Source organism: Ferrovibrio sp. (assembly GCF_046297895.1).
Taxonomy (GTDB): Bacteria; Pseudomonadota; Alphaproteobacteria; order Ferrovibrionales; family Ferrovibrionaceae; genus Ferrovibrio.
Map to the genome: position 1 here is coordinate 1 of NZ_JBKBHC010000003.1, position 222,234 is coordinate 222,234.

At 62.6% G+C, this 222,234-nt stretch carries 225 protein-coding genes, 2 tRNA genes and 1 riboswitch (1 of these 228 only partly in view); of the genes, 115 read left to right on the forward strand and 112 right to left on the reverse strand.

The genetic code is table 11. The features are described 5' to 3' along the window. Positions 1-134: 134 nt before the first annotated feature. From ACK4FK_RS04915 to ACK4FK_RS04930, 4 genes are all read left to right on the forward strand, one after another. Positions 135-1,133 (forward strand): YeiH family protein, encoded by a 999-nt coding sequence (locus tag ACK4FK_RS04915; protein ID WP_409741936.1) that lies wholly within the window; start codon positions 135-137, stop codon positions 1,131-1,133. 143 nt (positions 1,134-1,276) lie between these two features. Then, a complete protein-coding gene (locus tag ACK4FK_RS04920; RefSeq protein ID WP_409741939.1) occupies positions 1,277-1,663 on the forward strand; it encodes an ArsR/SmtB family transcription factor in 387 nt (128 codons plus the stop codon). A 55-nt stretch (positions 1,664-1,718) separates the two neighbouring features. Then, positions 1,719-3,164: an FAD-dependent oxidoreductase gene (locus ACK4FK_RS04925; protein ID WP_409741942.1), complete on the forward strand. Its 1,446-nt coding sequence runs from the start codon at positions 1,719-1,721 to the stop codon at positions 3,162-3,164. Between the two features lie 3 nt (positions 3,165-3,167). After that, positions 3,168-4,367, forward strand: coding sequence for an MFS transporter (locus ACK4FK_RS04930; protein WP_409741945.1), 1,200 nt, complete (start codon positions 3,168-3,170; stop codon positions 4,365-4,367). Here the strand turns inward: ACK4FK_RS04930 and ACK4FK_RS04935 are convergent. From ACK4FK_RS04935 to ACK4FK_RS04955, 5 genes are all read right to left on the reverse strand, one after another. After that, positions 4,364-4,813 carry a type II 3-dehydroquinate dehydratase gene (locus ACK4FK_RS04935; RefSeq protein ID WP_409741948.1) on the reverse strand — a complete coding sequence of 150 codons (450 nt, stop codon included), beginning with the start codon at positions 4,811-4,813 and terminating at the stop codon, positions 4,364-4,366. The genes ACK4FK_RS04930 and ACK4FK_RS04935 overlap by 4 nt on opposite strands. A gap of 24 nt (positions 4,814-4,837) precedes the next feature. Beyond that, positions 4,838-6,139, reverse strand: a complete 1,302-nt coding sequence (locus ACK4FK_RS04940; RefSeq protein WP_409741951.1) for a TRAP transporter large permease — start codon at positions 6,137-6,139, stop codon at positions 4,838-4,840. Continuing rightward, on the reverse strand, positions 6,136-6,642 hold the full coding sequence (locus tag ACK4FK_RS04945; protein WP_409741954.1) for a TRAP transporter small permease: 507 nt from the start codon (positions 6,640-6,642) through the stop codon (positions 6,136-6,138). The genes ACK4FK_RS04940 and ACK4FK_RS04945 overlap by 4 nt, the downstream gene beginning before the upstream one ends. Before the next feature lie 79 nt (positions 6,643-6,721). Beyond that, the gene (dctP, locus tag ACK4FK_RS04950) at positions 6,722-7,723 is read right to left on the reverse strand and encodes a TRAP transporter substrate-binding protein DctP (RefSeq protein ID WP_409741957.1); all 1,002 of its coding nucleotides are present in this window, start codon (positions 7,721-7,723) and stop codon (positions 6,722-6,724) included. A gap of 68 nt (positions 7,724-7,791) precedes the next feature. Beyond that, positions 7,792-8,808: a shikimate dehydrogenase gene (locus ACK4FK_RS04955; RefSeq protein ID WP_409741960.1), complete on the reverse strand. Its 1,017-nt coding sequence runs from the start codon at positions 8,806-8,808 to the stop codon at positions 7,792-7,794. A 225-nt stretch (positions 8,809-9,033) separates the two neighbouring features. Between ACK4FK_RS04955 and ACK4FK_RS04960 the strand changes: the two genes are divergently transcribed. Together ACK4FK_RS04960 and ACK4FK_RS04965 are read left to right on the forward strand one after the other, a co-directional pair. After that, positions 9,034-9,714: a TetR/AcrR family transcriptional regulator gene (locus ACK4FK_RS04960; protein ID WP_409741963.1), complete on the forward strand. Its 681-nt coding sequence runs from the start codon at positions 9,034-9,036 to the stop codon at positions 9,712-9,714. A 111-nt stretch (positions 9,715-9,825) separates the two neighbouring features. Continuing rightward, a complete protein-coding gene (locus ACK4FK_RS04965) occupies positions 9,826-11,745 on the forward strand; it encodes a bifunctional sugar phosphate isomerase/epimerase/4-hydroxyphenylpyruvate dioxygenase family protein (protein ID WP_409741965.1) in 1,920 nt (639 codons plus the stop codon). Positions 11,746-11,756: 11 nt separating this feature from the next. On the opposite strand, the gene ACK4FK_RS04970 is transcribed toward ACK4FK_RS04965, so the two are convergent. Then, positions 11,757-12,977: an NAD(P)/FAD-dependent oxidoreductase gene (locus ACK4FK_RS04970; protein ID WP_409741968.1), complete on the reverse strand. Its 1,221-nt coding sequence runs from the start codon at positions 12,975-12,977 to the stop codon at positions 11,757-11,759. 116 nt (positions 12,978-13,093) lie between these two features. Here ACK4FK_RS04970 and ACK4FK_RS04975 point away from each other — a divergent pair, with 116 nt between their 5' ends. Then, complete coding sequence (locus tag ACK4FK_RS04975; RefSeq protein WP_409741971.1) at positions 13,094-14,338, forward strand: hypothetical protein; 1,245 nt, start codon at positions 13,094-13,096, stop codon at positions 14,336-14,338. 3 nt (positions 14,339-14,341) lie between these two features. Here the strand turns inward: ACK4FK_RS04975 and ACK4FK_RS04980 are convergent, their stop codons facing one another. Next, positions 14,342-15,724, reverse strand: a complete 1,383-nt coding sequence (locus tag ACK4FK_RS04980; RefSeq protein WP_409741974.1) for a PLP-dependent aminotransferase family protein — start codon at positions 15,722-15,724, stop codon at positions 14,342-14,344. 155 nt (positions 15,725-15,879) lie between these two features. Between ACK4FK_RS04980 and ACK4FK_RS04985 the strand changes: the two genes are divergently transcribed. The 4 genes from ACK4FK_RS04985 (at position 15,880) to ACK4FK_RS05000 (ending at position 20,198) form a co-directional block, all read left to right on the forward strand. Beyond that, positions 15,880-17,199, forward strand: a complete 1,320-nt coding sequence (locus tag ACK4FK_RS04985) for a hydroxymethylglutaryl-CoA reductase, degradative (protein WP_409741977.1) — start codon at positions 15,880-15,882, stop codon at positions 17,197-17,199. A gap of 47 nt (positions 17,200-17,246) precedes the next feature. Next, the gene (gene dctP, locus ACK4FK_RS04990; RefSeq protein WP_409741980.1) at positions 17,247-18,287 is read left to right on the forward strand and encodes a TRAP transporter substrate-binding protein DctP; all 1,041 of its coding nucleotides are present in this window, start codon (positions 17,247-17,249) and stop codon (positions 18,285-18,287) included. A gap of 67 nt (positions 18,288-18,354) precedes the next feature. Continuing rightward, positions 18,355-18,888 carry a TRAP transporter small permease subunit gene (locus ACK4FK_RS04995; protein ID WP_409741982.1) on the forward strand — a complete coding sequence of 178 codons (534 nt, stop codon included), beginning with the start codon at positions 18,355-18,357 and terminating at the stop codon, positions 18,886-18,888. Beyond that, positions 18,885-20,198: a TRAP transporter large permease subunit gene (locus tag ACK4FK_RS05000; protein WP_409741985.1), complete on the forward strand. Its 1,314-nt coding sequence runs from the start codon at positions 18,885-18,887 to the stop codon at positions 20,196-20,198. Before ACK4FK_RS04995 ends, ACK4FK_RS05000 begins: the two co-directional genes overlap by 4 nt. 12 nt (positions 20,199-20,210) lie before the next feature. Here the strand turns inward: ACK4FK_RS05000 and ACK4FK_RS05005 are convergent, their stop codons facing one another. Further along, on the reverse strand, positions 20,211-20,666 hold the full coding sequence (locus ACK4FK_RS05005) for a PilZ domain-containing protein (protein WP_409741988.1): 456 nt from the start codon (positions 20,664-20,666) through the stop codon (positions 20,211-20,213). A gap of 370 nt (positions 20,667-21,036) precedes the next feature. Here ACK4FK_RS05005 and ACK4FK_RS05010 point away from each other — a divergent pair, with 370 nt between their 5' ends. The 5 genes from ACK4FK_RS05010 (at position 21,037) to ACK4FK_RS05030 (ending at position 26,445) form a co-directional block, all read left to right on the forward strand. Next, the gene (locus ACK4FK_RS05010; RefSeq protein ID WP_409741991.1) at positions 21,037-22,272 is read left to right on the forward strand and encodes a pentapeptide repeat-containing protein; all 1,236 of its coding nucleotides are present in this window, start codon (positions 21,037-21,039) and stop codon (positions 22,270-22,272) included. Positions 22,273-22,394: 122 nt separating this feature from the next. Continuing rightward, complete coding sequence (locus tag ACK4FK_RS05015) at positions 22,395-23,618, forward strand: pentapeptide repeat-containing protein (RefSeq protein ID WP_409741994.1); 1,224 nt, start codon at positions 22,395-22,397, stop codon at positions 23,616-23,618. A 225-nt stretch (positions 23,619-23,843) separates the two neighbouring features. Next, positions 23,844-25,064 carry a pentapeptide repeat-containing protein gene (locus ACK4FK_RS05020; RefSeq protein ID WP_409741997.1) on the forward strand — a complete coding sequence of 407 codons (1,221 nt, stop codon included), beginning with the start codon at positions 23,844-23,846 and terminating at the stop codon, positions 25,062-25,064. 69 nt (positions 25,065-25,133) lie between these two features. Next, the gene (locus tag ACK4FK_RS05025; protein ID WP_409741999.1) at positions 25,134-25,595 is read left to right on the forward strand and encodes a PAS domain-containing protein; all 462 of its coding nucleotides are present in this window, start codon (positions 25,134-25,136) and stop codon (positions 25,593-25,595) included. Positions 25,596-25,884: 289 nt separating this feature from the next. After that, complete coding sequence (locus ACK4FK_RS05030) at positions 25,885-26,445, forward strand: PAS domain-containing protein (protein WP_409742002.1); 561 nt, start codon at positions 25,885-25,887, stop codon at positions 26,443-26,445. A gap of 60 nt (positions 26,446-26,505) precedes the next feature. Here ACK4FK_RS05030 and ACK4FK_RS05035 read toward each other — a convergent pair whose 3' ends face one another. Next, positions 26,506-26,769, reverse strand: coding sequence for a hypothetical protein (locus ACK4FK_RS05035; RefSeq protein WP_409742005.1), 264 nt, complete (start codon positions 26,767-26,769; stop codon positions 26,506-26,508). A 289-nt stretch (positions 26,770-27,058) separates the two neighbouring features. Between ACK4FK_RS05035 and ACK4FK_RS05040 the strand changes: the two genes are divergently transcribed. Next, complete coding sequence (locus ACK4FK_RS05040) at positions 27,059-27,445, forward strand: hypothetical protein (RefSeq protein WP_409742007.1); 387 nt, start codon at positions 27,059-27,061, stop codon at positions 27,443-27,445. Here the strand turns inward: ACK4FK_RS05040 and ACK4FK_RS05045 are convergent, their stop codons facing one another. Continuing rightward, positions 27,446-28,036, reverse strand: coding sequence for a PAS domain-containing protein (locus ACK4FK_RS05045; protein ID WP_409742009.1), 591 nt, complete (start codon positions 28,034-28,036; stop codon positions 27,446-27,448). Positions 28,037-28,161: 125 nt separating this feature from the next. Beyond that, positions 28,162-28,236, reverse strand: a tRNA-Thr gene (locus ACK4FK_RS05050). Positions 28,237-28,513: 277 nt separating this feature from the next. Here ACK4FK_RS05050 and ACK4FK_RS05055 point away from each other — a divergent pair. The 18 genes from ACK4FK_RS05055 to ACK4FK_RS05140 all read left to right on the forward strand — a co-directional run bounded on the left by ACK4FK_RS05055 (position 28,514) and on the right by ACK4FK_RS05140 (position 42,092). Further along, on the forward strand, positions 28,514-29,098 hold the full coding sequence (locus ACK4FK_RS05055) for a CYTH domain-containing protein (protein WP_409742012.1): 585 nt from the start codon (positions 28,514-28,516) through the stop codon (positions 29,096-29,098). Then, positions 29,082-29,270 carry a hypothetical protein gene (locus tag ACK4FK_RS05060; RefSeq protein ID WP_409742015.1) on the forward strand — a complete coding sequence of 63 codons (189 nt, stop codon included), beginning with the start codon at positions 29,082-29,084 and terminating at the stop codon, positions 29,268-29,270. The genes ACK4FK_RS05055 and ACK4FK_RS05060 overlap by 17 nt, the downstream gene beginning before the upstream one ends. 50 nt (positions 29,271-29,320) lie before the next feature. Continuing rightward, positions 29,321-29,875, forward strand: coding sequence for a dCTP deaminase (gene dcd / locus ACK4FK_RS05065; RefSeq protein WP_409742017.1), 555 nt, complete (start codon positions 29,321-29,323; stop codon positions 29,873-29,875). Positions 29,876-30,019: 144 nt separating this feature from the next. Continuing rightward, complete coding sequence (murA, locus tag ACK4FK_RS05070) at positions 30,020-31,300, forward strand: UDP-N-acetylglucosamine 1-carboxyvinyltransferase (RefSeq protein ID WP_409742020.1); 1,281 nt, start codon at positions 30,020-30,022, stop codon at positions 31,298-31,300. Positions 31,301-31,305: 5 nt separating this feature from the next. Further along, the gene (locus tag ACK4FK_RS05075) at positions 31,306-31,785 is read left to right on the forward strand and encodes a DUF2948 family protein (protein WP_409742022.1); all 480 of its coding nucleotides are present in this window, start codon (positions 31,306-31,308) and stop codon (positions 31,783-31,785) included. After that, positions 31,782-32,477: an ATP phosphoribosyltransferase gene (hisG, locus tag ACK4FK_RS05080; RefSeq protein WP_409742025.1), complete on the forward strand. Its 696-nt coding sequence runs from the start codon at positions 31,782-31,784 to the stop codon at positions 32,475-32,477. Before ACK4FK_RS05075 ends, hisG begins: the two co-directional genes overlap by 4 nt. Continuing rightward, positions 32,477-33,778 (forward strand): histidinol dehydrogenase, encoded by a 1,302-nt coding sequence (hisD, locus tag ACK4FK_RS05085; protein ID WP_409742028.1) that lies wholly within the window; start codon positions 32,477-32,479, stop codon positions 33,776-33,778. Before hisG ends, hisD begins: the two co-directional genes overlap by 1 nt. Further along, positions 33,775-34,266 (forward strand): UPF0262 family protein, encoded by a 492-nt coding sequence (locus tag ACK4FK_RS05090; RefSeq protein WP_409742031.1) that lies wholly within the window; start codon positions 33,775-33,777, stop codon positions 34,264-34,266. Before hisD ends, ACK4FK_RS05090 begins: the two co-directional genes overlap by 4 nt. Before the next feature lie 5 nt (positions 34,267-34,271). After that, positions 34,272-34,718 carry an arsenate reductase ArsC gene (locus tag ACK4FK_RS05095; RefSeq protein ID WP_409742033.1) on the forward strand — a complete coding sequence of 149 codons (447 nt, stop codon included), beginning with the start codon at positions 34,272-34,274 and terminating at the stop codon, positions 34,716-34,718. Positions 34,719-34,796: 78 nt separating this feature from the next. Continuing rightward, positions 34,797-35,195, forward strand: a complete 399-nt coding sequence (locus ACK4FK_RS05100; RefSeq protein WP_409742036.1) for a hypothetical protein — start codon at positions 34,797-34,799, stop codon at positions 35,193-35,195. A 140-nt stretch (positions 35,196-35,335) separates the two neighbouring features. Beyond that, positions 35,336-36,091, forward strand: coding sequence for an SIMPL domain-containing protein (locus ACK4FK_RS05105; protein ID WP_409742039.1), 756 nt, complete (start codon positions 35,336-35,338; stop codon positions 36,089-36,091). 162 nt (positions 36,092-36,253) lie between these two features. Beyond that, positions 36,254-37,480: an ATP-binding protein gene (locus tag ACK4FK_RS05110; RefSeq protein ID WP_409742042.1), complete on the forward strand. Its 1,227-nt coding sequence runs from the start codon at positions 36,254-36,256 to the stop codon at positions 37,478-37,480. Positions 37,481-37,597: 117 nt separating this feature from the next. Further along, positions 37,598-38,155, forward strand: a complete 558-nt coding sequence (locus ACK4FK_RS05115; protein ID WP_409742045.1) for a molybdopterin-dependent oxidoreductase — start codon at positions 37,598-37,600, stop codon at positions 38,153-38,155. Between the two features lie 196 nt (positions 38,156-38,351). Then, positions 38,352-38,570, forward strand: coding sequence for a translation initiation factor IF-1 (gene infA, locus ACK4FK_RS05120; RefSeq protein ID WP_144067704.1), 219 nt, complete (start codon positions 38,352-38,354; stop codon positions 38,568-38,570). 21 nt (positions 38,571-38,591) lie between these two features. After that, on the forward strand, positions 38,592-39,194 hold the full coding sequence (locus ACK4FK_RS05125; RefSeq protein WP_409742049.1) for a Maf family protein: 603 nt from the start codon (positions 38,592-38,594) through the stop codon (positions 39,192-39,194). A gap of 13 nt (positions 39,195-39,207) precedes the next feature. Then, positions 39,208-40,803: a ribonuclease E/G gene (locus tag ACK4FK_RS05130; RefSeq protein WP_409742052.1), complete on the forward strand. Its 1,596-nt coding sequence runs from the start codon at positions 39,208-39,210 to the stop codon at positions 40,801-40,803. Positions 40,804-40,805: 2 nt separating this feature from the next. Continuing rightward, on the forward strand, positions 40,806-41,012 hold the full coding sequence (gene yacG / locus ACK4FK_RS05135; protein WP_409742055.1) for a DNA gyrase inhibitor YacG: 207 nt from the start codon (positions 40,806-40,808) through the stop codon (positions 41,010-41,012). Positions 41,013-41,237: 225 nt separating this feature from the next. Further along, positions 41,238-42,092, forward strand: coding sequence for a VacJ family lipoprotein (locus ACK4FK_RS05140; RefSeq protein WP_409742058.1), 855 nt, complete (start codon positions 41,238-41,240; stop codon positions 42,090-42,092). An 80-nt stretch (positions 42,093-42,172) separates the two neighbouring features. On the opposite strand, the gene ACK4FK_RS05145 is transcribed toward ACK4FK_RS05140, so the two are convergent. Genes ACK4FK_RS05145 through ACK4FK_RS05155 form a run of 3 tightly spaced genes read right to left on the reverse strand, consistent with a single transcriptional unit; the run spans position 42,173 to position 45,795 of the window. Further along, positions 42,173-44,260 (reverse strand): ATP-binding protein, encoded by a 2,088-nt coding sequence (locus tag ACK4FK_RS05145; RefSeq protein ID WP_409742061.1) that lies wholly within the window; start codon positions 44,258-44,260, stop codon positions 42,173-42,175. A gap of 57 nt (positions 44,261-44,317) precedes the next feature. After that, positions 44,318-44,854, reverse strand: a complete 537-nt coding sequence (locus ACK4FK_RS05150; RefSeq protein WP_409742064.1) for an N-acetyltransferase family protein — start codon at positions 44,852-44,854, stop codon at positions 44,318-44,320. Then, entirely contained in the window at positions 44,851-45,795 is a 945-nt protein-coding gene (locus ACK4FK_RS05155; protein ID WP_409742067.1) for a hydrogen peroxide-inducible genes activator, read from the reverse strand. The genes ACK4FK_RS05150 and ACK4FK_RS05155 overlap by 4 nt, the downstream gene beginning before the upstream one ends. 174 nt (positions 45,796-45,969) lie before the next feature. Between ACK4FK_RS05155 and ACK4FK_RS05160 the strand changes: the two genes are divergently transcribed. From ACK4FK_RS05160 to sugE, 5 genes are all read left to right on the forward strand, one after another. Beyond that, the gene (locus tag ACK4FK_RS05160) at positions 45,970-46,509 is read left to right on the forward strand and encodes a peroxiredoxin (RefSeq protein ID WP_409742069.1); all 540 of its coding nucleotides are present in this window, start codon (positions 45,970-45,972) and stop codon (positions 46,507-46,509) included. A gap of 74 nt (positions 46,510-46,583) precedes the next feature. Then, positions 46,584-47,150, forward strand: coding sequence for a carboxymuconolactone decarboxylase family protein (locus tag ACK4FK_RS05165; protein WP_409742072.1), 567 nt, complete (start codon positions 46,584-46,586; stop codon positions 47,148-47,150). Positions 47,151-47,529: 379 nt separating this feature from the next. After that, positions 47,530-50,031, forward strand: coding sequence for a methyl-accepting chemotaxis protein (locus tag ACK4FK_RS05170; protein ID WP_409742075.1), 2,502 nt, complete (start codon positions 47,530-47,532; stop codon positions 50,029-50,031). 12 nt (positions 50,032-50,043) lie between these two features. Next, positions 50,044-50,583: a PAS domain-containing protein gene (locus tag ACK4FK_RS05175; protein WP_409742078.1), complete on the forward strand. Its 540-nt coding sequence runs from the start codon at positions 50,044-50,046 to the stop codon at positions 50,581-50,583. Between the two features lie 117 nt (positions 50,584-50,700). After that, the gene (gene sugE / locus ACK4FK_RS05180) at positions 50,701-51,021 is read left to right on the forward strand and encodes a quaternary ammonium compound efflux SMR transporter SugE (protein WP_409742080.1); all 321 of its coding nucleotides are present in this window, start codon (positions 50,701-50,703) and stop codon (positions 51,019-51,021) included. Positions 51,022-51,024: 3 nt separating this feature from the next. On the opposite strand, the gene ACK4FK_RS05185 is transcribed toward sugE, so the two are convergent. From ACK4FK_RS05185 to ACK4FK_RS05210, 6 genes are all read right to left on the reverse strand, one after another. Continuing rightward, positions 51,025-51,732 carry an ABC transporter ATP-binding protein gene (locus ACK4FK_RS05185; protein WP_409742083.1) on the reverse strand — a complete coding sequence of 236 codons (708 nt, stop codon included), beginning with the start codon at positions 51,730-51,732 and terminating at the stop codon, positions 51,025-51,027. A 1-nt stretch (position 51,733) separates the two neighbouring features. After that, positions 51,734-52,489 carry an ABC transporter ATP-binding protein gene (locus ACK4FK_RS05190; protein ID WP_409742085.1) on the reverse strand — a complete coding sequence of 252 codons (756 nt, stop codon included), beginning with the start codon at positions 52,487-52,489 and terminating at the stop codon, positions 51,734-51,736. Next, positions 52,486-53,787: a branched-chain amino acid ABC transporter permease gene (locus ACK4FK_RS05195; protein ID WP_409742088.1), complete on the reverse strand. Its 1,302-nt coding sequence runs from the start codon at positions 53,785-53,787 to the stop codon at positions 52,486-52,488. Before ACK4FK_RS05195 ends, ACK4FK_RS05190 begins: the two co-directional genes overlap by 4 nt. Before the next feature lie 3 nt (positions 53,788-53,790). Then, positions 53,791-54,741, reverse strand: coding sequence for a branched-chain amino acid ABC transporter permease (locus ACK4FK_RS05200; RefSeq protein ID WP_409742091.1), 951 nt, complete (start codon positions 54,739-54,741; stop codon positions 53,791-53,793). 94 nt (positions 54,742-54,835) lie between these two features. Next, on the reverse strand, positions 54,836-56,086 hold the full coding sequence (locus ACK4FK_RS05205) for a branched-chain amino acid ABC transporter substrate-binding protein (protein ID WP_409742094.1): 1,251 nt from the start codon (positions 56,084-56,086) through the stop codon (positions 54,836-54,838). A gap of 131 nt (positions 56,087-56,217) precedes the next feature. Next, complete coding sequence (locus ACK4FK_RS05210) at positions 56,218-57,492, reverse strand: serine hydrolase domain-containing protein (RefSeq protein ID WP_409742096.1); 1,275 nt, start codon at positions 57,490-57,492, stop codon at positions 56,218-56,220. Between the two features lie 215 nt (positions 57,493-57,707). On the opposite strand from ACK4FK_RS05210, the gene ACK4FK_RS05215 reads away from it, so the two are divergent. Beyond that, complete coding sequence (locus ACK4FK_RS05215; RefSeq protein ID WP_409742099.1) at positions 57,708-58,460, forward strand: FadR/GntR family transcriptional regulator; 753 nt, start codon at positions 57,708-57,710, stop codon at positions 58,458-58,460. An 8-nt stretch (positions 58,461-58,468) separates the two neighbouring features. On the opposite strand, the gene ACK4FK_RS05220 is transcribed toward ACK4FK_RS05215, so the two are convergent. Further along, positions 58,469-59,671: an ABC transporter substrate-binding protein gene (locus ACK4FK_RS05220; RefSeq protein ID WP_409742101.1), complete on the reverse strand. Its 1,203-nt coding sequence runs from the start codon at positions 59,669-59,671 to the stop codon at positions 58,469-58,471. Positions 59,672-59,924: 253 nt separating this feature from the next. Here ACK4FK_RS05220 and ACK4FK_RS05225 point away from each other — a divergent pair, with 253 nt between their 5' ends. Next, positions 59,925-60,158 (forward strand): DUF1127 domain-containing protein, encoded by a 234-nt coding sequence (locus tag ACK4FK_RS05225; protein WP_409742104.1) that lies wholly within the window; start codon positions 59,925-59,927, stop codon positions 60,156-60,158. An 83-nt stretch (positions 60,159-60,241) separates the two neighbouring features. Here the strand turns inward: ACK4FK_RS05225 and ACK4FK_RS05230 are convergent, their stop codons facing one another. Next, positions 60,242-62,518, reverse strand: a complete 2,277-nt coding sequence (locus ACK4FK_RS05230) for an NADP-dependent malic enzyme (protein WP_409742107.1) — start codon at positions 62,516-62,518, stop codon at positions 60,242-60,244. Positions 62,519-62,691: 173 nt separating this feature from the next. Between ACK4FK_RS05230 and mutS the strand changes: the two genes are divergently transcribed. From mutS to ACK4FK_RS05250, 4 genes are all read left to right on the forward strand, one after another. After that, positions 62,692-65,307: a DNA mismatch repair protein MutS gene (gene mutS, locus ACK4FK_RS05235; protein WP_409742109.1), complete on the forward strand. Its 2,616-nt coding sequence runs from the start codon at positions 62,692-62,694 to the stop codon at positions 65,305-65,307. Between the two features lie 51 nt (positions 65,308-65,358). Beyond that, positions 65,359-66,174 (forward strand): substrate-binding periplasmic protein, encoded by an 816-nt coding sequence (locus tag ACK4FK_RS05240; protein ID WP_409742111.1) that lies wholly within the window; start codon positions 65,359-65,361, stop codon positions 66,172-66,174. A 258-nt stretch (positions 66,175-66,432) separates the two neighbouring features. Continuing rightward, the gene (locus ACK4FK_RS05245) at positions 66,433-66,642 is read left to right on the forward strand and encodes a cold-shock protein (protein ID WP_409742114.1); all 210 of its coding nucleotides are present in this window, start codon (positions 66,433-66,435) and stop codon (positions 66,640-66,642) included. Positions 66,643-66,649: 7 nt separating this feature from the next. Beyond that, positions 66,650-66,958 carry a YkgJ family cysteine cluster protein gene (locus ACK4FK_RS05250; protein ID WP_409742117.1) on the forward strand — a complete coding sequence of 103 codons (309 nt, stop codon included), beginning with the start codon at positions 66,650-66,652 and terminating at the stop codon, positions 66,956-66,958. 14 nt (positions 66,959-66,972) lie between these two features. On the opposite strand, the gene ACK4FK_RS05255 is transcribed toward ACK4FK_RS05250, so the two are convergent. Both ACK4FK_RS05255 and ACK4FK_RS05260 read right to left on the reverse strand, forming a co-directional pair. Next, on the reverse strand, positions 66,973-67,470 hold the full coding sequence (locus ACK4FK_RS05255) for a GNAT family N-acetyltransferase (protein WP_409742119.1): 498 nt from the start codon (positions 67,468-67,470) through the stop codon (positions 66,973-66,975). Between the two features lie 6 nt (positions 67,471-67,476). Beyond that, on the reverse strand, positions 67,477-67,839 hold the full coding sequence (locus tag ACK4FK_RS05260) for a GFA family protein (RefSeq protein WP_409742121.1): 363 nt from the start codon (positions 67,837-67,839) through the stop codon (positions 67,477-67,479). Between the two features lie 497 nt (positions 67,840-68,336). On the opposite strand from ACK4FK_RS05260, the gene ACK4FK_RS05265 reads away from it, so the two are divergent. Both ACK4FK_RS05265 and ACK4FK_RS05270 read left to right on the forward strand, forming a co-directional pair. Next, complete coding sequence (locus ACK4FK_RS05265; RefSeq protein ID WP_409742124.1) at positions 68,337-69,602, forward strand: threonine synthase; 1,266 nt, start codon at positions 68,337-68,339, stop codon at positions 69,600-69,602. Positions 69,603-69,604: 2 nt separating this feature from the next. Continuing rightward, a complete protein-coding gene (locus ACK4FK_RS05270; protein WP_409742127.1) occupies positions 69,605-70,144 on the forward strand; it encodes a hypothetical protein in 540 nt (179 codons plus the stop codon). Here ACK4FK_RS05270 and ACK4FK_RS05275 read toward each other — a convergent pair. The 5 genes from ACK4FK_RS05275 to ACK4FK_RS05295 all read right to left on the reverse strand — a co-directional run bounded on the left by ACK4FK_RS05275 (position 70,141) and on the right by ACK4FK_RS05295 (position 75,173). After that, positions 70,141-70,656 (reverse strand): DinB family protein, encoded by a 516-nt coding sequence (locus ACK4FK_RS05275; RefSeq protein WP_409742130.1) that lies wholly within the window; start codon positions 70,654-70,656, stop codon positions 70,141-70,143. The two genes, ACK4FK_RS05270 and ACK4FK_RS05275, sit on opposite strands and share 4 nt — an antisense overlap. A gap of 125 nt (positions 70,657-70,781) precedes the next feature. Next, positions 70,782-71,939, reverse strand: a complete 1,158-nt coding sequence (locus ACK4FK_RS05280; RefSeq protein WP_409742133.1) for a TAXI family TRAP transporter solute-binding subunit — start codon at positions 71,937-71,939, stop codon at positions 70,782-70,784. Positions 71,940-71,971: 32 nt separating this feature from the next. Further along, positions 71,972-74,005 carry a TRAP transporter permease gene (locus tag ACK4FK_RS05285; RefSeq protein ID WP_409742136.1) on the reverse strand — a complete coding sequence of 678 codons (2,034 nt, stop codon included), beginning with the start codon at positions 74,003-74,005 and terminating at the stop codon, positions 71,972-71,974. Positions 74,006-74,127: 122 nt separating this feature from the next. Beyond that, on the reverse strand, positions 74,128-74,547 hold the full coding sequence (locus tag ACK4FK_RS05290) for a DUF1127 domain-containing protein (protein ID WP_409742139.1): 420 nt from the start codon (positions 74,545-74,547) through the stop codon (positions 74,128-74,130). Positions 74,548-74,573: 26 nt separating this feature from the next. Beyond that, complete coding sequence (locus ACK4FK_RS05295) at positions 74,574-75,173, reverse strand: TetR/AcrR family transcriptional regulator (protein WP_409742142.1); 600 nt, start codon at positions 75,171-75,173, stop codon at positions 74,574-74,576. A gap of 166 nt (positions 75,174-75,339) precedes the next feature. Between ACK4FK_RS05295 and ACK4FK_RS05300 the strand changes: the two genes are divergently transcribed. Both ACK4FK_RS05300 and ACK4FK_RS05305 read left to right on the forward strand, forming a co-directional pair. Beyond that, the gene (locus ACK4FK_RS05300; RefSeq protein ID WP_409742145.1) at positions 75,340-75,930 is read left to right on the forward strand and encodes an intradiol ring-cleavage dioxygenase; all 591 of its coding nucleotides are present in this window, start codon (positions 75,340-75,342) and stop codon (positions 75,928-75,930) included. Between the two features lie 41 nt (positions 75,931-75,971). Then, entirely contained in the window at positions 75,972-76,601 is a 630-nt protein-coding gene (locus tag ACK4FK_RS05305; RefSeq protein ID WP_409742148.1) for a LysE family translocator, read from the forward strand. Between the two features lie 21 nt (positions 76,602-76,622). Here ACK4FK_RS05305 and ACK4FK_RS05310 read toward each other — a convergent pair whose 3' ends face one another. The 3 genes from ACK4FK_RS05310 to ACK4FK_RS05320 form a co-directional block, all read right to left on the reverse strand. Then, positions 76,623-77,378 (reverse strand): substrate-binding periplasmic protein, encoded by a 756-nt coding sequence (locus ACK4FK_RS05310; RefSeq protein WP_409742151.1) that lies wholly within the window; start codon positions 77,376-77,378, stop codon positions 76,623-76,625. 95 nt (positions 77,379-77,473) lie between these two features. Continuing rightward, complete coding sequence (locus tag ACK4FK_RS05315; protein WP_409742154.1) at positions 77,474-77,971, reverse strand: hypothetical protein; 498 nt, start codon at positions 77,969-77,971, stop codon at positions 77,474-77,476. A 131-nt stretch (positions 77,972-78,102) separates the two neighbouring features. Continuing rightward, entirely contained in the window at positions 78,103-78,597 is a 495-nt protein-coding gene (locus ACK4FK_RS05320) for a hypothetical protein (protein WP_409742157.1), read from the reverse strand. A 114-nt stretch (positions 78,598-78,711) separates the two neighbouring features. Here ACK4FK_RS05320 and ACK4FK_RS05325 point away from each other — a divergent pair, with 114 nt between their 5' ends. From ACK4FK_RS05325 to ACK4FK_RS05350, 6 genes are all read left to right on the forward strand, one after another. Continuing rightward, complete coding sequence (locus ACK4FK_RS05325; RefSeq protein ID WP_409742159.1) at positions 78,712-79,509, forward strand: SDR family NAD(P)-dependent oxidoreductase; 798 nt, start codon at positions 78,712-78,714, stop codon at positions 79,507-79,509. Positions 79,510-79,554: 45 nt separating this feature from the next. Beyond that, entirely contained in the window at positions 79,555-82,341 is a 2,787-nt protein-coding gene (locus tag ACK4FK_RS05330; protein WP_409742162.1) for a [protein-PII] uridylyltransferase, read from the forward strand. 44 nt (positions 82,342-82,385) lie between these two features. Then, on the forward strand, positions 82,386-83,975 hold the full coding sequence (gene murJ / locus ACK4FK_RS05335) for a murein biosynthesis integral membrane protein MurJ (RefSeq protein WP_409742165.1): 1,590 nt from the start codon (positions 82,386-82,388) through the stop codon (positions 83,973-83,975). Positions 83,976-84,063: 88 nt separating this feature from the next. Continuing rightward, positions 84,064-85,071, forward strand: coding sequence for a tryptophan--tRNA ligase (trpS, locus tag ACK4FK_RS05340; RefSeq protein WP_409742168.1), 1,008 nt, complete (start codon positions 84,064-84,066; stop codon positions 85,069-85,071). 79 nt (positions 85,072-85,150) lie between these two features. Continuing rightward, entirely contained in the window at positions 85,151-86,101 is a 951-nt protein-coding gene (locus ACK4FK_RS05345) for a DUF2333 family protein (protein ID WP_409742171.1), read from the forward strand. A gap of 75 nt (positions 86,102-86,176) precedes the next feature. Further along, on the forward strand, positions 86,177-86,677 hold the full coding sequence (locus ACK4FK_RS05350) for a universal stress protein (protein ID WP_409742173.1): 501 nt from the start codon (positions 86,177-86,179) through the stop codon (positions 86,675-86,677). Between the two features lie 22 nt (positions 86,678-86,699). On the opposite strand, the gene ACK4FK_RS05355 is transcribed toward ACK4FK_RS05350, so the two are convergent. Then, the gene (locus ACK4FK_RS05355) at positions 86,700-87,230 is read right to left on the reverse strand and encodes a PAS domain-containing protein (RefSeq protein ID WP_409742176.1); all 531 of its coding nucleotides are present in this window, start codon (positions 87,228-87,230) and stop codon (positions 86,700-86,702) included. A gap of 63 nt (positions 87,231-87,293) precedes the next feature. Continuing rightward, entirely contained in the window at positions 87,294-88,565 is a 1,272-nt protein-coding gene (locus ACK4FK_RS05360; protein WP_409742179.1) for an adenylate/guanylate cyclase domain-containing protein, read from the reverse strand. Between the two features lie 174 nt (positions 88,566-88,739). On the opposite strand from ACK4FK_RS05360, the gene ACK4FK_RS05365 reads away from it, so the two are divergent. The 7 genes from ACK4FK_RS05365 (at position 88,740) to ACK4FK_RS05395 (ending at position 95,551) form a co-directional block, all read left to right on the forward strand. Continuing rightward, the gene (locus tag ACK4FK_RS05365) at positions 88,740-89,309 is read left to right on the forward strand and encodes a NifU family protein (protein WP_409742181.1); all 570 of its coding nucleotides are present in this window, start codon (positions 88,740-88,742) and stop codon (positions 89,307-89,309) included. Positions 89,310-89,457: 148 nt separating this feature from the next. Continuing rightward, positions 89,458-90,675, forward strand: coding sequence for a glucosaminidase domain-containing protein (locus ACK4FK_RS05370; RefSeq protein WP_409742184.1), 1,218 nt, complete (start codon positions 89,458-89,460; stop codon positions 90,673-90,675). A 173-nt stretch (positions 90,676-90,848) separates the two neighbouring features. Further along, on the forward strand, positions 90,849-91,388 hold the full coding sequence (locus ACK4FK_RS05375) for an RT0821/Lpp0805 family surface protein (RefSeq protein WP_409742187.1): 540 nt from the start codon (positions 90,849-90,851) through the stop codon (positions 91,386-91,388). A gap of 11 nt (positions 91,389-91,399) precedes the next feature. Next, positions 91,400-92,317 (forward strand): hypothetical protein, encoded by a 918-nt coding sequence (locus tag ACK4FK_RS05380; RefSeq protein WP_409742190.1) that lies wholly within the window; start codon positions 91,400-91,402, stop codon positions 92,315-92,317. A 5-nt stretch (positions 92,318-92,322) separates the two neighbouring features. Continuing rightward, a complete protein-coding gene (locus ACK4FK_RS05385; protein ID WP_409742193.1) occupies positions 92,323-93,318 on the forward strand; it encodes a DnaJ C-terminal domain-containing protein in 996 nt (331 codons plus the stop codon). 147 nt (positions 93,319-93,465) lie between these two features. Then, the gene (locus ACK4FK_RS05390) at positions 93,466-94,305 is read left to right on the forward strand and encodes an N-acetylmuramoyl-L-alanine amidase (protein ID WP_409742195.1); all 840 of its coding nucleotides are present in this window, start codon (positions 93,466-93,468) and stop codon (positions 94,303-94,305) included. A gap of 79 nt (positions 94,306-94,384) precedes the next feature. Further along, complete coding sequence (locus ACK4FK_RS05395; RefSeq protein WP_409742198.1) at positions 94,385-95,551, forward strand: mandelate racemase/muconate lactonizing enzyme family protein; 1,167 nt, start codon at positions 94,385-94,387, stop codon at positions 95,549-95,551. On the opposite strand, the gene ACK4FK_RS05400 is transcribed toward ACK4FK_RS05395, so the two are convergent. Further along, positions 95,548-96,870, reverse strand: a complete 1,323-nt coding sequence (locus ACK4FK_RS05400; RefSeq protein ID WP_409742201.1) for an RsmB/NOP family class I SAM-dependent RNA methyltransferase — start codon at positions 96,868-96,870, stop codon at positions 95,548-95,550. The genes ACK4FK_RS05395 and ACK4FK_RS05400 overlap by 4 nt on opposite strands. Before the next feature lie 55 nt (positions 96,871-96,925). On the opposite strand from ACK4FK_RS05400, the gene ACK4FK_RS05405 reads away from it, so the two are divergent. The 4 genes from ACK4FK_RS05405 (at position 96,926) to ACK4FK_RS05420 (ending at position 100,251) form a co-directional block, all read left to right on the forward strand. Next, positions 96,926-97,348: a PaaI family thioesterase gene (locus ACK4FK_RS05405; protein WP_409742203.1), complete on the forward strand. Its 423-nt coding sequence runs from the start codon at positions 96,926-96,928 to the stop codon at positions 97,346-97,348. Between the two features lie 90 nt (positions 97,349-97,438). After that, positions 97,439-98,113 (forward strand): ribulose-phosphate 3-epimerase, encoded by a 675-nt coding sequence (gene rpe, locus ACK4FK_RS05410; RefSeq protein ID WP_409742207.1) that lies wholly within the window; start codon positions 97,439-97,441, stop codon positions 98,111-98,113. A gap of 6 nt (positions 98,114-98,119) precedes the next feature. Further along, positions 98,120-99,778, forward strand: a complete 1,659-nt coding sequence (locus ACK4FK_RS05415; RefSeq protein ID WP_409742210.1) for a heparinase II/III family protein — start codon at positions 98,120-98,122, stop codon at positions 99,776-99,778. Next, positions 99,754-100,251 (forward strand): HutD family protein, encoded by a 498-nt coding sequence (locus ACK4FK_RS05420; protein WP_409742213.1) that lies wholly within the window; start codon positions 99,754-99,756, stop codon positions 100,249-100,251. The genes ACK4FK_RS05415 and ACK4FK_RS05420 overlap by 25 nt, the downstream gene beginning before the upstream one ends. Before the next feature lie 8 nt (positions 100,252-100,259). Here ACK4FK_RS05420 and ACK4FK_RS05425 read toward each other — a convergent pair whose 3' ends face one another. Next, the gene (locus ACK4FK_RS05425) at positions 100,260-101,255 is read right to left on the reverse strand and encodes an adenosine kinase (protein WP_409742216.1); all 996 of its coding nucleotides are present in this window, start codon (positions 101,253-101,255) and stop codon (positions 100,260-100,262) included. A 64-nt stretch (positions 101,256-101,319) separates the two neighbouring features. Here ACK4FK_RS05425 and ACK4FK_RS05430 point away from each other — a divergent pair, with 64 nt between their 5' ends. The 4 genes from ACK4FK_RS05430 (at position 101,320) to ACK4FK_RS05445 (ending at position 104,693) form a co-directional block, all read left to right on the forward strand. Further along, positions 101,320-102,768, forward strand: a complete 1,449-nt coding sequence (locus ACK4FK_RS05430; RefSeq protein ID WP_409742219.1) for an amidase — start codon at positions 101,320-101,322, stop codon at positions 102,766-102,768. 27 nt (positions 102,769-102,795) lie between these two features. Continuing rightward, positions 102,796-103,473 (forward strand): EI24 domain-containing protein, encoded by a 678-nt coding sequence (locus tag ACK4FK_RS05435; protein WP_409742222.1) that lies wholly within the window; start codon positions 102,796-102,798, stop codon positions 103,471-103,473. Between the two features lie 65 nt (positions 103,474-103,538). Further along, the gene (locus ACK4FK_RS05440; protein ID WP_409742225.1) at positions 103,539-104,219 is read left to right on the forward strand and encodes a polymer-forming cytoskeletal protein; all 681 of its coding nucleotides are present in this window, start codon (positions 103,539-103,541) and stop codon (positions 104,217-104,219) included. Between the two features lie 6 nt (positions 104,220-104,225). Further along, the gene (locus ACK4FK_RS05445; RefSeq protein WP_409742228.1) at positions 104,226-104,693 is read left to right on the forward strand and encodes a hypothetical protein; all 468 of its coding nucleotides are present in this window, start codon (positions 104,226-104,228) and stop codon (positions 104,691-104,693) included. 66 nt (positions 104,694-104,759) lie between these two features. On the opposite strand, the gene ACK4FK_RS05450 is transcribed toward ACK4FK_RS05445, so the two are convergent. Together ACK4FK_RS05450 and ACK4FK_RS05455 are read right to left on the reverse strand one after the other, a co-directional pair. After that, a complete protein-coding gene (locus tag ACK4FK_RS05450) occupies positions 104,760-105,236 on the reverse strand; it encodes a hypothetical protein (RefSeq protein ID WP_409742231.1) in 477 nt (158 codons plus the stop codon). Continuing rightward, positions 105,233-106,285: an AraC family transcriptional regulator gene (locus ACK4FK_RS05455; protein WP_409742233.1), complete on the reverse strand. Its 1,053-nt coding sequence runs from the start codon at positions 106,283-106,285 to the stop codon at positions 105,233-105,235. The genes ACK4FK_RS05450 and ACK4FK_RS05455 overlap by 4 nt, the downstream gene beginning before the upstream one ends. Before the next feature lie 152 nt (positions 106,286-106,437). Here ACK4FK_RS05455 and ACK4FK_RS05460 point away from each other — a divergent pair, with 152 nt between their 5' ends. From ACK4FK_RS05460 to ACK4FK_RS05470, 3 genes are read left to right on the forward strand one after another with little or no spacing between them, the layout of a single operon-like run. Further along, positions 106,438-107,364 carry a bile acid:sodium symporter family protein gene (locus tag ACK4FK_RS05460; protein ID WP_409742236.1) on the forward strand — a complete coding sequence of 309 codons (927 nt, stop codon included), beginning with the start codon at positions 106,438-106,440 and terminating at the stop codon, positions 107,362-107,364. After that, positions 107,361-108,311: an SDR family oxidoreductase gene (locus tag ACK4FK_RS05465; RefSeq protein ID WP_409742237.1), complete on the forward strand. Its 951-nt coding sequence runs from the start codon at positions 107,361-107,363 to the stop codon at positions 108,309-108,311. The genes ACK4FK_RS05460 and ACK4FK_RS05465 overlap by 4 nt, the downstream gene beginning before the upstream one ends. Then, a complete protein-coding gene (locus ACK4FK_RS05470) occupies positions 108,308-109,582 on the forward strand; it encodes a flavin-containing monooxygenase (RefSeq protein WP_409742240.1) in 1,275 nt (424 codons plus the stop codon). The genes ACK4FK_RS05465 and ACK4FK_RS05470 overlap by 4 nt, the downstream gene beginning before the upstream one ends. Here the strand turns inward: ACK4FK_RS05470 and nth are convergent. Then, a complete protein-coding gene (gene nth, locus ACK4FK_RS05475; RefSeq protein WP_409742243.1) occupies positions 109,579-110,220 on the reverse strand; it encodes an endonuclease III in 642 nt (213 codons plus the stop codon). The two genes, ACK4FK_RS05470 and nth, sit on opposite strands and share 4 nt — an antisense overlap. A 43-nt stretch (positions 110,221-110,263) precedes the next feature. Here nth and ACK4FK_RS05480 point away from each other — a divergent pair, with 43 nt between their 5' ends. From ACK4FK_RS05480 to ACK4FK_RS05490, 3 genes are all read left to right on the forward strand, one after another. Further along, the gene (locus tag ACK4FK_RS05480) at positions 110,264-110,947 is read left to right on the forward strand and encodes a ribonuclease T2 family protein (protein WP_409742246.1); all 684 of its coding nucleotides are present in this window, start codon (positions 110,264-110,266) and stop codon (positions 110,945-110,947) included. Between the two features lie 109 nt (positions 110,948-111,056). Beyond that, positions 111,057-111,914 carry a hypothetical protein gene (locus tag ACK4FK_RS05485; protein ID WP_409742248.1) on the forward strand — a complete coding sequence of 286 codons (858 nt, stop codon included), beginning with the start codon at positions 111,057-111,059 and terminating at the stop codon, positions 111,912-111,914. A gap of 105 nt (positions 111,915-112,019) precedes the next feature. Then, entirely contained in the window at positions 112,020-112,892 is an 873-nt protein-coding gene (locus ACK4FK_RS05490; RefSeq protein ID WP_409742251.1) for a hypothetical protein, read from the forward strand. 19 nt (positions 112,893-112,911) lie between these two features. Here the strand turns inward: ACK4FK_RS05490 and ACK4FK_RS05495 are convergent, their stop codons facing one another. Further along, the gene (locus ACK4FK_RS05495; RefSeq protein WP_409742253.1) at positions 112,912-113,568 is read right to left on the reverse strand and encodes a glutathione S-transferase family protein; all 657 of its coding nucleotides are present in this window, start codon (positions 113,566-113,568) and stop codon (positions 112,912-112,914) included. 183 nt (positions 113,569-113,751) lie between these two features. On the opposite strand from ACK4FK_RS05495, the gene ACK4FK_RS05500 reads away from it, so the two are divergent. The 3 genes from ACK4FK_RS05500 (at position 113,752) to ACK4FK_RS05510 (ending at position 116,226) form a co-directional block, all read left to right on the forward strand. Further along, positions 113,752-114,960, forward strand: a complete 1,209-nt coding sequence (locus ACK4FK_RS05500) for a polyhydroxyalkanoate depolymerase (protein WP_409743071.1) — start codon at positions 113,752-113,754, stop codon at positions 114,958-114,960. 87 nt (positions 114,961-115,047) lie between these two features. Then, on the forward strand, positions 115,048-115,599 hold the full coding sequence (locus tag ACK4FK_RS05505; protein ID WP_409742255.1) for a hypothetical protein: 552 nt from the start codon (positions 115,048-115,050) through the stop codon (positions 115,597-115,599). A gap of 87 nt (positions 115,600-115,686) precedes the next feature. Beyond that, on the forward strand, positions 115,687-116,226 hold the full coding sequence (locus tag ACK4FK_RS05510) for a hypothetical protein (protein ID WP_409742258.1): 540 nt from the start codon (positions 115,687-115,689) through the stop codon (positions 116,224-116,226). A gap of 5 nt (positions 116,227-116,231) precedes the next feature. Here ACK4FK_RS05510 and ACK4FK_RS05515 read toward each other — a convergent pair whose 3' ends face one another. The 38 genes from ACK4FK_RS05515 to ACK4FK_RS05700 all read right to left on the reverse strand — a co-directional run bounded on the left by ACK4FK_RS05515 (position 116,232) and on the right by ACK4FK_RS05700 (position 156,075). Next, positions 116,232-116,786: a sugar transferase gene (locus ACK4FK_RS05515; protein WP_409742261.1), complete on the reverse strand. Its 555-nt coding sequence runs from the start codon at positions 116,784-116,786 to the stop codon at positions 116,232-116,234. After that, complete coding sequence (locus ACK4FK_RS05520; protein WP_409742262.1) at positions 116,767-117,732, reverse strand: UDP-glucose 4-epimerase family protein; 966 nt, start codon at positions 117,730-117,732, stop codon at positions 116,767-116,769. Before ACK4FK_RS05520 ends, ACK4FK_RS05515 begins: the two co-directional genes overlap by 20 nt. Further along, entirely contained in the window at positions 117,729-118,508 is a 780-nt protein-coding gene (locus ACK4FK_RS05525; protein ID WP_409742265.1) for a glycosyltransferase, read from the reverse strand. The genes ACK4FK_RS05520 and ACK4FK_RS05525 overlap by 4 nt, the downstream gene beginning before the upstream one ends. Continuing rightward, a complete protein-coding gene (locus ACK4FK_RS05530; protein WP_409742268.1) occupies positions 118,486-119,049 on the reverse strand; it encodes a class I SAM-dependent methyltransferase in 564 nt (187 codons plus the stop codon). The genes ACK4FK_RS05525 and ACK4FK_RS05530 overlap by 23 nt, the downstream gene beginning before the upstream one ends. After that, positions 119,046-120,113 (reverse strand): glycosyltransferase, encoded by a 1,068-nt coding sequence (locus ACK4FK_RS05535; protein ID WP_409742271.1) that lies wholly within the window; start codon positions 120,111-120,113, stop codon positions 119,046-119,048. The genes ACK4FK_RS05530 and ACK4FK_RS05535 overlap by 4 nt, the downstream gene beginning before the upstream one ends. Next, entirely contained in the window at positions 120,113-121,141 is a 1,029-nt protein-coding gene (locus ACK4FK_RS05540; RefSeq protein WP_409742274.1) for a glycosyltransferase family 4 protein, read from the reverse strand. Before ACK4FK_RS05540 ends, ACK4FK_RS05535 begins: the two co-directional genes overlap by 1 nt. 125 nt (positions 121,142-121,266) lie before the next feature. Continuing rightward, positions 121,267-122,424, reverse strand: coding sequence for a hypothetical protein (locus tag ACK4FK_RS05545; RefSeq protein ID WP_409742277.1), 1,158 nt, complete (start codon positions 122,422-122,424; stop codon positions 121,267-121,269). Further along, positions 122,417-123,181, reverse strand: coding sequence for a hypothetical protein (locus ACK4FK_RS05550; RefSeq protein WP_409742280.1), 765 nt, complete (start codon positions 123,179-123,181; stop codon positions 122,417-122,419). The genes ACK4FK_RS05545 and ACK4FK_RS05550 overlap by 8 nt, the downstream gene beginning before the upstream one ends. Next, entirely contained in the window at positions 123,150-124,349 is a 1,200-nt protein-coding gene (locus tag ACK4FK_RS05555) for a hypothetical protein (RefSeq protein ID WP_409742283.1), read from the reverse strand. The genes ACK4FK_RS05550 and ACK4FK_RS05555 overlap by 32 nt, the downstream gene beginning before the upstream one ends. A gap of 11 nt (positions 124,350-124,360) precedes the next feature. Then, on the reverse strand, positions 124,361-125,548 hold the full coding sequence (locus tag ACK4FK_RS05560) for a hypothetical protein (RefSeq protein ID WP_409742286.1): 1,188 nt from the start codon (positions 125,546-125,548) through the stop codon (positions 124,361-124,363). After that, positions 125,548-126,513, reverse strand: a complete 966-nt coding sequence (locus tag ACK4FK_RS05565; protein WP_409742289.1) for a polysaccharide deacetylase family protein — start codon at positions 126,511-126,513, stop codon at positions 125,548-125,550. The genes ACK4FK_RS05560 and ACK4FK_RS05565 overlap by 1 nt, the downstream gene beginning before the upstream one ends. A gap of 14 nt (positions 126,514-126,527) precedes the next feature. Beyond that, a complete protein-coding gene (locus ACK4FK_RS05570) occupies positions 126,528-128,651 on the reverse strand; it encodes a B12-binding domain-containing radical SAM protein (protein ID WP_409742292.1) in 2,124 nt (707 codons plus the stop codon). Continuing rightward, positions 128,648-129,334, reverse strand: coding sequence for a cytidylyltransferase domain-containing protein (locus ACK4FK_RS05575; protein ID WP_409742295.1), 687 nt, complete (start codon positions 129,332-129,334; stop codon positions 128,648-128,650). The genes ACK4FK_RS05570 and ACK4FK_RS05575 overlap by 4 nt, the downstream gene beginning before the upstream one ends. A 19-nt stretch (positions 129,335-129,353) precedes the next feature. Further along, positions 129,354-130,169 carry a formyltransferase family protein gene (locus ACK4FK_RS05580; RefSeq protein WP_409742298.1) on the reverse strand — a complete coding sequence of 272 codons (816 nt, stop codon included), beginning with the start codon at positions 130,167-130,169 and terminating at the stop codon, positions 129,354-129,356. Continuing rightward, on the reverse strand, positions 130,169-131,281 hold the full coding sequence (locus ACK4FK_RS05585; protein ID WP_409742301.1) for a hypothetical protein: 1,113 nt from the start codon (positions 131,279-131,281) through the stop codon (positions 130,169-130,171). Before ACK4FK_RS05585 ends, ACK4FK_RS05580 begins: the two co-directional genes overlap by 1 nt. Before the next feature lie 38 nt (positions 131,282-131,319). Beyond that, the gene (locus tag ACK4FK_RS05590; RefSeq protein ID WP_409742304.1) at positions 131,320-132,057 is read right to left on the reverse strand and encodes a cytidylyltransferase domain-containing protein; all 738 of its coding nucleotides are present in this window, start codon (positions 132,055-132,057) and stop codon (positions 131,320-131,322) included. 4 nt (positions 132,058-132,061) lie between these two features. Then, positions 132,062-133,774, reverse strand: a complete 1,713-nt coding sequence (locus tag ACK4FK_RS05595) for an ABC transporter ATP-binding protein (protein ID WP_409742307.1) — start codon at positions 133,772-133,774, stop codon at positions 132,062-132,064. Between the two features lie 86 nt (positions 133,775-133,860). Then, entirely contained in the window at positions 133,861-134,829 is a 969-nt protein-coding gene (locus ACK4FK_RS05600; RefSeq protein ID WP_409742309.1) for an NAD(P)-dependent oxidoreductase, read from the reverse strand. Continuing rightward, on the reverse strand, positions 134,826-135,542 hold the full coding sequence (locus tag ACK4FK_RS05605; RefSeq protein ID WP_409742312.1) for a hypothetical protein: 717 nt from the start codon (positions 135,540-135,542) through the stop codon (positions 134,826-134,828). The genes ACK4FK_RS05600 and ACK4FK_RS05605 overlap by 4 nt, the downstream gene beginning before the upstream one ends. Positions 135,543-135,557: 15 nt before the next feature. After that, positions 135,558-136,787, reverse strand: a complete 1,230-nt coding sequence (gene neuC / locus ACK4FK_RS05610; protein ID WP_409743074.1) for a UDP-N-acetylglucosamine 2-epimerase — start codon at positions 136,785-136,787, stop codon at positions 135,558-135,560. Next, complete coding sequence (locus tag ACK4FK_RS05615; RefSeq protein ID WP_409742314.1) at positions 136,711-137,745, reverse strand: N-acetylneuraminate synthase family protein; 1,035 nt, start codon at positions 137,743-137,745, stop codon at positions 136,711-136,713. The genes neuC (ACK4FK_RS05610) and ACK4FK_RS05615 overlap by 77 nt, the downstream gene beginning before the upstream one ends. A gap of 2 nt (positions 137,746-137,747) precedes the next feature. After that, on the reverse strand, positions 137,748-138,899 hold the full coding sequence (locus ACK4FK_RS05620; protein ID WP_409742317.1) for an NAD-dependent epimerase/dehydratase family protein: 1,152 nt from the start codon (positions 138,897-138,899) through the stop codon (positions 137,748-137,750). After that, a complete protein-coding gene (locus tag ACK4FK_RS05625; RefSeq protein ID WP_409742319.1) occupies positions 138,899-139,945 on the reverse strand; it encodes an SDR family NAD(P)-dependent oxidoreductase in 1,047 nt (348 codons plus the stop codon). The genes ACK4FK_RS05620 and ACK4FK_RS05625 overlap by 1 nt, the downstream gene beginning before the upstream one ends. A gap of 88 nt (positions 139,946-140,033) precedes the next feature. Next, positions 140,034-140,933, reverse strand: coding sequence for a class I SAM-dependent methyltransferase (locus tag ACK4FK_RS05630; RefSeq protein WP_409742321.1), 900 nt, complete (start codon positions 140,931-140,933; stop codon positions 140,034-140,036). A 392-nt stretch (positions 140,934-141,325) separates the two neighbouring features. Then, positions 141,326-141,991: a class I SAM-dependent methyltransferase gene (locus tag ACK4FK_RS05635; protein ID WP_409742323.1), complete on the reverse strand. Its 666-nt coding sequence runs from the start codon at positions 141,989-141,991 to the stop codon at positions 141,326-141,328. Between the two features lie 67 nt (positions 141,992-142,058). Continuing rightward, complete coding sequence (locus ACK4FK_RS05640) at positions 142,059-142,766, reverse strand: class I SAM-dependent methyltransferase (RefSeq protein ID WP_409742326.1); 708 nt, start codon at positions 142,764-142,766, stop codon at positions 142,059-142,061. 10 nt (positions 142,767-142,776) lie between these two features. Continuing rightward, on the reverse strand, positions 142,777-143,781 hold the full coding sequence (locus tag ACK4FK_RS05645) for a hypothetical protein (protein ID WP_409742329.1): 1,005 nt from the start codon (positions 143,779-143,781) through the stop codon (positions 142,777-142,779). Continuing rightward, on the reverse strand, positions 143,775-145,340 hold the full coding sequence (locus ACK4FK_RS05650; RefSeq protein ID WP_409742332.1) for a hypothetical protein: 1,566 nt from the start codon (positions 145,338-145,340) through the stop codon (positions 143,775-143,777). Before ACK4FK_RS05650 ends, ACK4FK_RS05645 begins: the two co-directional genes overlap by 7 nt. Positions 145,341-145,359: 19 nt before the next feature. After that, positions 145,360-146,094, reverse strand: coding sequence for a cytidylyltransferase domain-containing protein (locus ACK4FK_RS05655; protein WP_409742335.1), 735 nt, complete (start codon positions 146,092-146,094; stop codon positions 145,360-145,362). A gap of 11 nt (positions 146,095-146,105) precedes the next feature. Continuing rightward, positions 146,106-147,107 carry a GDP-mannose 4,6-dehydratase gene (locus ACK4FK_RS05660; RefSeq protein WP_409742338.1) on the reverse strand — a complete coding sequence of 334 codons (1,002 nt, stop codon included), beginning with the start codon at positions 147,105-147,107 and terminating at the stop codon, positions 146,106-146,108. Further along, complete coding sequence (locus tag ACK4FK_RS05665) at positions 147,100-148,182, reverse strand: nucleotidyltransferase family protein (protein WP_409742340.1); 1,083 nt, start codon at positions 148,180-148,182, stop codon at positions 147,100-147,102. The genes ACK4FK_RS05660 and ACK4FK_RS05665 overlap by 8 nt, the downstream gene beginning before the upstream one ends. Positions 148,183-148,240: 58 nt before the next feature. Then, on the reverse strand, positions 148,241-149,461 hold the full coding sequence (gene neuC, locus ACK4FK_RS05670; RefSeq protein ID WP_409742343.1) for a UDP-N-acetylglucosamine 2-epimerase: 1,221 nt from the start codon (positions 149,459-149,461) through the stop codon (positions 148,241-148,243). After that, positions 149,458-150,294 (reverse strand): NAD-dependent epimerase/dehydratase family protein, encoded by an 837-nt coding sequence (locus ACK4FK_RS05675; RefSeq protein ID WP_409742346.1) that lies wholly within the window; start codon positions 150,292-150,294, stop codon positions 149,458-149,460. Before ACK4FK_RS05675 ends, neuC (ACK4FK_RS05670) begins: the two co-directional genes overlap by 4 nt. A gap of 17 nt (positions 150,295-150,311) precedes the next feature. Then, positions 150,312-151,079: a class I SAM-dependent methyltransferase gene (locus ACK4FK_RS05680; RefSeq protein ID WP_409742349.1), complete on the reverse strand. Its 768-nt coding sequence runs from the start codon at positions 151,077-151,079 to the stop codon at positions 150,312-150,314. 22 nt (positions 151,080-151,101) lie between these two features. Further along, on the reverse strand, positions 151,102-152,154 hold the full coding sequence (locus tag ACK4FK_RS05685; protein ID WP_409742352.1) for an N-acetylneuraminate synthase family protein: 1,053 nt from the start codon (positions 152,152-152,154) through the stop codon (positions 151,102-151,104). Positions 152,155-152,914: 760 nt separating this feature from the next. Continuing rightward, complete coding sequence (locus ACK4FK_RS05690) at positions 152,915-153,457, reverse strand: HXXEE domain-containing protein (protein ID WP_409742354.1); 543 nt, start codon at positions 153,455-153,457, stop codon at positions 152,915-152,917. Between the two features lie 252 nt (positions 153,458-153,709). Then, positions 153,710-155,809, reverse strand: coding sequence for a hypothetical protein (locus tag ACK4FK_RS05695; protein WP_409742357.1), 2,100 nt, complete (start codon positions 155,807-155,809; stop codon positions 153,710-153,712). After that, on the reverse strand, positions 155,806-156,075 hold the full coding sequence (locus ACK4FK_RS05700) for a hypothetical protein (protein WP_409742360.1): 270 nt from the start codon (positions 156,073-156,075) through the stop codon (positions 155,806-155,808). The genes ACK4FK_RS05695 and ACK4FK_RS05700 overlap by 4 nt, the downstream gene beginning before the upstream one ends. 107 nt (positions 156,076-156,182) lie before the next feature. Here ACK4FK_RS05700 and ACK4FK_RS05705 point away from each other — a divergent pair, with 107 nt between their 5' ends. Further along, a complete protein-coding gene (locus ACK4FK_RS05705) occupies positions 156,183-156,758 on the forward strand; it encodes a very short patch repair endonuclease (protein ID WP_409742363.1) in 576 nt (191 codons plus the stop codon). After that, the gene (locus ACK4FK_RS05710; protein WP_409742366.1) at positions 156,751-157,908 is read left to right on the forward strand and encodes a DNA cytosine methyltransferase; all 1,158 of its coding nucleotides are present in this window, start codon (positions 156,751-156,753) and stop codon (positions 157,906-157,908) included. The genes ACK4FK_RS05705 and ACK4FK_RS05710 overlap by 8 nt, the downstream gene beginning before the upstream one ends. Positions 157,909-157,937: 29 nt before the next feature. On the opposite strand, the gene ACK4FK_RS05715 is transcribed toward ACK4FK_RS05710, so the two are convergent. Together ACK4FK_RS05715 and ACK4FK_RS05720 are read right to left on the reverse strand one after the other, a co-directional pair. Next, entirely contained in the window at positions 157,938-158,582 is a 645-nt protein-coding gene (locus tag ACK4FK_RS05715; protein ID WP_409742368.1) for a hypothetical protein, read from the reverse strand. An 80-nt stretch (positions 158,583-158,662) separates the two neighbouring features. Then, positions 158,663-159,247 carry a recombinase family protein gene (locus ACK4FK_RS05720; RefSeq protein ID WP_409743077.1) on the reverse strand — a complete coding sequence of 195 codons (585 nt, stop codon included), beginning with the start codon at positions 159,245-159,247 and terminating at the stop codon, positions 158,663-158,665. Positions 159,248-159,652: 405 nt separating this feature from the next. Between ACK4FK_RS05720 and ACK4FK_RS05725 the strand changes: the two genes are divergently transcribed. Beyond that, a complete protein-coding gene (locus ACK4FK_RS05725; RefSeq protein WP_409742370.1) occupies positions 159,653-163,408 on the forward strand; it encodes an SIR2 family protein in 3,756 nt (1,251 codons plus the stop codon). A 238-nt stretch (positions 163,409-163,646) separates the two neighbouring features. Here ACK4FK_RS05725 and ACK4FK_RS05730 read toward each other — a convergent pair whose 3' ends face one another. From ACK4FK_RS05730 to ACK4FK_RS05740, 3 genes are read right to left on the reverse strand one after another with little or no spacing between them, the layout of a single operon-like run. Next, complete coding sequence (locus ACK4FK_RS05730; RefSeq protein WP_409742373.1) at positions 163,647-164,495, reverse strand: dienelactone hydrolase family protein; 849 nt, start codon at positions 164,493-164,495, stop codon at positions 163,647-163,649. 22 nt (positions 164,496-164,517) lie between these two features. Beyond that, positions 164,518-165,225, reverse strand: coding sequence for a hypothetical protein (locus tag ACK4FK_RS05735; RefSeq protein WP_409742376.1), 708 nt, complete (start codon positions 165,223-165,225; stop codon positions 164,518-164,520). A 43-nt stretch (positions 165,226-165,268) separates the two neighbouring features. After that, entirely contained in the window at positions 165,269-165,718 is a 450-nt protein-coding gene (locus ACK4FK_RS05740) for a hypothetical protein (protein ID WP_409742379.1), read from the reverse strand. An 85-nt stretch (positions 165,719-165,803) separates the two neighbouring features. On the opposite strand from ACK4FK_RS05740, the gene ACK4FK_RS05745 reads away from it, so the two are divergent. Beyond that, positions 165,804-166,067 carry a helix-turn-helix domain-containing protein gene (locus ACK4FK_RS05745; protein ID WP_409742382.1) on the forward strand — a complete coding sequence of 88 codons (264 nt, stop codon included), beginning with the start codon at positions 165,804-165,806 and terminating at the stop codon, positions 166,065-166,067. 122 nt (positions 166,068-166,189) lie between these two features. Here the strand turns inward: ACK4FK_RS05745 and ACK4FK_RS05750 are convergent, their stop codons facing one another. The 3 genes from ACK4FK_RS05750 to ACK4FK_RS05760 all read right to left on the reverse strand — a co-directional run bounded on the left by ACK4FK_RS05750 (position 166,190) and on the right by ACK4FK_RS05760 (position 168,999). Continuing rightward, the gene (locus tag ACK4FK_RS05750) at positions 166,190-166,813 is read right to left on the reverse strand and encodes a hypothetical protein (protein ID WP_409742384.1); all 624 of its coding nucleotides are present in this window, start codon (positions 166,811-166,813) and stop codon (positions 166,190-166,192) included. Positions 166,814-167,820: 1,007 nt separating this feature from the next. Then, positions 167,821-168,825, reverse strand: coding sequence for an integrase (locus ACK4FK_RS05755; protein WP_409742387.1), 1,005 nt, complete (start codon positions 168,823-168,825; stop codon positions 167,821-167,823). 98 nt (positions 168,826-168,923) lie between these two features. Next, positions 168,924-168,999, reverse strand: a tRNA-Ala gene (locus tag ACK4FK_RS05760). Between the two features lie 445 nt (positions 169,000-169,444). Here ACK4FK_RS05760 and ACK4FK_RS05765 point away from each other — a divergent pair. From ACK4FK_RS05765 to ACK4FK_RS05795, 7 genes are all read left to right on the forward strand, one after another. Beyond that, positions 169,445-169,696, forward strand: coding sequence for a YggT family protein (locus ACK4FK_RS05765; RefSeq protein WP_409743080.1), 252 nt, complete (start codon positions 169,445-169,447; stop codon positions 169,694-169,696). Next, positions 169,678-170,028, forward strand: a complete 351-nt coding sequence (locus ACK4FK_RS05770; RefSeq protein ID WP_409742390.1) for a DUF167 family protein — start codon at positions 169,678-169,680, stop codon at positions 170,026-170,028. The genes ACK4FK_RS05765 and ACK4FK_RS05770 overlap by 19 nt, the downstream gene beginning before the upstream one ends. 4 nt (positions 170,029-170,032) lie before the next feature. Beyond that, positions 170,033-170,914, forward strand: a complete 882-nt coding sequence (gene folD / locus ACK4FK_RS05775; protein WP_409742393.1) for a bifunctional methylenetetrahydrofolate dehydrogenase/methenyltetrahydrofolate cyclohydrolase FolD — start codon at positions 170,033-170,035, stop codon at positions 170,912-170,914. A 95-nt stretch (positions 170,915-171,009) separates the two neighbouring features. Then, a complete protein-coding gene (gene gcvA / locus ACK4FK_RS05780; protein WP_409742396.1) occupies positions 171,010-171,984 on the forward strand; it encodes a transcriptional regulator GcvA in 975 nt (324 codons plus the stop codon). A gap of 64 nt (positions 171,985-172,048) precedes the next feature. Further along, a complete protein-coding gene (locus ACK4FK_RS05785; RefSeq protein ID WP_409742399.1) occupies positions 172,049-172,957 on the forward strand; it encodes an alpha/beta fold hydrolase in 909 nt (302 codons plus the stop codon). A gap of 1 nt (position 172,958) precedes the next feature. Next, a complete protein-coding gene (locus ACK4FK_RS05790) occupies positions 172,959-173,765 on the forward strand; it encodes an amidohydrolase family protein (protein ID WP_409742402.1) in 807 nt (268 codons plus the stop codon). Positions 173,766-173,896: 131 nt separating this feature from the next. Then, entirely contained in the window at positions 173,897-174,811 is a 915-nt protein-coding gene (locus ACK4FK_RS05795) for an alpha/beta fold hydrolase (RefSeq protein ID WP_409742405.1), read from the forward strand. Between the two features lie 12 nt (positions 174,812-174,823). Here the strand turns inward: ACK4FK_RS05795 and ACK4FK_RS05800 are convergent, their stop codons facing one another. From ACK4FK_RS05800 to ACK4FK_RS05810, 3 genes are read right to left on the reverse strand one after another with little or no spacing between them, the layout of a single operon-like run. Beyond that, entirely contained in the window at positions 174,824-176,266 is a 1,443-nt protein-coding gene (locus ACK4FK_RS05800) for an efflux transporter outer membrane subunit (RefSeq protein ID WP_409742408.1), read from the reverse strand. Positions 176,267-176,272: 6 nt separating this feature from the next. Continuing rightward, a complete protein-coding gene (locus tag ACK4FK_RS05805) occupies positions 176,273-178,249 on the reverse strand; it encodes a MacB family efflux pump subunit (protein WP_409743083.1) in 1,977 nt (658 codons plus the stop codon). A gap of 24 nt (positions 178,250-178,273) precedes the next feature. Then, positions 178,274-179,428 (reverse strand): efflux RND transporter periplasmic adaptor subunit, encoded by a 1,155-nt coding sequence (locus ACK4FK_RS05810; RefSeq protein ID WP_409742411.1) that lies wholly within the window; start codon positions 179,426-179,428, stop codon positions 178,274-178,276. A gap of 229 nt (positions 179,429-179,657) precedes the next feature. Between ACK4FK_RS05810 and ACK4FK_RS05815 the strand changes: the two genes are divergently transcribed. Both ACK4FK_RS05815 and ACK4FK_RS05820 read left to right on the forward strand, forming a co-directional pair. Further along, positions 179,658-180,605, forward strand: coding sequence for a hypothetical protein (locus ACK4FK_RS05815; protein WP_409742414.1), 948 nt, complete (start codon positions 179,658-179,660; stop codon positions 180,603-180,605). A 1-nt stretch (position 180,606) separates the two neighbouring features. Continuing rightward, entirely contained in the window at positions 180,607-181,515 is a 909-nt protein-coding gene (locus tag ACK4FK_RS05820) for an RNA polymerase sigma-70 factor (RefSeq protein ID WP_409742416.1), read from the forward strand. A 7-nt stretch (positions 181,516-181,522) separates the two neighbouring features. Here ACK4FK_RS05820 and ACK4FK_RS05825 read toward each other — a convergent pair whose 3' ends face one another. The 3 genes from ACK4FK_RS05825 to ACK4FK_RS05835 form a co-directional block, all read right to left on the reverse strand. Continuing rightward, positions 181,523-181,747, reverse strand: coding sequence for a hypothetical protein (locus ACK4FK_RS05825; RefSeq protein ID WP_409742419.1), 225 nt, complete (start codon positions 181,745-181,747; stop codon positions 181,523-181,525). A gap of 172 nt (positions 181,748-181,919) precedes the next feature. Next, entirely contained in the window at positions 181,920-183,140 is a 1,221-nt protein-coding gene (locus tag ACK4FK_RS05830; RefSeq protein ID WP_409742422.1) for an argininosuccinate synthase, read from the reverse strand. A gap of 122 nt (positions 183,141-183,262) precedes the next feature. Next, the gene (locus ACK4FK_RS05835; protein WP_409742425.1) at positions 183,263-183,523 is read right to left on the reverse strand and encodes a DUF1674 domain-containing protein; all 261 of its coding nucleotides are present in this window, start codon (positions 183,521-183,523) and stop codon (positions 183,263-183,265) included. Positions 183,524-183,614: 91 nt separating this feature from the next. Here ACK4FK_RS05835 and htpX point away from each other — a divergent pair, with 91 nt between their 5' ends. Continuing rightward, on the forward strand, positions 183,615-184,553 hold the full coding sequence (gene htpX, locus ACK4FK_RS05840; RefSeq protein WP_409742427.1) for a zinc metalloprotease HtpX: 939 nt from the start codon (positions 183,615-183,617) through the stop codon (positions 184,551-184,553). Between the two features lie 13 nt (positions 184,554-184,566). Here the strand turns inward: htpX and ACK4FK_RS05845 are convergent, their stop codons facing one another. From ACK4FK_RS05845 to ACK4FK_RS05860, 4 genes are all read right to left on the reverse strand, one after another. Next, the gene (locus ACK4FK_RS05845) at positions 184,567-184,980 is read right to left on the reverse strand and encodes a VOC family protein (RefSeq protein WP_409742430.1); all 414 of its coding nucleotides are present in this window, start codon (positions 184,978-184,980) and stop codon (positions 184,567-184,569) included. Between the two features lie 78 nt (positions 184,981-185,058). Next, on the reverse strand, positions 185,059-185,937 hold the full coding sequence (locus ACK4FK_RS05850) for a helix-turn-helix domain-containing protein (RefSeq protein ID WP_409742433.1): 879 nt from the start codon (positions 185,935-185,937) through the stop codon (positions 185,059-185,061). A 128-nt stretch (positions 185,938-186,065) separates the two neighbouring features. Beyond that, positions 186,066-187,040, reverse strand: a complete 975-nt coding sequence (locus ACK4FK_RS05855) for a DUF1775 domain-containing protein (protein WP_409742436.1) — start codon at positions 187,038-187,040, stop codon at positions 186,066-186,068. Between the two features lie 49 nt (positions 187,041-187,089). Then, positions 187,090-187,530, reverse strand: coding sequence for a DUF2946 family protein (locus ACK4FK_RS05860; protein ID WP_409742438.1), 441 nt, complete (start codon positions 187,528-187,530; stop codon positions 187,090-187,092). 55 nt (positions 187,531-187,585) lie between these two features. Next, positions 187,586-187,802: riboswitch (cobalamin riboswitch) on the forward strand. A gap of 59 nt (positions 187,803-187,861) precedes the next feature. Between ACK4FK_RS05860 and ACK4FK_RS05865 the strand changes: the two genes are divergently transcribed. From ACK4FK_RS05865 to ACK4FK_RS05885, 5 genes are all read left to right on the forward strand, one after another. Further along, positions 187,862-188,470 (forward strand): HupE/UreJ family protein, encoded by a 609-nt coding sequence (locus ACK4FK_RS05865; RefSeq protein ID WP_409742441.1) that lies wholly within the window; start codon positions 187,862-187,864, stop codon positions 188,468-188,470. Positions 188,471-188,797: 327 nt separating this feature from the next. Continuing rightward, the gene (gene rho, locus ACK4FK_RS05870) at positions 188,798-190,156 is read left to right on the forward strand and encodes a transcription termination factor Rho (protein ID WP_409742443.1); all 1,359 of its coding nucleotides are present in this window, start codon (positions 188,798-188,800) and stop codon (positions 190,154-190,156) included. A gap of 141 nt (positions 190,157-190,297) precedes the next feature. Next, positions 190,298-190,852, forward strand: a complete 555-nt coding sequence (gene sodC / locus ACK4FK_RS05875; RefSeq protein WP_409742446.1) for a superoxide dismutase [Cu-Zn] SodC — start codon at positions 190,298-190,300, stop codon at positions 190,850-190,852. A 34-nt stretch (positions 190,853-190,886) separates the two neighbouring features. Then, positions 190,887-191,738, forward strand: coding sequence for an AraC family transcriptional regulator (locus ACK4FK_RS05880; RefSeq protein WP_409742449.1), 852 nt, complete (start codon positions 190,887-190,889; stop codon positions 191,736-191,738). A 33-nt stretch (positions 191,739-191,771) separates the two neighbouring features. Further along, positions 191,772-192,197: a DUF2000 family protein gene (locus ACK4FK_RS05885; RefSeq protein WP_409742452.1), complete on the forward strand. Its 426-nt coding sequence runs from the start codon at positions 191,772-191,774 to the stop codon at positions 192,195-192,197. A 14-nt stretch (positions 192,198-192,211) separates the two neighbouring features. Here ACK4FK_RS05885 and ACK4FK_RS05890 read toward each other — a convergent pair whose 3' ends face one another. Beyond that, the gene (locus ACK4FK_RS05890; protein ID WP_409742455.1) at positions 192,212-192,685 is read right to left on the reverse strand and encodes a PAS domain-containing protein; all 474 of its coding nucleotides are present in this window, start codon (positions 192,683-192,685) and stop codon (positions 192,212-192,214) included. A 641-nt stretch (positions 192,686-193,326) separates the two neighbouring features. Between ACK4FK_RS05890 and ACK4FK_RS05895 the strand changes: the two genes are divergently transcribed. The 5 genes from ACK4FK_RS05895 to ACK4FK_RS05915 are packed head-to-tail and all read left to right on the forward strand — an operon-like array spanning position 193,327 to position 196,360. Then, positions 193,327-193,554 carry a hypothetical protein gene (locus ACK4FK_RS05895; protein ID WP_409742458.1) on the forward strand — a complete coding sequence of 76 codons (228 nt, stop codon included), beginning with the start codon at positions 193,327-193,329 and terminating at the stop codon, positions 193,552-193,554. Between the two features lie 3 nt (positions 193,555-193,557). Then, the gene (locus tag ACK4FK_RS05900) at positions 193,558-193,839 is read left to right on the forward strand and encodes a hypothetical protein (protein WP_409742461.1); all 282 of its coding nucleotides are present in this window, start codon (positions 193,558-193,560) and stop codon (positions 193,837-193,839) included. Positions 193,840-193,852: 13 nt separating this feature from the next. Then, entirely contained in the window at positions 193,853-194,908 is a 1,056-nt protein-coding gene (locus tag ACK4FK_RS05905; protein WP_409742464.1) for a methionine ABC transporter ATP-binding protein, read from the forward strand. Further along, positions 194,877-195,530 (forward strand): methionine ABC transporter permease, encoded by a 654-nt coding sequence (locus ACK4FK_RS05910; protein WP_409742466.1) that lies wholly within the window; start codon positions 194,877-194,879, stop codon positions 195,528-195,530. The genes ACK4FK_RS05905 and ACK4FK_RS05910 overlap by 32 nt, the downstream gene beginning before the upstream one ends. 41 nt (positions 195,531-195,571) lie before the next feature. Then, a complete protein-coding gene (locus ACK4FK_RS05915; protein ID WP_409742469.1) occupies positions 195,572-196,360 on the forward strand; it encodes a MetQ/NlpA family ABC transporter substrate-binding protein in 789 nt (262 codons plus the stop codon). Positions 196,361-196,431: 71 nt separating this feature from the next. On the opposite strand, the gene ACK4FK_RS05920 is transcribed toward ACK4FK_RS05915, so the two are convergent. The 7 genes from ACK4FK_RS05920 to ACK4FK_RS05950 all read right to left on the reverse strand — a co-directional run bounded on the left by ACK4FK_RS05920 (position 196,432) and on the right by ACK4FK_RS05950 (position 201,374). Continuing rightward, entirely contained in the window at positions 196,432-197,172 is a 741-nt protein-coding gene (locus tag ACK4FK_RS05920; protein ID WP_409742472.1) for a HugZ family protein, read from the reverse strand. Further along, a complete protein-coding gene (locus ACK4FK_RS05925; protein WP_409742475.1) occupies positions 197,172-197,480 on the reverse strand; it encodes a P-II family nitrogen regulator in 309 nt (102 codons plus the stop codon). Before ACK4FK_RS05925 ends, ACK4FK_RS05920 begins: the two co-directional genes overlap by 1 nt. A gap of 5 nt (positions 197,481-197,485) precedes the next feature. Continuing rightward, positions 197,486-198,472: a sodium-dependent bicarbonate transport family permease gene (locus ACK4FK_RS05930; protein WP_409742478.1), complete on the reverse strand. Its 987-nt coding sequence runs from the start codon at positions 198,470-198,472 to the stop codon at positions 197,486-197,488. A 78-nt stretch (positions 198,473-198,550) separates the two neighbouring features. Then, positions 198,551-199,525, reverse strand: a complete 975-nt coding sequence (locus ACK4FK_RS05935; RefSeq protein WP_409742480.1) for a quinone oxidoreductase family protein — start codon at positions 199,523-199,525, stop codon at positions 198,551-198,553. A gap of 56 nt (positions 199,526-199,581) precedes the next feature. Beyond that, positions 199,582-200,280, reverse strand: a complete 699-nt coding sequence (locus ACK4FK_RS05940; protein ID WP_409742483.1) for a dienelactone hydrolase family protein — start codon at positions 200,278-200,280, stop codon at positions 199,582-199,584. A 60-nt stretch (positions 200,281-200,340) separates the two neighbouring features. Further along, entirely contained in the window at positions 200,341-200,847 is a 507-nt protein-coding gene (locus tag ACK4FK_RS05945; RefSeq protein ID WP_409742486.1) for a PAS domain-containing protein, read from the reverse strand. Beyond that, positions 200,844-201,374, reverse strand: coding sequence for a methylated-DNA--[protein]-cysteine S-methyltransferase (locus ACK4FK_RS05950; protein ID WP_409742488.1), 531 nt, complete (start codon positions 201,372-201,374; stop codon positions 200,844-200,846). The genes ACK4FK_RS05945 and ACK4FK_RS05950 overlap by 4 nt, the downstream gene beginning before the upstream one ends. Positions 201,375-201,495: 121 nt before the next feature. Here ACK4FK_RS05950 and ACK4FK_RS05955 point away from each other — a divergent pair, with 121 nt between their 5' ends. Beyond that, positions 201,496-202,599 (forward strand): CobW family GTP-binding protein, encoded by a 1,104-nt coding sequence (locus ACK4FK_RS05955; protein WP_409742491.1) that lies wholly within the window; start codon positions 201,496-201,498, stop codon positions 202,597-202,599. Next, the gene (locus ACK4FK_RS05960) at positions 202,583-203,638 is read left to right on the forward strand and encodes a WD40 repeat domain-containing protein (RefSeq protein WP_409742494.1); all 1,056 of its coding nucleotides are present in this window, start codon (positions 202,583-202,585) and stop codon (positions 203,636-203,638) included. Before ACK4FK_RS05955 ends, ACK4FK_RS05960 begins: the two co-directional genes overlap by 17 nt. 27 nt (positions 203,639-203,665) lie before the next feature. Here ACK4FK_RS05960 and holA read toward each other — a convergent pair whose 3' ends face one another. The 4 genes from holA to ACK4FK_RS05980 form a co-directional block, all read right to left on the reverse strand. Then, entirely contained in the window at positions 203,666-204,682 is a 1,017-nt protein-coding gene (gene holA, locus ACK4FK_RS05965; RefSeq protein ID WP_409742496.1) for a DNA polymerase III subunit delta, read from the reverse strand. Further along, positions 204,679-205,140: an LPS assembly lipoprotein LptE gene (gene lptE, locus ACK4FK_RS05970; protein ID WP_409742499.1), complete on the reverse strand. Its 462-nt coding sequence runs from the start codon at positions 205,138-205,140 to the stop codon at positions 204,679-204,681. The genes holA and lptE overlap by 4 nt, the downstream gene beginning before the upstream one ends. Before the next feature lie 58 nt (positions 205,141-205,198). After that, complete coding sequence (gene leuS / locus ACK4FK_RS05975; RefSeq protein ID WP_409742502.1) at positions 205,199-207,766, reverse strand: leucine--tRNA ligase; 2,568 nt, start codon at positions 207,764-207,766, stop codon at positions 205,199-205,201. 229 nt (positions 207,767-207,995) lie between these two features. Next, positions 207,996-208,313 (reverse strand): DUF3576 domain-containing protein, encoded by a 318-nt coding sequence (locus ACK4FK_RS05980; RefSeq protein WP_409742504.1) that lies wholly within the window; start codon positions 208,311-208,313, stop codon positions 207,996-207,998. Positions 208,314-208,707: 394 nt separating this feature from the next. Here ACK4FK_RS05980 and ACK4FK_RS05985 point away from each other — a divergent pair, with 394 nt between their 5' ends. The 3 genes from ACK4FK_RS05985 to ACK4FK_RS05995 all read left to right on the forward strand — a co-directional run bounded on the left by ACK4FK_RS05985 (position 208,708) and on the right by ACK4FK_RS05995 (position 212,538). After that, positions 208,708-209,598, forward strand: a complete 891-nt coding sequence (locus ACK4FK_RS05985; RefSeq protein WP_409742507.1) for a methyltransferase — start codon at positions 208,708-208,710, stop codon at positions 209,596-209,598. 264 nt (positions 209,599-209,862) lie between these two features. Then, positions 209,863-211,119: a porin gene (locus ACK4FK_RS05990; protein WP_409742510.1), complete on the forward strand. Its 1,257-nt coding sequence runs from the start codon at positions 209,863-209,865 to the stop codon at positions 211,117-211,119. A gap of 246 nt (positions 211,120-211,365) precedes the next feature. Beyond that, the gene (locus ACK4FK_RS05995; RefSeq protein ID WP_409742513.1) at positions 211,366-212,538 is read left to right on the forward strand and encodes a porin; all 1,173 of its coding nucleotides are present in this window, start codon (positions 211,366-211,368) and stop codon (positions 212,536-212,538) included. 74 nt (positions 212,539-212,612) lie between these two features. Here the strand turns inward: ACK4FK_RS05995 and ubiB are convergent, their stop codons facing one another. Together ubiB and ubiE are read right to left on the reverse strand one after the other, a co-directional pair. Beyond that, positions 212,613-214,160 carry a 2-polyprenylphenol 6-hydroxylase gene (gene ubiB, locus ACK4FK_RS06000; protein WP_409742516.1) on the reverse strand — a complete coding sequence of 516 codons (1,548 nt, stop codon included), beginning with the start codon at positions 214,158-214,160 and terminating at the stop codon, positions 212,613-212,615. Between the two features lie 22 nt (positions 214,161-214,182). Continuing rightward, positions 214,183-214,971, reverse strand: a complete 789-nt coding sequence (gene ubiE / locus ACK4FK_RS06005; protein ID WP_409742519.1) for a bifunctional demethylmenaquinone methyltransferase/2-methoxy-6-polyprenyl-1,4-benzoquinol methylase UbiE — start codon at positions 214,969-214,971, stop codon at positions 214,183-214,185. A 64-nt stretch (positions 214,972-215,035) separates the two neighbouring features. Between ubiE and mutM the strand changes: the two genes are divergently transcribed. From mutM to ACK4FK_RS06035, 6 genes are all read left to right on the forward strand, one after another. Next, complete coding sequence (mutM, locus tag ACK4FK_RS06010; protein ID WP_409742522.1) at positions 215,036-215,860, forward strand: bifunctional DNA-formamidopyrimidine glycosylase/DNA-(apurinic or apyrimidinic site) lyase; 825 nt, start codon at positions 215,036-215,038, stop codon at positions 215,858-215,860. Between the two features lie 192 nt (positions 215,861-216,052). Further along, positions 216,053-216,376 (forward strand): hypothetical protein, encoded by a 324-nt coding sequence (locus ACK4FK_RS06015; RefSeq protein ID WP_409742524.1) that lies wholly within the window; start codon positions 216,053-216,055, stop codon positions 216,374-216,376. Between the two features lie 23 nt (positions 216,377-216,399). Then, complete coding sequence (locus ACK4FK_RS06020) at positions 216,400-217,176, forward strand: enoyl-CoA hydratase (protein WP_409742527.1); 777 nt, start codon at positions 216,400-216,402, stop codon at positions 217,174-217,176. A gap of 18 nt (positions 217,177-217,194) precedes the next feature. Further along, complete coding sequence (locus ACK4FK_RS06025; RefSeq protein WP_409742529.1) at positions 217,195-218,367, forward strand: ATP phosphoribosyltransferase regulatory subunit; 1,173 nt, start codon at positions 217,195-217,197, stop codon at positions 218,365-218,367. A 24-nt stretch (positions 218,368-218,391) separates the two neighbouring features. Next, complete coding sequence (locus ACK4FK_RS06030; RefSeq protein WP_409742532.1) at positions 218,392-219,687, forward strand: adenylosuccinate synthase; 1,296 nt, start codon at positions 218,392-218,394, stop codon at positions 219,685-219,687. 137 nt (positions 219,688-219,824) lie between these two features. Further along, positions 219,825-220,508, forward strand: a complete 684-nt coding sequence (locus ACK4FK_RS06035) for a hypothetical protein (RefSeq protein ID WP_409742535.1) — start codon at positions 219,825-219,827, stop codon at positions 220,506-220,508. A 14-nt stretch (positions 220,509-220,522) separates the two neighbouring features. Here the strand turns inward: ACK4FK_RS06035 and rpoH are convergent, their stop codons facing one another. Then, positions 220,523-221,449, reverse strand: a complete 927-nt coding sequence (rpoH, locus tag ACK4FK_RS06040; RefSeq protein ID WP_409742538.1) for an RNA polymerase sigma factor RpoH — start codon at positions 221,447-221,449, stop codon at positions 220,523-220,525. 199 nt (positions 221,450-221,648) lie between these two features. Then, positions 221,649-222,234, reverse strand: the 3' portion of a protein-coding gene (locus ACK4FK_RS06045; RefSeq protein ID WP_409742541.1) for an RluA family pseudouridine synthase. The gene runs 434 nt beyond the window's last position; 586 of the gene's 1,020 nt are visible here — the last part of the coding sequence; its start codon lies off the right edge, out of view — the gene reads right to left on this strand; its stop codon occupies positions 221,649-221,651.

Genomic DNA, 222,234 nt, shown 5'->3' on the forward strand with positions numbered 1-222,234 from the left:
CCATGCTGGCCGAGATGCGCGACATGCTGGATGGGCTGGGCTGGCAGGAAGGCTCCACCACCGGCGCTGGCCAGTATGTGATCGAAAAGGCATTCGTCGAGCAGTAGGCGCGGCGTCGGGCATACGGGGCGGCGATGACGGCGCTGCGGAATAGCGCGGTGCAGACATGGCGGGCCCTGCCAGGTCTGCTCTGCGTCGCCCTGGTGGTCCTGCTTGCGCATATTGCCCAGGCCGCCATCCAGCCCGGAATATTCGGCCTGGGCACCATGGCCTTCATCGGCGGCATGGCGCTGGCAAGTATTCTCTCCCTGCCGGCGAATGTCGCGCCAGGCCTGCAGGTGGCAACCAAACCCCTGCTCCGGTTCGCAGTGATGCTGCTGGGGCTGCAGATGAGCGTCGACGGGCTGGTCGCGATCGGGTGGCCGGTGCTGCTGGCGCTGCTGCTGCTGGTTATCGTCACGCTGGCGCTTGTGCGCGCCATGACGCGATTAATGCGGATCGATGCAGGGCTTGGGCTGCTGATCGCGGTTGGCTCCGCCATCTGCGGCGCTTCCGCCATTCTCGCGACCAACCAGATCCTCCGGCAGGATGAGCGGCGGGTCGCCTTCGCCGTGGCCTGCATCACCATTTTCGGAACCGTTTCTGTGCTTGTCCTGCCTCTGGCCGGACAGGTTCTTGGCCTGACCCATGACGCCTATGCCGTCTGGGCCGGCGCCGCGATCCATGAAGTCGCGCAGGTCGCGGCCGCCGCCAGCTATGGCGGCACGGATGTCTCTCCGCTGGCCATCGCCGTCAAGCTGGCGCGTGTTCTGTTGCTGCCGGCCGCCGTCCTTGGCCTGGCCTGGCTTTCGGAAAGCCCGGCTCATTCGTCCCGTGGACGGGCGAAGGTGCCGGGTTTTGTTTTCGGTTATGCGGCCTGCGTCGTCTTGTCGTCGACAGGCATGATTCCGATTGGTGTCCTGGACATGGTCAAAACGGCTACGGCCTTGTTGCTGGCGGTATCGCTGGCGGCAATCGGCCTGCAGTCCAGCCTGCGCAATTTCGGCGGCTGCGGATGGCAGCCCCTGGTCCTCGCGGCCTTCGCCTGGGCTGCCATAACCACCGGCGGCCTTGCCGTGGCTCTGCTACACTAGGCCAGGCCGGCCGGCGGCACGCTTCGGGTTTCACGCGGCTGTCTGGATACCTGAATTCCGCGAACCGGCAGGACGCGTGCCGGGGGGTTGACGGGCCCGCAACGCCGTTCTATGTTATTCGTCGAATAACGAATGAACTGATCATGGCCGCCACCACGAAATCCAGAGCCAAAACCCGCCGGTCGGGCGCAAAGCCGGCTGCGCGGGCGGTCGACTGCTCTCCCGCCTGCATGGCGCCGGCCGACTTGGCTGAGCCGATGCGGCCCGAGGACGGCGAGCTGGCCGAGCTGGCCAAGGCGCTGTCCCATCCCGTCCGCGTCCTCATCGTGCGCAACCTGCTGCGCATCGGCACCTGCTATTTCGGCAAACTCGCCGACCTGCTGCCGGTGGCGCCATCCACCGCCTCGCAGCATCTCACCATCCTGAAGGAAGCCGGCATCGTGAAGGGCGAAACCGATGGCGAGCGCCCCTGTTACTGCATCGATCTCGCCCGGCTGCGCCGTCTGCAGCATCTGGTCGGGGACCTGTAAAAAAATTTGGCCCATGTGTTCGGTATTAGACGAATAACGAAAAGGAGCTTTGGTCATGAATGCGATCGCGCAGAATTCCCATTCCGGGCTGCCGGGCAACCTGCCGGTGGCGGTGATCGGCGCCGGGCCGGTTGGCCTGGCCGCCGCCGTCCATCTGCTGGCCCGCGGCCTGCCGGTGAAGCTGTATGAAAGCGCCGCGGCGCCGGGCGCCCATGTGCGCGCCTGGGGCCATGTGAAGCTGTTCTCGCCCTGGGTCTACAACATCGACCGGCAGGCGCAGGCGCTGCTGGAGAAAACCGGCTGGCAGGCGCCGCTGCCCCTGGCCTATCCCACCGGCGCCCAGCTGCATGACCTGTATCTCAAGCCGCTGGCCGATACGCCGGAACTCAGGGCCGTGATCGAGACCGATGCCCGCGTGGTCGCCATCAGCCGCGCCGGCCACGACAAGATGAAAAGTGCGGGCCGCGAGACCGCGCCCTTCGTTCTTGCCATCCGCAAGGGCGATGGCAGTCAGCGCGAGGATCTGGCCCGCGCGGTGATCGATGCCTCGGGCACCTGGTCGCAGCCCAGCCCGATCGGCAGCCATGGCCTGCGCGTGCCGGGCGAGGCGGCCCATGGCGGCCGCATCGCCTATGGCATTCCCGATATCCTGGGCCGCGACATCGACATCTATGCCGACAAGCGTGTGCTGGTGATTGGCGCCGGGCATTCGGCCGCCAATGTGCTGCTCGATCTGGCGCAGCTTGCCGGCCGCGCGCCGTATACGAAAATCGTCTGGGCGGTGCGCGGCGGCAGCCTGAAGCGGCTGTTCGGCGGCGGCGAGAACGACAAGCTGGAGGCGCGCGGCGCGCTGGGCCGCGCATTGGAAAACCTGGTCGCGACCGGGGGCCTAGACCTGCATATGCGCAGCACGGTGATGCGCATCGACGCGACCGGCGCCGGCCTGGCCGTGACGCTGCAGCAGCCGACCGGCGCGGGCGAGACCATCGAGGTGGATCGTATCATCGTCGCCACCGGGCAGCGCCCGGATCTGGACATGCTGCGCGAGCTGCGGCTCGATCTCGATGCGGCGACCGAAAGTCCGCGCGCGCTGGCGCCGCTGATCGATCCGAATGTGCATTCCTGCGGCACGGTGCGGCCGCATGGCCATCGCGAACTGGCGCAGCCCGAGGCCGGCTTTTATCTTGCCGGCATCAAGAGCTACGGCCGCGCGCCCACCTTTCTGATGGCCACCGGCTACGAGCAGGTGCGTTCCATCGCCGCAGCGCTAGCGGGTGACATGGCGGCGGCCGACGACGTGCAGCTCGATCTGCCCGAAACCGGCGTGTGCAGCAGCGACCTGCAGGAAGACGGCGGCTGCTGCGAGTCCGCCGTTGTGGGCGCGGGCTGCACGACGGTGAAGGAAACCGTACCCGAAACCGGCGCCAAAGCCTGCTGCGGCACGGCCAAGCCGCGTGTTAAGGTGACTGGCACCGCCATGCCTGCCGAGGGTTGCTGTTGATCCATGCCGCTGTCCCATGAACGCCGCACCGTCGTCACCATCGCCCTGGGCACGGCCCAAACCCTGAGCTGGGCCTCGACCTATTATTTGCCGGCCATCCTGGCGGTGCCGATGGCGAGCGATTTCGGCATCACTACCGACTGGGTCTATGGCATCTTCTCGGTGGCGATGCTGATGACGGCCTTCATGGGGCCGGCCGTCGGCCGCCGGATCGACAGCTTCGGCGGTCGCGGCGTGCTGATCGTCTCGAGTCTGGTCTTCGCCGCCGGCCTTGGCCTGCTCGGCTGGTCGCCCAATCTGCCCGTTTTCGTCGTCGCCTGGCTCATCGTCGGCCTTGGCATGGGCATGGGCCTCTACGAGGCGGCGTTCGCGGCACTCACCGCCATCTATGGCCGCGGCGCTCGCGGCGCGATCACCGGCGTCACGCTGCTGGCCGGCTTCGCCAGCACGATCGGCTGGCCGGTCTCTGCCCTGGTCGAGGCCGAGATGGGCTGGCGCGCCACCTGCTATGTGTGGGCGCTGGCGCATCTGCTGCTGGCGCTGCCGATCTATGTCTTCATGATCCCGAAGGAACTCGGTGCGCATGTCAGCATCGAGGCTGCCGCGCCGGCGCCGGATGCGGCGCCGCTATGGAATCGCCAGATGCTGCTGCTGGCCTTTGCCTTCGCCGCCACCTGGATCACCAGCACGGCGATGGCAGCCCATCTGCCCCGCCTGCTGGAGGATGCCGGCGCCACCAAAACGGTTGCCATCGCCGCCGCCGCGCTGGTCGGACCGGCGCAGGTGGCGGCGCGCGTGCTGGAATTCAGTCTGCTGCAGCGTTTCCATCCGCTGCTGTCGGCGCGGCTGGCCTCGGTCACTCATCCCATCGGGGCCGTTGCCGTGCTTCTGCTCGGCGCGCCGGCGGCCTATTTCTTCACCATCATCCACGGCGCGGGCAACGGCGTGATGACCATCGCCAAGGGCACGCTGCCTCTGGCGATCTTCGGGCCGGTCGGTTATGGCCGCCGCCAGGGCCTGCTTGCCGCGCCGTCGCGCTTCGGCCAGGCCGCATCGCCTTTCGTGTTTGCCGTGCTGATCGAGCGGTTCGGCGCCGGCGCGCTGATGTTCACCGCCGGCCTTTGCGCGGCCGGCTTCATCGCGATGCTGCTGCTGCGCGCCGAGGCGCCAGACGCACTGAACGCCTCTGTCAAAAGCAGCTAGCGGCCGCGCAGCAGGTGCCCGGTCATTGCCCGCACGGCCACGTCATAGCCCTCGGGGCCCAGACCGGCGATCACCGCCGTGGCGACCTTCGAGACCAGCGAATTGTGGTAGATCGCCTCGCGCCGGTGGATGTTGGAGATATGCAGTTCGATGATTGGGCCCGGAAACTGCTTCAGCGCATCGAGGATGGCGATCGAGGTGAAGGTGAAGGCTGCCGGGTTGATGACGATGCCAGCGGCCCCGCCATCAATGGCCTTGTGGATCCAGTTGATGATCTCGCCCTCGATATTGGACTGATGGAAACGCACCGGCCGTGCGCCGGCGGCTGCGCGGCACATCGCCTCCACCTCGGCCAGGGTGGTGTGGCCGTAGATTTCCGGCTCGCGCTTGCCCAGCCGGTTCAGGTTGGGGCCGTTCAGGACAAATAGCGGCTTCAGGTCGGTCATCGCATCCTCGCTGCGTTGGAAAGCTCAGCCCTGGTAGCCAAGCAGGCGCGGCAGCCAGAGCACGAGGTCGGGCAGCGCGGTGATGAGGGCCAGCGCCACCACCATGGCAAACAGGAAGGGCATCACATCGCGCACGATGTCGCGGATCGGCACGTTGGCGATGCGCGTCATCACGAACAGCAACAGGCCATAGGGCGGCGTGATCAGGCCCAGCATGATGTTGACCACCACCACGATGCCGAAATGCACCATGTCGATGCCCAGTGCCTTGGCCGCCGGGATCAGCACGGGCACCACCACCAGCAGGATCGTAGTGCCTTCCAGCAGGCAGCCCAGCACCAGCAGGATCACGTTCACGAGGATCAGGAAGCCCAGCGGCGTCAGTTCCCAGCCGGCGAGCAGGATCTTGATGTCGTTCGGGATGTTCTCCACCGTGACGACGTAATTGAATACCAGCGCGCCGGCGATCAGCATGCCGATCGAGGCCGAGACGCGGGCGCTGCCCAGAACGGATCTGTAGAAATCGCGCAAGCTGACGCTGCGATATAGTAGCGCCGAGATCAGCAGCGCATAGGCGGCGGCCACGGCGGCCGCCTCCGTCGGCGTGGTGGCGCCGCTGTATATCCCGCCCAGCAGCACGACGGGCATCATCAGCGTGGGCAGGGCGCGCCAGGTGATGCCGGGCAGATCGCGCAGCGGCGTGGGCTTCTCGACCGGAAAATTCTCGCGCCGCGCGCCGATGGCCACGATCACCATCTGGGCAAAGGCCATCAGCAGGCCCGGCACCACGCCGCCGAGGAACAGGTAGCCGATCGAGGCATCCGAGACCAGGGCATAGAGGATCATCGGGATCGAGGGCGGAATGATCGGTCCGATCACCGAGGTGGCGGCGGTCAGCGCCGCGGCATAGCTGGCGCGGTATTTGCCGCCGGCCGTCATCATCACCTGCATCATCTTGCCGGTGCCGGCGGCATCGGCGATGGCCGAACCCGACATGCCGGCAAAGATGATGCTCTGCAGGACGTTCACCTGGGCGAGGCCGCCGCGGAAACGGCCGACGATGGCGTTGCAGAATTGCAGCAGCCGCTCGGTCATCGACCCGATGTTCATCAGCTCGGCGGCCAGGATGAACAGCGGCACGGCCAGGATGATGTAGTTGACATACATGCCGTTCAGAAGCTGTTCGGCCGCCGTGCCCATGTCCAGGCCGGCCAGCCACAGGTACAGGATCGAGCCGGCGATCATGGCGTGGCCTATGGGAAGGCCGAGGAAGGCCAGCACCGTCATGGCGACGATGCAGATCGAAAAGGGACTGGCGATGTTCATATGCCGGATGCCGTCTTGGTGGGGTCAGCCTCGGCCGGTGCCGTGCCCCGCATCGCCTGCCAGCAGAGCCAGAGATAGCGCACCAGAACCGCGACGACGAAAATGACGTAGATCGAGAACAGCCAGTCGAAACGGATCTTCAGGTAGGCCGATTTCTCAACTTTCATGAAGGCGACGTAATCGGCCACGGCGGGGAGCGAGGTGCCGTAGAGCAGGATCAGAACGGTGCCGCTGAACAGCAGCATGGCGCGGCGCAGTTTCGGGCCGGCGGCCGCATGCAGCAGGTCGAAGCGGATTTCCTCGTCCTCGCGCAGCACGAAGGCGGCGCCCCACAGAACCAGCCAGAGCCAGAGGATCGCGCTGATCTCGTTGGTCCAGCCGATCGGCAGGTTCAGCACATAACGGAAGATGATCTGCAGAATGAAGGCGGCGAACATCGCGGCCAGCATTGCCGCCAGGACATTCTCGCCGCGCCGGTACAGCCAGGCGGCCAAACTCTCCAATCGCTGATGCACAGGTGCCCCGCCGGTCCGCTGGTCAAGTGACGGAAGCCCCGGGCATCCGGGGCTTCCGCCCATGGTGCTAGAGTGCGTTGATCTTGTCGACCATGCCCTTCGGCCAGTCCTTGGCCAGATCGGAGGCCAGGTATTTGGCCTGCGCATGCTTGCGGAAGGCGGCCTGGTCCGGTTCGTAGATATTCAGGCCCTTGCTCTTGAGGAACGTAACCAACTCCTTTTCGCGATCCTGGTGCTTCTGGGTCGAGAAGGCGATGGCGGCGTCGGCTGCGGCCTGGAAGCGTTTCTGCTGGTCGGCCGACATGCCTTTCCACACCTTGCTGGAAACGGTGAGCAGGTCGAAGCCGACCAGGTGCGAGGTCAGCACGATCTGCGACATCACCTCGTAGAACTTCATGTTCTCGACGTTGGGCAGCGGATTGTCCTGGCCGTCGATGGCGCCGGTCTGCAGGCCGGTGTAGACCTCGGCATAGGCCATCGGGGTCGGATTGGCACCCAGCGCCTCGCCCAGGAACTGCCAGGCCTCGCCCGGCGGCATGCGCAGCTTGATACCGGCCAGATCGGCGGGGGTGGTGATCTTCTTGTTCGGCTTCAGGCCGACCTGGCGCGAGCCGAAATAGGTTGGGCCGAGAATGTGGATGCCGAGCTGGTCGTCGGCCATCTTCTTCATCTCGGCACCCGGTGCGCTGGCGAAGAACTTGGTCAGATGGCCGGCATCGCGGAACAGGTAGGCGGCCGTCAGGATCGACCAGGCGGGAATCTGCTTCGAGATGTCCTGCGGCGCGATGTTGCCCATTTCCAGGTTGCCGCGCTGGATCGCGACCAGTTCGGTGCCCTGCTTGAACAGGTTGCCGCCGTAATAGCCCTCGAAGGCGAAGTCGCCGGCGATGCCCTCGGCGAATTTCTTCATCATCTCGGCGCGGATGTCCTGTTCGGAGAAGACGGCCGAGAAGCGCAGTTTCGGCTTGCCCTGCGCGAATGCGGGGATGCCGAGGCCGGACAGGCCGGTGGCCGCGGCGGCCAGACCGGTGCCGGCGAGAAAGCGGCGGCGCGTGGTGTGCATGCTCATTGTGGTTCCTCCCGATTTTTCACTCTGTTGCGGATGTGCGGTTACTGTAATCCCTTGGTGATATGCGTTCAGGCCGCGGCGGCGAAATGGGTCGCCATCGCGGCCATGTCCGACTTTCGGCCGGTGAAAAGTTCGAAGGCACGCACGGCCTGGCCGATGGCCATGCCGGTGCCGGCCAGCGTGCGGCAGCCCAGGGCGCGCGCCGCGCGCAGCAATTCGGTTTCCTGCGGGAAATAGACGATCTCGGCAACCCAGTGATGGCGACGCAGCAAGGCGGCCGGAAACGGCGTGCCGGGATATTTCGCCATGCCGACCGGCGTGGTGTTGACGATGCCGTCGGTCCAGCCCAGAAGCGATTCCAGAAGCGATTCCCGGGTTTCGGCCGTGCCCGCGCCGGCCTGCACACGCTCGCCCCAGTCGCGTCGCATATGCGCGGCCAAGGCCTGCGCCCGGGCCGGATCGGTGTCGACGATCTCCAGCCGCTCGACGCCGAGCTGCATCAGCGCATAGGCCACCGCCGCGCCCGCGCCGCCCGCGCCGAACTGCACCACCTGGCGCAGCGGCACGTCGCTCAAGCCGGCGCGGAAGCTTTCGGCAAAGCCCCAGCAGTCGGTGTTATGGCCGGTGGTGGTGGCGCCAGCGCCGGCATAGACCACGGTGTTCACCGCGCCGATGGCGGCCGCTTCGGGCGACAGCGCGTCCAGATGCGGCAGGATCTGCTGCTTGAAGGGATGGGTGACGTTGAAGCCCTGGAAACCCAGCGCCGCGCCGGCGGCCAGGATGTCGGGCAGGGCCGCATCAGGCAGGCGCAAGGCGTCGAAATCGACCAGGATATAGGCGCAGTCCAGGCCCAGCCGCGCCGCCTCGCGCTCATGCATCATCGGCGTGCGGGATTGCTGGATGCCGCGACCGATCAGGCCGACGAGCACCCCCGCGAGACTGGCGGCGGACACGAGGGCGGCCGTCTGCGCGGATGTGGTCCGGCGCGCGGTCAGCGGATGCGCCGCCATCACGGCCTGCAGGGCCCTGATGCAGGCGTCGCGGCCGGATGTCTGGCGTTCAGACCTGTCGGAGCCTGACGACACGGTTCCTCCCGGGGAAAATTTCTCGCTGCACAATGTACGAAATAGTTAGTATAGTCAAACCCGATTCCGGCCGGCCAGGGTTCCGGCATTGGCTTGAGGCAGGAATTCTCTTTGTTTGCGGCGTGTTAGCTATTTGCAAGGCGTCGATCCGAGGGCAGTATGCAACAGACCACTCAGGCCATGGGCTGGCGCGCGCGGACCGCGTCGGCAGGAAAATCCCGCCCGATGACACAATCTTCCAGACCGGCCCCCAGGCCCTCCTCCAGACCGACCGCTACCGCCCGGACGCGCAGCCCGGAAGCGACGCGGCAGGACATCATCGACGTCGCGATGCGCGAATTCGCGCAGAACGGCTTGTCCGGCGCGCGGGTGGACGAGATCGCCGCCAAGACCGGCTCCAGCAAGCGGATGATCTACTACTATTTCGGCGACAAGGACGGCCTGTATCTGGCCGTGCTGGAAGAGGCCTACCGCAAGGTGCGCACCACCGAGGCGCAGCTCGATCTGGAGCATCTCAAGCCCGCCGATGCCCTGCGGCGGCTGGTCGAGTTCACCTTCGACCACCACCATTCCAACGAGGCCTTCATTCGCCTGGTGATGATCGAGAACATCCACCATGGCGAATATCTGGCGCGCTCCAAGACGATCCAGGACCTGAACGTCTCGGCCATCGGCGAGCTGGAACGCATCTACCATCGCGGCCTGCAGGACGGCGTGTTCCGCAAGGGGCTCTCGGCGATCGAGCTGCATTGGCAGATCAGCGCGCTCTGCTTCTTCGGCGTTTCCAACCGCGCCACCTTCTCGCAGATCTTCCGCGTCGACCTGACCTCGAAAAAGGCCCTGGCCGCGCTGCGGGCTCAGGTGGTGGAGATGGTTCTGCGCAATGTTCTGAAACACCCGGCCTAGGCCGGCCGGCGGTGATGCGCCAGGCCGGTTTCGGCCGGCGCAATAATGTACGAACCAGTTCGATCAAATACAAAACAGAGCCCGGCCCGGGCCGGTTCCAGGGAGGCCGCCATGACAACCGCGACCATGAAGACAGCGCCCCTTAAGACCTCGATCGCCACCGTTTCGCTCAGCGGCACGCTGGAAGAGAAGCTGCAGGCCATTGCCGCTGCGGGCTTCGACGGCGTGGAAATTTTCGAAAATGACTTCCTCGCCTTCGACGGCTCCCCGCGCGAGGTCGGCCGGATGGTGCGCGAGGCGGGGCTGCAGATCACACTGTTCCAGCCCTTCCGCGATTTCGAGGGCATGCCCGAGCCGCAGCGCGGCCGCGGCTTCGACCGTGCCGATCGCAAGTTCGATATCATGCAGGAACTGGGCACCGACCTGATGCTGGTCTGCTCGAATGTCTCGCCGCTCTCGCTCGGCGGCATTGATCGCGCCGCCGATGATTTCCGCGAGTTGGGCGAGCGTGCGGCGCGCCGCGGCCTGCGGGTGGGTTACGAGGCGCTGGCCTGGGGCCGGCACATCAACGATCACCGCGATGCCTGGGAAATCGTGCGCCGCGCCGATCACCCCAATATCGGCCTCATTCTCGATTCCTTTCACACGCTGGCGCGGCGGATCGACGTGGCATCCATCCGTGCCATTCCGAAGGACAAGATCTTCATCGTGCAGCTGGCCGACGCACCCCGCATCGAGATGGACCTGCTGCACTGGAGCCGGCATTATCGCAACATGCCAGGCCAGGGCGACCTGCCGGTGGTCGACTTCATGCGCGCGGTGGCGGCCACCGGCTATGACGGACCGCTGTCACTGGAAATCTTCAACGACCAGTTCCGCGGCGGCTCGCCCAAGGCCATTGCCGTCGATGGCAAACGCTCCCTGGTCAGCCTGATGGACCGCGTGCGCCGCGAGGAACCAGGCACACGGATCGTGGTGGCCGATATCCCCGACCGCATTCCCGCGCATGGCATCGAATTCATCGAATTCACCGCCAACGAGCAGGAAGGCGCCGAACTGGCCGCCCTGTTTCGCATGTTCGGCTTTGCCAAGGCGGCGCGGCACAAATCCAAGGATGTCACGCTCTGGCGCCAGGGCGGCATCAATCTGCTGATCAACAGCGAGCGCGAGGGCTTTGCCCACAGCGCCTATGTGATGCATGGCGCCGGTGTCTGCGATATCGGCCTGCGCGTGGAGGATGCCGCCGCCACCGTGCTGCGGGCGCGGGCGCTGGGCGCCGAACCTTTCGAGCAGCCGGTCGGCCCCGGCGAGTTGCGCATCCCGGCCATCCGCGGGGTTGGCGGCGGCGTGATGCATTTCATCGATGCCAAGAGCGAATTATCGAGGCTGTGGGAGATCGATTTCGAGCCGGTCCGCGATGCCGGGCAGGCCGGCGATGCCGGCCTGGTGGCCATCGACCATGTGGCGCAGACCATGAACTACGAGGAGATGCTGACCTGGATCCTGTTCTATACCTCCATCTTCGCCACCCATAAGACGCCGATGGTGGATATCGTCGATCCGGCCGGCCTGGTGCGCAGCCAGGTGATCGAGAATGACAGCGGCAGCCTGCGCATCACCCTGAACGGCGCCGAGAACCGCCGTACGCTGGCCGGCCATTTCATTGCCGAAAGCTTCGGTTCGGCCGTGCAGCACCTGGCCTTCGTCTCGCGGGATATTTTCGCCACGGTGGCGGCCATGAAGCGCAACGGCTTCCGACCGCTTGCCATCTCGCAGAACTACTACGACGACATCGAGGTGCGCTTCGGCCTCGAGCCCGGCCTGCTCGATGCGCTGCGCGAGCACAACATCCTCTATGACCGCGACGGCGAGGGCGAGTATTTCCAGATCTACAGCCCCAATTACGGCGAAGGCTTTTTCTTCGAAGTGGTGCAGCGCCGCCGCTATGGCGGCTACGGCGCGCCGAACGCGCCATTCCGCATTGCCGCGCAGAAGCGCAGCCTGAAGCAGAAGGACCGGATCGAAATCTAGCGGGCCTGTATTTAGCGCGACTGGACCTGCCGCAGCCAGCGCACGACGCCCAGGCCGGCAGCCAGCCCCGTGGCCAGGCAGCCCTGCAGCAGATAGCCACCGGTCGGCGCCTCCCAGTCCAGCATCTCGCCGGCCACGAACACGCCCGGCCGCCGGCGCAGCATCAGATGCCCGTCCAGTTCATCCAGCGCGATGCCGCCGGCGGTGGAGATGGCGCGCGCCAGTCCGAACGGCGCGGTCAGTCGCAGGGGCAGGGCGCGCACCAGCGTCTCCAGCGGGGCCGCGCTGCCGGCATGGAGGGCCTCCTGCACCAGGCCGATGGCCACCGGCGGCAGGTTGATCTGCTTGCGCAGGAAGTTGGCCAGCGAAGCGCCGCGCCGTGGCTGGCTCAGCTTGTCATGCAGTTCCGCATCATCCATGTCCGGCCGCAGGTCGACCTTGAGTTCTGCCGCGCCGTTGCGCGCGATGGCGTCACGCAGGGCCGATGACAGCGCATAGACCGCGCCGCCCTCGATGCCCTGGGCCGCAATCATCGCCTCGCCACGGATCGTCTGGCCGGCGAAACCAAGCGCGATGCGTTTCAGCGGCTGGCCGGCATGGCGGCTGCGGAAATGCTCCGACCAGGCAACATGGAAGCCGCTGTTGGCCGGCTGCAGCGGGGTAATCGCGAGATCGGGCAGCAGAGCGGTCCAGCTCCCGTCGGCGCCCAGGCGCGGCCAGGAGGCGCCGCCCAGCGCCAGCACCGTGGCATCGGCGGCATAGGCGCTGCCATCATTGAAGCGCAGGGTGTGGCCATCGTCGGTCCAGCCGGTCCATTCCGCACGCGTCTTCAGCGTCACGCCCAGATCGTTCAGCCGTGCGAGCCAGGCGCGCAGCAGGGGGCTTGCCTTCATCGCGCGCGGAAACACTCGGCCGCTGCTGCCCACGAAGGTGGGTTGGCCCAGGCCTTCGCACCATTGCACCAGGGCTTGCGGTGGAAAGGCCTCCAGCGCGCTGTGCATCCAGCCCTCCGCCGCGCCGTAGCGCGTGCGAAACCGCTCGATGGCCTCGGAATGGGTGATGTTCAGGCCGCCACGCCCGGCCATCAGGAATTTGCGGGCCGGGCTGGGCATGCGCTCGAACACTGTTACCGCGACGGCCTTGCCGCCCTCGCGCGCGACCGTCTCGGCTGCCATCAGGCCGGCCGGGCCGGCGCCGATGACGGCAACGCGCTGGACAGGGATCGTGTTCATGAGCCTGTAATGCCGCCTCGCCGCCGGCCGCGCAATGGGCCGGCTTCCTCGCTCGGTGCTTTATTGTCGCGGCCGACGATGCCAATCTGGTCTTCCGATCCGATTCGCATCTTCGCATGACCGAGCCAGAACAGACCGTACCGACCGATCCGCTGCTGCGGCGCAATTTTGGCCTCGGCATCGCCAATGGCACGCTGGTGGATGCCAGCGACCAGATCGCCTCGCCCAACATCGTCGTGCCCTGGCTGCTGCATGCGCTGGGCGCCTTCGCCTTTGTGGTCTCGGCGGCCGTGCCGCTGGTGCGGGCCGGCCAGCTCGCCGCCTCGCTCGCGCTTGGTCCCGTCGTGGTGCGGGCGCCACTGGCCAAGCTGCTGGTCGGCCTCGCTACCTTCGCGAAAGCCATCGCACTTGGCGGCATGGCGTTGGCTGCCTGGCTGCTGCCGCCGCTGCCCGCCATCGCCGCTATCGTGGTTTTGCTGCTGCTGGTCGGGCTGGCCAACGGGCTCGGCGGCCTGGGTTTCCGCCAGCTTGCCGCCAAGGCGATCCCGGCGCATCGGCGCGGCGCCTTGCTGGCATTGCGACTGGCCGCCGGCGGCCTGTTCACCGTTCTGCTGCTGTATGTGTTCTATGCCCAGCACGAGGCGCCGCGCAGCATCGACGGCTATGGCTGGAAGCTGCTGATCGCCGCCATCTGCCTCACGCTTGGCGCGCTTGCCATCCTGCTGTTTTTCGAAAGCCGCGGCACCGTGGCCGGAACAAGTCTGCCCTCTCTGGCCGACGGCTTCCGCCTGGCCGGCCGTTCGCGCTGGTATCGTTCGTATCTGCAGATGCGCGCGGTGGCGCAGGGCATCGACATGACGGTGCCCTTCTTCGCCATCCATGCCGCCAACGTCACCGGCGCGGCCCATGCGCTGGGGCTTTTTGTGGCCGCTTCCACGCTCGGCGGCGCGCTGGCCGGCCTGCTGCTGGCGCGTTTCCTGGATCAGCATGTGGAGCTGGTGCTGCGCGCCGCCCCGGTGCTGGCGCTGCTGGCCGCCGGCTATGCGCTGCTGCTCGACCTGCATCTGGGCTGGCGCACGGCCGAGGCCTATGCGCCGGTTTTTTTCGTCGCCGCCGTGGCCGGGCAATCCTACTGGCTGGCCTGCGACACGCTGGCGCTGCGCAATCTCCAGCTTGCCGAATTGCCGGCCGGCAGCGGTCTGGCCGCAGCGGTGGCCAGCGTGGTGGCGATGGTGATGGCGCTGGCCTTCGGCGCGGTGGCGCATTCCACCCATGTGCTGGTCGCCATCGGCCTGCTCGGCCTGCTGCTGCTGGGCGGCATGCTCAGCATCGAGCGGGTGATCGCCGCCACGAGAAACTGAAACTCAGGCGGCGTCCTCGCAGGCCTTGCGCATGAAATCCAGGAAGGCCGGATCGTCGGCATAGGCGACATTGATGCGCAGCGCCGGCCGGTGCGCCTCGCGGTCCAGGGAGAAAATCGAACTGGGCGCCAGGAAGATGCCGTCTTCCGAGGCGCGGCGTGCCAGCGCCACATCGTCGATACCTTCAGGCAGCGGGCACCACAGGTAATAGCCGCCGGCCGGAGCGCTCAGGTCCTTCAGGCCGATGGCGGCCAGCGCGGCCATCGCCTGGCCGGAGGCGCGCGCCACACGCTCGCGCAGACGGTTCAGGTGGTGACGATAATGCCCGTCGGCCATCAGGTCGTGGATCAGGCGTTCGACATAACCCGAGCTGTTCACCACGGTCAGCATCTTCACGTCGGTGAGCGAGCGGATCAGCGCCGGCGCGGCGGCGATATAACCGGTGCGCAGGCTGGCCGACAGCGTCTTGGAGAAGGTGCCGACATAGATCACACGCTCGAGCTGGTCCAGCGTCGCCAGCCGTGGCGTGATCGGCGGCAGCAGATCGGCGAAGGGGTCGTCCTCCACCAAGATCATGCCCAACCGTTCAGCCTGCTGCAGCAGGCGATGGATGCCGGCCGGCGTCATCGATGTGCCGGTGGGGTTATGCGCCAGGGTCTGGGTGAAGAACAGGCGCGGGTGATACTGCGCGGCCTTGGCTTCCAGGTCGTCCGGATCCGGGCCGTCGCCCAGGCGCCGCACGCCGATCACGTTGGCGCGCGCCAGCCGCAGCTTGCCGAATAACGGGTAGTAGCCCGGGCTGTCGACCAGAACGGCATCGCCCGGTTCGATGAAATGCCGCACGATCAGGTCCAGCGCATGGTTGGCGCCGAAGGTGAGCAGGATCTGCTCGGCGCTGACATGGATCGAGCGTTCGATCAGCCGGCCGGCGATCATCTCGCGCAAGGGGCCATAACCCTGCGGCGCGCCGTAACCATGCTCCACCCGCTCGCTGCCGCGCAGGCTCAGGCGCAGATGGCGGCCGAGTTCGGAACCCTCCATCCACGCCGCCGGCGGCCGGCCGTCTCCGACGCGCACGGCATGATGCTGGTTCAGTTGCTCGCGCAGCAGCGATACCAGGTCGATCGCCTCGCTGACATGGGCGGGCCGGATCGCCGCCGATGCCTTGGGCCGCGGCCGCGCGACGTAAAAGCCCGACCCGCGCTTGGGTTCCAGGTAGCCCTGCGCCACCAGCCGGTCATAGGCCTCCACCATGGTGTTCTTCGAGACGCCGAACTCGGACGCGGCCTGGCGCACCGAGCCCAGCCGCGTGCCCGGCGTCAGATGGCCCTGTTCCACCTGGCGGGCAATGTTGCGGGCAATCTGCTCCGCCCTGGCGATCCGCATGGTCTTGGCTCCCTCTAACTGTACCAATAATTCCGCCAGTACAGTTGATCGGACAATACCGCGAATTGTCCCTTGTTTAAAAGGGCATGCACAGGGATTTTGGGCCGTCATCAGGGCCGCGCCGGCAAGGCGGCGGCCGAATGGAGGAAACACCGATGAGCAAGGCGGTCTCTGCCACTGCGGCAGGGCGAAGCGTGAATTCGCGGATCGAGAATTATCGCAACATGACCCCGGCCCAGCGGCTGGACGCGCTGGTGCAGGCGGCGGGCCTGAACGACGCCGACCATGCCCTGCTGGCCGCGCCCGGCGCCCTGCCGGTGGAGCGCGCCAACGGCATGATCGAGAATGTGGTCGGCACCTTCGAACTGCCATTTGCCGTCGCCACCAATTTCCAGATCAATGGCCGCGACTATCTGATCCCCATGGCGGTGGAAGAGCCCTCCATCGTCGCCGCCGCCTCCTACATGGCGCGCATCGCGCGCGGCTGCGGCGGCTTCGAAACCTCCTCCACCATGCCGATCATGCGCGCCCAGGTGCAGGTGATCGGCCTGTCCGATCCCCATGGCGCGCGGCTGCAGATCCTCGCCGCGCGTGACGAAATCCTCGCCGCCGCCAATGCGCGCGACAAGGTGCTGGTCGGCCTGGGCGGCGGCTGCCGCGACATCGAGGTGCATGTCTTCCCGCAGACGCCGCGTGGCCCCATCGTGGTGCTGCACCTGCTGGTCGATGTGCGCGATGCCATGGGCGCCAACACGGTGAACACCATGGCCGAGACGGTGGCGCCCATCGTCGAACGCGTCACCGGCGGCAGCGTGCGGCTGCGCATTCTGTCGAATCTCGCCGATCGCCGCCTGGCGCGCGCCCGCATCAGCCTGACGGAAGAATCGCTGGCGACCAAGGAATTCTCCGGCCGCCGCATCATCGACGGCATCCTGGATGCCTATACCTTCGCCGCAGTCGATCCCTATCGCGCCGCCACGCACAACAAGGGGATCATGAACGGCATCGACCCGGTTGTGGTGGCCACCGGCAACGACTGGCGCGCCATCGAGGCCGGCGCCCATGCCTGGGCAGCCCGCAGCGGCCATTACACCTCGCTCACCACCTGGGAACTCAGCAACGACGGCCGCCTGGTCGGCACGCTGGAAATGCCGATGGCGCTGGGCCTGGTCGGTGGCGCCACCAAGACGCATCCGCTGGCCCAGCTGGCGCTGCGCATCCTCGGCGTCGCGACGGCGCAGGAACTGGCCGAGATCACCGTCACCGTTGGCCTGGCGCAGAACATGGCCGCCCTGCGCGCGCTGGCCACCGAGGGCATCCAGCGCGGCCATATGGCGCTGCATGCCCGCAACATCGCCATCGTCGCCGGCGCCACCGGCGAGGAAATCGACAAGGTGGCGGCCGAGCTGGCCGCCAGCCATGACGTGCGCACCGACCGCGCGGCAGAGATCCTCGCCCGCCTGCGCAAGAAATAGTTCTGTCGCGTTTCATCACCCAAGAGAAAACAACGGAGGAAACAGGAATGACGATCAATCGACGCAAGCTGCTCGGCTCGGGCGCAGCCCTCGCGGGTGCCGTCACCTTCGCCGCCGCCACGCCGGCGCTGGCCCAGAGCGGCGCGGTGAAATGGCGCATGCAGGCGCTGTGGGATCCGGGCACCACGCCGCAAAAATTCGAGGAGCGTTTCGTCAAGCGCGTGTCGGAACTCACCGGCGGCAAGTTCACCATCGAGCTGTTCGCCGGCGGCCAGATCGTGCCGGCGGCGCAGGCCTTCGACGCCGTGCGCGGCGGCGCCTTCGAGATGATGAAGACCTTCGACGGCTACGAGGCCGGCAAGATTCCCGCCTTCGCCTTCACCAGCACGATTCCCTTCGGCTTCCCTGAATCGGATCAGTACGAGGCCTGGTTCTACGAGATGGGCGGCCTGGACATGGCGCGCGAGGCCTATGGCGCCGCCGGCCTGATGTATATCGCGCCGACCATCTACGGACAGGAGCCGATTCACGCCAAGATGCCGATCACCAAGATCGCTGATCTGGCCGGCAAGAAGGGTCGTTTCGTCGGTCTGGCTTCCGCCGTTATGGGCGCGTTCGGCGTCAGCGTGTCGCCGCTGCCGACCGGCGAGGTCTATTCGGCGCTCGACAAGGGCGTGATCGACATCGCCGACCGCGGCGACCTGACCGCCAATTTCGAGGCCGGCATCGCCGAGGTGGCCAAGCATGTGGTGCTGCCCGGCGTGCATCAGCCCACCACGGCCACCAGCTATGTCGCCAATCGCGGCGCCTATGAAAAACTGCCGGCCGAGTTCAAGGCGGCGCTGGCCGTGGCGGCGCGCGAAATCTCGGCCAGCCTGCGTCAGCACATCCTGGTGCAGGACGCGCTGGTGCTCGAGAAATACAAGGCCAAGGGCTGCACCATCCACACCTTCGACCCGGCCGACATCCTGGCCAACCGCCCCAAGGCCGTGGCGGCCTGGCAGGCGGCGACCAAGGACAACGCGCTGGCCAAGAAGATCCTGGACAGCCAGGTTGCCTTCATGAAGCGGCTCGGCGTATTGGCATAAATCGCGTCTCGCGGCGGGTGCCTGTCGGCACCCGCCGCATTCTTTCCGCAGTTCATCGGGAGAACCCATGCCGCCCGTCATCGCCGGCTTCGTCGGCGCGGTCACCGCCGTCAACCTTGCCGCCTTCTATCTCGCGATCTCGCTGGTCTATCTGATCGTGCCGATCATGCTGATCGACGTGGTGATGCGTTATGCCTTCAACGCACCCACGGTCTGGGGCATGGAGCTGGCCGTGCTGCTGTTCGGGCCGTATTTCCTGCTGGCCGGCCCCTATGTGCTGCACCAGAAGGGCCATGTGGCGATGGACCTGCTGCGCCAGCGGCTGAGCCTGCGGGCTGACCGCCTGGTCGAACTGGTCAACCTGCCGATCATTGTTGCCTTCTGCGCCATCCTGCTGTGGTTCTCAGTGCCGGCCGCCATCGATTCCTTCAACTACGGCGAGACCTCGTTCTCGGCCTGGAATCCGCCGATCTGGTGGACCAAGGCCGCCGTGCCGCTGTCGCTCGTGCTGATGCTGCTGCAGGCGCTGGCCGAATTCCTGCGCGTGCTGTTCCGCGTGCCCGGTGCTGCCGGTCAGCATCACGAGGAGGCCGCGCTGTGAGCTCGACCGCCATCCTCATCCTGATGTTCGGCGGCCTGACGCTGTTCATGCTCACCGGCCTGCCGATCGCCTTCGTGCTGGGCGGCCTGTCGCTGCTGATCACCGTGCTGTTCTGGAATCCCCAGGCCGTGATCATCCTGGTGCTGCAGATCTTCGACACCATGAAGTCGGAGGCCCTACTGGCGATTCCGCTCTACATCCTGATGGCAGCCCTGCTGTCGCGTTCGGGCGTGATCGAAAAGCTCTACCGCGCGATGGAACTGTGGTTCGGCCGGCTGCGCGGCGGCCTGGCCGTCGGCACGGTGGTGATCTGCGTGATCATGGCTGCGATGACCGGCGTGGTCGGCGCCGCCGTCACGGCGATGGGCATGCTGGCCCTGCCCGAGATGCTGCGCCGTAAATACAGCCCCGAGCTAGCCACCGGCACGATCTGCGCCGCCGGCACGCTGGGCATCCTGATCCCGCCTTCCGTGCTCACCATCGTTTACGCCGTCACGGCGCAGGTCTCGATCGGCAAGATGCTGATCGCCGGCATCGTGCCGGGCCTTGTGCTGGCCGCGCTCTATATCCTCTACATCCTGCTGGTGGCCTGGCTGAAGCCCGGCGCGGCGCCGCTGCGCGAGGATTATGCCCCGGTCCCCCTGCGCCAGCGGCTGTCGGCGCTGAAGGCGCTGGTGCTGCCCGGCCTTCTGATCCTGCTGATTCTCGGCTCGATCTTCTTCGGCATCGCCACGCCTACCGAAGCCGCGGCGGTCGGCGTTTTCGGCGCCCTGATCGCCACGGCCCTGGAAAAGAAGCTGACTGTCGACGCGCTGGTCTCGGCGGCGGCCGATACCGGCAAGGCCACGGCGATGATCCTGTGGATCACCATCGGCGCCAAGGCCTATGTGGCGATCTTCACCGGCCTGGGCGGCGCGGATTCGCTGCTCGGCCTGATCAAGTCGCTGGAGGTCGGGCCCTATGTGATCCTGGCCGTGATGCTGCTGATCCTGATTTTCCTCGGCACCGTGCTGGACGAGATCGGCATCATCCTGCTCACCGTGCCGGTCTTCATCCCGATCGTGAAGTTCCTCGGTTTCGACGAGATCTGGTTTGGCGTGCTGTATGCCATCACCATCCAGATGGGCTATATCTCGCCGCCCTTCGGCTACACGCTGTTCTACATGAAGGGCGTGCTGCCCAAGGCGCTGCATATGGGCATCGTCTATCGCGGGATCGTGCCCTTCTTCCTGCTGCAGGGCGTGGGCCTGCTGATCGCCATGGCATTCCCCGGCCTGATGACGATCCTGCCGCGGCTGATGGAGAACTGAAGCCGGACCGCGTTATTCGGCTTTCGGCGTCACCACATGCGGCCGGCCGGCATTGAGCATCAGCAGGGCCATGTCGTCCAGATCGGCCGACAGGCGCCCGAGCGTCACGCCGCCGGCATGCAGCAGGCAATGCACGCCCAGCTCGCTCACCGCCTTCACCGTGGCGGCCACCGGCTTGGATTCGCCGGACATGTAGAGCTTGATCCGGCTGTTGGGCTTGAGCGCGATGCGCGGCGCGAACAGGCAGCCTTCTAGTGACAGGTTGGCGACGGTGCCCTCGACGCTGCCGCCGGCATGTTCCAGCCGGGCGGGAATGCGGGTGTCGCGGCGGTCGAAGCGCCGCCGGTTGGCTCCGGACTTGCCAGCCTTTGATTTGGCGGCCTTTGACCGGACCGTCTTCGCCTTGGCTGCTTTCGTCTTCGCGGACTTCGTTTTGGCGGACTTGGCCTTCGCAGCGCTTTTGAGCACGGCTTTCCCGGGGACTTTCACAGGGGTCTTCCCGGTCATAGTCTTTGCCGCCTTGGCCTTCGTGGCCTTGGCTTTCACTGGCTTGGCTTTTACTGGCTTGGCTTTCGCTGGCCTGGCGGTCGAGGCTTTGGGTCTGGACCCGGCCTTGACCGGCCTGCTTTTGGTGGAAGCGGTCTTGCGGGAACCGGCTTTGCGGCTAACGGCGGCCATACGCGCGTCTCTCCTTGCGTCTCGCGCCACAGTAGCGACAGCCTTCCGAAGAGGGAAGGGTGAATAACGGCTTGGCCATATTACAAAAGCATGGCGGCGGCGGCGGCGATTATCTAAAGTGGCGAAACATGTACGCAAACGACCACAGAAAATAGCCGCCATGTCCGCGCGGATTCCGCCGGAGGCCGTCGTCTGGGCCTTGTCGCGTCACAACGCCTATCTCAACAGCCGGCCCGGCGGAGTCCGGCTGCAGCGGCGTGGCGACGACCTGTCCGATCTCAAGCTGGACGGCGCCGTGCTCGACGACGCCATCCTGCCCGGCTGCAGTTTCGCGGGCTCGTCGCTGCAATCGGCCCAGTTCGTCCGCGCCGACCTGTTCGGCAGCGATTTCAGCCATGCCGACCTGACCCGCACGATGTTCGATCGCGCCGACCTGCGCGGCGCGAATTTCCTGATGGCGACCCTCAAGCAGACCTCCTTCCGCCAGGCCGATCTGCGCCCGGGCCAGATCGTGCGCCATGAAAAGGATGGCGGGGAAAATGCCGAGGATGTACCGGTCAACCTGTCCGGCGCCAATCTCGACGAGGCCAATCTGGGCCATGCCCATCTCGACCAGGCGAATCTGAGCAACTCCAGCGCGGTCGGCGCCACCTTCGTCGGCGCCTCGCTGTTTGCCGTCAATCTCACCGGCGCCGATCTTTCGGGTGCCGATTTCTCCGGCGCGCGGCTGAAGGACACGACCTTCGTGGGCGCGAATCTCGATGGCGCCAAGCTGGCCGGCTGCGACCTGCGCGGCGCCAATCTACGCAGCGTCGATCTCACCGGCGTCGATCTCACCGGCGCCAATCTGCAGGGCGCGGTCTATCGCAGCCAGGTGCAGCTGCCCGCCGACATCGAGGCGAAGATGGCCGCCCATGGCAAGTGGATCGCCTCCAACGGCCTGGCCGGCGAGCGCGCGGTGTTCAGCAACATGAAGCTGCCGGGGGTGGATTTTTCCAGCTGCGACCTGCGCGCGGCGGTGTTCCACGACACCAATCTGGCCGGCGCCTATTTCACCCGCAGCCAGCTTCTGTTCGCCAGCTTCGTCAATGCCGATCTACGCAAGGCCAATTTCGACCAGGCCAGCCTGGGCGGGGCCAATTTCTCTGGGGCGTTGCTGGCCGGGGCGGTGTTCCGCGGCGCCCAGCTTGTGGGGGTCGATATTTTCAACGCCCTGAACCAGCGTACCGGCAAGATCATCTTCCCCCGCTTCGACAATGCCGATCTCACCGGTGGGGATCTGCGTGGCGCTGTGATGGAAGGTATTGATTTCTCAAGCACAGTTTTTGAAAAGGTCAATATTGCCGGGGCGGATCTGCGCCAGTGTACCGGCATGCGCAGCTCTCGGCGGGGCTGACTCCCGCAAACCCGGGCCAATGGTCGGATTGTAACAATTTAGCAAAAATGCAGTTTCTGGTTGCTCGATGATGATGGGCTGCACTAGCCTTCGGGAGTATTCACCAGCAAGCGTTGTTTTTTATGCCGGACCGTTCCCTTCCATCGCATGACGTTCAAGTCGTTCTGTCCCGACACGCCGCCTTCCTGGCCGGCCGTCAGGGCGGCGCGCGCCTGCAGCAGCCGGGGGCCCAGTTCGCCAATCTGCGGCTCGACGGCGTCATGCTGGACGATGCCATTCTGTCGCGCGCCGCCTTTGGCAATGCATCGCTGGCCGGCGTGCAGTTCCGGCGCGCCGACCTGTTCTGCGCCGATTTCCAGAATGCCGACCTGACGCGCGGCGTGCTCGACCGCGCCGATCTGCGCGGGGCCAATATGGGCCGCGCCGTGCTGCGCCATGCCTCGCTGGCCCAGGTCGATCTGCGGCCGGGGCAGATCATGCTGGCCGAAACCAGTGAGAGCAAACAGGTCAATGCCAATCTCGACGGCGCCAAGCTGGACGGCGCCGATTTCAAGAATTCCCAGATGGACAATGCCAGCATGGCGGTGTCCTCGGCGGTCGGCGCCTCGTTCGGCAACGCCAGCATGTTTGCGGTGAATCTGGCGGGCGCTGATCTCTCGGGCGCCAACCTAGCCGGCGCCAAGCTGAAAGACGCCAATCTGATCGGCGCCAGCCTGGCCGGCGCCAAGCTGAAAGGCTGCGACCTGCGCGGCGCCAACCTGCGCAATGTCGACTTGAGCAAGGTCGATACCGAGGGCGTCTCCCTGCAGGGCGCGGTCTACCGCAAGGGCGACGCGCTGCCCGAGGAAATCGAACTTCTGCTGAAGGCGCACAGCACCTGGATCGCCACCAACGGCGCGGAAGGCGAGCGCGCCGTGCTCAGCCGGCGCAAACTCGATGGCTGCAATTTCGCCGGCTGCGACCTGCGCGGCGCCGAATTGCAGGAGGCATCGCTGCAGGGTGCCGATTTCTCGAATGCGCAGATGATGTTCGCCAGCTTCATTGGCGCCAATCTCGAAAAGGCCTGCTTCGACATGGCCGACCTGTCGGGCACCAATTTCTCCCGCGCCCATCTCGGCGCCAGCCGCTGGCGCAGCGCCCGCGTGGTGGGCGTCGATCTCTACAATGCCCGCAACCAGCGCACCGGCAAGGTGATCTATCCGCGTTTCGATGAGGCCGACCTGACCGGCGCGGATCTGCGCGGCGCGATCCTGGGCGGGGTCGATTTCTCGACGGCGAAGCTGGACAAGGTGAATCTCCAGGGCGCCGAGATCCGCGAATGCATCGGGCTTGGCGGCAGCCGTTAGGATCGCCGCCCCCGGAGCGAAGCCGGGAGGCAATAACGGCGGTGATGGTTCGTAGGCAGATCGACCAGGTTAACGGATATCAACTCCCTCGCTGCCCCGTGCCTCGCTACTGTGACAGGTGGACCGCAGATCTGGAATCGCCTTGCGGCTGATCAACAGGCTGGCGTAATCTGCTTGATAGAAAATAGTTAACAGATTTACTCGCAGAAAGTGGGCATTTACCCGATGGGTGAACTGAAATTTCCATCCCAGCAGATCACCGTCGCCCTGTCGCGTCATGCGGCCTGGGCCGGCGGCCGGTCCGATGGCGAGCGGATTCAGCGCCGCGGCGAGGATCTGTCCTTTCTGCGACTCGACAATGCCAAGCTGAACGATGCCATCCTGGCCCGCTGCCTCTTCACCGGCAGTTCGCTGGTGAAGGCCGAACTGCGCCGGGCCGATCTCTTCGCGGTCGATTTCATGCGCGCCGATCTTTCGGGGGCGGTGCTGGACCGCAGCGACCTGCGCGGCGCCAACATGATGAAGACCATCCTGCGCGGCGCCTCGCTGAATCAGGCCGATCTGCGGCCGGGCCAGATCGTGGTCGATGACGGCAGCACCAAGGAGCGTTCGGCGAATCTGAGCGAAGCCAAGCTGGATGGCGCCGATCTGCGCTCGGCCCAGCTTGATGAAGCCAATATGTCGGTCTCCTCGGCCACCGGGGCGAATTTCGCCAATGCTAGCATGTTTGCCGTGAATCTCGCCGGCGCCGATCTTTCGGGCGCCAACCTGACGGCGGCGCGGCTGCGCGATGTGAATCTGCTCGGCGCCAAACTGGAAGGCGCATTGCTGCAGGGTGCCGATCTGCGCGGTGCCAACCTGCGCAACGTCGATCTGTCGAAGGTCAATCTCAAGGGCGTCGACCTTTCGCATGCCACCTATCGCAAGACGGCCAGCCTGCCGACCGAGATCGAGGTGCTGCTGCATGCCCATAGCCGCTGGATCGCCACCGGCGGTCAGGAGGGCGCGCGGGCCGTGCTCAGCGGCAGGAAGCTGGCCGGCTGCGATTTCTCAAGCTGCGACCTGCGCGGCGCCGAGATGCATGGCAGCGATCTGAAAGGCGCCGATTTCTCCAACGCCCAGTTGCTGTTCGCGAGTTTCCTGGGCTCCGATCTCGCCAAGGCGAATTTCGACCAGGCCGATCTGGGCGGGGTGAATTTCGCCAGCGCCAACCTGGCCGCGGCCACCTTCCGCGGTGCCAAGCTGGTCGGCGCGCCGCTGTTCAGCGCCAGCCATCAGGCCACCGGCCGCACGCTGTATCCGGTGATGATGGATGCCGATCTGACCGGCGCCGATCTGCGCGGCGCCGTGCTCGATCACGTCGACCTCACCCGTGCCAAGCTGGCCAAGGCCAATTTCACCGGCGCTGATCTGCGCGACTGCGCCGGCATCAGCGGCGCCGCCTGAGTCACCCTTGCCGCTGGCAGGCGGCGCATTATCCTCCGCGCTGGGGGAGGGAATGCAGCATGACGTGGCATGGCCGTCCATCTTGATCCTGATCTGCGCTGTCGCGACGGACGTCTGCTGCAACTGCTCGACTGGTGGCGGGGATTTGGCAGGCTCCATGCCCGCCTTCCGGCCCGGGCGGATTTCGATCCCCTGCGGATGAAGGGCCTGTTGCCCAACATATACATGGCGGATGTGATCGATGGCGGCCGGCGCTTCCGCTGGCGCCTGCTCGGCAGCGACGTCATCACCATGGCCGGGCGGAATGCCACCGGCCGTTTTTTCGATGAATTGTACAAGGCCGAGGATTACCGCAACTTCACCGCCAGTTTCGCGGCCGTTGTCGCCGCGATGCAGCCGATGCGCAGCCTTGGCAGCTTTTCCTTCGCCGACCGGTCCTTCATCCACTTCGAGGCCCTGGAGGTGCCGCTGACGCAGGACGGCGCAGCCGTCGACGTCATCCTCGGCATTGCCGCGCAATACACCGATTGAAACGGTGAAACGGCCGGCGCATGACGCCGGCCGTTTGCGGACTGCGGCGGCAGAGGAGCCTTTTCCGCCGCAGCCTTGTTGATCTGGCCAGGCGCCCGGCCATGACCATGCGCCTGCCTGACACTCTATGCCCCGCCGTCGAATTGAGGAAATTGATTGTTTTGCATAATACAATCGATGGGGGCGATCGCAGGCGAGGAAAAAATGATCCCCGTTGCGGGCATGGGCCAAACCCAATCATAGTAAGCGGGTCGGATCGGACCTTTGCCAGCGGAGCGGGAAGAATTCCATGCGTTTCGCCGAAAAAATCGACGAGGAAGACCTCCGTCAGCTCTATTTCTACTGGCTGTCGAAAAAGACCAGCCGCTTTCCGCCACCGCGTTCGGCGATCGACCCGGCCGAGATCCGCCGGTTGCTGCCGTCATTGTTCATCATCGAGGTGGATCACGAGCAGCAGCGTTTCCGCTACCGGCTGGCCGGCGCGGAAGTCGAGGGCTTGGTGCAGGCCAAGCTGCATGGCCGCTGGCTGGACGAGGCGTTACGCTCGCCGCTCCGCGAGTTCTTCGACGAGGGATTCTGTATCGCCGCCTTCGACAAAAAGGTGCATTTCCGGCGCAACACGCTGCACCTCGCCGGCCGGCCGTATATCCGCTATTCGCGCCTGCTATTGCCGCTGTCGAATACCGGCGAGCGGATCGACCATATGCTCGGCTGCATCAAGCTGGACGGCGAGATCAACACGCGCAATCCCAGCCAGGTGGAAGAGCACGAGATCACGATCGGCGATGTCGAGACCTTCGAACTCGATGCCTACGAGATGCCGCCGGATGGCATTCATCTCGACAGCTAGAATCGCGGCAATCCAGATGTATCGGGATATGGACTGACGGCCCGCAGTCGGGCCGGCGGCTTACATTTCCACCTGGCCCCACGGGATGGAATGCAGGGGCACGTCCTTCAGCTTGTCGACGAATGGCTTGGCGCCGATATAGACCGGCGCGAGGCTGACCCCTTTGGCGACCAGGACCACTTCTTCCTTCTTCAGCCGCTGCTTGAACGCCGCCATGGACCGCTGGGCCATCTCCGGCGTAGCCACCCCGGCCTCGGAGACCATGATCAGGGTCACGACCTTGCCGTCGATATTGTAGTTCACGAATGGATAGCGTTGCGCCATCGAACTCTGCTCCCCCCAGGATAACACCCCTGCGTGCAGCAAACGCGATTTTATTTCATCTTAAGGAAAACCCCTAATAAATTATGATTAACAGCGGTTTACTAAATCGGATTGTATAGTCGGACGAATCCTTCGCGCCTTTATTGCAACTTTTGCAGAACTGGCTTGCGCGGCCCTGCTGTGACCCTCACCACAATACGCCGTGAAGACCGGCCGCTGTCCCTTGGTACGGCCGGCGGCTGTGCCATCTTTTCTCGCGAGCGGCCCGGCGCCGCCGAAGGAGAAGTCCATGATCACGATATCCAGATTGCTCGCCGCGCGTGGGCGGCTTTCCATCATGACCCTGGCCGGTGCGCTGGTCCTGGGCCTGCTGTTCGCGCCCGCCGTCCGGGCCGGCATGATCGAGGTCGCGCCCGGCGCCACCCGTCAGATCGATGTCGGCGACCGTTATAACTACACCACGATCACGATCACCAATGCCGGTGCGGCCGCCGGCCGGCTCGAATTCGGCACGCCGGTCGATCAGGCCGTCGATGTGCCCGCCGGCGGCAGCATCGAGTTATACGGCCGCTATGGCCGCGGCCCAACCGGCGGTAATTACGTGACGGTGAAAAACAGCGGCAGCGTGCCGCTGCGGATTCTCAGCCGCTATCAGGAAACCGTGCGTTCGCCCTGATCAGGATCGCGGATTCATCTCGGCGGCCGGCAGCGGCTGAAAACTCTCGCGGTCAAGCGGAATGAAAAACCCGTCGCGGAAATCGCCGCGACGGCTGAGTTCGCTGATCGAGCGGGGCTGGGCCGGCTTTTCGCTGGGCCAGACCTGCACGCTGAAGATCATGGCCGTCTTGTCGGGCGTGCCGCGGCTCAGCGGCAGCATCAGTCGCTGCGTGGCGGCATAGCCTTCGCTGTCCCAGCGGAACACGCTTTCGGAATAGACCGGCACGGCATCGTGAAAGGCCGTGGCATAGATGCGGTTCATGTAGTCGCGATAGCTGCCATGCATGATTTCGCCGGTGGTCCTGCCGGTGAAATCGAAGGTGTAGCGCTCGACATGGGCCGAGCCGACCAGGCGATAGCGCCAGTTTTCGCCGCCGCTTCCGTCAGGGCCGGCCGGTTCGGTGAGCAGCAGGTTCGGCCATATCGATGGCGGCAGGTCGAGCGGGTCTATATCGGCCCGGTCCGGCATCGTGCGGTCGCGTCGCTGCCGCGACCAGTATGCGGCAACGGTGGCCAGAATCGGTTGGTCGGCAAAGAGCAGTTGCGACATGTCTGTCCTCGCTTACCGTCATCATGAAGTAAGCATTTCATCCCGCATAGCCAATACAATGCAGCCTTGTGCCGCGAGGATTTGGACGGGGGAGAATCTAGGCTGGGCGGGGAGATTGCGAGGGCTGGTGCTGCCGGCGAGGATTGAACTCGCGACCTCCTCATTACCAATGAGGTGCTCTACCACTGAGCTACGGCAGCCCGGGTCCGGCCTTCAGGTGGGCCGAAACAGACAAGCCGGCAGGAGGCCTTCAGGGGCCCGGCCGGCGTCGGGCGCGGAAACTGCCACAGCCGGGCAGATCACGCAAGCGGCACATAAGGACTTTTGGCCAAAGGCATATTTGCGCCTTTTTCCATGGCTTTGCCCGGAGCCGCGGCCAGGCTTCGACCCGCTTGATGCTGCGACAGGTTGCCGGCTTGACGGCCATGCCGCCGCTTGGCTATCGCTTAGGCCCAGCCAAATGCCCCCGGAGCCACCATGATCGGTGCGGAAACGCCCAAGGCCGCCGCTGAGATCGAGCGCAAGTTTCTGGTGCGCGATACCGGCATCGTCGCGGGCCTGGCGGGCACGCCGCTGGTGCAGGGCTATTTCGGCGGCCTGGAAGGCTGGACCCTTCGGCTGCGCACCGCCGGCGATCGTGCCTGGCTCACGCTGAAATCCGCCCAGACCGGCATGACGCGCCAGGAAATCGAAAGCCCGGTGCCGTTCGAGCAGGCCGGCCGCCTGCTGGCATCCCTGCCGCCCGACCAGATCATCAGCAAGATCCGCTATCGCCTGCCGCTGGAAGGCAGCGGCCTGGCCTGGGAAATCGACCGCTTCCTCGAACGCCACCATGGCCTGTGGCTGGCTGAGATCGAGCTGCCGCGCGCCGACTATCCGGTTGCGCTGCCCGCCTGGCTCGGGCCCGAGGTGACCGGGGATCCGCGCTATCACAACGCCGCCCTGGCCGCCTCGCCGGGCGGCGCGGCCCCGCCGCCGGCGCCACCCGAACTTCTGGCCATGGCCCGCCGCCTGATGGAGGGCGCGCTGCCGCCGCGTGATATCCATGCCGGCGCCGGCTGAACGCGAGGCGCGGCTGGCGCAGAAACTGCGCGCCAACCTGGCCCGCCGCAAGCAGCAAATCCGCGGCCGTGAGGAAACCGTCCGGTCCGAGGGACCGTCGGACGAGCCCGGGCTGCCAGAGCCGGCCGAGGGCAAGCCTGCGGGCCTTGACCGCGACGACCCGCCCGCGTAAGCCCGCTGCAGGCATTATCGCTCTCCGCAACGAAGAAGGGACCGCCGCCGATGGCCGTCATGTCCGATATCTGGATCCGCCAGATGGCCCGCGAGCACGGCATGATCGAGCCCTTCGTCGAGGCGCAGAAGCGCGAGGGCACCATCTCCTACGGCCTGTCCTCCTATGGCTACGATGCCCGCGTGGCGCGCGAGTTCAAGATCTTCACCAACGTGAACAGCGCGGTGGTCGATCCCAAGGAATTCTCGCCCAATTCCTTCGTCGATTTCGACACCGATGTCTGCGTCATCCCACCCAATTCCTTTGCCCTGGCCCGCACGGTGGAATATTTCCGCATCCCGCGCGACGTGCTGGTGATCTGCCTCGGCAAGAGCACCTATGCGCGCTGCGGCATCATCGTCAACGTCACCCCGCTGGAACCGGAATGGGAAGGCCACGTGACGCTGGAATTCTCCAACACCACGCCTTTGCCCGCGAAGATCTATGCCAACGAGGGCGCCTGCCAGTTCCTGTTCCTCAAGGGCGACCAGCCCTGCGAGGTCAGCTATGCCGACCGTGCCGGCAAATATATGGGCCAGCGCGGCGTCACCCTGCCGAAGCTGTAGCGCCCGGGCCATAATGCCGAAGCCGTAACGCCGGCCGCCGGACGGCCCCGCACTGGCGATTCGCGCCCCGTTGCGCTAGACAGACGGGACAAATTTGGCATGGCCCCGGCCGTTCTGCCGATGGCCCTTTGGAATCAAGGCGTTATGGATAGAATTCGGTTGCGCGGCGGTCGGCCGCTGGACGGCAGCATCAGTATCGGCGGGGCCAAGAATGCGGCCCTGCCGCTGATGGCGGCCAGCCTGCTGACCGGCGACACCCTCACCCTGTCGAACGTGCCGCACCTGGCCGACATCGCCACCATGGCGCAGCTGCTGCAGCAGCATGGCGTCGATGTGTCGATGGATGGCGGCAACGGTACGCCGGAAGGCCGCACCATCCACCTCAATGCCGCGAAGATCGAATCCACGCTCGCGCCTTACGACATCGTGCGCAAGATGCGCGCTTCCGTGCTGGTGCTCGGCCCGTTGCTGGCGCGCTTCGGCGAGGCGGAGGTTTCGCTGCCCGGCGGCTGCGCCATCGGCACGCGGCCGGTCGATCTGCACATCATGGGCCTGAAGGCGCTGGGTGCCGAGATCAATGTCGAGAACGGCTACATCAAGGCCAGGGCGCCGAAGGGCCTGAAGGGCGGCATGGTGCGCTTCCCCATGGTGTCGGTCGGCGCCACCGAGAACCTGCTGATGGCCGCCACGCTGGCTGAAGGCACCACGGTGCTGGAGAATGCCGCGCGCGAGCCCGAGATCACCGACCTGGCCTATTGCCTGGTGGCAATGGGTGCGATGATCGACGGCATCGGCAGCGAGCATCTCACCATCCACGGCAAGAAATCGCTGCACGGCGCGCAGCATCGCATCGTGCCCGACCGCATCGAGACCGGCACCTATGCGGCTGCCGTCGCCATCTGCGGCGGTAGGGTCGAGCTGCTGAATGCGCGGCTCGACCTGATCGAGTCGGTGGCCGACAAGCTGCGCGAGGCCGGCTGCGATGTGGCCGAAACCGCGCGCGGCGTGTCGATTGCCCGCAACGGCAGCCGGCTGAAGGGCGTCGATTTCCTCACCCAGCCCTTTCCCGGTTTCCCGACCGACATGCAGGCCCAGGTGATGGCGGCGATGTCGGTGGCCGAGGGCGCCTCGATGATCACCGAGTCGATCTTCGAGAACCGCTTCATGCACGTGCCCGAGATGGCGCGCATGGGCGCCAACATCGTGGTGCATGGCGCCTCCGCGCTGGTGCGCGGCGTGCCGAAACTCACCGGCGCGCCGGTGATGGCCACCGATCTGCGCGCCTCCGTCTCGCTGGTGCTGGCCGGTCTCGCCGCCGAGGGCGAGACCGTCGTGAACCGCGTCTATCACCTGGACCGCGGCTACGAGCGGCTGGAAGAGAAGCTGGCCGCCTGCGGCGCCCAGATCGAGAGGCTGAAAGACTGAACGCCATGGCGCCGCCACGTTTCCTGCCGCTGAAGCTGCGCGCCGAGGATGTCGAGGACATCACGGTGCTGTCGGCCTGCCTGCAGGATGCGACGCTGCATGCCGCCGACATGACCTTCCAACCGCGCCAGCGCCGCTTCGTCATGGTTCTGAACCGCTTCCGCTGGGAAGACGAGCACCTGGCCGATACAAGGCGCCGGCTGATCCGCGCCGTGCCGCATGTGCGCGTGCCCGCCGGCCTGCATTTCGAAGGCGTGTTGAAGGTGCAGTCCAGCGGCATCGACCGGCAGGATGCAAAAACCCCGCTCGAGCTGCTCTCGATCCTGGCCGAGCCGGCTGGCGAGGCGCCCGGCGCTCAGCTCACCCTGGTTTTCGCCGGCGGCGCCGCCGTGCGGCTGGAGGTGGAATGCGTCGACGCGCAGATGCAGGATATCGGCCAGCCCTACCCGGTGCGCCATGCGCCCAAGCACAAGGAAGTGTCATGAACGCCGCCCCTTCCGACAAGCTGGTGATGGCCCTGCCCAAGGGCCGCATCCTGAAGGAAGTCATGCCGCTGCTGCACGCCGTCGGCATCGTGCCCGAGCCGGAATTCGCCGACGAGAACAGCCGCAAGCTGCGCTTTGCCACCAGCCAGCCGGATATCGAGCTGATCCGCGTGCGCAGCTTCGACGTCGCCACTTTTGTTGCCTTCGGCGCCGCCCAGCTCGGCGTGGCGGGCAATGATGTCCTGATGGAATTCGACTTCCCCGAGATCTACGCCCCGCTCGACCTCGATATCGGCCACTGCCGCCTGTCGGTGGCCGAACCGGTGGAACTCTCGGCTTCCGACGATCCGAAACGCTGGAGCCATGTGCGGGTGGCCACCAAATACCCGCATGTGACGCAGAAATATTTCGCCGCCCGCGGCGTGCAGGCCGAATGCATCAAGCTGAACGGCGCCATGGAACTGGCGCCAACCCTGGGGCTGTGCCGCCGCATCGTGGACCTGGTCTCCACCGGCGCTACATTGAAGGCCAACGGCCTGGTCGAAGTGGAAATCATCGCCAACGTCACCTCGCGTCTGGTGGTGAACCGGGCCGCGCTGAAAACCCGGCCGCTGCAGGTCGGCGGCTGGCTGGAGAAATTCCGCGCCGCCGTCGAGCAGGCGGCGGCTGCGAAGAAGAAAGTTGCCGTCTGATGCCCGTCTTCCTCAACGCTGCCGATCAGGGTTTCGCCGCGCGCTTCGACGCGATGGTGAAGGCCAAGCGCGACGCCGAGGCCGATGTCTCGGCCACGGTCGCGCAGATCATCGCCGATGTGCGCAAGCGCGGCGATGCCGCCCTGCACGAACTGAACCTGAAATTCGATCGCGTCGATTCGGCCAAGCTCGGTCTGCGCATCGGTCAGGCCGAGATCGATACCGCCGCCGCACAGGTGGATGCCGGCACGTTCAAGGCGCTGGAGGTTGCGGCCGAGCGTATCCGCGCCTTCCACGCGCGCCAGAAGCCGGCCGACGATTTCTACACCGATGCACAAGGCGTGAAGCTGGGGCATCGCTGGACGCCGCTGGACGCCGTGGGTCTTTATGTGCCCGGCGGCAAGGCGGCCTATCCGTCGTCTGTGCTGATGAACGCCATTCCCGCCGTGGTGGCCGGCGTGCGCCGCGTCGTGGTCACGCTGCCCACCCCGGGGGGCGAGTTGAACCCGCTGGTGATGGCGGCGCTGAAACTGGCCGGGGTGACGGAAGTCTACCGCACCGGTGGCGCCCAGGCCGTGGCCGCCCTGGCCTATGGCACCGAAAGCATCAAGGCGGTCGACAAGATCACCGGTCCGGGCAACAGCTACGTGGTCACGGCCAAGCGGCTGGTCTTCGGCCAGGTCGGCATCGACAATCCGGCCGGGCCTTCCGAGATCCTCGTGGTGGCCGATAATAAAAACGATCCGGCCTGGATCGCTGCCGATCTTCTGAGCCAGGCCGAGCATGACGAGGTGGCGCAGTCGGTGCTGATCACCGATGACGCCGCCTTCGCCGAACAGGTGGGCGCCGCCGTGCGCCAGCAGCTTTCCACCATGCCGCGCAGCGCCATCGCCACGGCGAGCTGGGAAAAATTCGGCGCGCTCATCACGGTGAAGCAGCTTGCCGATGCCGCACCGCTGGTGGATGCCATCGCGCCCGAGCACCTGGAGCTCGCCATCGACGATCCTCAGGCCCTGGCCTCCAAGGTGCGCCATGCCGGCGCGATCTTCCTCGGCCGCCACACGCCGGAAGCCGTGGGCGACTACGTTGCCGGCCCCAACCATGTGCTGCCGACGGCGGGCGCGGCGCGTTTCGCCTCCGGCCTCAATCTGCTCGATTTCATGAAGCGCACCACGCTGGTGCAGTGCGACGCCGCCTCGCTGCAGCGGATCGGGCCGGCCGCCGTGGCCCTGGCCGAGGCCGAGGGACTGCAGGGCCATGCGCTGTCGGTCGCCATTCGACTGGCCAAGGGCGCGGCATGACCGAAAAGGCGCCGCCAACCACGCACCGCCTCGTCGACGTGCAGCTCGACGAGCGCACGGTGGTGCGCCGTTCGCCCGACATCGAGCATGAACAACGCGTGGCGATCTTCGATCTGCTGGAGCAGAACGTCTTCTCGCCCATCGGCGCCCATGAAAACCAGGGCCCGTTCCAGCTCATGCTGGCGATCGAGGACAACCGCCTGGTCTTCGATATCCGCGACGAGGGTGCCACGCCGCTGGGCAAGATCATTCTGGCCCTCTCGCCCTTCCGCCGCATCGTGAAGGACTATTTCGAGATCTGCGACAGCTATTACCAGGCGATCAAGCGCTCCTCGCCATCGCAGATCGAAACCATCGACATGGCGCGCCGCGGCGTGCACAACGAGGGATCCGAGCTGCTGCGCGAGCGGCTGAAGGGCAAGATCGACACCGATTTCGATACCGCCCGCCGGCTGTTCACCCTGATCTGCGTCCTGCATATCCGGTAAGCCGTATGAGCGATCGGCTTCCCGGCAGCGTGCTGTTCTGTTGCACCATGAACAGCGTGCGCTCCCCCATGGCCGAGGGCATACTCAAGGCGCTGTATCCGAAGCAGGTCTTCGTCGACTCCGCCGGCGTGCGCAAGCAGCCGGTCGACCCGCTCGCCGTCGAGGTGATGGACGAGATCGGGCTCGATATCTCGAAACATCGCTCCAAGACATTCGACGATCTGGAGGATTCCTCCTTCGACCTGATCGTCTCGCTGTCGCCCGAGGCGCAGCACACCGCGGTCGACATGACGCGCACCATGGCCTGCGACGTGGAATTCTGGAACACCTTCGACCCCACCATCGTCGAAGGCACGCGCGAGCAGCGCCTGCAGGCCTATCGCGAGGTGCGCGATTTCCTGATGAAGAAAATCCGCGAGCGTTTCGTCAGGAAGCCGGCCGTCGCCGGCTGAAAGGATTGACCTGCGTCAAGGCGCTCCGGCCACGCCGGGTGCAGATTCCTCTCGTATCGTCCGCTGGAGGAAAACGCGATGTCGCATTACCATGCCGTGGTCTGGCTCGATCATGTCGAGGCCCGGATCTTCCATTTCAACAGGGAAGAAGCCGAGAAGTTCACGGTACACGGCCACAAGCACCATCTGCACCACAAGGCCAGCTCCGTCGTGGGTTCGGGCCGCGAACCGGCAGACCTCGCCTTCTACGCCGAGGTCGCGCATAAGCTGGAGGGCGCCGGCGAGGTGCTGGTGCTCGGCCCCGGCGCGGCCAAGCTGGAATTCATCCGCCATGTCCACAAGGCGGCGCCGCAACTGGAATCCAAGATCGTCGGGGTCGAGACCGTGGACCACCCCACCGATGGCCAGGTGGTGGCCTACGCCCGCAAGTATTTCCACGCCAAGGACCGCATGCGGCCGCTGCTGGCGACGCACTGATCCTGCCATCTGCGCGGGCCAGGCGCGGGCCAGGTACTGGCCCGGGCGCCTGGTTCCGCGCCTGGCCCGGCCTTTTTTGCCGCAAAGTCGCCATGGTTCTCCGGTTATGCTGCGGCATAACGATCCGGAGATTTTCTCTCATGGCGACCATCCGCGTCCTTTCCGTTGCCGCCGTCGCGGCGTTCCTGCTGGCCCCCGTGCTGATCTCGGGCATCGCCGCCGCGCAGACGGCGCAGCGCGTATTGCCCGATGACGCCACCCTGCTGGCCCTGAACGAGCAGGCCGAGCGCGACGTCACCCCCGACACCATCCGCGCCCGCCTGGTGGCGCAGGCCAGCTCCGAGCAGGCCGCTGCCGCGCAGGCCAGCGTCAACGCCGCCATGGCCAGGGCGCTGGCCCGCGTGCGCTCCGTGGGTCTCGACGTCGAGACCGGCGGCTACAGCACCTGGCAGGAAGCGCCGGCGCGCCCGCAGGCCCTGCCGGCGGGCGCCAAGCCGCCCGCGCCCGTGTGGCGCGCACAGCAGAGCATGATCCTGACCGCGAAGGAGGATGCGAAACTGCTGGACGTCGTTGGCATCCTGCAGGGCGAGGGACTGGCGCTGCAGGAGCTGGGTTACATGATCTCGCGCGAGCAGCAGCGCGCCGTGCAGGACGATCTGGTGGCCGAGGCGCTGCAGCGCCTGACCGCGCGGGCCCAGCGCGCCGCCGCCGCACTGGGCATGGATTTCGCCGGCTGGGCGCGCATCGGCGTGCATGGCGGCGGCGTCTCGCGCCCGATGCTGATGCGCGCCGCCGAGGCCAAGGGCGTGGCCGCCGGTGTGCCGCCGGTAACCGCCGCCGGCGAACAGACGGTGAGCATGACCGTGGATGGCGAGGCGATCCTGAAGCGCCGCTGATCGCATTCCTGCACCCTGCCGCGGTCGATTTCCATTTCCGGTCGCGGCAGTGTCATGGTTAATCGCAAGAGTGGGTTTTGCCGCGCAAAGCAATGCTTGCAGGGGCGAAGACCCGCCTCTATGTAAGGGCCTCCTGCCAGTGATCCCCACGAGATTGCCGCTTTGGTCGCCGCACCCTTGCCGCCCGACGAAGCCGCGCGCCTGACCGCGCTGCGCCGCCTCGCCATTCTGGATACGCCATACGATCCGCGCTTCGATCGTCTGGTGCAGCTGGCCACGCGCGTTTTCGGCACCACGGGCGCGATGATCAGCCTGGTCGATACCGACCGCCTCTGGTTCAAGGCCCATACCGGCATCGACGTGCGCGAAATTCCGCGCCAGCATGGCTTGTGCGCCTGGGCGATCCTGAAGGACGAGGTCTGCGTCATCGAAGATGCCTCGCAGGACAGCCGCTTCGACGGAAATCCCTATGTCGCCGGCGAGGGCGGCCTGCGCTTTTATGCCGCCGCGCCGCTGGTCGGCCTCGGCGGCCAGCCGGTGGGCACGCTGGCGATCTTCGACACGGTGGCGCGCAGCTTCGACGCAAAGGCGCAGGCGCAGCTCCGCGAATTCGCCGCCCTTGCGGTGGATGCGATGGAGCTGCATCGCGCGCTGACCGAGACCGAGGCCGCTCGCGAAGAGGCCATGCTGGCCTCGCGCTCGAAAGGCGAGTTCCTCGCCTTCATGAGCCATGAGTTGCGCACGCCGCTGAATGCAGTCATCGGCTTCGCCGAGCTGCTGGAAAGCGAGGCCTATGGTCCGCTGGGCGATAGCCATTACAAGGACTATGCCAGCCTGATCGGCCGCGCCGGCCGGCATCTGCTGGAGGTGATCACCTCGATCCTCGATCTCTCGCGCATCGAGGCCGGCAAGATGACGCTGACGCTGGATCGCCTGAAGGTGGTGGACGAGGCCGATGCGGTGATCTCGCTGCTGATCACCCAGGCGCGGCAGAAGGAGCTGTCGCTGGTAATGGATGCCTCGCTGCATGGCTTGCCGGTGCTGCAGGCCGACCGCAGCGCCTTCCGCCAAGTGCTGCTTAACCTGATTTCGAATGCGATCAAGTTCACGCCGTCCGAGGGCCGCATTGTGGTGGACGGCAAGGTGGACGATCACGGCGCGCTGCGCATCAGCGTCCGCGACGATGGCCCCGGTATCGCGCCGGTCGATCTGGCGCGGCTGGGCGAGGCTTTCTATCAGGCCGGTCCGAAAAGCCAGCGCCGCCAGGGCACTGGCCTGGGCCTGGCGATCTCGCATCGCCTGATGGCCCTGCATGGCGGCAGGCTCACCATCGACAGCGAACTCGGCTGCGGCACCACGGCGACGATGGTTTTCCCGCCCGCCGCCTGATCGGCCTATCCTGGCCGGATTGTCCTGGCCCGCCATTCTAAAAATCAATTCACTGGACGATCATCGCTGTCCCGCGTAACCAGAATGGGACGAAACGCCCTTCGGGAGGATGATGTTATGCGTATTCTTGTCGCCCTGTTCGCCCTTTGCCTGCTGGCCGTCGCGCCGCTGCACGCCCGCGCCGCCGGTCTGGCCCAGCCGGCGGGTCCGGTGGTGCTCACGATCCATGGCAAGATCGCCAACGCCAACCGCGGCGCGGTGAACGAGTTCGACGACGCCTTCTTCAAGTTCGGCAATGTTGGCTTCGACAAGGGCGCCGCCTTCGATCTTGCCATGCTGGAAAAGCTGGGCATGAAGACGCTGACGGTGAAATACGACACCTGGCCGAAGGCCTATCGCTTCGAAGGACCGCTGCTGCGCGACGTGCTGAAGGCCGCCGGCGCATCGGGCAAGAGCGTGAAGGTCTATGCCATCGACGGCTATGGCGCCGAAATCCCCATGGCCGAGATCGAAAAGTTCGACGTGCTGCTGGCGGTGAAGGCTGATGGCAAGTATCTGGGCCTTGGCGGCCGCGGCCCCACCTGGGTGGTGTTCCCGCGCGATGCCAGCCCCGAACTGAAGAAGCAGGATGACGCCAAATGGGTGTGGTCGGCCATCCGCATTGAAGTGGAATAGGCCGCATCAGGGCAGAATAGGTCGTCCGGCGACGGCTTTTCGCACTTTGTTCCATTTGGGCGCGGCCTAGCCATGGCCCCGGGGTGGGCTGCGCTTGATTTTCCGGCCCGCTGCGCGCATGTTCTCGCCCGCGCTGCATGGCGCACCCCGTGCCGCGTCGTTTCCGGACGCGCGACTACCGTAAAACAGAGGTTGAATGGCGAAGGAAGAATTGCTGGAGTTCCCCGGCGTGGTCGACGAGTTGCTGCCCAACGCGATGTTCCGGGTCAAGCTCGACAATGGCCACGAAGTGCTGGCCCATACCTCGGGCAAGATGCGCAAGAACCGCATCCGCGTTCTGGCCGGCGACAAGGTCATGGTGGAAATGACCCCTTACGACCTGACCAAGGGTCGCATCACCTTCCGCTTCAAGTAAGTCTGGTCCGGGGCCGGAATCGTGGCCGCCCATCCGTCGGTCCTGCCTCTTGTACTGGCCTCCGCCTCGCCGCGCCGGCGCGACCTGCTGGCCCAGATCGGCATCCAGCCGACCGAAATCCGCGCCGCCGATCTGGACGAAACCCCGCTCAAGGGTGAATTGCCGCGTGCGCTCGCCGCGCGCCTCAGCCTGGCCAAGGCGACCGCCGTGGCCAGGGAGCGCCCCGATGCCCTGGTGCTGGCTGCCGACACCGTTGTGGCGCTGGGCCGCCGCATCCTGCCCAAGGCCGAGACCGAGGCCGAGGTGCGCGACTGTCTCGGCCTGCTGTCCGGCCGGCGCCATCGCGTGCTGACCGGCCTGTGCCTGATCCATCCCGATGGCCGCCTGGCCACCCGCGTGGTCGAGACCATTCTGCGGTTCCAGCGGCTGGATGCGGCGGCGGTTGCCGCCTATCTGCGAAGCGGTGAGGGGCTCGGCAAGGCCGGTGGCTATGCCATTCAGGGCCGCGCCGCCGTCTTCGTCGCCTGGCTCGGCGGTTCCTATTCCAATGTGGTTGGCCTGCCGCTGGCCGAAACCGCCGGGCTGCTGCGCGGCTTCGGCTATCCGCTATGGCCGGAAAACTAGTATAGTCGATTCGATGGCCAATGAGCTGCTGATCGATGTGGGACTGACCGAGACGCGCGTCGCGCTGGTCGAGGACGACCGGCTGGTGCATCTCGATCTCGAACGGCCCGATCGCGATTCCGCGCTCGGCGCCATTTTCCTCGGCCGCGTGCGCCGCATCGAAAAGGGCCTTCAGGCCGCCTATGTCGATATCGGCCTCAGCCGCGACGGCTTTCTGGGCCGCGACGACCTGGTAGAGGGCGGCGACAAGCCGATTGAGCAATGCCTGCATGAAGGCGAGACCGTGCTGGTGCAGGTCAGCCGCGATCCGGTCGGCGAGAAGGGCGTCAAGCTCACCTGCCACATCGCCCTGCCGGGCCGGTTCCTGTCGCTGACGCCCCATGATCCCGCCGTGCGCGTGAACCGGCGCATCAGCCAGGATGCCGAGCGCATGCGGCTGGCCGCCGTGATGCAGAGCCTGCTGGCGCTGGCCGACCAGACCCCGCTGGAGGTCACCGCGCGGCTGCAGCGCGAGGTGAGCGAGCGGCTGCAGCACCGCGCCGGCGAACGCCGCGTCGCCAGGCCGGTCAAGCGCGAGCCCGAGCGCCGCAAAGGCGAAGAACGCCGCAAGGCCATGGGCTGCATCGTCAATGCCAATGCCGACGGCGTTTCGAAAGAGGATCTCGCCGCCGATCTGGACCGCCTGCGCGCGCGCTGGATTGCCATCGAGGAGCGCCGCGCACGGGCCGATGCGGCTTCCGATGTGCCGGCGGAATTGTGGCGCGAGATGGGGCCGGTGGGCCGCGCGCTGCGCAATTACGTCGGTGCCAGGCTGGACCGCATCCGCGTCAACGCGGCGGCGGGTTTTGCGGAAGCGCGCGCCTGGCTGTTCGAGCACGCGCCCAATTACGTGGCGCGGCTGGAGCGTTTCGACGATCCCGCCGGCCTGTTCGAGCTGTTCGACATCGAGGCCGACATCGCCGCCGCGCTTGGCCGCCGCGTCGAGTTGCCCTCGGGCGGCGCCATCGTGTTCGGCGAGACCGAAGCGCTGACTGCCATCGACGTCGATTCCGGCCGCGCATCGGCGCGCAGCGGCCAGGCCTTCGAGGAACAGGCGCTGCAGACCAACCTGCAGGCCGCCGTCGAGATCGCGCGCCAGCTGCGCCTGCGCGGCATCGGCGGCATCGTCGTGATCGATTTCCTGCATATGGAAAACGCCGCCTATCGCGCCCAGACGGTGAATGCCCTGCGCAACGCGCTGAAAAGCGACCCGGCCCCCACCAAGGTGCTGGGCATGTCGGCGCTGGGGCTGGTCGAGATGACGCGCAAGCGTTTCGGCGAGTCGCTCGCGGCACGCCTGTTCGAGAACTGCCCCACCTGCGACGGCGACGGCCGGCTGCCCTCGCTGCCTGCCGTGCTGGCCGAAGTGCTGCGTCGCGCCTGGCGCGAGGCCGGCAGCGGCCCGTCGGGCGGGGGCCGGGTGGAGATCGCCTGCGCACCCGATCTGGCCGCCCTGATCGATGCCGAATTGCGGGCAAGGCTGGAACGCCAGATCGGCGCCGCCGTGCAGGTGAAGCCCGAGGCCGGCCGCCGCCGCGAATCCTTCACCGTCAGCCGCCTGGGACATTGACCATGCCGGCCGCCAAAGCCTGTCCGATCTGCGGCAAGCCGGCGACGGAGACGCATGCCCCGTTCTGCTCGGTGCGCTGTGCCGATGTCGATCTGAACCGCTGGCTGAAAGGCGCCTATGCCATCCCGGCGGTGGAAACCGATGATCCCGACGACGAGGAGGCCGGGGAGGGGTCTCGGGCGGACGCCCCCGGTTCCGCCCTGCACTGAGCCGGTGCCGGTTCCGCCGCCTGCCTCGCCGGTTGTGGCCGGCGGCAATACCCCTCCGATTCGGATAGGCTCCGGCTGTTGCAGAACTGCATCACCCCTGTGGAAAAAAAGCCTTCGCGCGCCCCGATACCTAGCGGCGGTCACACCTGGCCGGGATTCGGCTTGCCCCGGCTGCCTAGATGCCTGATAAGCTTACTGTTCAGAAGTATAAGAGGTTGCCAGCCTATGCACGCTACCCAGCCCTCGTCCGGCCAGCGCCAGCCGCAGTGGAAGGTCCCACAGTGGAAGGCCGTTGCCGCCGCCGCCCTTCTCGCGGGCGGCCTGCTTGCCGGCTGCACCACCGCACCGGCCGATCCGCAGGCCCGTGCCGCCTATGACGAGGCCAACGATCCGCTCGAGCCGGTCAACCGCGCGCTGTTCGAATTCCACCAGGTGCTCGACAATTTCCTGCTCAAGCCGGTGGCTTTCGTCTATTCCACCCTGGTGCCCGAGCCGGCGCGCGAAGGCGTGCGCAACGCCCTGCTCAACCTCAAGACCCCGGTCTTCCTCGCCAACGACCTGATGCAGGGTGAGACCATGCGTGCCGGCGACACGCTGCAGCGCTTCGCCATCAATTCCACCATCGGCGTGCTGGGCGTGTTCGATGCCGCCGACAAGTGGTTCGGCATTCCGCGCCATACCGAGGATTTCGGCCAGACGCTCGCCGTCTGGGGCAGCGGCGAAGGCCCGTACCTGTTCATTCCGGTGATCGGTCCGAGCAATCCGCGCGACCTGGTCGGCCTGGCGGCCGATTCGGCGATGGACCCGCTCAACTGGTATCTGAACAACACCGATCGCCAGGAATGGATCTACGCCCGCACGGCGCTGACCGGCATCGATGCCCGCGCCGAGCTGCTTGAGACCCTCGACAATCTCGAAAAGACCTCGCTGGATTACTACGTCACGATGCGCAGCGTGTATCGCCAGCGCCGCGCCGACGAGATCGCCAATCGCAAGCCGCGTCAGCCCTCGGTGTCGCCCACCATCAGCCAGGCCGCCGACGCGGGCAGCGAGATCGAGGTCAAGCCGGCCAAGCAATAACCGGCCGCCCTCCGCGCCAGACACGGCAGAACGGATTCAACGGCGCGCCAACAGGGCGCGCCGTTTTTGTTTGCTTCGGGTCAGGCCTGCGCCGGCGCCACGCAATGCGGCGGGAAATGCAGCGTCACCCGCGTGCCCTGCTGTGCGGTCGATTGCACCGCGATCGTGCCGCCATGCAGTTCCATCAGCTTGCGGCAGATGCTCAGGCCCAGGCCACTGCCTTCGATGCGCCGCACGCCGGCATCGGCCTGCCAGAAGGGTTCGAACACGCGCGACAGGTTCTCCGGCGCGATGCCGATGCCGGTATCGGTCACCGTCAGCGTCACGCCGCCATCCTCGGCGCGCTGCCCGCTGATCGCGATGCTGCCGCCGTTCGGTGTGAATTTCATCGCATTGCCCAGAAGGTTGATCAGCACCTGCTTGATGGCGCGGGCATCCACGTTCAGGCTGGGCAGGCCGGAATCGAGCTGGCCGCTCAGCTTCAGTCCGGCCTCGCGGGCGCGCCCGCGCACCAGCCGCAGGCTGTCGTCCACCAGATCCTGCGGGTGATGCGTGGCCAGCTCCAGTTCCAGCCGGCCGCTCTCGATCTTGGAAACGTCGAGAATGTCGCTGATCACGCTCAGCAGGTGATGCGCGCTGCGGCTGATGTCTTCGGCATATTCAAAGTATTTCGGCGATTGCGGCCCCAGCATCTGGTTGGCGATCATGTCGGAAAATCCGATGATGGCGTTCAGCGGCGTGCGCAGCTCATGGCTCATATGCGCCAGGAATTCGCTCTTCGCCCGGTTGGCGGTTTCCGCCACCTCGCGCTGGCGGGCATAGCTTTCCACCAGTTGCTCGCGCTCGGCAGCCTGCTCGCGCAGGGCCGCCTCCAGCTGTTTGCGCTCGGTGATGTCGGTGGCGATGCTGCCTACCGCCAGCAGACGGCGCTGCGCGTCGTAGATCGGAAACCGCACCAGGATGTAGTCGCGTTCACTGCCGTCGCGCAGCCGGTTCTGCGAGTCGAAGACCAGCGCCTGGCCGGCGGCGATGGTATCGGCGATCTGCTGATCGAAGCGTTTGGCGATGGTCGGCAGAAAGAAGTCGTGCGGTTTGCGGCCGATCATCTCGTCGGGGCGTATGTTCAGCAGGTCGGCATAATGCCGGTTCGCCATCAGGTAGCGGCCCTGCGCGTCCTGCAAGGCCATTACGATCGGCGGATTGTCCATCATGCCCTGCAGCAGCGCCTCGCTGGCGGCCCGTCGCCGCAACTGACGCCATGTGGCCCATAATGCTGCGATCGCCCCAAGCGTGGCGATGCCGAGCAGCAGGCCATAGCCGAGCGCGGCGCGCTGCCAGGTTCTGTCGATGTCGCGCTGGCCCACGCGCAGCATGACGTTGATGGGGAAGCCGGACAGGCGCGACCAGTACAGGATGCCGTCCTCGATGGCGACATGACCACGCTCGCCGTCGATGAACCCGGTCAGGCCTGCCAGTTCGGCGGCCTCGTGCTGCGGCCAGCCGACGATCAGTCGGCCCTGTTCGTGCACCAGCGCCGCGGTCGAGACCGGCAGGCCGAGGTAATTCGGGTCCAGCAACTCGTCGCCGGTGATGTTCAGCGACGCGACGATGACGCCGGCGAAACGCCCGCTGAAATCGACCAGACGGCGGCTGAGCCACAGGCTGCTCGCACTGTCGGTCCAGCCCGCGGAAATCTGCTGCAGCGTGCCGCTGCGGTGGCGGTCGAAAGCCGGATGCCAGGCGACATCGAGCGGCATCGCGGCCGTGCCGGTGGAAAAACGGCGCGAGCCGTCCGCGGCATAGACATGCAGGCCGTCCACCTGCGGCAGTATGGCGACGCGCTCGCTCAGCGCCTGGGCAATCGATTCGCTCGGGTTCAGGCCCTGCGCGACGCGGTCGCCCAGTTCGGCGCCGCCGAATTGCAGCAGCAGGTCGGCCACGTCGATCTGGTGCTGCGCCGTATCCGCCAGGCTGCGGCTCAGGCCGGCGGCCTGCAGGTTGATGCGGTCGCGGTCGGCATCGCGCAGATTGAGCACCAGCGCATAAATCAGGGTGCTGGCGGCAGCCAGCAGGATCGCGACAACGACGACGACCGCGCCGAAGCCACGTGGTATGCCGCGGCCGCGCCGGGGAATCGGTGCCGTCGTCTGATTGCTGCGCTCGGTCATCCCGGATCTGTTTCCCGATCCGACTCTGTCACAGGTGGTTGCGGAACGACAAAGGTTTTATGGCGCGTGGGCGCTACGCGGGCAGGCGGGAAACCAGTTTCTGTCGGCCTGCGCCGCCAGTGCTGCCAGTGCCGGCTGGGTCATGCGGTAGGGCAGCCACTCCTTCAGGTGGCCGATGCCGATGCGATGGTAGAATTCCCGTGTTGGATTCCAGTCCAGCACGTTCAGGTCGAGTCGCTTGCAGCCACGTGCATCTGCGATGGCGGCCAGCGCCGTGATCAACTGCCGCCCCAGGCCATGGCCGCGTGCGCGTTCCAGCACGAACAGGTCCTCGACATAGATGCCGGCCCGCCCTTCCCAGGTGGAGTAATTGTGGAAGAACAGCGCGAATCCCACCGGCTCGCCGTGCAGTTCCGCGATCAGCGCTTCGAATCGCCTCTCATTGCCGAAGCCGTCGCGCAGAACATCCGCGGGTGTGATCTTCACGCTGCTCAGGGGTTCATTCTCATACAGCGCCAATGCCTGCACCAGACTCACGATGGTGGCGGCATCGGCCGGCGTCGCCGGACGGATCAGGGTATTGCTCATGCTCATGCTGTCTTGCTCTGCGATTCGGAAACCGGCTGCTTCAGCGCGGCCACCAGGGCCTCGCCGAACAGGGTGAACTCCTTGGCACGCTGCGTGCCGCGCCGCCAGGCCAGGCCAATATGGCGCGCCGGCGCCTTGGCCTTGCCCTCGTTGGCCAGCGGGCGCGTCGTCACCTCGGTGCCGCGCAGGATGCCGGCATCCAGGGCCAGCCGGGGCAGCAGGGTGACGCCCAGGCCGCTATCGACCATCTGCACCAAGGTGTGCAGCGACGTGGCGGCGAAACCGTCGCGCCGCGGCGATGGCGGCAGACGGCAGGCCGCCAGCGCATGGTCGCGCAGGCAATGGCCGTCTTCCAGCAGCAGCAGCGGCGCATCGGCCAGATCGTCCAGCTTCACCGACTGGCGTTTCGTCAGGACGTGGTCGCTGCGGCAGGCCACCATGAATTCGTCGTCGAAGAGTTCCAGCGTGTCCAGCGCGCCGCCTTCATAGGGCAGGGCGATCAGCAGCAGGTCGAGCTTGCCGGCCTGCAGCTGGTCGACCAGCCGCGCGGTGAGATCCTCGCGCAGGAACAGCCGCAGGTCGGGAAAGCGCCGCCGCAGCGCGGGCAGCACGCGCGGCAGCAGGAAAGGCGAAATCGTCGGGATCACGCCCAGGCGCAGCGGCCCGCTCAAGGGCGCGGCGGCGGCGCGGGCCAGCAGCACCATCTCCTCCGCCTCGCGCAGCAATTCGCGCGCCCGCCCGGCCAGCTCCTCGCCCAGCGGGGTGAGCACCACCTTGCGCTTGGTGCGGTCCACCAGGGCGGCGCCGAGCTGGGTCTCCAGCTCCTGGATGCCGGCCGATAGCGTCGACTGGGTGACGAAACAGGCCTCGGCGGCCTTGCCGAAATGGCGGATTTCCGCCAAAGCGACCAGATAGCGCCATTGCCTCAGGGTGGGCAGGTTCAGCATGGCGCTATTTAATCGACTGAGCCGATTATTTTCAACGGAATTATCCGTTAGACCAATAATTAGAAAGCGTCTAATTATCACTTCGAGCGGGACACGGGGGCATCGCCAATGCCTCGACCAGCCCCGCCGCCCCAGACCTGAGCCATTCGTATCCAAGAGAGGAGCGTTTTTCACATGCTGACCATCGGCGACAAGTTCCCCGCCTTCAATCTCAAGGCCGTCGTGTCCACCGACCCGAAGAAGGCCTTCACCGACATCTCCAGCGAGTCCGACAAGGGCAAGTGGAAGGTCGTGTTCTTCTGGCCGAAGGACTTCACCTTCGTCTGCCCGACCGAGATCGCGGCCTTCGGCAAGCTGAACGGCGACTTCAACGACCGCGATGCCGTCGTCTACGGCGTGTCGACCGACTCCGAGTTCGTGCACCTGGCGTGGCGCAACAACCACGCGGATCTGAAGGATCTGCCGTTCGCCATGATCGCCGACATCAAGCGCGAGCTGAGCCAGCAGCTCGGCATCCTCGACAAGGCCGAGGGCGTCTGCCTGCGCGCCACCTTCATCGTCGATCCGGAAGGCATCATCCGCTTCGTGTCGGTGAACGATCTCAGCGTCGGCCGCAATCCGCAGGAAGTGCTGCGCGTGCTCGACGCCCTGCAGACCGACGAGCTTTGCCCCTGCAACTGGCAGAAGGGCGAAGAGGTCCTGAAGGCCGCCTAAGGCACCAGACAGGGATTCGCCGTGCCCGGCAGGGCACGGCGGATACCCGCGCCAGATCTGAAAGGAATTCAGCCATGAGCCTCGAAAGCCTGAAGAACCGCCTGCCCGACTATGCCCGCGACCTCAAGCTCAACCTGGGCTCGCTCGCCGCCGAACCGGGCCTGACCGAGCAGCAGCGCGCCGGCACCTTCGTCGCCTCCGCGCTCGCCGCCCGCGAGCCGTCCACGATCCGTGCCATCCTGGCCGAATTCGGTGCGCAGCTCTCGCCCGAGGCGCTGACCGCCGCCAAGGCCGCAGCCGCGATCATGGGCATGAACAACATCTACTACCGCTTCGTCCATCTGATGGGCGAGGGCGGCGGTGAGAACCAGTACAAGACCCTGCCGGCCAAGCTGCGCATGAACGTGATCGGCAAGCCCGGCGTGGAGAAGGTCGATTTCGAACTCTGGTCCCTTGCCGTGTCTGCCGTGAAGGGCTGTGGCATGTGCGTCATCGCCCACGAGCATGAACTGCGCAAGGCCGGCATGACCGCCGAGCAGGTGCAGCAGGCGGTGCGCATCGCCGCGGTGGTGCATGCCGTCGCCGTCACCCTGGATGGCGAGACTGCCATGGGCGGTGAACTGGCCGCCGCCGCCGAGTAACGCACCGGCGATCGTTTCGAATATCTGCCCGGGCCTCCCGCCCCTCCGCCCGGCAGATCCTGGGGCCGCCGCGACAGTCCCCCGTCTTGCACCGCGGCGGCCCCTTATTTTTTCCGTTTCATGAAATTTGCCGGCCCCCGGCAGGCTCTTTTACCCATACGGCGGTCCGGAATCTGAATCCTGGACGTGCATTGCAGGGCTTGGGGGCGCGATTTTTCCATCTTGGCGGTACTTTTTTGCAGCCCGCAGCCCGCCGAAGGGACGTTATTTCCCGGTAACCTGCTGAAATCGCATATATCCCCTGTTAACGACTGCCGGTAGATTGTGATTATCCACAATTCACGGTGCGCCGTAGGCGGACCATTCCCGGGAGTCGATCATGCGTATCCGCGCCAGCTTCTTGGTGTTTGTCGGTCTGATGGCGATCATCGTTCTCGGCCTGGCCGGCTGGGTGATCAACGACGGCCTGCGCGAGCGCGCCAATGCCATCGATGCCCGCGGCCTGGCCGCCACCCAGGGCGAGCTGCTGCGCCTGGTGGAACTGATCGGCATCGAGCGCGGCGCCTATAATGCCGCGCTGCGCGACGAGAAAACGACAGACCCGAACGGGGATTTCCTGGCCAAGCCGCGCAAGGCCTCGGACGACACCATTGCCGCCGCCCTGGCCAACGGTCGCGCCTCCGGTCATCCCGCCATCGACCTCGCCGCGATCCAGGCGCTTCAGGCCGGACTGCAGGACTGGCGCAAGAAGGTGGAGGCCGCCGTCACCCGGCCGATGGCCGAGCGGCCGGCCGATGTGATGAACGGCTATGTCCCGGCCCTGGCCGACATGGTCAACAAGCTGACGCCGCTGCTCAACCGCATCGATTCCGCGATCAGCCGCTCCGACGACGATGTCGCCATGCCGATGACCATCGCGCGGCTGGCTGCCGACATGCGCGCCGAGGCTAGCATCCGCGGCACCACCACGGTGAATGTGATCGCTTCCGCCAAGCCGATCCCGCCCGCCACCCGGATCTTCCTTGCCGAGCAGAGCGGCAAGGTGGATGCCATCTGGGCCCGCGTGGTCATGACCATGGGCATGATCGATGCGTCGCCCAATCTGAAGGAAAAGGTCGAGCAGACCCGCAAGAGCTTCTATGTCGACCTCAAGCAGATGCTCGACGGCATCTATGGCGCCAGCGACAAGGGCGAGCCCTATCCTTTTGCCAATATCGGCGAATTCCGCAGCAAGCAGAATCCGCTGCTCTATACCGCCGGCTATATGCGCGACGCCGCCATCGAGGATGCCCTCAAGGTGGCCGATGCGCTGATCGTGGAGCGCACGCGGCATGTCGCCATCGAGGCCGGCGTGGCTGCCATTGCCGTACTGGTGCTGATCATCGGCACCCTCTTCTTCCTGCGCCGCGTGATCGCGCCGCTGGCCGTGATCACCAACACCATGACGCGCATTGCCCATGGCGAATCCGCCGAGATCGGCTATGCCGACCGCAAGGACGAGGTGGGCGACATGGCTCAGGCGCTCAGTGTGTTCCAGCGCAATGCCGAGGAAAAGACCAAGCTCGAGTCCGAGGAGCGCGCCCGTGCCGAGGCCGAGGCGAAGCGCATGGCAGGCCAGCGCGAGGCCGAGGCCGCGATCAGCCGCGAGATCGCGCAGTTCTGCGCTGCCGTCGGCGATGGCGATTTCTCGCGGCGCATCGATCTTGCCGGCAAGGACGGCGTCTTTGCCGAACTCTCGGGTCAGCTCAATGGCCTGGCCGATACCATGCAGGGCGTGATGTCCGATCTGGGCGGCGTGTTGCAGGCCATGGCCAGCGGCGATCTCAGCCGTAATGCCGCCGGCAGCTACAAGGGCGCCTTCGCGTCGCTGGCCCAGGCCGCGCGCGACACCGTGGCGCGGCTGCGCGACTTCGCCCAGCGCCTGGCCGAAAGCGCCGAAACGGTGAAGACCGCCTCGGCCGAGATTTCGTCGGGCAGCCAGGACCTGGCGCAGCGGACGGAATCGCAGGCGGCCTCGATCGAGGAGACCGCCGCCTCGATGCACGAGATCACCGCGACAGTGAAGCAGAATGCCGACAATGCCCAGGCGGCGAACCAGTTGGCGTTGGCAGCCCGCGACAGCGCCCAGAAGGGTGGCAGCGTGGTCGGCGATGCCGTCGCCGCCGTGACGCAGATCGAGGAAAGCGCACGCAAGATCTCCGACATCGTGTCGCTGATCGACGAAATCGCCTTCCAGACCAACCTGCTGGCGCTGAACGCCTCGGTGGAGGCGGCGCGCGCCGGCGAGGCGGGCAAGGGCTTTGCCGTGGTGGCGCAGGAAGTGCGCGCCCTGGCCCAGCGCAGCGCCAATGCCAGCAAGGATATCAAGGCGCTGATCACGGAATCGAATGCCCAGGTGAAGACGGGTGCGGCACTGGTGAACCAGACCGGTGCATCGCTGACCGAGATCGTGGCTGCGATCAAGAAGGTCACCGACATCGTGGCCGAGATCGCCGCCGCCAGCCGCGAGCAGGCCACGGGCCTAGAGCAGATCAACACCGCCGTTGGCCAGATGGACGAGATGACCCAACGCAACGGCGCCCTGGTGGAAGAGACCTCGGCCTCGGCGCAGAATCTCGCCAACCAGGCGGGCGAGCTTTCGGCGCTGGTTGGCTTCTTCAAGCTCGACAGTTCCACGGTTTCCGCGCAGAAACCTGCTGCCGTGAGACCCGTCGCCGCGGCGCCGGCGAGCACGAAGCCGGCCGCACCCGGCCGGCCCGCCGCCAGCAGTCCCGCTCCCGGCAGCGCCGCGCCCGGCAGTGCCGCCGCAGGCAACCCAAAACCCGCGAGCGCGAAGCCGGCCGCACCGGCGCCGGGTGACGACGACTGGCAGGAATTCTGATATGCAGTCCCGATGACGGGACGCCATCATTCCGCTCCGGTGCAGCTCAGCACGGCGCAACCGCGCAAGGTGATCTGTGCCGCGCCCGATCTCGTGGCGCCGCATGTGATCGATCCGCGCCTGCTGCGGCTGCTGCGCGACTGGCAGGGCTGGCGCGGTGCGCGGGCATTGCCGTCACGCGCCGATTTCGGGGCCGAGCGCCTGCAATACCTGCTGGGTCATGTTTTTCTGCTCGATATCGTGGCGGGCGAGGGCGGACCGCGTTTCCGCTATCGCCTGTTCGGCAGTGCGGTGACGATGTATCGCGGCTTCGATCTCACCGGCCAGTTCCTCGACCAGCATCCCGATCCGGCCTTCGCCAGCCGCGTGCATGAGGCCTATCTGCAGTCGATGACCGCGCGCCAGCCATTATGGGCCGCCGTCGCGGGCTTCACCATGCATGGCCTGTCGGCGAATTTCGAGGGCCTGATCCTGCCGCTGGCTTCCGACGGCGAGACGCCCGACATGATGCTGTCGGCGCAGATCATGACGCCGGGCGACAGCCCGGCTTGACCCGCCCGCGCGGCTGCGCCATATCGCCCGCGCATATCTTTCCAGCCGGGACGACCCGGCATTCCCGGACCAGACGGTGGGGACGACCCTGCCAGTGCAGCGAAGGAGGCATTCGCCATGGCATGGATCATTCTGTTTTTTGCGGGTCTCGCCGAGGTGGGCTGGGCCGTGGGTCTGAAATACACCGAGGGCTTTTCGCGGCTCTGGCCCACGATTGGCACGGTCGCTTCGATGATCGTCAGCCTGTGGCTGCTTGGCCTGGCGCTGAAGGATCTGCCGCTGGGCACCGCCTATGCGATCTGGACCGGCATCGGCACGGTGGGCACCGCGATCCTCGGCATCGTGCTGTTCGGCGAAAGCGCGGCCGCGCTGCGGCTGGCCTGCATCGGCCTGATCGTGGCCGGCATCGTGGGGCTCAAGCTGGTGACGCCGGCCTGAGGGTTATACCTCCAGCCACTCCTTGCGGATGGCGGCATCGTCGAGAAGCTGCTGCGGCGTGCCCTCGAATACCATGTGGCCGTGCCCCATCACATAGAGCCGCTGGCTGATCTTCAGCGCGATGGTGAGTTTCTGTTCCACCAGCAGGATCGAGATGCCGCGCGCCGCGATGCGTTCCAGCAGCTTGCCCACATGCTCCACCATCATGGGCGACAGGCCTTCGGTGGGCTCGTCCACCATGATCAGGTCGGGATCGCCCATCAGGGTCCGGCACATGGTCAGCATCTGCTGCTCGCCGCCCGACAGCACGCCGGCCGCGGTGTCGGCCCGTTCGGCCAGGCGGGGAAAGATCTCGAACATGTCGTCCATCGACCAGCGCCCGCCGCCCTTGGCCGCCTTCTGGCCCAGATACAGGTTCTCGCGCACGGTCAGGCCGGGGAAGATGTCGCGGTTCTCGGGTACATAGCCTAGGCCCAGCCGGGCGATCTCGTGCGGCTTGCGGCCCACGATCTGCTGTCCCTTGAACAGGATCGACCCCTGCGGCGGCACGTCGCCCATGATCGCCTTGATGGTGGTGGAGCGGCCGACGCCGTTGCGGCCCAGCAGCGAGACGATCTCGCCGGGCTTCACCGTGAAGGTCACGCCATGCAGGATATGGCTCTTGCCGTAATAGGCGTGCAGGTCGCGGACATCGAGCATTGCCTGTGCCATCTCAGTGCTCCGCCTCCAGGGCTTGGCCCAGATAGGCCTCCTGCACCGCCTTGTTGCTGCGGATCCTTACCGGCGTATCCGAGGCGATGATCTGGCCGTAGACCAGAACGCTGATGCGGTCGGCCAGGTCGAACACCACGCTCATGTCATGCTCCACCATGATCAGGGTCTTGCCCTCGGTCACCTTGCGGATCAGCGCCACGAAATGCGCGGTCTCCGACCGGCTCATGCCTGCCGTCGGCTCGTCCAGCATCACCACCTCCGCGCCGCCGGCAATGGTGATGCCGATTTCCAGCGCGCGCTGCTCGGCATAGGTCAGCAGGCCGGCCGGCATCATGGCGCGCTCGGCCAGCCCGATCTGCTGCAGCACCGCCTCGGCGCGCTCGTTGGCGTCCTTCGCCTTGCGGATGTTGTGCCAGAAGGAATAGCGATAGCCGAGCTGCCATAAAACGGCGCAGCGCAGATTCTCGAACACGGTCAGGCGCGGAAAGATGTTGGTGACCTGGAAGCTGCGCGACAGGCCGCGCCGGTTGATCTGATACGGCTTCAGCCCGGTGATGTCCTCGCCGTTCAGGCTGATGCGGCCGCTGCTTAAGGGAAAACGGCCGGAGATCAGGTGGAACAGCGTGGACTTCCCGGCGCCGTTCGGCCCGATGATGGCATGGCGCTCGCCTTTTGCCACGTCCAGCGACACGCCGCGGATGATCGGCGTATTGCCGAAGCTCTTGTGCAGGTCCTGCAGGACAAGCGCGGTCATCGTGCCGCCTCCTTGCCCAGAGATTTACCATGGGCGGCATCCGTGAAGGCGGCGGCCAGGCGCGGGCCGTATAGCCGGCCGAGCCAAATGCCGGCGCCCAGCAGCGCCAGGGCGACGATCCAGGGCGGCGCGGCATTGGAATTGAAATCGATGCCCAGCATGCTCATCGCCGGGCCCTCGGAGGCCGTCTTCACCAGCTGGTGATGCGCCGTCTCGATCAGCAGCACCAGTCCGCCCAGCCCCATCAGGGCCGGCACCGCCATCGCCGCGTAATGCGGCAGCACGCGCAGCAGCGTGCCGCGCTGCCACAGCGGCAGGTGCAGCATCACCAGTCCGGCCAGGCCGCCGGGCGCGAACATCACCATCAGGATGAAGATCAGCCCGAAATACAGCATCCAGGCGCCGGTAAGGTCGCTCAGGAAGACCTGCAGCAGCACCACCAGCACGGCGCCCAGGATCGGCCCGGCGAAATGTCCCACGCCACCGATATAGGCCATCAGCAGCACCACGCCCGACTGCGCGCCCGAGATGTTGACGGCGTTCATCAGCTCGAAATTGATCGCCGCCAGCCCGCCGGCGATGCCGGCGAAGAAGCCCGAGATGCAGAAGGCGATGAAGCGCACCATCTGGGTGGAATAGCCGACGAATTCGGCGCGCTCCGGATTCTCGCGCACCGCATTGCACATGCGGCCCAGCGGCGTGCGGGTGAAGGCGAACATCGCCACGACGCAGACGAAGCACCAGGCGGCGATCAGGTAATACACCTCTATCTGCGGGCCGAAGCGCACGCCGAACAGGGTGAGCATCTTGGTGCGGTTGGCCGTGATGCCTTCCTCGCCGCCGAAAAAGCCGCGCAGGATCAGCGACAGGGATGCGATCAGTTCGCCCAGGCCCAGCGAGATCATGGCGAATGCCGTGCCGGCGCGTCGCGTCGAGACGGCGCCGAAGATGATGCCGAAAGTCAGGCCCATCAGGCCGCCCACCAGCGGCAGCACCGGCAGCGGCACCGGCAGCTTGCCGGCCGCGATCACGTTCATGGCATGCACGGCCAGGAAGCCGCCCAGGCCGTAATAGACCGCGTGGCCGAAGCTGAGCATGCCGGTCTGGCCCAGCAGCATGTTATAGCTGAGCGAGAACACGATCATGATGCCCATCAGGCACATGGTGGTGAGCGCCGCGCCCGAGGTGAAGATCTTGGGCAGCACGATCATCACGGCCGCCGCCAGCAGCCAGATGCCGTAGCGTTTCGCCAGGTCGAGCGGCAGGGAGGCCGGTTTGGTCATGGTGGTGATCGCCATGGCTCAGGTCTCCCGCGTGCCCATCAGGCCCGTGGGCCGGAAGATCAGGATCAGCACCAGCATCAGATACGGCACCACCGGCCCGACCTGCGCCACCGTCACCTGCCACAGGTCGTTCAGCATGCCCTGCACCGGCCGGCTCATGCCCAGGACGGACAGCATGTCGCCCAGCGAATAGTTGACGGCTATCGCAAAGGTCTGGATCAGGCCGATCAGCAGCGAGGCGATGAAGGCGCCGGGTAGCGAGCCCAGTCCGCCGAACACCACCACCACGAATAGGATCGGGCCCAGCACATGCGCCATGCTGGGCTGGGTCACCAGGGCCGGCCCGGCGATCACGCCGGCAATCGCCGCCAGGCCGCAGCCGCAGCCGAAGACCAGCATGAACACGCGCGGCACGTTATGGCCCAGCATCGCCACCATGTTGGGATGAGTCAGCGCCGCCTGGATGATCAGTCCAATGCGCGAGCGCGTCAGCACCACCAGCAGCAGCAGGAAGATCGCCACCGAGATCAGCAGCATGAACATGCGGAAGGCGGGATAGGTGGTGCCGAACAGCTCGAAGGCCGGAAAATCCAGCAAGGGCGGCACGCGGTAATCCACCGGCAGCTTGCCCCAGATCATCTGCACCAGTTCCTCGATCACGAAGGCCAGGCCGAAGGTGAACAGCAGCTCGGCCACGTGGCCCCATTTATGCACTGTGCGCAGGCCCCAGCGCTCGACGCCCGCGCCGATCAGGCCGACCAGCACCGGCGCCACGATCAGCGCCACCCAGAAATTCAGCCACTGGCTGATCTGGAAGCCGAAATAGGCGCCCAGCATGTAGAAGCTGGCATGGGCGAAGTTCAGCACGCCCATCATCGAGAAGATCAGCGTCAGTCCGCTGGCCAGGAGAAACAGCAGCATGCCGTAGAGCACGCCGTTCAGCGTGGAGAAGATCACCAGTTCCAGCAAGAAACGCCCCCGTAATCCCGCCCCGGACAATAACACAGCCATGCCGACGGCACGGCCCCGGTTTTCTCCCGGGGCCGCGCATCGGGCAAGCGCTTCAGCTCGGCTTGGCCATCTTGCAGGTGGTGGCCACGTCGGTCTCACCCATCGGCACGCGGGCAGCCGTTTTCCAGCCCCAGCCGGTATTCTCCTCGTCGAATTTCATCGGCGGCGCCAGCGGGGTGAACACCTCGATATACATGTCCTGGAAGAACTGGTGATCTTCCGCGCGCATGTAGGTGTCCTGACCGTAAATGTTCTTGAACTTCATGCCGCGCAGCTTCTCGGCGAACACCTTCGGGTCATTCGACTTGGCTTCGTTCATGGCGCGGGCCAGCATTTCCATCTGGTTGCGCACGCGGGGATACCACCAGCCCTGGCCCGCGCTTTTCTTGCGGAAATCCTCCTCCCAGGCATAGTTCTCCGGCGTGTTGATGTTGGCGGTACCTTCCACGATGGTGAAGATGCGATCCTTCAGGCCGGTCTGCTTGATCGCGGTCGGGCCGCCGGCGCCGCCGGCATAATAGGTGTACCAGTCGACCTGCAGGTTGGCATCGGCCGCGGCTTTCAGCAGCAGGGCGATGTCGCTGCCCCAGTTGCCGGTGATCACGCTGTCGGCGCCGCTCGCCTTGATCTTGGCCACATAGGGCGCGAAGTCGGTGATCTTGGCCAGCGGATGCAGCTCGTCGCCCACGATCTGCACGTCCGGCCGCTTGGCCTTCAGCATCTCGTTGGCCGCCTTGCGCACGGCGTGACCGAAGGAATAGTCCTGGTTGATCAGGTAGACCTTCTTGATGTTGGGCTTGCCTTTCATGTAGCTGGTCAGTGCCTGCATCTTGATGTCGCTATGGGCGTCCCAGCGGAAATGCCAGTAACTGCACTTGTCGTTGGTGAAGGCCGGGTCCACCGCGGCGTAGTTGAGGTAGATCACCTCCTTGCCGGGATTGCGGTCGTTATGCTTGTTGACGAAGTCGATCATCGCCGCCGCCGCGCCCGAGCCGTTGCCGAGCGTGAGAATGCGGGCGCCGGCATCGATCGCCTTCTGCGCCGCGATCACGGTTTCCTGCGGGCTCAGCTTGTTGTCGAAGGTGATCAGCTCCATCTTCTGGCCATTCACCCCGCCCTTGGCGTTGATCTTCTCGATCATGTACTGGAAATGCTTCACGCCATGCTCGCCGATCGGCGCCATGGCGCCCGACAGCGGATCGATGAACGCCACTTTCACCTGCGACCAGGCTGGTGCTGCCAATCCCAGGCCGGCTGCCAGTGCGGCAACGGCAAGGCCTGTCCCATAACGACGAGTCGGCATTGTTTCCTCCATCCAGTTATGTCGCGGCGGCTTCCGGTCCGCCGATCCGCCGGTCTAGCGGCGAATTCCTGTATTCGGTTCAGCCTGCTCTGATTCTGCTTGCCTGGGGCGGTGTCTCTCCCTGCGCCTCGTTACTTCACCATCGCGGCATAGACCATGTTGCGCATCAGGGCGCGGTAGGCCAGGCGCTGCTTCGGCGACTGCATCATGAAGACGACGAACATTTTCTCTTTCGGATCGACCCAGAAATAGGTGCCGCCGGCGCCGCCCCAGTAATAGTCGCCGGCGCTGCCCGGATCGGCCGAGACGCCGCCATCCTTGCGCACGCCGAAGCCGAGGCCGAAGCCATATCCCGGCCCGGGCAGGAAATAGGGGCCCGGAACGATGCCGCTGCCCATATGGTCGGCGGTCATGTAGGCCAGCGTCTTGAGGCTCAGATACCGTCTGCCGTTCTGCGTGCCGCCATCCAGCAGCATCTGCAGAAAGCGCGCGTAATCCATCGCCGTGCCGCTCAGCCCGCCGCCGCCGGATTCGTATTTGCCGGGCTGGCGCGGATCGTAGAATTCCACGCCGCCGCCCAGGCTGCGGTCGTTGGCGAAAGGCTCGGCCAGCCGGGCCTGCTTCGCGGCATCGGTGACGTAGAAGGCGGTGTCCTTCATGCTGAGCGGGCCAAGCAGGCGGTCCTTCAGCGCCTGGCCCAGCGGCTTCTTGTCCACCACTTCCACCACGCGGCCCAGGATGTCGGTGGAATGGCTGTAGTCCCAGACCGTGCCGGGTTGATAGGCCAGCGGCAGCTTGGCAATGCGTTCGGCGAATTCGGCATTGTCGAAATCGCCGTTCATGATGCCGGTGTCGCGATACATGGCTTTCACCGCGCCGACGCCGAAAAAGCCGTAGGTGATGCCCGATGTGTGACGCATCAGGTCCTGGATGCTGATCGGCCGCTGCGCCGGCACCAGTTCCAGAACCGGCTTGCCGTCGGGGCCCGGCTTCTCCACGCCCACCTGCGGCTTGGCGAAGGCGGGGATGTAGCGGGCCAGCGCATCGCCGACCGCCATGCGGCCCTCCTCCACCTGCATCATCGCGGCCGCGGTGACGATCGGCTTGGTCATCGAATAGATGCGGAAGATGGTGTCGCGCGTCATCGCCGCCTTGGTCTGCGGGTCGCGCGTGCCCACCGCCTCGAAATAGGCGATCTTGCCCTGGCGGGCGATCAGCACCACCGCGCCCGGAATGATCTGGGCCTCGGAATCCGCCTTCAGCCGTTCGGTGATGCGGGCAAGCCGGTCGGGGGCGAAGCCGAGAGCGGCCGGATCGCCCGGCGGCAGCAGTTCGGCGGCTTTCAGGCCGGGCCCGGTGCCCGGGAATGGAGCGTGAAGCGCAAAAACGGTTGCAAGGACAGCCATCAAGGACCGTCCGAAACGGCGCACTTTCATCAGCGTGGCCTCCCTGGACCATTTTTTCTTTTGCTTGGTGCCCATGATTGTCGGACAATCCGACCTAAGTCAAACACTCAATTGCTGGACCCGGCTGGCGGAAATGCCGATCATCGCCCATTCTGCCGAAGGTCGCGAATCGCTGCGGCGGCCGCGCCGGAAACGGGTTCGGGATCGGGGGGTAAATGTCTGAGACGGCCGAGAAATTCACGCGTATCACGCCGGTGCCCGCCTATCAGATGGTGGCCGAGGCGATCGAGCGCGAGATTCTGTCGGGCCGCCTGCGTCCCGGCGATCCCATCGGCACCGAGGCCGAACTGGTGCGCCAGTTCGGGGTCAATCGGTCCACCGTGCGCGAAGGCATCCGCCTCCTGGAACAGGGCGGCATGGTGCATCGCGATTCCAGCCGCCGCCTGGCGGTCGGCTTGCCGCATTATGAACGGCTGGCCACCCGCGCCAGCCGAGCGCTGATGCTGCACCAGGTCAGCTTTCGCGAATTGTGGGAAGCCACCATGGCGCTCAGCCTTGCCTCCATCGAACTGGCGGTGGACCGCGCGACGCCGGACGAGATCGCGGCGCTGGATGCCAATATCGCCGCCACCGAAGATGCCATGGACGATCCCGCCACGGTCGCCACGCTGGACAGCGAATTCCACCTGATGCTGGAGAAATGCGGGCGCAACCGTGTGCTGGAGCTGGCCCGCGAGCCCTCCAACATGCTGATCTACCCCACCACCAACGTGGCGGTGCGCGCCACCGAACATGGCACGCGGCGCCTGATTGAGGCGCATCGCATGCTGGTGGAATCCCTGCGTCGCCGCGACAAGGATCTCGGCCGCCTGTGGACGCGCCGCCATCTCGACGACTGGCGCAAGGGTTTCGAGAAGGCCGGCATGGATCTGGACCAGCCGGTCGACCTCGTCACCGGCATGGTGTGAGCGGGATTTTACAGCCCGCCCATCTTGCACGAACTCGGCAGTGCGGTATCGGCCGCCTTCACGACGCCGGCCGTCTTCCAGCCCCAGCCGGTTTTTTCCTCATCGTATTTCATCGTTGCATCCAGCGGGCCGAAGGAGGCGACGACAAGGTCCTGCAGCACCTGATGGTCCTGCGCCCGCATGCCGGCGATGCCGCCATACATGGTCTTGCGCTGGGCCTGGGCCAGCAGCGGCGCGATTTTGCGCGGCTCGGCGCTTCTGGCCGCCAGCACGGCATCGTTCAGCATTTCCATCAGTAGCCGCGCGCGCGGCACGTTGAAGCTGCCGCCGAAGCGGGCGCGGTATAGCGCATCGAGGTCGTCGCCCATCGCCATGTTGGAATGGCCCTCGATCACGGCGAACACGCGATGCTCCAGGCCGGTCTGGCGCACCGCCGTCGGGCTGCCGATGCCGCTGGCGTAATAGGTGTACCAGCCCGCCTGCAGGTTGGCGTCGGCCGCGGCTTTCAGCAGCAGGGCCAGGTCGCTGCCCCAGTTTCCCGTAATGACACCATCGGCATGACTAGCCTTGATCTTGGCCACATAGGGCGCGAAGTCGGTGATCTTGGCCAGCGGATGCAGCTCGTCGCCCACGATCTCGATATCGGGCCGCTCGGCCTTCACCATTTTCAGCGCCGCCGCCCGCACGGCCTGGCCGAAGGAATAGTCCTGGTTGATCAGATACACGCGTCTGATCTGCGTCTGCGTGGCGATGAATTTGGCCAGCGCCAGCATCTTCATGTCGGCATGGGCGTCGAAACGGAAATGTGCCGGCGAACATTTCTCGTTGGTCAGCGCCGGATCGATGGCCGAGATGTTGAGGAACAGCACGGTCCTGTCGGGGTAACGCTCGTTATGCTTGGCGATGAATTCGTTCAGCGCGCCGGCGGCGGCCGAGGAATTGCCCGCCACGATGATGCGGATGCCGGCATCGATGGCCTTCTGCGCCTGGATGATGCTTTCCTGCGCGTTCAGCTTGTTGTCGTACCCGGTGATCTCGTAGGTCGTGCGCGGCGTGGACAGACGCTCGGCCATGAATTTCAGGTGGTTCAGCGCATTCTCGGTCACGGCCGCCGCCGGGCCCGACAGCGGATCGATGAAAGCGATACGAACGGTTTCCGCCCGCGCGCTTAAGCTCAGGAAAGCAACAGCCAGGAAAGCGAGAATGCGCATGGTCAACTCCGCGGCAAAAAACTGCGCGGAGGGTAAGAAAAAGCCGCCGGCATGCAAGCGGCGGCGGCGAAGAATAAATGGCTGTGTGCTGACGAAGCAGGGGGGATTTTCGCGATTGACTTCGTTTGGCGCAGTATTATCTTTCGCCGTCACCGGGCCAGCGACAACCGCCCGGTCAGCGACCTCCATTTTTCAGATCCCCTTTCAGGATCATGGCCGCCAAGCGTTGTCTCGCTCCGTCAGGAGGTGAGGCATGTCTTGTGGTGGTACCTGTTCCCAATCCAATCCTGTAATCCTTCAGCCTGAAACGGCTGCGAACTGGCGCCTGCCGTCGCCGTCAGAATGGCTTGTCGGCTGGCTTGTCCGGCTTGTCGGGCAGCAGCGGCGCTGGCGCCGGCGCGAGGAGCTGCGCGATCTCAGCGATGCGCAGCTCCGCGATGTCGGCCTGACCCGCGAGCAGGTCGGAGGCGGCGCTCACCCAAGATAGTCATGCTCGGGCTCGGCCCGAGCATCCACGAGATTTTTAGACGTGGATGGCCGGGACAAGCCCGGCCATGACGGATCTATTGGTCAGCGCGCGTTATAGGCCGCCAGCGCCGCCAGGTTCACGATGTCGCTCACGCTCGCGCCCATCTGGGCGATCTGCACCGGCTTTTCCAAGCCGATCAGCAGCGGGCCGATCACCGTGCCGCCGCCCAGCTCCTGCAGAAGCTGCGACGAGAGCAGAGCGGAGTGGATGCCCGGCATGATCAGCACGTTGGCGGGGCCCGAGAGACGGCTGAAGGGATAGATCTTCATCACGTCCGGGTTCAGTGCGGCCGCAGCCGACATCTCGCCGTCGTATTCGAATTCCACGCCATGGCCGCCGGCTTCCAGCGCGTCCAGCTCCATCACGGCCTGGCGCACCTTCTCCACCACGCCGCCCGGCGCGTTGCCGAAATTGGAATGCGACAGCAGGGCCACGCGCGGCTCGTGGCCCATCTGCTTGGCCACGCTCGCAGCCTGCACGGCGATCTGGCAGAGATCCTTCGCCTCGGGCAGCTCGGTGATGGTGGTGTCGGCCATGAACACCGTGCGGCCCTTGGCTACGATGATCGACAGGCCCATCACGCGCTGGCCGCGCTGGGCGTCGATCGCCATGCGGATGCCGTCGTAACTCACCGAATAGGTGCGCGTCACGCCGGTGATCATCGCATCGGCATGGCCGTTGGCCACCATGCAGGCGCCGAACACGTTGCGGTCCAGGTTGACCAGGCGCTGGGCGTCGCGCTGCAGCAGGCCGCGGCGCTGGTGGCGCTTGTAGAGGAACTCGGTATAGCGCGCATTATGCTCGCTGATGCGCGCGTTGTGGATCTCGCAGCCATCCAGGTTTTTGAGCCCGATGGCCTGCATGGTCGCCTCGATGCGCTCGGACCGGCCGATCAGCACCGGGGTGCCATAGCCGGCGTCGCGGAAGGCGAGCGCCGCGCGGATCACGGTCTCTTCCTCGCCCTCGGCGAAGACCACGCGTTTCGGATTCTGCACCACCTGGTCGAAAAAGATCTGCAGCGAGCCGACGGTGGGATTGAGCCGCGCGCGCAGCTTGGCGGCATAGGCCGCCCAGTTCTCGATCGGCTTGCGCGCCACGCCCGACTGCACGGCGGCCTTGGCAACCGCCAGCGGCACATCCACGATCAGGCGCGGGTCGAAGGGCGAGGGGATGATGTAGCCCGCGCCGTATTTCGGCCGTTCGCCCTTGTAGGCGGCGGCCACCTCGTCGGGCACATCCTCGCGGGCCAGCATGGCGATGGCCTCGGCGGCCGCGATCTTCATGTCGTCGTTGATCGTCTTCGCCCGCACGTCCAGGGCGCCGCGGAAGATATAGGGAAAGCCGAGCACGTTGTTGACCTGGTTCGGATAGTCCGAACGGCCGGTCGCCATGATCACGTCGCCGCGCGTGGCCAGGGCCTCTTCCGGCGTGATTTCCGGATCCGGGTTGGCCATGGCGAAGACGATGGGATTGGCCGCCATCGAGCGCAGCATGTCGGGCGTCACTGCGCCCTTCACCGACAGGCCGAAAAACACGTCGGCGCCCTTCAGCGCATCGGCCAGGCTGCGTGCGTCGGTCTTCACGGCATGGGCCGATTTCCACTGGTTCATGCCGTCGGTGCGGCCCTGGTAGACCACGCCCTTGGTGTCGCAGAGAATCACGTTCTCGTGCTTCATGCCCATGGCCTTGACCAGCTCGGTGCAGGCGATGCCGGCGGCGCCGGCGCCGTTCACCACCATCTTCGCGTCCTTGATGTCGCGGCCGGTGAGGTGCAGGGCGTTGATCAGGCCGGCCGCGGCGATGATGGCGGTACCGTGCTGGTCGTCGTGGAAGATCGGAATGTCCATCAGCTCGCGCAGGCGCTGCTCGATCACGAAGCATTCCGGTGCCTTGATGTCTTCCAGGTTGATGCCGCCGAAGCTGGGGCCGAGGAAGCGCACGCAGTTGACGAACTCGTCCACGTCCTCGGTGGCCACTTCCAGGTCGATGGAATCGACATCGGCGAAGCGCTTGAACAGCACCGCCTTGCCCTCCATGACCGGTTTACCTGCGAGCGCGCCCAGATTCCCCAAGCCCAGCACGGCGGTGCCGTTGGAGATCACCGCCACCATGTTGCCGCGCGAGGTATAGTCGTAGGCGGTGTCGGGGTCCTTCTGGATCGCCAGGCAGGGCGCCGCCACGCCCGGGCTGTAGGCCAGGCTCAGGTCGCGGGTGGTGGCCATCGGCTTGGTCGGTACGACCTCAAGCTTGCCGGGCTGGCCCATTTTGTGGAATTCGAGGGCGTCGTCGTAAAGGGACGGGCTTTTCGAGTCGCTCATTTTTCTCTGTGTTTCCGGTTTTCACACGCGGGCGGTTTCGCTCCCGTCCGCCATCATAAGGCTAAGGCTTGAGGGGTTAAAAGGCCCGCGTGCTGTGCTATGTCTGCGGGCTGCATAATATTTCGCCCATGAACAAACCCGACCTCACCCTCCCCCCCGGAACTTCCCCGCTGATGGCGCAGTATCTGACCATCAAGGCGGCCTATCCCGATTGCCTGCTGTTCTACCGGATGGGGGATTTTTACGAACTGTTCTTCGACGACGCGGCTAAGGCCGCCCGGGCGCTGGACATCGCTTTGACCAAACGCGGCGAGCATGACGGCCAGCCGATCCCCATGTGCGGCGTGCCGGTTCACGCGGCGGAAGCCTACCTCTCCCGTCTCATACGCCAGGGTTTCAAGGTGGCGGTCTGCGAACAGACCGAAGACCCGGTCGAAGCCAAAAAACGTGGTTCAAAATCGGTGGTGCGGCGCGACGTGGTGCGCGTGGTCACGCCCGGCACCATCACGGAAGACAGCCTGCTCGAATCGCGCCGCAACAACTACCTTGCAGCCCTCGGCCAGGCCGGCGGGTCCGACGGCGCGCTGGCGCTGGCCTGGCTCGACATGTCGACCGGCGAATTCGGCCTGACCGAAACGGCGCCCACGGCTCTGGGCGCCGACCTCGCCCGCGTCAATCCGCGCGAACTGGTGCTGCCCGAAAGCCTGCTGGCCCGCCCTGAGCTGCGGGCGCTGTTCGAACAGCTCGACATTGCGCTCTCGCCGCTCCCCTCGGTGCGCTTCGACAGCGTCTCGGGCGAACGCCGGCTGAAGGCCGCGCTTGGCGTCGCGGCGCTGGATGCCTATGGCGATTTCCGCCGCGCCGAATTCTGCGCCGCCGGCGCGCTGCTCGATTACGTCGAGACCACGCAATGCGGCAGGCTGCCCCGCCTCGACCCGCCGGCCCGCCAGTCGCCCACCAGTGTGATGGCGATCGACCCGGCCACGCGGCGCAACCTCGAACTGGTGGAAACCACTTCGGGCAACCGCGACGGCGCCCTGCTCGCCTGCATTGACCTCACATTGACCGGCGCGGGCGCACGCCTGCTGGCGCAGCGGCTGCAGGCCCCGCTCACCGATCCGGTCCAGATCGCCGCGCGCCACGATGCCGTGGCCTGCCTGGTGGAGACGCCGCGCCTGCGCGACGACATCCGCTCGGCCCTGGAAAAGGTGCCCGATCTCGCCCGCGCGCTCTCGCGCCTGTCGCTCGGGCGCGGCGGGCCGCGCGATCTGGCCAGCCTGCGCGACGGCCTGGCCCAGGCCCAGGCGCTGCAGGACCGACTGGGCGCGGAAGCCGGGCTGCCGCCGGCTCTGGCCGGCCTGCGCGACATGCTGGGCCGTCACGATGCGCTGGTCGATACGCTGGGCAATGCCCTGGCCGACGAACTGCCGATGTATGCGCGCGATGGCGGCTTCATCCGCCCGGGCGTCGACGCAGCGCTAGACGATCTGCGCGTGCTGCGCGATGAAAGCCGCCGCCACATCGCGGCTTTGCAGGACAGATACGCCCAGGAAACCGGCATCAATACGCTGAAGATCCGGCATAACAACATGCTGGGCTATTACATCGAGGTGGCGCCCAAGCACATGCCGCAGATGGGCGCGCAGTATATCCATCGCCAGACCATGGCGAACGCGGTGCGCTATGCCACGCCCGAACTGTCGGAGCTGGAGAGCAAAATCGCCCAGGCCGCCGACCGCGCGCTGAAGCTGGAACTGGAGATGTTCGAGCGTCTGGCGGCGGATGTGCTGGCGCGGGCCGAGGCCATCACCCGCGCCGCCCAGGCGCTGGCCGCGCTGGACGTCACCGCGTCGCTTGCCCTGCTCGCCGTGCAGCGCAACTGGGTGCGGCCGCAGGTGGACGACAGCCTCGCCTTCCATGTCGAGGCCGGCCGCCATCCGGTGGTGGAGGCAGCCCTTGAGCGCGCCGGGCAGGGCGAGCGCTTCGTGGCGAATGACTGCGACTTAGGCGATGGCCGCCGGCTCTGGCTGCTCACCGGCCCGAACATGGCGGGCAAATCCACCTTCCTGCGCCAGAACGCGCTGATCGCGGTGCTGGCGCAGATGGGCGCCTTCGTGCCGGCGGCGAAGGCGCATCTCGGCGTGGTGGATCGCCTGTTCAGCCGCGTCGGCGCCGCCGACGATCTGGCGCGCGGGCGCTCCACGTTTATGGTCGAAATGGTGGAGACGGCGGCGATCCTGCACCAGTCGGGTCCACGTGCGCTGGTGATCCTGGACGAGATCGGCCGCGGCACCGCCACCTTCGACGGCCTTTCGATCGCCTGGTCGGTGGTGGAATACCTGCACGAGAAGAACCGCTGCCGCGGCCTGTTCGCCACCCATTACCACGAACTCACGGCACTGGCCGAAAAGCTGCCGCAGCTGTCCAACCATACGCTCAAGGTGAGGGAATGGGAGGGCGAGCTGGTTTTCCTGCACGAAGTCGGCCCGGGCGCCGCCGACCGCTCTTACGGCATCCAGGTGGCCAAGCTGGCCGGCCTGCCCGATGCGGTGCTCAAACGCGCCGCCGCCGTGCTGCACACGCTGGAGAAATCCGGCCAGACGGCATCGTCGGCCAAACTGGTCGACGATTTGCCTCTCTTCTCGCTGGCTCCGCCAGTGACGGCTGCCGCTGTTGCCGCGAAACCGTCGGAAGTGGAGCGCGCGCTGAAATCCGCCGATATCGACGCGCTCTCGCCCAAGCAGGCGCTCGACCTGCTGTATCAGCTCAAGGCGTTGCTGAAACCGTAAACGGCCCAGATTCCCGCTCCCATATCCTCGCACTGCATGTATGATCGTCGCATGTGGGTCGCGGTCACCGCTCGATGTCATGCTGCGGGTCTGCTGATCGTTTGTGTGCTGTGCTTTGTCGCGAGCCTGTCGATCCTGGGTCGGCCCGCGCCGGCCATGGCGCAGACGACAGCCGCGCCGACCCTGGCCGCGCCAGCCGCCACCGCGCGCGTGCTGATCAACGACGCGCCGCCCTATCGCATCGTCAGCCGGGCGCTCGGCGACGAAGGCCACAGCGGCATCTATGTCGATATCCTGCGCGCGATGGCGGCCGAGACGGGGCTGACGCTGCGCTTTGTCGAGGCGCCGTTCGTGCGCGGCTTTCCGATGATGCAGGCCGGCGAAGTCGACATCATGCTGGGCCCGAACCGCACGCCCGAGCGCCAGGCATATCTGCTCTATCTCGATCCGCCGCTGCCGGCCGAGCCGAAGGTGTTCCTCACCCGGCCGCAGGGGCCGCGCATCGCCCGCTATGACGACCTGCGTGGCCTGCGCATCGCCGTGCTGCGCGGCGCGCATTACTCCAGCCGTTTTGATGCCGATGCAGACATCAGCAAGGAACCGGTTTCCGATTACGACGCCGCCCTGCGCCTGCTGGGTGGCAACCGCGTCGATGCCGCGATCATGCCCGAGCAGCAGGCACGCTGGCTGCTGCGCTGGCAGCAGCTCAACCTCGCCTTCTCGTCCTACCGCATCGAGGGCAGTCCGTCCTACATCGTGATCGCGCGCAATTCGCCGCTGGCCGCCCGCGCGGCGGAACTGGAAGCGGCCCTGCGCCGCCTGCAGTCCCGCGGCGAGATCGCACGGATATTGCGGCTTTACAGCTAGGATTGCTTTACGGTCGGGGGCGCGCGGATCGGGCAAAAGACCGGCTCCAGGGATCTGTCGCAAAGAACCGCTTGTATTCGGCCCGATAAAAGCCTAGGGCCGCCCATCGACATTTTTTGGCCGGACCTTCTGGCTGTTCGCTCTGGCTTCCGCCGGGCGCGTATTCCGACTTTCTCTCCAAAAATATCGAAAACCGGGCGTCGGACGCAGCTTTGCTGCGCGCCGCGCTCTTCATTCATCGGACCAAAGGAAATTCCCATGCAAACGGGCATTGTCAAATTCTACAACGATCAAAAAGGCTTCGGTTTCATTCAGCCGGAAGACGGCAGCAAGGACGTGTTCGTGCACGCCACCGCGCTGGAACGTGCCGGCATGAGCCCGCTGCGCGAAGGCCAGAAGGTCTCCTTCGACACCGAGCAGGACAACCGTTCGGGCAAGACCGCCGTACGGGCCATCCAGGCCGCTTGACCGTCGCTTGATTCATCAGGCGATCCTGGGCGCGGCAGCCTTCGACTGTCAGAGCTGCGGCGCCTGTTGCGCGTATTCGCGCGACTGGCCCCGTTTCTCGCTCGAAGAGGATGCCGCGCTCGCGCGCATTCCGGCCCGTTTCGTCGATGACGAGGCGGGCCGGATGCGTTGTGACGGCGACCGCTGCTCGGCCCTGAGCGGCACGGTCGGCCAGCACACCGCCTGCAATGCCTATGACGTGCGGCCCGATGTCTGCCGCGAATGCCAGCCGGGCGACGAGGCCTGCCGCATCGCGAGCCGCTTCTTCGATCTCTAGCGCAACAGCCGCCGTCAGGTCGGCTCGGCCAGCATCAGCAGGCCGCGGCCCCATTCGGTGATCCGCGCTTCCCTTTCCAGAATCCTGAATCCCGCCTTCTCGTAGGCGCGGATGGCGCGTGCATTGTCGGGATCGGGGTCGGTCGCCACGAACGGCGCGCCCTCGGCGAATAGCCGCTCCACATGCTGGCGGATGAAGGCGCTGCCATGGCCGCGCCCGATCATCGCCGGCACGCCGATGCTTTGGTCTATGCCCAACGTGCCCGGCGGCAGGTCGCGATAGGGATGGTCGTCCCAGGCATGGATGGCGTAATCCTGCATGAAGGCGAAGGGCACGCCATCCTGCGACACGATCCACAGCCGCATCGCCGGCTCGTGCAGGTCGGCCGCCAGGTTTTCCAGCTCGGCCGCCGGCTCGCCCCACCAGGCCCGCCAGTCTTCGGTTTCCAGCCAGCCGCGCAGCAGCGGCAGGTCGGCCGCCGTCATGCGGCGGAAATCGTAAGCCTGCGTCATGGCCGGCTACATGCTGCGGCCGTCGTAGTCCATCACCGACAGCGCCTTTAGGTCCACATCGTCCAGGCAGCGCACGTTGATCGCCACCATACGCGTGCCGTTCGGCGCCGTGCCGGTGGCAAACGACGTCACGCCGCAGGTCTTGCAGAACAGGTGATGGATGTTCTTCGTGTTGAACTGGTAATCCTGCACGGCATCCTTGCCGCTCAGCAGCTTGAAGGCATCGGCCGGCACGAAGCTTAAGAGCGTGCCCTTCTTCTGGCAGATCGAGCAGTTGCACGAGATCACTGGCGTATCCAGCGCCGTGCTCACTTCATAGCGCACCGCGCCGCAATGGCAGCCGCCCTTGTGAATTGTGGCTTCCGCCATGTCTGCTCCTCCCGTGCTGCAATCCTGCCGGTGTGATGGCTGGCGGCGGCGTCCAAGTCAATCTGTCGCCCAATCCAATGCCGACCTTGTCTTGTGAGGCTATTTGTACTATATATGTTCTTATTTTTCAATCTCTATATTCCTAGTTGCATGTCCTGCCAGCCGGGCAGGGCGAGGTGGAAACGAACCCGAACGAACCCGAACGAACCCGAACGAACCGAAACGAACCCGAACGAACCCGAACGAACCTGGGCGGACCTGAACGAACTGAAACGAACCCCAACGAACCAAAACGAACTCCGACGAACCGAAACGAACCGGAATCGTGTCGAACGGTTCGGGCCGGGCCGAATGGGCGCCATCTGGAGGCAAATGGCGCCGGGGCGGCCCGCGCTTCTGCTCCGCCCCTCCCGGCCCTGCGCCGGCCATGCTACGGTTCAAACGAATTCGCCCGGGATTTCCGTCCCCGTTCAACCACATAGGCTTGTTTCCTCGCCATGACCGCCGTGCCCAGCCCCGTTTCGCAGTCCCTGATCCCCGACACCCCCACCTTCGTCACTCATCTGGAATGCGGCATGACGGGCGAGCGGCTGCCGGCCGACACCCTGCATAACCTGTCGCCCAAGGGCTATCCGATCCTGGTGCGCTACGACCTGGCCGGGGTGAAGGCGGCGCTGAGCAAAGAGAAGATCGCGGCCCGGGCGCCGAACTGGTGGCGCTACCGAGAATTGCTGCCGGTGCGCAAGACCGAGAACGTGGTCTCCCTGGGCGAGGTGATGACGCCGATCCTCACCCTGCCGCGGCTGGCCAGCCAGCTTGGCCTGCGGGGAGACGGCGAGATCATCGTGAAGGATGAAGGCCGTCTGCCCACCGGCTCGTTCAAGGCGCGCGGCCTGGCGCTGGCCGTCTGCATGGCGAAAGAGCTCGGCGTGAAGAAGATGGCCATGCCCACCAACGGCAATGCCGGCGCGGCGCTGGCCGCCTATGCGTCGCGGGCCGGCATCGAAACCGTGGTGTTCTGCCCCGACGACACGCCGCAGGTGAACATGAACGAGATCGCGCTGCAGGGGGCGCGGCTCTACAAGGTCAACGGCCTGATCAACGATTGCGGCAAGTTGGTCGGCGCCGGCAAAGAGGCGGCCGGCTGGTTCGATACCTCCACGCTGAAGGAGCCCTACCGCATCGAGGGCAAGAAGACGATGGGACTGGAACTGGCCGAACAGCTTGGCTGGGAACTGCCCGATGCGATCTTTTATCCCACCGGCGGCGGCACCGGCCTGATCGGCATGTGGAAGGCGTTCGAGGAACTGGAAGCCATCGGCTTCATCGGTTCCAAACGCCCCAGGATGATTGCCGTGCAGGCGGCCGGCTGCGCGCCCATCGTGCGCGCGTATCAGGGCAACGAACGCCACGCAAAACTGTGGGAGAATGCCCATACGGTTGCGGCCGGCATCCGCGTGCCGGCGGCGATCGGCGATTTCCTCATTCTCGATGCCGTGCGCAATTCCAACGGCTTCGCTGTTGCCGTGGAGGATGCCGCGATCACGGCCGCGCTGGATGAAGTGGCGAAACAGGAAGGTTTCCTGATGTGTCCCGAGGGCGCGGCCACGTATGCCGCCTACAAACAGGCGCTGGCGGAGGGCAAAGTGAAAAAGAGCGACCGCGTGGTGCTGTGGAATTGTGCTGCCGGCCTGAAATACCCGATGCCCGATGGCGGCCAGCCGCTCGACCGCCATGGCAGCATCGACTACGCGAGGCTGTGACCATGGCGCCGGAAAAGCGGATTCCGGAACCGCGCACCATCGAATCCGGATACGACATCCTCGTATCCACGGTCGAGTTGCGGCATCCGCTGCTGCGCCGCCTGCTGGCCGACTGGCTGAATGCCGCCGCACCGGGCAGCCTGCCGGGCCATGACTTCGCCGATCCGCCGCGGCTGGATTACATGCAGGGGCAGATCGTGATCTTCGACGTGGTGCCGCAGGCCGATCATGGCCCCCGCTTCCGCTACCGCTTCGTCGGTGCGCCGCTGGTCGCCCGCCGCGGCCGCGATGTCACCGGCACCTGGATGGACGAGCATACGGATGCGCAGGTGGCCAGGATCGGCCCGCAGGCCTGCGGCACGGCGGTGCAGTCGCGCCGGCCGGTGCATGTGCGGGCTCGCCGCGAGATCGACGGCGCGACCTACGCGCTGGAATATCTTGTGCTGCCGCTGGCCAATGCCGGCACCGGCCTGATCGACCGGCTGGTCTCGGGCCAGATCTATCCCTCCGGCGCGCCGGCGCGGGGCGGCGATCCGGCCTAGCTGGTTGCGCGCACGAAGTGGATCAGGTCTAGGGCCGGCGGCTCGATGCCGGCATGGCTCAGCAGGCCATGCACCTGGCCGCGATGATGGGTCTGGTGATTGAAGAAATGCAGCAGCGGAACCACCAGTGGATCGGTGAAGGGTTCGCCGCGCGTGGTCTTGTAGCTGAGGGTGCCGTGCAGGATGGTTCCGTCCAGATCGTCGCAATAGGCGATGATCTCGGCATCCTTGTCCGCGCGCGCCTGGCGCAGGCCGGCGAAATCCGCGTGCAGGATCTGGTTCAGGGCCTTCACATGCGCGGCGGGCCTGCCGGTGAAGCGGCCGAGCCAGATGCTGTCACCCACCAGGATGTGGTTCAGCGTGGCATGAATGCTGCCGAAGAAGCTGGGTCGCGCGGCGTAATACTCCACCGCCGGCAGGCTGGCGCAGGCCTCGTACAGGCGGCGGTTGGCCCAGGTGTTGTAGCGCGCCATGCGGCGCACATGCTCAAGCAGGATGTCGGTGCCGGTCATATGATCAGCGTAAGATGGGAAGCCGCGGTCGCAAAGCGCGGAATTGTCCCGCTGCAATTGCACAAAACTCAAACGGCCCGCCGGGTGAGGGCGGGCCGTCGAGCGTCACAGGATGACGGCTGCGCTTACCATTCCGTCAGAACCGGCTCCATGCCGGCCTTGGTCAGGGCCTCGGCGCGGATTTTCTGCCAGCCCGTCATCGCCGCCTTGTCGTCGGCGTAAGCGGCCTTCTGGTGCGCGGCCCAGGCATCGGCCAGCACCTTCTGGCGCTTGATCAGGTCGGCATTGCTCTTGTCGTATTCGGGTTTCCAGACGCCGATCTCCTTGAAGTATTTCACGGCGCCGTCATGCACCGGCACCACCCAGTCGAAGACCTGGCGCTTGATGTCCCAGCCCACATTGCCCGGTGCGGCGTCCTTGTAGTCGTTGAACAGTTCGACCATCGCCTTGGTCATGGCATAGACCTGGCCGGCATCGACATTGGCGTAAGTCATCAGCACCGGATAGGGATAGGTGGCGCCTTCGACCGGCTTGTCCTTCGACAGGGCGGCACCCTCGGTGCCCATGAACGGCACGTAGAACGGCGCTTTGGCCTTCAGGCGCTTCCAGCCTTCCTTGTCGTTGTGCGGCACGGTCGGCCAGACGATGCCGCGTGGCGAGGATTCGATCTGGAAGGCCTTGCCCGAGATGGTCGAGGTGAAGGCGGCATCCACCTGGTTGTTGATGATGCCGTCCATCGCCTGGCCGAAGCCGCCGAATTCCACCTTCTGCACGTCGTTCCAGGTCAGGTTGGCAAAAGCCAGAAGCGCGGTGATGTTCTGGTTCAGCGACGGCGCACCGACCACCCAGGCCACCCGCTTGCCCTTCAGGTCGGCGATGGTCTTCACGCCGGTATCCTTGGCCACCGCAACGGTGAGCAGCGCGTCGGAATTGTTCAGCAGCAGCGAACGCACCGGCTGCGGGCCCCAGTCCTTGGCGCCGAATTCATACATGCCTTCCTGCGCCATGTAGGTGCCGCCTACGCCGTTGGCCGAGAACGGCGCCTTGCCCTCGCGCAGCGGGACGGTGCGCGACACATCGTTCTTGCCGGGCAGCACGCGCAGAGTCACGCCCTGCTTGTTCTTCAGCGCGTTGCCGATGGCGACCGCCTGGTTGTAGCCGCCCGAGCCCACGTCATAGGCGGTCCAGGTCAACTGGTCGGGCAGCTTTTGTGCAAATGCGGATGCCGATACGGCCAGGGCCGCGACGGCGCCCAGCAGGGCGAAGGTTTTGGTGTGACGCATCGTTGGTTTCCTCCTTGTGTTTTTACTCTTGATCATGCGGTGACGGGGTTCCGGTTCGCCAGTTTCAGCAGCAGGATGGCGGCCAGGGCGAGTGCGCCGCCGATGGCGGCCAGCGTCAGGTTGCTGACGGGGATCAGGTTGCCGCCGGGCACGGCAAGCGCAAAGCCGGCCGCCAGCAGCATGGCGCGCGCCAGCAGCCGCAGCGGTGATCCGTCCAGCCGGCCAACGCCGAACAGGTAGCCCTGCATGGCGCCGGAAATCAGCGCCACGCCCAGCACCGCGCTGACGATCACCGAGACCACTTCCAGCGGCTCGCCCTTGAGGATCAGCGCGGGATTGAGGGCGAAGAAGAAGGGAATGATGTAGATCGCCGCGCCCAGACGCATCGCCTGGAAGCCGATCCGGAAGGGCGAGGCGCGCGCCAGCGGCGCCGCGGCGAAGGTGGCCAGCGCCACCGGCGGCGTGATGAACGAGATCATGCCCCAATACATGATGAACAGGTGGACGGCCAGCGGGTCCAGCCCGGCCTTCACCAGTGGCGGGGCCAGCACGATGGCCAGGAAGATGTAACAGGCCGTCACCGTCATCCCCATGCCGAAGATGAAGCTGGTCAGCGCACCCATCAGCAGCAGCACCAGCGCATTGTCGCCGGCGATGAAGACCAGGTCGTTGGCCAGCGTGCCGGCCAGGCCGGTGACCGAGAAGGCGCCGATGATGAAGCCCACGCCGGCCAGGATGGCGACCAGCTCGGCCAGTGCCCGGCCGGTGGCGGCCAGCAGGTCGAGCAGCTTTTCCCAGCTTAGACGATTTTTCGGCAGGATCTGGTTGATCACCAGCAGCAGCGCGGTGGCGGCAAACGGCGCCACGGCCTCGCGCTGTTCCCACACCATCAGGAAAACCAGCACCAGGAAGACCAGGATGTAGAGCCAGCCGGCCTTCAGGGTTTGCGACAGAGAGGGCAGTTCGGATTGTTTCAGCCCCTTCAGGCCCTGGCGGGCGGCATAGGCATCGATCTGCACCACGAGGCTGAAATAGAACAGCAGCCCGGGAATGGCGGCGGCCAGCGCGATTTCGGTGTAGGAGATGCCGAGGAAGCTGGCCATCACGAAGGCGGTCGAGCCCATCACCGGCGGCATCAGCACCGCACCGGTGCTGGCCACAGCCTCGACGCCGCCGGCATAGTCGGCGCGGAAGCCGGTGCGCTTCATCGCCGGGATGGTAACGACGCCGGACGAAATCACGTTCGAGATGACGCTGCCCGAGATCGAGCCCTGCAGACCCGACGAGATCACACCCACCTGCGCCGCGCCGCCGCGCACGCGGCCGACCAGGGCGAAGGCGAGATCGTTGAAGAATTTGCCGCCGCCGGTGTGGTTCAGCGCCACGCCGAACACGATGAACCCGATCACGATCTCGCCGAAGGCCCGCATCGGGATGCCGAAGGCGCTTTCCGACGAGACGATGTGATAGGCGAAGGTATCCTCCAGGCTCTGCTGGATGCCCCGGATCGGCCCGGGCATCGCATCGGCAAAGACCGGGTAGAGCGACATCACCGCCACGATCGCGAAGATCATCGTACCGCCGGTGCGGCGCAGGGCTTCGAGGATGATCACCCACAGCACGCCGCCCAGGATCTGCGCCGTCAGCGGCGGGGCGAATTCCCAGCCCTCGGCCAGGATGTTTTCAGCCTGCCAGGCAAACCAGCCGATCGTGCCGGCACTGATAAGCGCCAGGGCGATATCATGCAGTGCGATCCCGCTGCCCGCGGCATCCTTAGCCCGCCAGGGATAGGCCAGGAAGACCAGCGGCAGGGTGGCGGCGGCCAGCAGGAAGAGGTAGCGGTTTTCGATCAGGGTGACGTTGAAAAGCCGCAAATTGAGCTGCTGGTTCAGCACCATCACCAGCGCCAGCAGGGTCAGCAGGACGAAAATGACCCGCAGCGGCGCCGACAGCCGGCGATGCGCCAGTTCCTCCACCATCCGCTCGTCGGGCGGCGGCTCGGACAGAGCGGGATTCAGGCCATGGGCTGGCTGATCGGCGCGGTTGGAGCCGAGACCCTGCGACATCGTTTTCCTCCCCATGCCCGGACTCTGCAAGCTGCCGGTCCGATTGTCGGACTGGCAGCTTACGAAGCCAAGCACGAAGGATCAACGCATTGATCGCCTTTGTATGCAATCGAAAAGGTGCCTCAATCGGCCGCCCGGTCGAACTCGGTGTCCCGCAGAACAATCGGGGCGCTCCAGAAAGGCTGCGCGGCTTCAAATGCCGCCGCGCCGGGCGAAATCCCGGCATCGCGCAGGGTATGGGCGTCGATCTTGGCGAGTTCGTGCCGCATGCGGCTGCGCTGCCGCCAGAGAATCCAGGCATTGCCCAGCGCCGGCAGAACCAGACGCCACCAGGGCTGGTCGATGCCCTTCAGGGCGGCGGGATCATGCAAGCCGTCCAGCCAGCGCAGATCGGTCTTGCCCGGCGACCGGACCAGCGGAAGGGCAGGCCGCTCCGCCTGGCTGGGCATTAGCGGCAAGGTGGGTCGGGCAAAATACGATATTAACGAACGATCGTGCTTTTCTGTGTCGATGAAGTGGTCGATAGTGCTCTGGTAAGTCATGGCTAGGCTCTTTTCTTGTTGTTAAGTCAGTGGGTTGCGGCAGACCTGGCCAGCAGGTCGATAAAGGCCTGCTCGGCGCGGCGAACCGCGGCAGCGTCGCGCAACAGGCGACGATAGTAATTGAGCGTCAGGAAAATCCCCTGCAGCTCATAGGCAAACTGTTTCGGGTCCAGGTCGGACCGGAAATGGCCTTCCTGGATGGCGATCTGGGCGCTGCGCACCATCATGCTCTGCCACTGAGTCTGCAGTTCGGCCAGATGGTCCCGCACCGGCCCCGGCTTGTCGTCGTATTCCGCGGCCAGGGTGACGAACAGGCAGCCGCCGGGCAGATCGTCGTTGTGCAGGCTCCAGTCCAGCCAGCCGCGGAACATGGCCTCGATCCGGGGACGGCCGCGCGGGGCCAGACGGGCGGGTTCCCACACGGTGGCCATGAAGCGCTTGGCGCTTTCATCCAGCAGGGCCTTTTCCAGCTCTTCCTTCGAACCGAAATGGGCGAACAGGCCGGATTTCGACATCTTCAGCCGGTCGGCCAGCATGCCGATGGATATCCCCTGGAAGCCCTCGACGCTCGCGGCGCGAAGGGCCTCGGAGAGAATGACGGCGCGTGTCTGCTGACCTTTGCTCATGTGGCTAAATTACGAACGGTCGTTCGGAAAGTCAATGCCGCATCCGGCCGGGCCTGTGACGCCGGCCACAAAACTGTGATCGGCCCGACGCGCAGGGGAAACCGGCGCGGTGCGTATAAAGCCCTGGAACCGGCCGGCAAACGATCTCGGCCGCGGGAGGCTCTGCATGACGACGCGCCGCGACCTGCTGCTGCAGGCAGCCATGTTTTCGGCCCTGCCCGGGCTGGGCTTTGCCCAGACCCGTGGCCTGTCCCTGCCGCTGGATCCCACGCCGGCCTGCGGCGACAGCCATGCGCCAACCCCGCGCCAGACCGAGGGCCCTTTCTACACACCACGTACACCGCAGACGGCAAATCTGCGCGAGCCTGGCATGGCAGGCATCCCGCTGCGCATCGGCGGGCTGGTGCTCGACCGCCGCTGCCGCCCGCGTGGCGATGTGCTGGTGGATGTCTGGCAGGCCGATGCAGCGGGGCAATACGACAATGCCGGCTATCGCCTGCGCGGGCACCAGATCAGCGATGCCAACGGCCGCTGGCAATTCGAAACGATTCTGCCCGGTCTGTATCCCGGCCGCACCCGGCATATCCACGTGAAGCTGCAGCCGCCGGGCGGCGCCGTGCTGACCACGCAGCTATACTTCCCCGACGAACCCGGCAACGCGCGCGACCGTATCTTCGATCGCCGCCTGCTGGTGCAGATGGGCGGCGACGATACGGCCAGGATCGCACGGTATGATTTCGTGCTGGCGACGGACTGAGCCGGCTTGACCTAGCATAGGCGCGACGTCATCGTCGCATCATGATGGATCTGCCCACCCTGCTCACCTTCACCGTGGCGGCTTTCGCGCTGGCAGCCACACCCGGCCCCGACATGCTGCTGGTGATGACGCGGAGCGTGGCGCAGGGCCGCGCAGCCGGCCTGATCACGCTGGCCGGCATAACGGTCGGCTGCTATTTCCACGCATTGGTGGCCGGCTTTTCCCTGAGCGGTGTGCTGCTGGTGGCGCCGGTGATGTTCGAAATCATCCGCTGGGCCGGTGCGGCCTATCTGCTGTATCTGGCGGTGCAGGCCTTCCGCGGCGCTGGCGGTTTCCAGCCGCCCCGTCCCGGTGCGGTCGCCCTGCCGCTGATGAAGCTGTTCCGTCAGGGCCTGCTGACCAACATGCTCAATCCGAAAGTCGCGCTGTTTTTCCTGGCGCTGTTCCCGCAATTCATGCAGCCCGATCCCGACACCGCGGTATGGCAGGCCCTGCTGCTGGCCTGCGTGCTCAGCGGTGCCGGCTTCATCGTCAACGGCAGCATCGCGCTGGTCGCCGGCCGCCTGGGCGAATGGCTGAGCCGACGCCCCGCCTTCGTGCGCTGGCAAAACCGCCTGCTGGGCGGCGTGTTTGCCGCGATGGCGCTCAGACTGGCGTTCGACAGGAGATAAAAGCCGGTACGCGTCGCGGTGTCAGTTCGTTTCCAGTGGCCGCATCAGGCGGTCGATATCGCCATTCGTCGTCATGTCCGCGCAGGCTTGTGAAAAGGTCTGTGCCACCCAGGCAGGTGTCGTCCGACCAAAAGCCAGATAGAGCCGGCTGGTCAGGTCATGCAGCGGCAGGAAGGCCACGACGGCGTCGCGTCGTTCACCCATTTCCCGCAGCCGGAGATACAGGCTGGCCGGATGTGCCGGCAGGGCATCGACGCGGCCATACAGCAATTGCCGCGTGGCATTGTCTTCGTCGGTCGATTCGATGACGGGGATGCCGTTGCGCAGCAGATAATCCGTCTTCACGTCGTGGCTCACCCCGGCAACGCGCCAGCGCGCCAGGTCGGGCAGGCCCTCGGCGGCGACATCGGGCCGGTCGCGCCGCCGGAACACGGCCACGTCGTAATTCAGCACCGGGCAGATCCAATGGAACTGCTCTTCCCGCGCCGCCGTGCGCGCGATCAGGGCAATCAGGGTGTTCGGCTGGTTTTCGGCCTCGGCCAAGGCGCGGGCCAGCGGCAGTACGGCCAGCGGCGCCGGGCGGCCGACGCGCTCGGCCAGAGCGGCGATCAGGGCCGCCGTCGGTCCGGCGGCCTCGCCGCTCAGTTCGAATGTGTAGGGGGGGAAACGGCTGGCGACATAACTGATCGGCGGCAGGGCGGCGGCCGCCACGTTGCCGTAGGGGCAGGGTGCCAGCAGGAGAACCAGGCAGGCAAGGACACGAAGCTGGCCGGACATGGAAAAGCGCATGGCCTAGAATATACGGATTACGGCGCGACCCTGTCTGTTACTTTTCGGTCATTGGCATACAGACGGGTCGCTATTGCGCGCTGTCACATCCGTGCGCTCTTCACGCCATCCACCTCGGCATTGCCGTCCAGGATGGCGGCCTTGATGGTTTCCAGGCCGCGTTCGAATTCCTCGATCCGCTCGCGCAGGCCACGCAGCTCTTCCAGCGCCTGCCGGCCGATGGGCCGTTCGCTCTGGCTGTATTCCAGTACCAGGCTGGCATAGCGGCCGCGCATCTTGGCCAGGGATTTCAGCATCGCCTCGATCTCGCCCGGCTCGATGCGACCCAGGGCCCAGATCATCTGGCTGCGGGTGAATTCGCGGTCCTTGGCGATGATCTGCTGCACATACTGCCGGGCATTGAGGGCGGCGGCGGCCTCGGCCGGGCTGCCATCGCGCAGGGCGAGGCGCTCGCGGGCGGTCAGGCCAGCCTGGGCCAGATCGCCGGCAGACGGGATTTTCGCGGGCGGACTTTTCAGGGCGGCGCGCAGCTGGGGTTCGACTTTCTCGGCCTGCCGCAGGGACAGCAACGCAATCGCCATGATTTCCACTCCTTGCTCTGGTTCTGCCTGGAGCGGAGCAAAGCCCATGCCATGGTTAAAATGGCGGATTTCAAGGCTGATCGGTCTGCGGCTGCCAGCCCGGCGGCAGCTTTTGCCGACCCGGCGGCGCGTCAGGGCGCCAGGGGCGGAGCCTGGATGCCCATGCTGCGGCCGGGGAATTGCAGGTCCAGGCGCCAGTCCTGCGGCCGGCTGCGGTAGATTTCCAGCGCCTCGGGCGGCAGCGGGAACTGCGCCTCGCTGGCGATGGCGGCGCGCCGCGGCTCGCGCGAAAACGGATTGCCCATGGGCAAGGAAATGCCGATGCCGATATCGCTGCCGCTGCCCGAGCCGACCGATCCGCCCAGGCCGATGCCGGGTCGCCAGGGCTCGTCATTGCTGCGCGGACGCTGTTCGGCGCGCAGGCTCTCGGGCGCAAATACCCTGCCGTCGGGCGCCGTGAGCTCCATCGCCTCGACCGGATCGACCGCCAGCACCCGCACGAAAACCCGGCCGCTCTGGCTGCCGAGCCAGGCGGCGGCGCGCGGCGGCGGCGGGGGCTCGCTGGCACAGGCGGCCAGCAACAGGGATAACAGACTGAGGGCGGACACGCGGCGCGGCAGGGTCATACATTTATTATAGGGGTTGCGGCGGAAGGTTCCCATCGGCGGCGCGACCGGTTTAAGCTGCCGCGCCCAAGGAAAAGCCAGAAAACATATAAAGACGACAGGACAGGACTCGCCATGACGCTCGCCCCGAATGCCTCTGATAATCTTTTCGACCTGACCGGCAAGGTGGCGGTTATCACCGGCTCCAGCCGGGGTATCGGCCGCGCCATCGCGCTGCGCATGGCCCAGCACGGCGCCAAGGTGGTGGTGACCAGCCGCAAGGCCGAGGCCTGCGAGAAGGTGGCCGAGGAAATCCGCGCCAGTGGCGGCGAAGCCATCGTGGTGCCCTGCAACGTCTCGGACAAGGCGCAGCTTCAGGCCCTGGTCGATGCCACGGTCAGGCATTGGGGCCGCATCGACATCCTGGTCTGCAACGCGGCCGTGAATCCGTTCTTTGGGCCGTCGAAGGACATTCCCGACGATGCCTTCGACAAGATCATGGACGTCAACATCAAGTCGAACCACTGGCTGTGCAACATGGCAGCCCCCGACATGGCCAAGCGCCAGGATGGCGCCATCATCATCATCTCGTCGGTGGGGGGACTGTTCGGTTCCAACACGCTGGGCGCCTATGGCATTTCCAAGGCGGCCGACATGCAGCTTGCCCGCAACCTGGCCGTGGAATGGGGTCCGCACAACATCCGCGCCAACTGCATCGCGCCCGGCCTGATCAAGACCGATTTCGCCCGTGCCCTGTGGGAGAATCCGGAAATCTCAAAGAAAGCCACCAAGGGCTACGCGCTCAAGCGCATCGGCGATCCCGACGAAATCGCCGGCGCCGCCGTCTTCCTGGCTTCCGCCGCCGGCCGGTTCATGACCGGGCAGACCATGATCATCGATGGCGGCGGCATGGTGAACTTCCAGAGCGTGTAATTTCCAGGGCGTGTAAACGACCCGCATACGCTATATATCCTGTCCATGCAGATGCGCCCCGCCATCCCCGACCCGCGCGCGATCATCGACCGCAAGGCGCTGACGCTTCAGCTCGACGCGCTGGGCGGCGAGGGCATGCATGGCACGGCGGAGCAGCGCAAGCAGGCGCTGGTGCTGCTGAAAGCCGCCCTGACCGAGGGGCGGCGGGTGGTGCAGGCCCGTTTCCAGGCCGGCGCCCCGGCCCTGGCGACGCGCCAGTCGCTGGCCTATCTCACCGACCAGATCATCCGTCTGGTCTTCGACTTCACGGTCAACCGCGTCTATCGCCTGCCCAACCCGACCGCAGCGGAAAAGCTGTCGGTGGTGGCGGTCGGCGGCTATGGGCGCGGCGAGATGGCGCCGTTTTCCGATGTCGACCTGCTGTTCCTGTTCCCCTACAAGCAGACGCCGTGGGGCGAGCAGGTGGTGGAGTACATGCTCTACCTGCTGTGGGATCTCGGCCTAAAGGTGGGGCATGCCACCCGTTCGGTGGACGAGTGCATCCGCCTCAGCCTGAGCGACATCACCATCCGCACCGCGATCCTGGAGCAGCGGTGGCTCTGGGGCGACCAGGAACTGGCGGCACAGCTCAAGTCCCGCTTCCAAGGCGAGGTGGTGGCCAAGACCGGCCGCGATTTCATCGAGAAGAAGCTGGCCGAGCGCGACGACCGCCATCGCCGCATGGGCGATTCGCGTTATGTGGTCGAACCCAATGTGAAGGAAGGCAAGGGTGGTCTGCGCGACCTGCACACCCTCGTCTGGATCACCAAGTATGTCTACGGCATCCAGGAAACCGCCGAGCTGATTGAGCGCGGCCTGCTGCATGCCGAGGAGCATCGCCGTTTCCTGCAGGCGATGGAATTCCTGTGGACCGTGCGCATCCACCTGCATTACCTGGCCAACCGGCCGGAAGAGCGGCTGACATTCGACATGCAGACCGAGATCGCCAAGGCGATGGGCTATGCCGACCGGCCCGGGCGCCGCGATGTCGAACGCTTCATGAAGAAATATTATCTGGTGGCCAAGGAGGTCGGCGACCTGACGCGCATCTTCGCCGCGGCCCTGGAAGAACGGCACAAGAAGAAGAAACCGCTGGCGGCCATCAAGGCCAAGATCAGGCGGCCCAAGACGCTCGACGGCTTCGAGGTCGAGGGCGGTCGCCTCAATGTCGGCAGCGAGACCCTGTTCGAAAAGCAGCCGGTGAAGATGCTGCGTCTGTTCCATCTGGCCCAGGAGCAGGGCCTGGACATCCATCCCGAGGCCCTGCGGCTGGTGCGGCGGAACCTGAAGCTGATCGATGCCAGGCTGCGCAACGACCCGGACGCCAACCAGCTGTTCATGGACATGCTCTGCTCGGCCAACGATCCCGAGACGACCTTGCGCCGGCTGAACGAGGCGGACGTGTTCGGCCGGTTCGTGCCCGATTTCGGCCGGGTGGTGGCGCAGACCCAGCACGACATGTACCACACCTACACGGTGGACGAACACACCATCCGCGCCATCGGCATCCTGTCGCGGATCGAAAGCGGCGCATTGAAGGAGGACCATCCGCTCAGCGTGCACGTGATCAAGGAAGTGCTGTCGCGCCGCGTGCTCTACGTCGCGGTGCTGCTGCACGACATCGCCAAGGGCCGCGGCGGTGACCATTCCGTGCTGGGCGAAAAGGTGGCCGAGAAGCTGGGGCCGCGTTTCGGGCTGACAGCAGCGGAAACCGAAACCGTGGCCTGGCTGGTGCGCTGGCATCTACTGATGTCCGCCACGGCCTTCAAGCGCGACATCTCCGATCCCAAGACGGTGGTGGATTTCGCCCAGGCCGTGCAGAGCCCGGAGCGCCTGCGCCTGCTGCTCTGCCTCACGGTGGCCGATATCCGTGCCGTCGGCCCCACGATCTGGAACGGCTGGAAGGGTCAGCTGCTGCGCGACCTGTATTATCGCGCCGAGGAATACCTGTCGGGCGGCTTCACCGGCCGCCGCCGCGAGGAACGCATTGCCGAGACCAAGGAGAAGGTGCGCGGCCTGCTGGCGGGCTGGAGCAAGGCCGAAACCGACCGCCTGCTCAAGCGCCACTACGAGAATTACTGGTATTCCAATGATGCTGAAACGATTGCCCGCCATGCCGGGCTGATGCGCGAGGCCGACCAGTCGGGCCGCAGCCTGACCACCGCCTCGCGGCCCGACCGTTTCCGCGCCGTGACCGAATTCACGCTCTACGCACCCGATCATCCGGGTCTGTTCGCCCGCGCCGCGGGCGCCATGGCGGCGGCCGGCGCCAATATCGTGGACGCCAAGATCTTCACCACCAACGACGGCATGGCGCTCGACAGCTTTTACATCCAGGATTTCGACGGCAAGGCCTTCGACAAGGCCGAGCAACTGAAGAAACTCAATTCCGCGCTGGAGCGCGCGCTGTCGGGGGACCTGAAGCTGCGTTCGGCGATCGCGCCGGAGCGGCCCGGCTTGCCGAGCCGTACCCGTGTCTTCAAGGTGGAGCCGCGCGTGCTGGTCGATAACGCCGCTTCCAACCGCTACACCGTGATCGAGGTGAATGGTCGCGACCGGCCCGGCTTCCTCTACGACGTGACCCGCGGACTCTATGACCTGAACCTCAGCATCGGCTCCGCGCATATCGCCACTTATGGCGAACGCGCGGTCGATGTGTTCTACGTGCAGGACCTGACCGGCATGAAACTGACCGACAAGCGGCGCCTGCAGCAGATCGAAAAGCATCTGCTGAAGAAGATCATCGCCGCCGACGACAAGCCGGCCACCAAGGCCGCGGCGAAAGCGGCCTGATCGCGGCGATGACCGTTTCCCCATTTTCGCGAAAGCCTTACTAGATGTCGCTCTTCCGCGCCATTGCCACCGTCGGTGGCCTCACCATGGCCAGCCGCATCGCCGGTTTCGTTCGCGATCTGCTGATCGCACGCTATCTCGGCGCCGGACCGGTGGCCGATGCCTTCTTTGTCAGTCTGCGCCTGCCCAATTTCTTCCGCTCGCTATTCGCCGAGGGCGCCTTCACTGCCGGCTTCCTGCCGCTGTTCAGCCATATCCAGGCCAAGGAGGGCCATGCGGCGGCACAGCTTTTCGCCGAGCGCGCACTGGCCGTGCTGCTGCTTGCCACCTTCGGCTTCACGCTGATCGCCCAGATTGCCATGCCGGCGGTGATCATCCTGCTAGCGCCAGGCTTCATTGACGATCCGCAGCGCTTCGACCTGTCGGTCACGCTCACCATCATCACCTTTCCCTATCTGCTGTTCATCAGTCTCGCCTCGCTTTACGGCGCGGTACTGAACTGCATTGGGCGCTTCTTTTCCATGGCGGCGGCGCCGATCCTGCTGAATCTGGTTATGATCGCGGGCATGCTGCTGCTCACGCCGCATGTCCCCAACGCCGGCTATGCCCTGGCCTGGTCGGTGCTAGTGGGTGGCATCCTGCAGTTCCTCTGGCTGGCCTGGGATGCGCGGCGCAGCGGCATAGACCTGCGCCTGCGGCGACCGCGGCTGAACGACAAGCTGCGGCGGCTGTTCAGGCTGATCCTCCCGGCCGCGCTGGGCGCCGGCGCCACGCAGGTCAATCTGGTGGTCGGCCTGATCCTCGCATCTTTGCTGCCGGCAGGTGCAGTGTCGTATCTGTTTTATGCCGACCGCATCAACCAGCTCACTATCGGTGTGGTGGGCGTGGCAATTGCCACGGCGCTGCTGCCAACGCTGGCAGGCCAGCTAGCGCGAGGCGAGGATAGGGCCGCACTCGCGACGCAGAACCGTGCGTTGGAATTCGCCCTCTTGTTGTCGCTGCCGGCCTGCGCCGCCCTTCTGGTGATTCCGTTCCCGGTAATCTCCATCCTGTTCCAGCGCGGCGAATTTGGCTCCGAAACTGCACGGCAAACGGCATTCGCCCTGCTGGCCTATGCCGTTGGCCTGCCAGGTTACGTACTGGTGCGCACGCTTACGCCAGGTTTCCACGCCCGGCAGGATACGCGCACTCCAGTCAGGCTGGCTCTGGTCAGCATTGCGGTGAACATTGGCTTCAGCCTGATCCTGATGCCGCGCCTTGGTCATGTCGGTTTGGCGCTGGCCACTGCGTTGGCGGCCAGCATCAATACCGTGCTGCTGCTCTACACATTGCGTCGTCGTGGTCACTGGCAAGCCGATGCGCGGCTGAAGGGCCGGGTCTGGCGCATCCTGCTGGCCACATTGGCCATGGCGGCGGCCCTGGTGCTTTTGGACCGTTTTATGCTGCTCCCCTGGTATGAGGGGACGCAGGGATTGCGTATTGCCGCGCTGGCAGCCTTGGTTGGCGGCGGCGTTGCCTGTTACCTGATCGCCGCGTTGGCACTGGGGGCCACCCGGCCGGCGGAATGGAAGTCCTTGCTGCGCAGGCCGCCGGATCCCGGCGCATTGGTTGCCGTCAGGCGTTCTGACGGTTGACGCCGCCGCCGCCGCCAGCGATAACCGCGCACCTAAAGTACTTCCCACCACCGGGGCCTTCCACCGCCCCATCCTGCAAGGGACTTCCATGGCCTTCCAACGGCGCATCTTCTCGGGCATCCAACCCTCCGGCAACCTCCATCTCGGCAACTATCTCGGCGCAGTGCGCAACTGGGTCGCGCTGCAGAACGAATTCGAGTGCATCTTCTGCATGGTCGACATGCATGCCATCACCGTATGGCAGGATCCGGCCGAGCTGACCCGCTCCACGCGCGAGCTGGCGGCGGCGATGATCGCTTCCGGCATCGATCCGAAGAAGAACATCCTGTTCAACCAGTCGCAGAATCCCGATCACGCCACGCTGGCCTGGATCTTCAACTGCGTCGCCCGCATGGGCTGGATGAACCGCATGACGCAGTTCAAGGAAAAGGCCGGCAAGGACCGCGAGAATGTCTCGCTTGGCCTGTTCGCCTATCCGGCCCTGATGGCCGCCGACATCCTGGCCTACAAGGCGACCCATGTGCCGGTCGGCGAGGACCAGAAGCAGCATCTGGAGTTGACCCGCGACATCGCGCAGAAGTTCAACCACGATTACGAGCGCGAGATGTTTCCGCTGACCGAGCCGCAGATTTTCGGCACGGCTACGCGCGTGATGAGCCTGCGCGACGGCTCCAAGAAGATGTCGAAGTCGGATGCCTCCGACCAGTCGCGCATCAACCTCACCGATACCGCCGATGCCATCGCCGACAAGATCAAGCGCGCCAAGACCGATCCGCAAGCGCTGCCCGATACGGTGGAAGGGCTGGAAGGCCGGCCGGAGGCGCAGAACCTGATGGGCATCTATGCCGCACTCAGCGACAAGACGCTGGAACAGGCGGTGGCCGACTGCGCCGGCAAGGGCTTTGCCGAGTTCAAGAAGATGCTGACCGAGGTATCGGTCGGCGTGCTGGGTCCGATCACGGCGGAAATGCGCCGCCTGATGGCCGATCCCGGCTATGTCGACGGCATTCTGCGCGAAGGCGGCGAAAAGGCCCGGGCCCTCTCGGCGCCGGTCATACGGGAAGTATACGACGCCGTGGGTTTCCTGCGCCCGTAATCTTTCTCCATCTTGAACCCATGTCGGGGCAGGCCCACATTACCGGGGCCTGCCCCTTCATTTTTCCGGCCGAGAAATCATGACCGACAGCACCGATTCTTTCGTCTCCCGCCTGCGCGGCCGCTGGGTGCAGATTGCCGCGGTGGCTGTCGTGCTGGTCTTCGGTCTGTATTATCCGGTCGGCATGCTGATCGCCCACAAGGTGGACGACAATCTGGACTACCAGACGCCCGCCGGCGAGACGGTGGCCGGCAGCCGCGCCGTCGCCATGGCCGCAGCCCTGATCGACCGCGAGGTGAACCGCAACGGCTGGGTCGCCAACGATCCGTTCTTCATGCCGGGCTCGATGCTCGACAACATGCCGAATTACCAGCTCGGTATGATCCATGCGCTCGGCCGCTTCGCCTTCCAGATGGTCGACCAGATCGGCCGCACGCGCGGCTCGAGCCAGACCGACCGCGACCTGCAGGAGGCCGCCGGGCTGCTACAGTATTCTGGCACCAAGTGGATTTTCGACTTCTCCACCTCGCTGCTGCCGACGGCAAAGTCGGAGGACCAGTACCGCAAGGCCCGCGCCGCGCTGCTCAGCTACAACCAGCGCCTGACCCAGGGCCAGGCCGTCTTCGAACGCCGCGGCGACAATCTGCAGGCCACGCTGGAGCGCATTGCGCTGGACATCGGTTCGGCTTCCGCGGCGATCGACCGTCGCATCACCGAGGGCAGCAGCCTGTGGATCGATACCGAAAGTGACGATGTCTTCTACAGCGTCAAGGGCCAGCTCTATGCCTACTACATGGTGCTGCGCGAACTGCGTCAGGACTATGCCAATGTGATCCGCGACCGCGAACTGGGCGGCACCTGGGACCAGATGCTGGCATCCTTCGCCGCCGGCGCCGGACTGAAGCCGGTGGTGGTCAGCAATGCCAAGCCGGATGCGGTGATTCTGCCCAATCATCTTGGGTCGATGGGGTTTTATGTCGAACGCGCCCGCACGCAGGTGTATGAAGTGGTGAACATCCTGCAGAAGTGATGGCGGCGCGATACCGATTAACCAACAAAGGTTAGGCATTGCCTTTTTGCGGCCGGCAATGGCAACCTGCGCCGCATGAGCGACAAAGACGCCGCCAAACAGATCGAAGCCAAGCGCCGCAGCAAGTTCCTGGTCGTCGTGGACGATACGCCAGAGGTACGCGTTGCCGTCCGGTATGCCACCAAGCGCGCGCGCAACATCCGCTGCGGCGTGGTGATGCTGCGCGTGGTCGAGCCGATCGACTTCCAGCAATGGGCCGGCGTGGCCGAGATCATGCGCTCGGAAGCGCATGAGGCGGCGGAAGACCTGCTGCACAAGCTGGCCGAACAGGTGAACCAGGATTCCGGCATCCTGCCCGAGCTGGTGATCCGCGAAGGTATCGCGCGCGACGAGATACTCAAACTCGTCGATCAGGATCCGGCGATCCGCATGCTGGTGCTGGCCGCTGCGCCCGGCGGCGAGGGGCCAGGCCCGCTGGTGGCGGCGCTGGCCGGGCAGATGGCCGGCAACCTGAGCTTCCCGATCACGGTGATCCCCGGCAGCCTGACCGACGAACAGATCGATCGCCTGACCTGACCCCGCCGCGCGGTTGCCGCGCTTACAGCGCGACCGAATGCGCAGCCAGCATGGTGATGGAAACGGGATCGTTGAGGTGGTCGACAGGACTGTCAGCATTGCCGTCGAGCCGTTCGTAAAGCCCATAGCCAAGTATGCCGTCGATATGCTGCCGGTCGGTGGCCAGCGGCAGCAGCAGCCGGCGGAATTCCATAACCGGCCTGTCACGCTGCAGCCAATGTTGCACGGCGTAATGCCCCTGTCCGGCTATGACTTGGCGATAGGGCTTTTCGGCCTGGGCGAGTTGTTCGCCGCTGAACAATTCGTCGAGATGCCGCTGGCTCAGTTCGAAACCGAGATTCTGGCGTACAATCCTGCCGGCCAACAGGAAGCGGAAGCGCCGGCCCGAATCAATGCTTTCCAGCAGGAACAGGTTGGGCAGGAGGGTTTTTAGGTCCAGCGGGTCGATATCCTCGCGCGCGGGCCAGACATGCACGTCGCGCCAGCGCTGCCAGCAGGACAGCACATAACTCAGCCTGGCGTCCTGGGTCAGGGCCGGTAGATCGACCGCCATGCCGCAAGTCTGCACCCGCAGCGGGAGCGAGACAAATAAAGACTGTGCTGGTCGTATACGCCGTTATTCGTAGCCCGCCAGGCATTCGCCGGCGAGGGCGAACAATTCCTGCGGTTGCTGCACCCCGCGCAGGGCATGGAAGCCCACCGAGATCAGCGGGCAGTCGCGCACCTCGGCGGCAAAGGCGGCAGACGCGAGCAGCGGCCGGTCGAGGATCTTGGTCTGGCTTTCCACCCGCGCCACCTCGTTCACGGCGCGGCCGATCACGGTAAAGTCGAGCCGGTCACGCGCGCCGATATTGCCGAACACCACCTTGCCCACATGCAGGGCGATGCCGACCCGCACCGGCGGGGCCCCCTCGATGGCGCGGCCCTGGTTCAGTTCGTAAAGGCCGGTGAAGGCTTCGCGCGCCGCCGTCAGGGCCCGGTGGCAGGCTTCCGCCCGCCCGCCCGGCCGGTCGTCGACACGGAAGATCGCCAGCAGGCCGTCGCCGATGAATTTCAGCACCTCACCCTCATTCGCCTGGATCGGCGCTGCCATGGCATCGAAATAGCTGTCCAGCATCGCCACCACCTCCTGGGGCGGGTGCCGGTCGGAAAAGGCGGTGAAGCCGCGCAGGTCGGACAGCCAGATGGCAGCCTCCACCTCATAGCCGCGGCCGCGCATGAAATTCCCCTTCAGCACCCGCTTGGCCGGGCCCCGGCCCAGATAGGTGGTCAGCAGATCGCGGGTCATGCGGCGGCCGGCTTCCAGTTCCAGCCGAAGGGCCACCAGCGGCATCAACTCCTCCAGGTAGCTCAGCTCCTCGGGCCGGAAGCCGCCCGGCCGGTCGGTGGCAAAGCTCATGAACGAGATGTTCCGCCCTTCCTGGCCACCCATGCCCGGCCCCTGGGTGAAGCGCATGGGCAGCACCAGATAGTCGGTCACGCCCAGGGCTTTCAGGTCGTGCAGGATGCCGAAATCCATCGGGGTGTCGGCCAGTTCCAGCCGCCGTCGGATTGCGGCGGCCCCCTGATGGATCACGGCGATTGGGCTGTTCAGATATTCGGCGGTGCGTACCACGCCATGACCGCGTTCGGTCATGGTGACGCCGGCATCGCGCTGCCAGGTGAAGCCGCGGGTGAAGGTAAGCGGATGCATCGAGGGCTGGCCGGTGGTGACGCGGAACAGCGGCAGGCCTTCGGCGATCAAATGGCGGCAGAATCCCTCGATCAGCTCAGCCATCGGGGTGACCTTGCCGTCGTGTTCGATCAGCCAGCGGGCTGCCGGCGTGAGAACGAGCCGCGAATCGGGCCAGCTCGGCAGGCGCTCGACCCCTTTTGTGGCCATGGTCATTGGTCCACAGCCCTGGGGAAAACCGTTGATTCTATCCACATCGGTTAAAAATCTTCCAAATAAGGGGTGAGGAAAAGCAACAATCTTACTTTGTCACAGTTTTGCCCTTGCTTTCGGCCTTGATATTTGCGGACCCCCCGACCAATTTCCAGTCACCTTTTCACGGACCCATTGATGTTCATCCAGACCGAAACCACGCCCAATCCGGCGACCCTGAAATTCCTGCCCGGCCGCAGCGTGCTGCCGCAGGATTTCGCCGCCGGTTCGGCAGCCTTCACCGACGCCGAAACCGCCAAGGTTTCGCCGCTGGCGGTGCGGCTGTTTGCGGTCGATGGCGTCGAGGGGGTGTTCCTCGGCGCCGATTTCGTGACCGTCACCAAGGCCGCCAGCCAGGACTGGACGGCGCTGAAGCCGGCTCTTCTGGGCGCCATCATGGAGCATTTCATGGCGGGGCTGCCGGTGATCAACGCCGGCGCCGATCCGGCCGCCGCTGCCGAGACTTTCGATCCGGCCGACAGCCAGATCGTTCTTCAGATCAAGGAACTGATCGACACGCGGGTGCGTCCCGCGGTCGCCCAGGACGGAGGCGACATCGTGTTTCGAGGATTCGAACGCGGCGTCGTTTACCTGCACATGCAGGGCTCCTGTGCCGGTTGCCCCAGTTCGACGGCAACCTTGCGCTATGGCATCGAGAACATGCTGAAGCATTACGTGCCCGAGGTTTCCGAAGTACGGGCAGTTTAGTCGCCCTGCGGTTCCGGGTTACGGAACCGGACGGGTTTTCACGCGTTTCCTGGTGGGGGATCGCACAAGGGCAGCGCCCGGTGCTGTCCGGCGGGTTTGCCGGCTGCATCGAAGGGATCTGGCGCTGAGAACTGTGGAGGTTTAACCCATGACAGCTAATCGCGATCGGCGGTTGCTTGCCATCGGATCTGATGTTCGTCTGATTCTTGCCGGTTTTGGCCTGCTTCTGGCCGTCGGCCTGGTTTCCGGTATCGGTGTTGGCCTGTTGTCCAGTCGTCAGCTTGCCCGCGTCCCCGACGTGCAGGTGCAGCAGACGGCATCCCTTGGGGATGGCGTGAACGAGGCCTGGGACCGCCTGCGCCAGATCGCCCTGCTTGACTGGCGCGCGGTGGTCGAGCCGCGTGCGGTGGCCGATGCAGGCCGCAAGAGCAGCGGCAATGCTGAATCCGAGTCGCCCGATGCGGCGGCGGTCAATCCCGCCGAAGCCTCGCGCCGCGTGGCGGAAGTGCGGCAGTTCTCGCCGCACCGAACGGCCCTGCGTGCGCAGACCGACCGCACGGTGGACGCCATGCTGCGCAAGTTCGAACAGGAAGGCTTCGATCTCGCCGACATGCGCAATGCCAGCGGCCAGCTTGAAGTGCCGCGCATCTTCCTGGCCTCGCTGCCGATCGACATCGCCGACGTCAATCTGACCGAAAAGCGCAAGCGCGCCTTCATGAAGGTGATGCTGCCGCATATCCTGCGCGAGAACGAGCGCATCCTCGCCAACCGCGAGCGCGTCGAACGCCTGCACGAGCGCCTGCAGCGCGGCGCCACGCTGACGGCGCGCGACGATGCCTGGCTGCGCCAGATTTCCGATCAGTACGGCCTCGACGATGTCGATACCGCCGAACTGCTCAACCGCATCGATATCGTGCCGCCCGCACTCGCCCTGGCGCAGTCGATCGAGGAATCGGGCTGGGGCACATCGCGCTTCGCCCTGCTCGGCAACGCGGTGTTCGGCCAGTGGACCTGGACTCCGGGCAGCGGCATCGTGCCGGAGAACCGCCCGGACGGTGAAACCTACGAAGTGCAGCGCTTCAGGAGCCTGGAGCAGTCGGTGGCGGCCTACATGCGCAATCTGAACAGCAAGTCCAGCTATCGTGAATTCCGCGACAGCCGCGCTTCCATGCGCAGCCGCGGCGAAGACCTGGACAGCTATCGCCTGGCCGGCCATCTGCATCGCTACTCGGTGCGCGGTGCCGATTACATCCGCACCATCCGCTCGATCATGAAGACGAACACCCTGGAGATGTTCGACGGCGCGCGCCTGGCCGACGAGCCCTCGCCGCTCTTCACCAACATCGATTATTTCGGCAAGTCGTGAGCCCGGCCGGCTGCGGCCGGCCGGAATCATCATCCATCAGTCCGTGCCGGATCGCGGTTTTCCGCGGCTATCCGGCGTGCCGGCCTCCTTGCAGCCGCGTTAACGCGACCAATATACTACGGCGTCTGATTCGGCGGCGTAGTCGGCCGCCCCTGTTGCGAGGACGATTCTCCATGTCAGCCACCCCGACCCGCCCGGCCAATCCGGCCACCCTGTTGCGTTTCCGCCTGTCACGCGTTCTGCCGTTGCCCGTCATGGCCGTCGCGCTTGTCCTGGCCGGCTGCCAGAACAACGGCCAGGGCCCGCAGCTTAACAAGGAAAATGTCGGCACCGTGCTGGGCGCCGTGGGCGGCGCCGTGCTGGGGGCACAGTTCGGCAAGGGCACTGGCCAACTGGTGGGCGTGGCCGCCGGCGCGCTGGCGGGTGCCTATCTCGGCAACCAGATCGGCGCCTCGCTCGACAAGGCCGACAAGGCCGAGATGGAAAAGGCCAGCACCCGGGCCACCACCGCCCCGATCGGTCAGACCATCTCATGGCGCAATCCGGACAGCGGCAATTCCGGCACCGTGACGCCGACCCGCGAAGGCACGGCGGCCAACGGCGACTATTGCCGCGAATTCCAGCAGACCGTGACCGTCGGCGGCAAGACCGAGCAGGCCTATGGCACCGCCTGCCGCCAGCCCGACGGCAGCTGGAAGATCGTCAGCGGGTGACCGGTATCGGCATGACCGGGACCGGTGCCGTGATGCGCCTGGCCGCGACGGCCGGGCTGTGCGCCGCGCTGCTTCTCGCCGCGCCGGCCCATGCCGGTTTTGCCGATGGCGTGAAAGCCTATGAAGCCGGCGACTATGCCGGCGCCCATGCGGCCTGGGCGCCGCTGGCCGAGCGCGGCGATGTCGCCGCCATGCGCAATCTCGGCCATCTCTATCGCTGGGGGCAGGGCGTCGAGCGCGACATTCAGCAGGCCATCCACTGGTATCGGCGGGCCGCCGAAACCGGCTTTTCCCGCGCGCAGGCCAATCTGGCCGCGATCTATCTGCAAGGCGATGATGGCGTGCCCATCGACTATGCCGAGGCGCGCAAATGGTTCGAGGCCGCCGCCAAGCAGGGGCATGCGGTCGCGCAGTACAATCTCGGCCTGATGTACGAACTTGGCCTCGGCGTGGAAAAGAACGAGGCCGTGGCGCTGGGCTGGTACAACAACGCGGCCAAGGCCGGCCAGCCCGATGCGCTGGAGCGCCTGTCGCTGCTGGTGATGCGCCGCGACGGCGGCCAGCAGCGCGAGCCGGCAAACGTTCCGGCCAGCAGCCAGGAAGCGGCACCGGCGAAACCGGCAGGCGGCGAGAAGGCGGAGCAGGCCGCGATCGAGCCTGCCGCCGCAACCCCGTCGCAGGCCAATGCATCCTCTGGCGTTCCGGCGGCTGTGGCCGATCCGGCTCCCACGCCGCCGTCGGCCGGACAGGACGGAGCTGCGCCTGCCGCCGCAGAGGGCGAACCGCAGCGGCCCGGCCTGCTCGGGCGCTTCTATTCCGCCATCCTGTCGGGCGGCGGCGTATCCATCCCCGACCTGTTCAGGGCCGGCGAAAGCGGCGATGATGCCGAGCGGATCGAGCCGGAAGCCAAGCCGAAGACGGGGGATTAGCGGCCATGCGTGATCCCTATGAAGTGCTGGGCGTGGCCCGGGGCGTCAGCCAGGACGACCTGCGCAAGGCCTATCGCAAGCTGGCCAAGGAATTCCACCCCGACCGCAATCCGGACAATGCCAAGGCCGCAGAGCGGTTCAAGGAAGTGTCGGCCGCTTACGATATTCTCGGCGATTCCGAGAAGCGCGGCAAATACGATCGCGGCGAGATCGACGCCGCCGGCCAGCCGCGGGCGCGCGGCTTCGGCGGCGGTTTCCGCGGTGGCCCGGGCGCCGGCAGCGGCGCACGCGGCGGCCGCGGCCCGTTCGGCGGCGCCGATTTCGGTTTCGGCGGCTTCGAGAATGGCGGCGAGGATATCTTCGACGAGATATTCAGCCAGATGCGGCGCACGCGCGGCGGCGCCGGCGGTTCGGGTGCCGGCGCCCGTCCCGGGGCGCAGGCCAGCCGACCCATGCGCGGTGCCGACCGCCATTTCAATCTGAAGATCGGTTTTCTGGATGCCGCGCGCGGCTGCAAGCGGCGGCTGACGATGCCCGATGGCAAGCAACTCGATGTCGCCATCCCCGCCGGTCTGGTGGATGGCCAGCAGATCCGCCTGCGCCACCAGGGCGATGCCGGCCGCAATGGCGGGGAGGCGGGCGATGCACTGATCGAGGTGACCGTCGACCCGCACCCGTTTTTTGTTCGCCAGGGCGACGACATCCATCTCGAACTGCCCGTCACGCTGGACGAGGCCGTGCTGGGCGCGAAGATTGCCGTGCCCACCATCGACGGCATGGTGGCGGTCGCCGTGCCCAAGGGCGCGAGCTCGGGCACCACATTGCGCCTGAAGGGCCGCGGATTTCCGCTCAAGGGCGGCGCCTCCGACCAGCGCGGCGACCAGTATGTGAAGCTGAAGATCGTGCTGCCCGAAAAGCCCAACTCGGCGCTGGAAAAGCTGATCGAGGGCTGGGTCAAGTCGAACAAATACGACGTGCGGGCCAAATACACGGTCGAATGAGCCGCCGCCGGCGGATTTTAACCAAGCGTTCACCATCTCTTGGCAGCCTGACCCCGGACTGTCCTTGCCGGGGAGTCCTGCGGGCGTCTATCGTCCCGCCACAACAGCCGATTCGCGCGTGATTCCGATTCGGTCGATGGACAAGGCATGTATACGCGACGCTTGGTGATCTCATCCCTGCTCGGGCTGCTTGGCAGCGCCGCATTCGCGGCGCCGGCTCTGGCGGCCGCGCGCAAGGGCGCGGTCCCGGTGCCGGGCGACAAGCCGCCGGTGGGTGGCGGCAGGCCGGTGCCCAAGCGGCCGCCTGCCATCGTGGTGCTCGATCCCGGCCATGGCGGCCGCGATCCCGGCGCGATCGGGGTGACCGGCACCGAGGAGAAGGATGTCACGCTGTCGATCTGTCAGGGCATCCGCCAGATGCTGGCCGGCAATCCCGACATCAAGGTGTTTCTCACGCGCGACCGCGACGTCTATATCCCGCTGCCCAGCCGCGTCGCCTTCGCGCATGAAAAGAATGCCGACCTGTTTCTCTCGATCCACGCCGATGCCGCGCCGAACCGTGGCGCACGCGGACTGTCGGCCTACAGCCGCGCAGACAAGGCCTCCGACGATTTTGCCCGTCGCCTGGCCGACCGCGAGAACCAGGTGGATGCCATCTACGGCTTCGATGCGGGCGCCACCGACAAGCAGACGGCGGCGATCCTGATCGATCTGGCCCGCCGCCACAGCCATAACGCCTCGCTCAGCGCCAAGCGCCGCATCATCACCGGCGTCGGCCGCCGTGTGCAGTTGCTGGAGAACCCCATGCGGCAGGCCAATTTCGCCGTCCTGCGCTCGCCCGCAATTCCCTCGGTGCTGATCGAAACGGGTTTCCTGTCCAACCCGCAGGACGAGCGCATCCTGCGCAGCCCGAAGAGCCGTGCCGAACTGGCACGTTTCCTCGCCGAGCAGATCGCCCCTGTCGCCGCCGACCTGCGCGAGGCATAAGCCCGGCGCCTGTCACCGCGGCTCTGTATAACACTTCCCAAACGACCTATGCTGCGACCCGCCAGAGCAGGAGCGTCGCATGCGTATCGTCGAAGTCCGCGAGAAAACCGTCTCGATCGCCTCGCCGATCGCCAATGCCTATATCGATTTCTCGAAAATGACCTGTTCGGTCGTCGCCGTGATCACCGATGTGGTCCGCGACGGCAAGCCGGTGGTGGGTTTCGGCTTCAACTCCAACGGCCGCTACGGCCAGGGCGCGCTCATGCGCGAACGCTTCCTGCCGCGCCTGATGGAAGCAGATCCCGACACTTTGGTGGATACCGCCAACAACAATCTCGATCCGTTCGCCATCTGGAAGACGCTGATGACCAATGAGAAGCCGGGCGGCCATGGCGAACGCTCGGTGGCTGTGGGCACGCTCGACATGGCGGTCTGGGATGCCGTGGCCAAGATCGCGGGCGTGCCGCTCTGGCGCCTGCTGGCCGACCGCTACCGCAATGGCGTGGCCGACAGCAAGGTTTGGGTTTACGCCGCCGGCGGCTATTACTATCCCGGCAAGGACCTGACCGCCCTGCAGGACGAGATGAAAAGCTATCGCGACCGCGGCTATCGCGTCGTGAAGATGAAGATCGGCGGTGCCTCGCTGGCAGAGGATATCCGCCGCATCGAGGCGGTGATCGCTATCGTGGGCGAGGGCCGCAACCTGTGCGTCGATGTCAATGGCCGCTTCGATCTGAAGACGGCCATCGAATACGGCAAGGCGCTGCTGCCCTACGACCTGTTCTGGTACGAGGAAGTGGGCGATCCGCTCGATTACGCCCTGCAGGCCGAACTCGGCAAGCACTACGACAAGCCGATGGCCACCGGCGAGAACCTGTTCTCGATGCAGGATGCACGCAACCTGATCCGTTTCGGCGGCATGCGGCCCGACCGCGACTGGCTGCAATTCGACTGTGCGCTGTCCTACGGCCTGGTGGAATATCTGCGCTCGCTTGAGATGCTGCAGCAGCATGGCTGGTCCACGCGGCGTGTGGTACCCCATGGCGGTCACCAGATGTCGCTGAATATCGCGGCTGGCTTGCATCTGGGCGGCAACGAAAGTTATCCCGATGTGTTCAGGCCTTTCGGCGGCTTCGCCGACGGCATCGCTGTGGAAGACGGATATGTCGGCCTGCCGCAGATTCCCGGCGTGGGCTTCGAGGCCAAGTCGGAGCTCTATGCCGTGATGAAGTCGCTGCTCGACTAAGTGGCAGCCTTTGGGGCGGCAGTTTTCTCCAGGCAGACGGCGAAGAAGCCGTCCATGCCGCCACGCTCCGCCCAGTGGCAGGGCAGGGTGCGCAGGGCGCCATCCAGCGTGACCGCATCCTCCGGCACGCCGAGCATGGCAGCGTCGGCCGGCACGATCCGCGCACCCGCCAGGGCGCGCAGAAGCGGCATGTGCCTTTCGCCTTCCTCGGGCTGCAGCGAGCAGACGCAGTAGACCAGTTTGCCGCCCGGTTTGAGCATCGCCCAGGCTGCATTGATCAGTCGTTGCTGCAGCGCGGCCAGCTTCATCACGTCGGTTTCGTCTTTCAGGTAAGGCAGGTCTGGATGCCGGCGGATCGTGCCGGTGGCCGAACAGGGCGCATCCAGCAGTACGGCATCGAACACATGTGGCGGCTGCCAATGCTCGATCTCGGCGGTTCTTACTTCGGCTTTCAGGTGCAGGCGTTTCAGATTCTCCTTCAGCCGCTTCAGGCGTGGGTCCGAGCGGTCCACCGCCATCACCTGTGCGCCCATGGCGGCCAGCTGCGCGGTCTTGCCGCCTGGCGCCGCGCAGAGATCGGCAACCGTCTTGCCATTCACGTCACCCAGCAGTTTTGCCGGCAGCGCGGCGGCGGCATCCTGTATCCACCAGGTTCCGTCATCGTAACCCGGCAGGCTCTCCACCGCGCCCGCAGCCTGGCGACGCAGGCAGCCGCTGGGCAGCAATTCGGCCTGAAGCCGCTCGGCCCATCCTGCGGCATCGCCTTTCACGCTGATATCCAGCGGCGCCTCCTGCAGATGCGCCTGCGCGATGTCGCGCGCCAGGTCGGGGCCATAGGCCTGCTCCCAGCTACGCCACAGCCAGTCGGGCGTATTCTGCCTCGCGGCATCCTGCTGCGCCACGATGGCGGCGCCTTCGGCGGCCACCTTGCGCAGTACGGCGTTGATCAGGCCGCGCGGTTTTTTCTGCTCCGGGTGCATCAGGTCGACTGCGGAATCCACCGCCGCATGGGGTGGGGCATCGAGGAACAGCAGCTCGGTCGTGCCCAGGCGCAATGCCTCGCGCGGCAGGCCCTTGGGCCAAAGCGTGAGGAATTTACGCAACACGCCGTCGACCTGCCCGCGCCGGCGCAGGGCCGTGGCGACAAGGCGGCGCACGAAAGCGCGGTCGCGGTCAGTCAGGCCGCGGAAGCCTATGGTGCGGTCGGCCAGCAGGTCGTCCAGCGCGCGGCCCTTGCCCAGCACGCCGTCCAGCAGGCTGGCGGCGATGCGGCGCGGATTGGGCGGTACCAGCTTGGCGGTAACGGTCAGATCAGACATGGCGCTGTTCTAGACCCCGCCCGGGGTATAGTCGAGGCGCTGACCGGGAGGCGCCATGTCTGATCTGACCATTGCCGAGGCCCAGGCCATTCTGGCCGAGAATTTCCCGCCCTGGATCCGCGACCTGCATCTGCGGTTCGACAGCGTCGCACCAGGCCGCGTGGTGCTGCGTCTGCCCAACAATCCGAAACTGGCGCGGGTGGGCGGCATCCTCTGCGGCCAGGCCATCATGGCCGTGGCGGATACCGCCATGGTCTTTGCCGTGACGAGTGCGCTGAAACGCTTCGTCAACATGGCGACCGTGACGCAGACCACCAGTTTCTTCCGTGCGGTCGCCGACCAGGACGTATTGTGCGAGACCCGCGTGATCCGGCTGGGCAAGAGCCTGGCCTTCGGCGAGGCGAGCTTCCGCAGCATCGAGCGCGAGGAACCTTTCGCCCAGGCCAGCCTCACCTATGCGCTGTTGGCCGGAAAGTGAGGGAAATATCGCGCCAAACCGCGAATTATGGCCGAATCGGGGCGGCCCGCTTGCTTGGCGGATCGGCCGGAACCTGCTAATCCTCCGGCCATGCCGCAGCAATCGACCCGAATCGCTCCCTCGATCCTCTCCGCCGATTTCGCCCAACTGGGCGCCGAAGTCGCCGCCATCGACAGGGCGGGCGCCGACTATATCCATATCGACGTGATGGACGGGCATTTCGTGCCTAACCTCACCATCGGCCCGAGCGTGGTGGCGGCCTTGCGCAAGCACACGAAGAAGCCCTTCGACGTGCATCTGATGATCTCGCCGGTGGATGCTTTCGTGCCGCAATTCGCCGAGGCCGGCGCCGACATCATCACCGTGCATCCGGAAGCCGGCCCGCATGTGCATCGCACGCTGCAACTCATTCGCTCGCTGGGCAAGAAAGCCGGCCTGTCGCTCAATCCCGGCACGCCGGTGGAAACCGCGCTTGCCGTGCTCGACATGGTCGACCTCGTGCTGGTGATGAGCGTGAATCCGGGCTTTGGCGGGCAGAAATTCATCTCCAGCCAGCTCGAGAAAATTCGCATCCTGCGCGCGGCCATCGACAAGTCGGGCCGGGCCATCGACCTGGAAGTGGATGGCGGGATCAATGCCGAGACGGCGCAGCTTGCCGTTGATGCCGGCGCCGATGTGCTGGTGGCCGGTACGGCCACCTTCCAGGGCGGCCCGTCGGCCTATGCCGGCAATATCGCGCGGGTGCGCGCCAAGCGCGCGGCGTGAGCTGACGTGGCTGCGGCCAGTCTGCAGGAAAGTGTCGGACGGAAACTGCTGCGGCGCGCCAGCGCCGCCTGGTATGCCACGCGTCTTTACGGGCTTACCCTGCCGCGCCAGGCACCGCTGGAACTGCCGGTGCTGCCCGACGAGGCCTGGCCAGGGTCGGTGGCCAATGCCGACCGGCTGTTCCAGGGCCGCTTCGTCTTTGCCGGCGTCGAGGTGGTCTCGCCGCATGCTGCGCCATGGAGCATGGCGGCGAGCGAGCTGAAGCTCGATGCCGCCAGTCACGCCGCCTGGGCCGCCGAACTGCATGGCTTCCGCTGGCTGCGCGATTTCGCCACCCAGGGCGGCGACATGGCGCGCCGCATGGCGCGGGCGCTGATTGCGTCCTGGCTTGGCGCTCATGCGCAGCGGATCCATGGCCTGCCCTGGCGGGCCGATGTGGCCGGCCGGCGGCTGTCGCACTGGATCGGGGCGGCACATTTCGTGCTGGACGGCGCGGACGATGCTTTCGCACACGACTTCCTGCTGGCCATCGCGCGCCATACCGCGCATCTGAACAACGCCGCGAAACGCACGCCGCCGGGCCTGCCCCGCTTTGCCGCGACGATTGGCCTAGTCTACGGGCTCGAGGCACTGGGCCAACCAGAGCAGGCCGCGATGCAGGCGCTCTGCGATGCGCTGGAAACGCAGATCCTAGCCGATGGCTGCCATGTCAGCCGCAATCCCTCGCAGCTTTATCGCCTGCTGCGCGAAATCGTGGCCCTGTGGCGTTTCCTGCTGGCGCTCGATCCTGAACGCGCGGCGATGTTGCAGGTTTTTCTCGACCGCATGGCGCCGATGCTGCGCTTTTTCCGCCATGGCGATGGCGGGCTGGCGTTGTTCCATGGCGGCCAGGAAGAGGCTGCCGCCCAGATCGAGCAACTGCTCGATCTCTCCGAGGCGAAAGGCAAGCCGCTCAACTCGGCGACGCTCAGCGGCTATGAACGGGCTATTGCCAGGCGCGGCCTGCTGCTGGTCGACGCCGGCGGCACACCGCCGGCCCAGTCCGATGCACCGCCGCCCCATCGCAGTCTGCTGTCATTCGAGTTCAGCCATGGCAAGGACCGCCTGATCGTGAATTGCGGCGCTTCGCGGCGGGTCGGCGGCGGCTGGGCCGAGGCTTTGAGCGGCAGCGCGGCGCACAGCACCGTCACGCTGGGCCAGGGTGAGCCAAGTGTGGATGCGCGGGTATCCGTCATGCGCAACGAGCAGGATGGCGCAATCTGGTTCGATCTGGAACACGATGGCTGGCGCGCCAGCCATAACCGCCTGTACCGCCGCCGCCTGTTCCTGGCAGCCAGCGGCGAAGACCTGCGTGGCGAGGAAACCGTCGCCGAATCCCTCACTGGCGGCATGCCGGTGGAGGCCGTGCTGCGGCTGCATCTTCATCCGGGCGTGCATGCCTCGCTGATCGGCAGCGGCGATACGGTGATCCTGAAAAGCGCCACCGGCCAGGGCTGGCGCTGGCGCGGCGCTGGCGGCGTGGTGCGGCTGGAAGACAGCGTCTATTTCGGCCATGCCGATAACGGCGGCGCCGATGCGCCGCGCCGCACGCAGCAGATCGTGATGGCCGGCTCGGCCGGTGAAACCCCGCTGGTGTTCAAATGGGCGCTAACCAAAATCGGCTGATTCATATCGCCAGCCTGCCGGCGCAACCGTGGAAGAACGGCGGCGGACTCACCACCGAGATCGCCATCTATCCGCCCGGCGCCACGACGGATGATTTCCTCTGGCGCGTCAGCATGGCGAAAATCGAGCGCGACGGACCGTTCTCGGCCTTTCCCGGCATCACCCGCTGGATCACGCTGGTCGAGGGCAACGGTTTCGTGCTGGATTTCGCCGACGGGTCGAAGCTGGAGGTGACGAAGCCGTTCGAGCCGCACCAGTTCGATGGCGGGTTAGCAGCGCATTGCCGCCTGATTGACGGTCCCTGCCGCGACCTCAACGTGATGGCGCGCAGCGACGTGGTGATGCGCGTGGGCATCGCGCGGACGCGGGCGATGCTGCCGTCGATGGGCCACGCGGTGGTGTCGGATCACGGGGTCTCGATCCGCCTCGACGAGCGGCATGTTCTGAATGCCTTCACCGACCGCCCGTTCTAGACGGGCATTCAGCTCTTCTGTGCCTCGGCGATGAAGGGCTTCAACGGCTTCTGCGGCCGCGGGCCGATATGGCTGATCACTTCGGCGGCGCAGAATGAACCGAGCCGCCCTGCGGCATGCAGGTCGAAGCCGTGGGTGAAGCCATAGAGGAAGCCGGCGGCATATAGATCGCCGGCGCCGGTGGTGTCCACCACATTGACGCCGCGCACGGCGTCGATGATATGCAGTTCCTCGCCCGAGATGATCACCGAGCCTTTCTCAGAGCGGGTCAGCGCCGCCACATCGACATGGCCGCGCACGTGTTGCAGCGCACCGTCGAAATCCTTCGTCTGATACAGCGCGGTGATCTCGGCTTCGTTGGCGAACAGGATGTCGATATGGTGTTCCACCAGATGGCGGAATTCGGCGCGGTGGCGATCGACGCAGAAGCTGTCGGACAGCGACATTGCCACCTTGCGACCGGCATCATGGGCCAGACGGATCGCCTTGCGCATGCCGTCCTTGGCCATGGGCTGGTCCCACAGATAGCCTTCCAGATAGGTGATTTCCGCCTTTGCCACGGCGGCCGGTTCGATGTCGTCGGGCGTAAGGTCGATGGACGCGCCCAGATAGGTGTTCATGGTGCGCTGCGCGTCGGGCGTCACCAGGATCAGGCAGCGTGCCGTCGATGGGCCTTCGGTGGCCGGCGCCGTGTCGTAATGTACGCCCAGGCCGCGGATGTCGCGGGCGAAAACCTCGCCCAGGGGATCGTTGCGCACGCGGCCGATGAACTGCACCTGGCCGCCGAGCGAGGCGATGCCGGCCGCCGTGTTGGCCGCCGAACCACCCGAGCATTCCACCGTTTCGCCCATGGCGCCATAAAGCGTCTCGGCGCGGCCGCCGTCGATCAGGGTCATGCCGCCCTTGGGCATGCCATGCGCATCCAGGAAGTCATTGTCCACGCGGGCCAGAACGTCGACGATGGCGTTGCCGATGGCGAGCACGTTGTTCTGGGCCTTGGTCATCGAAGCTTTCCTGCTGGCGGCATTTACAGTTACTCTGTAGCCAATCGAGGCAAGGAAGGCAAATATGGACGCGTTGATAAAGATGACCGCCCGCCAGGCCGTGGCGGCCCTGAAGGCCCGGGATGTGAGCCCGGCCGAACTGATCGATGCCGCCGAGAAACGCATCGCTGAGGTGGAACCCCAGGTCAACGCCCTGCCGATCCTGTGCCTGGACCGTGCCCGCGCCATGGCCGGCAAGCTGGAGCACCCCGAAACCCCGCCGCCAGGCTATCTCTACGGCCTGCCCGTGGCGATCAAGGATCTGGTGGATGTGGCCGGCGTGCGCTGCACCCAGGGCAGCCGCGTATTCGCCGACCGCATCGCCCCGCGCTCGGATTACTCGGTGGAGCGCCTGGAGGCCAGGGGCGCGCTGGTGATCGCCAAGTCCAACACGCCGGAATTCGGCGCCGGCGCGCAGACCTTCAACGACGTGTTTGGTACCACCACCAATCCATGGAACACCGCGCTCACCCCGGCCGGTTCCTCGGGCGGCGCGGCGGCGGCGCTGGCCGCCGGCGAGGTCTGGCTGGCCGACGGGTCCGATCTGGGCGGCAGTCTGCGCACGCCGGCCTCCTTCACCGGCGTGGTCGGCCTGCGCCCTTCGCCGGGCCGGGTCGCCTGGGGTCCGCGCGCGCTGCCGTTCGACACATTGTCGGTGCTGGGCCCGATGGGCCGCAATGTCGGTGATGTGGCGCTGATGCTGGATGCCCAGTCGGGCCTCGATCCGCGCGATCCGCTCAGCCTGCCGGCACCCGACCGCAGCTTCGTCGAATCCGTCGACCATGCGCTCAGCCTGGGGCGGCTGCCCTCGCGCTTTGCCGGCGGCTGCCGGGTGGGCTGGAGTGCCGATCTGGGCCTCACGCCGGTCGATCCTGAAGTGGTCGAGGCGTGCAGCCAGGCCGTGAAGCGCGTGGAAAAGCTTGGCGCACAGGTCGGCACGGATATTCCCGATTTCACCGGCGCGGAAGATTGCTTCCAGGTGCTGCGCGCCGCCAATTTCGCCGCCTCGATCTGGCCCAAGATCCAGGGCAAGACCGAGCTGGTGAAGCCCGAGGTGATCTGGAACGCGGAAAAGGGGCTGAAACTGGGTGGGCCCGAGATGGCCGATGCGCGCCGCGTGCAGGGGCTGATCTATAACAGCGTCTCCGCCTTCTTCGATCGACACGATTTCCTGCTGCTGCCCACGGCGGTGGCACCGCCCTTCGATCATCGGCTGCGGTACCTGGAGGAGGTTGCGGGCCGCAGGTTCGATACCTACATCTCCTGGCTGGTATTGCAGTTCGCCATCACGCTGGCTGGCGTGCCGGCCATCTCGATCCCGTGCGGCTTCACCGCCTCGGGCCGGCCGATCGGCCTGCAGGTGGTGGCGCGGCCACGTGGCGAGGCGGAATTGCTGGCTTTCTGTGCGGTGCTCGAGGCCGAACTGGGCTTAAGCGCACGCGTGCCGATCGATCCGGTCGCCGGCCAGCCATGACCGGTCGGCGATGATTGGAGAAACATCATGATTGGTCGCAGCCTTAGTCTCGCCATCGGCCAGTTGCCCGACCCGACCTTCCGTCGGGTGCTGGTGAAATCCCTGCTGATCAGCATGATGGTGTTCGGGCTGCTCGCCGTGGGGCTGTGGTTTGGCCTGCTGCTTCTGCCCGACACGCAGCAGACCTGGCTCGACTGGCTGATCGGCTTCCTGTCGGGGCTGGGCTTCTTCGTCGGCATGATGCTGCTGTTCCCCGCCGTGATGACGGCAGCGCTGGGCTTGTTCATCGACGACATCGCCGATGCCGTGGAGCAGAAGCATTACCCGCAGGATGCGCGCGGCCAGCCCGTGGCCTTCTGGCCGGCTTTGTGGGGTTCGCTGCGGTTCCTCGGCATCGTTCTTGCGGTCAATATCGTATTGCTGCCGGTTTATGGCATCCTGCTGTTCTTCCCGCCGCTTTTGTATGTGCTGTCGCTGGCGGTGAACGGGTATCTGGTCGGGCGGGAGTATTTCGAGGCAGTGGCCTGGCGCTACCTGCCCCGGCCCGAGGCCGACCGGCTGCGCCAGCGCCGGCGTGGCGACGTCTGGTTGTGCGGCGCGCTTATTGTACTTCTGTTAACCATTCCGGTCGTAAATTTCCTTGTCCCGATTGTAGCTACCGCATTCATGGTTCACGTCTACAAGCGGTTGCGGGCGACGGGCTGACCGTTATCCCGGCAATAGGTCGGTTGCCGGCTGAATCACCTTGGGGGATCAGAGGAGAACCGTCTATGTTTGGTCGCAAGAAGCCGAGTGCCGATACCGCCGCCACCCTTCCGCCGGCTCCGCCTGCCGAACTGAAACAGCCGGAACCGGCACAGGCTGCGCCTGTGGCCAAGGCCGATGACGACCTGCCGCCCATGCCCAGCCATCTGAGGGCCGTCGGCAAACCCGTGCTTCCCACCGCCCCCGCCACCGTTACCGCCGGAGCCGCCATGACCGATACCCCGACCACCCCGACCTTCCGTCCCGAAATCGCCAAGCGCCCGGGCGTCGACCTGGCGCCCAAGGCCGTGGTGCAGGCAACCGCCGCTCCCGCTTCGCCGCGCAGCGAAGGTGCGGAGCCGAAAGTGCTGATGATCGGTCGCGAGATCAGCCTGAACGGCCAGATCACCGCCTGTGACAAGGTGATTGTCGAAGGCCGCGTCGAGGCGCAGCTTACCGACAGTCGTTTCGTCGAGATCACCGAGACCGGACAGTTCAAGGGTTCGGCCGAAGTCGAGGAAGCCGAAGTTCGCGGCCGTTTCGAGGGTCGCCTCAGCGTCCGCGGCCGCCTGCTGATCCGTGGCAGCGGCAAGGTTTCGGGCGAGATCGCCTACGGCCAGCTTGAGATCGAATGCGGCGGCGAGATTTCCGGCACGGTGCAGACCGTGGCCGCCGGCAGCCGCAGCACCTCGGCCGCTGCCGAATAAACCATCGTGATATCGTATCGCGTAGCGCGCGGGGCCTTTGCCCCGCGCCTTGTTTTTCTGGGCCTGACGATGCTGGCGCTGGCGGCCTGCGGGGCGCGTCCGTCCGGTGGCCCGGCCGTTGCTGACGAGCCGCTCGACCTGGCCCTGGTGCCGGCGCCGTCGCGGCCAGACGAAGCACCGCGACGTCCGCTCAGTGCCGACGTGGTGCGCAAGACCGAGGCCGAAGCCCGTGCCCTGTTCGGCGCGCCGGTCACGCTGCGGCGCGAACCGCCAGGCGAGGTCTGGCAGTATCAGGCCGAAAATCCGCGCTGCACGCTGCTGCTGTTCTTCTATCCCGATGCGGGACCGCGCCTGCGCGTGACCCATGCCCAGGTCTTAAGCCGCGTGCGTGGCCAGACGGTGGACGATTCCGACTGCCTGGCGGCATTGTTGAAAACCCAGCCGCCGATGGCGACAGCAAAGCCGATGTCGTGATATCCGGTTCCCCGCTTTCGCGGGGATGACAAAAGATTCGTCACACCCGCGAAAGCGGGTGTCCCATTATTTCAGGACTTCGCGGCGAAAGGTATCGTAATTCAGCAGCCGCAATTTGGGTGCTGCCTCCGTCAGGCGCGCCGCAAATTTTTTATCTTCTGTCACGAAGGCATCGCAATGGTCCTTTGCGGTGGTTCCGATGATCTCATCGCGCGAGGCTATAGGCCTACTGCGTTTGATGGCATTCAGGTCCGCTTCTTGCTGTGGGCCTGTCCAGTTGCTCTGCCCCCACTTGGATACGCCCCATAATGCAACTGAAGTTGGGCTGTTCTGCGTGCGGAGTTTATAGAAGGCCGACAGCAGCCTTTTCTGTTTCTCCGCATCGGCGATCTGCCGCAGTTCGTCTTCCTGAACATGCGTCGTGACGATGATCAGCTTTCCTGCTGCGATCAGCGCGCGAAGGCGTTCCACATCGCCATGACGCAGGATTTCGTCATAGGCGTTGCTGTCGAACATCACGCGCCATGGCGCCGGCACAGTCATGCCTCGCGGCGCCATTGCGTCGGCGTGGCGCCGGTCCAGATCTTGAAGGCGCGATGGAAATTCGCCACGTCGGCAAAACCCAGCCGTGCCGCCACCATTGCGGTGCTGTACCCCGGGTCACGCAGCAGATCCTTGGCTATGGCGCAGCGCAGGGCCGCGGTCTCGGCCTGAAAACTGGTGCCGCGCTGGGTCAGGCGCCGTTGCAGGGTGCGCGGCGTCATGCCCAGGGCCGCCGCCGCCGCATCAATGCTGGGCGGATGGCCGTTCCCCAGCAGGCCGCGGATGCAATCGGCCAGACGCATGCGCAACCCGTCGTCACCAGCCGCATCATCCAGCCGGGCCAACGCGCGGCCGGCATATTCGGCCAGCATGCCTTTCAGGGCCGGGCTGGCCTGATGCACCGGCAGGGCCAGGGTATCCGCCGCGAGCAGCAGCGAGTCGTCCTCGGCATCGAATGCTACCGGCGCGGCGAAAACGCGCCGATGCTCGGCGGTGCCATGGGGCGCGGCGTGGCGGAAGCGCACGCTGCGCGGCGCGATGTCTCGCCCGCAGAGCCAGCGGGTGAAGGTGAGTGTGGCGGCCAGCACGGCTTCGACGCGATGCCGCCGGCAGGGCCAGTCCGGGTCGAAAGGCATGTAGAGCAGGCGGATGCCATCCTTTTCCGGCCTTGCCGCAAAGCGTCCGCCGCCACCCACCAGCGGCGCGAAACGGTCCGCCTGGGCCGCCGCCTCGCGCAGGGTTTCGCAACTCATCAGCAGGTGGCCCAGTGCATCGAAGGAGCCGGGCCGTACCTGTTCGCCCACATGCAGGCCCAGACTGGCGTCGCCGGTCAGACGCAAGGCGGCTTGCCAGATCGCCGAGACCGCATCATGGGGCAGACGGCCTTCCGGATTGTCGATCACGGCTGGGGAGAGCCCGGCCTCGCGCAGAACGCGATCGGGTGAAACAGGCCGGGCGGTGCGGTCTCGCACAGCATCCAGCAGGGTGCGCACATACCCCGCCGCCACGCTGCGCGAAACAGGTTGCAATATGCTGCCGGCCTGGGTCATGCAGCCCGGTTTCCTTCCCATTTTGGCGTCCGGCGACAATGCGCTGGCGCATCCCGCCATCGCCCCGTGCCTTAAGCTGCGCCAGAATGCCGCAGCGGGCCGGCCGCGACAACCCGACAGAAACCCAAGGGGGGCCGGCAAGGGAGGAAACCATGGCGGATGCGTCCATAGACGCCGTGCTGATCCAGATTGATTCGACCGGCCAGGCCATCCTGGGGCTGGTCCTGGCCCTGATCATGTTCGGGGTCGCGCTCGATCTGCGCCTGAGCGACTTCGTCGCCGTATTGCGCAAGCCGCTGGCGCCGCTTACCGGACTGGTCGCCCAGACCCTGCTGCTGCCGGCGCTCACCTGGGCCATGACCATGGTGATCCAGCCGCAGCCCAGCGTGGCTTTGGGCATGATCATCGTCGGTGCTTGCCCGGGCGGCAATCTGTCGAACCTGATCACGCATATGGGCCGCGGTAACACGGCGCTCTCGGTCTGCATGACCGGGCTGTCCAGCGTGGTGGCGATCGTCGCCACGCCGCTCAACATCCTGCTCTGGGCCTCGCTCAACCCGGCCACCGCGGCCCTGTTGCGGCAGGTGGATATCGAGGCCGGTCCCTTCCTGGCGCAGACCGTGCTGATTCTCGGTCTGCCCATGGCCTTGGGTATGGCGCTGGCGCACTGGGCGCCGCGGCTGGCCGCGCGGCTGCGCCGGCCGTTCCAGATCATGTCCTTCCTGTTCCTGATCCTGTTCATCCTGGCCACCACGATCTCGAACGGACACCATCTGCTCACCTTCCTGTCCGATATCATGCCACTGGTGATCCTGCATAACGCGGCGGCGCTGGCGCTGGGCTGGCTGGCGGCAAAGGCAATCCACATGAACCGGCTCGATACCCGCGCCGTCACCATCGAGATCGGTATGCAGAATTCCGGCCTCGGCCTGGCGCTTATCCTGAACCAGTTCGACGCGCTGGGCGGAGCGGCGCTGATCGCCGCCGGCTGGGGCATCTGGCATATCGTGTCAGGCTGGACCCTGGCGACGCTGTGGAAGCGCAGCGATGCGCGCCGTCGTCAGGAGCAGGCGGCATGAGCAATGCCGGTGTTCTGGTGACAGGCGCGGCCGGCTTCATTGGTCGCAGCCTGGTGACGGCACTGGCCGCCGAGCCATCGGCGCAGCCGGTGATCGCCTTCGACCGGCGCGATGTGCCATTGCATGAACGGCTGCCAGGCGTGACCTACATCGCCGGCGACATCCGCGACCCGGCATTGGCCGAACATATGCAGATGTACCGGCCGCGCTGCGTGGTGCATCTGGCCTCCGTGGTGGCGGCCGGCGGCGACGAGCGCCAGGATTACGAGATCGATGTGGAAGGCACCGAGAATGTGCTGCGCGCCTGCCTTGCCGCTGGTGTGGCGCATCTGGTGGTCACCTCCAGCGGCGCCGCCTATGGCTATCATGCCGACAATCCGGTGCCATTGCGCGAAAGCGATGCGCTGCGCGGCAACGAGGACTTTGCCTATGCGCGTCACAAGCGGCTGGTGGAGGAACTGCTGGCCCGGTGGCGCATGCAGCATCCAGAGCTGAAGCAGACCGTGTTCCGGCCCTGCACCGTTCTCGGGCCGGGCACGAACAACCAGATCACCGCTATGTTCCAGCGTCCGCTGGTGCTGGGCCTTACCGGTACGGCAACGCCATTTTCGCTGGTGGCCGACAGCGACGTGGTGGCAGCCCTGATCCGCGCCGCCTGTGGCGGGCCAGCCGGCTTGTTCAATCTTGCCGGCGACGGCACGCTGAGCCTGGTACAGATCGCAGACAAGCTCGGCAAGCCTTATCTGGCGATTCCGCCATGGCTGCTGAAGGGGGCGTTATGGCTGCTGAACCGGCTGGGTGTCACCAGGCTTGGTCCGCAGCATGTGAAATTCATCCAGTACCGCCCGGTGCTCGACAACGCGCAACTGAAAGGCGGATTCGGTTATGTGCCGCAGTTCGATGCCGACGCGGTGTTCGAACGTTACAGGAAGGCAAAGCAGGCATGACCCATCTGGTGATCGGTGCAGGCCCGGCCGGGCTGGCGGCGCTGAAAAGCTTCAAGCAGGCCGGCCTGCCGGTGGAGGCCGTGGAGCGGCATGCGGATGTGGGCGGGCAATGGCTGTATGGCGCGGACTGCAGCGCTGTCTATGCCTCCACGCATCTGATCTCGTCGAAGCGTACGACTGCGTTTGCCGATTTTCCCATGCCCGAAGACTGGCCGGCCTATCCCGGCCATGCCCAGGTGCTGCAGTACCTGCGCGACTACGCGACGCATTTCGGGCTTTACCCGCTGATCCGCTTCAACACGGCGGTGCAGGGCCTGACGCGGCAGGGCGATGTCTGGCGGGCGACCTTCAGTGACGGAGGCGTGAAGGATTACGCCGGCGTTGTGATCGCCAACGGCCATCTCACCGATCCGCTGCTGCCGCAGATTCCCGGCTCCTTCAGCGGCAGGCTGATGCATGCCAAGGATTACAAGACAGCGGATGTCCTCGACGGCAAGACCGTGCTGGTGGTCGGCATGGGAAATACCGGCTGCGATATCGTGGTGGATGCGATCCACCGGGCAAAACGGGTGTTGTGGAGCGTGCGCGGCGGCAACCATTTCGTGCCGAAATTCCTGGCTGGCAGGCCGGCCGACGAAGCCAATCACAAGCCGAGGCGTTTCATCCTGCCCAAGGGTCTGCGCGCGATGCTGCACGAGCCATTACTGCGCCTGCTGGTCGGTCCGCCAGAACGCTTCGGCCTGCCCCGGCCGAAACACCGCCTCTATGACCGCACGCCCATCGTCAATTCGCTGGTGCTGCAGCATCTGGGACAGGGCGATGTGGACCTGCGCAAGCCGATCCGCGAATTCCGCGGCGATACCGTGGTTTTCGCCGATGGCCGCGAGGACAAGGTCGACCTGGTGCTGCTGGCCACGGGCTACCGCATCACGTTCCCGTTCCTCGACGATCTTTCCATGCTGAACTGGCAGCCAGCCAACCAGGCGCCACAGCTTTACCTCAACATCTTCCCGCCCCAGGATAACGGCCTGTTCGTGGCTGGCCTGCTGGAGGGCGCCGGCGTGGGCTGGGCCGGCCGCGCCCTGCAGACCGATCTGATCGCGGCCTACCTGACAGCGCGCGAGAAGAATCCGGCCGCCGCCGAAGCCTTCCGCCGCCGCGTCGTCGAAGGCTGCGCGGCGAATACGCAGGGCCGCGGCGAGCACGGCATCTTCGTCGACTTCCTGCAATACAAGCGCGACCTGCAGGCCGCGATCGCGGCGCTGGCCTAATCGTTTTTTTTCGTCTTTGGCCTGAAGGCGCAGAGGTCGGCCACGATGCAGCGCCAGCAATCGGGTTTGCGCGCCTTGCAGATATAGCGGCCATGCAGGATCAGCCAGTGATGGGCGTGCTGCACGAATTGTTTCGGCACGGCTTTTTCCAGCGCCAGTTCGACCGCCAACGGGGTCTTGCCCTTGGCCAGGCCGGTGCGATTGGCGACGCGGAAGATATGGGTATCGACCGCAATGGTCGGTTCGCCCCACAGCACGTTCAGCACCACATTGGCCGTCTTGCGGCCCACGCCGGGCAGGGCCTGAAGGGCATCGCGGTCGCGCGGCACCTGGCCGTCATGCTGCTCAAGCAGGATTTTCGACAGCGCGATCACGTTCTTGGCCTTGGCGTTGAACAGGCCGATGGTCTTGATGTGCTGCTTTAGGCCGGCCTCGCCCAGCTTCAGCATCTGCGCCGGTGTGGTCACCGTCTCGAACAGGGCCTTCGTGGCCTTGTTCACGCCTGCATCCGTGGCCTGGGCCGAGAGCACCACGGCCACCAGCAGGGTGTAGGCATTGACGTAATTCAGCTCCGTCTTCGGCTCGGGGGTCTGTTTCGCCAGGCGGGCGAAGAATTCGGCGGTTTGCTGGGGCTTCATGGGACTTGGCAAAAGAGGGCGGGTCGTCGATCTTTAGACCGCCATGATGCTGTATCGCAAGCTCGCCCTCCTGCTCCTGCTCCTGCTGCCCGCCATTCCAGCCCAGGCGCAGTCACAGCAATGCCGCATCCCGGCACAGATCGAGGTGCAGGCCTGTTCGCGGCCGGACCAGACGCGGGAATTGCCGCGCGGCCGGCCTGGCGATTTCGACCACTATATCCTCAGCCTGAGCTGGTCGCCGGCCTTCTGCGCCACCAGGGCCGGCCAGAACAGCCCGGTGCAATGCGCCGACAACCGGTTCGGCTGGGTGGTGCATGGTCTGTGGCCGCAATACCGCGAGAAACGCGATGGCGCCGCCTGGCCGCAATACTGCGCCGTTGTGCAGCCGGTTCCGGCCGAAGTGCTGCGCCGGACCATGTGCACGATGCCCGAAACGCGGTTGATGCAGTGCCAATGGGCCAAGCATGGCAGTTGCAGCGATTTCTCCGATCCGGCGGCGTATTTCGCCACCATCACCCGGCTGCGCGAGAGGCTTGCGCTGCCCGAGCCCACCCCGCGGCAATCGGCCAAGGACTATGCCGCGGTTCTGGCGGCGGCGAATGCAGACAAGGGTTTGACGGTACAGAGCCTGCGCGCCCTGGCCCAGGATGGGGTGATCCGCGAGGTGCATCTGTGCCTCAGCCGGGACCTGAGCCGGTTCATCCCGTGCAAGCAGCCAAGATCTTGATTAATAATACTAATTTTTGAATAGAAATTATAATAGAATTGGAATTTGATAAATACAACCGCGCCCGCTAGTGTTGTCTGAACAGCCTAGTCGAACACTCAGGGGTCGCGTGATCAACCAGACGGCAGAAAATCGCAAGGTGCGGCGCGAAGCCCTGCGCCTGCTGGCCCAGGTGGAGCGTCAGGGCCTGGACATCACTAATGCCTATCGCGACGGTCAGGCGTTTCTTGATCGCTTTGGCGATTTCAAACGTTTCATCGACAAGGTCGATCATTTCCACGTCTTCGTCGATCTGGTCGAAGAGCGCCTGCCGCAATTCGAGGCCCCCAAGCGCGACGCCCTGGCCAGGCACCTGGCCGAAATCCGGTGGCGTATCATCGTGGTGGAAGTCGACAGTACTCAGGTTTTCCTGGTGCGCATCGGCGAAAGCGGCAGGCCCTGGCCACTGGGCAGCCGGGAATTCCTGCAACGCCGCCTGCACCGGCTGGACGATTTCCTCGAATACTACGACCGTCACGGCCTGCAATACGGCCTGGCGCCGCTGGGCAGTGCCATGCTGCATGCCGTGGAAGATCTGCTGAAAGCGCAGATCGAGCGCGCGCCGGGGCTGAAGGATTTCAGTTTCGAAAGCCAGGCCGTGCCGGAACCGGCGTCGCCGCGGCCGCGTGCACAGTCCACGCAGCGGCGTAAACGGCCGCGCCTGACCGAGCGGCCCGCGCCGCCGGTGCCGCAGCCGCGCCTGCGCGTGCGCGAAATGGCCGGCCGCTTCTATGTCGAACGCGACGGCATCGTTGCCGTTACTCAAGTCTGCCGCATGGCGAACATGAGCATGGACCAGCTGGCCGCCAAGCTTGGCGTCAGCCGGGCCGCCCTGGTGCTCATGCTGAACGGCAACGATCCGATCAGCCGTGGTCCGCTGGATATGCTGCGCAGCTTCATGGCGCAGAATGGCGGCGTCGCCGCCTGAGGCGGCAGGTTATCGTTTGGCAACCCTAAGCGGAAAATAACGTCCAGATATCCGCGCTCGGGTCTAGTTTCGTATCGAGACATTTTTGCCGATCCGGAGCCTGCCGTGCTGACCAGCCAGAAAAAGACCGATACCCGTGCCGCCGCCCTGGCTCTGGTGGCCCAGGTTGAACGCCAGGCACAGGAAATCGCGAAGGCTTTTGCCGGTGCCGGCATGTCCGATCGCTTCAGCGATTTCCGCGCCCTTCTGGAAAAACTGGATCAGTTTCAGGTTTTCATCGATCTGGTGGAATCGCGGCTGGGCGATTTCGAACCGGAAAAGCAGGAAGCGCAGGCGCAGAACCTGGCGCAGGTGCGCTGGGGCATCCTGCAACTGGAAATCGAGGCCACGCGCATGTTTCTTGCCCGCATGGCCGAAAGCGGCAAGCCCTGGCCACTTGGCAGCAAGCCGGTGCTGGCGCGCCGGCTGCAGCGGCTGGACGAGATCCGCGCCTTCCATGCCGCGAATGTCGAACGCTTCGGACTTTCCGCGCTGGATGCGACGAAGCTGCAGGCCCTGGCCGATGCGCTGAAGGAGCAGGCGGGACACAGTCTGGGACTGGACGATTTCGCCAGTTCCGGAACGTTGGCCCTGCATGACTTCAGTGCCGCTACGCCGGCGCAGCCGAAAGTCGCGCTGCAACGTACGCCGTCGCGCCCGACAGCCAGGCATGCGCCGGGCCATGTCGCTCCGTCGCTGCCCAAGGGCAGCCTGCATGTGCGCGAAGAGGACGGCAATTTTTATCTCGACAATAACGGTCTGAGCGTGGTCAGCGATGCCTGCAAGATCGCGCATATCACCATCGACGACCTGGCGGGCAAACTTTCCATCAGTCGGCCTGCGCTGGTATTGATGCTGAACGGTCGCGATCCGATCTCGCCGCCGGCGCTGCACCAGTTGCGCGGCTTCGTCGCCCGTCATGGCGGCGGCACCGCATAGCCGCAGCCGGACGGCGGCTTCAGAACTCGACATCCAGCTCGTCGAGTTCCTCGGGTTCGGCCTTGGCCGCGTCCACCCAGTCGCGCATCACCGGCCAGGCCATGATGGTCTGGCAATAGGCGCGGCATTCGGGATCCAGCTTCACGTCGTAGGTGAGGAAGCGGGTGCAGACCGGAGCGTACATCGCATCGGCCAGGCAAGGCTTCGACCCGAACAGCCAAGGCCCGCCATAAGCGGTGAAACAGTCGCGCCAGATCGCGACCACGCGGTCGATATCGGCCTGGGCGCCGGTCCAGATCTTGAAGCCGGAATAATGCGCCTTCAGGTTCATCGGCAAAGCCGAGCGCAGATTGTAGAAACCCGAATGCATCTCGCCGCTGATGGCGCGGCAGTGGGCGCGCTGCACCTGGTCGGTCGGCATCAGGCCCGCCTGGGGCGCGATCTCGTTCAGATATTCGGCAATCGCCAGCGTATCCCAGACCGAAACCTGCCCATGGGTCAGCCGCGGCACCAGAAAGCTGGGCGAGAGCAGCAGCAGCTCGGCCCGGGTGGAGGGATCATCGCTGGAGAGCAGCTTTTCCTCGAAATCCAGTCCGGCCATCCGGCAGAGCAGCCAGCCGCGCAGCGACCAGGAGGAGTAATTCTTGCTGCTGATCGTCAATGTGGCCCTGGACATTCCCATCTCCCCCGGCGGCTGGCACGGGCTTCGCCTAAAGTCCAGCCTGTGCGCTGCATACATATATCTCGCATTGCAGCAAAAACTGCATTAGCTTTTTTGCAGCCGGCCTGCCATGGGGGGAGTGCCGGGCAGACCAGCAGCGGCCCGAACCGGTCCATGAACGAGGCTGACCCCAGCGCCATGCTCTATCTGGCCTATCAGACCCAGGCCGACCTGATGGCGCCCCTGCGCCGCATGGCCGAGCAGGCCCTGCCCGGACTGCAGCAGGCCGCCGGGCATAATCCGCTGCTGCGCGGCATGGCGGCCGCCACCGAGATGCTGGCCCGCGCCGGCCTGAGCCATGGCCGCCCGCCCTATGGCATTACCAATGTTGCGGTCGGCAACCGCGACGTGGCGGTGACCGAAGAGCCTGCGCATGTCACGCCGTTTGGCACCCTGCTGCATTTCAAAAAGGACATAGCCGCCGAACAGCCGCGCGTGCTGGTGGTGGCGCCACTATCGGGCCATTTCGCCACATTGCTGCGCGATACCGTGGCCACGCTGCTGCCCGACCATGACGTCTACATCACCGACTGGCACAATGCGCGCGACGTGCCGGTGAGCGCCGGCCGCTTCGGCTTTGAGGATTACGTCGATCACCTGATCGAATTCCTCGACGTGATCGGCCCTGGCGGCCATATCGTGGCGGTGTGCCAGCCCTGCGTGCAGGCGCTGACGGCCGTGGCGGTGATGGCGGAACAGGGCCACAAGGCGCAGCCGCGCTCGATGACCCTGATGGCCGGTCCGATCGACACGCGCATCAATCCCACCAAGGTGAACGACCTGGCGATGGAGAATTCCATCGACTGGTTCGAGCGGAAACTGATCTCCACCGTGCCGCCGGGCCTGCCAGGTGCCGGCCGTCGTGTCTATCCCGGCTTCGTGCAACTCACGGCCTTCATGAGCATGAACATGGATCGCCATGTGAAGGCCCATGTCGAACTGTTCCAGAATCTGTGGAAAGGCGATTTTGAGCAGGCCGCCAAGACCAAGGACTTTTACGATGAATATTTCGCCGTTCTCGATCTGACGGCGGAATTCTATCTCGAGACCGTGCAATGGGTGTTCCAGGAACACCGCCTGGCCAAGGGCGAACTCACCTATCGCGGCAGCAAGGTCAATCCCGGCCTGATCAAGCGCACGGCCTTGCTCACTGTTGAGGGCGAGCGCGACGACATCTGCGCCATCGGCCAGACCATGGCGGCGCATGACCTGTGCACGGGCTTAAGGCCCTATCGCAAGCGCCACCACATGCAGGCCGGGGTGGGCCATTACGGCGTGTTCAGCGGCAAGCGCTGGAACAACCAGATCTATCCGATCCTGCGCAACACGATTCTGGCCAGCGAATAACGGCCGGCATATCCGATTCTCAACCTCCCGCCGGGGTGGCAAACCGGGCATAGCTGGGGCCGATAAAGCAACCCCCGCCGAGGCCCCATGCTGCTGGCCGCCAACCCGGTGCTGGAGGCCGCGCAAATGTTCTGGCGCGCCCTGCCCAAGCCGGTCAACATCCCCGATATCCGCCTGCTGGATGCGGCCACGATCCCGCGCATCATCCTGCCGCATATCATCATCGCCGAGGTGAGTCGCGGCAGCTTCGATCTCGGCCGCTTCCGCCTCTGCGGCCACGAGATCGCGCGCTGGTTCCGCGAATTGCCCGAGGGCATGGATGCGCACGGTTTTGCCGGTCTCACCGATCCGGCCTATGTGCGGCATATGCGCGACCTGCTGGCCGAAGTGATCCAGCGCCGCCAGCCGATCTACTGCAAGAGCGTCTATACCCTGCCGCCGCTGGAGCCCGGCGAGCCCGACAACGTCATCACTGCCGAACGCCTGGTGCTGCCCATGGCCGACGGCGCGACGGCAGTGGAATGCACCATCATCGTGCAGACTCTGACGGCCAGCGACAGCCGTGCCGGTCCGCTGCGCCTGCTGCCGCCGGAGCCCGGCATGACGGTGTCGCATGGGCCGTTCGAAGTGGCGGGATGAGGCAATCCATGCGGTGTTCGGTGCGGCATTCCATGCGACATTCGTGCTAGTCTGAATCATCGCCATCTGGCAGACGGGAAAACACCGGTGCAGAGCGACAGCGATACCATGGTTCCGCCCGATCAGGCCCTGCCAGCGGCGGCGCGGCTGATGCTGTCGCGCTGGCGCGGCCTGCTGGGTGGCGCGGACGACCTGCCCAGCCTGCATGCCCTGGCGCCGGCGCTGATTCCTGCTGAACTGCTGCCCTGGACCATGACCTTTCGCCGCGACGGCGCGCGCAACCTCACCTACGGCGTGGTGGGCGAGGAGCTCACCTTTCTGTTCCATGAGAATCCGCGCGGCAAGCCGGTGCTGTATTATGCCGCGCCGGAAGTGCGCGCGGCCCGTTATGCCATCATCCACCGCGCGCTCGATGAGGGCATGCCGGTCTGGTATCTCGGCCGCGTGCTGTTTGAATTCACTAGCGTGCAGGTCGGCCGCTTCGGCCTGCCGACGCGTACGGAAAACGGCGAGGCGCTGCTGCTGGTCTACCTGCCGCTCACGCCGCTGCCCGGCGCCGCCGAGCGCGGCGCGCGCAAGGGCGAAAACCCGGGCGACGTGGTGTGGTTCGCGCCAGGGGTAGGGTGAAGGCTTTATTGTTTCACCCTGTCACCCGCGCCGCGGCCGAGCGCAGTGAGCAGGATGTAGCGGAAATATGCCAGCAGAGACAGATCGTCGAGCATCCGCGCGTCGGTTTCCGCGAGCAGCGCGGGGGTCGACATGTCTATACCCGTGATCTGGGCAAGGCCGGTGATGCCAGGACGGACGCGGAAAACCCCCCGCGCCGACCTTTCCTCGATCAGTTCGATCTGATTTGGCAGGCATGGCCGGGGCCCAACCAGGCTCATGTCGCCGACCAGCACGTTCCATAGCTGCGGGAGTTCATCAAGCTTGGTTCTGCGCAGAAAGCGCCCGAACGGAGTAATGGCGGACGCATCGGCCAGGTGCGTGGCCACGGAGGCCGTGTCCGGTTTCATGGTCCGGAATTTCACCAATGTGAAATGCTGCCGGTCGCGCCCGACACGGATCTGTCTGAACAATGGTGATCCTGTGTCCTGCAGTCCGATCAGGAACAGCACAAATAGCAGCGGAAATAATACGACCAGCCCGGCCACCGCCAAGCAGAAATCAAGAGCGCGTTGCGTCATGGGCTGCCATTATTTTGAGCTGATGTTCCATCGTCACAACCGGGCGCCATCCCAGCACATGAAGGGCTCTAGAACTGTCCACCACCAGAGAGCCAAGCAAACGATCCATCGCTGCCGTCCGGCCGATCATCCTGGCGGTGAGGCTCAAGATTTCCGTGGGCACAGGTATCAGAATGGCAGGTCGTCCATAAGCCTTGGCCATCCTTCTGAGCAGTTCCGCGGTGGAAACGGGTTCGCTGTCGGAGATCAGGAAAATCTGATTGGCGGCGGCGGGCGATTTCTCCCGGTCGGCGCACAGCGCGATGAAGTCAGTCAGGTTCTCGAGAGCAATCAGCGAACGCAGATTACGCACGGCGCCCAGAGGCAGCGGCAGAAACCATCGAACGCATTTCAGAAGCAATGCAAAATTCCCCTTGACTCCTGGGCCATAAACAAGCGGGGGGCGGATGATCACCACTTCCATGCCGGTGGTTTTTGCAAGCTCAAACAATCCACTTTCAGCCTCGAGCTTGGAGATGGCATAGGCATCCTGGGGTGCGGGAATGTCATCGGGTTTGAAAGGTCGATCTGGCGCGTTCGTCTCCCCATTGACCTTGATGGAACTCAGGAAGACAAACCGTCTGGCGCCCGCTGCTGCCGCCTGGCGGGCCAGATTCAGTGTGCCGGCGACATTGACTGCGCGGAACGCCGCTAGGGGATCGGCGACGATTTCGTTCATGACATGCACGCGTGCCGCGAGGTGGACCACCACTTCGGGTCTGACTGCCAGGGCTCTGCCCCAGTCGGTTTCCGGTCCGATATCGCCAACGATTACAGTGTCATCTGTCACATTGTCATCGGTTGGCGATCGACGAGCCGCTCGTTTAACGGCCTTTCCATGGTTATCTAGTGTTTGACACAGGTGCTTGCCAATAAAGCCCGATGCCCCTGTGACCAGAATATTCACTGCTGAGGTCTCTGTTGAGGCAGCCGCCAGGCATGCTTACGGAAATAGCGGAGCATGCTAGATATATGCCAAGCCATGTAACGAGGCTTCCGCCGGCTGGCTCGCTGAGCCGCATGGATCACGGATATACCCGGATGCAGATAGACTCTGATGCCGGCTTTCCACAGTCGGGTACAGATATCGGCATCTTCGTAATAGAGAAAAAAGCCTTCATCGAAACCGTCGATGCTGCGGAATGCATCTTGCCTAAATAGCATGAACATGCCAGCAGCCCAATCCACCGCTTGCGGCGTCTGTTCATTTATGGTGACGCGGCCATCCCCACGTCCGAGAATCTTTCTGAAAAGTCCCGTCGGAGTGGGAAAGTGACGCGCGCTGTCCTCCAGATTACCTTCCGGGCTTCGTACAGCGGGTGCAATCATTCCGGCGTTGCATGTTTCAAGTGCCGTAGCTAATTCCGGGAACGGATCGCCGTCGAGGCGGATGTCTGGATTGACGACGGCAAACAGCGATGTTCTGCAGTATCGAAATGCCTGATTGTGATTGGCAGAAAAGCCTTCAGGGCGATCGTTACGGATCAGGTGCAAACGCGGCCGAAGCGATTCCGGGCAGTCTATCTCCGCTTCAGGAATATTCTGGGTCAGGATAACGGCCGACACACCGGGGCAACGAGATAGATCGTCTAGCAGTGCGGCAACGAGTTTACCCTGGCCATGGCTGACGATGGATACGGTAATGGAGTTGTATGAAGACTCAATCACGCTGGAAAACCCCATATACACAATATTGGCGCATCCGCGTACTGAGCCATTCCAGCCTTAAAGGCATGTGAAAAACCTGCTGCCGAGAAAATCCTGCCGCCGTCATGGTCGCGACTAAAGCCGCCTCATTGTAATATATCTTGTGATCGGGGTCGCTGGCATAGCCTCGAGGGCCTGGAACGCCGACCAGGAATCTGCCCTGCGGCCGCATGACCCGGTGTATTTCCTGAAGCAGCGGTTTCGGGGCCTTCAAATGCTCCAAAACGTTATCGAGTATCACGCTGTCGAAAACTTGTGCATCAAATGGCAACTGGTCCGGCACCATTAAGTGGGCATCGAGACCCTGCTGCTGGCACCATTCGACAGTGGCTGGATTGATGTCCACGCCTACAGTACCGGGTCGATGTTGGAGGAAATCGCCGATGCCGCAGCCGACATCCAGCACACGCCCTGTCACATAACGACACAACCGGGGGTATAGCCAGTAATGCCTATACCAAAGGCCAAGTCGGCTGCGCTGCCTGAGGTATTCATAATACTGCTCGTTTGCGATCATGCAGTTTGTTCCAGTAGGGCGAGGTACTGGCCAGCGGCCACGGCCTGCCGGAAAACAGGCGGCAGCAGACTTGTTCTGACGGGTCGACTGCGCGTTAAGGCTGCAGCTTTCAGCATCGCGTCAGCCAAGCTTTCTTCGTGGTTAAAGAGCACGCCTGAGCCGGGCATAGCAAGTAGTTCGGCATTGCCATCCACTTCTCGCAGCACGCAGGGTACGCCCAGGTGTAGTGCCTCTAGAGCGGCGCGCGACACACCCTCGGAATGGGATGGCAGCACGAACGCATCCGAGTCAGCAATAATTGGATATGGATCCGCAAGATGGCCATGAATTCGGACGAAGTCGCGCAACCCCTTCGATTGTATCAGGTCTTCTAGCATGCCACGGAGAGGGCCATCGCCGATAATGTCAAGCTGCGCGTTTTGCGAGCGCAGTATTTCCATGGCATCGATGATCAGTCTGGGTTGTTTCCGGCGCGAGAGAGATCCTACAAAAACAAAACGTAGTGGGCCTTCTGGCCTAGTTACCGCCTGCCGATAGCCGTCGATCGCCGCCTCATCGAGAAAATTACCAATTACCTCAGCCCGCAAGGCGGCGATAGTGTAGACCTGTTTGGCCATTGCGCTGGTCATCGCAACGACATGATCGAAAGCTCGCAACGCCAGCAGGTGCCCGAGAGCCAGAAAGGTGCCCGGCCAGCCATAATCGAGGCGATAGTTCTGCGGGAGATTACCCCTGACACTGGCGCAGGTGACGGCATGTTCCCGGCAGAAGCGGTTGATCCAGTCAGCGGAGAGGCACATCGAAACGGACCCGACGTGGCTCCGCCCCCCTGCATCCCGCAGCAGCGCGCGATAAGTTTCGAGGCGTGCACGCCATCCACCCGATAGGCCGGCAAGTGATATGACCTCTACGCGCTGATCCAGCGGTGCATCAACGCCTGGGCCCTGCTTGAGGAATACGATGACGACTCGCCGCAGCGGGGCAAGCGCATTGGCTAGGGCATAACCACCTTTGATCGGTCCGGTTGGATTTGGCGATGGCAGCAGGATGAATATGGTGCGCATCACAAAAGCTTGGCGGCGGCAAGAATCTGTTCGGCCCGGCGTGTCCAGGTATGCCGCTGCTCGTATTCTGCATGGGCGGCGGTTCCTATCCGAGCAGCCAGATCGGGTGAGTCTCTCAGACGATCAAGTGCGTCTATCCATGCTGTGGTATCTGCTGGCCCAGCCAGGAGACAGTTCTCGTCGTCGCGCAGGACCTCGCGCAGAACCGGCAAGTCGGAAGAAATGATTGGCACACCGGCTCCCAAGTACTCAAACATTTTCATGGGAGACATCCAGCGCGCCGTATCATGTCCTGCTACGCCGATAGAGACAGTTTGCTGGTAGGGCATGAGCAAGACATCCATCAAGCACATAAGCTCTCGCGCCATAGGATGAGGAACGTGACCCATGAATGAAAGATTTGCAAGCCGGCGACTACTGCGGCGGGCTGCTACGTCGGCATCGGTGCCGCCATAAACCAGAAAAAGAGTGTCCGGTCGCGCCGCTGCCATTGCCTCGACGATATCGATGCCGCGACCTGTATAAAGGTGACCAAAGTAGCCGCAAATCTGTGTCCAAGATCCCTCCGCGATCGGCGCTAGGGCGCGTAACCGCTCGCGTTTTTTGGTGACGGGAACCGGCTTAATGCCTTGCGGTGCGGCATCATGCAAAACAATAGTACGCTTTGGCGTCGCGCTGAGATGTTTAGGCAGCAGCTCGGCGAGGTGTGTCGAGATCACGATCGTAGCGACCCAGGGGCAGCGAACAATCTGGCGCTGCATAAATTTACGCAGGCCCGTTTCTAACTGATGTGTCTCGAACAGGAGGGGCATCCTATACATGACCGCCAGTGTAAAGGCAGCATAAAGATTGCGTGAAAGGATGGCGCCACCGCTTTCAGAATGTCTGATTTTTCTGGTCGCGTGATAGGCGATACGCAAGCTGTCGCCCCGTCCGGACGGGTTGTAAACGGTGTCGAGATCTAGAAGTGATGCGGGAATTCCATATGCAGCCTGCAGCGCTTCGGGCAGGTCTGCGGGATCTGCCATGGCGCGCCTAGCATAGAGGGTTACATCAGCGCCGGCCTGCCGCAAGCCATCGCATTGCCAGGCCACATGAACGGAATTGGCCGTTCGCGAGGGCAAAGTGGAGGGAGAAATATAATGGAATCGCATCAGACGAAGCGGTTTCCAGACTTAAGCGAAGGATGATAGCCGATGCCGGGATAGTCAATAAATCCCCAATTATCAGCATGTTCCGGGTGCAAGGCGACATCAATACGGGCTAGCGTAAGCATGCGGAACCAACTGTCCCAAAGATCCGATTCATCCCAGCGGCGGGAATAACGACTCCAATGTGTGTGAATACGGTCATGCTTCGGACGTTGCAGTGTCAGCGCATAACGCAGGCGCTCGGCGAACAAAGCTCCACTACCGAAGGCATTTAAGGTGTGAGAGGCAAATCGGATTAGGGAATCGAGCGAGCGCGGGCGAACCCTAAGTGACTCGGCAAAGCCACCATCGGGCCGTTGTGCATCTATAATGCTAGCACTAGTGCGCAGTAACAATTCCCTGGTGACATCGTCAGGTATTTTCCCTTCGGGGGTCAGCATAAAGACTGCATCGTAGTCATAGCACCCGCCGCCGCCTGGATAGGGCGCAAAATGCCCCTGGTGATCGGCCAGATTACATACAGCAGCCAGTGTGCTTTCTAAGTGGGGGTTCTTTACACCCAGATACTCAAGTATCTCGTGCTGATGATAGCCATTCTGGAACTGAAGGTGAGTCATGCCGCCATCTGGCCCCCAAAAGCCAAAGCGGTTCATGCGTTGCAGGTGCGCAGCGACCCAGTGATTGATCAGCGGTTGTGTATCAAGCCCGAGATGGTCGCGTCCGTGAATTAAGAATATGGCAAGGAACATGGCTTGGTTGCCGCTACCAGGCCGCCCATCCATGCAACCAAGACGCTCTAGATCTTGGGCATCATATGCAGATAGCTGCTCCGATACAAAATCGTCGAGTAGACGAGGCGACGAGCCCGGTAAGATCGCTAGTGCACTCAGGGAGAACGTCAAAAGTTGGCGATAGGGTTTGCTCTCAATATCGACACCCGGTTGTGACCGGATTGTCTTGATATCATGTACTATTGCTTTAGGCAGTTCTCCATCTGCTGCAAGGGCAGGATCTTTCAGCAAATGTCGCAAAAAAACGGCAAAGCAGCGTCCATATGGCGTCGCTTCGGCCGCAGAAGTTAGTTGGTACTCGGAAAAACCGGCACAACATTCAGAGATGAACGCGGATAGCCGGCTTCGGATTGTTTGTAGTTCATTCATTCTGGAGGTGCTTCAGTCGTGCTGCAAGAAATGCCACAAATAAGCCGGAGCCGAGTGCCATGAAAAGTGCTGTAAGCCAAATCAATGGACCTGGCTTCCTGCTTATCACAGAAATACCTTCCGAACTTAGCTGTGTCGGTCTTACTCGGTCGCCAATACTGTCATCGAGGGACTTCTGCTCGCGTAGCTGTTCGATCTCCAGTTTCTTCTCAATAATTTTGGCCTCAGAAAGATTGGTTGCAGGAGGCTGCTGCAGGATTTCGATTACACGTTCCGCCCCGTTCAACTGGCGGTCAATATGAATCCGTCGTTGCGTGTAGACTTGCTTGGCTAATTCGTAGTAGCGAGCGTGCCGATCTAGAAATGGTTGAACCGCCATACCAACAAGCCGGCGGGCATTGTCAGCAGTTTTGTCTCTGCAATCTATTCTTAACCTTAGGCCGTCTGGGGAATACATCGCTATTGCATTACACCTGTTACCAACCTGGTAGGCCGGATTTACAAAGACCTCGTGAGTAAAGAAATCCTCTACTTGTCGCGCGCCCTCAAAGAGTAAAAAACGAGCAAGGCCAAAATCACTGTTGCCTGTCCCGCCGACAGTGTGAATGCCTCCAATGTTAACAATAGCGCTTGCGGCAAAAGGCGGGCGAGTCATTAGTCCCAGCACAATCAATCCAGCTACTACGCTAGTAGTCAGCAAGATTAGTCGCCAGCGTGCAAAGGTTTCAGCGAGCAAAGTTCTGAGGCTCAGGCGCATTCTTCGTTGTCTCTTTAAGGCGATGAGGTGTTCTTGCTAATTCAACGAGGGCAATTATTACCCCAAAATATGCAAAAACATTATTGCTGAAGCTGGCGACGAGGATTACGACGATTAATAAATGAGCCGCTATTTCCCTGGTGCTGTTTGTGAGCCGCGTAAAGCCAAAAAAAAGTAGACAGGCGATCGCGAGGGCGCCAATGATGCCATAGGAGGCAAAAATATTAACATATAGCGTGTGCCCCATATATCCGTGAGCCTTGATCGCGGCGACTTCGTCCCAACCTAAACCCAGGAGAATGTCCTGCGCTGACTTATACAGCAGAAGAGCATTCGTCTGCGAGCGCGAGAGGGCGCTGATGGCATCGTCGTCGTGGCCAACTATAAAGTCCGCCATCTCTCCTAGTTGCATTAGGATCGGATAGGCCAGCGTGGTGCCAATCACAGCAGTTACACCAACAGGCAACAGGAGCAGCCGTAGCCAGCGACGCGGCTTCGGCAATTGAATGATGATTCCAACAAAAATTGACCAGACAAAGATCAAAAATGCTGCGCGCCCCGAGGTCAGCAAGATGTTCAGCAATGAAAGCCCAAGTAATAAATTGTAGCGGAGAGTGAAAACATGCCAGCCTTTGATCGGAAAAAATGCTAACAACCACAGGCAGATTGGTCCCAATAAGGCAATGGCGTTGCGCCCCTTGAGTTCTCCGAGATTGATGAACGGCATTGATATGCCAAATGCCACGATCAATAGTAACGCCGTGTGCATTAGCAATAATAGGGTTGCCGTTATAACCAACGCATAAACTAAGAATCCAAAATTATTGAATACTTCTAGGTAGAGCCTAGCCGCCATCATGGCCAAGAGCAGCGGGATGAAGTCCAAAATCAAGCCGAAGTGAATAGGGCCGCGGCCAGAAGATCCAGCAACTTCCAGTCCCGAACAAAACAGCATCAAGCCGATCAAGGCTAACTCTGTGTTGCTCAATAAAGGAATTCGGTGCAAATGCGCCAGCGGTATCAGCATGGCGAGGGCAGCAAGCATGAATATGATGGAAAAAGAGATCGATGCCGCATAACGCGGCAAAGGAAGACTCAAAACATCAATAATGGGGACGAGCAACTCTATCGCATACAGGGCAATCAGCCAGGCATTTATTTGAGACATGCGTACTCGGGTCACGTGGCGTTGCCATCAGCATATGCGTGCGCCAGATCTTCCATGATGGCGGCTACAAGATCGCCCGCACGCTCATCAGGCTGAACAATATTTTGCTTTCTTGTATCCGTGTCCAAACGGCCATTACAAAAAGGGACGCCAAAGTATTCAAGATTTAAATCCAGAAGCGTGTCTGAAAACTTGTTGATAAGAGCGGATTTGCCTTGTCGGAGTGTGAGGTCTACGCAGTTGTAATACGGCAGGTCGAAATACAATGTGCCCCAAATAGAGTTGGACAATCCGCCGATTACACCCTTCATTACGCCAGGCAAAAAGGCCTCCAGAGATATTCCGGCGTAAGGAGTTATGCGAGACATGGGAGTTGCGCGGCGGAGTATGGCTCTGTGCAGAATGCAGGTGTTTATGCGGTCAACGTGCGAGCGTAGCCAAGGCGATGAATTTTTACGCACGAACTTAAGGATACTTTGAGAATTGGGTATCCTCTCAAGCGCTCCAGATATCAGGTAGTGAATACGCGGCGCGAAATAATCAAGACTATTGCCGTTGTGTGACTTGTACACCACCACGTCGTCCGGCGGTATCTGCTGCAATAGTTGATTCACTGTACAGAGAAAATGCTGCTTTCCCTCCTCGCTATGAAAACTGAACAGGGTAGGGGCGACTATAATCCAATCGACTTTGAATTCGGGGAAAATGCAATGTCGCGAAAAAGGCAGGCCAACTTCCACAATTGAGATACCATCATATCGGCTTAGCGCTGCCCGTTTCTGCAACAGGAACGTCATAAAGCGTCGACTTGGTATATAGACTTTTTCAATTTGAAACTGCTTTAAGAACGCATCGTGCTTCTCTAGTCCTGTCATAGCCAGAGACATCAGGCCTGCACGATTCTTCGCGAGCAGGTTTTTCTGAATGGCTTCAGCTAGGTCATCATCGTAAGGAAACTGTTGAACAATCAATAGAGTGGCGCTAATCGGCTCCCCCAGGTTAATTAAATCAGCCCCAAACCGTCGACAAAGATCAGCAAAGACCTCGTGAGCATCTCCGGTCTTTCGGCGCATGGATGGATCGGCGTCAACAAATAAAACGGCAATACGCAGCCTCGTACTCAGTGCGCGTATCACGGGAAGAAATGCTGTTGCAGATCGGAAGTAGCCGACGATCAGGACGAGGTCATAATTCTTCATCAACGAAATTCAGCCTTTAGGCCGCCATCATGTTCAAAAATATCATTGACGTCGAAGCGAGGAATCTCCATCAGGTCTTTATGAAGGGCAGGGCGGAATAGTTCGCGACCCAAGGTGAAGCCGTAATTGAGGCCCCTTTCCACGGCGATTTGCTTGCTATTATCGTCCCATGTACCTTTGACGCCGTAGGGATAGGATATGCTCTGGATATCAAGCCCAAGTCTGTCCCGGAATAACTCAAGCGACGCATCAATATCATCGGTCTGTTCCTGCCGCGATAGGCGACTCGACATTCGATGAGCATATGTATGCAATCCGATTGAGAGGCCCTTGTCGACGCACCGCTTAATGTCGTCCAGGCTCAAATATAACTGTGCTACAGCCTCACGCTGAGAACCAAACTCATGTTCAAACATCCGGTCTAGAATTCGGTCGACTACACGGTAAGGGAGGTCAACGTTCAAGAGGCGCTTGAACGAGCCGGTCGCGTCGTCATCGTAGCGGTACATACGATCTATCTGAAGATAGGTTGAATCCTCTCTGACCTCACCTTCAGGATCATTCGCAAGGGCGGCCATAAATCTTTCTCGAAATCCGTTCCAACCCCACAGCCCCTGCAACAAGTGGGATTTTTGTACGTTTAGGACCTTGCCCTCCACATAAGGCAGCGCGCAGCAAAAAATTATTGCTGGAACGCCGTGGCGCTCAAGAATTGGCATTGCAAGCTGCGCGATGTCCGCCATGCCGTCATCGAAGGTGACAAGGCAGCCCAAGCCCCCAGCGGCAGATATTTGCCCGGAATACGGCAGAGCGGCTAAATCAAGAAAAGCGTATTTCGTCTTGATTGCCGCAATCTGGCGCTCCAGTGCATCGGGTGTAACACCCTTGAAACCCCGCCATTCGGTTCTGCCTGGGGGAATGCAATAATGATAATTGACGGTGAGAATCTCTGACGGTGTGAGCATCGTTGCGCAGGGCTCTATTCCTGTAATCCAGACAGCATGAAGGCCTGCGGATTGACCTTGATGGGCATGATTTGCTTCTCAGGTTGCTTGGCAGGTACTGCATGCCTGAACAGCTTTTTGACATGCACTTTTGACAGAATACGACCAATCGACACGGGGGAATCTCCATAGATTCCCAAATAGCGTTCAATGATGGCCTTTTGTTCATCATCGAGAATAAAGTTGAAATCCATGGGTGCCTTAAGCCGGAATTGGCTAATTTCGACGTTACGCCCTGCTGCCAAGTAGGCGTTAATATTATAGTTCAATTTTGCTACCGGCTGGGCGTCCAGGTCTCTGAATAAATTATTGGCGCGTTTACAATGATATTCCAAAGCATCATCAATAAATTCAAATGTGTCATCTGAAGCCTTATTATGTGCTTCAAGACAGGAACGTATAGTTTGGCGGGCAAAATCGGCTAAGTCCGGCAGATATTCCGTGATACCTAATGTCTTGTGCACAAATAAAAGATTGTTCCCCAGTTCGCCAGATATAAACTTTTCGACCACTCCTGCCTGTTGAATGAACGCCTCCAGATCGGCGCGATTATCCCATAACTCGTCTTTTGTTGCTTGCTCGAACGCAGAGAATAGCGCTGCCAGCCGTGGGGACATTTCAGCGTTATTCAATTCCTCCATCCAGTCATAGACGGGAACATCTAACTCACGAAGTAGCTTCAGAAGCGCTGCAAAAATTCCGTCATTGTAGTAGATCGTCACGACAAGATGAAACCGCCTTGCGGCTAGATAGTCCTCAAATGGAAGAGTGCTGTTCGCAACACAAATTTCCTCAATTTCTGCAGCGATGATTTGCTTTCCAAAAACATCAAAATGACCGTAGCAGCGTGGTAGTACTCTATATCGAGTCAGCATTCCGTACTGTTGCTTGCTTTCAGGGGTCGCCATCTCCGTCCCGGGCAACAACATAAGTTGGAAAAGGTAGATGTTGGTGAAGCCGGCATTCATAACGGTGCGAACAGTAGATAAATGCGCGGCCAACGAGTCCCCAGGCAAGCAAAGAATAACCTCGCTGTAGGTATTGGCACCTACGCTCTCCGCTTGCAAACCCAAATCAAAAAGCGCTTGGGCGTCAATGTTTTTGCGCTTGATATTTTCTAGAACATTTGCATCGAGGCTCTGAACTGAGCCAGAAAGGCGCAAGGCGCCATCAATAATTCTGGAGGCTTCAAGGACGCGCTCTTTTTGATTTTTGCCTGTCGCTACATTGATATATTCAGGCCAACCGTACTGCTTGCGGGTTGCGGCAAGTGTTTTTGCGGTCTCTATGTCATCCTTGTACATCGCAAAGTTTGAGTCAGCGATGAATAGATCATTGCGCCCGCCTATCGCGCGGAGCTCCTGCATCTTTTTGCCTATGTAGTGCAGTTCGGCGCTTACTTTATCGGCGGCATTACGGCGAACCTTATTGTAATAATCCACACCCTCTACACAGAATGTGCAGCCAAATGGGCAGCCACGGTTGGTCTGAATGATTGGGAGCAGGCGGCCATCGAAAAACTCATCAAGTCTACCGCTAGTGTAAGGTGATGGGATTTCCGTCAAATCCGTTAGGCGCACTATCGGATCACTCAGTATTGCTTCATCAGTTTCGGTGATGCAGTGTACCGATGGCAACCGGAGAGCCTTTACCTTCTCAATGTCAAACACGGCATCAATTAGCGCCTGGGTAAGCTTTGAAAAAGCAGCTTCTCCCTCTTTAATAATATAGAAGTCGACATCCCTATTTTGCCGTAACCAGGCGGCTTGTTCTTCTGCTGTCGTCGGGTAGTTTGGTCCACCAAAGATAACGATGGTATTAGGCGAAGCGTGCTTTATCGCACTTGCAAACTTAAGCGACAAATCACCATTCCAAACATAATTTGAAAAACCAATTATATTAGGCGGGCCTTCGCGGGCGAGGGCCTGCACCAGCTTTTCTGGATACTTAAATAAACGTATCGGAGTGGTGAATTGGGTCCATCGTTCGGTATAGGTCGCAATACCTCCTATCGCATTAGGTATTACATCTGCAGCGATTGTTTGTTGAGTATACGTGAGATCGGCCAGCCAAACTCTCTTCTCAGTTAAAGCGCTCATTGCTTTTCTCCATGACTAGAGAGGCTACGCGCGTATGCAGCCTGAGCGACTTCAAATTCTATTGCGTCGTTTACATCGTAGCTTTCTTCCACCGGTATTTCGATAAGTGCAGGATCATTCTTGGTGAGGGTCCAATACTGATAATCCTTGAGAAAGAACGCCTTGCGTATAACATGAAAAGCATGAGCGACCTTGAAGAAGGTTCGAGAATGGGCCGTTGACAGCATGCCAGCCTGCGTATTGGTCACGGCATTGCCGTCGCTGTCGAATATCCAATCCGTGGTCGGAATTACTGAGGTGTAGCTGTTCAGGCCGGTTGCAAGAACATGGTCAACGGCCCGCCTAATTGTGTCTAGGCTTATGAGGGGGTGGCAAGGGTTCAGCCACATGATATAATCAGACTTTACGCGTTCGTAATGGGCAAAAACCTTACGGTGATCGTTGTACCCAGGTTGGACAGCCGCGGGATCACGATCAAGAATTTCTATATTACGATAAGCGACGGCCTTCTGCCTCAACTCATCTTCAGCCACTGCAAAATAGCGATGCGAGAAGAAGTCCATGCGATCAAGCTTCTCGAGCGCCACGTCGATCAGTGTCGAACCAGCAAACGGCAATACCAGTTTCCTCGGGAGCCTGGAGGATTTGGTGCGGGCGTTGATAAGAACCGATATGGTGGTCATGCTGCACTCCAGTGGGATATCAATTAAATCTGCCCGGCCCAGCTTCAATAATGGGGTAAACGGCATCGCGCGCCAGCTTGGCAGACAGATACTCTTTTAGCAGCCCGCGCGCCATATTAGCCTTGGCCTGACGAAGCGAACTGATATTGAAATCCGCACGGCGGCACAGTTTACCATGTCCTGACTGTGAAATACCTTCAGGCAAATCACCATTCCAGCCGGCAAATCTCTGAAGTAGTGCGGCACCGGCTATGATCGTTTTGCAGCCAACATCGTGAATGCCGTCGTTGATATTTATATCTGGGCGAGCTTGCGCGAGAATCTTGCCGCCATCGACGATCGCGGAGGCATGATGAACTGTTACGCCGACGCATTCTGGTAGTCCATCCACCAACGGCCAATAGTTGGTTGCGCTTCCCCGATAATAGGGAGAGAGCCCCAGATGCATATTGACGATGCGGCCGTGATAGAAAGACAAGATTGGATCTCGTATGATTGAAGAGCCAAAGAGAAATACGCGATCAATCCGGGCATCCTTCAGGTGTTCAAACACTTCAATTGAGTTGGCGCCTTGCCAGGGAACTTCGAAGCTGCGTCCTGCAATCTGAGAGAAGTGATCCGGACCATCACCAAACCATCGTTTCTCAGCGCGGTCCCGGTCGTTGAAGTAATCCTTTATCTCTACGGCGTCGTCGGGCGTCGAACCGGAATTCTGGGTCGGCTTTGTCTCAGCAATCACGCAGGCCAATTCAGCGCTCTCCGCCAAGCGTGCGGCTACCCAGCGGTGGCGCTGGCTGCTTGATGTCAGTAGTGCAATTCGCTTTGAAGCATTCATCACGCAAACATCCTTGTGGCCGCGCTTAACATTCTTACCACTTCACCCGCCACGCGACGTGTTGCCTGGCCGTCGGAGAAAAATAGTCCGCTTTGGGTCAACTCGTGCTTGAGACGTAATACACGCTGCCTTTCCACTGTGGGCTCATTGGTTCTGAAGTAATGTGCCAAAGAGTCTACATCCTGAAACACTCGGGACAGGCCGGATTCATCGATCCATAAACGCGTTGTTGGCTTCACTGAGGGTCGAAGAGATATGCAGGGTGTTCCGAAATAAAGTGCTTCATATGCAAGTGTCGAGTGGCTTGTCACTAGATAATCAGCTTCACGCAGTAAACTTGGAGTATGATGCGACAACAACTGGACTTTCACGTTGCCATATGGCTTGGACGCCAGCCTATTTTCCCAACGCGATATTTCTTCGGAGGGGTGCGCAAGAACTTGAATAACGGATTCCGGTTGTAGGCCTTTAAGCTTCTGCATAGCAGCAAGTAGGCACTCGAATATGGTATACTGGTTATAATACAAATTTCGCACTCGCTGCATCTCAGCGAGTGGCTGAGATGCAAGCAGTACCGTCATACTTTGTTTGCGCGGCTCAGTTGGCATCGCCGGGGCAGCAGCAGATGATTGCGATGCCAATGTGTCGAGCCATGGGTTGTGTGTGATGGTCATTCGCTCAGCGGGTACACCAAAGCGTTTGAGGTCATCCCATGAACGCGAGTCTAACACGCAGAGGCAATCGGGCAGCAAATCCTCTGCTAGGTTGTGCCCATCACGCGAGAATCTCTCTGTATACATTCCCCAGTAATCTAAAACGCCGACCGATGGTAAGTGCCTGCAACGCGCCTCAATGATGGCGTATTGTTCAGGCGTTTCTGGCGGACGATTGCGCGCAGGGCTGGAACCAGAGAGAATCAAATCAGGCTGGTGCCGATCGAACAAAGAACCTATGTAGCCACGAGGGTCTGTGGAAAAAGCGAGCTCATCTAGTCGCGTAACAAGGGCGGCGCTTTCACAGATAACCGACCATGAATCGCGGGTGGCGTAGGCAACGATTTCTGCCAAACCGGATGAAATCAGATCGGCGACCACAGGCGCTATGGTTTGCATGCTGCCGCGGTCGCGCGATATGGCTAGTATGCGCGGCTTCACGCTGTTAGTTCTATGCGGTGGTTGGAAACTAGGAAATTCGCATAATCCAGATCTTCACTGGTATCGACGTCTAGGGCATAAGCGCGAGGAATCTCCACAGGGACGGAGATTTTTCCAAAGCAATCCTGCCCATCCAACAATGCTCTAGTGCGAGTAATCACCAGGTTGCCAAAGGTATAATGCTTGGGCTTGCGTTGTTTGTTATAGGCTTCTTTGCGCTCCTTTGGAAAACGGAACTGAACCAGTCCATCAACCATGACGCGCTGGTTAAAGGCATGCGCATTGTGGAAAACCGGGGCCACAGTTTGCACTGAATCAGCTTCAGAATTGGCCCGCAAAGCAGCTAGACATTCATGTATTTGAGAAGGCAAAAGAAAAGGGGAGGTCGGCTGCAGCAAAGCGACCATTCCCGGCATCCGGCCTGAATGCTGCCGCAAGGTTTCTAGAGCATGAAGAATCACTGCCGTGACAGGCGTGTCATCTAGCCCAAGTTCTGCGGGCCGCTCAATTATCTCAACGCCGGCTTCTAAACATGTGCGGGCAATATGATCGTGGTCAGTTGAACAATAAGTCTTAACAAAGCTACGAGAGCCTAGGGCGGCATCTATAACAAACCGAATCAGGGGTTTTCCTCCGACCGGCGCTAGATTCTTCAGAGGAATACTTTTTGATCCACCGCGTGCAGGTATCAGACCGATGGCGGTATCTTCATCGATGAGTATGGAGTTAGTCATGTCATTATCTTGGCTGCGGATTAGTGATTTGAAACAGTGACGAGAAGCGAGATTGCACGGAGATCCAGTCGCCTTCGGCAATAATTTTGCCGCCCTGCAGGGCGATAACCCAGTCTGCTCCCTCTTTCATCGTCAGGCGATGGGTTACTTGTATGATAGTCATGTCAGGCATGGCGGCGCGCAAAGCTCTCAGCATGGACCATTCAAGAGATTGCTCAAACGAGGTTGTTGCTTCATCCAAGATCAAAACCGATGGCTTTCGTATCAAAGCTCTCGCAATAGCTATTCGCTTGCGCTGCCCGCCTGAGAGTGAGTAACCGCGGTCACCCACTAAAGTCGCGTAGCCGTGGGGAAGATCGCGAATGAAATCCTCTGCCCCAGCAAGGCGGCAGGCATGTTCAATCTCCGCGGGGGAGGCGTCTGGATTTGCCAAACGCAGATTCGCCAGGATGTCACCATTGAAGAGTGCAGCTTCCTGACTGACATAGCCAAATTGCCTGCGCCAGTCGGATAGGCGATACTTGGATGCTTGCAGACCCATAGCAGTGATGCTGCCAGATTCGGGGGTTTCTAAGCGCATCAATAGATCGAGCAGCGTCGATTTTCCCGCTCCGGATGGCCCAAGCAGCAAAGTTGTTTTGCCATGCGGAAATTTGGCGTTTATGTCCGCTAATATCGGATGCTTGGCATCATAGCTAAAATTAACGCCGTGTAATTCGATATCGGTGTTTAGTCTGTTAAGTGGTTCGCCCTCAGTTTCGTTCTCACGCTCACGAGACTGCGCAAGCAGCTGGCTAATCACTGTCACCGAATGCATTTCATTCAGTGCCTTTATTCGCGCGGCTGTCGCCATGCTGCCTGCACTGATTAGGCGATAGAATGCTATGAAAAAAAACGCCATTAGCGGCAGAATATCCGTCGGTGGCTGATTCAGCAGCTTGACGCTGATTACTATGAAGGACATCAGAGCCAGAACAGCAAGGAATTCACCGCTTACTCGCGGAATTTCCGAAAAAATTGTGCCCTTAAGTATCGCTTTTGCGAGTAAACGACAATTTTCGTTAAGGCTGCGCAGCCGCAGTTCTTCAGCCTGGAGTATCTTCAGATCTCTTATATGAGTGAGATTTTCAATCATCGCGGCTGTGACCGATTGGTTCAGCGCAACCTTAGTTTTTGAAAGTAGCGCAGATCCACGAAACAGCTTCCGTCGCCCCAGGGCGGCAACAATGCTGGCGGCGATAATCATGCCAAGCATCGCTTGCCAGTTGATGACTAATCCTATGACTACCAACGCCAGCACAAGCATTGTCGATGAGAAGTACGAGATGCATGACTGAAAGAAGCGCGTTGCGGATAGGGTTTCATTAAACCAATTGTTCAGTAGTTCGCCTGGCTTTTTCCCAGAAACCACGCGTTGAGGGCCGTACAAGTAATGCTCACCAATCTGATTGACCCAGTAAAAGCGCAGATCCTGTAAGAATGCGTTTGTTGATATAGAAGTCAGCATCGTAATCGCTGCTTTCAGACCAAATAGAAGGACTGTCGCAGTGGCTACTAACAGAAGCCGGGTTTCTGGCGCGAACTGCAACAGCGCAGGCACAGCCTGTTGCAGTAGTGGGCTATTATAAGAGGGGTCTATCAGTGCCTGGAAGACAGGAAAGATCATACCTATACCAAGGCTGGTAAGTGAGGTGTCGACCACTACCAGCAGCAACACGCCAAGGCCGCGACGCCGAAAGGGCCCGATAACCGCCTTAATCAGGCTCCACTCAGAGCGAGTGGGCATCTGCTTAGAAAACATCATTATAAAGAACGCAGATAACCAAGCGCCATGTCGATCACATGCGACTCGGTCAGGCGCCATGCATCGACAGTGGAGCCGCCAATATGAGGCGTGATAATCAGGTTGTCGTGTTTGCGTGCATATAGCAGAAGGGGATGGCTAGTATATCTTTCGACAAAGTTCGGTGCAAATTCGCCATCAAAGACATCTAGCGCCGCACCCGAAAGGTGGCCTTTCTGTAGTGCTTCCAGAAGGGCATTCCAATCTATCAATTCGCCCCTAGCCGTATTGATAAGGTAGGAGCCATGCCGAAAGTGCTTAAATATATCGGCACTGATCATGCCCTCGGTTTCTTTCTCATGTGGTACGTGGACAGTTACCACATCGCTTTGCGCGACGAGAGAGGCAAGAGTATCGATGCGCTCAGCTCCCTCACAAGATTCCGAAACATATGGGTCATAATAGCGCACCTTCATGCCAAAAGCTTTGCCATAACGCGCTACCATTGTCCCTAAACGGCCATGACCAATGATGCCCAAGTCTAAAGAAGACAGCATGGCGCGGCCACCAAAGGGGCGGCGATCCCACATGCCGGCCAATGCCGCACGATGTGCCGGCACAAGATTGCGCGTCAACGCTAATAGAAGCCCCCATGTATGCTCAGCCGTGGGGGTAATTTTATTTAGAAAGTCTTGGGCAAACTTGAGGCAGGCAACATAAATTCCCTTGCTGTGAGCGTAATCCACATCAATATGCGGGTGACCAGTCGTATTTGAGATGATCACTTTGAGATGCGGACAAGCATCGATTTTATTGGCATCGACCATAAAACCGAGTGGGGCGAATAATACCTCAGTTCGAGCCAGAACTTCAGAATTATCCAGTTCCGGAGAATCGAGGGTTATAAGATCGAATTCACGCGACAGGGTTGCCAGGTTCTCTGGCTGGTACTTCAGAGTTCGATAGTATAGTGCAACAGATTTTTTCATTTTCGAAGAAAGAGTGAGTGTTCCCGTCCGGCCAGCGCTTGAATGAATAAGCCCTTGCGAATGCAGTACGCAAGACTTGGCTTGAAAAGGTACCGAGTAATAGCAGGGTGCTTTAGTATAAGGTCTACGGTTTCTATCCTGCCATCGACCACAATCGCCTTAGGAAAAAGGCCACGATCCAGAAACCGTGTAGCATCGTTGTTTGCGACCTTACGGCCGTCTTCCAGTATGCAAGGTGGCCCATCCACATACAAAAAATCGGCGGCGGCTGGCAATTCTTGTCCAAATCCGACGCTCTCTTGGTCTTCATTTACTCGGCTTGGAACGCAGATAACCCCAGATCCTGCGCTTGGCGTCAAATTTGCTGCACTGAGACACTGGGACGTGATCTTGGCCCAGTCTTCGTGGTGTTCAAATGCCGTGTAAGCCGCACCAGATTTTATTGACCACAAAGCAAAAATTGCCGACGTGGTGCCGGAACCAAGTTCAACAACCGATTTTGGCTGTATGGATTGCAGAATTTTCCACAAATCCCAGCCTTTGAAGGGTTGTCTAGGGCTACCAGACTGCCCCATTCGGGAGAAGGCGGCATAGGCAACCAGCAGTTCTGGCATATATCGCTTTGTGTATAGTCGAGCTCTCCAAACCTGCCAGCGACGCCACAAGCCAACCCATTTGGAGGCAAAGAGCAGCAGAATGTTTTTGATCTTCATCAGATGCGCTCTGCGCTAATATGCAATGGCTTTTTGAACCTTGAAATTCGCAGTGGCCAGGACCTGAACGATCTTCTTTGCGGCTTGACCATCGCCATATATATAGTCGGGATCATAAGGTCCATGTTGTATTTGCTTTGTCACAGCGTTCGCGATTTTCTGCCGATTGTAATCAACATCGATGACATTCTTTCCACGCTCGCGACCGTGTTGCCGAGAGCCTATATTTACGCTTGGAGTCCCCAGGAACGCAGACTCTCTTATCCCGCTAGACGAATTGCCGAGCAGGCAAGCGGCATTCTTCAGAAGCGGAGCATAGCATTCGATCGGCAGACTCTTAAAAAAATGGATATTATTCGGATGTCGGGTTTCACGGAATTGGCGGATTGCTTTGTTGATGCCGTCTGAGCCGGCGTCCATGTTGGGCAAGATCCATACCGTCGGCATGCTAAGCAGCTCCAGAGCGCCGATGGTTTCATTGATATGAACGAGATTCTGCTCGTATTCAGTAGTTACTGGGTGTTGGATTAAAACGAGATACTGACCAGGAATAAGATCAATAAGTGGACCCATACCATAATCACGTTGATACTGGCGGACTGGTTCAAGGTTGTCGAGATTCAGTTCCCGTATTGCATCCATACTTGTCCCGCCAACAGGAAAAATGGTTGCAGGATCCTCACCCATGCGCTCGATACGCAATGCAGCTTCTTGTGACGCAGGGAAATGTAAGTGGGCTAGTTTTGTGATGGCATGCCGGATGGACTCGTCAATAGAGCCAGACACCTCGCCGCCTTCGACATGTGCCACAGGGATATTCATGTAGGCAGCCGCCATGGCGATCGGCAGGCATTCGAAGCGATCGGCAATAACCACCACCACATCAGGTTTAAGGTCGTCAAATGCAGTGCTGAACTCAATCATGGCCAAGCCTGTCGACTTTGACATCGTTGACAGACTCTCGCCTTCAATGACGAAATTGATCGTGCGTACGACCGGCAGCGACTTTCCTTCTGGCGTATTGAGGATACGGCCATACTTCTCAAGTACCACCATTCCGCCAAGAACCAATTGCAGTTCAAGCCGTGGATCATCCTGGATTTCCCGGATCACGGACTTCATTTTCGCGTAATTGCCTCGTGTGGTTAGCACGATGCATACTTTCCGCTTAGTCAAGCAGGTGCTCCCATTGAATGACCTGATCTTTGGCGAGGTCGACCTTAATTGCCTTACCAATAATTTCATCAAGGCGTGAAGGCGGGATTCCAGTGCCTGGGCGCTTGCCAACCAAATCAGACGCCTGCAAGACAGAGCCGGCAGGTAGGTCTCGTACCGGCACAAGACTTTTGCTAGCCCAGATGAGACTGTCACGTTCCCCTGCGGTCGGGCCAAGCGGCCTAGCGTCTAGCCCTGCTTCAACTTCGCGTAGCTGCTGGATAAAGATGCCCAAGTCGCCGGGTCCGCACGAAACTTTCCAGTCCTGTGCATTTGGGACATCGTAATCAAGTGTAATATGCTTTTCGATAATGCGCGCGCCAAGTGCAGCGGCGGCTAAAGGAAAGTGAAAGCCTCGCGTATGGTCCGAATATCCCGTTATTACTCGATGATTCTCACGAATCCAAAGCATGTTGCCCAGACTCACCTCCTCAGGCGGTGTTGGGTAGCGCGTTACGCAGTGAAGGACTGCGATATCCGGATTGCCTGTTTCCCGCAGAACACTTAGTGCTTCACTAATCTGGGCCCGTTGAAACATACCGGTTGAAAAGATCAGCGGCTTGCCCAGTGATGCAACGCGGCGCAAGAAGGGCCAATTGCCCACCTCGCCGGAGCCCACTTTGTAGATTGGGGTGTCCAATGTGGAAAGAAACTGAAGCGATGGTTCATCATGTGCAGTCGCAAAGAAAGTAATCCCTTTGCTGCGGCAGTATGACTGAATGCGTTGGAAAGCTTCGTATGGCAATTGACGGTCAGACAAACGTTCTCGCCAGTCCGGCAGTGCGTTCGAAATCAGCGCATCAACGTCAAAAATCTGAAATTTGACTGCATCAGCTCCAGCGTCTGCCGCAAGATCTACAAGACGATAGGCTTTCTCCTCGCTGCCAAAATGCGCCACGCCTGCTTCTGCTATGACATACACTGGACAGTCGCGACCGACCAGGCGGCCTTCAATGCTGAATTGATCCGAGAACCCATACTCCAGCATCGCTACGAACTCCAGCGCACGCGCGGTAGTATCTTGCGTATGTCAATCGCATCACGATGCTGATGAATGCGCTCTAACATTGCAGCCATCACATCATCGGTTAGGAAGTGAGGCTTGAGGCCCAGATCGAGCAAGCCGCTGTGCACAGGATTGTAGTAATGCTCCTCGGCTTCCTTCCGAGGGTTCTCTACTGATTGAATTTGAACAGATAAGCCCATCCTATCGCCCACTAACTTGACTCGCTCTGCCAATTGATTGACGCTGAAGCGCTCGGTGAACTGGTTCAAGACGCGCAACTGCCCTCTTCCAGGGGGCGAGGCGGCAGCCAGTTCAATGCACTGAATGGTATCCATAATATTCAAATAACCGCGGGTTTGCCCGCCTTTGCCATAGACAGTCAAAGGAACGCCTGCAATGGCCTGAGTGACAAACCGGTTGACCACGGTGCCAAAGATATCGTCGTAATTGAATGCGGTCAGTAAGTCGGGATGAATATCCATTTCAGGCGTGCTCTGCCCGTAAACCGGCCCCTGCATAAGGTCGGTCACCTGCAAGCCGTATATCCGGACGTAAAACCAAAGTAGATCAGTGTCGAGTACTTTGGTTGTGTGGTAGAGGCTTCCCGCCTGGCGCGGATAGAGAAATTTCTGACTGCGACCTTTGTGGTTTATGTCTATCCAGCCTTCCTCAATATCAATATTTGGGGTGCCATACTCACCCATTGTTCCCAACTTGATGATATGGCAGTCGGGCGCCGCTTCCAGCACGGCCCAGATAAGATTGAACGTGGCGCCTAGGTTGTTCTCTAAAGTCAGGCGCGCGGAGTTCCTATTGGCCATGGAGTATGGCGCAGAAGGCTGCTCTGCATAATGAACAATTGCCTCGGGTGACGCTTCTTGAACTGCCTTAAGGAGATATTCGTGATCGCAGCAATCGCCGATGACTACGTTTATGTGTTTACCTGTCTCTAATTCAAAGCGACGAGCCCGTTCTGGCAAGGACGGTAGGGGTAGTAGCGGCTCAGAGTCCGTTTGCAGGGTGATACGTCGACGCAGATAATTATCAAATACCGTAACTTCGTGGCCACGCATGGCAAAATGCATGGCAGTGGGCCAACCTAAGTAACCATCTCCGCCAAGAATCAGGATGCGCATCAGTCCTCCACATTCAGAATGTCATTGGCCCGCAGATAATTCTGCAATTCAATACGGCTCATCGGCGTTTCAAGGCGTGAGTTGTAGGGTCTATTCACTCGGTCTGCAACCAGCCCCTCGTAGGTATAATCGATAGACCGATAGACCGACTTAAAAGCTGGAAGAATGGCAAAGAAATCTTGTAGCTCCAGTGTTCGGCGCATCTCTTCGTCACTCAGCAACTCCTCGTATAATTTCTCCCCGGGTTTGGTGCCGATACAGCGCACGGGAATGTCCTGAGGATTAAGCCCGTGATGGGGGGCAAGTTCTTCAATCAAGACATCGGCAAGGTCAGCAATCCTAGCTACAGGCATTTTGGTAACAAAAACCTCGCCGCCCTTGGCCAGGAAAACTGAGGACATAACTAACTGCACGGCCTCTCTTAGAGTCATGATGAAGCGTGTCATGGACGGGTCGGTGAGCGTGACTGGACCGCCTCCGGCGATCTGGCGCTGAAACAAAGGCACCACAGAGCCCCTTGATCCTAACACATTTCCGAATCGCGTAGACGCGAAGATAGTCCCGTCAGCTTTTATGCCGTGTGCGTTAGCTGCTGTAATCAGCCGCTCACCCATCAACTTCGTTGTTCCCATCACATTGGTGGGATTTACGGCCTTGTCAGAGGACGTGAAGATGACGCGCTCGACCCCATTATCTTCTGCGGCATCAATAACATTCATCATGCCAATAATATTGGTTTGAACTGCATCGCGGGGGGCCTCTTCGCAGAGAATCACATGCTTGAGAGCGGCGGCATGCAGAACAATATCGATGCCTCGCATCTTGCGCATGATCTCCTCGCGATCTCGCAAGTCGCATATGAACAACCGTATGTCGTCACGATCAGCATAGGACTGACTCTGAAAGAATAGTTCGCTTTCATTGTTGTCGATGCCTATGATGCGCTCACAGCCTAGATGGCTAATCTGACGCAGTAATTCGCTACCCACCGTTCCGCATACACCGGTGATAAGTACTGACTTATTTTTCCATTGCTCCGAAAACATAGCTTTTTACCCTGATGATTTTTATGGATGGCCTATGGTTGGTTTGACCAGCATTGCAAAGGCGCCCATCGGGGCCCTTTCACCGTCATTAGCGTTCCAGTGTGCGTCGCTGTGCATCGACGAGCAGGGCGGAAGTACTGGCCCATTTCTGGGATATCGGCCTTACTACTTCACGGAACCACGCCTTGGGGTGGGTAAACGCAAATCGTAATCCGGAGATTACACGCAGGTCAGCGCGGCGAGATAATGCAATAAACGATTCTGGTGTGAAGCCGTGTAAGTGTTCGAATGGCGCCATCACGTGGACGTGTGTACCATCGTAGGGCCAAACCCTCCATATCTCGGGTCCCTCGAGTGATCTTGTTATATTCGGCACCCTAATGCGCAAGATTGAGTTTGGCTCCATATAAGCTCTGATCTGATGCAGCGTATCCAAAGGTGCCGGCACATGCTCAAGTACCTGCTCAAGATTGATTGCATCGAACTTCATTCCGTCAATCTCGGCAAGGTCGTGCACCAAGGTAAACTCGTCGACCGACTCGGCGCCGCGCGCAGTACTTGGTTCGTAGGCATGAACCTGGAAGCCTGCGCGTGCGGCAGCCCTGGCCCAGCGTCCAAAGCCGGAGCCAAAATCCAGCAAGCGGGGCGATCGCTTGCCAACCAGCCGGACCAGTCGGCGCATCTCAGCAATCATTTCATAACCCGGCTCGCGTGAAATCTCGTTAACCAGCAAACGCCGGCCGTTGGCATACATCTCGGATAGTTGTTCTGTGGATGGTTGACGTAGGTACCAATGATGTCCGCAGTCGGTGCAGGCAACGATCTCAGGCTTCAGGACGTCAACCCAGCTATCAAGCAGCCCGCCGTACTTGATTTTGCTGAAACGATGGAATCGCTCGCGGTTATCGTCACCGATTGCAACTTGTCGTTTGAAGTGCTCGCCGCCGCAGCCCGGGCACTGATCCACTAGCCTGATATTGTGAGCCATTTTCTGTATTTCACTAGAGTGGCGTAACGAGGTGTCTGATATGTCAACGATTAGCTGAAAACACTGTTTGAAAGCATAATGATGTCGTTGCGGCAGGATCTGCCCGCCGGCTTTCTGATTGCCTAATTGTCATTCTCTAACACGACGAAAGGGCTTCAGAACAATCTGGATGCGGCTCTCTGTGACTGTAAGGTTAGTCAGGAAGGCCACATGGTGGGCGTGACGCATTCTCACGGACTGCCGATGTTCGTTTGTTTTCCTGAACTAATTTGAATGTCAGTCTTGCCGACATACTTGGGCGTCTGCGGGTGTAGTCTCCGGTATTCGCCATGAACTTCGGCCAGGCAGATTTCAGGGTTGCAGGTTAAACAGCAAGACGGAATGCGATTGATTTAGGATTGGCAAAGATAGAATAGCTTGTGCTCCAGGAATGGAACCGGGATTCGCTTATAAAGGAAACCGGGTTTAAAGCGGCGTGGCTCTATAGACTTGAAGTGGGGCGTCAGTAGGGAAGATAATCGCGAGTGAGTGAAAAAGGTCACATGTGTGGGATCATCAAAAAGCCTGGAGCGGAATCCATGGAATATAGCATCATATAGATCATAAAATCGTTTGATCGGATAATTTGGTGTGGATATGAGCAGTATGCCGCCCGGACGAAGCAGGCGCCTTAAATTTTTGATAGTATTTAATCCCTGTTCTTTAGGAATATGTTCGATCACTTCCATCATGTTTATGATATCGAAGGACTGATCCGGATAGGGAAGCTCGGCGCCTGATGTGATTAGTATTGCATTTAACCAGCCAATTTCGTGGCACCGTTCAATTCGCCGCGCGGACACCTCCACCCCATGCAAATTTTCTGCCGTTAAACCATACTTTGTGAGCAGGTGATTGAAGTATTTTCCATCGCCGCATCCAAAGTCGAGGAATGTTATATCTACTGCAGGCTTTCCGATCCGGCTGAGAGATTCAACAAAGGCAGTTTCCCATGTCTCAGCGATTTTGGTATTGAATCGTTTTAAGTCGGCATAGGCCTCAAAATCCTGCTTATCCATCAATAGTATCCTCCACTAATAACCGCCAATGACCGATTTGAGTGGCCTACAAGATGTGTCGGCCATGTCAGTCCTTGCGCGGGGAGTTGACCGAGCGGCCTTCGATAAAGAAACCAAGGGCAAAATCGCAGGCCAAGTGGCCTGGATTGACCATCCTAAGGCGCTTCATGCTGAAAATCCCTAGGAATAGAACGGCCAGTTTAAGTATTCGACCGCGAATTCCTCCACTAAACCAGGGCAGAGATGCCAATGCGCTCGAAAGTGGGGTTAGCACAAAAGGTTGAATGGTGAAATTCTCGCTCTGAAGGCCAAGAGAACAAAGCAAACGCTCCCAGTATTCTGCGGTGTGGCGGTGGTAGTCACCGTATTTTCCATGTCGACGATAAAGAAACGGGACAGTGATAATAAAGCGGCCGCCGTCAGGTTTTAGAATTCTAAGCAATTCGCGAAATATGAGATGTTCTTCGTATATGTGTTCTAGGGTGTTGAAACAGACAACGTTGTCATAAGCGCCATCCGCAATTGGTAGCCTAGAATTCAAATCGGCTACTAAAGTAGGGCGCGCTTCAAAAGAAATGTTTACAGAGTGCAGAATGCCGTCACTTTTAATCTGATTGACGTAGCTGAAATATGCGCCCCCGCCAATATCAAGGGTTTTGCCCTCAAGACTCAGATTTGCGATCTTTTCATCTTCCAATGCGCGCAACAGGGTTTTGTCGCTATTTGCGATTTTCCACAGAGATTTTAGGGATACATTCGAGGGCAGTGTAATCATGATGAATGAATCATGTATACTGCGGTTTTTCTGCCATGTTCATAACCCTGCCAAACGCCCTCAGGTATTTGGCGGCAGCATGCTGGATAGTGAATGAGTTCCTTTTGACCAGAACCGTGGCGCGCAGTTCCGTAACACGTCGCCGCGCCTCGCTGACAGCAAAAAATATATCCGATTCATCAAGCGCCAGCCCGCACGGACCCACAATTTCAGCGCTGCTTCCCGGGCCGTTGTTGAATATGACAGGTAGTCCAGCACACACAGCTTCAAATACTGAATTTGGACATGGATCTTTTATCGCTGCGTGAAGAAAATAGTGACTTCTTGATAATTCGTTGATCATCTCCGAGTGTTTCAATGTGCCCAACAGGCGCACTTTGGCTGTGGGAATGTTCTTTGGCCAAGCCCCCATATGGCTGACTTCAACATCATTGCATAACGATAACTTCGCAATCAGATCGTGACGCTTGGTTGGACGCGGGCTTGCGGTGGAGGAAACTAGCCTGAGGGTACCATCAGAGGGCGGTGCCTGAGGGCGTTCAATCCAGAAGATCGGGGGCGCGCCATTATGAATTACTTGGTTGCGGTTGCCGAGATATCCGGCCTTTCTGAAAACCCTAAGCTGATATTCGCTTTGGAAGATAACCCAATCAGCCAGATTAAGCAGAGCGATGGTTTGTCGATCTTGCCATCGGCCGATAGTAAGGTTCCGGAAGCCAAGCCGGAATGCATGCGCATTAAGATTTACGGCGCGAACGACTATGCGTTTGCCCATATCTTTCCAGCGTCTAACATCAGCCAAGGTATGTCGCTTTCCTGCTCCACCAGGGCCGGTACCCAATTGATTCATGAAAATGATATCGCAAGGGCTTTCCGGCGAGTCTGCAAACACAAACTCTCCGCTTTGTTGCATTTCCGTGCGCAGGGCGCGGATGAAGTTATTGGCTCCGCCCCAAGGGGCATCGATATGCCTGTATGTGAAGTGAATCCTGGGCTGGGCCGTATCAGTCACCATGCTGCGGCGCCCTCCGCTAAGCCTGGTTCTGTTACAGAAAGTAGCCGATAAAGATACTCCACTAGCTTCTGTACCTCGGCCATATATGGACCGGATCGTTCGGTATATACATTCTTCTTGCCCAGTAATATTGAATAGAGATTGATGCTCTCGCTCGTCTCGAATACAGCCGCCACATAGGCCAGCAATGCCGCCTCATCGGCTCTGTAGTTAGAAATGGCATCCCGGATCAGAATCTGCAGATGTCTCGGGTCGGTGCAGCGGCGGACCATGCTGTCAGGCAATAGGTTATAGGGGCAGTCACCGAAGGTGATGACTGGTTTGCCCAGCATGGCCGCTTCCAGCGCCACCGAGCCGGTCACTACGGCCACGAGCTCGGCGTGCTGGACCAGCGTTCTGGCTTCCAGCGCTGGATCGGCGAATCTCACCCGTGGGATATTCAACATCTTCTCGTAGGCGGATAGGGAGCGCTTACCCACCATCCACGGGTGCTCCTTGACGACCAGAACCGTATCTGCCGGCAGGCTGATAGCCAGCATGCGCAGGATCTCGATCTGATTGACATATGGCCTGCCGTAAACCAGCAGGGACACCTCGGGCTCGGTATGCAGGGGAAAAAACACATAGCGCATTGCGGTCAGGTCAGCCTGGCGCACATAGCGCCCCCGGAAAAAAGTGCGGGTTCTGGCCGCCTGCCTCGGGTTGCGCCAAGCCGTGAAATAGAGCCGGCGCAGGGGATCGGGCACATGGTTGTCGTCAGCCGCGACGGAGCGGCGGTAGGCAAGATATGCCCGAATGGCCCCTGCCAGATGGCCCAGCCGAGCGAATTTTGCGGTGTTAGCCTGTAGGGCCGGTTTGTCAGACGGACGGACGACGCCTTCATAACGGCCATGCTGCTCGCGGACGCGCTGTATGTAGCGGCGCGCATCTTCGCTGTGGGGAGACTGCTCCCCCGAAAGCAGTCGTGCGTAGCAAGCGGCCAACTCGGGAGAGGGGTCATTGAGCTGGCGCGAAAAGGCGATACGGTCGCCGATCCGAGTAGGCCGCAGGTTCAGGAAACGGATACCCCTGGATCGAGCGATAAGATAGGCTAGGTAGTCGAGCATCGTTACGCAAATGAAGCCGACCACAAGATCGGGTTTGAGCTGATCGAAGAGTGCTTCCAGCCGTTCGATGCCTCGCTGCAGAATGAACAGCAATTCGTCATCGGTGAAGCGGCGGCGATAATCCTGTGTGAATGCGCAATCCGGGCCCATGAATAGCCGACGGTCTGCGACGATGGCGCCGAACAGGCCCGCCTCATCACCCAGCAGGCGCTCATATCGGTTCAGCTTGTCGAGGTCCGGCCTGCCAAGGGGGCGAGCAGTAATTTCCCATTCCTTGAGCAGGAGGTGCCCTTCCTGTTCAAAGTCAGGTCTTTCATCGAGCCAGCGGCCATAGGCCATACTATCGGCCAAGATGAAGCCCGTCTGCCCAGCGGACAGCCACTGTTTCAGTGCGCTGTTAAGGGCGTGAAAAAGCTGCAGGCTTTCGCTCTGCGTGCAAAACAGAATATTCATGAAAGCGGGTATCCGGCCATCAGCCTGCAAGCCCAAGCCTGCGCCTGAGAAGAAATTCGATGATGGTAAAATCAAGTTCGGAATCTATATCAAAGGCTTGTTCCGGCGGAATCTGGTAGCCGAAAGCACGGCCATCAAGCAGATGGCTTGCCGCCTTGACGTAGCGCGCCGCCAGCACGTAGACGCCAGCCACATGCTCGAAAACGGCCGGGGCACGCTGCCGCGCCAGCACGGTGCCAACACCCATGCTTTTGCTCATTTTCAGTAATCCTTCTGCATCCGGCTCGACAAGATTAAAGTAAGGATTTCGCCTTGCCTCGGAGACCGTAAAGACCGCGTCGGGATTGCGTCCTTGACGCCGAAGAGTGCGGAACAGTTCGATCGCTCCTGCAATGTCGGCAGCTCCAAGCAACGGATTGGTACAGTCAATATCCACATACAGGTCGTATTCGATGCCATGAATCTGTTCGCAGGTGGCCAATGCATGTTGCCAGACTTGAAACTTTCCGCTGTCAGGTGCGGCAAGTTCCGTCGGTCGCAAAAAAGGTGTTTCGGCGCCGGCCGCTCGTGCGGCTTCTGCAATCTGTTCAGAGTCCGTGCTCACAATCACTTGGGTAATGCCCGGCACAGCCAAAGCTTTTTCGATGGCCCAGGCAATAACAGGTTTGCCCAGCAGCGGTCGAATGTTCTTGCCGGGGACGCCCTGGCTTCCGCCGCGTGCGCCGACTGCGCAGAGTATCCGCTCACTGGTCATGATGAGTATTTCTATTTGGCGTAACGGTCGACATCAAAATGATCCATATTGTGACAGACCCACTCCATAGTTCGTGCCAGGCCCTCGCGGAAAGGTACCTGGCTGCGCCAACCGGTCAGTGCCATAATCTTCCGATTATCGGCGATCAGACGATTCACTTCGCTCTTCTCAGGCCGGATTCGTGTCTCGTCTGAAATGATCTCCACCTTGCGGCCGGCAATCTCGCACAGCAATTCTACAGTTCTGCCGATGGACCATTCCTCGCCCGAACCGATATTGACCACCTGGCCTTCTGCCTCTTTGCACAGAGCAAGCGCGAGCATGCCGGCGGCGGTATCGGTTGCGAAATTGAAATCCCGCGTCGGCGTCAAGGCCCCCAGCCGCAACGTGTTCCGCCCTGCGGCCAACTGGCTGGCGATGGTGGGGATTACCGCGCGCGCAGTCTGGCGCGGACCAAAGGTGTTGAAGGGGCGTGCCGTAACCACCGGCAGGTCGAAGGAGAGGTGATAGCTTTCTGCCATCTTGTCGGCTGCTATCTTGCTGGCCGAGTAGGGCGACTGGCCCACCAGCGGGTGATCCTCCGAGATTGGAATTTGCTGTGCCGAGCCATACACTTCCGACGTCGAAACATGCAGCAGCCGAGTGAGAGCATCACTTTCGCGGCAAGCCTGCAACACGTTGATCGCGCCAATCACGTTGGTTTCGACATAGGACCGCGGCGCGTCGTAACTGTAGGGGATGGCAATCAGGCTAGAGAGGTGAAAGACATAGTCGCAGCCGCGCACACCCTGGCGCACACGTTCGCCATCGCGGACATCGCCACTGAATAGCTCTACCTCGGCGAGGGTCTGTGCGGGTACATCACGCAGCCAGCCCTTCTCATTCCAGGAATTGTAGTAGGTCATGGCGCGAACATGCGCGCCGACCGAAACTAGCAGTTCCACCAGATGGCTGCCGATAAAGCCATCTGCCCCCGTCACGAATACGGTTTTTCCTGATATCAATTCATTCATTCTGTTTGCTCGCTTCTGAAAAAAAAGCGCGTGCCTTCTCGAGGTCGTCGGGAGTCCCTATATCGCTCCAGTATTCATGCACCGGGAACACAGCAACGGGAAGAGAGCGCGCCAAGCAATTCTCAATAAGGTCGGTCATGTTGCAGTGCCGAGTTTCTTGCAATAATCCGAGCGCCTGTGGCGAAACAGCGTAGATGCCAGCGTTACAGAAGAATCGCTGTGAGGGTTTTTCCTCCAACTGCCTGACGAATGGGCCTTCGGCGTGAATAACGCCGTAGGGGATGCTGACCCGGTAGTCCACAGCCGCGAGTGTGATGTAAGCGCCGTGTGACACATGGAATGCATGCAGGCTGGCGAAATCTGAATTGGTGAGAATATCGCCATTCATCACGATGATCGGCTGCTGGGGCATCTCGGGCAGCAGAGACAATGCACCCGCAGTACCTAGTTTCTCCTTCTCCCGCAGATAGCAAATCTCGATATCGAAGCCACTGCCATCGCCGAAATGATCCTCAATCATGTGGCCAAGATAGTTGACCGAGAGATAGACGCGGCGGAGGCCGGCTCCGGCCAGACGTTGGATCTGGCGCTCCAGGAGCGGCAGGCCGCCAATATCGACCATCGGCTTTGGGATGTTGTCCGTCAGCGGGCGGAGGCGCATGCCTTCTCCGCCTGCCATGATAACGGCGAATGCGAAGGCAGATGCTCCCCCCGCTTCGGAATCAGGGACGCCGAGATCGGTCAGATGCACAAGGCCCATAAAGCGGCCATCATCGCCCACTAGCGGGAGGGCCATAATGTTTCCGCGGCGCATGAGATCCAGCATGTAGCCAGCGGGACTGCCGTACTTGGCTGTGATGGGGTGGGTGTTCATCGCGCGCGACACAGGTGTGTCCAAGCTGCCACCATCCAGAAGGCAACGCCTGACGTCGCCATCTGTTAGCGTGCCGAGCAGGCGGCCATCATCGCTGACCACAATGGCAATGCGGCGACGACTGCTCTCGATGGCGCGCACGGCAGCCATCAGGGGCGAGTCGGGCTTGAGGGGCGCGTTCTTCGCCGGCTGGGAGGTCATGTGGTGCTTCGAATAGCCAATCGGTTACAGAAATTCGACATCATGCGTTAAATGAGTGTCAACGGAACCAGCCATCCCTGACCTCCCCCTTCAGGGTCATGCGTTTGCGGATCAAAGTCGCATCGAGGGAAGTGCGGGCCAGCACGTCGGCGATCTTGGGGCCGGCATCTCCTAGCCAATACGGGTTTTCAGCTTTGCGGCACAGCGCACGGAAATCGTCATCGAACAGGCACTCTCTTATCGCCTGTGCAATGGCCGTCTTGTCGTAGTCAGCGTCGATCACGTTTTTGCCGCGTAGCCGGCCTTCTTGACGTGAGCCGATATTGACGGTCGGGCAGTGGAATGCCGGAGTTTCCTTGAGACCGGACGAAGAGTTCCCCGCGCAGGCCACCCTCATCTCTGGATTTTTCGCCAGCGCCAACACGCCATGGTAAAGGTGTCGTCCAAGCGAGCGGTGTACCTGTGTGTTCGGCACCTTGCGGGCGGCGAATGCCTTGAGCTGCTCAATGATCTGCCTGCCGCCGGCATCGTTGTTTGGATAGGTCAGTATGATCTGCACGCCATCGCCGGCTAGCAGTTCAAGAGCATCTAGGCTTGGTTGCAATTGTGATATGGCTTGGTCGAATTCAGTGGTCACGGAATGCTGAGTGAACAGCACGATGGGGCGCGCAAGGTCGATGCCCAGGCGCTGCACGATCTCTTCGCTTCCTGCGTAGCGTCCCTCCGAGATCAGGTCGATCGCCGGAAAGCCAACGGTGTGAACGCGCCAGGCCTCCTCGCCCATTGCCAGTATGCGATTGCTCGCCTGCTGGTTGGTGGTGAAATGCAGATGCGACAGCTTGGTCATCGCATGGCGAACGGAATCATCCAGCGCACCACCCTCCGTCAGATCTCCACCCTCCACATGGGCTGTGGGGATGTTCATTTGACTGGAGGCTATGACTGCGGCCAGTCCCTCGAAACGATCAGCATACACCACCATCATGTCGGGGCGGAGCTTTGCCAGCGCCTTGCTGATCTCGATCACACCGGAGCCGATGGCCTGCGCGGTTGAGAATAGAGAGCCTGCATCCATCTCGATTTTCACTTCGGCATCGATACGGAAACCGTCGCTGCGGATTTCCTCAAGAGTATGCCCAAAATTCGCATCCAGATGAGCACCAGAGACGATCAGGCGGTAGTCCAGATCAGGATGTCGATCAATGGCCCGGAGGATAGGGAATTGAAGGCCATATTCGGCTCGGTTTCCTGTGAAAACGGCTACGGTGCGCTTATTCATGGATTTCGGACTTCCGGTTGTATCTTCAATTTCAACAGTTTGCGAAGCCCTTCCTGCAGCACTGTTTCCGGTTTCCAGTCCAGGGCCTGTTTGGTAGCAACAACATCCAGAACCAGGTACGACGGCTGCTCCAGCTTGTGCATGGCGACTACCTTCTGGCTGGTTGCGGCAACAGTTTGCACCTGGTCCACCAGTTCAGCGATAGATGTGCCGATGCCGCTACCGACATTGAATAAGCCGGTGGCTTCTCTAATAGCCATCCTGGATAACGCATCTGCCGCATCCTCGACCCATAGGAAGTCGCGCACCGGCTCCAGAGTTTGCATGGTTATAGTAGAGCCATGGTCCAGCTGACCTAGGATGTGACTCAGCACATTGCCAGTCGCCATGCCGGGACCATATAGGTTGGCTAGCCGGGCCACCGCACCACCATGTGCCAATACCACCTGTTCGGATGCAAGTTTGATACGGGTGTATATATCCTGTGCCTCGACCGGATCGGAGGTCTTGCGCGGCGTAAGCCAGCGGTCGCCATACAGAACAGCAGACGAGGCATAGACGATCTTGCGGTAACCTTTAGCCAGCAGCGCATCCAGCGTATGGCGCGCCTCGACTTCAACGCTATCACCCAGGGCTTTGGCGGCGGCGCGGTCGCTGGTTTCAGCCAGATGGATCAGTACGTCGCCTTCGGGGGTGTCTGAATACTCGGCTACATGATTGAGTCCGGCAACCGTCTTTCGCGAAACCCCAAGGCATTCAATACCCGCTGTTGTCAGCTTCCTGACGATGGCGGAGCCGAGGAATCCCGAGGCGCCGGTGACGATAACGCGCATGAAATATGCTGCAGGGCTTATCTGTTGTCGGTGATCGACAATCGGGAATTGCCGAGAAGACGCAGGCTGCCCGCAAAATTCCTTGAGGAAATAGAATTCGCGATAGTGCCAAGATCCTTCCTGCTGCATGGGCTGACAAATCCGAGGCCAGCAATGGATGAGTAGCGGACTTTGTCGGGTCCAAGCAATTGCTGGAGCACAAAAATCGTCGAGAGTCGTTTGTCGATCAGGCAGCCGACAGGATGTTCGGAATGGCGCAATACATGGATGTAGTCGAAATCGAAGGTGCTCGAGCCATCCTGGGGCGAAACATATTTTGGCCCGTCGACAAACACAAAATCATAAGCCCTATCTGGCGTGGCTGCGTATCGGACGCCTCGGAACAATGAATACTGGTCATCGATGGTATTACTTAGAACGAAATCAACAAACTTCTCGTATTGATGGGGGAGTAGCCTGCGCGACATCTCAAGCCAATCTGCATGTTCCTCCATAGAGGTGACGCGCCCCCGATTTCCGGTTTCTTTTTCATTTTCCATCAGAGCATGCGCTATCACCAGCGTGGATACTCCGGTCCCACATTCGAGGACCTCAATCGGCTTGGCTGTCCTTACGGTTTCGTAAAGGCAAGCGTAATCAATGTATCCGCATCCAGTCGATTTCGTTTTCGCAATATATTCCTGTAGTGCCTTCCACAGATCGCTACTCTTTTGAAGCTTTCGTTGTGCCCGGATTTGCAAAAGCTTGCGCAAAAGGATTTCAAGCTTGGAGGCAAAATAAGTCATGGCGGCTATCATTGTGCTCGTTTCACGCCGGCGCGGCGGGCGCAACCTGGTCTTTTCTGATCTGATAACCACGCTTAATCGGCCGCAGGACTTTCCTGCCCAGCAGGGCTTCATAGTCGCGCACTCCGAAATCCCCGCCGCCTGGCCGTTTAACCCAGATATTGTCCTCACTCAGTGTTTCGCCCGGTTGAATATCGCAGATCGCCACTACTGAGGCGAAGGCAAAGGCTATGGTGGGGGCTTCCGCTTCGACCGGGCCCTTGCTGCCGCCTCTGGCGAGAAAGATGGTGCGAGAGCCCTCGATCAGTTCGGTCAGGGCCCTAGGATCCATCGAACAGACGATATCTGGTCCTTCCCGATCCATGCTGTCGGTGAAGTGCCGCTCAAGAATCGATGCGCCAAGGGCCACGGCACCCAGGCAGGGATAATTCGATATCGTGTGGTCGGAGAGGCCGAGTATGGCATCCGGGAAAGCCTCACGCAGTGATGCTAGGGCTCCCAGCCGAACCAGTTCAGGGGGCGTTGGATAGACGTTCGTGCAATGCAGCAGGGCGTAAGGTACGTTTGCCGCGCGCAGGATGTCGACCGTGGGCCGGATCGATTCAATAGTGTTCATTCCTGTGCTTACAATAACGGGTTTGCCGAATGTCGCGATGTGCTTGATCAGGGGGTAGTTGTTGCACTCACCCGAGCCGATCTTCAGGGCGGCGATATCGAAGCGCTTAAGCCGCTCGGCTGCGGCCCTGGAGAAGGGAGTGCTGATGAAGATCGAGCCCCGGCTCTGGACGTGCTGCATGAGCTTGCGCTCATCTTCCTCGCCTAAAGCGCATTGCTCCATGATCTCGTAGATCGAAATGTCGGCATTGCCGGGAATGACCGATCGTGCCTCTTCTGACATCTCGTCTTCGATGACATGGGTCTGGTGCTTGACAATCTCGGCGCCTGCGTCGATGGCCGCATCGGCCATTCGGACGGCGAGATCGAGCGAGCCACCGTGATTGATGCCAATCTCAGCAATGACCACGGGCGGATGCTGATCCCCAACCGGCCGATTTCCAATCATCATTTCAGGCATACTTGCGCTCCGATACAAAGCCTCACGTCACATCATTCCTGCTAGGTGGAACACTTCTGCTGGATGGACTCGTCTGAGAGTGGACAGACACTCTCTCCGGGAGGCGGTCCTATCAGGTCCGCTCGGCTGTGAGGGAAGTACATTTTTTACTGTGAGTGATCGCCGCGTTCAGCACGCTGTTTTCAGCCATGCTACCGCCGTCCCGCTACATAAATCAGGAAGCAGGGGGTGAAGACTTAACAATTATTCCAGACGGAACGCGGAAGTTGTATCGTACCGTTTTAAGCGGTTGATTCATTATGCTACATTTGCATGTCTTTGATAAATACCTTTTCTCATTCAAATGGGCGACTCGGCCAATAATATTCTCTAAGTAATTGTTTAAAAAAAGAAAATATAATTGAGCGGCTGTGCGGATTGATGGCTTCTCAGCATATTTATGTGCGAACTCTCATTTAACTATGTAGATCAATTTCCTAAAGGCAAAGAAGCTCTGGTGGTTTTTGGAATGAACGGGGAAAGCTGGCGGGGGCGAGGGGGTATCGAATCTCTGGCCTCCTGACAGTGAACGGGGATGTCGACCCACTGCGGAACATCCTGTTTTAGTATTTCTACCAATAAATTCAATTTGTTACACAGAATTGATCACCGGAAGGCATCCTATTAAATCATCCTATTGCGGTGACAGAGTGCCCCGGCAAGTGACACGGGGCTATGGCGCTGCTGTGGCTGGGCCGGGATGCGGAGTGAGCCTGCGCGTTCAGGCGAGGGGCAGCCTGAAATTCCACAGGCCGCTCCAGATCACGAACAGCATCAGGCCGGCGCCGATGGCAAACGCGCCGAGAACGCCCTTCATGTCCAGCCGCCCGCTACGCAGCGCGAGCACGCCCGCCCAGAGCGCGACGGGATAATAGAGCAGCGACGCCGATACCAGGCCCGGCGAATAGCTGTCGGCATAGACCGTGGTGACGACGTGGAAGATGAAATTCCAGAACAGATTGCCGCTTGCCCAGCTCAGGAAGACGAAGGCGGCCAGGGATGACCGGCTGCGGCTGGCCCACAGCGACAGCGACAGCAGGATCGCCATGAACAGGCCGTTGTTGAGCCAGAAGCCCTGGTTGTCCATGTCGGCATGCATGTGCCGGCTCATCCATGCGGGAAAGCCGGCGAAGAATTCCTCGGGGATATGCACGGCATAGGCCAGCGGCAGGGCCCAGAGAAACCGCTCGAAGCGCATCAGGTTCGGGTGGCGCACGGCGGCGGGTATGGCGCTAGGCATGGCACTGGGCACGGCAGCGGTCATGGGGCGGACCTTCACGTCTTGCGGGAAACGGGCATGTCTTGCGAGGGGAGTTTGGTGGAGCCGAGGGGAATCGAACCCCTGACCTCCTCATTGCGAACGGGGACGCTGCCCAACTGTGGACGAGCCCGCTCCACGGTGATTTACCAAGCAATCCAACTTGTTGGCGCGAAAGTACTTGCCAGATGTAAGCTTATCGGACTGGAATATTCCAGCGCAAGTCTTGATTGGTTGTGGCACCAGTGTGGCAGAAAACTAATCGTACCCGGCTTCCTTCCGCTCCGGCTCCGACAGCAGTGCAGCATAGGGGCTATGCTTTACCGGCAGAGTCGATTTTCCTGCTTGTAGTTCCCGCACCGGCGCACGCAGCGGCAGCGTCACCATCTCAGAACGCCAGTTTCCCGGTCGTTGCTCCGACTTCGGTGCATCTCGGTCGTAAATGACCTCGCCGGACGATGGATCAAGCTTGACCAAGTTCACCTGCGGTTCGAGCTTATTTCCTGCCTTCGCACGATCTGCCGCGTCGCGCTTACCAAGGCCGCGGCTGCGAACGCCGCCATGTGCGCCATCGGTTCCCAACTCTCTGAACGTGAAGCGACAGTCGCCATTGTCGTCGATCTCATATCGGAGCCGCTGACTCGCGTCTCTGCTGTGAACGACTTCATCATCGGCGCGGGCGATCTCGAATTCAGGGTAGGTCGGGAACAGCATCTCCCGCACCTCCGGCTTCTCTAGGTGCTCGAAGAGGCCAAGCTCGTTGGCGATCCGCAGCACGGGTCCAGTACGAAATCCGCCTTTGTTTCGCTTTGTGCTCAAGCGGGCACTACCTTGAATAATTGTTGGGGCGACGATCTCCTCGTCAATGCGCTTGAAATACTCGCGAACCACGGGATCGTCGGAGTTGCGATACAAGCGGATTAGGCTCGTTGGTGCACCTCGACGATACGTGCCAACAACAACACTGTGGCGACTCGTTTTATAGATGTAGCCACCATCCGAGCGAGTGTAGTCTCTGACAAGCTGCAAGTTTTCCTCCGACATGACGACGGTGGAGTTCTTGCCATATCCGCACGCGCGTCCGAGCAGCCCCTGAAGGAGAGCATTGAGGTCTGCGGCTTTCTTGGAAAACTCCAAGAACCATCGCACCTCGTTCGGGAACGCGTCGCCCATTCGAGCGCGATTCGTGACGGCAATGAGAAACGGCAGATCGGGACGGGCCCTTTGAGCGATTGCCCGTTTTACGCTCTGGCCGCGGTGATCGGGGCCGAAATATTCGACCACGTCGATTTCATCTCGATTCAGGAACAGGTTCCGAATTAACTGTTGCGAACGATTGTTGTTGTTGAAGAGGCGGATGCAGATGCCGACAGGCTTGTCACCTTCGCTGCGAGCCATGCGCATGATGGCCACTCGCAGATTCTTTTCTACTTCTTCGCGGTACTCGTCCTGAGTGCCGAGGTAGTTGATCTTTTTGGCAAAGCGACGGAATGTCTCTGGCGTGGCGTCATATGCGGCCAATGACACGTTCGACATGAACGGAAGCCCGAAGTCATAACCCAGTTCGGCAAAGCTGATGGTATTGGGCGGCGTTACCTCGGCGCTGGCATCAATCACCTTGCCCCCGAAGTAGTTAAATCCCGAATATGCCGAGGTCAGGTATTGACGGACTTTCCACACGGCTTCGATGTCATGCAGTTCATATGGAGTGGCGGACAGGCCGATGAACACATGGTCCGGGGCATCGCCACCTAGGGCTTCTTGGATGCGATCAAAGACTTGCAACAACACGCAAGGGCGCCGCTCGACTTCTCCGTCAACCACGACAAGCCGGTCGCTTGCGCCATATTGAGGTTCGTCGATGATGAGAAGCGGGGAAAAGTGCTTAGAATTGGCGCGTCGGCAGAGATCGGCAACACGTTTGATGCTATCGCCCATGGCGCGGCGCTGAATGAAATCTTCGAGTCGCGGCCCTGTCATCACGTCCGGAAACGCGCTCTTCAGCACGTGCTCTCGATAGGTGCTGATGGTGGGCGAATACACGAATCCCTGATCGATTTGAGCCGTGCGATTGACATATTCGATGAGGGTGCAGTGCTTGTTGTCGACTTCGACGCGAAGGTCGCCATAGAAATCCAAGAACCGATTCATTTCATGCTTGGTCTGGTCTTCTTGACTGGTGTGACTGGTGATCAGGTAAATGGGGTAAAGGCACCGCCCCGTGAGCAAGTAAACAATCGGGCCAGCAAACTGGAGGGCAAGCGACGTGGTCGTCTTGCCGGACTGCATGGCACCGAGCACAAGACCGTTTTTCGTTTGCGCGGTCAGCAACTCGCCGATGCAGTCCAGAGCGGTCATGAGTTGGGAATCATGAGCACGCCGGAGTCATCGGAACGGTCAGCGAATCGGGTCACGCGACCATAGTTGTTCTTGGCTCTAACCGCCGCTACCGCCCCGGAAGCGTCAAGCCTAACGCCAAGACCCAAGTCCCGTGAGTGCTTGTTGAAGACGGCGGCGATCTGCTCCAGATGGCTTGCGTACGACTCGACCAGCATCTCCGGAGTGGGTGATTGGTGCAAAATATCATTTTTAATCAAATGATTGCGAGCAGCTTGAGCGGCCATTGCCTTAACTCCTCATAATTAACTCAAGAATATTATCACAGAAAATCGAAATGAATATATGAAAGTTAATTCGTACACGGTAAGAGACGTTGACTTTGGGGTCCCGCATGATTCATCACGATCATGCAACCTCGGGGATTTGTCGTGCTCGTGCCGCGATTTATCGAAAAATCGGACTGGCTGACGGAGGCCTTCAAGGGCCTGTATATCCGCTGCCGCTCAGGGGGGCAGAGGTTCGCGGCTCGTCGACCACGCATCACCCTTGCGGCCGTGTGATGGACACGCTCACGCCCCAGCAACGCAGCGAACGGATGGCCCGCATCCGGTCGCGAGACACGAAGCCGGAACTGATTCTTCGAAAACTTGTTCACGGCATGGGATATCGCTATCGGCTCAATCGTCGCGATGTCGTCGGCAATCCAGACCTCGCCTTCATCGGCCGTCGCAAGGCTCTATTCCTCCATGGGTGCTTTTGGCATCGGCATGACTGCCCAGCAGGGCGTCGGGTTCCCAAGTCCCGGCTGGATTTCTGGGAAGAGAAGTTTTCAAAAAACGTGGAGCGCGATGCCCTCGTATCCGAACAGCTTCGGAAGGCGGGTTGGCGTTTGCTTGTTGTGTGGGAATGCCAGCTTCGTGATCTGACGAAGGTGGCGCGTAAAATTCGGAAATTTCTAGATGCGTAGCGTGGAGTTATTCGCGGGTTGTGGCGGCTTGGCGCTTGGAGTGGCGCGGGCAGGCTTCAAGCATGATCTCGTGGTCGAGTGGGATGCAGATTCGGTGAAGACGCTTGAAGAGAACAAGCGTCAAGGCGTGCCGCATATTAAAGACTGGGAGATCGAGCACAGCGACACTCGCAATCTCGATTTCCGTCCCATCAAAGGTGACGTTGATTTGCTTTCTGGCGGACCGCCGTGCCAACCCTTTTCTATTGGCGGGAATCACCTTGGTCAAAAGGATGAGCGCAATATGTGGCCTGAAGCCATTCGGGCAGTGCGCGAGACGCGACCGAAGGCATTCATATTCGAGAATGTCCGAGGGCTACTGCGCCCGGCGTTTGAGGACTATCTGGAATACATCACCTTGCAACTCACTTATCCTCATATTCAGAAAAAGACGGGTGAAAGGTGGAAGTCCCATCTTGTTCGTTTGAAGGCGCACTCTATTAGTAAACAGGGCAACAATAGAGCTTACCGGGTTCTGGTGCGGGGCATTAATGCAGCAGACTATGGCGCAGCTCAGAAGCGTCACAGAGCAATCGTTATCGGGGTAGCAGCCGAATTCGGAGATGAGTGGGAATTTCCCGCTGCGACGCACTCCATTGAAGCACTTGCTTGGGCAAAGCATGTTGATCAGGGTTACTGGGCCCGGCACGGCGTACGAAGGATAGCGACGCCATCTTCGATGGCTGAACTTCAGGCCTTCGGGCGCGTAAAGAATCTTGAGGAGCCTCCCAAAGAAAAACCTTGGGTTACTGTCCGGGACGTGATTGGAGATTTGCCCGATCCGAAAAAGAACCCCGACATACAAGGGCACTGGCAGCATCCCGGCGCACGCGCTTATGCGAATCACACGGGCAGTTGCATGGATGAGCCAGCGAAAGCGCTAAAGGCTGGCGATCATGGCGTGCCGGGTGGCGAAAACATGGTTGTGAACCGCAATGGCAACGTGCGCTACTTCACCATCCGAGAGATGGCAAGGTTGCAGGGCATGCCTGACGACTATGTCGTGTCAGGAAGCTGGAAGGCGGCGACACGGCAGCTTGGCAATGCAGTCCCAACCGAGGTTGGGAAGTCGATTGCGAAGCGCATCCTCAAGATCATCAAGCAGGGCTGAACGGCGAGCCGGTGATGATTTAAATTTCTTCATGGCTTTTTATAGAGACAGATTTGATGGGCGCACCGATACATCTCACTGAGCCAATTGCTCAACTCTGAGAGTTTGATCAAGTTCTCACCCAGCTCGATGTGTTCAATGACCTTTCTGCTGTCGTCCCCAACTTTGGTTACTGGCCCATCAACATGTAAAAGGACGCGCGATCCTTCAGGCAAATTGCCGTTAAGTATTTCGCTTTCGAAATGATGGATGGCGTTTCTCATATTACGTAGCTGAGCGGCTACCGGTTCTTGAATGAAGCGAATCGGCTTTGGTAAATGTGATTTGAAATCTTGAGGCACGAATGGTCTGGATCGTATCGCGATCATACATTCGGTAGCGCGATGCATATTTGTTATGCATGTTTCGAAGAAACCCATCGCGGACACGAACTTCGACATCGGAATCTCGCTTGGCGCTCGCTTGAACCAAACTTCATGTATTAGCTTGCGACCTGTTTCGTATTGTCTCAGGGCGTTCTCAACAAGCCGCATATATAGCGCGATCAAAGAGTTGGTGCGGGTTTCGTCAGAAAACCCGCCACCAAATATTTGAGTTATGTAGTAAGAGCTAAATGTTGCGTAGTTCACGGAAGCGATTTCCGGGATGTTTAGTTCGACCTTGAAAGTGCCCATGGGTACCTGTAGCTCTGCGGTTTTTCCAATTTTATATCTTGAATACGTTGCATGTATTAAGTGCAAACGCATAAACGCCACTACACTGGATTTTCCGATTGCGTACGTATGCGGCGAACCGTAATGGGCGCAATCTTGAATTTACGAGCAATGGCTCGAATTGGCTTCTGTTGTTTCAAATCATGTTCGACGTGCAGCCTGAGTGTGTCAGATAATGCCGGGCGACCGAGGCGACGCCCCTCGGCCTTGGCCCGCTGAAGCCCGGCCCTAACGCGGTCAACGATTAGGGCCCGCTCAAACTCGGCGAAGACGCCCAGCATGTGGAATAAGGCCCGGCCTGCCGGGGTCGATGTATCGACAGCCTGTCGGTGGAGGTAGAGGTCAACGCCCCGGTTTTGGACCTCGGCGAGGAATCCGACCAGTTCAGATAGGGATCGGGCAAGCCGGTCGACACTCCACACCGCCACCATGTCTATCTCACGCCGTGTGATGGCGGTCAGAAGGCGGTCGTAGCCCGGCCGCTTTTCCCGGCCCTTGGTGCCGCTGGCCTCGTCCGTGATGACCTCCGTCACCTGCCAGCCCAGCCGGTCGGCCACGGCGGTCAGGTCGGCGATCTTGTTGGCCACCGTCTGACGGCCGTCGGCGGTCGAGACCCGGCAGTACAGGGCGACCCGTTTGCCGGGCGGGACATTAACGGGTGGTTTTGACCCGGCCCGAACCGGGGTAGTCCGACCCGCCATTTTCAGGGGTTTAGCGGCTGGCCGTCGGGAGGGGTTTTTGTCCCGTTGGCTTTGAGGGGTCTGGCGCGGGCGGAAGGTGGGCATGAGGTCTCCGTAGTAGATGCTCTACCCTATGGCGCCACCCTTCGATTCTGGATGGGCCCAATCAGGAGCAGGAGGGGTCGTTCCAGCATACGAATCTGCCGGGCAGTGGTTACCGCCCATCCATGATGGGATCGCTCATTGAGTGTTGGAGGGCCCACTTCTAGACGGGTAGATTGGTGTGGTGCTAACCGATTCGCTTGACCCATGCGCTTCCTTGCTGACGGCCCCAGCATTCCCGATGAGTTGTTGACCGCGCGAGATGACGGGAATGTCGTCTTTTTCTGCGGTGCCGGGGTCTCCTTTCCAGCGGGCCTGCCGGATTTCTACGCGCTCGCACAGAAGGTCATATCGAGGCTGGGCAGTCCCGCAGACTCAAAATCGCGGATGTTGTTGAAGCGAATATCGGAAGATCGCGAATACGCCCCTCCGCTCGATCAAGTCTTTACATTGCTTCAACAAGATTATGGGTCCGCTGAAGTCGAAGATATTGTCAGTAAACTGCTGAAGACACCTGCAAAGGTTAAACTGGATCAGCACAAAACCATACTTCGTCTGTCCCGGAATGCGGCTCGTGATTTACAGCTCGTGACCACCAATTTCGATCTGTTGTTCGAGCGCGCGGACAAAACCGTCCGAACATATTCACCGCCAAATCTTCCCGATCTTTCGAGTGGCCATCCCTTCGAAGGCTTGGTCTACCTGCATGGCAGACGATCAGATCAGCCGGCCGGGCGGTCAACAAAGCGTGGCTTGGTTCTGAGCAGTGCTGATTTCGGGCGCGCCTATCTTGCAGATGGATGGGCAACCCGGTTCGTTCGTGAGCTATTGCGACGATACATCATCGTGCTGGTCGGATACTCGGCAACTGACCCCCCGGTCCGCTATCTTCTGGAGGGACTGCATGCCCGTGGCGATCAGAAAACGGCTTCCATCTATGCGTTCGATCAGGGCGATGAAGGCGAGGTAAGTGCTCGCTGGCGCGACCGTGGCGTCACGCCGCTAGCCTACCCTCGCTCCGATAAAGCGCATTCAGCATTGTGGAATACGTTGCGAGCATGGGCTGATAGAGCCGATGACTACGAAGGCTGGTGTCAATCCGTCATTCAAATAGCGGGCAGAGGGCCGCGCAATCTACTTCCGCATGAAAGGGGGCAAGTAGTATCGCTGATACGCTCGCCAGCAGGTGCTAGGTTATTTGCCAATTCCGAGCCAATTCCACCCGCTGATTGGCTATGTGTTTTTGATCGGCTTGTCCGTTATCAAGAACCACTTAAGCCAATTCTCGACAAGCAAGGCTTTGACCCTTTGGTGGCGTACGGTTTGGATGATGATCCGCCAAGGCCACCAAATGAAAATGGAAAGTCGGAACAGGTTGGCGAGGACTTCCTCTCACCGCTCTTCAGCGACGAAAAGACCAACAACACAAGACTCGCTGGCATGCAGCCACGCATGCCGGTCGAATTACCAGCACGCTTGCATCATATCGCATGGTGGTTTGGAAAATCATTGAATGACCCAACCACGGCTTGGTGGGCCGCAGGATACCTCTGTTTGCATCCTGTCCTGCTGGATAGGATAAACTGGTGGCTGGAACAGCACGGGGACTCGCTTCACAAAGAAGCGCGCCAAGTATGGTCGCTCTTGGCGGAGATGTATCGCCTAGCGACACGGCATGACGATGACTACCGATGGTTCGAGTTTGCCAGAAAACTCAAAAATTGGGGTTGGGAAAACCAGACACTACGTGAGTTTGACCATACTGTTGCCCCCCGACTGACGGCAAAACGACCATGGGATCAACGACACTATCCACCCAATAAGGATTGGAGCGAGCTTCAGGTGCGATCCGTGGTTGACTTCGATGTCACCCTTCCGGCACGTTCATCGGACAAGATCGCTATCCCAAAGACAATTCTTCCTCAGGTCATTGTCAGTATGAGACGCAGTCTGGAGCTTGCCGCCAGCCTGCTTTCTGACATTAATCCTCCATACTGGCGAACCACTACATTCGACGTCGATATGCGGAATCGACGTGATACTCACATAAATGACACAAACGCATTCCTGCTCTGGTTTGTCTCCCTGTACGACCGCTACTGCAAAGAGTATCCCGCGAAAGCCAAGGCGGAAGTGGGAAATTGGCCCGATAGTGAGAAATACTTCTTCAACAAACTGAAGATATACGTTTGGCGACAGCCAAAGATATTCAGCGCGGCAGAAGCTACTTCCGGACTGCTTGGCCTGTCCGATGAGGGTTTCTGGGAATTCTATCATCAGCGAGAGCTTCTGCACACCCTGCGGGAGCGGTGGGCTAGGTTCTCAAGGTCGGACCGGCTTCTGATTGAGCAGCGGGTTTTGAAGGGGCCGCCGCGCTGGTTGGGCGAAAAGAAAAGATCGTACGAGCAAAGACGCTTAATCAGATCGGCGGCACTGTTGGGCTGGCTGCTTCACAATGGCTGCGCATTATCACCCAGTACTAAAAAGATTTTGCCAGTCCTGCGTAAAGCTGACCCTCGCTGGAATCCATCATGGGATATTGGCGCTGATGATGCTCATGAGCCTAGAGGCGGCTGGATAAAAACGGACTCCGACCCATCAAGAATATTGAACGTTCCGCTAAGGAACCTTATCGAACAAGCCAAGCGCTCCACTGAAAGACCGTTTGCCGAGTTCATATCCCGAGAGCCATTTCGGGGACTAGTCGAACAGCGACCGTTCCGAGCATTCTCCGCACTGAGTTATGAGGCAAGGAAGAAGCGGTATGACGTACGATTGTGGGGAACCGCTTTATCCTACTGGCCAGAAGGAACTAGCGACAGGCTGTTACTTTCGGTTGGATCGCGAATTTGTGGTCTTCCAGACAGCATTTTTCTGGAGTTGCGCTATGCAATTCCGGCGTGGTGCGGCAAGTTTTTGCCAGACTTAGCTAAAAATTCACGATCCCGAGCGCTTATCATCTGGGATTCGGTTGTCGAGCGATTTCTTTCCGCTGATGAAACCGCAACTAGTAGCAGCCTTGGTGATACGTTAATCGGCGGGACTCCATTAAACCTGTCGCGTCGCACGTATGATCACGCACTCAATGGCCCGATTGGACAGATGACAGGGGTACTACTGAAAATTCTGTCCGATCTCGACCTGAAGCGGGATGCCGGAATTCCAATTGAGTTTCAAGATCGACTGGCCGCACTTTTCAAATGTCCCGGCGAAGGGGCGGACCACGCCATTTCCACCGTGACTGCGCATCTTCTCTGGTTAAATCATATCGACCATGCGTGGGTTAAGCGCACATTGGTGCCCCTCTTTGATGTGAACAACAAGTTTTCCGAGCCAGCATGGAATGGGCATTTGCATGCTGCAGTCCCACCTGAACCAAAGTTATTTGGGCTTCTCAAAAAGGACTTTTTGAAGCTATTCAGCTTTATCCAGACGTGGAAGTGGCGTAGTCCCGCCGGCGAACATTTGCACCATTTTCTGGTGATTGGGTGCCTATGGGGCCAACGTGAGCGCGCATACATTAGCTATTCCGAGGCGCGATCCGCACTTCAGGCCACAACCGACGAAGGCCGCTCTCAAGTGGTCTGGTTTCTAGCTCACCGGGTCGAAATTGAAGATAAGTGGAAGGCGTTTATCAAACCCTTCCTTCTTCGCGCATGGCCGTTAGAGGCGAGATTCCGCACGCCGCAGGTTTCCCGTGCTCTCGCCTCATTGCTTGAAGACGCGGGTAATGACTTTCCAGACATTGTTGAAACAATAATTCCATTGATGGCAGCAGTTGAAAACTTCGATGTTTTTCTGCATCGCCTAAAGGACGAAGACAATCATCCTGCCAAGGACTTTCCGGAGGCAACGCTTGCATTGTTGCATCGGATGGTACCGGATGACCCTAGGCATGCGCCCTATGATCTTGGTGTAATCCTTGATCTCATTGGCAATGCTAGGCCCGACCTGATGCAAGATTACCGCTGGCAGCGACTAAAGAGCATATTGAGTCGCCGTTAACGCGATGATGTGACTCCCGTTCACTGGAACGATGCGTCACTCTGACTCTCCGCTCAGGAGCCATCATGGCGTCCGGCTCGACGTGGTGCTCAAATTTCTTTGACCCAACCCAGACGAAATCCCCTGAAAATCAAATTTCTTTCGTCTTTCTCAGGCGAGTCTTCCTGAAATCGAAATTTTTCTTACTGCCCGGCCTGACCGGAACCGGAGTATCGCAATTAGCCAATTTTTTTGTTCGCTACTTCACTGGTTCAATAGGCCGCGAAGCATGCGCTTTAAGAAACTCGATAATCGCGGGCATAGCGGCGGGGTCTTCCGTCACGTCGTGTGACACTCCCCTCAAGAGCATGAACTTACGATTGGGCTTGTCCTTCATTTCAGGGAAGCCGCCGCAGTTGTTGGCGATCAGATTGTAGTTGAACCACTCGTCGCTTGAACCGAGCAGCGAGATAACCGCCGTCTCAAGCGGCAATTGAACACCCGGCTTTTGCTGCATCCGTGTCGTCGGTTGGCAGGTCGCGCCCGTTATAAAGGCTGCCCGGAAGTCGTTGCCGGTCCACTGCGTGACGGTCCAGCCGCCGAGACTGTGCCCGCCGACGAACAGATTGCTCTGGTCGATCCAGTCCATTTTTTTGATCTGCTCCAGCACGTAGCGGAGTTCACCGAGCCGCTGCGGGATGGATGTGGTGTCGATGAAAAGCTGCTGGGGGCTGTAGCAATAGGTCTTGCGAGGCCGATCTAGCGAATTTGGTGCGAAAACGACAAACCCCGCCTCGGCCAGCGAACGGATCATTTTTGTCGTCTGAGTCGACGATATGCTCAAACCGGAGCAGCCATGCAGGAAAATCAAGGCTGGCAGGTTCTTCGGTGCGTATTGCTCGATGGCGTAATCGAGGTTCTGACCGGCACGGTAGAAGTAAACGTCTGGCGCTTGAGGAAATACCACCAGTGTCCGCGTCCACACGTTGTCGAGTGCACGCGGGTCGTCCGGATCGGTCGGCTCAGCCGCCACAGGTGCGGACCAGCCGAAGCATGAGAGCGGAGCGATCAGAGATATTGAAAGCAGGAGCATCTTCAGTTTGAGCATTCGGTCCTCCACTCGATCTGGCTTAATCAAGTTCGGTCTGAACGGTCGTCCAGACACCGTTATGCGGCAGCTTGCAGATGACCTGCCGCTGCTCATCCGTTTCACCCCCTGCGTGAAGCAACATCCGGCCCCGGTAGCAAGGCACTAGCTTGCCATGCATGTAGGTGTCGTTGAACTTCTGATCCGCGAACAGAAGAATCGAGCCGGCATTGCCGGTCGCCGGGTTGCTCCAAAAGTACTCCCGGCCGCGATCCTCGCCGGCTAGCTGATACGCATCGATGGTCCGGCGTCGGTCCTCCTGCGTCACATACAGACCCATGCGGGCCTGTCGCGCGGCGACCTCCGGCAGAACGATTGGGCGGTTGCCTTCCGTCTCAAGGCGTTCGATCCGTTCACGATGCTTCTGTTCAGCAATATCCGATAGCGGCCGGCCATTCGAAACGAGACCTTGCGCCCGTGCATCTTCGTAAATGAGGACGGCCAGCATGTTGCCACGCCCCATGAGGGTGCCGTTGGCTCGTCGGGTCTCATTGCGGGAGGGATCATAGATGCCCAGAAGCCGGTTGGAGCTTGAGCGGGCTTCCGCCTTGCCGTCGGCTTGGGAAGTCACATGCCCAAGCAAGCGGTTATTGGTGTCGCGGTATTCCTCGCGTGAACCTGCTAGCGAAACACACGACCAGATCAGGCACGCGAGGACCACGCCGATCCGGACGAACATCTGAGAATGCATGAATACCTCACAGGGAGGACGGAGCAGGGGATGATCTAAATGACTAACAGGCAGGGCCGACTTCCCGCTGGCCCGTCGGGAAGTAGCGAAGACAGCCGATCTGGGGGATTGTGATTTCGGCCTTGGTGAAGTTCTTGGCGATGTCGGCATGGCAATACACGACCTCATGAGCCTGCCCGTAGGTCAACGCGAGAGCCGTATAGTGTCCGGTCGTGCGGCTCGGCTCTCCGATCTTGTAGGTCTCGCCAGTCTCGATTTGCCTGAACTCGGCACGGAATCCGCGAACGCCGTCAGTCTGGGCGATGAGCGCCTTGCACTCTTTGACATAGGCGCTTTCGAACCATCCGTCGAAATTCACGTACGGCTTCAGCAGCCAGTATCCGGCCATCACAGTGGCGAAAGCGACGAATGCCAGTCGGGCTACATGGCCAAATCCAATTTTGTCCGTGGGCACATTCTGCTTGCTAGTGTGAGCCGGCGTTTCTTCTGACATTGGCAGTCAGCCTTCCCTCTCGATGTGTCATAATACGTGAGTATACACCGTGGTTTAATACGCCTCAAGGTGCTGCCTTGACGGCATGGATGTACGCAAGATTGTTGGCCGAAACGTGCGCAGACTCCGTGTAGAACGGGCTCTGTCGCAGGAAGACTTAGCCGTTGACGCCGGAATAGACCGGACCCATGTCAGCCGGATCGAACGGGGTATCGAGAACCCGACCGTGCTAGTGCTGAGCCGGGTGGCGAAGGCCCTAGAGGCGGACATCGCGGAACTATTTCGCAAGCCCAAGCCGGGTGAACCGGCCCCCGCGCTGCTACCGAAGGGGCGCAAGCGCTCCGAATGATAGTGGCTTGATGAACATCCCGTCGAAGCATATGCACCCAATGGTGAACACCGTTTCCATTCGGAACGCCCCGTGCCGACGCAGCAGTACCGTATGAAATGCCCGCCCAAGGAAAGTAAAAGTTATTTTGCTGTAGCGGCAAGCGAAAGGAATTGACCTCGTTGGTCCATACTGGATTCAAGGCGGTCGATCTTTTCGTGCAGTTCCTCAACTAGTGCAGTCAGGCCATTCAACCGTATAAGCAAGGCCCCGAAGACTTCCTTGTCGATGCTTCCGCCACTGCTCGGTGACGACGACGCTTTCGCCTTTGGCTTCGCATCGGACTTGTCTGGTCCGGTCATGGACTTCACGTAGTCGTCCATGAACTGATCCATGGTCACTACAGTATTCACGCCGGGAATCGGTTCGTTCAGAACCTCCAAGAGATGCGTCATGCGCCGCTCTGCTTTGGCGGTGTTAAACTGCCGCGCATAGTTCAGATCTTTGGAATCGTGGTCGGATTCATCACGCGTCACCAAAATCTGCGGAGTATAGCCAGCCCGAGCGACAACGCGGCGAAGATCATCGAGTTCGCTGTCATAAAGATTGTATCCACAACGGACCAATCGGTACTTGATGTTGTTGATGCTGCGCCGCTCAGCTTGCGACATGACAGGATTCGTGACGGCAACTTGCGCAAGCATGATGAAAATGGCGGCGTCATCCGCCCGAGTGGTTTTCAACCACCCCTTTGCGTCGAGATACATGGTTCAATCCTCTTCGTTGCCCCTTCGCGCTTGACTGGCGGTGGCTCTTGCAAAAGCCACCGCCGCAACAAAGAGGCGTGACGGCTTCGCTCCGTCACGATCTACTTAGTCGGACAGAAGCAAACGCTCATCTGACATGTATCCTTTTCGAAGCTGCTGCCCAGTCGGCGGCGGCGCGGCGGGGTGCGGGGCGTGGGGCGGCAGTCCCATGCTATCAACACGACCCCTCCGGGGGGGCGTGTTGGCCTCGCTACATCGACTAGCGCCGCGAGGCGGCGTCGCTTGGTTTTAATCCGTCTCGCGAACAGCGAAGGCTCTTATAGCTAGTTATATAAGACTTCTGCTTCGCTAATGACTTATACATAGCTTCTATAGACTATGCCCAACGCGGAATTCGATACCGAGTATTTCGCGTTCTGTCGTCCGGCGAATACTCAAAAAAGCCCAGCCGATGGAGGTCGGCCGGGCCAAGGCGGACGGCGAGTCCGCGAATCCAACCTATGTCGATCAGACGTTAGCGGTGACCGCGGAATCTTCGGTCCGTTCTCAACGCAATGCCGCCGTCTCAGCTCAATGATACTAGTGGAAAATATTTTCGGCCAAAAACGTTTCGATTATCCGACTGGATGGCCGTGGCGAACTAGTGCGCTGATTTTTGCGAGACGTTTTAGACAACGGCGCAGCCTGTTCTGATATTCCAATGAGTATCGAACGGACAAGCATCTTACGCTCGATTCAAGGTGTTGAAGAGTTCGCATCGCTTCCTGACGCGACATCTTCATGAAGTCGATGGTGCGAAGTCGGGAAATGGGATGACGTACAGCTATGATGAGTCCTATCACAGTTCGCTCGGAGGGTCCGACGCAGACCGCTTGTTGGGTGAATTGCCCGGTCGTGTTGTCGGCCGGGCACTTAGGGGCGGTGCGTCGGAATGACGTGCTTTTCTAAGTGAATGTAGGCTTTGGTCTAGTGGCCGACCATATCTGATATTGGGTATAAGCCGACGGTCATGGCTGAAGTGTCTGGTGAATATTCGCCAGCTTCCGAGCAATATCGGTCGCGCGAGGATGGGTGTATCTGAAAAGCATCCTGAAGTCGCGATGGCCACTAATTGTCGCGACCTCGGTTATTGACAGCCCCCGTTCGAAGAATCGGCTGATGGCCTCATGCCGGAGGTCGTGAAAGTGCAGATTCCGCACGCCGGCACGTTTTGTGATCCGTTGCCATGCAAGTTGGGCCGCGTTACTCGTCATCGGCAGAATGCGAGAGGCGGTTCGTGGAAGCGTGGAGATCGTCGCCAACGCGAGCGGCGACAGCGGCACGAGACGGGGGTGGCCATTTTTGGTTATCGGCAGGTGGATGGTCGCATCCTGCATGCTCAGGCCATCCCATCGGGCCGAAATCAGTTCCCCGCGACGCATCCCTGTCTCCAGTGCAAGCACGATCAGGGAAGCAACCAGTGGGTTCTGGTAGGACTTGGCCTCGTCGAGAATCCGGCTCAATTCCTCGCTGGTCGGTCGACGGGTACGGTGCGCCGGTAATCGGGGGAAGTGGATGTCTTTTGCCGGATTGCCATTGAGCGGATAGCCCCATTCCTTGCGACAGATTTCCAGAACGTGCCGCAGGAGGGCAAGTTCACGGCAGACCGTGGCTGGCCCGACGACCTTGAGTCGGGTGTCTCTGTACGTAGCCACGTGCTCTGGTCGGAGATTATCGAGACATAGCCGACCCAGCGGACTGCGGGTGATGTTGCGGAAGAAATAGACCTCGCGGTCGCCGGCACGCTTCTTCGACGATATTTCACGCTGATACCGCGTGCATAGATCGTGGATCGTAATTGCCCGCAGAGACGTACGGTCGATTACAACCCCGGTGCGCTCGATCTCCTGTTCAGTCTGACGAGCCCATGCTTCCGCCGTCTTGCGGCTCTGGAATGTCTTGGTGACCGACGGCAGGCCGCGCCGCCGAACCTGAACTTCCCACGCTTGTCCGCGCTTGCGAATAGAGGCCATGCCGCACCGCTGTTGTGGCAACGTTGTGGCAAGCAGCCGCCGGGCGCAGGCAGTGGTTTTACCCCCTTGGGGAAACCATTGTTTTCAAGGTGGAAAACTGGTGGAGCCGAGGGGAATCGAACCCCTGACCTCCTCATTGCGAACGAGGCGCTCTCCCATCTGAGCTACGGCCCCAAGCCGGTGCGCCGGCCGAAGGATAGAAAGGGACGTCGCAAGGGTCCCGGCCGGGCGGGCTAGCAAGTAGCAAACGGACCGGGCTTTGTCCACACCTTAAACCCCCGAAATCGTGGGCTTGGCCGGGTCCCGGCCGGGGTCTGTCCGCGGCCGGCAGCCGGCCGGCAGCCCCGCCGTTTCGCGCGCCGTTTTCGCAACGGGGCCCGCTATTTGTCCCCATCTTTAGGTTCTGGCAGGCAGTACGCTTGGTTGCGTTTCTGCCCGCCTGCCGGTATCACTCCCCGGTGTCGTTTCGACCGTGGCGACCGTGGCCGACCATGGTCTCGCCGCCTCGGTTGGGCAGCAGGCGCCGGCCTGCCGCCCGGCCTGTGTCGCCCGGCCTGTCACCCGGCCTCGTCCGCCGCTCCCGGAGGGTTACGTGCAGTCGCTGATCATCCTGATCGATATGGTGCTGAACCTCTACATGTGGGTGCTGATCGCCTCGGCCATCATGAGCTGGCTGGTCGCCTTCAACGTCATCAACACCCGCAACCGCGTGGTCTATGCCATCGGCGACTTCCTCTACCGCATCACCGAGCCGGCCCTGCGCCCGATCCGGCGCATCCTGCCCAACCTGGGGGGCATCGACCTGTCGCCGGTGGTGCTGATCCTGCTGCTGATCTTTATCCGCAACCTGCTGTGGGAATACCTGGCCTGACGGCTGCCGCTCAGCCCTGGAAACGCCAGGCCGATGGCCTGCGCCTGTTCGTGCGCCTCACGCCCAAGGGCGGCCGCGATGCCATCGAGGGCGTGAAGCCCACCGCCGACGGCAGCGCCGAACTGACGGCGCGCGTGACCGCCGTGCCGGAAGACGGCAAGGCCAATGCCGCTTTGCTGAAGCTGCTGGCGAAAAGCCTGAAGCTGCCCGGGCGGGATTTTGCAATCGTCGCCGGCGCCACCGACCGGCACAAGCAAATCTTCATATCGGGCGATCCCGCCGCGCTGGAAACCGCGCTTTCCGGCTGGCTCGCCGCATCGAACACGAGGTGATCCCATGACGACGATCCTGGACGGCAAGGCGGTGGCGGCGGATTTGCGCCAGGACGTGGCCACGAAAGTGCAGCGCTTTCGGGCCAAGGCCGGCCGCCTGCCGGGCCTGACCGTGGTGCTGGTGGGTAACGATCCGGCCTCGGAGGTCTATGTGCGCAACAAGGGCGTGCAGACGCGCGAGGCCGGCATGATCTCCAACGAGGTCAAGCTGCCCGAAAGCACCAGCCAGCGCGACCTGCTGAATGTCGTGGCCCGGCTGAATGCCGATCCCGCCGTGGATGGCATTCTGGTGCAGATGCCGCTGCCGAAGCAGATCGACACCCAGGCGGTCATCGAGGCGATCGATCCGATGAAGGATGTCGATGGCCTGCATCCGGTGAATGCCGGCAAGCTGGCCCAGGGCATGGAGGCGCTGACGCCCTGCACCCCGCTGGGCTGCATGATCCTGCTTGAGAAAGCAGGCGTCGAGGTGGCGGGCGCCAACGCGCTGGTGATCGGGCGCTCGATTCTTGTGGGCCGGCCGGTCGCCGGCCTGCTGCTGGCCGGCAATGCCACGGTGACGATTGCCCATTCGCGCTCGCGCGACCTGCCCGCACTCTGCAAACAGGCCGATATTGTCATCGCCGCCGTGGGCCGGCCCGAGATGGTGCGCGGCGAATGGATCAAACGTGGTGCCGCCGTGATCGATGTCGGCATCAACCGCGTGCCGAAAGAGGACGGCAAGACCAGGCTGATCGGCGACGTGCATTATGCCTCGGCCGTCGAGGTTGCCGGCGTGATCACCCCGGTGCCGGGCGGCGTCGGCCCGATGACGATTGCCTGCCTGCTGCAGAACACGCTCACCGCGGCCTGCTACCGCGAGAAGATCGACCCGAAGACGCTGTAGGCAAAACAGGTTCGACCAAGGTCGGGCCTGCCGTGGCGTCAGCCTGCCGCCACGTCACGGCTTCCCATTCGCCTGAATCGTCCTAATCTGGGGCCATGGCGAAACGCCTGCCGCCCCTGCTGGCCCTCGAGGCCTTCGACGCCGCCGCCCGGCATTTGAGCTTCAAGGCGGCCGCCACCGAACTCAACCTCACGCCGTCGGCGATCAGCCATCGCGTGAAGCAGATCGAGCAGCATCTGGGCCTCAGCCTGTTCCGCCGGCTCAACCGCGAAATCCGTCTCACCGAGGCCGGGCAGGAGTATTTCAGCACGGTGCGCAAGGCCTTCGACCAGGTGGCACAGGCCTCCCTGCGCGTGGGCCAGACGCCCCATGCCGAAGATCTGCGGCTGTCGGCCGTGCCCAATGTGGCGGCCACTTGGATCATTCCCAACCTGGCTGAATTCCTGGAAAGCCGGCCGGGCCTGCGGCTGTTCGTCGAATCCTCGCCGCGTCATGCCGACTTCGCCCGCGACGCCATCGACGCTGCCGTGCGCTTCGGCCATGGCCGCTGGCCGGGGCTCAGCGCCGTGAAACTCACCGACCTGGCCACCACCGTGGTCTGCGCGCCGAAGCTGGCGGCGAAGCTGAAATCCCCGCGCGATCTGCGCGGCCAGACGTTGATCCACCTCTCGACCTTTGCCGATGCCTGGCCGCGTTGGCTGCGCGCCGCCGGCGTGGAGGGGGTGACGGCCGGCCGCGAGGTCTGGGTCGACAGCGTGGTGCAGATGCTGGAGGCGGCCGAACAGGGCCTCGGCGTCGCGCTGGCCGTGGTGCCGCTGATCGCGCCGAAACTGGCCGACAGACGGCTGGTGATGCCGTTCCCCGTGGTGGTGCCGGCCGATCAGGGCTACTGGTTTGTCTGCCGTCGCGCCGATGCCGAACGGCCCGCGCTGGTCGCGCTGCGCGACTGGCTGGTCGAACTGATGCGGCGGGCGAATACGCAGATGCAGCCCTTCTTGCCTACCCAAGGCGCGGGCGGCAAGACCGCCGAAACCGGAAAACGTCGCGCGCCGCAGCGTCAGGTGAAATGAATTCAACCGAGGCGCGGCAATTTGCATTTGTCCTTACAGCCTCCGCAAACCTATAGATCGTTGCATGAGCGATATCCTTCCGGTTTCCGAATCCGTCACCCTCACGGCTGCCGATGGCCAGCGGCTTTCCGCGCGGCTGTTCGCGCCGGCATCGCCGGCCGGCTTCAATGGCCTGAGCCTGCAGATCAACGGCGCCACCGGCGTGCCGCGCGGCTATTATGATGCCTTTGCCGGTTTCATGGCGCAGCGCGGCTTTGCCGTGCTGAATTTTGATTATCGCGGCATCGGCGGATCGCGCGAAACCACGCCGGGCGCACCGCCGCCACGCATGCTCGACTGGGCGCGCCAGGATATCCCCGCCGCCGCCGAATTCCTGCGTCAGCACTTCCCCGAGGCGCGGATCTGCATGATCGGCCATTCCTTCGGCGGCCAGGCGCTGGGCCTGCTGCCGCGTGCCGAAGACATCGCCGCTGCGGTCACCATCGGCGCGCAGCAGGGCTACTGGCGCAATTGGCCGGCGAAGCAGCAGGTGCGGCTGGCCGCGATCTGGTATGTCGCCATGCCGCTGACCGTGGCTTTGCGCGGCCATGTGCCGGGCCGCATGCTGGGCGGCGAGCCGCTGCCACGCGGGGTGGCGCTGGACTGGGCGCGCTGGTGCCGCACGCCGCATTACATGTCCGACGATCATGGCAAGCCGCTGCAATCGCTGAACCGCCGTGTGCGCGCTCCCATACGCATGATCAGCTTTGCCGACGATGTGGATTTCGGCCCGCGCCGCGGCGTCGATGCCCTGGCCCGGACCTATGCCGGCGCGCGGGTTGAGCGCCAGCATGTCGCGCCGGCTGACTGGGGCCTGCCGCGCATCGGCCATTTCGGCTTCTTCAAGCGCGACATGCCGCAGGAGCGCTGGGCCGAAATGGCCGAATGGTTGTATGCTGCCGCCTATCGCAGACACGATTCCCGGGCGGCCTGACATGATCATCGATGCCTGGGCCCAGCATCCCACGTTGCGGCTGATGCAGGACCCGATCTTCGACTCGCTGCGGCGCTGGACCAAAGGCCGGATGCCCGAGGGCGAGGTGCCTGTGGCGGCCACCATTGCCGCCATGGACCGCGCCGGCATCGGCAAAAGCCTGATCTGCGCCTGGGCCGCGCCGCGCAACGGCATGATCTCGAACGATGAGGTGGCGGCCTTCGTGGCGCAGGCGCCCGACCGCCTGGTGGGCGTGGGTTCGGTCGACATCTCCAAACCCATGGCGGCCATGCGCGAGGTGCGCCGCTGCGTGCAGGAACTTGGCTTCAAGGCGATCCGCGTGCTGCCCTGGCTGTGGGAGGTACCGCCGACCGACCGGCGCTTCTATCCCGTCTATGCCGCCTGCTGCGAGATGGATGTGCCTTTCTGCACCCAGATCGGCCATACCGGCCCGCTGATGTCGTCGGAAGTCGGCCGGCCGATCTATCTCGACCAGGTGGCGATCGATTTCCCCGAACTCACAATCGTCGGCGGTCATATCGGCTATCCCTGGACCGACGAGGCCATCGCCGTCGCCACCAAGCACGAACGCGTCTATATCGACACCTCGGCCTACACGGCGGAGCGTTATCCCGCAGCCCTGGTCGACTACATGAAGGGCCATGGTCGTAGAAAAGTGCTGTTCGGCAGCAACTATCCGATGATCATGCCGGACAAGGCGCTGGAGGCGCTGGATACGCTCGGCCTCGATGCCGAGGCGAAGGCGCTGTTCCTCGCCGGCAACGCGCAGCGTGTCTACCGGATCTGACGGCGCGGTCCCCCGTCACGCAGTCGTGATACAGCGAATCGATCTGACGCAGCGTCAGGCCGATTACGGTCGCGCGATCTTACGTCGCACGTAATTGGCCGGCCGGAATCTGCAGCCTTAGCCTGCACGGCATGCACAAGCCGCCCCTCAGGATTCTCTCCGTCTCGTTCCCCGTTTCCGATGGCCAATTGCTGGCCGGCACGCTGGTGGAACCGGTCCAGCCCAATGGCGTAAGCGTGCAGGTCAACGCCGCCACCGGCGTGTCGCGCCGCTATTACGAGCGCTTCGCCACCTTTCTCGGCGGCCGCGGCTTCACCGTGCTCACCTTCGACTATCGCGGTATCGGCGATTCGCCGCGCAGTCCCGGCGCACCTTTGTCGCGCATGCTCGACTGGGGCCGGCGCGACATCCCGGCGGCGGCCAATTTTTTGGCCGCGCGCACGCCCGATCATCGCCGCTCCATGGTCTGCCATTCCTTCGGCGGGCAGATGCTGGGTCTGATGCCGCAGGCGGGCAGGATCGATGCAGTGCTGGCGATTGCCTCGCAGCATGGCTACTGGCGCAACTGGTCGCGCCGGCACCAGTTGCGGCTGCTGCTGTCATGGTATGTCGCCTTCCCGGCAGTGGTCGGCCTGATCGGCCGCATCCCCGGCTGGTGGCTCGGCGGCCAGCCGCTGCCCGGTGCCATTGCGCGCGACTGGCGGCGCTGGTGCTGCTCGCCGCATTACCTGGTCGACGATGCCGGCATGCCGCTGCGGCCCTATAACGATGCGGTGCGCGCCCGCATGCGCATGATCAGCTTTGTCGACGATCACGATTTCGGGCCGAAGAAGGGCGTCGACAGGCTGATGGAGTATTACCCCAATGCCAGCATCGAACGCCTGCATGTGGCACCACGCGACTGGGGGCTGCAGCGTATCGGCCATTTCGGTTTCTTCAGACGCGACATGCCGGCGCGCATCTGGGGCGAACAGGCCGACTGGTTGCTGCAGGCGGCGTCATTGCCCGTCGATGCGGATGGCAAGCAGACGCTCAGGGCCGGCTGATCGGCGGCGTGATCAGGGTCGCGTGATGACGGGCGGCACAGTGCTGCCATCCCAGCCGCCGCCGAGCGCCTTGTAGAGATCGACGCTGGCAGTGAAGCGGCTGAGGCCTGCCTGCACCATGGCATCGTTGGCCGAGAAGACCGAGCGCTGGGCATCCAGCAGATCGAGGAAGCCTACCGTGCCGGCGCGATAGCGTGCCTCGACGATGCGATAGGCATCGTTGGCCTGCTCGAAGGCTTCCGTGGCGAAGCCGTATTGCCGCCCGGTGTTCACGGTGGCGCTCAAGGCATCCTCCGTGTCGCGGAAGGCCGAGAGGATGGCGCCGCGATAGCTCTCCACCAGTTCCTGGCTCTGGGCGCGGGCCAGTTCCTCCTGGCCTTCCAGCCGTCCGCCCTGGAAGATCGGCGCGGTGAGCGATGCGGCGATGGAATAGATCATGGTGTTGGGTTCGAACAAAGCCGCCGCCGTGCCGCTCTGGGTGCCGGCCCGCGCAGTGAGGTCGAGGCTGGGGAAACGCGCCGCACGCGCCGCGCCGATATCGAAATTGGCGGCGCGCAGGTCGCTTTCCGCCTTGCGCAGGTCGGGCCGGCGCAGCAGCAGTTCCGAGGGCAGCCCGGCGGCAACCGGAGGCAGGCTCAGCATGGAAAGACTGGTGCCCCGGATGGCGAAGCCCTGCGGGTTGCGGCCCAGCAGCACGGCGAGGGCATCCAGTGCCTGGCGTTCGCTCTGCTCAAGTGCTGCCACGGTGGCGCGCTGGGTGGCCACGCTGCTGCGCTGCTGCGCCACCTCGTAATCCGTGGTCACGCCCAGGCGGCGCTGGCTTTCCAGCAGCTCCAGCACACCCTCGGCGATGCGCAGTGTCTCGTTGGCAAGGCGGATGCGGTCGCGCAGGGACAGAAGCTGGAAATAGCCGGTCGCGATCTCGGCATACAGCGTGATTGCCACGGTCTCGCGGTCAAACCGGCTGGATTCCAGCCTTGTCAGTGCCGCGTCGGCGGTCGCGGAATTGGTGCCGAAGAGATCGACCTGATAGCCAGCCGTGAGGTTGCCGGCGAAGCTGTTGCGGATCACCTGGCCCGAGGCCGTGCTGCTGGTGGACGAGGATGTGCTGCTGGTGCCGCGGCCCTGGCGGCTGCGGGTGGCCGAGGCGTCGCTGCCCAGGGTGGGATACAGCGCAGCCCCGGAAATCTTGGCTTGGGCCTCGGCCTGGCGGATGCGGGCGACGGCGGCGCGCAGGTCGGTGTTGTTGGCCTGCGCTTCCGCGATCAGGGCGTTCAGTTCGGCGCTGCCAAAGCCCTGCCACCATGCCGTATCGGGCCATTGCCCCATGCTGTCCTGCCGGCTGTCCCAGGTCTTCGGCGTTTCGACGGCCGGTTTGATGTAGTCGGGCACCATCGAACAGGCACCGAGCGACAGGGCGATGACGGCGGTGGCCGTCAGACGGAGGGCAGGCATCAAGGATTATTCCGCAGAAAGGGCGACGACGGGATCGAGATCGGCGGCCTTGCGCGCCGGCAGATAGCCGAACAGCAGGCCGGTGGCGAAAGCACAGGAGAAGGCAAGCAGCACGGGCTCGGGCGAGAAGACCGCCGGCCGGCCGAACCAGGCGAACAGCCAGGTCGCGCCGAGGCCTACGGCCACGCCGATCAGGCCGCCCAGCGTGCAGATCGCCAGGGCTTCCGAATTGAACTGCAGCATGATGTTCAGCCGCCGCGCGCCGGTCGCCATGCGCACGCCGATCTCGCGCGTGCGCTCGGTGACGCTGACCAGCATGATATTCATCACACCGATGCCACCCACCAGCAGGGCGATGGCGGCAATCGAGCCGAGCAGGATGGTCAGCGTGTTCTGGGTGGCCATGGCGGTTTCTATGATCGAGGCCATGTTGCGGATCTGGAAATCCTCCGCCCGATGGCGCGCGATCAGAAGCTGGCGGATTTCCTCCTGCGTGTCATCGATCCTGGTCACGTCCTCGACCTGGACTGTGATCGTCTTCACATAGCGCTGGCCAAACAGCCGCAGCATGCCTGTGCTCAGCGGCACGTAGATCACATCATCCTGGTCGGCACCCCAGGGCGTGGCGCCCTTGGACGTCATAATGCCGACGACCTGGAACGGGATGCTGTTCAGCAAGACGTACTGGCCGATGGGGTCACTGCCCGGAAACAGGTTTCTGGCCACGGTCTGGCCGATGACCGCCACCGGCAGATAGCGCCGCACGTCCTCGGACAAGAAAAACACACCCTCGGCCACAGGCCAGTTTCGCGCGGCGGGGAACTCGGCCACGGTGGAATTGACCTGGGTGACGGCATCGCGGTCGCGATAGCGTGCCGTGACATTGCCGGTATATTCCGGCACCACGGCGACGATGTTGCCGATCTCGGCCCGGATGGCGTCGGCATCCTCGGCCACCAGGGTCGCCGTGATGCCATCGCTGCGCCGGATATTCGGCGCGCCCGGGCGGATCAGCAGCAGATTGCTGCCCATGGCAGTGATGCGGTCAAGCACCGACTGTTTGGCGCCGTCGCCAATGGCCAGCATCGCCACCACCGAGGCCACGCCGATGATGATGCCCAGCAGGGTCAGCAGGGTGCGCAGCAGGTTGCCACGCAGCGCCTTAAGGGCCATGCGCAGGGCTTCGGTTACGTCGAAGGGCGTAAAACCGCTTTTGGCACGATGCTGCGGGCGTTTCGGAGCGGCCTGTACCGTCGTGACGCTGCCGGTACTGCGGTCGGAGACAATGCTGCCGTCTTTCAGTTCGACGATGCGGTTGGCCTGGGCCGCCACATCCGGGTCATGGGTGATCAGCAGCACGGTATGGCCCTGGGCATTCAGGTCGCGCAGCAGCTGCATTACCTCGGCGCCGCTTTTGCTGTCCAGCGCGCCGGTCGGCTCGTCAGCCAGGATGACGGCACCGCCATTCATCAGGGCGCGCGCAATCGAGACGCGTTGCTGCTGGCCGCCGGAAAGCTGCGTCGGGCGGTGGTCCATGCGGTCGGACAGGCCCAGCCTGCTCAGCAGTTCGGCTGCCCGCGTGGCGCGTTCATGACGTGACAGCCCGGCATAGACCGCCGGCATCTCGACATTGCCGGCGGCGGTTTCCCCCGGCAGCAGGTTGTATTGCTGGAAAATGAAGCCGAAGGCCTCGCGGCGCAGCAGGGCCCGCTGGTCGGCATCGAGCGCCGCAACCTCGGTGCCGTCCAGCGCATAGGAACCGCTGGTTGGCCGGTCGAGCAGGCCGATCAGGTTCATCAACGTCGATTTGCCCGAGCCGGATGCCCCCATGATGGCGACGAACTCGCCGGCATGGATGTCGAGCGAGATGCCGTGTAACACCTCGACGGCCATGGCGCCGCGATGGAATGTCTTGCGGATATCCCGCAGGCGGATCACCGGCTGGCCGGGGACGGGATCGATCTGCATCTGCGTGGCGGCCATCACGTTCATCGCCGGATACCTTGCTTACAGCCGCGGCAGTGGGCCGCCCGGCCGTGTTGCCGCGGTGTTGCGGTTGCCGGTCGGCGCCGCATCCAGCACGACCTCCTCGCCGGCCCTGAGGCCGGAGGAGATGGCCGCATTGACCCGATTGCTGGCGGCGACCTCCACGACGCGCCGCGCCGGCTCGCCGTTCTCCAGCACGCGCAGCGCGAAGCGCGTGCTGTCGTTTGGCAGCGGTCGCAGGGCTGCCACCGGCACAATGGGCAGGTTCTCGGCTTTCGCCACCACAAAGAAGACCTGTGCGCTCATCTGGGTCAGCAGGTCGTGCTCCGGGTTGGGCACGTCGAAGAGGGCTGAATACAGCACCACGTTGTTCACCGTTTCCGGCGTGGGCAGGATCTGGCGCAGGCTGCCCGTGCGCTTCTTGTCGGGCTGCCCCAGGGTGGTGAAATACGCCGGCATGCCGATGATCAGCCTGGGCACATCGGCTTCCGACACCTGGGTTTTCACCGTCATGGTGTCGAGGTCGGCGATGCGCAGAATGATCGGCGCCGACTGGTTGGCGTTCAGCGTCTGGCCCTGCCGGGCGCTGATGTCCACCACGGTGCCGGTCATCGGCGCATAAATCTTGGTATAACCCAGGTTGGCCTGATCGGAGCGCAGGGTGGATTCGCCCTGCTGAATCTGCGCATCCAGCACCGCGATCTGCGCCAGCAGCGAACGGCGGCTGGCCTCGGCGCTGTCATAGCTGTCCTGGCTGGTGGCGCGCTCGGCCAGCAGGCGGCGCTGGCGCTCGAACTGCTTCTCCGCGAGGCCCAGTTGAACCTGCTTGTCGGCGCGCTGCGCCTTCAGGGCCAGCAGGTTGGCCTGGTCGGCGGCAACACGCGCCTCGTAGACGGTGGGGTCGATCTGCGCCAGCAGGTCGCCCTGCTGCACGCGCTGACCGAAATCGACGTAGATTTTCTTGAGCTGCCCGGAAACCTGGGTGCCGACATCGACGTAGTTCAGCGGCTGCAGGGTGCCGACTGCCGAAACGGTGTCCTCCACGCTGCCCAGGGCCACGGTATGAGTGCGGAAAGGGGGCCGGGTATCGGCGCGCGCGGACCAGTACCACCAGGCGCCGCCGGCCAGCAAAACGGCAAGGGCGGTGGCGGACAGGATCAGGAAAGGACGTTTCATCGGCATACTGGGGAAACTATGGGTCAGAATCCTTACGGGGCGATGGCCTGAATCCTGCGCGACCGAGACTTTATCTCTGCCTGACAGGGCCTGACGGCCGAACCGCCGGTAGGCATAATAATGATAATTATTTGCTATTACAGGGTTTCGCCTGCCGCCAACCTATCCTGTCACAACACGGCAGGCTCGGCCGTCTGGGAGTGCATCCACGCAAAAAGGCGCTCTCCCCATGACAGACACACCCTCCCCGAATGCGACTCTCGGCCCGATCTGGCGCGGCCTAACCGCCCTGCTGGCTGCCGGACTCGTGCTGAACGGCCTGTTCATGCTGGTCGGACCCGGCGGCTGGTATGCCGCCGTGCCGGGGGTGAGCAGCACCGGGCCGCTAAACGATCATTTTGTGCGCGATATCGGTGCGGCTTTTTTCGCCACCGGTCTGGGCGCCGCCTGGGCGGCCTGGCGGACCCAGCGCGGCGGCCTGCTGCCGGCGGCGGTGTTCCTTGGCCTGCATGCCGCGATCCATCTTGTCGAGACGCTGGTTGTCGGGCATGCCCATGGCTCCGCGCTGGCCATTGAACTGCTGGGTATTCATCTGCCGGCCGTACTGGCGATCGCGCTGGTTCTGCCGCCACCCTCGACGGCACTGCTGATCAAGCTGGCTCCGGAGGCGCTGATCGGGCAGCGCATCGCGGCGGCTGAGCGTCATCTCGGCGTACCGCTGGATTACATGCGCGAGATCGGCCGCGCGGCACCGGCCCTGCTGGCTAAATTTGGCGTGATCTCCGGCCTGGGCCGGCAGGATGTGACGGCGCCGGCCGAAGCATTGCATTTCGCGTCGCTGGGTGCCGTGCAGGTCGACGATTGCGGCGAATGCGTGCAGATCCATGTCAACCTAGCACTGAAAGACGGCATACCGCCGGCGCATCTGCAGGCCGCGCTCGACAACCGCCTCGCCGACCTGCCGCCGCTCGCGGCGCTGGCTTTGCGCTTCGGCCGGGCCGCCGCCGAGAACGATCCGGCGCTGGAGACCCTGGCCGAGCAGTTGCAGCGTCATCTCGGCCGCCGCGCGATGTTCGACCTTGCCATCGCGCTGGGACTGGCGCGGTTTTATCCTGTCTTGAAGCGGGCACTGGGCTATGCCAAGAGTTGCAGCCTGATCCGACTGAAGGTGGCCTGACATGCCGACCGCGCCGGCGACCGATGCCAAGACCGCGACCTTCGAGCAACATCGGCGCCGGCTGTTCGGCCTCGCCTACCGCATGCTGGCCAGCGTGGGCGACGCCGAAGATGCCGTGCAGGATACTTTCCTGCGCTGGCATCGCAGCGACGCGGATGCGATCCAGAATCCGGAAGCCTGGCTGGTCACGGCCTGCACGCGGCTATGCATCGACCGCCTGCGTGCCGCCAAGCTGGAACGCGCGCAATATCCCGGCGTCTGGCTGCCAGAACCGTTGGTGGAACTGGAAGTCAGCCTGCCCGATCCGACGCCCGGGGCCGATGCCGCGCATGAGCAGGCCGACGATCTTTCCATGGCGATGCTGCTGGTGCTGGAACGCCTCACGCCGGCCGAACGCGCCGCCTGGCTATTGCGCGAAGCCTTTGACTACGATTACCCGCAGATCGCCGCCGCCCTGCAGAAATCGGAACCTGCCTGCCGCCAGCTGGTCAGTCGCGCGCAAAAGCACCTGAAGGACCAGCGTCCGCGTTTCGCTGCAGACTCGGCCGAGGCCAAGCGGTTGGCCGAGCGTTTCGCTGCCGCCACGCGTGCCGGCGACGCGCGGATGTTCGCCGGCCTGCTGGCCGAGGATGCGATGATCTGGTCGGATGGCGGCGGCAAGGCGGCGGCGGCGCTGAACGTGATCCATGGCGCCGAGAAGGTGGTGCGCTTCTTCGTCGGCGTGCGCCGCAAGCAGCCCAACACGCTGCGCGGCATGGCGGTACGCATCAACGGCCAGCCGGGCTGGCTGCTGTTCGATGGCGACAAGCCCTATCTGGCGATGGCGGTGGATATTGTCGACGGCGCGGTGCGCAACGTGTTCATCATTCGCAATCCCGACAAGCTGGCCCGCCTGCCGGCCGCGGCGTGATACGTCGTCAGGCCTCCAGGTCGACGCGGCGGCCCGTGCGGCTGCCGAGGCGAGCCAGCGTATCGCGCAGGATGGCGGCAAAGGACCGCCGCCTCGGCCCTTTTTGGCGGCGCTGCGGACCCTCCAGCCGTTCCAGAGCACGCTGCCACAGCCGCTCTTCCATATAGCGTTCGGTGGCACGCGGAATGCTGCGATAGGCGCTGATGGCCTGGATGCGCGTGGTCGTCGGCATGGCGGTCTCCGGTCTTCTACAGGGACGCCCAAGGCTAGCCGTGCAGACGGCTCCCGAGTTGCGACCAGATCGGGGCAACGTGTGACAAAAATAGGTCGGGGCAATAAAAAAGGCGGGCTTTCCAGCCCGCCTTTTTGCGAAAATCCGCCGGAACTGCTGTTCAGCCTTTCCGTCAGCCCTTCTGCCGGTTGAGCAGGCGCAGGCGCAGGGCATTCAGCTTGATGAAGCCCTGGGCGTCCTTCTGGTCGTAGACCGAGTCGGCCTCGAAGGTGACGTGGCTGAGGGAGTAGAGCGACTTGGGCGACTTGCGGCCGACCACGTTGACCGAACCCTTGTAGAGCTTCAGCCGCACGGTGCCTTCCACATTCTCCTGGCTCTTGTCGATCAGCGCCTGCAGCATCTCGCGCTCGGGCGAGAACCAGAAGCCGTTATAGATCAGCTCGGCATAGCGCGGCATGATCTCGTCCTTCAGGTGCGCCGCGCCGCGGTCCAGCGTGGCTTGCTCGATGCCGCGATGGGCCATGTGCAGGATGGTGCCGCCCGGGGTTTCGTAGATGCCACGGCTCTTCATGCCGACGAAGCGGTTCTCCAGCAGATCCAGCCGACCTATGCCGTGCTTGCCGCCCAGTTCATTCAGTTTGGTCAGCAAAGCGGCCGGCGACAGGGCCTGGCCGTTCACGGCCACCGCATCGCCGCGCTTGAATTCGACCTCGATATATTCGGGTGTGGAAGGCGCCTTCTCGGGATCGACGGTGCGCGAATAGACGAAATCCGGGGCTTCCACCCAGGGATCTTCCAGCACTTTGCCCTCGGCCGAGATGTGCAGCAGGTTGGCATCCACCGAGAAGGGCGCCTCGCCGCGCTTGTCCTTGGCGATGGGGATCTGGTGCTTCTCGGCGAAGTCGATCAGAGCCGTGCGGGAATTCAGTTCCCATTCGCGCCAGGGCGCGATCACCTTGATATCGGGCTTCAGCGCATAATAGCCCAGCTCAAAGCGCACCTGGTCGTTGCCCTTGCCGGTGGCGCCGTGGCACACCGCGTCGGCGCCGACCTCTTTGGCGATCTCGATCTGGCGCTTGGCGATCAGCGGGCGGGCGATCGAGGTGCCGAGCAGGTACAGGCCCTCGTACATGGCATTGGCGCGGAACATCGGGAAGACGAAGTCGCGCACGAATTCCTCGCGCAGGTCCTCGATGAAGATCTGCTTCACGCCGAACATCTCGGCTTTCTTGCGCGCCGGCTCCAGTTCTTCGCCCTGGCCCAGATCGGCGGTGAAGGTCACGACCTCACAGCCATAGGTCTCCTGCAGCCATTTCAGGATCACCGAGGTGTCCAGGCCGCCGGAATAGGCCAGAACCACCTTCTTGACGCTGCCATGCTTGCTGCCGCTCATCGGGCATACTCCTCAAAAGCCGGGAAAATCGGGGCGGAGTATAGGCAGGACCGGGGGCTGCGCAAGCCGCCGGCTTCTGCCGGAATGCCCCAATTTTGGCTTAATCGGACCCTAAATCGCCTTCAGAAGTCGGAGACGATGCCCTTGCGTTCCCAGTCGCCATAGCGGGTGGGTTCCGGCCCCTGGGGGCCGTTTTCCTCGCCCGGCGCCTGGGTCAGTTTCACGGCCGGCTTCGCCGGTGCGATCGGTTTGCCGGTCTTCGGGTCGACGGGCCTGGTATCGACAGGCCCAGTATCAACAGGCCCGGCATCAATAGGGGCATCGACCGCCTTGCCGTCGGGGCTGGGATCGGGGCGTCCGCTCGGTCTGGTGTCCTGGGTCACGGCAGGTGGCATCTTGCGCAGGTGTCGACCCTGCTTACATATAGCGGTGCGGCCGGCTTGTTAAGTCGTCCGGGAAAGAGGGACCTGAACAATGAACTACATGAAGACGGCTATCCTGCTGGCGGGCCTGATGGCGCTGTTCGGCGCGGTCGGCTTCCTGATCGGTGGCGAGGCGGGCATGCTGATCGCGCTCGGGCTTGCCGCCGCCATGAACCTGTTCGCCTACTGGAACAGTGACAGGATGGTGCTCTCGATGTATGGCGCACGCGAGGTGGATGCCCGCACCGCGCCGGAATTCCACGGCCTGGTCGCCGAACTGGCCCAGCGCGCCGGCCTGCCCATGCCGCGCGTCTATGTGATCGACAACGATCAGCCCAATGCCTTCGCCACCGGCCGCAACCCGGAAAACGCCGCCGTGGCCGCAACCACCGGCCTGCTGCACAGTTTGAGCCGCGAGGAAATCGCCGGCGTGATGGCGCATGAACTGGCCCATGTTAAGAACCGCGACACCCTGATCATGACGATCACGGCCACCCTGGCCGGCGCCATCGGCATGCTGGCGAATTTCGCCATGTTCTTCGGTGGTTCGTCGGACAACCGCAACAACCCGCTCGGCATCATCGGCTCGATCGCCATCATGATCCTGGCCCCCATTGCCGCCATGCTGGTGCAGATGGCGATCAGCCGCAGCCGCGAATATGCCGCCGACCGCATGGGCGCGGAGATCGCCGGCGACCCAACCTGGCTGGCCTCGGCGCTGCAGCGCATTTCCGGGGCTGCCGAGCGCATCCCCAACGAGCAGGCCGAGCGCAGCCCCGCCACGGCGCATATGTTCATCATCAATCCGCTGCATGGCCGCGGCATGGACAACCTGTTCTCGACCCATCCGAGCACCGAGAACCGCGTTGCCGCCCTGATGCAACTGGCCGCCAGCGTGCGCGGCGGCGCTGGCTACCGCGCCGCGCCGGCCTATTCGGGCAGCAGTTCGGTGCCTCGTTCGGGCGGCAGCCGTCGCCGGCCCTGGGGTTGATCCGGCGCCTGGATCAGGCGCCGAAATCCGGCCGGTAACTGCCGAAACTCCATAAATGGCCTTCCGGGTCGCGGACCGAGAAGTCGCGCGAGCCGTAATCTGTATCGCGGATGGCCATAACCACCTCGGCGCCGGCAGCGCAAGCCCGCTCGTACAGTGTATCGATGGCGTCGGCGGCAATGTAACTGCTTTGTGTCGTCACGCCGGCCTCGCGCGGTGTGCGAAAGGCGAAAGGGCCATCGCCCTGCACGCTGCCCAGCATCACCATGCCGTTGCCGAAGCACATTTCGGCATGGGCGATGCTGCCATCGGGGTTTTTGTGGCAGGCAATGCTTCGGAAGCCGAAGGCTTTTTCCAGCCAGGCCATCGCGGCTGGCGCGTCGCGGTATTGCAGGACGGGGTAGATGCTGGGGCGGGTATCGGTCATGACGGGCTCCTGATGTTCAGATGCCGACACGCTAGCCGCCTGCCCGCCAATGCGCTTGTAAAAATGTAACCGAACCCTTCAGCCGACCGGCAGGCCGACCTGGCCCTGTAATCTTGCCGCCAGGTAATCGCCCGGCGTACAGCCGGTCAGGCGGCGGAAATCGCGGTTGAAATGCGCCTGGTCGTAATAACCGGCGGCCAATGCGACATCGGTCCATTTCGCCGGGACTGCATCTATCTGGGCCTCGTCGATCAGCTCCAGCGCATGACGGAAGCGCAGCAGGCCGGCCACAGTGCCGGGCGACAGGCCGACATGCTCGCGGAACAGCACGGCCAGATGCTTGCGGCTGCAGCCGACCTCACCGGCCAGTGCCGCAATCGACACATCGCCATGGCGCCCTGCGATCTGGCGCAGCGCCCAACCGGCATTGCGGATGCCGGCCAGGTCGACGGCCTCGCGCGACGCGACGTGCGCGGCAATGGCGGCATCCAGCCAAGCGAAGCAGGTCTCCCAGTCATTGGCCGCCTGCAGGCCTTCGATCAGGCGCAATGCTGCCGCCGGACCCAGCAGGTCGGACAGCAGGAAGACGCGGTTGGTCAGGTCCTGCATGGGCAGGCGGAAGAACCGCCGCGCGCCCTGCGGCGTGAACATCACCTGCAGGCCGCGCTGGCTGCCGCCGCTTTCCGAAATGGCATAGGCGTCGCTCAACCCGGCGGCAAATCCGCAGCCGGTGCCGACCGGGATGACGAAGCCCGCCGTGTCGACGATGGTGATCGGATCGCCCAGGTTGACGATCATAACCGCGTTCAGGCCGGGCAGTTCATGCCGGCGCGTGAAGGCCGTGTTGCGCTCGTCATAGGCGATATAGGTATCGACCAGGCCGGCCAGCCGCGGATGTGGGGGCGCGAAGGCCATTTCCCACTGGCCGCGTTCGGAGTTGTGGCGGATTACCTGCATGGCCGCAGTATTCGCCACGTCGCGGCGCGGTATCCAGTACGATTACCGCTGCAGACTGAACCGTACGGACACAGTGAAGCTGGCGCATTCGCTCCATGCGCCAGGCTCATCTGTTCGGGACCGATTCACTAGTGCTTGTGGCCGCCGTGGCCGGCATCGCCCATGCTGCCGGCCTTCATGACCGGAACCTGGATGGTGACCGTGCCGGCCTTCTCGAAGGTCAGCGTCAGCGGAAACTGCGCGCCTTCCTTCAGCGGCTGCTTCAGGCCGATCAGCATCACGTGATAGCCGCCGGGCTCCAGCGCGGTCTGGCTATTGGCCGGGACGGGGATATCCTCCACCGGCCGCATGCGCATGGCGTCGCCATCCTTCACATGGGTATGCAGCTCGACGCTTTCAGCCACCGGCGAGGTGGCCTTCACCAGCCTGTCGGCGCTGCCGCCGGTATTCTTCAGCGTCATGAACACGCCGCCGACTTTCGCCGGCGTGGCGCGGGCAAACGGTTGCTCGATGGCGATGTCGCCGGCCTTCGGCGCGGCGGGCATGGCATGGTTGTGGCCGTGTGCCTGGGCGAGAACCATGGGCTTGCCGGCATCGGCCACGCGGATCAGCGCGGCGGGGCGCGGCAGATCATGGGCTGACTGGCCGGCCGCCGGAATCTGGTCCCAACGTATTTCGCCGCTCTCGCAGGTCTGTAGCACGGGCAGCCAGAGTTGCGCGCCGGGCTGGTTTGGCAGCTTCATAACCAGACCGAATTCGTCGAACTGCTCGTTGGGCAGCTTGCCGCCGCTCCAGTTCACGGCGCTGACCAGGGTGTCGGTCTTCTGTCCATGGCCGATCTCGATCGGCTGGGCCAGCTTGCGGGTCTCGATGGTGACCTGCCAGCCGGGTTTGGCCTGGGGCCGCACGCTCACCACGCCCTCGGGAATGCCGACGCGGATGGCGGTGGTGGCGCTGCTGCCGCAGCCATGGGGCACGCGCAGGGCCGTGCGGAAATAGCTGCCCGGCTCGGCGAGTGCCGGATCGGCGCTGACATGGGCGGTGGCCGGCAGTGAAACAGCAAAGGTCAGTGCAGCAGCACTCAAAAGGAATAGACGCGACATGGGAATCCTCCCGTAAATCCTGAATAAGACGAAACGGTTTCGATCAGGATTACGAGACTGGTGGCGCGCGGGCCTGGGCCGGGAGGTAACGGGCGCTGGCTAGCGTGCTGTCCGGCGCGGAAGCGTATAGAACGGTGGTGGCAAAGCCGGGAACCGCCAATGGCAGGGCCGCGGGCAGGATGGCATGGCCGAGTTGCGCCGTGGCGAGGCAGACCGGACAGGTCTTGCTGGCTTTCAGCGGCTTTTCGGGATCGGCCTCGACCGGCAAGCCGTCTTTCAGCGCTATGGTCCGTGTACCTTGCGTCGAACAGAGCACGGTCAGTTCGATGCCGTTGGCCGTCTGCACGCGCTGGGCGGCATGCAGGGTCAGCGGCAGCAGGGCATGGAACAGCAATGCCAGCAGGGCCAAGCGCGCCACGACGACATGCGCCCGGCGGGGGCGAAGCGGGGAATGCGGCAGGGATGCGGCGGTGGCCATGGGCCTAGCCATACCCCCCGCCCGGATGTTCGGCAAGGGTGGCGGTTTGACGCAGCCCGGCCGGGCTCTTAAGCTTCGCGGCGATGGTCCGCCGGCGATTCACTCAGCCGACGGTGAAAAGGGAATGCGGTGCGGGCTTTTGACCGCCCTAGGCCGCAGCAGCCCCCGCTACGGTAGGCGGCGAGCGCGGCGCCACGATGCCACTGGCCGGGCAACCGGCTGGGAAGGCGGCGCCAAGCGATGACCCGCAAGCCCGGAGACCTGCCATCACCTGATTGGGCGGTTGTTCTGCTTCGAGGGGAAGAATGCAGGGCGGGCCGCTTTTCCGTACGGGAGGTACATCATGTTGCGTCTTACTGCCGCCGTCGCGGCCCTTCTGGTCTCGACACCGGCCCTCGCCCACCATCCGATGGGCGGCACCACGCCGTCCACCCTGATGGAGGGCCTGCTGTCGGGCTTTGGCCATCCAATCCTGGGTCTCGATCATTTCGTATTCATTATCGCGGCAGGCCTGCTGGCCGCGCCCCGCGCACGCCTGGGCCTGATTCTGCCGCTGGCCTTTGTCGTGGGCTCCTTCATCGGGTCGCTGCTGCATCTGGCCGGCGTCGATCTGCCCGGCGGTGAAATGCTGATCGCCGGTTCGGTGATCGTGATGGGCTTTCTGCTGCTCAGCCCGCGCGCCATCGGCGACGGCAGTTTCGCCGCCCTTCTGGCCCTGGCCGGCCTGCTGCACGGCCATGCGCTGGCCGAGGCGATCTTCGGCGCGGAAAACACGCCTCTGGTGGCCTACCTGGCCGGCCTGGCCGTGACGCAGTATCTGATCGCCGCCGGCGCGGCGCTGGCCTGGCGCCGGTTTGCCGGCACCGCCCTGCAGCCGCGCATTGCGCGTGCTGCGGGTTTTGGCGCCGCCGGTCTGGGCGTGCTGTTCCTGGTGCTCAACCTCGCCGGCTGACCGCGGGCTCTGATCTCCACTTTGTTACAGGGCGGGTGGCTGCAAACGTGGCCGCCCGCCCTTGACTTATCCCGGGGCCGTTGTTATCTCGCTTGGGCAACCGGCCCAGCTTCTTTCGGGTCGGGGTCGCCACGGCATCCCTTCCGCATTTTCCGATCGCGTCGCTCCGGGCTTCATCGCCCTCAGGCAATGGCGGTTGGCAGCAGCGGCCAGGCTGACAACCGCACCGGCGGCTGACATTCCCCCCTTATGGCTGCTGCGTCCGTACCGGACGCTGGGCCCAAATCTCCCAAACACACCGCCCTCACGAGTCCGCGAGTCCGTCCGATGAATCTGCAGGAACTGAAAACCAAATCCCCGACCGAACTGCTGGCCTTTGCCGAAGAGCTGCAGATCGAGAACGCCTCCACCCTGCGCAAGCAGGACATGATGTTCGCGATCCTCAAGCAGTTGGCCGAGAAGGAAGTCGAGATCACCGGCGAGGGCGTGCTGGAGGTGCTGCAGGATGGCTTCGGCTTCCTGCGCTCCGCCCAGGCCAATTATCTTCCCGGTCCCGACGACATCTATGTCAGCCCGAATCAGATTCGCCGTTTCGGCCTGCGCACCGGCGATACGGTCGAAGGCACGATCCGCGCGCCCAAGGACGGCGAACGCTATTTTGCCCTGCTCAAGGTCAACACGATCAATTACGAAGACCCCGAACAGGCGCGCCACAAGGTGCATTTCGACAACCTGACTCCGCTCTACCCGACCGAGCGCCTGCGCATGGAAATGCCGGATGCCGCGGAGGAGCCGGCGGCTGCCGCACCGGCCGCTGCCGCCAAGACGCCGACCATCAAGAGCCGCGGCGGCGAAGGCAAGCGCGAGAAGCTGGTTTCGGCTGCGCCGAAGAAAGATGTATCGGCCCGCGTGATCGACCTGATCTCGCCGCAGGGCAAGGGCCAGCGTTCGCTGATCGTGGCGCCGCCGCGTACCGGCAAGACGATGCTGCTGCAGAATATCGCGCATGCCATCAGCCACAATCACCCGGAAGTCTACCTCATCGTGCTGCTGATCGACGAGCGCCCGGAAGAGGTGACGGACATGCAGCGTACGGTGAAGGGCGAGGTGATTTCCTCCACCTTCGACGAGCCGGCCAGCCGCCATGTTCAGGTCACCGAAATGGTGCTGGAAAAGGCCAAGCGTCTGGTCGAGCATAAGCGCGATGTGGTGATCCTGCTCGACTCGATTACCCGCCTGGCCCGCGCCTACAACACCGTGGTGCCGTCCTCGGGCAAGGTGCTGACCGGCGGCGTGGACGCCAACGCGCTGCAGCGGCCGAAGCGCTTCTTCGGCGCCGCGCGCAATATCGAGGAGGGCGGTTCGCTCACCATCATCGCCACCGCGCTGATCGATACCGGCTCGCGCATGGACGAAGTGATCTTCGAAGAGTTCAAGGGCACCGGCAATTCGGAAATCATCCTCGACCGCAAGCTCTCCGACAAGCGCACCTTCCCGGCCATCGACATCACCAAGTCTGGCACCCGCAAGGAAGAACTGCTGGTCGACAAGGGCGTGCTGGCCAAGATGTGGGTGCTGCGCCGCATCCTCATGCCGATGGGCGGCCAGGACGCGATGGAATTCCTGCTCGACAAGATCAAGCACAGCCGCACCAACGCCGATTTCTTCGATTCGATGAACACCTGATATCCGGCCTGATCCGGGCATCCAGGCGGGCGGGGGCAACCCCGCCCGTTTTTTGTTGCGCCTCTGGCATCAGGTCCGCTTGCCGGACGTTCCCTTCCGCATATCTGTTGCAAAGGGCACCCCGCCCGAGGAGGAAACGACATGCAGCGCGTTCTGATCCTTACCCTGATGCTCACCGGAACCCTTGCTGGAGCCGCCGCCGTGTCGGCCGGCCAGGCTCTGGCTGCCGAAAAGAGCATCGACATCCATGCCATCACCGCCAGCGGCGTGGGCTCCAAGATCGGCACCATCACGGCAAAGGATACCCGTCAGGGCCTGATGCTTTCGCCGGCCCTAGCCAACCTGCAGCCGCCAGGGCCACACGGCTTCCACCTTCATGAAAAGCCCGATTGCGGCCCTGGCCCCGGCGCCAACGGCCAGCCGGCTGCGGGGATGGCTGCGGGCGGTCATTACGATCCGCACAAGACCGGACAGCATCATGGGCCGCATAACAACATGGGGCATCTGGGCGACCTGCCGCCGCTGGTGGTGAATGGCGATGGCACTGCCACGCTGCCGGTCATCGCGCCGCGGCTGAAGGTGAAGGATCTGGCCGGCCATGCCCTGATGATCCATGCCGGCGGCGACAATTACAGCGACCAGCCCGCGCCCCTGGGCGGCGGCGGCGGCCGCATCGCCTGCGGCGTGATCAAGTAGCCGGGCGTGATTGCGGCGGCTAGACTGCCGCCGCATGACCGGTGCAGATCCTAGGGACTGGTTCCGCTTCGCCCGCGACCGCGTCAGCGGCACCGAAGCCGTGCGCGCCGCCTTCCACAGCCATGCCTATGACCCACATTTTCACGATCAGGTGCTGGTGGGCGTGACGGAGCGGGGGCTGCAGCAATTCCGCTGCCGCCGCCAACTGGTCCGCAGCACACCCGGCCGCGTCATCCTGATGGAGCCGGGCGAGACCCATGATGGTGAAGCGGGTGCCAGCAGCGGCTTCGTCTATGCGATGCTGTATTTCGATCCTGTCTGGCTGCGCGATGCGGCGGCGCAGCATGCAGGCGTTTCCGATGGCGCATCCGCCTTCGGCTTTCCCGCCACCCTGGTCGACGATCCGGGCCTGGCCCGTGCCATCCTCGCCGCCTGGCGTCAGGTCGCCGCGCCCGGCAGCCGCATGGCCCGCGAGGCGGCGCTGGATCGCGTGGTTGCCCTGCTGTGGCGGCGACGCGGCGAGAATCGCATTGCCTCGATACATGCACCCCGGCTGGCGCGGCAGGCGCGGGCCATGATGGACGACGCCTTTGGCACCGATCTTGGCCTGCAGATGATGGCTGACCAACTGGGGACGGATCGTTTTCATCTGACGCGCAGCTTCAAGGCCGCTTATGGCCTGGCACCGCATGCCTATCTGGTGCAGCGGCGATTGAGCCACGCACGCCGGATGCTGGCTGGCGGCGCCATGCCGGCGGCGGTGGCTGCTGCTGCCGGCTTTGCCGACCAGAGCCATCTGGGCCGCTGGTTCCGCCGGGCCTATGGCATGACGCCGGCTGCCTATCGCCGTCTTTGCACAAATCTTCCAGACAGCGCCCCGGCCTGACGGCATCTTCGCTCCGAGACAAGGGAGGAAGGCGTGTCGGAGACAAAGGTGGCGTTCGAGACCAAGATCGTGATCGCGGTGCGCGAGGATCTGGCCACATGGCAGAAGCTGAACGTGACGGCTTTCCTGGCCAGCGGGCTTGCCGCCGCCATCCCCGATTGTATCGGCCAGGCATACACGGATGCGGCCGGCCGCCGCTACACTGCATTATGCGGCCAGCCGATCCTGGTTTTCGCCGGCACGCTGGATGACCTGCGCAGGACGCATGATCGTGCAGTGGCCCAGGGCCTGACTGTCGCGCCCTATGTCACGGCGATGTTCGCCACCGGACACGATGCCGCCAACCGTGCCGTTTTCGCTGAAGGCGATGCGATGGCCCAGCACTGGGCGGGGCTGGGGTTGCATGGCGGCCGCAAGGTGGTGGACAAGGCCGTGAAGGGCCTGAAACTGCATCCCTGACCCGATGTTGCGGCTCACACATTGGGGTCGAAGAACTCCGCCGCGATCATCAGCATGTCGACCTGCCCGCCGTCTTTGCTGAGCGGGAGGCGCAGCACCAGATAATCATGCATGCGGTCGTCGATCAGCATGTGCAGTTTTTCGGTCATTGGCCGGCGCTGGCGCACCACATCGTCGAATGTGGCCTGCACGCGGATGCGATAGTCGCGTTCCGGCAATTCGTCGAGCCATTTGCCGGTCGGATCGTAGCCGAAGCGCTCGACCACGCGCGTGCCCACCAGACGCATGTGATAGCGGTATCCGCCGCCGCCATCAGGCACTACATCGGCCAGAGAGACATTGCCCAGCAGCCAGGGAAAATCCATCGGATCGATATCGGCGCGGCCGGGCATCGCGCGACCGCGGCATTGCGTTTGCCAGTATTCCAGCAGGCGGCGCAGGCGCGGCAGTGCCACGGTGTCTGGAGTGGCGGGGGTCTGATGACTCACGGGCTCCCTTTCGTCCCGGCTCTTCGGGCGCGGGTTCCGCATATTCTAGCCGCTTCCGCTCGTCTTCTGGCCGCCAGAAAAAAATCTGCCAACGGACGAGATTTCTATTGTAATTGAAAATCATTCGCATATACTCAGACCCATCGCGCCACTGCTTCCCTGCAGCCGGGGCGGTTTCTTAGGTCGGTCCCGACACTCTGCTGGTCGTGTCGGGATTCGTGGTCGGTCCGGCAGAATGGGGCATTGCCGGGCCGACCCCGACCGAATTCTCCCGAAAATTTATAATTATCAATGGCTTCAGACGGAGCTATGAATTTTTTGCGCCTGAGGCATGTTTTATTTGCGTAACTGTATGTGAATTTATGTTGACCTGTATCTTCGACTGTGGAATATAGGGGCGTCGGTTTCGGCCGTACCGCGGGATTTGAGGGGCAGCTTGCACCGCGACACCAATGCTAAAGCGCCACGGCGGAAGTCGTGGGCCCGAATGAAAAGTCCGGAGTGACCCATGATCCGCACCTGCATCCGCAAAACCCGTCTCTGTTGTTGTCGCTGACCACGCGCCGATCCACCCGCGTTTCTTAAGTCCAGCGATGAACGGCCGCGCCCCTCAAGCAGGGCCGGCCAACGGAGATATTCCCATGAGTGAAGCCTATCTGATCGAGGCGGCCGGCGAGGCCGCCGGTGTGGTGATCCGCGAACGCGGCGGTTTCCGCTTCTTCGCATCCGGGCCGCAATTCGCCGCCCTGGAGCAGCAGCTCTTCCGCCGCAGCGCCGATGCCGAACGCGCCGCCCGCGCCCTGCTGGCCGCCAACGACAACGCGGTGCGCCGCCGCGGGTTTCCCCACCCGTCTCAGTCCTGGAGGTAAGCCATGACCGAGTTCCTGCTTCTAGCACCTGCCAACGAGGTGCCCACCCATATCACCCGGCATGAGCGTAGCCGGCGCCGGCCCGGCTTCGCCCATCGCCTGCAGGCCGCCTTCGGTGCCTTCCTCGCGCCCGAGCGGTTACGGCCCGCCGCCAATGACAATCCGGGCGACGCCGCGCCAGTGTCGCTGGCCGATCCGCTGGCCCTGCCACCGGAATGGCATGGGCATGAATGGGGCCAGGGCGGCGACCTGATCGGGCTGAGTTTCCTGCCCTTCGACCGCTGAGGGATCGCTGTCCATGATCGAATTGCGTCATATCACCAAGCGCTTTGCCGGCGCGAGCGGCAGCGTCGAGGCCCTGCGCGATGTCAGCCTCGGGATCGCGGCGGGAGAAATCTTCGGCGTGATCGGCCGCAGCGGCGCCGGCAAATCCACGCTGATCCGCTGCATCAACCTGCTGGAACGTCCCACGGAAGGCAGCGTGATCGTCGCCGGCCGCGACCTCACCCAACTGAAATCATCCGAGCTGCGCGCCGCGCGGCGCGACATCGGCATGATCTTCCAGCATTTCAACCTGCTGTCGGCGCGCAGCGTGTTCGACAACGTGGCCCTGCCGCTGGAACTGCGCGGCGAAAGCCGTGCGGTGATCCGCGCCAAGGTCGAGCCCTTGCTGGAACTGGTCGGCCTGGCGGACAAGGCCGATCGTTATCCGGCGCAGTTGTCCGGCGGCCAGAAACAGCGCGTCGGCATCGCCCGTGCGCTGGCCACTGATCCGAAGGTACTGCTCTGCGACGAGGCCACCTCGGCGCTCGATCCCGAAACCACCGAGCAGATCCTGGCGCTGATCAAGGATATCCGCGACCGGCTGAAGCTGACCGTGGTGCTGATCACCCACGAGATGGCGGTGGTGAAGGAAATCGCCGATCGCGTCGCCGTGATGGAACAGGGCCGCGTGATCGAGCAGGGCGCCACCTTCGATGTCTTCACCCGGCCGCAGCATGCCACCACGCGCAGCTTTGTGGCCGATCTAATCGGCTTCGCCTTGCCGCCGGCACTGGAAAGGCGCATCGCCGCCGATCCGGATCATGCCGGCGCCGGCCTGTGGCGCATCCTGTTCACCGGCCCGCATGCCGACGAGCCGGTGATCGCCGCGCTCAGCCGCAACCTGAATATAGACCTCAATATCCTGCATGGCCGGATCGACGAGATCCAGGGTCGCCCCTTCGGCGTCATGGTCGTGCAGGCCCGCGGCAGCGAGGCCCAGCTTGCCGCCGCCCGCAAGTTCCTGCTCTCCCGCCAGCTTCATGTCGAGGACCTGAATCATGTCGTCCGCCCTGATCGAATTGCTGTTTGACGGCCTGCTCGAGACGCTGGTGATGGTCGGCGTCTCGGGCGGCATCGGCGCCGCCTTCGGCATCCCGCTCGGCGTGGTGCTGATCCTCACCGACCGCGGCGGCATCCTGCAGAACCTGCCGCTCAACCGCGTGCTGGGCCTGCTGATCAACGCCACGCGCTCGACCCCCTTCATCATCCTGATGGTGGCGATCATTCCCTTCACGCGCCTTGTGGCGGGCACATCGATCGGCACGCTGGCCGCCATCGTGCCGCTCACCATCGCCGCCATCCCCTTCATCGCCCGCCTGGTGGAAACCGCCCTGCGCGAGGTGCCGGCCGGTCTGATCGAAGCGGCCGAGGCCATGGGCGCGACGCCGTTGCAGATCGTCACCAAGGTGCTGCTGCCCGAGGCCCTGCCGGGCATCGTCGCCGGCCTCACCATCACGCTGGTCAGCCTGATCGGCTATTCCGCCATGGCGGGTGCAGTGGGCGGTGGCGGCTTAGGGGATATCGGCATCCGCTACGGCTATCAACGGTTCCTGCCCGAGGTGATGCTGGCCGTCGTGCTGGTGCTGATTGTCTTCGTGCAGGCCGTGCAGTCAGCCGGCGACCGCCTGGTGCGCCGCCTCAGCCATCGTTGAGTTTTTTGTTCAGTCTCCCCACACAGAAAAGGAAAAACACCATGTTGAACCGTCGCAGTTTCGCCGCCCTTGCCGTCGCGGCTCTCGTCTCGCTCCCCGCTGTCGCCCAGGACAAGCCGATCAAGGTCGGCGTTACCGCCGGCCCGCATGCGGAGATTTTTGAGGTGGTGAAGAAGGTGGCCGAAAAGGACGGCCTGAAAATCCAGATCGTGGAATTCAGCGATTACGTGCAGCCCAATGCCGCGCTCAATGCCGGCGACCTGGATGTGAATTCCTACCAGCATCTCCCGTATCTGGAGGCGCAGATCAAGGATCGCGGCTACAAGATCAGCAATATCGGCTACACAGTGAATTTCCCGATGGGCGCCTATTCCAAGAAGGTGAAGGCCATCGGCGACCTGGCCAATGGCGCGCGCATCGGCATTCCCAACGATCCCACCAATGGCGGCCGCGCCCTGCTGGTGCTGGAATCGGCCGGTCTGATCAAGCTTAAAAAGGATGCTGGCCTGAAGGCGACTCCGCTGGATATCGCCGAGAATCCGAAGAAGCTGCGCATCGTGGAACTCGACGCCGCCCAGCTCCCCCGTGCGCTGGACGAGCTGGATGCCGCCGTGATCAACACCAATTACGCGATCCCCGCTGGCCTGAACCCCAAGCGCGATTCGATCGCCATCGAGACGCCGAAATCGCCCTACGTGAACATCATCGCCGTGCGCAGCCAGGACAAGGACAAGCCCGAATACGCCAAACTGGTGCAAGCCTATCGCTCGCCCGAGGTGAAAGCCTTCGTGGAAGAGAAGTTCAAGGGCGCCGTAGTGACAAGCTGGTAAGCCGTCCGCGCAAGTCCTCCCCGGACATCGGACGCAAGAGCCCGTCAGCCGCAAGGCTGGCGGGCTTTTTATTATGACGCCCGCGCCTGCTTCACCAGACGGACTAGTTCCACCCGCGCGCCTTCGGCATCGCTCACCGGTTTGGCGAAAGGCAGGCGCAGCAGCTCGCCCTCATGGCCCTCGTCGCTGCGGATCAGGTCGACGCCTTCCGGGTCCACGCCGCACATCTTCCAGCTGCCCTCCGTGCGGCCCAGCAGTTTGGTCGCATAAAGCTGCACGGCGTCAGTGTGGTCGGTGTTCATGTGCTCGATGATATCGGCTTCCGCTCCGGCCAGGGCCTGCCAGTCGCCGGAAAAAGTGTAATCGTCGAACCAGTGGATTTTCCCGAAGCCGGCCACGATATGAGCGCGCGTGATGCGCAGACGGTAGAAGGCAAAGTCCCTGAAGCCGGCATACATCTCGGCCGAGGGGTGCCGCGCGAGGAAGCGGGTTCGGTGGCGCGGCAGCTCGGTTTTTTCGGCAACGCCCAGCAGGGTGACGCGCGGGCCGGTCAGCGGTTCGGCATAACCTCCCGTGCCGTCGCAAAGCAGCGACACGCGGTTATCATTCAGGATGTTTTTCGTGTGGTCGGCCAGGGTGGAGATGAGCAGCAAGGGTGTCGCGTCGACATCGCAGGCCATCAGGACGAGCGAGGCATAGGGCTGTCCACTTCCGTCCGCCATCGCCGTGCCCAGCGTGGCCGTGCGGCAGGTCCGTGCCAGCGCGCGGCCCTGTTGAGCCGGAGACTGTGCGGCAGGGATGTCGTCGCGCATCAAAAATGACCCGGTCGTGCCACTTCCACGTCGGAAACATACACGATGGCGACGGCATTGGCGAAGCGCTGGTGAAAACCATCCAGCACCTGGCGTGCCACCGGCTCGGTGGTGACGGCCACGATCATAACGTTGTCGAAGGCGCGCGTCACGTCGTCGCCGCTGCGTTCGCCATGCTGGCCGCCGCCGATCACCCGGGGCAGCAGGCTCCAGCCTTTCACGCCCTGACTGCCGAGCCAGTCGAGAATGGATCTTTGCAGCGGCGCCTCGACGATGATCTCGATCTTCTTGCGCGGATGGCCCGGCATGGTCTTCAGCCTCCGAACAGATATTGCGCGGCCAGCAGGTAGAGTGGCAGGCCGATGGCGACATTGAAGGGGAAAGTGATGGCCAGCGCCAGCGTCACCGACAGCGAGGGATTGGCCGCGGGCAAGGCCAGGCGCATGGCGGCCGGCACGGCAATGTAGGAAGCCGAGGCTGCCAGCACCGCCAGCAGCATGGCGCCGCCGACGCTCAGACCCAGCGCCCAGGCGGTGAGCAGGCCCAAAGCCGCGCCCAGCGGCGGCATCACCAGGCCGAACAGGATCAGCGGCTTGGGGAAATGCTTGGCCGCGCGGCCCTGGCGCACGGCCACCAGGCCCATGTCGAGCAGGAAGATGCAGAGCGCGCCGTTGAACAGGTCGACCACGAAGGGCCTGATCTTGGTCAGGCCGGCATCGCCGGTGATCCAGCCGATGATGAAGCCGCCGACCAGCAGCATCACCGAACCGTTCACCAGCACCTCGCGCACCAGCTCGCCGCGTTCGCTGCTGCCCTGCTGCATGCCCTGCTGCACCTGCCGTCCGGCCAGCAGCAGTCCGATCAGGATGGCCGGAGTTTCCATCACCGCGGTCATCGCCACCAGATAGCCTTCGTAAGGAATATCCCGGCTGCGCAGGAACTCGGCGGCCGTGACGAAGGTGACGATGCTGATCGAGCCGTAATGGGCGGCGATGGCGGCGGCATTGGTGCGGTCCTGCCGCCAGATGCCGCGCAGCAGGCCAAACGCCAGCAGCGGCAGGATGATGCTGAGGGCCAGGGCGGCGAGAATGGCCCAGAGCAGGGCCAGCCCGCTGGCGGAATGCATGGCGACGCCGCCCTTGAAGCCGATGGCGAACATCAGATAGATCGCCAGTCCCTTGGCGGCGCCTTCGGGGATTTCGAGGTCGGAGCGCAGGAAAGCCGCCAGAGCGCCCAGCGCGAAGGCGAGGATCATCGGCGACAGCAGGTTGCCGGCGGCGAGGCTGAGGAGATCGGTCATGGCGGCGGCACAATGCCAAGGCCGCCGCCATTCCGGAAGGGGTAAAAGGCTACCGCATGGCGGGCATGCGGCAGCGGATTACGGCAGCAGCAGGGTGGAGCCGGTGGTCTTGCGCGCCTCGAGATCGGCATGGGCCCGGGCGGCGTCCTTCAGCGCGTAGGTCTGCGGCGTCTCGATCTTCACCTTACCCGCCTTCACCACGTCGAACAGCGCATTGGCGGAATTGACCAGATCGGTCCGCTTGGCCGTGTAGGTGACCAGCGTGGGGCGCGTGACATAAAGCGAACCCTTGGTGGCCAGCGTGCCGACGGCAAAGGGCGGCACCGCGCCGGAGGCATTGCCGAAGCTGACCATCAGGCCAAGCGGACGCAGGCAGTCGAGCGAGCCGTCCCAGGTATCCTTGCCAACCCCGTCATAAACGACCGGCACGCCTTCGCCCTTGGTGATCTCCTTCACCCGCTCGACGAAATTCTCGGTGCGGTAGTTGATCACGTGGTCGTAGCCATGGGCCTTGGCTAGCTTGGCCTTGTCCTCGCTGCCGACCGTGCCGATCACCGTGGCGCCCAGCGCCTTGGCCCATTGTCCGAAGATCAGCCCGACGCCGCCGGCGGCGGCATGGAACAGGATGGTTTCGCCGGGCTGCACCTTGTAGGTCCGGCGCAGCAGGTATTCCGTGGTCATGCCCTTCAGCATCATGGCGGCAGCCTGCTGGTCGCTGATGCCAGCGGGCAGCACCACGCAGCGGTCGGCCTGCATCAGGCGCTCCTCCGCATACGAGCCCAGCGGCGAGGAGGCATAGGCGACGCGGTCGCCCACCTTGATGTCGCTCACATTGGCGCCCACCGCCGTCACGGTGCCGGCGCCTTCCTGGCCCAAGATCAGCGGCAGCGGCAGCTTGTACAGGCCCGAGCGGTGATAGGTGTCGATGTAGTTCAGGCCGGCGGCCGAGGCCTTGATACGGATCTGGCCCGGACCGGGATCGCCGACCTCGACCTCTTCCCACTTCATCACTTCGGGGCCGCCGTTGGCGTGGATACGGATGGCATGCGCCATGGATTGCAGTCCTTGTGTTGGGTGTTGCGGAACCGGAAGTAGGGCGATGCCGGCGATCAGGCCAGATGTTTCTTGAAAAACTCCGCCGTGCGGCTGTTGGCCAGGTCCGCGGCGGCCTTGTCGTAATGCTCGCCGCCCACACGGGCGAAGGCGTGATCGTTGCCCTGATAATCCAGGCGCGTGACCAGCGGATAATTCTTCAGCTCGGCGGCGATCTTCGCCTGCGCATCCTTGGGGACGAACTTGTCCTCGGTGGCGCAATGCAGCAGCAGCGGCTTCTTGATGTTTTTCGCTTCGGCAAGATGGTCCTGCAGCATCACGCCGTAATAGCCCACGGCGGCATCCACGTCGCTGCGGCAGGCCATCAGATAGGCTAGCCGGCCGCCCAGGCAGTATCCCACCGTGCCGACCTTGCCGTTGCAGCCGGGCAGCTTGCGCAGAACCGACAGCGACGCCTTCAGATCCTCGATGCCCTTGTCGAGATTGAAACCGCCAAACAGTGCAAACGCCTTGTCCCATTCGGCCTTGGTCTTGTCGGTGATGTCGACGCCGGGTTCCTGGCGCCAGAACAGGTCGGGGCAGAGCGCGATGTAGCCCTGCGCCGCCAAGCCGTCGCAGATGTCGCGCATCACCTTATTGACGCCGAAGATTTCCTGAATGACGAGGATGCCCGGACCTTTCCCGCCGGCCGGTTCGGCCAGGTATCCGGTGAAGCGGCCGCCATCATGGGCCTGGATTTCGATGCTGCGGGCCATGGGTTCCTCCTGTTCGGCTTCTCGGTGACGGGGAACTCTAGCGGCAGCGCGCCGCAGCAATCAACCGGCTTCGGACAGGGGCGGCGTGGCCGCCATCAGCAATTGGTCCACCCGCTGGCCATCGGAAGAAAGCGGCAGGATGACCGTCTCGTAGCGATAGCGCCGCTGCGCCGTGGTCAGTTCGCGGTAGATGCGCAATGGTTTGCGATTGGTCACAACCCAGCGCAGGTTGGCCACGATGGCCTGTCGCAGTTCCGGGTCCTGTATGGCGGCGCTGGTGCGGCCGGTCAGTTCCTGGCCGGCCAGCAGGGCCATGTTGCCGCCAAAGACGCGGGCCTGGAACTCGGCACCCGACCCAAGCACATCCACCAGCGTGGTCCAGCCGATGGCATAGGAGAAATCGATGGGGTCGATGTCGCTGCGCGCCGGGGCGATGCGTCCGGCGGCCTTGTCCTGCCAGTAATCGTGCAGCCGCCGCAGCAGCGGGTGGCGCGTCGCCGCGGCGACGTCCTCGCTGCGTTCCACCAGGGCATCGGGCTGGCCGGCAGCGGTTTCCGGCGTGGTCACGAAGCCAGCCCGGTCAGCAGATCGGTCTGCACCGGCGGCACATAGGCGCCTTCGTGCCGCAGCAGCCAGCGCTTGGTCTGCAGTCCGCCCTTGCCGGAATAGCCGCCGGTTTCGCCGCCTGCCGCCAGGATGCGGTGGCAGGGGATGATCACCGGGATCGGATTGGCGCCGCAGGCCCCGCCCACCGCGCGCGCCACGGCGCCGGTGGCCTCCGCAGCCTGGCCATAGGTGCGGGTTTCGCCAGCCGGGATCGCCAGCATGAAATCCCACACCGCCCGCTGGAAGTCGCTGCCATCAGGCCGCAGCGGCAGGTCGAAGCGGAAACCGCCATCGGCGAAATAGGCTGCCAGCTGTCGCGCAGCCTCGGCCAGCAGGGCGGCGATCTCGGGTGGCTGGTCGACCGCCAGGGCACGTGCGCCGCGGCCGCCCCAGTCCAGTTCGACGATGGCGCCATCCCGCGCGGCCACGCTCAGCGAGCCCAGCGGGCTCGGGACGGTGATCCAGTAGGTGGCGGTGCGATTGGACATGGGTTTGGAACGGCTGGGCTTTCCCGGGATTGGGGCAGCCGGGCCGGGGCTGGACTCCGGCGGGCGGGCCACTATGGTTACGGCCAATTCATAGCACAGCCGATCCCCCCGGAGTAAGCCCATGTCGCAAACGCCTGTCACCGTCCTGACCGGCTATCTCGGTGCCGGCAAGACCACCTTGCTGAACCGCATTCTCACCGAGCCGCACGGCAAGAAATACGCCGTGATCATCAACGAGTTCGGCGAGGTCGGCATCGACAACGAGCTGGTCGTGGATGCCGACGAGGAAGTCTTCGAGATGAACAACGGCTGCATCTGCTGCACCGTGCGCGGAGACCTGATTCGTATCATCGAGGGCCTGTTCAAGCGCAAGGACCGCTTCGATGCGATCATTGTGGAAACCACCGGCCTGGCCGATCCAGGCCCCGTGGCGCAGACCTTTTTCGTCGACGAGGATGTGTCGCGCCGCGCCAAGCTGGATTCTATCGTCACCGTGGTCGATGCCCGCCATCTGCCGGCCCGGCTGAAGGATAGCCGCGAGGCGGAAGAGCAGATCGCCTTTGCCGACGTGATCATCCTGAACAAGACCGATCTGGTGACACCCGCCGAACTGGCCGAGGTCGAGGGACGCATCCGTGCGATCAACGCCTTTGCGAAAATCCATCACGCCACCAAATGCGACGTGCCGCTTGAGCAGGTCCTGGATCGCGGCGCCTTCGATCTGGATCGCATTCTTGACCTGGAGCCGGAGTTCCTGAAGAAGAACCCCGCCCATGGCGAGCCCGGCCATGTGCATGACGAGCATTGCGGCCATCATCACGACCATCATCATGACCATGGCCATGATCATCATCACGGCCATAATCCGCCCCATGGCGAACCGGGTCATGTACACGACGAGCATTGCGGCCATGACCATGTACACGATGTTTCGGTGAAGAGCGTTTCGCTCACGGTTGCCGCACCGCTGGATGCCCGCAAATTCGATGCCTGGATCAGCGAACTGCTGGCCACCAAGGGCCAGGACATCCTGCGCGCCAAGGGCATCCTCGACCTGAAGGGGAGCGACAAGCGCTTCGTTTTCCAGGCCGTTCACATGATCAAGGATGGCGATTTCCAGCGCCCCTGGCGGACCGACGAGAAGCGGCAGTCCAAGCTGGTCTTCATCGGCCGCGAGCTGGATGCCGCCGCCCTGCAGCAGGGTTTCGATGCCTGTCGCGCCTGATGCCAAGCAGGCGGGGGCCGGAACGCAGATCGGCTTCCGCGCGTATCTGTGGCAGTTCAAGGCCGGCGTGGTTGCGGTGGGGGCCGCCGAGATGGCCGGCACGGCCGGCTTCGGCCTGGGCGACGGATCGATCGCCTTGCGGCCATTCGACGACCCGGAGGCGGCCAATACCCGCCGCCTGATCGTGCATGCCGATGCAACCCTGCTGTGCCTGGTTGCCGCGCCCGGCGGCGAGGGTTTTGTCTCGGGCGGCGACGATGGCCGGCTGATGCGCACCACCGTGACCGGCGAAGGCCACGAGCTGGCCAGCGTGCAACGCAAGTGGATCGAGCATGTGGCCGTGGCCGATAACGGCAGCGGCATTGCCTATGCCGCCGGCAAGAAGGTCGGCCTGCTGGATGGCGTGGGCCGGCCGGTCGCGGTCTTCGAGGATCATCCCAGCACGGTCAGCGGCATTGCTTTCAATCCGAAGGGCAAGCGGCTGGTGGCAGCCCATTACGGCGGTGTCAGCCTGTGGTGGGCCAAGGCGGAGGCGCAGCAGCCGAAGCGGTTGGCCTGGAAAGGCTCGCATGTCGCGGTCACCTGGTCACCCGATGGCAAATTCGTCATCACCGGAACGCAGGAAAACGAACTGCATGGCTGGCGGCTGGCCGATTCCGCCGACATGCGCATGAGCGGCTATCCGGCCAAGCCGAAAAGCTTCAGCTGGTCGCGGGACGGCCGCTGGCTGGCGACCAGCGGCGCCGAGGTTGTGGTGGTGTGGGACTGCAAGGGCAAAGGGCCGATGGGGTCGGCACCGGTGGAACTCAGCCGCGGCGCGCCCGTCACCGTCGTGGCCTGCCATCCGCGCCATGGTCTTGTCGCGTCCGGGCATGATGATGGCCGACTCAAGCTCGGCCGTATTTCCGATGGCTCCAGCATCGACCTTGAATGTCTGGGCGATGCGCCGGTCACGGCCCTGGGCTGGACATCCGACGGGCGCTATCTCATGGCCGGCGCCGAGGACGGCGCCGCGGCGATCCTGGATTTCGGCAAGTAGCTATCGCGCGCCGCGCGCGGCCCAGTCTTATCGCGCGACGCGCGCGGCTCTGGCAATCCGCAGCAGGGCATCGCCACAGGCCGCGGCAGCCGGCATGCCGGTGCTTTTTGCCGTCAGTTCCGCATCGGTGAGGATTTCCAACGCGCGCATCAAGCGGTCGCTGGACCACATTTTCGACTGGCGTTCGAAACCATCGCGCCGCGTCCAGTGTACCCCTAAGCGCTGCGGGTCCAGGCGGCTGCCCGCCTCGCGCTGGCCGGCAGCCAGATGCAGCTTCTGGCCATGTTTCTGCGCCACGCGCAGGATCGCCACGGGCGATTCGCCGGCGCTTTCGCACCGGGTCAGGGCATCGGTCAGGCCGTTGAAATCGCCACCAAAGGCGGCGAAGGCGACATCGTCCAGGAACAGTGACGAACTGTCGCCGATCACCGCCTCGCAATCTTCCAGGCCGATCGGCGTGGCATCGTCGCCCTTGTACAGCAGCAGCTTGGCGATCTCGCCGCGCGTCACCATGCGGTCGGTGCCCAGATTGTCGAGCAGGTAGCCCATGGCCTCGGACGCGATCTTCTTGCCGGCTTCGCGCGCCATATCTTCGATCAGGCTCTGCAGGGCGCGTTGATCGTCGGCGTAACAACCGATGGCGACGGCAAGGTCGCATTCCTCGAAGGCGGCCCGCAGCGATGAACGGGCCGCCAGTTCACCAGCCTCGACGACGACCAGAGTGTCGCCGACCAGCGACTCCAGGAAGGAGTCGAACAGCTTGGCATTGCGATCGCCTGCGCCCGAGACCATCACGACGCGACGGCCGCCGGTCAACGCTATAGCCGCGGCTTCATCGGCCAGCCGGGCCGGGTCTTCCTGCAGCTGTGCACCGGTCAGCGTGGTAACCAGGAAGGGATCGCTCAGGTCCTTCACAACGCTTTGGGCAATGGCCTTGGCGCGCTCGCGGATCATGCCGGCATCGCTGCCAAACAGCAGCACGGCGCGGATTTCTGGGCGCGGACGACGGACAAAAGCCTCGACCTCACGCGGTGCGAGTTTCATGACGCGCGCGGTTGCGGCAGAGGTCTGGAATGGAGGCGGTTGAAGTAATTTGCCAGCCTGATGCGAATCTGCTCGGCGGCATCGCGCAAGGCGCGTTCGCGCGCATTTTTTTCGCTGATCAGATTCGCATAATCGGCCACAGTCAGGTTGTAAGAGGCCTGACTGGAGACCGAAAACGATGTCAGGGGGTTGCCAGTCTTATAGTCGCGCAGGTAAGCCGCAACGCTAAGCTGCAGGTTATTGCGCGTGATCTCGTCACTGCGGGTGACAAAGACAGAGCCGACCGACTCAGTGATGCGATAGTCCAGGATATATAAGGGTTGTTCCGGGCTGCCCTTTGGGGTGACCATGTCCAGCAGGTGGTTGCGCAACTGCTGGCTTATCCGGTCTTCCGGCTGGGTGATGCTGATCTGGCTGAATTGCGGCACCGTATCGCCGGGCCCATCCTGGCGATACAACGGCTTGAAGCCGCAGCCGGCCAGACCGGCTGACAGCAGAGCCAGCAGACAGATCAGCCTAGACCACGACATTGACGATCCGGTTGGGCACGATCACCACCTTGCGCACGGGTTTACCGTCGATGGCGCGCTGTACATTATCATTGGCCAGCGCCAGTTTTTCCAGTGCCGTCTTGTCCATGTCGCGTTCCACTTCGATGGTGGCGCGCAGCTTGCCCGAGACCTGCACCGCCACGGTCACGGTGTCGTCGCGTACCAGGTCGGCATCGGCGACCGGCCATGGCTGTTCCAGCAGCAGGCCGTCATGGCCCAGCGCCTGCCATATCTCTTCGGCCAGATGCGGCACCATCGGGCCGATCAGCTTGGCCAGCGTTTCCAGCGCCTCGCGCCGCGCCCAGGCAACGGCATCATCATCGCCCTTGGTCGCTTCCAGCAGGTTAGTGAATTCATGAATCCGCGCAACCGCCTTGTTGAAATGGAACTGCTCAAGGTCGCCGGTCATCGCGGCAATGGTCTTGTGCAGGGCGCGCCGCAGTTCCAGCGCGGCGCCGCTGAATTCGGCGGGCGTGGGCGCGGCCTTGCCGGCGATGCGGCCTTTCGGTTCGGACACCAGGCGCCAGAGGCGCTGGGTAAAGCGCCAGGCGCCTTCGACGCCGGATTCGCTCCATTCCAGGTCGCGTTCCGGCGGAGAGTCGGAGAGCATGAACCAGCGCGCGGTGTCAGCGCCGTAGGTGTCGATGATCAGGCCCGGGTCGATGACGTTTTTCTTCGACTTCGACATCTTCTCGGTGCGGCCCACCGTGACCGGCTCATTGGTGCGGATATGCACCACATTGCCGCCATCCCTTTTCACCTCGCTGGGCATCAGCCAGGCGCCGGAAGCATCCTTGTAGGTCTCGTGGCAGACCATGCCCTGGGTGAACAGGCCGGCGAAGGGCTCGCCGCTGGGCAGCGACACATGGCCCGTATCGCGGAGCGCGCGGGTGAAGAAACGCGAATAGAGCAGGTGCAGGATGGCGTGTTCGATGCCGCCGATATACTGATCCACCGGCAGCCAATAATCGACCTCGGCCTTCACCATCGGTTCGTCGGCGCGCGGACTGCAGAAGCGGGCGAAATACCAGGATGAATCGACAAAGGTGTCGCAGGTGTCGGTCTCGCGCCGGGCCGGTTTGCCGCAGGAAGGGCAGTTCACATGCTTCCAGGTCGGGTGATGATCCAGCGGGTTGCCCGGCCGGTCGAAGGTGACGTCGTCGGGCAGCTGCACCGGCAGATCCTTTTCCGGCACTGGCACGATGCCGCAGGCATCGCAGTGGACCACCGGAATCGGGCAGCCCCAGTAGCGCTGGCGCGATACGCCCCAGTCACGCAGGCGGAAGGTGACGGTGCCTTCGCCGGCCTTCAGTTCTTCCAGCCTGGCGATCGCGGCGCGCTTGGCGGCAGCGACATCCAGGCCGTTCATGAAATCGGAATTGATCGCCGCAGTGTTATCGGTATCGGTGAAGGCTTCGGCGCCGATCTCCAGTGACGACTGGCCTTTCGGAGCCACCACAGCCTTCACCGGCAGGTCGTATTTGCGGGCGAAATCCAGGTCGCGCTGGTCATGGCCGGGGCAGCCGAAGATGGCGCCGGTGCCGTATTCCATCAACACGAAATTCGCCACATAGACCGGCAGGGTCCAGGCCGCATCGAAGGGATGGATGGCATCCAGCGGTATGCGGTAGCCCTTCTTCTCCGCCTTTTCCAGTTCGGCTTCCGCCGTACCGGTCTGGCGGCATTCCTCGATGAAGGCCGCCAGCTTCGGATCGGTCTTCGCGGCCTCGGCAGCCAGCGGATGATCGGCCGAGATGGCGACGAAACTGGCGCCGAACAGGGTGTCGGGCCTGGTGGAGTATACTTCGATTCTGTCGGCCCGGTTCTTCAGGGCGAAGGAGAAGCGTGCGCCTTCCGACTTGCCGATCCAGTTCTGCTGCATCAGCCGCACGCGTTCGGGCCAGCGGTCAAGGCCGTTTAAGGCCTGCAGCAGATCATCGGCGTAGGCGGTGATCTTGAGGAACCACTGCGACAGCTTGCGCCGTTCGACCACGGCACCCGAACGCCAGCCGCGGCCATCGATCACCTGCTCGTTGGCCAGCACGGTCTGGTCGACCGGATCCCAGTTGACGAAGCTTTCGCGGCGATAGATCAGGCCGGCTTTCAGGAAATCGAGGAACAGCTTCTGCTGGTGCTTGTAATAGCCCGGGTGGCAGGTGGCGAGTTCGCGGCTCCAGTCCAGCGACAGGCCCATGCGCTGCAGTTCGGCGCGCATGTTGGCGATGTTGTCGTAGGTCCAGGCGGCCGGGTGCACCTTCTTTTCCTGGGCGGCGTTTTCCGCCGGCAGGCCAAAGGCGTCCCAGCCCATGGGATGCAGCACGTTGAAGCCGCGCGCCCGCTTGTAGCGCGCCACCACGTCGCCCAGCGTGTAGTTGCGCACATGGCCCATATGGATGCGCCCCGACGGATAGGGGAACATCTCGAGCACATAATATTTCGGCCGGGACGGATCGGCCTTGGCGCGGAAGGCCTGGCGCTCGGTCCAGACCGACTGCCACTTGGTTTCGACCGCCTTGGCATTGTAGCGGGACATGCTGCATCCACTCAGACTGCTGACGACCGGCCGGAATGCGGCCAGGGAAGGGCTGTTTTAACGGCGAAAGGCCGCCACGGAAAGGCGTATCGGTGCCCGGCGGCATGCCGGATGGCTGGATGGCCGGAATCGAGCCGAGCCGGATGCAGAGCCGGATGCCAGTGTGAGCGGCGTGGGCAGAGGGAGGGTCCGCGCCGGCGCCGGGGGCAGCGCCGGGGATCAGCGGGGATCAGCGCCTGGCCTCGGCCTCCATGCGGAATTCGCGGGCGCGCTGCAGAATGGCGTTTTCCATCGTGGTGGCCGTGTTGGGGGCGGCCGGCTGGTCGGCCCAGCTGTCGCCCTGGCGCACCTGGCGGAACACGCCCACGCGCAGGCCGTCGGCGCGCAGGGACCGGTCGAGAATGTAGACCGTAACCTTGAACCGCTCGCCGGGGGTTTGCGGCGGCGTATACCAGTCGGTGATGATCACCCCGCCGAAGGGATCGGCCGAGGTGAGCGGCATGAAGGAGACGGTGTCCAGACTGGCGCGCCAGAGGTAGCTGTTCACGCCGATGCCCGAGCCTGCACCGGGGTCTTCCTTTTTGGCGCCGCCGGAACTAAAGATACCACCGGTTCCAAATAACCCCACTTGCTGTTTTCCAGAACCAGCAGGATCATATGTGTCTTGACCTGTTTTTTGAGGGAAAGCCCCGCCTTCGCCGCCGGTAGATTGGCAAGCTGCCAAAACAGAAGCCGACATTATAACGACCCCTAGATATATACTCCGCCACCATATTCCCATTAGGTAGCACTCCTCAAAGCAGATCATTGAAAAGTTAACAACACTACTAGGACAGCCGATATCACAATTATGGGTTAAGGCCAATTATTGAGATGAAAATCTTTCATTGATAGTTTGATGCAGGCGCAGATAATTAGTTTAGATTAATGCGGTAATTTGAATGATTCCCGACAACTACAAACATCTATTTTCCAAGGCATGGGCTTATCAAAACTCAAGCCAATTTGGTGAGGCTGTAAAAGTATATTTGAATATTATTGAGAATATGAATTCAGCCGTAGCGTGGATTGGTCTGGGGCAATGCTATCTCGAAATGAATAAAGGGTCTGAGGCTTTGGGCGCTTTTCGTCGTGCCTATGAATTATTGCCTCAGTCTGGTGCAATTAAGCACATGATAGATATGCTTGAAGGTGGGGAACCTCCTAGCAGGGCGCCCATAGACTACATCCTTTGGGTTTTTAACCAACATGCGGATAGTTTTGATGAGCATCTGTTAGCTCTAGATTATAAAGGGCCCGAAATGATTGCTTCACTGATACCTGATTCTTGGGCGGCAAATTCAAGATATACTTTAGATTTAGGGTGTGGAACGGGCCTTAATTCAATTTATTTCTCAAAATACTCTACGAAATTAGATGGCGTTGATATATCCCCCAGAATGCTGGCTCAGGCAGCAAAACGAAACTATGATTGTTTATATCAAGCTGAAATACATGAATTCCTCAAGAAATCTAAAAATAAATATGATACGATTTTGGCATCAGATGTATTCATTTATATTGGATACCTTGATGAACTTTTTGCTTTATTTACTTCATCACTATCGAAAGACGGGAATATATTTTTCACTATAGAATTAAACACTGAAATAGATCGTCCGGTTGATTTAATGACCACCGGTCGTTATCGCCACTCTATTAACTACATTGAAGAGTGCGCTGATAAGTCAGGCTTTAAAATTGCAGCTTTCACTGATGGCTCAATAAGAACTGAGAATGGTGTTCCACAGGCCGCCAGAGCGTATCGTTTACGGAAGTCGGCGAGAATTTAGCATAATTGATGTATTTTTTACATGGTTAATGCATTGTTTTAAAAAAACAATTTAGAAAATCGTGGCTAAAATCAAGGTTTGGAGAGTTGGGTGTGTCGATAATGCAACACAAGAATCAAAAGAACTCTCAAAAAAGTAGCTTTCATTGACACTTGCTGGGGGCGATGGCTTGATCTCCAGGATCACTCAGCCCTGCAAGGCTGGCTGTTCATTTGCTAGTGACTAGCACTGCAACCCTAATCCCGGTGGGAGAGGAAAGAGGAAATGAAAAAGACGCTGCTTCTGCAAACCGCTCTTGTTGCTGCGGTCGGCCTGTTCGTGGCCGACTTTGCTTCAGCGCAGACGGTAAAGGCTGAGCCGATCGGTGTGACCGTTGGCGGCTATATGAACCGTGGTGTGCGGTTTAACAACTTTGAGGACGGTAAGACCGGCCAGACCGACGTCCGCAGCACCGGTATGTTCGGTGATTCGGAGGTGTGGTTCAATATTCGCGCCGTGCTGGATAACGGTCTGCGCGTTGGCGGCCGTATCGAGTTGGAAGGCCAGAGCGAAGGCGACCAGATCGACGAATCTTACATGTTCATGGAACATGATAACGTTGGTCGTATGGAACTGGGTTCGACTGATCGCGTCGCGACCAAGATGATCTACGGCGCTCCGACAGCTATCCCGAACCTGAATACGGTAGTTTTCTCGACGGAAGCCAATCCGATTGTGACCCCGACGGGCAACTCGGCGCTTGGTCCGCTCATGCGCTTCCGTTCGGGCAGCGATGATGCCGAGGGCATCAACCTCTACACGGCCCGGTATTTCGGCTCGAAAGCCGGCAAGGGCCTGCAGGTTGGCTTCTCGTGGGCGCCTGACAACTGCCAGGATTCGGCAGCCACGGCTTCCGGTGGTTCGGAGAATGCCTGCCTTGCTAACATTAGCTCGATTGATGCCAATGGTACGGTTGCCGCTCCGCGGTATGCAAACCAGCGCCAGGTAGCTGCGAACTATCTTGAGTCGTTCGGGAGTGTTGACCTCGCCCTGTATGGCGCGGTTCAGCGGTTCGATCTGGAGAACACCGGTACTGCGGCTACCAGCCTGAATGCCAAGAATCTCGGCGGCTGGACCCTGGGTACCGCTCTGACCTACAACGTCGGCGATGGTTCGACGGTGTCGCTCGGTGGTGGCTACAAGAAAGAGGATATCGCTGAGAACAAGAATGCCGCTGCTGGTACCCTCGGCACTCAGGATCGAAACGCTTGGAACATCGGCTTGCGGTATCTGACCAATGGCGCTGCCGCCGGTTCGATTGGTCTTGGCGTTGAGTATTTCGCTGCCAAGGCGGACAATGGCATCGGTGACAGCCGTGAGGACAAGTCGAGCTGGGTTAGCCTCGGCCTGACCTATCAGCTCGCGCCTGGCATACTGACTTATGCTGGTGTTGGCCAGTATCAGTTTGAAGATGGTACTGGTGCCGCTGCTCTCGACACCAAGACCGAGTTCGGCATCGTTGGTGTAAACCTGACTTTCTAATCTTACATAGATTGGAAAATCTGAGGGGCGGGAGAAATCCCGCCCCTCTTTTTCATGCATGTATAATTGTGACCGCCATTACGTTTTTCTGTGCTTCCAGAAACACTGTTTCGGCAAACTCTTACTGGTGAAAGAATCTCAGAGTCACATACATTGACCACACTTCGTGGCGAGATTATCCCCAATCATGGGCTGAGGTCATTTCTCTACGCTGACAGTGCAACAACAATTTAAAGGACCACTGCCATGAATAAGACTTTGCTTCTACAAACGGCCTTGGTGGCTGCTACGACCATCGCATTCGCCGGTATTGCTTCCGCTCAAACGAAAGCAGAACCAATCGCTGTATCCGTTGGTGGGTATATGAACCGTGGCATAAAAGTCATTGATTTCGACGACGGCGCCAGCAATCAGGTCGATCGCCGGGGCACCGGTTTCTATGGTGATGCTGAAGTATATTTCAACATTCGTGCCGTATTGGATAATGGTGTCCGCTTTGGTGGGCGCATCGAACTTGAGGGCAGTACGGAAAGCGATCAAATCGATGAATCATATATGTTCATCGAGCATAGCAATTATGGCCGCGCCGAGATTGGTTCCACGGACCGCGCAGCATCAAAGATGATGTATGGTGCACCAGTTGCCGTTCCGGGTTTGAGCACCATGGACTTCACTGGGCAGGTTAGTCCGATTGTTGCTCCGTCTGGGGCACGGACCACGAATGTTACTATGAAATTTGTCAACGGCAATGACGACGCTGAAGGACTGAATTTGTACTCGGCCCGCTATTTTGGCTCGAAGGCAGGTAAAGGCCTGCAACTCGGTTTGGGCTACGCTCCTGATGAATGCCAGGACAGCACGGGTTCAACGTCCCCCTGTCTTGCTAGCACGATTTCGAGTGTCAATAGCACTGGACCGGCCAATCAGCGGCAGCTAGTCGCAAATTATTTGGAATCTTTCGGCGCGTTCGACGTTGGCGTTTTCACCGCCTATCAGCGATATGATTTGGAGACAATCACACGTAATCTTGAAGGTTACACTGCGGGTGCAAACGTAACTTACAATCTTGGCGATGGTTCATCTGTAAGCCTAGGCGCTGGGTATAAGAAGGAAGAGATCTCTACTTCTGATGATCGTAAGGCGTGGAACGTTGGCCTTCGTTATCTCACGAATGGCGTAGCTCCAGGTTCAATCGGAGTTGGTATCGAGTACTTTGTTGCCAAGGCCGACGATGGTACTGGGGTGACGCGTGGAGACGACAAGCTGACATGGATTCATGCCGGTGTGACTTATCAGCTTGCCTCCGGAATCCAGATGTTTGGCGGTGTTGGTCAATACAGCTTTGACGATAATACCGGAGCTGCTGCTCAGGAACCGAAGAACAACTTTGGCATTGTCGGCGCCCGCCTCGACTTCTGATCGGTTCCATCTCCGATCATCACGGGAAAGGGGCCGGTTTCGGCCCCTTTCTTTTTTGCTTTCGGGTTCAGAGATCAGTGCAGGGCGGCGGCCACGGCAATCAGGCCGAGCGCGATTGCCCACAAGGCCCAGGCCGCAGCGCGGCCCGGTGCCGGCTTTTGGATCTTGCCGGTTGCCGTCGCCGTCGCCGTCGCCGCCGTTGCCGGCGCCGCCGCCAAGCGCTCCAGCCCGTCGAGAATGGCGGGTAGCCGGCGCAGCGTGTCGTTCAGCGTCTCGGCCATCTCACGCAGTCTGGCCGCCGGGCCGAGATTGTCGCGCGCCCAGTCCTCAATCACTGGCCGCGCCACCTCCCAGAAATTGATTTCCGGATCCAGGCTGCGCGCCACGCCTTCCACCGTCACCATGGTTTTCTGCAGCAGCAGCAGATGCGTCTGCGTGCGCATGCCGAACGTCTCGGTGATCTGGAACAGTTGCGCCAGCAGGCGGCCGATCGAAATCTCGGTCACTGGCCGGTCGAGAATCGGTTCGCCAATCGAGCGGCAGGCCTGGGCGAAAGCATTCACGTCGCGGTCGGCCGGCACATAACCGGCCTCGAAATGCACTTCCGCCGCACGCCGCCAGTTGCCGGTCAGGAAGGCGCCGAGCATCTCGGCCATGAAGCGCCGGGTCTTGAGGTCGAGCCGGCCCATGATCCCGAAATCGACAAGCTCCAGCCGGCCATCCGCGGTGGAAACGAACAGGTTGCCATGGTGCATGTCGGCGTGAAAATAGCCGTCGCGCAGGGCCTGCTTGAGGAACACGCGGATCACCCGCGCGGCCAGCTCGTGCAGATCGAGGCCGGCCTCCTGCAAGGCCCCGCGATCCTCGATCGGCAGGCCCCGGATGCGTTCCACGGTCATCACCCGGCGCGCCGTGCGCTGCCAGTCGATGGCCGGCACCAGCACGTCGGGATCGTCACAGAAATTGTCGCGCAGTTCGCCGGCCGCCGCCGCCTCCAGCCGCAGATCGAGTTCGATCGCCACCCAGTCGCGCAAGCTGGCCACCACATCGCGCGGCCGCAGGCGTGCCATGCCGGCCACATGCCGCTCCGCCGCATCGGCCAGCCAGGCGAACAGGGTCAGGTCGCGCGCGAAGGCCGTCTCCACACCGGGGCGCAGCACCTTCACGGCCACGGCGCGGCCATCGCTGGTCTCGGCCAGATGCACCTGTGCCACGCTGGCCGCGGCCACCGGTTCGGTCTCGATATGGGCGAACAGGCTGTCCACCGGCGCGCCCAGTTCGGCCTCGATCACCGCCCTGGCTTCCGCCCAGGAAAACGGCGGCAGCTTGTCGCGCAGCCGGCCCAGATCCTCGGCCAGGGCCGCACCGACCAGGTCGGGCCGCACGGAGAGCACCTGGCCCAGCTTGATGAAGCTGGGGCCCAGCTCGCCCAGGGCCGCCGCCAGCCGTTCGCCCTCGCGCCGCTCTGGCCATCGGCGGCCGAATGCCGACTGGAACAGGCCAAGCAGGCTGCGGGCCCCGGCGCCGACCGGCGCCTCGCGCAGCACGAACAGCGCATCCTGCCGCGCGAAGCAGCGGCCGATGGCGAACAGGCGAAGCAGGTGGCGCAGGTCGGTCAGCACGGCAATGGTGATCCTGCGTAGCTCAGATGCGGCGGGCCGAATGCAGCGCGGCGATGCCGCCGGTCAGGTCGCGCACCATCACGTTGCCGAAGCCGGCCTCGGCGATCATGGCGGCGAAGCTCTCCTGGTCGGGGAAGCGGCGGATGCTTTCCACCAGATAACGGTAGGAGTCCTCGTCCTTTGCGATCCAGCCGCCCAGCTTGGGCAGCAGGCTGAAGCTGTAGACATCATACAGCTTGGCCAGCGCCGGATTGCGCACGGTCGAGAATTCCAGGCACAGGAAACGGCCGCCGGGCTTGAGTACGCGGAAGGCCTCGCGCAGGGCGGCATCGATATGCGTCACGTTGCGGATGCCAAACGCGATGGTATACGCATCCACGGAACGGTCGGGCAGGGCCAGTTTCTCGGCATCCATGCAGGCCCAGCTTAAATTCTGCAGGCGGGCGGGGTGCTGCGCGCCGGTATCGATGGCGCGGTTGCGGCCCTGCTCCAGCATGGCGGCATTGATATCGGCGACCACCACGCGGGCCTTCGGCGCGCGTTCGACGATGCGGAAAGCGATGTCGCCGGTACCGCCGGCCAGGTCCAGCACGGTCATCTCGCCGCGTGGGTTGAGCCAGTCGATCATGGCCGTCTTCCACAGGCGGTGGATGCCGCCTGACATCACGTCGTTCATCAGGTCGTAACTGCCGGCCACCGAATCGAACACGCCGCGCACCAGTTTCGCCTTCTCGGCTTCCGGCACGGACTGGAAGCCGAAATGGGTCTGGTTTCCAGAAGCGTTTTCAGACGGTTGGGTCGGATCGGTCATGGCGGGGCCGACCATAGCCGAAATAGGCCCGTCACGGTATAGAGACGCCCAGAGGATCCGCGGAATGCCCGAACTGCCCGAAGTGGAAACCACGCGCCGCGGACTGGCGCTCAAGCTGGAAGGCCGGCGCATCGCCCGCATCGAGGCCCGCCGGCCCGACCTGCGCTTTCCCCTGCCCAGGAATTTCGCCAAATCCATCCAGGGCCGCCGGGTCGAGGCACTCGAGCGCCGGGCCAAATACATCCTGATCCGCCTGGAAGGCGGCCTGGTCTGGATCATCCATCTGGGCATGTCGGGCCGCATGGTGCTGCGATCGGGCTGGCCCAACGATATCGGACCACATGATCATGTGATCTTCGCCACCGACGAGGGCTGGGCCGCCACCTTCAACGATGCCCGCCGCTTCGGCATGATGGACCTCGTGCCAGCCGACAGACTGGCCGAACACCGCCTGCTGAAGGGTCTGGGGCCCGAGCCGCTGGACGACGCCTTCACACCGGCCGCGCTGGCTGCGGCGCTCAAGGGCAAGAAAACCCCCATGAAGGCCGCCCTGCTGGATCAGACCGTGGTGGCCGGGCTGGGGAATATCTATGTCTGCGAGGCGCTGTTCCGCGCCGGCATCGACCCGAAACGGCTGGCAGGCGGCGTCAAGCCGGAGAAGCTGGCCAAACTGGTGCCGGCGATCAAGGCGGTGCTGCGCGAGGCGATCAAAGCCGGCGGCTCCAGCCTGCGGGATTACGTGCAGTCCGACGGGGAGTTGGGCTATTTCCAGACCCGCTTCCGGGTCTATGACCACGAGGGGGATCCCTGCCAGGTCTGCGGTGCGCCGATCAGGCGGATCGTACAGTCCGGGCGGTCCACCTTCTATTGTGGCCACTGCCAGAAATAGCGGTTTCCCGGCCACGATTCGGCAGTGCCCCGGCACTTCCAAAACCGGCCCCGACCTGCCAAATTCCCCGCCATGTTCCGCCCCGGCTGGAGCCTTTTCCCGGTCCCGGCGCTAGCTGCACTCATCGTCCTGGGCCTGAGCCCCGGCGGTCTGTCGCTGGCGGGGATTCGTGCAAGCTCGCCGGGTCTGCCTTTGGGGCTCTTCATCGCCCAGGCCCAGGCCGCTGCCGGTTTCCTCTCGATTGCCGAGGATGTGCCGCTGATGCCGGGCCTGGCCGAAAGCCCGGAGGCCGCCACGGTCTTCGACAAGCCCTCGGGTCGCATCGCCAATACCGAGGCCAAGGGCGCCGTCACGGCGGCGGCCGTGCGCCAGTTCTATGCCGCCACCCTGCCGCAACTCGGCTGGCAAAGCGCCGGCGCGGAACGCTATCGGCGCGAGGCCGAGCTGCTGCGCCTGAGCTTCACTGGCCGCGACGGCGCGCTCACCGTGCGTTTTGAACTCCTGCCCAATCAATAAAGTATCCGAACGAGGAAACCGTCATGGCCTATGAAAACATCCTGGTGGAAACGCGCGGCCCCGTCGGCCTGATCACGCTGAACCGGCCGCAGGCCCTGAACGCGCTGAATGCGGCGCTGACCAGCGAAATGGCGCGCGCCCTGGATGCCTTCGAGGCTGACGACGCCATTGGCTGCATCATCATCACCGGCTCGGAAAAGGCTTTCGCCGCCGGCGCCGATATCAAGGAGATGCAGTCGAAGAACTACATGGATGTCTACAAACAGGATTTCATCACCAAGGATTGGGAACGCGCCGCCACCTGCCGTAAGCCGGTGATCGCGGCAGTGGCAGGCTATGCCCTGGGCGGCGGCTGCGAACTGGCAATGATGTGCGATTTCATCATTGCCGCCGACAACGCCAAATTCGGTCAGCCCGAAATCAACCTCGGCACCATCCCGGGTGCGGGCGGCACCCAGCGCCTGACCCGCTTTGTCGGCAAGTCGAAGGCGATGGAAATGTGCCTCACCGCCCGCATGATGGATGCGGCCGAGGCCGAGCGCTCGGGTCTGGTCAGCCGCGTGGTGCCGCTGGCCGATCTGCTGAACGAGGCCATCAAGGCCGCCGAGAAGATCTGCTCGCTGTCGCGCCCGATCGTGATGATCGCCAAGGAATCGGTGAACCGTGCCTACGAGACCACCCTGGCCGAGGGCATCCGCTTCGAACGCCGCATATTCCATTCGACCTTCGCCACCGAAGACCAGAAGGAAGGCATGAGCGCCTTTGCCGAGAAGCGCAAGGCCGCCTTCAAGCACAAGTAAGCCGGAGAGCAATCGGACATGGCACCGCGCGGACGCAGTCCTGCGAGCGAGGGAGAGAACAGTGCGGCTGCCGGCCTTTTGCCGGCCGGCCTACGCGACGTTCTGCCGCCGCGCGCCGAGTGGGAAGCCCAGGCCAGCGAAAGCCTGCTGGCCGCCTTCGCCGCCCAAGGCTATGCCCGCGTCAAGCCGCCGCTGATCGAGTTCGAGGAAACCCTGCTGGCCGGATCGGGCGCCGATCTGGCCGGCCAGATGTTCCGCGTCATGGACCCGGTGTCGCAGCGCATGATGGGCCTGCGCACCGACATCACCATGCAGGTGGCGCGCATCGCCGCCACGCGCCTGAAGGATTCTTCGCGCCCGCTGCGATTCGCCTATGCCGGCCAGGTGCTGCGCGTGCGCGGCACGCAGCTTCGCCCCGAACGGCAGTTTGCCCAGGCCGGCGTGGAGCTGATCGGCTCCACGGCGCTGGGCGCCGATGTGGAAGTCGCCGTGCTGGCGGCCGAGGCGGTGGCCTCGCTGGGCGTCAGCGGCTTGTCGCTCGACATAACCCAACCGCTGCTGGCGCCGGCGATCATGGAAGCGCATGGGCTGGAGCCGAAGCAGGCGCGCGCCGCGCGCCGGGCGCTGGATCGCAAGGATGCCGCCGAACTGAAGGAGGCAGCCGGGGCTGCCGCGCCCACGCTGCTGAAGCTGCTGCCGCTGGCCGGTCCGGCCAGGACGGCGCTGGATGGCCTGCAGAAACTGAAACTGCCGCCAGCAGCCGCCCGGATCGTCACCGATCTCGACGCGCTGGTGCGCGAGGTCTCGGCCGCCGCGCCCGACCTGCTGGTGACCCTCGATCCCGGCGAATTCCGCGGTTTCGAATACCATACCGGCATTGCCTTCACGCTGTTTGCCCGCAATGTGCGCGGCGAACTGGGGCGTGGCGGCCGTTACAACACGCCCGCTGGCGAACCGGCTACCGGTTTCACCCTCTATCTCGACAGCGTCATGCGCGCCTTGCCGCCGCGTCCGGCGCTGCGGATTGTGTATCTGCCGTTCGGCACGCCGCGCACGGCCGCCGCGAAGCTGCGCGCCGAGGGGCATGCCACCTGGGCCGCGCTGGAGCCGGTGGCGGGCGATGAGAAAAAGGCCGCGAAAGCCGCGGGCTGCAGCCATTGGTGGGACGGCTCGGCTGTCCGGCCTGTCTGAATTTCTGTCTGAAGGATTCCTGAGATGAGCAACGTCGTCGTGGTCGGCGCCCAGTGGGGCGACGAGGGCAAGGGCAAGATCGTCGACTGGCTGAGCCTGCGCGCCGATGTGGTGGTGCGTTTCCAGGGCGGCCACAATGCCGGCCATACGCTGGTGATCGGCAACAACGTCTACAAGCTGTCGCTGCTGCCCTCGGGCATCGTGCGCCGGAACAAGCTGGCGGTGATCGGCAACGGCGTGGTGGTCGATCCCTGGGCGCTGTTTGCCGAGATCGACAAGCTGCGTGGCCAGGGCGTGGAAATCGGCGAGCATAACCTGAAGGTGGCCGACAATGCCGCGCTGATCCTGCCGCTGCATCGCGAGCTGGACGGCCTGCGCGAGGACGCCACCGATGGCGGCGTGAAGATCGGCACCACGCGGCGCGGCATCGGCCCGGCCTATGAGGACAAGATCGGCCGCCGCGCGATCCGCGTGTGTGATCTGGCAGACGTGGCCTCGCTCGGCCGCAAGGTCGATGGCCTGCTGGCGCATCACAATGCCCTGCGCAAGGGTCTGGGTGCGCCGCTGGTGGACCGCGCGGCGCTGCTGAAGGACCTGGCCGAGATCGCGCCGAAGATCCTGCCCTATGCCGCGCCGGTTTGGCGTGACCTGGACGAAGCCCGTCGCGCCGGCAAGCGCATCCTGTTCGAGGGCGCTCAGGGGTCGCTGCTGGATGTCGATCACGGCACCTATCCATTTGTGACCTCGTCGAACACCATGGCGGGTTCGGCTTCGGCCGGCTCTGGCCTGGGCCCGGGTTCGCTCGGCTATATCCTCGGCATCGTGAAGGCCTATACCACGCGTGTCGGCGAAGGCCCGTTCCCCACCGAATTGACCGACGAGATCGGCCAGTGGCTGGGCGAGAAGGGGCATGAATTCGGCGTCGTCACCGGCCGCAAGCGCCGCTGCGGTTGGTTCGATGCGGTGCTGGTACGCCAGACCGTGAAGCTGAACGGCATCCACGGCATCGCGCTGACCAAGCTCGACGTGCTCGACGGCCTAAAGGAGATCAAGCTCTGCGTCGGCTACGAGGTGAACGGCAAGGTGCTGGATTACTTCCCGGCCTCGATGTCGGAGCAGGCGGCGGCCAGGCCGGTCTACGAGACAATGGAAGGCTGGAGCGAGACCACCAGGGGGGCGCGCAGCTGGGTCGATCTGCCCGCCACGGCGGTGAAATACGTACGCCGCATCGAGGAGCTGATCGGCGCGCCGGTGGCCCTGCTGTCCACCTCGCCGGAACGCGACGACACCATCCTGATGAAGGACCCCTTCGAGGATTAAGGGTGGGCGATTAAGAAGGTATTCAGTTGCCGTTCCAGGTTATCGAATCTTAACGCCGTCATTATCGAGCCTTAACTACCGCCCGCCGAGAAGCCGGAAGAGAGTGGCCGCAACAGCCCTTTGCTCCGGAGTGCCCCATGCTCAGAACCCAGGAAGCCACCCTTTTCGGCATCGGCGAAAATGCCATGTCAGTTCTGTGCGAGGCGATCTGCCTTGATGCGGTCGAGGTTGCCAAGGTCAGCCGGGTCAGCATCTGGTTTTTTGACGACAGCGGCAATCTGGTCTGCCAGCGCCTGCTCGATGCCCGCGAGGGCCGTTTCCACGAAGGCGCCATCATCCCGCGTTCGGCCACCAATGCCTATGTGAAGGCGGCTTCGGAAGGTCTGGCGTCCCTGACCACCGATGATGCCCCGGTGCTTGAGCATGAGAATGCCATGCCGGCGGAGGTATCCGCGCGGCTCGATCTGCTGCTGGTCGACAACAAGAACCAGCCCGCCGCCATCTTCCGCTGCGAAAGATATGACTCGGCCGGCGAGTGGAGCGAGCGCGACATCACCATCCTGCGCAAGCTGGCGCAGACGCTGGCCACCGCGATCCGCCATGAATGCGAGCGCTATGTGGCGCGCCGAAGCGTGCCGGAGGTGCCGTCGGTTCTGCTGGCGCCGACCGGGTCGACCAGGCAGAATCTCGACTGGCTGCGCCGGAGCAAAGAGCCCTCGATCTGGCTGCAATCCGTGCCCGCAGCCTCGGTCTACGACATGCTGGATTTCGACCCGCCGGTGCCTGCGCTGGGCGATGACGATCCCGAGTGGGATAACTGAGGCCGGCGCGGGCTTCAGGCCGGGGCAGTGAAGTCCGGGCTGACCGCGCCGCCATTCATACCCTGCTCTGCGGCGGCGGCGCGTACCGCCTTCTGCAGCTTCTCGAAGGCCCGCACCTCGATCTGGCGCACACGCTCGCGGCTGATGCCATAACGCGCTGACAGGTCTTCCAGCGTGGTGGGTTCCTCGGTCAGGCGGCGCTGCACCAGGATATCGCGCTCGCGCTCGTTCAGGTCCTTCATCGCCGCGGCCAGCAGGGCCTTGCGGCTATCGTATTCATCGCCTTCAGCCAGGCGCGCTTCCTGGTTCGGCGTTTCGTCCACCAGCCAATCCTGCCATTCGCTGCTGCCTTCCTCGTCGCCGCGCAGAGGCGCGTTGAGCGAATGGTCGGGCGCCGCCAGGCGGCGATCCATGGTGATCACTTCGTCCTGCGGCACATCAAGCTGGGTGGCGATCCGTTCAACCTGGTCGGGCGTGAGCTGGCCGCCTTCGATCGCCTTCATCTGGCCGCGCAGGCGGCGCAGGTTGAAGAACAGCTTTTTCTGCGCGGCCGTCGTGCCGATCTTCACCAGCGACCACGAACGCAGGATGTATTCCTGGATCGAGGCGCGGATCCACCACATGGCATAGGTGGAGAGGCGGAAGCCCTTGTCGGGATCGAAGCGCTTCACCGCCTGCATCATGCCGACATTGCCCTCGGCGATCAGTTCGCCTACCGGCAGGCCATAGCCGCGGTAGCCCATCGCGATCTTGGCCACCAGGCGCAGATGGCTGGTCACCAGCTTGTGTGCGGCTTCCACGTCGCCACGGTCGCGCCAGGCCTTGGCCAGCATGAATTCCTCCTCCGGCTCCAGCATGGGGAAGCGGCGGATTTCGGCCAGGTAGCGGGCAAGGCCGCCCTCGGCTGAGGACAGCGCGGGTAAACTGGTGGCGGTACTCATCGGTTTGGAAACTCCCCCGTCCGGGACTGATCGGCGATTGCGGCCCGGTTCGGTATCAGAAATGGGTGCCCTGTCTTTCATTTGCAACGAGGGAAGCCGGCGATTGCGGCGGAAGTGCGGCGCCGCTGGCCGCTTTGTGCCGGCCGTCACACGGAATGTCTGATTATTTCATGAATTTCAGTGGTTTACAAATGATCGCTCAGCGCGGCGTGTTGCGCTGGCTCGACAGGGCCTGCAGCAGGGCGGCGAAATCCCCCGGCAGCGGGCTCTCAAACCGCAGGGCCCTGCCACCGACCGGATGGCGGAAACCCAGCGTGGCGGCATGCAGGGCCTGGCGCCTGAAGCCGGCCAGGGCGGCGCGGGCCGGATCGCCGAGCTGGAAGCGTTGCAGGCTGCGGCTGCGGCCATAGGTCTGGTCGCCGATCAGCGGATGGCCTTTCGACGTCATATGCACGCGGATTTGGTGCGTGCGGCCGGTCTCCAGCGTGCAGCGGACCAGCGCGCAGACCGGCTGGCCTTTGCCGTCGAACAGCAGTTTCGTGGTGGCGTAATGCGTCACGGCCGGTTTGCCGCCGCGCGTGACGATGGCCATGCGCTTGCGGTCCTTCGGGTCGCGGCCGATGGCACCCTCGATGGTGCCCTGCAGGGGATTGGGGTGGCCCCAGACCAGGGCGTCGTAACTGCGCTCGATGTCGTGGTCGGCGAACAAGGCGGCCAGCGCATGATGCGCGCGGTCGGTTTTTGCCGCCACCACCAGGCCAGACGTGTCCTTGTCGATGCGGTGC

Excerpts from the sequence above, each read along its gene's own strand:
- ACK4FK_RS04915 (WP_409741936.1), top strand. The coding sequence starts at position 135 with ATGACGGCGCTGCGGAATAGCGCGGTGCAGACATGGCGGGCCCTGCCA.
- ACK4FK_RS04920 (WP_409741939.1), top strand. The coding sequence starts at position 1,277 with ATGGCCGCCACCACGAAATCCAGAGCCAAAACCCGCCGGTCGGGCGCA.
- ACK4FK_RS04925 (WP_409741942.1), top strand. The coding sequence starts at position 1,719 with ATGAATGCGATCGCGCAGAATTCCCATTCCGGGCTGCCGGGCAACCTG.
- ACK4FK_RS04930 (WP_409741945.1), top strand. The coding sequence starts at position 3,168 with ATGCCGCTGTCCCATGAACGCCGCACCGTCGTCACCATCGCCCTGGGC.
- ACK4FK_RS04935 (WP_409741948.1), bottom strand. The coding sequence starts at position 4,813 with ATGACCGACCTGAAGCCGCTATTTGTCCTGAACGGCCCCAACCTGAAC.
- ACK4FK_RS04940 (WP_409741951.1), bottom strand. The coding sequence starts at position 6,139 with ATGAACATCGCCAGTCCCTTTTCGATCTGCATCGTCGCCATGACGGTG.
- dctP (WP_409741957.1), bottom strand. The coding sequence starts at position 7,723 with ATGAGCATGCACACCACGCGCCGCCGCTTTCTCGCCGGCACCGGTCTG.
- ACK4FK_RS04960 (WP_409741963.1), top strand. The coding sequence starts at position 9,034 with ATGACACAATCTTCCAGACCGGCCCCCAGGCCCTCCTCCAGACCGACC.
- ACK4FK_RS04965 (WP_409741965.1), top strand. The coding sequence starts at position 9,826 with ATGACAACCGCGACCATGAAGACAGCGCCCCTTAAGACCTCGATCGCC.
- ACK4FK_RS04970 (WP_409741968.1), bottom strand. The coding sequence starts at position 12,977 with ATGAACACGATCCCTGTCCAGCGCGTTGCCGTCATCGGCGCCGGCCCG.
- ACK4FK_RS04975 (WP_409741971.1), top strand. The coding sequence starts at position 13,094 with ATGACCGAGCCAGAACAGACCGTACCGACCGATCCGCTGCTGCGGCGC.
- ACK4FK_RS04980 (WP_409741974.1), bottom strand. The coding sequence starts at position 15,724 with ATGCGGATCGCCAGGGCGGAGCAGATTGCCCGCAACATTGCCCGCCAG.
- ACK4FK_RS04985 (WP_409741977.1), top strand. The coding sequence starts at position 15,880 with ATGAGCAAGGCGGTCTCTGCCACTGCGGCAGGGCGAAGCGTGAATTCG.
- dctP (WP_409741980.1), top strand. The coding sequence starts at position 17,247 with ATGACGATCAATCGACGCAAGCTGCTCGGCTCGGGCGCAGCCCTCGCG.
- ACK4FK_RS04995 (WP_409741982.1), top strand. The coding sequence starts at position 18,355 with ATGCCGCCCGTCATCGCCGGCTTCGTCGGCGCGGTCACCGCCGTCAAC.
- ACK4FK_RS05010 (WP_409741991.1), top strand. The coding sequence starts at position 21,037 with ATGTCCGCGCGGATTCCGCCGGAGGCCGTCGTCTGGGCCTTGTCGCGT.
- ACK4FK_RS05015 (WP_409741994.1), top strand. The coding sequence starts at position 22,395 with ATGCCGGACCGTTCCCTTCCATCGCATGACGTTCAAGTCGTTCTGTCC.
- ACK4FK_RS05020 (WP_409741997.1), top strand. The coding sequence starts at position 23,844 with ATGGGTGAACTGAAATTTCCATCCCAGCAGATCACCGTCGCCCTGTCG.
- ACK4FK_RS05025 (WP_409741999.1), top strand. The coding sequence starts at position 25,134 with ATGGCCGTCCATCTTGATCCTGATCTGCGCTGTCGCGACGGACGTCTG.
- ACK4FK_RS05030 (WP_409742002.1), top strand. The coding sequence starts at position 25,885 with ATGCGTTTCGCCGAAAAAATCGACGAGGAAGACCTCCGTCAGCTCTAT.
- ACK4FK_RS05035 (WP_409742005.1), bottom strand. The coding sequence starts at position 26,769 with ATGGCGCAACGCTATCCATTCGTGAACTACAATATCGACGGCAAGGTC.
- ACK4FK_RS05040 (WP_409742007.1), top strand. The coding sequence starts at position 27,059 with ATGATCACGATATCCAGATTGCTCGCCGCGCGTGGGCGGCTTTCCATC.
- ACK4FK_RS05045 (WP_409742009.1), bottom strand. The coding sequence starts at position 28,036 with ATGTCGCAACTGCTCTTTGCCGACCAACCGATTCTGGCCACCGTTGCC.
- ACK4FK_RS05055 (WP_409742012.1), top strand. The coding sequence starts at position 28,514 with ATGATCGGTGCGGAAACGCCCAAGGCCGCCGCTGAGATCGAGCGCAAG.
- ACK4FK_RS05060 (WP_409742015.1), top strand. The coding sequence starts at position 29,082 with ATGCCGGCGCCGGCTGAACGCGAGGCGCGGCTGGCGCAGAAACTGCGC.
- dcd (WP_409742017.1), top strand. The coding sequence starts at position 29,321 with ATGGCCGTCATGTCCGATATCTGGATCCGCCAGATGGCCCGCGAGCAC.
- murA (WP_409742020.1), top strand. The coding sequence starts at position 30,020 with ATGGATAGAATTCGGTTGCGCGGCGGTCGGCCGCTGGACGGCAGCATC.
- ACK4FK_RS05075 (WP_409742022.1), top strand. The coding sequence starts at position 31,306 with ATGGCGCCGCCACGTTTCCTGCCGCTGAAGCTGCGCGCCGAGGATGTC.
- hisG (WP_409742025.1), top strand. The coding sequence starts at position 31,782 with ATGAACGCCGCCCCTTCCGACAAGCTGGTGATGGCCCTGCCCAAGGGC.
- hisD (WP_409742028.1), top strand. The coding sequence starts at position 32,477 with ATGCCCGTCTTCCTCAACGCTGCCGATCAGGGTTTCGCCGCGCGCTTC.
- ACK4FK_RS05090 (WP_409742031.1), top strand. The coding sequence starts at position 33,775 with ATGACCGAAAAGGCGCCGCCAACCACGCACCGCCTCGTCGACGTGCAG.
- ACK4FK_RS05095 (WP_409742033.1), top strand. The coding sequence starts at position 34,272 with ATGAGCGATCGGCTTCCCGGCAGCGTGCTGTTCTGTTGCACCATGAAC.
- ACK4FK_RS05100 (WP_409742036.1), top strand. The coding sequence starts at position 34,797 with ATGTCGCATTACCATGCCGTGGTCTGGCTCGATCATGTCGAGGCCCGG.
- ACK4FK_RS05105 (WP_409742039.1), top strand. The coding sequence starts at position 35,336 with ATGGCGACCATCCGCGTCCTTTCCGTTGCCGCCGTCGCGGCGTTCCTG.
- ACK4FK_RS05115 (WP_409742045.1), top strand. The coding sequence starts at position 37,598 with ATGCGTATTCTTGTCGCCCTGTTCGCCCTTTGCCTGCTGGCCGTCGCG.
- infA (WP_144067704.1), top strand. The coding sequence starts at position 38,352 with ATGGCGAAGGAAGAATTGCTGGAGTTCCCCGGCGTGGTCGACGAGTTG.
- ACK4FK_RS05130 (WP_409742052.1), top strand. The coding sequence starts at position 39,208 with ATGGCCAATGAGCTGCTGATCGATGTGGGACTGACCGAGACGCGCGTC.
- yacG (WP_409742055.1), top strand. The coding sequence starts at position 40,806 with ATGCCGGCCGCCAAAGCCTGTCCGATCTGCGGCAAGCCGGCGACGGAG.
- ACK4FK_RS05140 (WP_409742058.1), top strand. The coding sequence starts at position 41,238 with ATGCACGCTACCCAGCCCTCGTCCGGCCAGCGCCAGCCGCAGTGGAAG.
- ACK4FK_RS05145 (WP_409742061.1), bottom strand. The coding sequence starts at position 44,260 with ATGACCGAGCGCAGCAATCAGACGACGGCACCGATTCCCCGGCGCGGC.
- ACK4FK_RS05150 (WP_409742064.1), bottom strand. The coding sequence starts at position 44,854 with ATGAGCATGAGCAATACCCTGATCCGTCCGGCGACGCCGGCCGATGCC.
- ACK4FK_RS05155 (WP_409742067.1), bottom strand. The coding sequence starts at position 45,795 with ATGCTGAACCTGCCCACCCTGAGGCAATGGCGCTATCTGGTCGCTTTG.
- ACK4FK_RS05160 (WP_409742069.1), top strand. The coding sequence starts at position 45,970 with ATGCTGACCATCGGCGACAAGTTCCCCGCCTTCAATCTCAAGGCCGTC.
- ACK4FK_RS05165 (WP_409742072.1), top strand. The coding sequence starts at position 46,584 with ATGAGCCTCGAAAGCCTGAAGAACCGCCTGCCCGACTATGCCCGCGAC.
- ACK4FK_RS05170 (WP_409742075.1), top strand. The coding sequence starts at position 47,530 with ATGCGTATCCGCGCCAGCTTCTTGGTGTTTGTCGGTCTGATGGCGATC.
- ACK4FK_RS05175 (WP_409742078.1), top strand. The coding sequence starts at position 50,044 with ATGACGGGACGCCATCATTCCGCTCCGGTGCAGCTCAGCACGGCGCAA.
- sugE (WP_409742080.1), top strand. The coding sequence starts at position 50,701 with ATGGCATGGATCATTCTGTTTTTTGCGGGTCTCGCCGAGGTGGGCTGG.
- ACK4FK_RS05185 (WP_409742083.1), bottom strand. The coding sequence starts at position 51,732 with ATGGCACAGGCAATGCTCGATGTCCGCGACCTGCACGCCTATTACGGC.
- ACK4FK_RS05190 (WP_409742085.1), bottom strand. The coding sequence starts at position 52,489 with ATGACCGCGCTTGTCCTGCAGGACCTGCACAAGAGCTTCGGCAATACG.
- ACK4FK_RS05195 (WP_409742088.1), bottom strand. The coding sequence starts at position 53,787 with ATGGCGATCACCACCATGACCAAACCGGCCTCCCTGCCGCTCGACCTG.
- ACK4FK_RS05205 (WP_409742094.1), bottom strand. The coding sequence starts at position 56,086 with ATGCCGACTCGTCGTTATGGGACAGGCCTTGCCGTTGCCGCACTGGCA.
- ACK4FK_RS05210 (WP_409742096.1), bottom strand. The coding sequence starts at position 57,492 with ATGGCTGTCCTTGCAACCGTTTTTGCGCTTCACGCTCCATTCCCGGGC.
- ACK4FK_RS05215 (WP_409742099.1), top strand. The coding sequence starts at position 57,708 with ATGTCTGAGACGGCCGAGAAATTCACGCGTATCACGCCGGTGCCCGCC.
- ACK4FK_RS05220 (WP_409742101.1), bottom strand. The coding sequence starts at position 59,671 with ATGCGCATTCTCGCTTTCCTGGCTGTTGCTTTCCTGAGCTTAAGCGCG.
- ACK4FK_RS05225 (WP_409742104.1), top strand. The coding sequence starts at position 59,925 with ATGTCTTGTGGTGGTACCTGTTCCCAATCCAATCCTGTAATCCTTCAG.
- ACK4FK_RS05230 (WP_409742107.1), bottom strand. The coding sequence starts at position 62,518 with ATGAGCGACTCGAAAAGCCCGTCCCTTTACGACGACGCCCTCGAATTC.
- mutS (WP_409742109.1), top strand. The coding sequence starts at position 62,692 with ATGGCGCAGTATCTGACCATCAAGGCGGCCTATCCCGATTGCCTGCTG.
- ACK4FK_RS05240 (WP_409742111.1), top strand. The coding sequence starts at position 65,359 with ATGTGGGTCGCGGTCACCGCTCGATGTCATGCTGCGGGTCTGCTGATC.
- ACK4FK_RS05245 (WP_409742114.1), top strand. The coding sequence starts at position 66,433 with ATGCAAACGGGCATTGTCAAATTCTACAACGATCAAAAAGGCTTCGGT.
- ACK4FK_RS05255 (WP_409742119.1), bottom strand. The coding sequence starts at position 67,470 with ATGACGCAGGCTTACGATTTCCGCCGCATGACGGCGGCCGACCTGCCG.
- ACK4FK_RS05260 (WP_409742121.1), bottom strand. The coding sequence starts at position 67,839 with ATGGCGGAAGCCACAATTCACAAGGGCGGCTGCCATTGCGGCGCGGTG.
- ACK4FK_RS05265 (WP_409742124.1), top strand. The coding sequence starts at position 68,337 with ATGACCGCCGTGCCCAGCCCCGTTTCGCAGTCCCTGATCCCCGACACC.
- ACK4FK_RS05270 (WP_409742127.1), top strand. The coding sequence starts at position 69,605 with ATGGCGCCGGAAAAGCGGATTCCGGAACCGCGCACCATCGAATCCGGA.
- ACK4FK_RS05275 (WP_409742130.1), bottom strand. The coding sequence starts at position 70,656 with ATGACCGGCACCGACATCCTGCTTGAGCATGTGCGCCGCATGGCGCGC.
- ACK4FK_RS05280 (WP_409742133.1), bottom strand. The coding sequence starts at position 71,939 with ATGCGTCACACCAAAACCTTCGCCCTGCTGGGCGCCGTCGCGGCCCTG.
- ACK4FK_RS05285 (WP_409742136.1), bottom strand. The coding sequence starts at position 74,005 with ATGTCGCAGGGTCTCGGCTCCAACCGCGCCGATCAGCCAGCCCATGGC.
- ACK4FK_RS05290 (WP_409742139.1), bottom strand. The coding sequence starts at position 74,547 with ATGACTTACCAGAGCACTATCGACCACTTCATCGACACAGAAAAGCAC.
- ACK4FK_RS05295 (WP_409742142.1), bottom strand. The coding sequence starts at position 75,173 with ATGAGCAAAGGTCAGCAGACACGCGCCGTCATTCTCTCCGAGGCCCTT.
- ACK4FK_RS05300 (WP_409742145.1), top strand. The coding sequence starts at position 75,340 with ATGACGACGCGCCGCGACCTGCTGCTGCAGGCAGCCATGTTTTCGGCC.
- ACK4FK_RS05305 (WP_409742148.1), top strand. The coding sequence starts at position 75,972 with ATGATGGATCTGCCCACCCTGCTCACCTTCACCGTGGCGGCTTTCGCG.
- ACK4FK_RS05310 (WP_409742151.1), bottom strand. The coding sequence starts at position 77,378 with ATGTCCGGCCAGCTTCGTGTCCTTGCCTGCCTGGTTCTCCTGCTGGCA.
- ACK4FK_RS05315 (WP_409742154.1), bottom strand. The coding sequence starts at position 77,971 with ATGGCGATTGCGTTGCTGTCCCTGCGGCAGGCCGAGAAAGTCGAACCC.
- ACK4FK_RS05320 (WP_409742157.1), bottom strand. The coding sequence starts at position 78,597 with ATGACCCTGCCGCGCCGCGTGTCCGCCCTCAGTCTGTTATCCCTGTTG.
- ACK4FK_RS05325 (WP_409742159.1), top strand. The coding sequence starts at position 78,712 with ATGACGCTCGCCCCGAATGCCTCTGATAATCTTTTCGACCTGACCGGC.
- ACK4FK_RS05330 (WP_409742162.1), top strand. The coding sequence starts at position 79,555 with ATGCAGATGCGCCCCGCCATCCCCGACCCGCGCGCGATCATCGACCGC.
- murJ (WP_409742165.1), top strand. The coding sequence starts at position 82,386 with ATGTCGCTCTTCCGCGCCATTGCCACCGTCGGTGGCCTCACCATGGCC.
- trpS (WP_409742168.1), top strand. The coding sequence starts at position 84,064 with ATGGCCTTCCAACGGCGCATCTTCTCGGGCATCCAACCCTCCGGCAAC.
- ACK4FK_RS05345 (WP_409742171.1), top strand. The coding sequence starts at position 85,151 with ATGACCGACAGCACCGATTCTTTCGTCTCCCGCCTGCGCGGCCGCTGG.
- ACK4FK_RS05350 (WP_409742173.1), top strand. The coding sequence starts at position 86,177 with ATGAGCGACAAAGACGCCGCCAAACAGATCGAAGCCAAGCGCCGCAGC.
- ACK4FK_RS05355 (WP_409742176.1), bottom strand. The coding sequence starts at position 87,230 with ATGGCGGTCGATCTACCGGCCCTGACCCAGGACGCCAGGCTGAGTTAT.
- ACK4FK_RS05360 (WP_409742179.1), bottom strand. The coding sequence starts at position 88,565 with ATGACCATGGCCACAAAAGGGGTCGAGCGCCTGCCGAGCTGGCCCGAT.
- ACK4FK_RS05365 (WP_409742181.1), top strand. The coding sequence starts at position 88,740 with ATGTTCATCCAGACCGAAACCACGCCCAATCCGGCGACCCTGAAATTC.
- ACK4FK_RS05370 (WP_409742184.1), top strand. The coding sequence starts at position 89,458 with ATGACAGCTAATCGCGATCGGCGGTTGCTTGCCATCGGATCTGATGTT.
- ACK4FK_RS05375 (WP_409742187.1), top strand. The coding sequence starts at position 90,849 with ATGTCAGCCACCCCGACCCGCCCGGCCAATCCGGCCACCCTGTTGCGT.
- ACK4FK_RS05380 (WP_409742190.1), top strand. The coding sequence starts at position 91,400 with ATGACCGGGACCGGTGCCGTGATGCGCCTGGCCGCGACGGCCGGGCTG.
- ACK4FK_RS05385 (WP_409742193.1), top strand. The coding sequence starts at position 92,323 with ATGCGTGATCCCTATGAAGTGCTGGGCGTGGCCCGGGGCGTCAGCCAG.
- ACK4FK_RS05390 (WP_409742195.1), top strand. The coding sequence starts at position 93,466 with ATGTATACGCGACGCTTGGTGATCTCATCCCTGCTCGGGCTGCTTGGC.
- ACK4FK_RS05395 (WP_409742198.1), top strand. The coding sequence starts at position 94,385 with ATGCGTATCGTCGAAGTCCGCGAGAAAACCGTCTCGATCGCCTCGCCG.
- ACK4FK_RS05400 (WP_409742201.1), bottom strand. The coding sequence starts at position 96,870 with ATGTCTGATCTGACCGTTACCGCCAAGCTGGTACCGCCCAATCCGCGC.
- ACK4FK_RS05405 (WP_409742203.1), top strand. The coding sequence starts at position 96,926 with ATGTCTGATCTGACCATTGCCGAGGCCCAGGCCATTCTGGCCGAGAAT.
- rpe (WP_409742207.1), top strand. The coding sequence starts at position 97,439 with ATGCCGCAGCAATCGACCCGAATCGCTCCCTCGATCCTCTCCGCCGAT.
- ACK4FK_RS05420 (WP_409742213.1), top strand. The coding sequence starts at position 99,754 with ATGGGCGCTAACCAAAATCGGCTGATTCATATCGCCAGCCTGCCGGCG.
- ACK4FK_RS05425 (WP_409742216.1), bottom strand. The coding sequence starts at position 101,255 with ATGACCAAGGCCCAGAACAACGTGCTCGCCATCGGCAACGCCATCGTC.
- ACK4FK_RS05430 (WP_409742219.1), top strand. The coding sequence starts at position 101,320 with ATGGACGCGTTGATAAAGATGACCGCCCGCCAGGCCGTGGCGGCCCTG.
- ACK4FK_RS05435 (WP_409742222.1), top strand. The coding sequence starts at position 102,796 with ATGATTGGTCGCAGCCTTAGTCTCGCCATCGGCCAGTTGCCCGACCCG.
- ACK4FK_RS05440 (WP_409742225.1), top strand. The coding sequence starts at position 103,539 with ATGTTTGGTCGCAAGAAGCCGAGTGCCGATACCGCCGCCACCCTTCCG.
- ACK4FK_RS05450 (WP_409742231.1), bottom strand. The coding sequence starts at position 105,236 with ATGACTGTGCCGGCGCCATGGCGCGTGATGTTCGACAGCAACGCCTAT.
- ACK4FK_RS05455 (WP_409742233.1), bottom strand. The coding sequence starts at position 106,285 with ATGACCCAGGCCGGCAGCATATTGCAACCTGTTTCGCGCAGCGTGGCG.
- ACK4FK_RS05460 (WP_409742236.1), top strand. The coding sequence starts at position 106,438 with ATGGCGGATGCGTCCATAGACGCCGTGCTGATCCAGATTGATTCGACC.
- ACK4FK_RS05465 (WP_409742237.1), top strand. The coding sequence starts at position 107,361 with ATGAGCAATGCCGGTGTTCTGGTGACAGGCGCGGCCGGCTTCATTGGT.
- ACK4FK_RS05470 (WP_409742240.1), top strand. The coding sequence starts at position 108,308 with ATGACCCATCTGGTGATCGGTGCAGGCCCGGCCGGGCTGGCGGCGCTG.
- nth (WP_409742243.1), bottom strand. The coding sequence starts at position 110,220 with ATGAAGCCCCAGCAAACCGCCGAATTCTTCGCCCGCCTGGCGAAACAG.
- ACK4FK_RS05480 (WP_409742246.1), top strand. The coding sequence starts at position 110,264 with ATGATGCTGTATCGCAAGCTCGCCCTCCTGCTCCTGCTCCTGCTGCCC.
- ACK4FK_RS05495 (WP_409742253.1), bottom strand. The coding sequence starts at position 113,568 with ATGTCCAGGGCCACATTGACGATCAGCAGCAAGAATTACTCCTCCTGG.
- ACK4FK_RS05500 (WP_409743071.1), top strand. The coding sequence starts at position 113,752 with ATGCTCTATCTGGCCTATCAGACCCAGGCCGACCTGATGGCGCCCCTG.
- ACK4FK_RS05505 (WP_409742255.1), top strand. The coding sequence starts at position 115,048 with ATGCTGCTGGCCGCCAACCCGGTGCTGGAGGCCGCGCAAATGTTCTGG.
- ACK4FK_RS05515 (WP_409742261.1), bottom strand. The coding sequence starts at position 116,786 with ATGACGCAACGCGCTCTTGATTTCTGCTTGGCGGTGGCCGGGCTGGTC.
- ACK4FK_RS05525 (WP_409742265.1), bottom strand. The coding sequence starts at position 118,508 with ATGGGGTTTTCCAGCGTGATTGAGTCTTCATACAACTCCATTACCGTA.
- ACK4FK_RS05530 (WP_409742268.1), bottom strand. The coding sequence starts at position 119,049 with ATGATCGCAAACGAGCAGTATTATGAATACCTCAGGCAGCGCAGCCGA.
- ACK4FK_RS05535 (WP_409742271.1), bottom strand. The coding sequence starts at position 120,113 with ATGCGCACCATATTCATCCTGCTGCCATCGCCAAATCCAACCGGACCG.
- ACK4FK_RS05540 (WP_409742274.1), bottom strand. The coding sequence starts at position 121,141 with ATGGCAGATCCCGCAGACCTGCCCGAAGCGCTGCAGGCTGCATATGGA.
- ACK4FK_RS05545 (WP_409742277.1), bottom strand. The coding sequence starts at position 122,424 with ATGAATGAACTACAAACAATCCGAAGCCGGCTATCCGCGTTCATCTCT.
- ACK4FK_RS05550 (WP_409742280.1), bottom strand. The coding sequence starts at position 123,181 with ATGCGCCTGAGCCTCAGAACTTTGCTCGCTGAAACCTTTGCACGCTGG.
- ACK4FK_RS05555 (WP_409742283.1), bottom strand. The coding sequence starts at position 124,349 with ATGTCTCAAATAAATGCCTGGCTGATTGCCCTGTATGCGATAGAGTTG.
- ACK4FK_RS05560 (WP_409742286.1), bottom strand. The coding sequence starts at position 125,548 with ATGAAGAATTATGACCTCGTCCTGATCGTCGGCTACTTCCGATCTGCA.
- ACK4FK_RS05565 (WP_409742289.1), bottom strand. The coding sequence starts at position 126,513 with ATGCTCACACCGTCAGAGATTCTCACCGTCAATTATCATTATTGCATT.
- ACK4FK_RS05570 (WP_409742292.1), bottom strand. The coding sequence starts at position 128,651 with ATGAGCGCTTTAACTGAGAAGAGAGTTTGGCTGGCCGATCTCACGTAT.
- ACK4FK_RS05575 (WP_409742295.1), bottom strand. The coding sequence starts at position 129,334 with ATGACCACCATATCGGTTCTTATCAACGCCCGCACCAAATCCTCCAGG.
- ACK4FK_RS05580 (WP_409742298.1), bottom strand. The coding sequence starts at position 130,169 with ATGAATGCTTCAAAGCGAATTGCACTACTGACATCAAGCAGCCAGCGC.
- ACK4FK_RS05585 (WP_409742301.1), bottom strand. The coding sequence starts at position 131,281 with ATGCAAACCATAGCGCCTGTGGTCGCCGATCTGATTTCATCCGGTTTG.
- ACK4FK_RS05590 (WP_409742304.1), bottom strand. The coding sequence starts at position 132,057 with ATGACTAACTCCATACTCATCGATGAAGATACCGCCATCGGTCTGATA.
- ACK4FK_RS05600 (WP_409742309.1), bottom strand. The coding sequence starts at position 134,829 with ATGAAAAAATCTGTTGCACTATACTATCGAACTCTGAAGTACCAGCCA.
- ACK4FK_RS05605 (WP_409742312.1), bottom strand. The coding sequence starts at position 135,542 with ATGAAGATCAAAAACATTCTGCTGCTCTTTGCCTCCAAATGGGTTGGC.
- neuC (WP_409743074.1), bottom strand. The coding sequence starts at position 136,787 with ATGAAATTATTGGTAAGGCAATTAAGGTCGACCTCGCCAAAGATCAGG.
- ACK4FK_RS05615 (WP_409742314.1), bottom strand. The coding sequence starts at position 137,745 with ATGCTGGAGTATGGGTTCTCGGATCAATTCAGCATTGAAGGCCGCCTG.
- ACK4FK_RS05620 (WP_409742317.1), bottom strand. The coding sequence starts at position 138,899 with ATGCGCATCCTGATTCTTGGCGGAGATGGTTACTTAGGTTGGCCCACT.
- ACK4FK_RS05625 (WP_409742319.1), bottom strand. The coding sequence starts at position 139,945 with ATGTTTTCGGAGCAATGGAAAAATAAGTCAGTACTTATCACCGGTGTA.
- ACK4FK_RS05630 (WP_409742321.1), bottom strand. The coding sequence starts at position 140,933 with ATGGCTCACAATATCAGGCTAGTGGATCAGTGCCCGGGCTGCGGCGGC.
- ACK4FK_RS05635 (WP_409742323.1), bottom strand. The coding sequence starts at position 141,991 with ATGGATAAGCAGGATTTTGAGGCCTATGCCGACTTAAAACGATTCAAT.
- ACK4FK_RS05640 (WP_409742326.1), bottom strand. The coding sequence starts at position 142,766 with ATGATTACACTGCCCTCGAATGTATCCCTAAAATCTCTGTGGAAAATC.
- ACK4FK_RS05645 (WP_409742329.1), bottom strand. The coding sequence starts at position 143,781 with ATGGTGACTGATACGGCCCAGCCCAGGATTCACTTCACATACAGGCAT.
- ACK4FK_RS05650 (WP_409742332.1), bottom strand. The coding sequence starts at position 145,340 with ATGAATATTCTGTTTTGCACGCAGAGCGAAAGCCTGCAGCTTTTTCAC.
- ACK4FK_RS05655 (WP_409742335.1), bottom strand. The coding sequence starts at position 146,094 with ATGACCAGTGAGCGGATACTCTGCGCAGTCGGCGCACGCGGCGGAAGC.
- ACK4FK_RS05660 (WP_409742338.1), bottom strand. The coding sequence starts at position 147,107 with ATGAATGAATTGATATCAGGAAAAACCGTATTCGTGACGGGGGCAGAT.
- ACK4FK_RS05665 (WP_409742340.1), bottom strand. The coding sequence starts at position 148,182 with ATGACCTCCCAGCCGGCGAAGAACGCGCCCCTCAAGCCCGACTCGCCC.
- neuC (WP_409742343.1), bottom strand. The coding sequence starts at position 149,461 with ATGAATAAGCGCACCGTAGCCGTTTTCACAGGAAACCGAGCCGAATAT.
- ACK4FK_RS05675 (WP_409742346.1), bottom strand. The coding sequence starts at position 150,294 with ATGCGCGTTATCGTCACCGGCGCCTCGGGATTCCTCGGCTCCGCCATC.
- ACK4FK_RS05680 (WP_409742349.1), bottom strand. The coding sequence starts at position 151,079 with ATGACTTATTTTGCCTCCAAGCTTGAAATCCTTTTGCGCAAGCTTTTG.
- ACK4FK_RS05685 (WP_409742352.1), bottom strand. The coding sequence starts at position 152,154 with ATGCCTGAAATGATGATTGGAAATCGGCCGGTTGGGGATCAGCATCCG.
- ACK4FK_RS05690 (WP_409742354.1), bottom strand. The coding sequence starts at position 153,457 with ATGACCGCTGCCGTGCCCAGTGCCATGCCTAGCGCCATACCCGCCGCC.
- ACK4FK_RS05695 (WP_409742357.1), bottom strand. The coding sequence starts at position 155,809 with ATGACCGCTCTGGACTGCATCGGCGAGTTGCTGACCGCGCAAACGAAA.
- ACK4FK_RS05700 (WP_409742360.1), bottom strand. The coding sequence starts at position 156,075 with ATGGCCGCTCAAGCTGCTCGCAATCATTTGATTAAAAATGATATTTTG.
- ACK4FK_RS05705 (WP_409742363.1), top strand. The coding sequence starts at position 156,183 with ATGATTCATCACGATCATGCAACCTCGGGGATTTGTCGTGCTCGTGCC.
- ACK4FK_RS05710 (WP_409742366.1), top strand. The coding sequence starts at position 156,751 with ATGCGTAGCGTGGAGTTATTCGCGGGTTGTGGCGGCTTGGCGCTTGGA.
- ACK4FK_RS05715 (WP_409742368.1), bottom strand. The coding sequence starts at position 158,582 with ATGGGCACTTTCAAGGTCGAACTAAACATCCCGGAAATCGCTTCCGTG.
- ACK4FK_RS05730 (WP_409742373.1), bottom strand. The coding sequence starts at position 164,495 with ATGCTCAAACTGAAGATGCTCCTGCTTTCAATATCTCTGATCGCTCCG.
- ACK4FK_RS05735 (WP_409742376.1), bottom strand. The coding sequence starts at position 165,225 with ATGCATTCTCAGATGTTCGTCCGGATCGGCGTGGTCCTCGCGTGCCTG.
- ACK4FK_RS05740 (WP_409742379.1), bottom strand. The coding sequence starts at position 165,718 with ATGTCAGAAGAAACGCCGGCTCACACTAGCAAGCAGAATGTGCCCACG.
- ACK4FK_RS05745 (WP_409742382.1), top strand. The coding sequence starts at position 165,804 with ATGGATGTACGCAAGATTGTTGGCCGAAACGTGCGCAGACTCCGTGTA.
- ACK4FK_RS05750 (WP_409742384.1), bottom strand. The coding sequence starts at position 166,813 with ATGTATCTCGACGCAAAGGGGTGGTTGAAAACCACTCGGGCGGATGAC.
- ACK4FK_RS05755 (WP_409742387.1), bottom strand. The coding sequence starts at position 168,825 with ATGGCCTCTATTCGCAAGCGCGGACAAGCGTGGGAAGTTCAGGTTCGG.
- ACK4FK_RS05765 (WP_409743080.1), top strand. The coding sequence starts at position 169,445 with ATGGTGCTGAACCTCTACATGTGGGTGCTGATCGCCTCGGCCATCATG.
- folD (WP_409742393.1), top strand. The coding sequence starts at position 170,033 with ATGACGACGATCCTGGACGGCAAGGCGGTGGCGGCGGATTTGCGCCAG.
- gcvA (WP_409742396.1), top strand. The coding sequence starts at position 171,010 with ATGGCGAAACGCCTGCCGCCCCTGCTGGCCCTCGAGGCCTTCGACGCC.
- ACK4FK_RS05785 (WP_409742399.1), top strand. The coding sequence starts at position 172,049 with ATGAGCGATATCCTTCCGGTTTCCGAATCCGTCACCCTCACGGCTGCC.
- ACK4FK_RS05790 (WP_409742402.1), top strand. The coding sequence starts at position 172,959 with ATGATCATCGATGCCTGGGCCCAGCATCCCACGTTGCGGCTGATGCAG.
- ACK4FK_RS05795 (WP_409742405.1), top strand. The coding sequence starts at position 173,897 with ATGCACAAGCCGCCCCTCAGGATTCTCTCCGTCTCGTTCCCCGTTTCC.
- ACK4FK_RS05800 (WP_409742408.1), bottom strand. The coding sequence starts at position 176,266 with ATGCCTGCCCTCCGTCTGACGGCCACCGCCGTCATCGCCCTGTCGCTC.
- ACK4FK_RS05805 (WP_409743083.1), bottom strand. The coding sequence starts at position 178,249 with ATGGCCGCCACGCAGATGCAGATCGATCCCGTCCCCGGCCAGCCGGTG.
- ACK4FK_RS05810 (WP_409742411.1), bottom strand. The coding sequence starts at position 179,428 with ATGAAACGTCCTTTCCTGATCCTGTCCGCCACCGCCCTTGCCGTTTTG.
- ACK4FK_RS05815 (WP_409742414.1), top strand. The coding sequence starts at position 179,658 with ATGACAGACACACCCTCCCCGAATGCGACTCTCGGCCCGATCTGGCGC.
- ACK4FK_RS05820 (WP_409742416.1), top strand. The coding sequence starts at position 180,607 with ATGCCGACCGCGCCGGCGACCGATGCCAAGACCGCGACCTTCGAGCAA.
- ACK4FK_RS05825 (WP_409742419.1), bottom strand. The coding sequence starts at position 181,747 with ATGCCGACGACCACGCGCATCCAGGCCATCAGCGCCTATCGCAGCATT.
- ACK4FK_RS05830 (WP_409742422.1), bottom strand. The coding sequence starts at position 183,140 with ATGAGCGGCAGCAAGCATGGCAGCGTCAAGAAGGTGGTTCTGGCCTAT.
- htpX (WP_409742427.1), top strand. The coding sequence starts at position 183,615 with ATGAACTACATGAAGACGGCTATCCTGCTGGCGGGCCTGATGGCGCTG.
- ACK4FK_RS05845 (WP_409742430.1), bottom strand. The coding sequence starts at position 184,980 with ATGACCGATACCCGCCCCAGCATCTACCCCGTCCTGCAATACCGCGAC.
- ACK4FK_RS05850 (WP_409742433.1), bottom strand. The coding sequence starts at position 185,937 with ATGCAGGTAATCCGCCACAACTCCGAACGCGGCCAGTGGGAAATGGCC.
- ACK4FK_RS05855 (WP_409742436.1), bottom strand. The coding sequence starts at position 187,040 with ATGTCGCGTCTATTCCTTTTGAGTGCTGCTGCACTGACCTTTGCTGTT.
- ACK4FK_RS05860 (WP_409742438.1), bottom strand. The coding sequence starts at position 187,530 with ATGGCTAGGCCCATGGCCACCGCCGCATCCCTGCCGCATTCCCCGCTT.
- ACK4FK_RS05865 (WP_409742441.1), top strand. The coding sequence starts at position 187,862 with ATGTTGCGTCTTACTGCCGCCGTCGCGGCCCTTCTGGTCTCGACACCG.
- rho (WP_409742443.1), top strand. The coding sequence starts at position 188,798 with ATGAATCTGCAGGAACTGAAAACCAAATCCCCGACCGAACTGCTGGCC.
- sodC (WP_409742446.1), top strand. The coding sequence starts at position 190,298 with ATGCAGCGCGTTCTGATCCTTACCCTGATGCTCACCGGAACCCTTGCT.
- ACK4FK_RS05880 (WP_409742449.1), top strand. The coding sequence starts at position 190,887 with ATGACCGGTGCAGATCCTAGGGACTGGTTCCGCTTCGCCCGCGACCGC.
- ACK4FK_RS05895 (WP_409742458.1), top strand. The coding sequence starts at position 193,327 with ATGAGTGAAGCCTATCTGATCGAGGCGGCCGGCGAGGCCGCCGGTGTG.
- ACK4FK_RS05900 (WP_409742461.1), top strand. The coding sequence starts at position 193,558 with ATGACCGAGTTCCTGCTTCTAGCACCTGCCAACGAGGTGCCCACCCAT.
- ACK4FK_RS05905 (WP_409742464.1), top strand. The coding sequence starts at position 193,853 with ATGATCGAATTGCGTCATATCACCAAGCGCTTTGCCGGCGCGAGCGGC.
- ACK4FK_RS05910 (WP_409742466.1), top strand. The coding sequence starts at position 194,877 with ATGTCGTCCGCCCTGATCGAATTGCTGTTTGACGGCCTGCTCGAGACG.
- ACK4FK_RS05915 (WP_409742469.1), top strand. The coding sequence starts at position 195,572 with ATGTTGAACCGTCGCAGTTTCGCCGCCCTTGCCGTCGCGGCTCTCGTC.
- ACK4FK_RS05920 (WP_409742472.1), bottom strand. The coding sequence starts at position 197,172 with ATGCGCGACGACATCCCTGCCGCACAGTCTCCGGCTCAACAGGGCCGC.
- ACK4FK_RS05925 (WP_409742475.1), bottom strand. The coding sequence starts at position 197,480 with ATGCCGGGCCATCCGCGCAAGAAGATCGAGATCATCGTCGAGGCGCCG.
- ACK4FK_RS05930 (WP_409742478.1), bottom strand. The coding sequence starts at position 198,472 with ATGACCGATCTCCTCAGCCTCGCCGCCGGCAACCTGCTGTCGCCGATG.
- ACK4FK_RS05935 (WP_409742480.1), bottom strand. The coding sequence starts at position 199,525 with ATGGCGCATGCCATCCGTATCCACGCCAACGGCGGCCCCGAAGTGATG.
- ACK4FK_RS05940 (WP_409742483.1), bottom strand. The coding sequence starts at position 200,280 with ATGGCCCGCAGCATCGAAATCCAGGCCCATGATGGCGGCCGCTTCACC.
- ACK4FK_RS05950 (WP_409742488.1), bottom strand. The coding sequence starts at position 201,374 with ATGTCCAATCGCACCGCCACCTACTGGATCACCGTCCCGAGCCCGCTG.
- ACK4FK_RS05955 (WP_409742491.1), top strand. The coding sequence starts at position 201,496 with ATGTCGCAAACGCCTGTCACCGTCCTGACCGGCTATCTCGGTGCCGGC.
- ACK4FK_RS05960 (WP_409742494.1), top strand. The coding sequence starts at position 202,583 with ATGCCTGTCGCGCCTGATGCCAAGCAGGCGGGGGCCGGAACGCAGATC.
- holA (WP_409742496.1), bottom strand. The coding sequence starts at position 204,682 with ATGAAACTCGCACCGCGTGAGGTCGAGGCTTTTGTCCGTCGTCCGCGC.
- leuS (WP_409742502.1), bottom strand. The coding sequence starts at position 207,766 with ATGTCCCGCTACAATGCCAAGGCGGTCGAAACCAAGTGGCAGTCGGTC.
- ACK4FK_RS05985 (WP_409742507.1), top strand. The coding sequence starts at position 208,708 with ATGATTCCCGACAACTACAAACATCTATTTTCCAAGGCATGGGCTTAT.
- ACK4FK_RS05990 (WP_409742510.1), top strand. The coding sequence starts at position 209,863 with ATGAAAAAGACGCTGCTTCTGCAAACCGCTCTTGTTGCTGCGGTCGGC.
- ACK4FK_RS05995 (WP_409742513.1), top strand. The coding sequence starts at position 211,366 with ATGAATAAGACTTTGCTTCTACAAACGGCCTTGGTGGCTGCTACGACC.
- ubiE (WP_409742519.1), bottom strand. The coding sequence starts at position 214,971 with ATGACCGATCCGACCCAACCGTCTGAAAACGCTTCTGGAAACCAGACC.
- mutM (WP_409742522.1), top strand. The coding sequence starts at position 215,036 with ATGCCCGAACTGCCCGAAGTGGAAACCACGCGCCGCGGACTGGCGCTC.
- ACK4FK_RS06020 (WP_409742527.1), top strand. The coding sequence starts at position 216,400 with ATGGCCTATGAAAACATCCTGGTGGAAACGCGCGGCCCCGTCGGCCTG.
- ACK4FK_RS06025 (WP_409742529.1), top strand. The coding sequence starts at position 217,195 with ATGGCACCGCGCGGACGCAGTCCTGCGAGCGAGGGAGAGAACAGTGCG.
- ACK4FK_RS06030 (WP_409742532.1), top strand. The coding sequence starts at position 218,392 with ATGAGCAACGTCGTCGTGGTCGGCGCCCAGTGGGGCGACGAGGGCAAG.
- ACK4FK_RS06035 (WP_409742535.1), top strand. The coding sequence starts at position 219,825 with ATGCTCAGAACCCAGGAAGCCACCCTTTTCGGCATCGGCGAAAATGCC.
- rpoH (WP_409742538.1), bottom strand. The coding sequence starts at position 221,449 with ATGAGTACCGCCACCAGTTTACCCGCGCTGTCCTCAGCCGAGGGCGGC.